General features: G+C 45.9%; 210 protein-coding genes and 8 tRNA genes (1 of these 218 only partly in view). 71 read left to right on the plus strand and 147 right to left on the minus strand.

Features of this window, described 5'->3' with window-relative positions:
* On the plus strand, window positions 1-238 hold the 3' end of the coding sequence (locus VC28_RS06560) for a TonB-dependent receptor (protein ID WP_049629941.1). Its footprint begins 2,192 nt before the window's first position; 238 of the gene's 2,430 nt are visible here — the last part of the coding sequence; its start codon lies off the left edge, out of view; the stop codon is at window positions 236-238.
* A gap of 87 nt (window positions 239-325) precedes the next feature.
* Here VC28_RS06560 and VC28_RS06565 read toward each other — a convergent pair whose 3' ends face one another.
* On the minus strand, window positions 326-607 hold the full coding sequence (locus VC28_RS06565) for a hypothetical protein (RefSeq protein WP_049629942.1): 282 nt from the start codon (window positions 605-607) through the stop codon (window positions 326-328).
* 15 nt (window positions 608-622) lie between these two features.
* On the minus strand, window positions 623-3,571 hold the full coding sequence (gene rapA / locus VC28_RS06570; RefSeq protein ID WP_049629943.1) for an RNA polymerase-associated protein RapA: 2,949 nt from the start codon (window positions 3,569-3,571) through the stop codon (window positions 623-625).
* Window positions 3,572-3,737: 166 nt separating this feature from the next.
* Here rapA and VC28_RS06575 point away from each other — a divergent pair, with 166 nt between their 5' ends.
* Complete coding sequence (locus VC28_RS06575) at window positions 3,738-4,670, plus strand: D-hexose-6-phosphate mutarotase (protein ID WP_231591666.1); 933 nt, start codon at window positions 3,738-3,740, stop codon at window positions 4,668-4,670.
* Between the two features lie 131 nt (window positions 4,671-4,801).
* On the opposite strand, the gene VC28_RS06580 is transcribed toward VC28_RS06575, so the two are convergent.
* From VC28_RS06580 to VC28_RS06590, 3 genes are all read right to left on the minus strand, one after another.
* Entirely contained in the window at window positions 4,802-5,500 is a 699-nt protein-coding gene (locus tag VC28_RS06580) for a PEP-CTERM sorting domain-containing protein (RefSeq protein WP_049629945.1), read from the minus strand.
* 97 nt (window positions 5,501-5,597) lie between these two features.
* A complete protein-coding gene (locus VC28_RS06585; protein ID WP_049629946.1) occupies window positions 5,598-8,489 on the minus strand; it encodes a di-heme oxidoredictase family protein in 2,892 nt (963 codons plus the stop codon).
* A 355-nt stretch (window positions 8,490-8,844) separates the two neighbouring features.
* Window positions 8,845-11,046, minus strand: coding sequence for a patatin-like phospholipase family protein (locus tag VC28_RS06590; RefSeq protein WP_231591667.1), 2,202 nt, complete (start codon window positions 11,044-11,046; stop codon window positions 8,845-8,847).
* Between the two features lie 412 nt (window positions 11,047-11,458).
* On the opposite strand from VC28_RS06590, the gene VC28_RS06595 reads away from it, so the two are divergent.
* The 4 genes from VC28_RS06595 (at window position 11,459) to xthA (ending at window position 16,513) form a co-directional block, all read left to right on the plus strand.
* Complete coding sequence (locus VC28_RS06595; protein WP_049629947.1) at window positions 11,459-12,535, plus strand: 3-deoxy-7-phosphoheptulonate synthase; 1,077 nt, start codon at window positions 11,459-11,461, stop codon at window positions 12,533-12,535.
* A 237-nt stretch (window positions 12,536-12,772) separates the two neighbouring features.
* On the plus strand, window positions 12,773-13,171 hold the full coding sequence (locus tag VC28_RS06600) for a hypothetical protein (RefSeq protein WP_049629948.1): 399 nt from the start codon (window positions 12,773-12,775) through the stop codon (window positions 13,169-13,171).
* A 329-nt stretch (window positions 13,172-13,500) separates the two neighbouring features.
* Window positions 13,501-15,603 (plus strand): carboxy terminal-processing peptidase, encoded by a 2,103-nt coding sequence (locus VC28_RS06605; RefSeq protein WP_049629949.1) that lies wholly within the window; start codon window positions 13,501-13,503, stop codon window positions 15,601-15,603.
* Window positions 15,604-15,703: 100 nt separating this feature from the next.
* The gene (xthA, locus tag VC28_RS06610; RefSeq protein WP_049629950.1) at window positions 15,704-16,513 is read left to right on the plus strand and encodes an exodeoxyribonuclease III; all 810 of its coding nucleotides are present in this window, start codon (window positions 15,704-15,706) and stop codon (window positions 16,511-16,513) included.
* Between the two features lie 57 nt (window positions 16,514-16,570).
* Here the strand turns inward: xthA and VC28_RS06615 are convergent, their stop codons facing one another.
* Window positions 16,571-17,509 (minus strand): LysR family transcriptional regulator, encoded by a 939-nt coding sequence (locus VC28_RS06615; protein ID WP_049629951.1) that lies wholly within the window; start codon window positions 17,507-17,509, stop codon window positions 16,571-16,573.
* Window positions 17,510-17,646: 137 nt separating this feature from the next.
* Here VC28_RS06615 and VC28_RS06620 point away from each other — a divergent pair, with 137 nt between their 5' ends.
* Both VC28_RS06620 and VC28_RS06625 read left to right on the plus strand, forming a co-directional pair.
* The gene (locus VC28_RS06620; protein ID WP_049629952.1) at window positions 17,647-18,246 is read left to right on the plus strand and encodes an FMN-dependent NADH-azoreductase; all 600 of its coding nucleotides are present in this window, start codon (window positions 17,647-17,649) and stop codon (window positions 18,244-18,246) included.
* Window positions 18,247-18,304: 58 nt separating this feature from the next.
* Window positions 18,305-19,159, plus strand: coding sequence for a pirin family protein (locus tag VC28_RS06625; RefSeq protein WP_049629953.1), 855 nt, complete (start codon window positions 18,305-18,307; stop codon window positions 19,157-19,159).
* Window positions 19,160-19,259: 100 nt separating this feature from the next.
* Here the strand turns inward: VC28_RS06625 and VC28_RS06630 are convergent, their stop codons facing one another.
* The 7 genes from VC28_RS06630 to VC28_RS06660 all read right to left on the minus strand — a co-directional run bounded on the left by VC28_RS06630 (window position 19,260) and on the right by VC28_RS06660 (window position 28,999).
* Window positions 19,260-20,291, minus strand: a complete 1,032-nt coding sequence (locus VC28_RS06630) for a cupin-like domain-containing protein (protein ID WP_053094164.1) — start codon at window positions 20,289-20,291, stop codon at window positions 19,260-19,262.
* Between the two features lie 13 nt (window positions 20,292-20,304).
* Window positions 20,305-21,864 carry a tryptophan halogenase family protein gene (locus VC28_RS06635; protein ID WP_197085490.1) on the minus strand — a complete coding sequence of 520 codons (1,560 nt, stop codon included), beginning with the start codon at window positions 21,862-21,864 and terminating at the stop codon, window positions 20,305-20,307.
* Between the two features lie 82 nt (window positions 21,865-21,946).
* Window positions 21,947-23,437 (minus strand): tryptophan halogenase family protein, encoded by a 1,491-nt coding sequence (locus VC28_RS06640; RefSeq protein ID WP_049629954.1) that lies wholly within the window; start codon window positions 23,435-23,437, stop codon window positions 21,947-21,949.
* Between the two features lie 55 nt (window positions 23,438-23,492).
* Entirely contained in the window at window positions 23,493-24,206 is a 714-nt protein-coding gene (locus VC28_RS06645; RefSeq protein ID WP_049629955.1) for a SapC family protein, read from the minus strand.
* A gap of 83 nt (window positions 24,207-24,289) precedes the next feature.
* Window positions 24,290-27,280: a TonB-dependent receptor gene (locus VC28_RS06650; RefSeq protein ID WP_049629956.1), complete on the minus strand. Its 2,991-nt coding sequence runs from the start codon at window positions 27,278-27,280 to the stop codon at window positions 24,290-24,292.
* 354 nt (window positions 27,281-27,634) lie between these two features.
* Window positions 27,635-28,324, minus strand: coding sequence for a uracil-DNA glycosylase (gene ung, locus VC28_RS06655; RefSeq protein ID WP_049629957.1), 690 nt, complete (start codon window positions 28,322-28,324; stop codon window positions 27,635-27,637).
* 72 nt (window positions 28,325-28,396) lie between these two features.
* Window positions 28,397-28,999: a peroxiredoxin gene (locus tag VC28_RS06660; RefSeq protein ID WP_049629958.1), complete on the minus strand. Its 603-nt coding sequence runs from the start codon at window positions 28,997-28,999 to the stop codon at window positions 28,397-28,399.
* Window positions 29,000-29,370: 371 nt separating this feature from the next.
* On the opposite strand from VC28_RS06660, the gene VC28_RS06665 reads away from it, so the two are divergent.
* Window positions 29,371-29,583 (plus strand): bacterioferritin-associated ferredoxin, encoded by a 213-nt coding sequence (locus tag VC28_RS06665; protein ID WP_049629959.1) that lies wholly within the window; start codon window positions 29,371-29,373, stop codon window positions 29,581-29,583.
* Between the two features lie 153 nt (window positions 29,584-29,736).
* Window positions 29,737-30,213, plus strand: a complete 477-nt coding sequence (gene bfr, locus VC28_RS06670; protein ID WP_049629960.1) for a bacterioferritin — start codon at window positions 29,737-29,739, stop codon at window positions 30,211-30,213.
* A gap of 101 nt (window positions 30,214-30,314) precedes the next feature.
* Here bfr and VC28_RS06675 read toward each other — a convergent pair whose 3' ends face one another.
* Both VC28_RS06675 and VC28_RS06680 read right to left on the minus strand, forming a co-directional pair.
* The gene (locus VC28_RS06675) at window positions 30,315-31,199 is read right to left on the minus strand and encodes a general secretion pathway protein GspB (protein ID WP_049629961.1); all 885 of its coding nucleotides are present in this window, start codon (window positions 31,197-31,199) and stop codon (window positions 30,315-30,317) included.
* Between the two features lie 2 nt (window positions 31,200-31,201).
* Complete coding sequence (locus tag VC28_RS06680) at window positions 31,202-32,896, minus strand: ExeA family protein (protein WP_049629962.1); 1,695 nt, start codon at window positions 32,894-32,896, stop codon at window positions 31,202-31,204.
* Window positions 32,897-33,105: 209 nt separating this feature from the next.
* On the opposite strand from VC28_RS06680, the gene gcvP reads away from it, so the two are divergent.
* A complete protein-coding gene (gene gcvP, locus VC28_RS06685) occupies window positions 33,106-36,015 on the plus strand; it encodes an aminomethyl-transferring glycine dehydrogenase (RefSeq protein WP_049629963.1) in 2,910 nt (969 codons plus the stop codon).
* A 141-nt stretch (window positions 36,016-36,156) separates the two neighbouring features.
* On the opposite strand, the gene VC28_RS06690 is transcribed toward gcvP, so the two are convergent.
* The 3 genes from VC28_RS06690 to VC28_RS06700 are packed head-to-tail and all read right to left on the minus strand — an operon-like array spanning window position 36,157 to window position 39,793.
* Window positions 36,157-36,483: a YqcC family protein gene (locus VC28_RS06690; RefSeq protein WP_049629964.1), complete on the minus strand. Its 327-nt coding sequence runs from the start codon at window positions 36,481-36,483 to the stop codon at window positions 36,157-36,159.
* 26 nt (window positions 36,484-36,509) lie between these two features.
* Entirely contained in the window at window positions 36,510-38,648 is a 2,139-nt protein-coding gene (gene dinG, locus VC28_RS06695; RefSeq protein WP_049629965.1) for an ATP-dependent DNA helicase DinG, read from the minus strand.
* Entirely contained in the window at window positions 38,642-39,793 is a 1,152-nt protein-coding gene (locus VC28_RS06700; protein WP_049629966.1) for a 1-acyl-sn-glycerol-3-phosphate acyltransferase, read from the minus strand. The genes dinG and VC28_RS06700 overlap by 7 nt, the downstream gene beginning before the upstream one ends.
* Before the next feature lie 130 nt (window positions 39,794-39,923).
* On the opposite strand from VC28_RS06700, the gene VC28_RS06705 reads away from it, so the two are divergent.
* Both VC28_RS06705 and VC28_RS06710 read left to right on the plus strand, forming a co-directional pair.
* Window positions 39,924-40,343, plus strand: coding sequence for a YchJ family protein (locus VC28_RS06705; RefSeq protein WP_049632224.1), 420 nt, complete (start codon window positions 39,924-39,926; stop codon window positions 40,341-40,343).
* Between the two features lie 233 nt (window positions 40,344-40,576).
* Window positions 40,577-41,860, plus strand: coding sequence for a diguanylate cyclase (locus VC28_RS06710; RefSeq protein WP_049629967.1), 1,284 nt, complete (start codon window positions 40,577-40,579; stop codon window positions 41,858-41,860).
* Window positions 41,861-41,958: 98 nt separating this feature from the next.
* Here the strand turns inward: VC28_RS06710 and VC28_RS06715 are convergent, their stop codons facing one another.
* The 5 genes from VC28_RS06715 to VC28_RS06735 form a co-directional block, all read right to left on the minus strand.
* Complete coding sequence (locus VC28_RS06715; RefSeq protein ID WP_049629968.1) at window positions 41,959-42,975, minus strand: aspartate carbamoyltransferase; 1,017 nt, start codon at window positions 42,973-42,975, stop codon at window positions 41,959-41,961.
* 135 nt (window positions 42,976-43,110) lie between these two features.
* A complete protein-coding gene (locus VC28_RS06720; protein WP_049629969.1) occupies window positions 43,111-44,277 on the minus strand; it encodes a glycerol-3-phosphate dehydrogenase/oxidase in 1,167 nt (388 codons plus the stop codon).
* 128 nt (window positions 44,278-44,405) lie between these two features.
* Window positions 44,406-44,852 (minus strand): hypothetical protein, encoded by a 447-nt coding sequence (locus VC28_RS06725; protein ID WP_049629970.1) that lies wholly within the window; start codon window positions 44,850-44,852, stop codon window positions 44,406-44,408.
* Between the two features lie 102 nt (window positions 44,853-44,954).
* Entirely contained in the window at window positions 44,955-47,159 is a 2,205-nt protein-coding gene (gene ovoA, locus VC28_RS06730) for a 5-histidylcysteine sulfoxide synthase (protein ID WP_049629971.1), read from the minus strand.
* Window positions 47,160-47,308: 149 nt separating this feature from the next.
* On the minus strand, window positions 47,309-48,169 hold the full coding sequence (locus VC28_RS06735) for an ATP-binding protein (RefSeq protein WP_049629972.1): 861 nt from the start codon (window positions 48,167-48,169) through the stop codon (window positions 47,309-47,311).
* A 130-nt stretch (window positions 48,170-48,299) separates the two neighbouring features.
* On the opposite strand from VC28_RS06735, the gene VC28_RS06740 reads away from it, so the two are divergent.
* The gene (locus VC28_RS06740; protein ID WP_049629973.1) at window positions 48,300-48,959 is read left to right on the plus strand and encodes a response regulator; all 660 of its coding nucleotides are present in this window, start codon (window positions 48,300-48,302) and stop codon (window positions 48,957-48,959) included.
* A gap of 101 nt (window positions 48,960-49,060) precedes the next feature.
* Here VC28_RS06740 and VC28_RS06745 read toward each other — a convergent pair whose 3' ends face one another.
* From VC28_RS06745 to VC28_RS06805, 13 genes are all read right to left on the minus strand, one after another.
* Window positions 49,061-52,714, minus strand: coding sequence for an ATP-binding protein (locus VC28_RS06745; protein ID WP_049629974.1), 3,654 nt, complete (start codon window positions 52,712-52,714; stop codon window positions 49,061-49,063).
* A 2-nt stretch (window positions 52,715-52,716) separates the two neighbouring features.
* Window positions 52,717-53,469: a DUF4194 domain-containing protein gene (locus VC28_RS06750; protein WP_049629975.1), complete on the minus strand. Its 753-nt coding sequence runs from the start codon at window positions 53,467-53,469 to the stop codon at window positions 52,717-52,719.
* Window positions 53,462-54,982 (minus strand): Wadjet anti-phage system protein JetA family protein, encoded by a 1,521-nt coding sequence (locus VC28_RS06755; RefSeq protein ID WP_049629976.1) that lies wholly within the window; start codon window positions 54,980-54,982, stop codon window positions 53,462-53,464. Before VC28_RS06755 ends, VC28_RS06750 begins: the two co-directional genes overlap by 8 nt.
* A 25-nt stretch (window positions 54,983-55,007) precedes the next feature.
* Complete coding sequence (locus tag VC28_RS19830; protein WP_049629977.1) at window positions 55,008-55,379, minus strand: DUF3012 domain-containing protein; 372 nt, start codon at window positions 55,377-55,379, stop codon at window positions 55,008-55,010.
* Window positions 55,380-55,433: 54 nt separating this feature from the next.
* Complete coding sequence (hemB, locus tag VC28_RS06765; protein ID WP_049629978.1) at window positions 55,434-56,408, minus strand: porphobilinogen synthase; 975 nt, start codon at window positions 56,406-56,408, stop codon at window positions 55,434-55,436.
* 22 nt (window positions 56,409-56,430) lie between these two features.
* Window positions 56,431-56,856 (minus strand): hypothetical protein, encoded by a 426-nt coding sequence (locus tag VC28_RS06770; protein ID WP_049629979.1) that lies wholly within the window; start codon window positions 56,854-56,856, stop codon window positions 56,431-56,433.
* A 47-nt stretch (window positions 56,857-56,903) separates the two neighbouring features.
* A complete protein-coding gene (locus VC28_RS06775; RefSeq protein ID WP_049629980.1) occupies window positions 56,904-57,503 on the minus strand; it encodes a transglycosylase SLT domain-containing protein in 600 nt (199 codons plus the stop codon).
* Window positions 57,504-57,512: 9 nt separating this feature from the next.
* Window positions 57,513-57,836 (minus strand): hypothetical protein, encoded by a 324-nt coding sequence (locus VC28_RS06780; protein ID WP_049629981.1) that lies wholly within the window; start codon window positions 57,834-57,836, stop codon window positions 57,513-57,515.
* A 14-nt stretch (window positions 57,837-57,850) separates the two neighbouring features.
* The gene (gene ligA / locus VC28_RS06785; protein ID WP_049629982.1) at window positions 57,851-60,223 is read right to left on the minus strand and encodes an NAD-dependent DNA ligase LigA; all 2,373 of its coding nucleotides are present in this window, start codon (window positions 60,221-60,223) and stop codon (window positions 57,851-57,853) included.
* Window positions 60,224-60,329: 106 nt separating this feature from the next.
* Complete coding sequence (gene zipA, locus VC28_RS06790) at window positions 60,330-61,532, minus strand: cell division protein ZipA (protein ID WP_049629983.1); 1,203 nt, start codon at window positions 61,530-61,532, stop codon at window positions 60,330-60,332.
* A gap of 29 nt (window positions 61,533-61,561) precedes the next feature.
* A complete protein-coding gene (gene smc, locus VC28_RS06795; RefSeq protein ID WP_049629984.1) occupies window positions 61,562-65,071 on the minus strand; it encodes a chromosome segregation protein SMC in 3,510 nt (1,169 codons plus the stop codon).
* A gap of 296 nt (window positions 65,072-65,367) precedes the next feature.
* Complete coding sequence (gene ccmI / locus VC28_RS06800) at window positions 65,368-66,648, minus strand: c-type cytochrome biogenesis protein CcmI (protein WP_049629985.1); 1,281 nt, start codon at window positions 66,646-66,648, stop codon at window positions 65,368-65,370.
* Window positions 66,645-67,178 (minus strand): cytochrome c-type biogenesis protein, encoded by a 534-nt coding sequence (locus VC28_RS06805; RefSeq protein ID WP_049632225.1) that lies wholly within the window; start codon window positions 67,176-67,178, stop codon window positions 66,645-66,647. Before VC28_RS06805 ends, ccmI begins: the two co-directional genes overlap by 4 nt.
* A gap of 232 nt (window positions 67,179-67,410) precedes the next feature.
* On the opposite strand from VC28_RS06805, the gene VC28_RS06810 reads away from it, so the two are divergent.
* The 3 genes from VC28_RS06810 (at window position 67,411) to VC28_RS19525 (ending at window position 68,911) form a co-directional block, all read left to right on the plus strand.
* Window positions 67,411-67,486: transfer RNA gene (locus tag VC28_RS06810), tRNA-Val, on the plus strand.
* A 40-nt stretch (window positions 67,487-67,526) separates the two neighbouring features.
* Window positions 67,527-67,603: transfer RNA gene (locus VC28_RS06815), tRNA-Asp, on the plus strand.
* A gap of 100 nt (window positions 67,604-67,703) precedes the next feature.
* A protein-coding gene (locus VC28_RS19525) for an IS3 family transposase (RefSeq protein WP_156184249.1) occupies window positions 67,704-68,911 on the plus strand; the annotation gives its coding sequence in 2 pieces (ribosomal slippage) (window positions 67,704-68,046 and window positions 68,046-68,911; 1,209 coding nt in all).
* Window positions 68,912-68,973: 62 nt separating this feature from the next.
* Here the strand turns inward: VC28_RS19525 and VC28_RS19835 are convergent.
* The 8 genes from VC28_RS19835 to ccmA form a co-directional block, all read right to left on the minus strand.
* Window positions 68,974-69,120 carry a hypothetical protein gene (locus tag VC28_RS19835; RefSeq protein WP_197085491.1) on the minus strand — a complete coding sequence of 49 codons (147 nt, stop codon included), beginning with the start codon at window positions 69,118-69,120 and terminating at the stop codon, window positions 68,974-68,976.
* A 112-nt stretch (window positions 69,121-69,232) separates the two neighbouring features.
* Entirely contained in the window at window positions 69,233-69,778 is a 546-nt protein-coding gene (locus tag VC28_RS06830; protein ID WP_049629986.1) for a DsbE family thiol:disulfide interchange protein, read from the minus strand.
* The gene (locus VC28_RS06835; protein ID WP_082191437.1) at window positions 69,771-71,777 is read right to left on the minus strand and encodes a heme lyase CcmF/NrfE family subunit; all 2,007 of its coding nucleotides are present in this window, start codon (window positions 71,775-71,777) and stop codon (window positions 69,771-69,773) included. Before VC28_RS06835 ends, VC28_RS06830 begins: the two co-directional genes overlap by 8 nt.
* On the minus strand, window positions 71,767-72,231 hold the full coding sequence (gene ccmE / locus VC28_RS06840; protein WP_049629987.1) for a cytochrome c maturation protein CcmE: 465 nt from the start codon (window positions 72,229-72,231) through the stop codon (window positions 71,767-71,769). The genes VC28_RS06835 and ccmE overlap by 11 nt, the downstream gene beginning before the upstream one ends.
* A gap of 32 nt (window positions 72,232-72,263) precedes the next feature.
* Entirely contained in the window at window positions 72,264-72,470 is a 207-nt protein-coding gene (ccmD, locus tag VC28_RS06845; protein ID WP_049629988.1) for a heme exporter protein CcmD, read from the minus strand.
* Between the two features lie 2 nt (window positions 72,471-72,472).
* Window positions 72,473-73,225 carry a heme ABC transporter permease gene (locus VC28_RS06850; RefSeq protein WP_049629989.1) on the minus strand — a complete coding sequence of 251 codons (753 nt, stop codon included), beginning with the start codon at window positions 73,223-73,225 and terminating at the stop codon, window positions 72,473-72,475.
* A 55-nt stretch (window positions 73,226-73,280) separates the two neighbouring features.
* Complete coding sequence (ccmB, locus tag VC28_RS06855) at window positions 73,281-73,979, minus strand: heme exporter protein CcmB (protein ID WP_156184296.1); 699 nt, start codon at window positions 73,977-73,979, stop codon at window positions 73,281-73,283.
* On the minus strand, window positions 73,972-74,685 hold the full coding sequence (gene ccmA, locus VC28_RS06860) for a cytochrome c biogenesis heme-transporting ATPase CcmA (protein ID WP_049629991.1): 714 nt from the start codon (window positions 74,683-74,685) through the stop codon (window positions 73,972-73,974). The genes ccmB and ccmA overlap by 8 nt, the downstream gene beginning before the upstream one ends.
* 259 nt (window positions 74,686-74,944) lie before the next feature.
* Between ccmA and VC28_RS06865 the strand changes: the two genes are divergently transcribed.
* The 3 genes from VC28_RS06865 (at window position 74,945) to VC28_RS06875 (ending at window position 78,083) form a co-directional block, all read left to right on the plus strand.
* Window positions 74,945-76,807: a flagellar hook-length control protein FliK gene (locus VC28_RS06865; RefSeq protein ID WP_049629992.1), complete on the plus strand. Its 1,863-nt coding sequence runs from the start codon at window positions 74,945-74,947 to the stop codon at window positions 76,805-76,807.
* 7 nt (window positions 76,808-76,814) lie between these two features.
* Window positions 76,815-77,102 carry an EscU/YscU/HrcU family type III secretion system export apparatus switch protein gene (locus VC28_RS06870; protein WP_049632227.1) on the plus strand — a complete coding sequence of 96 codons (288 nt, stop codon included), beginning with the start codon at window positions 76,815-76,817 and terminating at the stop codon, window positions 77,100-77,102.
* A gap of 180 nt (window positions 77,103-77,282) precedes the next feature.
* A complete protein-coding gene (locus tag VC28_RS06875) occupies window positions 77,283-78,083 on the plus strand; it encodes a sulfurtransferase (RefSeq protein WP_049629993.1) in 801 nt (266 codons plus the stop codon).
* An 87-nt stretch (window positions 78,084-78,170) separates the two neighbouring features.
* Here the strand turns inward: VC28_RS06875 and VC28_RS06880 are convergent, their stop codons facing one another.
* The 11 genes from VC28_RS06880 to prmB form a co-directional block, all read right to left on the minus strand.
* Window positions 78,171-78,926, minus strand: a complete 756-nt coding sequence (locus VC28_RS06880; protein WP_231591668.1) for a hypothetical protein — start codon at window positions 78,924-78,926, stop codon at window positions 78,171-78,173.
* 117 nt (window positions 78,927-79,043) lie between these two features.
* The gene (phrB, locus tag VC28_RS06885) at window positions 79,044-80,474 is read right to left on the minus strand and encodes a deoxyribodipyrimidine photo-lyase (protein ID WP_049629994.1); all 1,431 of its coding nucleotides are present in this window, start codon (window positions 80,472-80,474) and stop codon (window positions 79,044-79,046) included.
* Complete coding sequence (locus VC28_RS06890; protein ID WP_049629995.1) at window positions 80,471-80,905, minus strand: nuclear transport factor 2 family protein; 435 nt, start codon at window positions 80,903-80,905, stop codon at window positions 80,471-80,473. Before VC28_RS06890 ends, phrB begins: the two co-directional genes overlap by 4 nt.
* Window positions 80,906-80,914: 9 nt before the next feature.
* A complete protein-coding gene (locus VC28_RS06895) occupies window positions 80,915-81,838 on the minus strand; it encodes a MerR family transcriptional regulator (RefSeq protein WP_049629996.1) in 924 nt (307 codons plus the stop codon).
* Window positions 81,838-82,797 (minus strand): YbgA family protein, encoded by a 960-nt coding sequence (locus VC28_RS06900; protein ID WP_049629997.1) that lies wholly within the window; start codon window positions 82,795-82,797, stop codon window positions 81,838-81,840. Before VC28_RS06900 ends, VC28_RS06895 begins: the two co-directional genes overlap by 1 nt.
* 245 nt (window positions 82,798-83,042) lie before the next feature.
* Window positions 83,043-84,017 carry an HTH-type transcriptional regulator CysB gene (cysB, locus tag VC28_RS06905; protein WP_049629998.1) on the minus strand — a complete coding sequence of 325 codons (975 nt, stop codon included), beginning with the start codon at window positions 84,015-84,017 and terminating at the stop codon, window positions 83,043-83,045.
* 304 nt (window positions 84,018-84,321) lie between these two features.
* Window positions 84,322-85,230 carry a 5'-nucleotidase gene (locus VC28_RS06910; RefSeq protein WP_049629999.1) on the minus strand — a complete coding sequence of 303 codons (909 nt, stop codon included), beginning with the start codon at window positions 85,228-85,230 and terminating at the stop codon, window positions 84,322-84,324.
* A gap of 35 nt (window positions 85,231-85,265) precedes the next feature.
* Window positions 85,266-86,039 carry an amidohydrolase gene (locus tag VC28_RS06915; protein ID WP_049630000.1) on the minus strand — a complete coding sequence of 258 codons (774 nt, stop codon included), beginning with the start codon at window positions 86,037-86,039 and terminating at the stop codon, window positions 85,266-85,268.
* Complete coding sequence (locus VC28_RS06920; RefSeq protein ID WP_049630001.1) at window positions 86,032-87,219, minus strand: MFS transporter; 1,188 nt, start codon at window positions 87,217-87,219, stop codon at window positions 86,032-86,034. The genes VC28_RS06915 and VC28_RS06920 overlap by 8 nt, the downstream gene beginning before the upstream one ends.
* A gap of 108 nt (window positions 87,220-87,327) precedes the next feature.
* Window positions 87,328-88,431, minus strand: a complete 1,104-nt coding sequence (aroC, locus tag VC28_RS06925) for a chorismate synthase (RefSeq protein ID WP_049630002.1) — start codon at window positions 88,429-88,431, stop codon at window positions 87,328-87,330.
* 124 nt (window positions 88,432-88,555) lie between these two features.
* Window positions 88,556-89,494, minus strand: a complete 939-nt coding sequence (prmB, locus tag VC28_RS06930) for a 50S ribosomal protein L3 N(5)-glutamine methyltransferase (RefSeq protein ID WP_049630003.1) — start codon at window positions 89,492-89,494, stop codon at window positions 88,556-88,558.
* A 144-nt stretch (window positions 89,495-89,638) separates the two neighbouring features.
* On the opposite strand from prmB, the gene folE reads away from it, so the two are divergent.
* The gene (folE, locus tag VC28_RS06935) at window positions 89,639-90,178 is read left to right on the plus strand and encodes a GTP cyclohydrolase I FolE (RefSeq protein ID WP_049630004.1); all 540 of its coding nucleotides are present in this window, start codon (window positions 89,639-89,641) and stop codon (window positions 90,176-90,178) included.
* Between the two features lie 6 nt (window positions 90,179-90,184).
* Here the strand turns inward: folE and VC28_RS06940 are convergent, their stop codons facing one another.
* The 6 genes from VC28_RS06940 to VC28_RS06965 all read right to left on the minus strand — a co-directional run bounded on the left by VC28_RS06940 (window position 90,185) and on the right by VC28_RS06965 (window position 95,056).
* Window positions 90,185-91,096 (minus strand): DUF4892 domain-containing protein, encoded by a 912-nt coding sequence (locus VC28_RS06940; protein ID WP_049630005.1) that lies wholly within the window; start codon window positions 91,094-91,096, stop codon window positions 90,185-90,187.
* A gap of 69 nt (window positions 91,097-91,165) precedes the next feature.
* Window positions 91,166-92,056, minus strand: coding sequence for an alpha/beta fold hydrolase (locus tag VC28_RS06945; RefSeq protein WP_049630006.1), 891 nt, complete (start codon window positions 92,054-92,056; stop codon window positions 91,166-91,168).
* Window positions 92,057-92,172: 116 nt separating this feature from the next.
* Window positions 92,173-92,652 (minus strand): phosphohistidine phosphatase SixA, encoded by a 480-nt coding sequence (sixA, locus tag VC28_RS06950; RefSeq protein ID WP_049630007.1) that lies wholly within the window; start codon window positions 92,650-92,652, stop codon window positions 92,173-92,175.
* On the minus strand, window positions 92,653-93,021 hold the full coding sequence (locus tag VC28_RS06955; protein ID WP_049630008.1) for a DUF4389 domain-containing protein: 369 nt from the start codon (window positions 93,019-93,021) through the stop codon (window positions 92,653-92,655).
* Window position 93,022: 1 nt separating this feature from the next.
* Window positions 93,023-94,048, minus strand: a complete 1,026-nt coding sequence (locus VC28_RS06960) for an NAD(P)H-dependent glycerol-3-phosphate dehydrogenase (protein WP_049630009.1) — start codon at window positions 94,046-94,048, stop codon at window positions 93,023-93,025.
* 507 nt (window positions 94,049-94,555) lie between these two features.
* Entirely contained in the window at window positions 94,556-95,056 is a 501-nt protein-coding gene (locus VC28_RS06965; RefSeq protein WP_049630010.1) for a flavin reductase family protein, read from the minus strand.
* Between the two features lie 332 nt (window positions 95,057-95,388).
* On the opposite strand from VC28_RS06965, the gene VC28_RS06970 reads away from it, so the two are divergent.
* The 11 genes from VC28_RS06970 to VC28_RS07020 all read left to right on the plus strand — a co-directional run bounded on the left by VC28_RS06970 (window position 95,389) and on the right by VC28_RS07020 (window position 100,731).
* A tRNA-Pro gene (locus VC28_RS06970) sits at window positions 95,389-95,465 on the plus strand.
* A gap of 36 nt (window positions 95,466-95,501) precedes the next feature.
* A tRNA-Arg gene (locus tag VC28_RS06975) sits at window positions 95,502-95,578 on the plus strand.
* A gap of 93 nt (window positions 95,579-95,671) precedes the next feature.
* Window positions 95,672-95,747 (plus strand) — tRNA-His (locus tag VC28_RS06980).
* Window positions 95,748-95,923: 176 nt separating this feature from the next.
* Window positions 95,924-96,769, plus strand: coding sequence for a bifunctional methylenetetrahydrofolate dehydrogenase/methenyltetrahydrofolate cyclohydrolase FolD (folD, locus tag VC28_RS06985; RefSeq protein ID WP_049630011.1), 846 nt, complete (start codon window positions 95,924-95,926; stop codon window positions 96,767-96,769).
* A gap of 79 nt (window positions 96,770-96,848) precedes the next feature.
* A complete protein-coding gene (locus VC28_RS06990) occupies window positions 96,849-97,169 on the plus strand; it encodes a hypothetical protein (protein ID WP_053094165.1) in 321 nt (106 codons plus the stop codon).
* A 105-nt stretch (window positions 97,170-97,274) separates the two neighbouring features.
* On the plus strand, window positions 97,275-98,036 hold the full coding sequence (gene truC, locus VC28_RS06995) for a tRNA pseudouridine(65) synthase TruC (protein WP_049630012.1): 762 nt from the start codon (window positions 97,275-97,277) through the stop codon (window positions 98,034-98,036).
* The gene (gene rsuA / locus VC28_RS07000; protein WP_049630013.1) at window positions 98,036-98,731 is read left to right on the plus strand and encodes a 16S rRNA pseudouridine(516) synthase RsuA; all 696 of its coding nucleotides are present in this window, start codon (window positions 98,036-98,038) and stop codon (window positions 98,729-98,731) included. The genes truC and rsuA overlap by 1 nt, the downstream gene beginning before the upstream one ends.
* Complete coding sequence (locus tag VC28_RS07005) at window positions 98,728-99,795, plus strand: methyltransferase (protein ID WP_049630014.1); 1,068 nt, start codon at window positions 98,728-98,730, stop codon at window positions 99,793-99,795. The genes rsuA and VC28_RS07005 overlap by 4 nt, the downstream gene beginning before the upstream one ends.
* A gap of 174 nt (window positions 99,796-99,969) precedes the next feature.
* A tRNA-Asn gene (locus VC28_RS07010) sits at window positions 99,970-100,045 on the plus strand.
* A gap of 139 nt (window positions 100,046-100,184) precedes the next feature.
* Window positions 100,185-100,466, plus strand: a complete 282-nt coding sequence (locus tag VC28_RS07015; protein WP_049630015.1) for a pyrimidine/purine nucleoside phosphorylase — start codon at window positions 100,185-100,187, stop codon at window positions 100,464-100,466.
* 189 nt (window positions 100,467-100,655) lie between these two features.
* Window positions 100,656-100,731, plus strand: a tRNA-Asn gene (locus VC28_RS07020).
* A 78-nt stretch (window positions 100,732-100,809) separates the two neighbouring features.
* On the opposite strand, the gene VC28_RS07025 is transcribed toward VC28_RS07020, so the two are convergent.
* Both VC28_RS07025 and VC28_RS07030 read right to left on the minus strand, forming a co-directional pair.
* Window positions 100,810-102,351, minus strand: a complete 1,542-nt coding sequence (locus tag VC28_RS07025) for an alpha/beta fold hydrolase (RefSeq protein WP_049630016.1) — start codon at window positions 102,349-102,351, stop codon at window positions 100,810-100,812.
* A 29-nt stretch (window positions 102,352-102,380) separates the two neighbouring features.
* Complete coding sequence (locus tag VC28_RS07030; RefSeq protein WP_049630017.1) at window positions 102,381-103,079, minus strand: TIGR01621 family pseudouridine synthase; 699 nt, start codon at window positions 103,077-103,079, stop codon at window positions 102,381-102,383.
* Between the two features lie 482 nt (window positions 103,080-103,561).
* Between VC28_RS07030 and VC28_RS07035 the strand changes: the two genes are divergently transcribed.
* The 5 genes from VC28_RS07035 (at window position 103,562) to rhlE (ending at window position 109,529) form a co-directional block, all read left to right on the plus strand.
* Window positions 103,562-104,215 (plus strand): acyltransferase, encoded by a 654-nt coding sequence (locus VC28_RS07035; protein WP_049630018.1) that lies wholly within the window; start codon window positions 103,562-103,564, stop codon window positions 104,213-104,215.
* 6 nt (window positions 104,216-104,221) lie between these two features.
* The gene (locus tag VC28_RS07040) at window positions 104,222-105,763 is read left to right on the plus strand and encodes an FMN-binding glutamate synthase family protein (protein ID WP_049630019.1); all 1,542 of its coding nucleotides are present in this window, start codon (window positions 104,222-104,224) and stop codon (window positions 105,761-105,763) included.
* A 56-nt stretch (window positions 105,764-105,819) separates the two neighbouring features.
* Window positions 105,820-106,392, plus strand: a complete 573-nt coding sequence (locus VC28_RS07045; protein WP_049630020.1) for a DUF3806 domain-containing protein — start codon at window positions 105,820-105,822, stop codon at window positions 106,390-106,392.
* 288 nt (window positions 106,393-106,680) lie between these two features.
* Window positions 106,681-107,943 carry a multidrug effflux MFS transporter gene (locus tag VC28_RS07050; RefSeq protein ID WP_231591669.1) on the plus strand — a complete coding sequence of 421 codons (1,263 nt, stop codon included), beginning with the start codon at window positions 106,681-106,683 and terminating at the stop codon, window positions 107,941-107,943.
* A gap of 191 nt (window positions 107,944-108,134) precedes the next feature.
* The gene (gene rhlE / locus VC28_RS07055) at window positions 108,135-109,529 is read left to right on the plus strand and encodes an ATP-dependent RNA helicase RhlE (protein WP_049630022.1); all 1,395 of its coding nucleotides are present in this window, start codon (window positions 108,135-108,137) and stop codon (window positions 109,527-109,529) included.
* 80 nt (window positions 109,530-109,609) lie between these two features.
* Here the strand turns inward: rhlE and VC28_RS07060 are convergent, their stop codons facing one another.
* From VC28_RS07060 to fliS (VC28_RS07075), 4 genes are all read right to left on the minus strand, one after another.
* Entirely contained in the window at window positions 109,610-111,067 is a 1,458-nt protein-coding gene (locus VC28_RS07060) for a sigma-54-dependent transcriptional regulator (protein ID WP_049630023.1), read from the minus strand.
* A 296-nt stretch (window positions 111,068-111,363) separates the two neighbouring features.
* A complete protein-coding gene (fliS, locus tag VC28_RS07065) occupies window positions 111,364-111,756 on the minus strand; it encodes a flagellar export chaperone FliS (protein ID WP_049630024.1) in 393 nt (130 codons plus the stop codon).
* Between the two features lie 170 nt (window positions 111,757-111,926).
* Window positions 111,927-112,205 (minus strand): hypothetical protein, encoded by a 279-nt coding sequence (locus VC28_RS07070; protein ID WP_049630025.1) that lies wholly within the window; start codon window positions 112,203-112,205, stop codon window positions 111,927-111,929.
* 12 nt (window positions 112,206-112,217) lie between these two features.
* Window positions 112,218-112,604: a flagellar export chaperone FliS gene (fliS, locus tag VC28_RS07075; RefSeq protein WP_049630026.1), complete on the minus strand. Its 387-nt coding sequence runs from the start codon at window positions 112,602-112,604 to the stop codon at window positions 112,218-112,220.
* 232 nt (window positions 112,605-112,836) lie between these two features.
* Here fliS (VC28_RS07075) and VC28_RS07080 point away from each other — a divergent pair, with 232 nt between their 5' ends.
* From VC28_RS07080 to VC28_RS07090, 3 genes are all read left to right on the plus strand, one after another.
* Window positions 112,837-113,196, plus strand: coding sequence for a DUF2845 domain-containing protein (locus tag VC28_RS07080; RefSeq protein ID WP_053094166.1), 360 nt, complete (start codon window positions 112,837-112,839; stop codon window positions 113,194-113,196).
* An 86-nt stretch (window positions 113,197-113,282) separates the two neighbouring features.
* Complete coding sequence (lexA, locus tag VC28_RS07085) at window positions 113,283-113,885, plus strand: transcriptional repressor LexA (protein ID WP_049630027.1); 603 nt, start codon at window positions 113,283-113,285, stop codon at window positions 113,883-113,885.
* Entirely contained in the window at window positions 113,878-114,309 is a 432-nt protein-coding gene (locus VC28_RS07090; RefSeq protein WP_049630028.1) for a cell division inhibitor SulA, read from the plus strand. The genes lexA and VC28_RS07090 overlap by 8 nt, the downstream gene beginning before the upstream one ends.
* A gap of 133 nt (window positions 114,310-114,442) precedes the next feature.
* Here the strand turns inward: VC28_RS07090 and VC28_RS07095 are convergent, their stop codons facing one another.
* The 7 genes from VC28_RS07095 to VC28_RS07125 all read right to left on the minus strand — a co-directional run bounded on the left by VC28_RS07095 (window position 114,443) and on the right by VC28_RS07125 (window position 122,977).
* Window positions 114,443-114,709, minus strand: coding sequence for a hypothetical protein (locus VC28_RS07095; RefSeq protein WP_049630029.1), 267 nt, complete (start codon window positions 114,707-114,709; stop codon window positions 114,443-114,445).
* 61 nt (window positions 114,710-114,770) lie between these two features.
* The gene (locus VC28_RS07100; protein WP_156184297.1) at window positions 114,771-116,030 is read right to left on the minus strand and encodes a hypothetical protein; all 1,260 of its coding nucleotides are present in this window, start codon (window positions 116,028-116,030) and stop codon (window positions 114,771-114,773) included.
* A 337-nt stretch (window positions 116,031-116,367) separates the two neighbouring features.
* Window positions 116,368-117,546 carry an acetyl-CoA C-acyltransferase FadA gene (fadA, locus tag VC28_RS07105; protein WP_049630031.1) on the minus strand — a complete coding sequence of 393 codons (1,179 nt, stop codon included), beginning with the start codon at window positions 117,544-117,546 and terminating at the stop codon, window positions 116,368-116,370.
* A gap of 12 nt (window positions 117,547-117,558) precedes the next feature.
* Entirely contained in the window at window positions 117,559-119,709 is a 2,151-nt protein-coding gene (gene fadB / locus VC28_RS07110; protein WP_049632231.1) for a fatty acid oxidation complex subunit alpha FadB, read from the minus strand.
* Window positions 119,710-119,828: 119 nt separating this feature from the next.
* A complete protein-coding gene (locus VC28_RS19275; protein WP_053094167.1) occupies window positions 119,829-120,374 on the minus strand; it encodes a helix-turn-helix domain-containing protein in 546 nt (181 codons plus the stop codon).
* A 91-nt stretch (window positions 120,375-120,465) separates the two neighbouring features.
* The gene (locus VC28_RS07120; RefSeq protein ID WP_049630032.1) at window positions 120,466-120,828 is read right to left on the minus strand and encodes an MmcQ/YjbR family DNA-binding protein; all 363 of its coding nucleotides are present in this window, start codon (window positions 120,826-120,828) and stop codon (window positions 120,466-120,468) included.
* Window positions 120,829-121,285: 457 nt separating this feature from the next.
* Window positions 121,286-122,977 carry an NAD-dependent malic enzyme gene (locus VC28_RS07125; protein WP_049632233.1) on the minus strand — a complete coding sequence of 564 codons (1,692 nt, stop codon included), beginning with the start codon at window positions 122,975-122,977 and terminating at the stop codon, window positions 121,286-121,288.
* 136 nt (window positions 122,978-123,113) lie between these two features.
* On the opposite strand from VC28_RS07125, the gene VC28_RS07130 reads away from it, so the two are divergent.
* Window positions 123,114-123,470 (plus strand): HopJ type III effector protein, encoded by a 357-nt coding sequence (locus tag VC28_RS07130; protein WP_049630033.1) that lies wholly within the window; start codon window positions 123,114-123,116, stop codon window positions 123,468-123,470.
* Between the two features lie 8 nt (window positions 123,471-123,478).
* Window positions 123,479-123,904, plus strand: coding sequence for a secondary thiamine-phosphate synthase enzyme YjbQ (locus VC28_RS07135; protein ID WP_049630034.1), 426 nt, complete (start codon window positions 123,479-123,481; stop codon window positions 123,902-123,904).
* Between the two features lie 58 nt (window positions 123,905-123,962).
* On the opposite strand, the gene ffh is transcribed toward VC28_RS07135, so the two are convergent.
* Window positions 123,963-125,351 carry a signal recognition particle protein gene (gene ffh, locus VC28_RS07140; RefSeq protein ID WP_049630035.1) on the minus strand — a complete coding sequence of 463 codons (1,389 nt, stop codon included), beginning with the start codon at window positions 125,349-125,351 and terminating at the stop codon, window positions 123,963-123,965.
* A 259-nt stretch (window positions 125,352-125,610) separates the two neighbouring features.
* Here ffh and VC28_RS07145 point away from each other — a divergent pair, with 259 nt between their 5' ends.
* Complete coding sequence (locus VC28_RS07145) at window positions 125,611-126,411, plus strand: cytochrome C assembly family protein (protein ID WP_049630036.1); 801 nt, start codon at window positions 125,611-125,613, stop codon at window positions 126,409-126,411.
* A 16-nt stretch (window positions 126,412-126,427) separates the two neighbouring features.
* Here VC28_RS07145 and VC28_RS07150 read toward each other — a convergent pair whose 3' ends face one another.
* The 12 genes from VC28_RS07150 to VC28_RS07210 form a co-directional block, all read right to left on the minus strand.
* Window positions 126,428-126,715, minus strand: coding sequence for a hypothetical protein (locus VC28_RS07150; RefSeq protein WP_156184298.1), 288 nt, complete (start codon window positions 126,713-126,715; stop codon window positions 126,428-126,430).
* A 282-nt stretch (window positions 126,716-126,997) separates the two neighbouring features.
* Entirely contained in the window at window positions 126,998-128,392 is a 1,395-nt protein-coding gene (gene cysS / locus VC28_RS07160; protein WP_049630039.1) for a cysteine--tRNA ligase, read from the minus strand.
* A gap of 1 nt (window position 128,393) precedes the next feature.
* Window positions 128,394-130,106, minus strand: a complete 1,713-nt coding sequence (locus VC28_RS07165; RefSeq protein ID WP_049630040.1) for a glutamine--tRNA ligase/YqeY domain fusion protein — start codon at window positions 130,104-130,106, stop codon at window positions 128,394-128,396.
* 163 nt (window positions 130,107-130,269) lie between these two features.
* Entirely contained in the window at window positions 130,270-131,334 is a 1,065-nt protein-coding gene (gene mltG / locus VC28_RS07170; protein ID WP_049630041.1) for an endolytic transglycosylase MltG, read from the minus strand.
* 14 nt (window positions 131,335-131,348) lie between these two features.
* Window positions 131,349-132,224 carry an aminodeoxychorismate lyase gene (pabC, locus tag VC28_RS07175; RefSeq protein WP_049630042.1) on the minus strand — a complete coding sequence of 292 codons (876 nt, stop codon included), beginning with the start codon at window positions 132,222-132,224 and terminating at the stop codon, window positions 131,349-131,351.
* 72 nt (window positions 132,225-132,296) lie between these two features.
* A complete protein-coding gene (gene fabF / locus VC28_RS07180; protein ID WP_049630043.1) occupies window positions 132,297-133,535 on the minus strand; it encodes a beta-ketoacyl-ACP synthase II in 1,239 nt (412 codons plus the stop codon).
* Between the two features lie 110 nt (window positions 133,536-133,645).
* The gene (gene acpP / locus VC28_RS07185) at window positions 133,646-133,882 is read right to left on the minus strand and encodes an acyl carrier protein (RefSeq protein WP_012487300.1); all 237 of its coding nucleotides are present in this window, start codon (window positions 133,880-133,882) and stop codon (window positions 133,646-133,648) included.
* 194 nt (window positions 133,883-134,076) lie between these two features.
* The gene (gene fabG / locus VC28_RS07190; RefSeq protein ID WP_049630044.1) at window positions 134,077-134,820 is read right to left on the minus strand and encodes a 3-oxoacyl-ACP reductase FabG; all 744 of its coding nucleotides are present in this window, start codon (window positions 134,818-134,820) and stop codon (window positions 134,077-134,079) included.
* Window positions 134,821-134,849: 29 nt separating this feature from the next.
* On the minus strand, window positions 134,850-135,791 hold the full coding sequence (gene fabD, locus VC28_RS07195; RefSeq protein WP_049630045.1) for an ACP S-malonyltransferase: 942 nt from the start codon (window positions 135,789-135,791) through the stop codon (window positions 134,850-134,852).
* A 30-nt stretch (window positions 135,792-135,821) separates the two neighbouring features.
* Window positions 135,822-136,829 (minus strand): phosphate acyltransferase PlsX, encoded by a 1,008-nt coding sequence (gene plsX, locus VC28_RS07200; RefSeq protein ID WP_049630046.1) that lies wholly within the window; start codon window positions 136,827-136,829, stop codon window positions 135,822-135,824.
* Between the two features lie 24 nt (window positions 136,830-136,853).
* Entirely contained in the window at window positions 136,854-137,036 is a 183-nt protein-coding gene (gene rpmF / locus VC28_RS07205) for a 50S ribosomal protein L32 (RefSeq protein ID WP_049630047.1), read from the minus strand.
* Window positions 137,037-137,076: 40 nt separating this feature from the next.
* Entirely contained in the window at window positions 137,077-137,610 is a 534-nt protein-coding gene (locus tag VC28_RS07210; protein WP_049630048.1) for a YceD family protein, read from the minus strand.
* Window positions 137,611-137,737: 127 nt separating this feature from the next.
* On the opposite strand from VC28_RS07210, the gene VC28_RS07215 reads away from it, so the two are divergent.
* Window positions 137,738-138,328 (plus strand): Maf family protein, encoded by a 591-nt coding sequence (locus VC28_RS07215; RefSeq protein ID WP_049630049.1) that lies wholly within the window; start codon window positions 137,738-137,740, stop codon window positions 138,326-138,328.
* Here VC28_RS07215 and VC28_RS07220 read toward each other — a convergent pair.
* Window positions 138,325-138,969, minus strand: coding sequence for an HAD-IA family hydrolase (locus tag VC28_RS07220; protein WP_049630050.1), 645 nt, complete (start codon window positions 138,967-138,969; stop codon window positions 138,325-138,327). The two genes, VC28_RS07215 and VC28_RS07220, sit on opposite strands and share 4 nt — an antisense overlap.
* Before the next feature lie 19 nt (window positions 138,970-138,988).
* Window positions 138,989-140,008: a 23S rRNA pseudouridine(955/2504/2580) synthase RluC gene (gene rluC / locus VC28_RS07225; protein WP_049630051.1), complete on the minus strand. Its 1,020-nt coding sequence runs from the start codon at window positions 140,006-140,008 to the stop codon at window positions 138,989-138,991.
* Between the two features lie 813 nt (window positions 140,009-140,821).
* Between rluC and rne the strand changes: the two genes are divergently transcribed.
* The 7 genes from rne (at window position 140,822) to VC28_RS07265 (ending at window position 146,202) form a co-directional block, all read left to right on the plus strand.
* Window positions 140,822-143,617: a ribonuclease E gene (gene rne, locus VC28_RS07235; RefSeq protein WP_049630053.1), complete on the plus strand. Its 2,796-nt coding sequence runs from the start codon at window positions 140,822-140,824 to the stop codon at window positions 143,615-143,617.
* Between the two features lie 157 nt (window positions 143,618-143,774).
* Window positions 143,775-143,864 (plus strand) — tRNA-Ser (locus VC28_RS07240).
* A gap of 197 nt (window positions 143,865-144,061) precedes the next feature.
* A complete protein-coding gene (locus VC28_RS07245) occupies window positions 144,062-144,742 on the plus strand; it encodes a Bax inhibitor-1/YccA family protein (RefSeq protein ID WP_049630054.1) in 681 nt (226 codons plus the stop codon).
* A 62-nt stretch (window positions 144,743-144,804) separates the two neighbouring features.
* Window positions 144,805-145,194, plus strand: coding sequence for a sulfurtransferase complex subunit TusD (tusD, locus tag VC28_RS07250; protein ID WP_049630055.1), 390 nt, complete (start codon window positions 144,805-144,807; stop codon window positions 145,192-145,194).
* 4 nt (window positions 145,195-145,198) lie between these two features.
* Window positions 145,199-145,561 carry a sulfurtransferase complex subunit TusC gene (gene tusC, locus VC28_RS07255; RefSeq protein WP_049630056.1) on the plus strand — a complete coding sequence of 121 codons (363 nt, stop codon included), beginning with the start codon at window positions 145,199-145,201 and terminating at the stop codon, window positions 145,559-145,561.
* Window positions 145,561-145,872 carry a sulfurtransferase complex subunit TusB gene (gene tusB / locus VC28_RS07260; protein ID WP_231591671.1) on the plus strand — a complete coding sequence of 104 codons (312 nt, stop codon included), beginning with the start codon at window positions 145,561-145,563 and terminating at the stop codon, window positions 145,870-145,872. Before tusC ends, tusB begins: the two co-directional genes overlap by 1 nt.
* A gap of 3 nt (window positions 145,873-145,875) precedes the next feature.
* Window positions 145,876-146,202: a TusE/DsrC/DsvC family sulfur relay protein gene (locus VC28_RS07265; protein ID WP_049630057.1), complete on the plus strand. Its 327-nt coding sequence runs from the start codon at window positions 145,876-145,878 to the stop codon at window positions 146,200-146,202.
* A 33-nt stretch (window positions 146,203-146,235) separates the two neighbouring features.
* On the opposite strand, the gene VC28_RS07270 is transcribed toward VC28_RS07265, so the two are convergent.
* The 9 genes from VC28_RS07270 to VC28_RS07310 all read right to left on the minus strand — a co-directional run bounded on the left by VC28_RS07270 (window position 146,236) and on the right by VC28_RS07310 (window position 154,414).
* Window positions 146,236-147,522: an alanine/glycine:cation symporter family protein gene (locus VC28_RS07270; protein ID WP_369799025.1), complete on the minus strand. Its 1,287-nt coding sequence runs from the start codon at window positions 147,520-147,522 to the stop codon at window positions 146,236-146,238.
* Window positions 147,523-147,651: 129 nt separating this feature from the next.
* Window positions 147,652-147,996 carry a preprotein translocase subunit YajC gene (yajC, locus tag VC28_RS07275; RefSeq protein WP_049630059.1) on the minus strand — a complete coding sequence of 115 codons (345 nt, stop codon included), beginning with the start codon at window positions 147,994-147,996 and terminating at the stop codon, window positions 147,652-147,654.
* An 89-nt stretch (window positions 147,997-148,085) separates the two neighbouring features.
* The gene (locus VC28_RS07280) at window positions 148,086-148,529 is read right to left on the minus strand and encodes a helix-turn-helix domain-containing protein (RefSeq protein WP_049630060.1); all 444 of its coding nucleotides are present in this window, start codon (window positions 148,527-148,529) and stop codon (window positions 148,086-148,088) included.
* A gap of 223 nt (window positions 148,530-148,752) precedes the next feature.
* Window positions 148,753-149,226 carry a thioredoxin-dependent thiol peroxidase gene (gene bcp, locus VC28_RS07285; protein ID WP_049630061.1) on the minus strand — a complete coding sequence of 158 codons (474 nt, stop codon included), beginning with the start codon at window positions 149,224-149,226 and terminating at the stop codon, window positions 148,753-148,755.
* Window positions 149,227-149,242: 16 nt separating this feature from the next.
* Window positions 149,243-149,944, minus strand: a complete 702-nt coding sequence (locus VC28_RS07290; RefSeq protein ID WP_082191441.1) for a GGDEF domain-containing protein — start codon at window positions 149,942-149,944, stop codon at window positions 149,243-149,245.
* Between the two features lie 141 nt (window positions 149,945-150,085).
* Window positions 150,086-150,997: a carbon-nitrogen hydrolase gene (locus tag VC28_RS07295; protein ID WP_049630062.1), complete on the minus strand. Its 912-nt coding sequence runs from the start codon at window positions 150,995-150,997 to the stop codon at window positions 150,086-150,088.
* Window positions 150,997-152,064, minus strand: coding sequence for an agmatine deiminase family protein (locus VC28_RS07300; protein ID WP_049630063.1), 1,068 nt, complete (start codon window positions 152,062-152,064; stop codon window positions 150,997-150,999). Before VC28_RS07300 ends, VC28_RS07295 begins: the two co-directional genes overlap by 1 nt.
* A 72-nt stretch (window positions 152,065-152,136) precedes the next feature.
* Complete coding sequence (locus VC28_RS07305; RefSeq protein WP_049630064.1) at window positions 152,137-152,688, minus strand: hypothetical protein; 552 nt, start codon at window positions 152,686-152,688, stop codon at window positions 152,137-152,139.
* A 13-nt stretch (window positions 152,689-152,701) separates the two neighbouring features.
* Window positions 152,702-154,414, minus strand: a complete 1,713-nt coding sequence (locus VC28_RS07310; protein WP_049630065.1) for a hypothetical protein — start codon at window positions 154,412-154,414, stop codon at window positions 152,702-152,704.
* A gap of 192 nt (window positions 154,415-154,606) precedes the next feature.
* On the opposite strand from VC28_RS07310, the gene VC28_RS07315 reads away from it, so the two are divergent.
* On the plus strand, window positions 154,607-155,125 hold the full coding sequence (locus VC28_RS07315) for a J domain-containing protein (RefSeq protein WP_049630066.1): 519 nt from the start codon (window positions 154,607-154,609) through the stop codon (window positions 155,123-155,125).
* Here VC28_RS07315 and VC28_RS07320 read toward each other — a convergent pair.
* The gene (locus VC28_RS07320; protein ID WP_049630067.1) at window positions 155,122-155,931 is read right to left on the minus strand and encodes a methyltransferase domain-containing protein; all 810 of its coding nucleotides are present in this window, start codon (window positions 155,929-155,931) and stop codon (window positions 155,122-155,124) included. The genes VC28_RS07315 and VC28_RS07320 overlap by 4 nt on opposite strands.
* Window positions 155,932-155,964: 33 nt before the next feature.
* Here VC28_RS07320 and VC28_RS07325 point away from each other — a divergent pair, with 33 nt between their 5' ends.
* The 5 genes from VC28_RS07325 (at window position 155,965) to VC28_RS07345 (ending at window position 163,397) form a co-directional block, all read left to right on the plus strand.
* The gene (locus tag VC28_RS07325; RefSeq protein WP_197085492.1) at window positions 155,965-156,279 is read left to right on the plus strand and encodes a GIY-YIG nuclease family protein; all 315 of its coding nucleotides are present in this window, start codon (window positions 155,965-155,967) and stop codon (window positions 156,277-156,279) included.
* A 41-nt stretch (window positions 156,280-156,320) separates the two neighbouring features.
* A complete protein-coding gene (locus VC28_RS07330) occupies window positions 156,321-156,920 on the plus strand; it encodes a tRNA-uridine aminocarboxypropyltransferase (RefSeq protein ID WP_255356038.1) in 600 nt (199 codons plus the stop codon).
* A gap of 25 nt (window positions 156,921-156,945) precedes the next feature.
* On the plus strand, window positions 156,946-159,864 hold the full coding sequence (locus tag VC28_RS07335) for an insulinase family protein (RefSeq protein WP_049630068.1): 2,919 nt from the start codon (window positions 156,946-156,948) through the stop codon (window positions 159,862-159,864).
* A 166-nt stretch (window positions 159,865-160,030) separates the two neighbouring features.
* The gene (locus VC28_RS07340) at window positions 160,031-160,897 is read left to right on the plus strand and encodes a PP2C family protein-serine/threonine phosphatase (protein WP_049630069.1); all 867 of its coding nucleotides are present in this window, start codon (window positions 160,031-160,033) and stop codon (window positions 160,895-160,897) included.
* Between the two features lie 91 nt (window positions 160,898-160,988).
* The gene (locus VC28_RS07345) at window positions 160,989-163,397 is read left to right on the plus strand and encodes a bifunctional serine/threonine-protein kinase/formylglycine-generating enzyme family protein (RefSeq protein ID WP_049630070.1); all 2,409 of its coding nucleotides are present in this window, start codon (window positions 160,989-160,991) and stop codon (window positions 163,395-163,397) included.
* A 31-nt stretch (window positions 163,398-163,428) separates the two neighbouring features.
* Here VC28_RS07345 and VC28_RS07350 read toward each other — a convergent pair whose 3' ends face one another.
* On the minus strand, window positions 163,429-164,808 hold the full coding sequence (locus VC28_RS07350; RefSeq protein ID WP_231591673.1) for an RsmB/NOP family class I SAM-dependent RNA methyltransferase: 1,380 nt from the start codon (window positions 164,806-164,808) through the stop codon (window positions 163,429-163,431).
* Window positions 164,809-165,053: 245 nt separating this feature from the next.
* On the opposite strand from VC28_RS07350, the gene VC28_RS07355 reads away from it, so the two are divergent.
* Window positions 165,054-166,151 carry a Gfo/Idh/MocA family oxidoreductase gene (locus VC28_RS07355; protein WP_082191442.1) on the plus strand — a complete coding sequence of 366 codons (1,098 nt, stop codon included), beginning with the start codon at window positions 165,054-165,056 and terminating at the stop codon, window positions 166,149-166,151.
* On the opposite strand, the gene VC28_RS07360 is transcribed toward VC28_RS07355, so the two are convergent.
* From VC28_RS07360 to VC28_RS07370, 3 genes are all read right to left on the minus strand, one after another.
* Window positions 166,146-166,835, minus strand: coding sequence for an HTTM domain-containing protein (locus VC28_RS07360; protein WP_049630071.1), 690 nt, complete (start codon window positions 166,833-166,835; stop codon window positions 166,146-166,148). The genes VC28_RS07355 and VC28_RS07360 overlap by 6 nt on opposite strands.
* Window positions 166,835-167,230: a hypothetical protein gene (locus VC28_RS07365; protein ID WP_049630072.1), complete on the minus strand. Its 396-nt coding sequence runs from the start codon at window positions 167,228-167,230 to the stop codon at window positions 166,835-166,837. The genes VC28_RS07360 and VC28_RS07365 overlap by 1 nt, the downstream gene beginning before the upstream one ends.
* 116 nt (window positions 167,231-167,346) lie before the next feature.
* The gene (locus VC28_RS07370; RefSeq protein ID WP_049630073.1) at window positions 167,347-168,216 is read right to left on the minus strand and encodes a LytR/AlgR family response regulator transcription factor; all 870 of its coding nucleotides are present in this window, start codon (window positions 168,214-168,216) and stop codon (window positions 167,347-167,349) included.
* A 193-nt stretch (window positions 168,217-168,409) separates the two neighbouring features.
* On the opposite strand from VC28_RS07370, the gene VC28_RS07375 reads away from it, so the two are divergent.
* Entirely contained in the window at window positions 168,410-169,651 is a 1,242-nt protein-coding gene (locus tag VC28_RS07375) for an acyltransferase family protein (RefSeq protein ID WP_049630074.1), read from the plus strand.
* Here VC28_RS07375 and VC28_RS07380 read toward each other — a convergent pair.
* Window positions 169,620-169,958 carry a nuclear transport factor 2 family protein gene (locus VC28_RS07380; protein ID WP_049630075.1) on the minus strand — a complete coding sequence of 113 codons (339 nt, stop codon included), beginning with the start codon at window positions 169,956-169,958 and terminating at the stop codon, window positions 169,620-169,622. The genes VC28_RS07375 and VC28_RS07380 overlap by 32 nt on opposite strands.
* A gap of 104 nt (window positions 169,959-170,062) precedes the next feature.
* Window positions 170,063-172,075, minus strand: a complete 2,013-nt coding sequence (gene uvrB / locus VC28_RS07385) for an excinuclease ABC subunit UvrB (protein WP_049630076.1) — start codon at window positions 172,073-172,075, stop codon at window positions 170,063-170,065.
* 127 nt (window positions 172,076-172,202) lie between these two features.
* Here uvrB and VC28_RS07390 point away from each other — a divergent pair, with 127 nt between their 5' ends.
* The 5 genes from VC28_RS07390 (at window position 172,203) to VC28_RS07410 (ending at window position 176,048) form a co-directional block, all read left to right on the plus strand.
* On the plus strand, window positions 172,203-173,579 hold the full coding sequence (locus VC28_RS07390) for a class II fumarate hydratase (protein ID WP_049630077.1): 1,377 nt from the start codon (window positions 172,203-172,205) through the stop codon (window positions 173,577-173,579).
* Between the two features lie 78 nt (window positions 173,580-173,657).
* Complete coding sequence (locus VC28_RS07395) at window positions 173,658-174,272, plus strand: HvfX family Cu-binding RiPP maturation protein (RefSeq protein WP_082191443.1); 615 nt, start codon at window positions 173,658-173,660, stop codon at window positions 174,270-174,272.
* Window positions 174,273-174,432: 160 nt separating this feature from the next.
* A complete protein-coding gene (locus VC28_RS07400) occupies window positions 174,433-175,041 on the plus strand; it encodes an RNA polymerase sigma factor (RefSeq protein ID WP_049630078.1) in 609 nt (202 codons plus the stop codon).
* Entirely contained in the window at window positions 175,035-175,280 is a 246-nt protein-coding gene (locus tag VC28_RS07405) for a zf-HC2 domain-containing protein (protein ID WP_049630079.1), read from the plus strand. Before VC28_RS07400 ends, VC28_RS07405 begins: the two co-directional genes overlap by 7 nt.
* Before the next feature lie 9 nt (window positions 175,281-175,289).
* Window positions 175,290-176,048: a TSUP family transporter gene (locus VC28_RS07410; protein WP_049630080.1), complete on the plus strand. Its 759-nt coding sequence runs from the start codon at window positions 175,290-175,292 to the stop codon at window positions 176,046-176,048.
* Between the two features lie 100 nt (window positions 176,049-176,148).
* On the opposite strand, the gene VC28_RS07415 is transcribed toward VC28_RS07410, so the two are convergent.
* From VC28_RS07415 to sdhC, 16 genes are all read right to left on the minus strand, one after another.
* Window positions 176,149-176,682 (minus strand): RNA methyltransferase, encoded by a 534-nt coding sequence (locus VC28_RS07415; RefSeq protein WP_049630081.1) that lies wholly within the window; start codon window positions 176,680-176,682, stop codon window positions 176,149-176,151.
* A gap of 19 nt (window positions 176,683-176,701) precedes the next feature.
* Complete coding sequence (gene nspC / locus VC28_RS07420; protein WP_049630082.1) at window positions 176,702-177,889, minus strand: carboxynorspermidine decarboxylase; 1,188 nt, start codon at window positions 177,887-177,889, stop codon at window positions 176,702-176,704.
* 104 nt (window positions 177,890-177,993) lie between these two features.
* Entirely contained in the window at window positions 177,994-179,193 is a 1,200-nt protein-coding gene (locus VC28_RS07425; RefSeq protein ID WP_049630083.1) for a saccharopine dehydrogenase family protein, read from the minus strand.
* 26 nt (window positions 179,194-179,219) lie between these two features.
* Window positions 179,220-181,139 carry a biosynthetic arginine decarboxylase gene (gene speA, locus VC28_RS07430; RefSeq protein ID WP_049632241.1) on the minus strand — a complete coding sequence of 640 codons (1,920 nt, stop codon included), beginning with the start codon at window positions 181,137-181,139 and terminating at the stop codon, window positions 179,220-179,222.
* 210 nt (window positions 181,140-181,349) lie between these two features.
* Window positions 181,350-181,679 carry a hypothetical protein gene (locus VC28_RS07435; RefSeq protein WP_049630084.1) on the minus strand — a complete coding sequence of 110 codons (330 nt, stop codon included), beginning with the start codon at window positions 181,677-181,679 and terminating at the stop codon, window positions 181,350-181,352.
* Between the two features lie 464 nt (window positions 181,680-182,143).
* On the minus strand, window positions 182,144-182,767 hold the full coding sequence (locus tag VC28_RS07440) for a MarC family protein (protein ID WP_049630085.1): 624 nt from the start codon (window positions 182,765-182,767) through the stop codon (window positions 182,144-182,146).
* Window positions 182,768-182,849: 82 nt separating this feature from the next.
* The gene (locus tag VC28_RS07445) at window positions 182,850-184,412 is read right to left on the minus strand and encodes an FAD-binding domain-containing protein (protein WP_049630086.1); all 1,563 of its coding nucleotides are present in this window, start codon (window positions 184,410-184,412) and stop codon (window positions 182,850-182,852) included.
* Window positions 184,413-184,542: 130 nt separating this feature from the next.
* Window positions 184,543-185,415 carry a succinate--CoA ligase subunit alpha gene (sucD, locus tag VC28_RS07450; RefSeq protein WP_049630087.1) on the minus strand — a complete coding sequence of 291 codons (873 nt, stop codon included), beginning with the start codon at window positions 185,413-185,415 and terminating at the stop codon, window positions 184,543-184,545.
* An 11-nt stretch (window positions 185,416-185,426) separates the two neighbouring features.
* Window positions 185,427-186,593, minus strand: a complete 1,167-nt coding sequence (sucC, locus tag VC28_RS07455; protein WP_049630088.1) for an ADP-forming succinate--CoA ligase subunit beta — start codon at window positions 186,591-186,593, stop codon at window positions 185,427-185,429.
* A 122-nt stretch (window positions 186,594-186,715) separates the two neighbouring features.
* A complete protein-coding gene (gene lpdA / locus VC28_RS07460) occupies window positions 186,716-188,155 on the minus strand; it encodes a dihydrolipoyl dehydrogenase (protein WP_049630089.1) in 1,440 nt (479 codons plus the stop codon).
* A gap of 103 nt (window positions 188,156-188,258) precedes the next feature.
* Window positions 188,259-189,452: a 2-oxoglutarate dehydrogenase complex dihydrolipoyllysine-residue succinyltransferase gene (gene odhB, locus VC28_RS07465; RefSeq protein ID WP_049630090.1), complete on the minus strand. Its 1,194-nt coding sequence runs from the start codon at window positions 189,450-189,452 to the stop codon at window positions 188,259-188,261.
* Between the two features lie 59 nt (window positions 189,453-189,511).
* Window positions 189,512-192,340, minus strand: a complete 2,829-nt coding sequence (locus tag VC28_RS07470) for a 2-oxoglutarate dehydrogenase E1 component (protein WP_049630091.1) — start codon at window positions 192,338-192,340, stop codon at window positions 189,512-189,514.
* Window positions 192,341-192,541: 201 nt separating this feature from the next.
* The gene (locus VC28_RS07475) at window positions 192,542-193,246 is read right to left on the minus strand and encodes a succinate dehydrogenase iron-sulfur subunit (protein ID WP_049630092.1); all 705 of its coding nucleotides are present in this window, start codon (window positions 193,244-193,246) and stop codon (window positions 192,542-192,544) included.
* Between the two features lie 18 nt (window positions 193,247-193,264).
* Complete coding sequence (gene sdhA, locus VC28_RS07480) at window positions 193,265-195,037, minus strand: succinate dehydrogenase flavoprotein subunit (protein WP_049630093.1); 1,773 nt, start codon at window positions 195,035-195,037, stop codon at window positions 193,265-193,267.
* Window positions 195,037-195,408 (minus strand): succinate dehydrogenase, hydrophobic membrane anchor protein, encoded by a 372-nt coding sequence (gene sdhD / locus VC28_RS07485; RefSeq protein WP_049630094.1) that lies wholly within the window; start codon window positions 195,406-195,408, stop codon window positions 195,037-195,039. The genes sdhA and sdhD overlap by 1 nt, the downstream gene beginning before the upstream one ends.
* Window positions 195,402-195,776, minus strand: coding sequence for a succinate dehydrogenase, cytochrome b556 subunit (gene sdhC / locus VC28_RS07490; RefSeq protein WP_049630095.1), 375 nt, complete (start codon window positions 195,774-195,776; stop codon window positions 195,402-195,404). Before sdhC ends, sdhD begins: the two co-directional genes overlap by 7 nt.
* Before the next feature lie 642 nt (window positions 195,777-196,418).
* On the opposite strand from sdhC, the gene VC28_RS07500 reads away from it, so the two are divergent.
* Together VC28_RS07500 and VC28_RS19530 are read left to right on the plus strand one after the other, a co-directional pair.
* Window positions 196,419-197,699, plus strand: coding sequence for a citrate synthase (locus VC28_RS07500; RefSeq protein ID WP_049630097.1), 1,281 nt, complete (start codon window positions 196,419-196,421; stop codon window positions 197,697-197,699).
* A gap of 108 nt (window positions 197,700-197,807) precedes the next feature.
* Window positions 197,808-199,015 (plus strand): IS3 family transposase gene (locus VC28_RS19530; protein ID WP_156184249.1). Its coding sequence is split into 2 segments (ribosomal slippage): window positions 197,808-198,150 and window positions 198,150-199,015, totalling 1,209 coding nucleotides; the frame shifts between segments, so codons are not numbered across the junction.
* A 58-nt stretch (window positions 199,016-199,073) separates the two neighbouring features.
* Here the strand turns inward: VC28_RS19530 and VC28_RS07515 are convergent.
* Window positions 199,074-200,288, minus strand: coding sequence for an alginate export family protein (locus tag VC28_RS07515; RefSeq protein ID WP_049630098.1), 1,215 nt, complete (start codon window positions 200,286-200,288; stop codon window positions 199,074-199,076).
* 490 nt (window positions 200,289-200,778) lie between these two features.
* Window positions 200,779-203,238 (minus strand): glycoside hydrolase family 3 protein, encoded by a 2,460-nt coding sequence (locus VC28_RS07520; RefSeq protein ID WP_049630099.1) that lies wholly within the window; start codon window positions 203,236-203,238, stop codon window positions 200,779-200,781.
* 315 nt (window positions 203,239-203,553) lie between these two features.
* On the opposite strand from VC28_RS07520, the gene glk reads away from it, so the two are divergent.
* A complete protein-coding gene (glk, locus tag VC28_RS07525) occupies window positions 203,554-204,558 on the plus strand; it encodes a glucokinase (RefSeq protein WP_049630100.1) in 1,005 nt (334 codons plus the stop codon).
* An 82-nt stretch (window positions 204,559-204,640) separates the two neighbouring features.
* On the opposite strand, the gene VC28_RS07530 is transcribed toward glk, so the two are convergent.
* Entirely contained in the window at window positions 204,641-205,684 is a 1,044-nt protein-coding gene (locus VC28_RS07530) for a LacI family DNA-binding transcriptional regulator (RefSeq protein ID WP_049630101.1), read from the minus strand.
* Window positions 205,685-205,939: 255 nt separating this feature from the next.
* Here VC28_RS07530 and fucP point away from each other — a divergent pair, with 255 nt between their 5' ends.
* Window positions 205,940-207,262, plus strand: a complete 1,323-nt coding sequence (fucP, locus tag VC28_RS07535; protein ID WP_049630102.1) for an L-fucose:H+ symporter permease — start codon at window positions 205,940-205,942, stop codon at window positions 207,260-207,262.
* A gap of 59 nt (window positions 207,263-207,321) precedes the next feature.
* Here the strand turns inward: fucP and moaE are convergent, their stop codons facing one another.
* From moaE to moaC, 3 genes are read right to left on the minus strand one after another with little or no spacing between them, the layout of a single operon-like run.
* Entirely contained in the window at window positions 207,322-207,783 is a 462-nt protein-coding gene (gene moaE, locus VC28_RS07540; protein ID WP_049630103.1) for a molybdopterin synthase catalytic subunit MoaE, read from the minus strand.
* Between the two features lies 1 nt (window position 207,784).
* Complete coding sequence (gene moaD, locus VC28_RS07545) at window positions 207,785-208,033, minus strand: molybdopterin converting factor subunit 1 (RefSeq protein ID WP_049630104.1); 249 nt, start codon at window positions 208,031-208,033, stop codon at window positions 207,785-207,787.
* Complete coding sequence (gene moaC, locus VC28_RS07550) at window positions 208,033-208,515, minus strand: cyclic pyranopterin monophosphate synthase MoaC (RefSeq protein ID WP_197085493.1); 483 nt, start codon at window positions 208,513-208,515, stop codon at window positions 208,033-208,035. The genes moaD and moaC overlap by 1 nt, the downstream gene beginning before the upstream one ends.
* 129 nt (window positions 208,516-208,644) lie before the next feature.
* Between moaC and dusA the strand changes: the two genes are divergently transcribed.
* The 3 genes from dusA (at window position 208,645) to VC28_RS07565 (ending at window position 211,206) form a co-directional block, all read left to right on the plus strand.
* On the plus strand, window positions 208,645-209,655 hold the full coding sequence (dusA, locus tag VC28_RS07555; protein WP_082191444.1) for a tRNA dihydrouridine(20/20a) synthase DusA: 1,011 nt from the start codon (window positions 208,645-208,647) through the stop codon (window positions 209,653-209,655).
* Between the two features lie 140 nt (window positions 209,656-209,795).
* Entirely contained in the window at window positions 209,796-210,752 is a 957-nt protein-coding gene (gene tal, locus VC28_RS07560; RefSeq protein ID WP_049630107.1) for a transaldolase, read from the plus strand.
* Window positions 210,742-211,206 (plus strand): tellurite resistance TerB family protein, encoded by a 465-nt coding sequence (locus VC28_RS07565; protein WP_049630108.1) that lies wholly within the window; start codon window positions 210,742-210,744, stop codon window positions 211,204-211,206. Before tal ends, VC28_RS07565 begins: the two co-directional genes overlap by 11 nt.
* 37 nt (window positions 211,207-211,243) lie before the next feature.
* Here VC28_RS07565 and VC28_RS07570 read toward each other — a convergent pair whose 3' ends face one another.
* The 20 genes from VC28_RS07570 to iscR all read right to left on the minus strand — a co-directional run bounded on the left by VC28_RS07570 (window position 211,244) and on the right by iscR (window position 230,592).
* Window positions 211,244-211,726: an STAS domain-containing protein gene (locus tag VC28_RS07570; protein ID WP_049630109.1), complete on the minus strand. Its 483-nt coding sequence runs from the start codon at window positions 211,724-211,726 to the stop codon at window positions 211,244-211,246.
* Entirely contained in the window at window positions 211,726-212,919 is a 1,194-nt protein-coding gene (locus VC28_RS07575) for a PP2C family protein-serine/threonine phosphatase (RefSeq protein WP_049630110.1), read from the minus strand. The genes VC28_RS07570 and VC28_RS07575 overlap by 1 nt, the downstream gene beginning before the upstream one ends.
* 107 nt (window positions 212,920-213,026) lie before the next feature.
* Entirely contained in the window at window positions 213,027-214,430 is a 1,404-nt protein-coding gene (gene der, locus VC28_RS07580; RefSeq protein WP_049632242.1) for a ribosome biogenesis GTPase Der, read from the minus strand.
* A 154-nt stretch (window positions 214,431-214,584) separates the two neighbouring features.
* Window positions 214,585-215,811: an outer membrane protein assembly factor BamB gene (gene bamB / locus VC28_RS07585; RefSeq protein WP_197085494.1), complete on the minus strand. Its 1,227-nt coding sequence runs from the start codon at window positions 215,809-215,811 to the stop codon at window positions 214,585-214,587.
* Window positions 215,808-216,509 carry a YfgM family protein gene (locus tag VC28_RS07590; RefSeq protein ID WP_049630111.1) on the minus strand — a complete coding sequence of 234 codons (702 nt, stop codon included), beginning with the start codon at window positions 216,507-216,509 and terminating at the stop codon, window positions 215,808-215,810. The genes bamB and VC28_RS07590 overlap by 4 nt, the downstream gene beginning before the upstream one ends.
* Before the next feature lie 81 nt (window positions 216,510-216,590).
* A complete protein-coding gene (hisS, locus tag VC28_RS07595) occupies window positions 216,591-217,862 on the minus strand; it encodes a histidine--tRNA ligase (protein WP_049630112.1) in 1,272 nt (423 codons plus the stop codon).
* A gap of 32 nt (window positions 217,863-217,894) precedes the next feature.
* A complete protein-coding gene (ispG, locus tag VC28_RS07600) occupies window positions 217,895-219,019 on the minus strand; it encodes a flavodoxin-dependent (E)-4-hydroxy-3-methylbut-2-enyl-diphosphate synthase (protein WP_049630113.1) in 1,125 nt (374 codons plus the stop codon).
* Between the two features lie 23 nt (window positions 219,020-219,042).
* Window positions 219,043-219,990, minus strand: coding sequence for a RodZ domain-containing protein (locus VC28_RS07605; protein ID WP_049630114.1), 948 nt, complete (start codon window positions 219,988-219,990; stop codon window positions 219,043-219,045).
* 21 nt (window positions 219,991-220,011) lie between these two features.
* Window positions 220,012-220,797: a type IV pilus biogenesis/stability protein PilW gene (pilW, locus tag VC28_RS07610; protein ID WP_231591675.1), complete on the minus strand. Its 786-nt coding sequence runs from the start codon at window positions 220,795-220,797 to the stop codon at window positions 220,012-220,014.
* A gap of 29 nt (window positions 220,798-220,826) precedes the next feature.
* Window positions 220,827-222,005: a dual-specificity RNA methyltransferase RlmN gene (gene rlmN / locus VC28_RS07615; protein ID WP_049630116.1), complete on the minus strand. Its 1,179-nt coding sequence runs from the start codon at window positions 222,003-222,005 to the stop codon at window positions 220,827-220,829.
* A 57-nt stretch (window positions 222,006-222,062) separates the two neighbouring features.
* The gene (gene ndk / locus VC28_RS07620; RefSeq protein WP_049630117.1) at window positions 222,063-222,488 is read right to left on the minus strand and encodes a nucleoside-diphosphate kinase; all 426 of its coding nucleotides are present in this window, start codon (window positions 222,486-222,488) and stop codon (window positions 222,063-222,065) included.
* A gap of 165 nt (window positions 222,489-222,653) precedes the next feature.
* Window positions 222,654-223,076 carry a SufE family protein gene (locus VC28_RS07625; protein WP_049630118.1) on the minus strand — a complete coding sequence of 141 codons (423 nt, stop codon included), beginning with the start codon at window positions 223,074-223,076 and terminating at the stop codon, window positions 222,654-222,656.
* Between the two features lie 36 nt (window positions 223,077-223,112).
* On the minus strand, window positions 223,113-223,649 hold the full coding sequence (sufT, locus tag VC28_RS07630) for a putative Fe-S cluster assembly protein SufT (protein ID WP_231591676.1): 537 nt from the start codon (window positions 223,647-223,649) through the stop codon (window positions 223,113-223,115).
* 23 nt (window positions 223,650-223,672) lie between these two features.
* The gene (locus VC28_RS07635) at window positions 223,673-224,032 is read right to left on the minus strand and encodes a HesB/IscA family protein (RefSeq protein WP_053094168.1); all 360 of its coding nucleotides are present in this window, start codon (window positions 224,030-224,032) and stop codon (window positions 223,673-223,675) included.
* Between the two features lie 33 nt (window positions 224,033-224,065).
* Window positions 224,066-225,295: an aminotransferase class V-fold PLP-dependent enzyme gene (locus VC28_RS07640; protein WP_197085495.1), complete on the minus strand. Its 1,230-nt coding sequence runs from the start codon at window positions 225,293-225,295 to the stop codon at window positions 224,066-224,068.
* The gene (sufD, locus tag VC28_RS07645) at window positions 225,288-226,610 is read right to left on the minus strand and encodes a Fe-S cluster assembly protein SufD (protein ID WP_049630120.1); all 1,323 of its coding nucleotides are present in this window, start codon (window positions 226,608-226,610) and stop codon (window positions 225,288-225,290) included. Before sufD ends, VC28_RS07640 begins: the two co-directional genes overlap by 8 nt.
* A gap of 2 nt (window positions 226,611-226,612) precedes the next feature.
* Window positions 226,613-227,362 carry a Fe-S cluster assembly ATPase SufC gene (gene sufC, locus VC28_RS07650; protein ID WP_049630121.1) on the minus strand — a complete coding sequence of 250 codons (750 nt, stop codon included), beginning with the start codon at window positions 227,360-227,362 and terminating at the stop codon, window positions 226,613-226,615.
* 64 nt (window positions 227,363-227,426) lie between these two features.
* Window positions 227,427-228,863, minus strand: a complete 1,437-nt coding sequence (gene sufB / locus VC28_RS07655) for a Fe-S cluster assembly protein SufB (RefSeq protein ID WP_049630122.1) — start codon at window positions 228,861-228,863, stop codon at window positions 227,427-227,429.
* Between the two features lie 40 nt (window positions 228,864-228,903).
* Window positions 228,904-230,064 carry an aminotransferase class V-fold PLP-dependent enzyme gene (locus VC28_RS07660; RefSeq protein WP_049632246.1) on the minus strand — a complete coding sequence of 387 codons (1,161 nt, stop codon included), beginning with the start codon at window positions 230,062-230,064 and terminating at the stop codon, window positions 228,904-228,906.
* 39 nt (window positions 230,065-230,103) lie between these two features.
* Window positions 230,104-230,592: a Fe-S cluster assembly transcriptional regulator IscR gene (gene iscR, locus VC28_RS07665; protein ID WP_049630123.1), complete on the minus strand. Its 489-nt coding sequence runs from the start codon at window positions 230,590-230,592 to the stop codon at window positions 230,104-230,106.
* Window positions 230,593-230,686 lie beyond the last annotated feature (94 nt).

Below are 230,686 nucleotides of genomic sequence, written 5' to 3' on the forward strand. Positions count from 1 at the left end.
CTATTCACGCGAGACTATCGCCATTAATACTGACAGATACGGCAGTTACAGTTCGCTGAATTTTCGTGCGGACTATTTGCGCACATTTGGCCAAACCAATGTAATTGCGTTTGTCGATGTAATTAATGTGCTCGGCTCGGAAAACCCTGGCAATTCTGATTTTAACGAACGCAGTGGAATCGAGGAGGTTGAGGAGGGAGAAGCATTGCCTATTATTGGGTTAATGTTTGAGTGGTGAGATTACACAGATTTATCCAGCGGCTGATTAAAACATTCCGCATCAGCCGCTGGATTTTATAGCGTTTGCTTTTTCTACAATATCGGGTTACTCATCAAACATCTGGATCATATAGCCATCTTTCAAGGCTTCTGCCATCGCTTTATCTGCAGCGATAACACGTGGATCACTGGTAAGGTTACTCGGCACCAGCTTGCGGTTTTCAATATCGATTTCAGTAAACCCGGCGCGCATCAAATACAATTTGCACAAATGTTCTGCACCAAATAAATCCTTGAAATTGATATACACAATAAAAGGCACCATTTGGCCTTCTTTAATATCATCAAACGCTTTTTTAGCGCGGCCATTAACGGAAAAAATATACATAGTCTGTTCCTTTAATTAGATGGTCATTACGACACGTAATGCATCCAAGCGGATGTTGGCTTGCCCCAAAAAGTGCTGGCTTGCAGCCAAACGCTGTTGCAAATAATCAATTTCTTCCTGACGCACATTGGGGTTTACGGCTTTCAGCGCTTTCATACGCGACAGTTCACCGTTTAATTGCTCCGTCACTTTTGCAGTTGCTTCAGCAATTAATTCCGCTTGTTTTGCGGCGGTAATTTCTTCCGCTTTTTGTACCATTGTTGTCAGCGTCGGGCGCGCATGGCGAACCAGATCCTGCGCATTATTACGCGGCACTTTCTGCAACAACTTGCTCAACTGGGTAATGCCGAGCACGTTAGATAAATCTTTGCCTTTATCATCCAGCAGCACACGCAATAACGATTGTGGCATATAGCGGAACAACTGCAACTCAGCCGGTGCCGGGCAATGCAACACAAAAAGCGCTTCCAGCATCAAAGTGCCCGGTTTCAAAGGTGGCAACTTCAATGTACAAAACGCTGTGTTGCCAAATTCACTCAGTGAAATTAAATCCTGCGCACCATAAACCAAGGGGTGTTCCCAAGTCAGGAATTGCATGTCTTCACGCGAAAGCGCTTGTTGGCGATCATAGGTAATCGTTAAGCCACTCTCGGGTAATCCGGGAAACTCGGCGATGCGCATATGATCACTCGGGTGCAGCACTAAACTCTTTTCGCTGTGTTTTTCATAATCGATGCCAAAGCTGTCAAACACCTGCTCCATATAATTGGGCAGCGCTGTGTTGATGTCGTTATCAGCCAGTGCATCCACCAAGGCTTGCGCCTGCGCGGGCTTGCATGAATTCAACTCAAGTAAACGGTCACGCCCCTGCTGCAATTGTTCAACCAAATTATTGGCAAATGTGCGGGTTTCGGCGGTGAGCGCTGCAAATGCGGGCTCATCATTACTCACCAATGCAGGTAATAAACGTTCGGCAAACTGCACATAAACGGCCTGCCCAATCGCACAGGTTTTTTCAAAGGCATTAAGCCCTTGGTGATACCAATCCAGTAATTTTTCTTGCGCAGAATGCTGGTAGTAAGGCACATGTACATTCACGGTGGCCGTTTGGCCGATGCGATCCAAACGGCCGATACGCTGCTCCAGCAAATCCGGATTAGTGGGTAAGTCAAACAACACCAAATCTTGCGCGAATTGGAAGTTGCGCCCTTCGCTGCCAATTTCAGAACATACCAACACCTGGGCACCATCTTCCGCTTCGGCAAAGTAAGCAGCAGCGCGGTCGCGTTCAATCAGGCTCAATCCTTCATGGAATACGGCGGTTGTGAATCCTTTACGCAAGCGCAAATATTCTTCAAGTGTTTGTGCGGTATCGGCGCTTGCGCAAATCACGACGGTTTTTTTACGACGATGTTGACGCAACCATTCAACAAGCCAGGTTACGCGAGGATCTTGCACCCACCAATCGCTATCGGTTTTTTGTTGCCAGTATTGCTCCGCGCAAATTTGCGCGGCCAATGGTTGCGCTTGCAGCGCCGCAACATCGTCTTGCTCCAGAGTCAATACATGTGGATGCAGTTTACGCTCGGGAAAACCGGCAACTGAATTGCGCGTATTGCGGAACAACACGCGGCCTGTGCCGTGGCGATCCAGCAAATAACTGACTGCAGTATTCAATGCAGCAGACAAGCTCTGGCTTGTTGCAACACCTTGTAATTCACTCAAGGTTTCTGGCGGTAAATAATCCGCTAATGCGTTTGTGATGGAAGCCGGAATGTCAGCAGCCTGCTCTTGCCCTTGCTGTAACAATTGCTGCACCAAATCATTTAATGGTTGATAGGCTTTTTGTTCATGAATAAATTTTTCCAGATCGTAATAACGATCCGGGTCGAGCAAACGCAAACGCGCAAAATGACTTTCCAGCCCGAGTTGTTCCGGTGTTGCGGTCAGCAGCAATAAACCTTTGGCTTTTTTCGCCAGGCCTTCTATGCAGGTATAAGCTTTGCTCGGTTTTTTTTCTGACCATTGCAAATGGTGGGCTTCATCTACCAACAATAAATCCCACTCCGCTTGCACTGCTTGCTCGTAGCGATAATTATTTTTGGTGAGAAAATCGAGTGAACAAATAATTAATTGTGCGGTTTCAAATGGATTGCTGGTGTCAGCTGCTTTTTCAATATCATCTTCAAAATCATCGATGTAATCGACCGATTCTTCAACACTATCCAAACCGACCAATGCATTACAACGCGCTTCATCCAGCAGAGTAAATGCCAAATTAAAACGGCGCAGCATTTCAACCAGCCATTGGTATTGCAAACTTGCGGGCACTACCACAAGCGCACGCTTTACACGGCCACTCATCAACTGTTGGTGCAACACCAACCCTGCCTCGATGGTTTTACCCAAGCCCACTTCATCGGCGAGCAATACCCGTGGTGCGTGGCGTTGTGATACTTCACTTGCGATATACAACTGATGCGGAAGCAATTGCACGCGCGGCCCCGCCAATCCAAAAATCGATGATTGGCGATGCAGGTTTTGATAATGCAGTGTTTGGTAGCGCAGCGTGAAATGTTCGTGTCTATCGATTTGCCCCGCAAATAAACGGTCGCGCGGCGTGCTGAATTGTACAAAGCTGTCGAGTTCAAACTCGGGGATGGCCAGTTCTGTATCGTCTTTGGTGAGGCCCACATACATCAAACATCCCGCTTGTTCGACGATCCGGGTGATGGTTATTTTTGTGCCGTCCTGATGACGTACTTTTTCACCCACTTCATATTTCACGCGGCTGACAGGTGCATTATCCATTGCATAGGTGCGCCGCTCGCCCGCCGCGGGAAAACTTAACGTCAAGCGACGGTTAGACACATCCAGAACAATTCCCAACCCCAAATCCGCTTCAGATTCACTGATCCAACGCTGACCGATAACAAACCCACCTGTTGACTGCGACTTACTCACTCAAATACCTGCTTATCGAATACACGAGCATTGCTCAAGGAAAATTCAAAATGTTAAAAAGGCGCGCATGATACTGTTTTAGAGGCCACAAAACCAAAAAATTTGGCTGTTTGCGACGGGGCTTTTCTATAGAATCCCCTTATTAATCACACAAATGGTAGCCCTTATGCACATCACTATGCCCGATGCCCAAAGTACACTCTACCTCGAACAATTAGTGGCCAAATCCAGCTTTTTGCGTTTGACCACCAGCAAAGCCCAGTACCCTGATTACCCCGGTGCAGGACTTCCATTACTGGTAGTAGAAACGGGATTGTGCAGTGCGGTTATCGCACTGCAAGGTGCGCATTTACTTGAATTCAAAACCACTGACGGCGACCCGTTATTGTGGCTGAGCCCAAATTGTGATTTCACCCCCGGCGTAGCACTGCGCGGCGGGGTTCCTTTGTGCCTGCCTTGGTTTGGTGTAAACCAAACTGACCCGACCAAACCCAAACACGGATTTGCGCGAAATAACTATTGGTCTTTGGGCGATGCCCATCTTTTAAGTGATGGTTCCGTCGAGCTGGAATTTTTATTTTTAAGCGATGCAAACAACCTCTTTCCGTACGATTTTTCTGCAGAGCTACGCATGACCTTAGGCAAGAGTGCGAAACTGGAGCTCACGATAAACAACACTGATACGGAAGATTTTGATTGCAGCTGGGCGATGCACAATTATCACCGCGTGCGCAATTTAGCTGATGTGCGTGTGTTGGGTTTGGCTGACAGGGATTATTTAGATAACTTTGAGCAACACGCTAAAAAACACCAAACCGGCGATGTCAGTTTTCCTGCGCCAGTAGACCGTGTTTATCCTGCAGTAGAAAACCCGGTCATCATCAAAGGCTCGCCCTCGATTGAAATCACCCATCACAATTGCCCAAGTGTTGTCACCTGGAATCCGGGGGCAGAAGCGGCTGCGGGTATCAAAGATATTGGTGCAGGGAACGAGCAATTTTATATCTGTGTAGAGCGTGGTGCGGTGTTGGGGGAGAAATGGCATCTGCCTGCAGGCACAAGCCAATCAGCGTGGATGGAATTCAAACAAATCGACTAATTCAACATACTACTTCAACATACTATTTCAACATACCATGATTGCAGGGCATTGCTGCCCTGCTTGTTACATCCTTGTCGGCCATTTGTTTGGCAACCACCTCCCTGTTGATCAACCCGAACAAAAACTGCTTAAACGGTCTTGCGCGATTTACGCAATCTCACCAACCCTACCAAACCCAATGCACTCATCAGCAAGCCCAATACTGAAGGCTCCGGTACATCTACAGGTGGGTTAACCACCGGAATATCGTTGATTACAAACGAATTGTTGTAGGAGTAAAAATGTGCGTTTCTAGCACCTGTAATGGTGAAGTGCGCATAGGATGTCAGCCCTGCACCAGAGTGATCAATCGACTGGTTGAAATCCAAACTGGGCACAAATGGACTGGTATTACTAAAGGCATATTGCTGGCCCCACACCACATCACCGTTATCGGCCAAGCCTCTCTGTTCAGTCCAGAGCAAATCCTGCCCGGCATTTTGGGTGGATAGCTGATCAAACAGGGTTTGGCGACCGTAGGATGTTGCATCAATATCAAATGTCACACTATGCCCATTAACGGTAACCGTATTGGTGAATGCAGGACCAAAGCCGGACATCTCCTGAAAAAACGAATTACCCGAAGCAATTGTCCATTGGGTTGGATCGGTATTGGCAGTGATGGATTGGGTAAATGACAGCCCCACCAAATTCAGACCGGGGGTTCCAAATACCCCCGTATTATCAAACCCATAATCAATGGTCCCCGAGAAGGTGACCATCCACGCCGAGGCGTCTAAAGCACATGCACTCAGTGCAAATGCGGCAAACAGTTTCTTCATTTTCATAAGCCCTACCCGATAGATCTAGTTTTGGTTGATAAAACATTTAAAAAAGGGGCCGAAGCCCCAAATGCAAGGAGTCAAACTCCTTAACAGCACGACGTTATAAGGATTTCAAAAACGCCTGTACGGCGGCTTTTTGCGTTGGAGAAAGTGCGTTGTAGTTGGCGCGAGAGTTTGTCCCTTCGCCACCATGCCATTGAATAGCTTCCTCGATAGTGCGTGCGCGGCCATCGTGTAGGTAACTTTCTTTAGGTACACACACTTCCTGCCCATCCAGACCGAACGCTGGCGCATTGCCACGCACACCAGTCACACCACCGGTTACACAGGCCGACACACCCAATCCCCACAAAGGCGCGGTACGCCACTCGGCACCAGACGCTTCACCTTCGCCAAGGTTATCGGCCATTTCAGGCCCCATGTCATGCAACAGCAAGTCGGTGTATGGCTGGATAGCCTGGCTGCGTAACTCGGCGAAAGCTGCATATTGGCTGGTCACATAGCTGGGTGTATGGCAACCCTGACAGCCAATCGACTCAAACAACGCCTTACCCTGGATAACTTCAGGCTTGTTGTAATCGCGTTGGCCGCGAACACCCAGCAGTGCAACGTATTTGACGAGGTTATCCAGATGCTGATTGGCGAGCTCTGATCCACTCGAACCACAATTGGTTTGGCTGGAACCACAATCAGGATTCGGCATTACGCTGGTCATTACCCCCATATCGGTATTAAACGCAGCAGCAATTTGGTGCTTGAGGCTGCCCGCCCCCGCTTTGTAACCAAACCGGCCAAGACGGGTTTCACCCGTCACAGGGTCAATTACCCGCTGCGCTTTACCGGAAATGCCATCGTTGTTGCTGTCATTGACATCTTCATTCGCGAGAATGGCTGATTCGGGAATCGCTTCAAGCAGCCCCATACCGACCAACTGCGGAGCAAGACGAGCAGAGAAAGTCTCTGGCTGTACACCAGTGAATTGATAGTTAGGCTTACGCAGGCCGTTCATTTCGGTCCAGGAAGCAATAACGGCAGCACCTTCGCTGGTTTCACCGCCATTTGCCAAAGGCTGGAGCACCTTGCCCAATAACGGATGAGTGTTACCCAGCTGATCGCCTACTTTGAACACCCACTTATCCAAAGACTGCCCAGTGCCCGCCACTTCAGCACGGCCATTGCGCTCGTGACAATCGGCACAACGATCATTGATATAACGGGTACCCGCTTTACCGACCATTTCAGCAAAAACACCGTTCTCGCTGCTTTCATCGTGAGTGCCATCGACAAAAGACGTGTGGTGTACACGGCGACCCAGTACAAATGGCTGGCCATTCTCGTAGCCCAAATTGTTGGCCATTTGTTGGAAGTGGCCGTCTGGCTCAGCGGTCATCTGCACATGCAATGTGGTATCGCCACCCAAACGGGCGCTGACTGGCAGCGGGATAGAGTCGCGTTGTTTGAACAAGCCGCCCACGAATGCATTGCGGTCAGTGACATCCCAGGGAACCAAGCCTTGGCCTACGATGTAAAGATAGGTAGTGCCGTAGTAGTTATCACGTCCACGCAGTACGCCGTTTTTATCGAGGAACTGGCTAATTTCGAATTCCATTTTGTCGCCCATCTGGATAGCGCGACCTTCGCGGCAGTTCCAGCTATCTTCTTTGTAGTAGTGGAAGCGGCTATCACCGGGCACGTTGACGCGCTGCATAACCCCATTGCCACAGTATTCGGCCAATGTATTGCGGCCGACGTACCACCAACGGTTTTCTGCTTGCGCGAAATCCAACAGCCCTTCGGCGCGCACATTCATCGCGATTTTGGTACCACCTTTAGCAACGTAATCGACGATCTCAATCGCTGCAGTGCGCTGCTCCCAGTAGAAAGTCAGGTAATGATCGTATGCCTGGAAGTGATTTTCTTTCGCGTGACGGTCGCGGCCACGGTCGCTAATACGCGTTACCAACGCATCGCCACGGTCATATTGGATGACTGGTTCAAGCGCTGTGCTTTGGTTGAATAACGGAGTGATGTTACCCAGAGCGATGCTGCTCGCCACGCTGCTTGAGCTGCTTGCAACAGGACTTGAACTCGGCGCAACACTGGAACTGGGAACACTACTGGAGCTTGGCGCGATACTGCTGGAGCTTGGTGCAGCACTGCTTGGCTGGGAGGATGAACTTAAGGCTCCAAACGTAAAACTGGCCATTGCGGTTTCGCGGGCAAAACCGGCTGCGGTATCCCAGTAAGTACAGCGATAACTGATTTGGTTACCTGCACTCAACCCGTTGATCACATAGCTATTATTGCCACCGGATTGGTTCATGCTCACATTTAACTGACCACCACCATTAACCGAGTAATGCAAGGTTGCCCAACCGCTGGTTGCCACATTGACGGTGGCACTGCTCGCGCCGGTTTGCTGGATTTGGCAAATGCCGTTTGCAGCCGAACTGCTCGAAGCTGCGCTCGCACTGGAGGGAGCCACTGAACTTGGTGCTACAGAGCTGGGCGGTGCTATTGAACTGAGAGCTATCGAACTGGGAGCTGACGAACTCGTTACAGAAGAAGGTACTGAGCTGGAAGATGAGCTACCCAGAGTAAAAGTTGCCCAAGGCGAATCCACCGCAAAACTGCCATTAAAATACGTAAAACGATATTGGATCGTCGCACCGGCGGGTAAATTGGATAGGTTTACAACCCTGCGACCATCTTGTAACACCATAGCCACATTGAGCTGGCCGCCACCGTTGATGATGTAATGAGCATCTGCCCAATGAGTTGTATTCACATACAGTTGGGCGGCTGTTGTACCCGTCTGGGAGATACCAGTCACACTGGCAACCGACGAAGCAATACTGGAATTATTGGTTTGAGCTGAAACGATGGGGGCGAATCCTGTTGCGCACGTAACGGTAGCGATCAGGGCCAAACCACCCAAAGACAGTTTTTTGCGCAAAGACAGTTTTTTGCGATTGATTGATAGCCTATTCATAAATTACCCCGGTGCCTTATGTCGTTATTAACAGGGAATGTCGTAAACGTGACAGCAGGCAGGGGGTAAGAGAGGATGCGCCACCGAGACTGCTTTCACAGTTTTATGCTAACAGCCAATATTTTTTTGTCGTCTCATTCAACGCAGCAGCAGCGCATGAAACCAAATTCAGCTAATACTTCTGCGCTACAAAAATAAAACCAAATTATTTCAATCACTTAATAGAACTTGAAGCGTTACCAGTACTGTGTAGATACCACACAACAATACCTATAACGATAAAGTGGCACGAGGTTCATCAGCAGAAAAACATGACTTGAGACTATGCAAGGCTCAATATAAGGAGCGCTCTGTGCTAGAGAGCCCCCAATTGCAAATAAAAGTTGAAATCCCCCTCAAACGTAAATCCATAACCTAAGTACAGGGGCCCCAATGGGGTTTCCCCTCCCAAGTACACCACAGCCGAGTCCAACCATTCATCGCCCGTTGTTATGGTGTAGTTTGTCTCCAGTCTTGCAGCTTCCAAACCCAAACCCAAGCGCATGTCGCCGTTTAAGCCCAGCGGCATACGGCCAACAATACGCTCGGCACGTAGGTGCGCATAGAGTGCATCGTCACCCAGAATCTGGTTGCGGGCATACCCGGACATATTAAGAAAACCACCGAGCATCACGGCATCATAAATAGGCAGTTGACCTGACAATGAGGTGATATGTGAAGCACGAGCCCCCACTACAAATTGGTCCAATTTGTAAGCGCCACCCAAATCGAGTGTTAATTTTTTATAGGGTTCAAGATCTTGATGGGTTTCAAAATAGGTGATGTCAGCGCGCCACCCATGAGAGGGAAAATACAACCGATTACGGCGGTCCAAATGGATTTGAAATAAAGCACCACCATAGGTATTGCTGACATCGGGCAAAACCACAGCACTAAGATCAGCTTTACCATCTACATCATACTCACGCCACCCCAGCTTAGCCTGTCCAAAACTCCCCAAATTGCGCCCAAGCATCAGCTCGGTGTAAGCAGTATCCAGACGATAATCCGCAATGCGGTCGTCATCGATAAAAATACTGATGTCATCCCTGCTGCTGAAATAAACAGGCTCGATAAAATAGCTTTGCTGGTAATTGAGTGGCTGATAAAAATCCAGCTTTATCGATGGTCTGCCACCCAAATCCATGGTGGCAAAAAACTCGCCCCCATATGCATTGAGCCAGGTATTTCGGTAAGCGCCACGAAAATTAAAGTTGGACCCTAATCGATATTCGTTATCAATCGAAAATCCGAAAATGAAATAATCCGATCCTTGTGGTTTTTCGCGTGCATTGATCTCAAGGACGTGCCGATCGTTTTCTTTAACTATCCGATAATCCACATTTTCATAATAACCATCACCGTAGGTACGAATCAGGTCACGCTCTAATGACACGCGATCCAAAGGCTGATTCGCTTCTTGATGTATTTGTCGCATCACAAAATCAGGATGGATACGTTTGAGTGGCGCAATGACAATTTCATCGATATGCACAGCGGGAACATCCTGCTCCTTATAGTCGCGTTTCCATGCACTGTACTCCTGTTCACTGACCGCCCACTGTTTCAACAAAGACAATTGTTGCTCGGCAGCAGACTTACCAATATCGGCCGCCTCCTCATATCGGGCAAAGTCAGACGATTTTATATCGCCTAACTCGGGGGCTATATAAATGTCATTGCCTGTCAGGCTTGCTAAGGAGCGCTCGACATTTTGCTTGGTCAAAATGCCGATCATCTGCACAGTCACGCTCAGCAGGGAACCTATGTTATCCGGTGAGCGCAAAGGAGAACCGACGTTCACGGCAATCACCCGCGTGGCTCCGCACAACTCACGGGCTACCCCTATGGGTAAGTTATCAACCAATCCACCGTCTACCAGCTTGCGCCCCTCATACTCTACAGGAGCCATTAAACCCGGCACGGACATGCTCGCACGCATCGCCTGGGTCAAACTTCCCTCGCGAAATACAACTCGCTCTCCGGTGCCTATATCTGTCGCCACTATGGCCAACGGCATGGAAAGTTGTTGGATTTCACGCTCCCCTAAATCAGCATCTACCAATTGATTAAAGAAGAGCTTTATCTTTTCCCCTGCAACCACACCGGATTGCAATTGAAGCCCCCTGTCCGTCAACCCCAATTCAGTGCCCGGCAAATAGCGTTGGCTGACGTATTTTTTGCGATAACTCAACTGCGAGTAGTCAGCAACATCCAGAAAAATATCTGTCCAATCCGCTTCCGCAAGCTTTTTACGCATCCGTTTTGGCGATAACCCGGCCGCATAAGACCCGGCGACCAACCCACCCATACTGGTACCTACGACGCAATCGACCGGGATGCGTTCGCGCTCAAGCACTTCAAGCACACCTATATGGGCAGCCCCCCTTGCACCGCCGCCGCCCAGCACCAATGCTGTACGAGGTACAGTATCGTGCGACTCCACCGATGCTTCTGGATGAGCACCCAGATCAGCATATGCATCCCGACTGGAGGCGAGCACAAAAAAAACAATCACCCGAACAAACCTATTTTTATACACAGTGCGTCCTTTGAATTCCCAGCCAACAAACTATTCGTGAGATTGATACAACAATCCACCTAACACAAGATCCGGCAAAAATTTCCATTTTTAAACTTAACCGGGCGATCACATCAAGATCATTTTTTAACCTCATAAAATGCTTTTCGGATAATCAAGCTAACGCAAATAAAACAATTAAGAGGATAGTTGTTTCTAAAAAAAGCTATTTTACGGAATGAGAGAATATAAATTTTCGTTTTTAGCTATGCAAACATATTATTTTCCTCATTAAACGTGAAAAAACAGCAAAATTGTCTTTATTTATCCTGTTTATTAAAAAAACCATCCCACTTTTTAGTTGTTTTTCGTTAGAATGGCCTCGTATCGTTTTCTCCAGGAATAAATCATGCCTAATATCCAAGTCGATGACCTGAATGTGGTCTCACAAGAACTGCTGATTTCCCCAGCAGAACTCAAGAAAAAAATCCCGCTGACAGAAAAAGCCCGTGAAGTTGTCACCAATGGGCGCGAAGTAGTGCGCAATATTCTCGATCGCAAAGACCATCGCATTTTTGTCGTAATTGGCCCCTGCTCTATTCACGATGTTGCAGCAGCGAAAGATTACGCCCAACGCCTGAAGAAGCTGGCTGACGAAGTAAGCGACACTATCTATGTAGTCATGCGCGTCTACTTCGAAAAACCTCGCACGACTGTAGGCTGGAAAGGTTTGATTAATGATCCATACCTGGACGATTCTTTCAAAATTGAAGAAGGCTTGCACATTGGTCGCCAGTTACTGTTGGATATTTCGGAAATGGGCTTGCCAGCCGCAACTGAAGCGCTTGACCCTATTTCGCCACAATACCTGCATGACTTGATTAGCTGGTCTGCGATTGGTGCGCGCACTACTGAATCGCAAACACACCGTGAGATGGCGAGTGGCCTTTCATCTGCAGTAGGGTTTAAAAATGGTACTGATGGCGGCCTGACTGTCGCTATTAACGCCCTGCAGTCGGTATCGAAGCCTCATCGTTTCCTCGGTATCAATACCGAAGGGCAAGTGGCGATTATCCACACACGCGGCAATAGCTATGGCCATGTCGTACTGCGCGGAGGTAATGGCAAACCCAATTACGATTCCGTCAGTGTCGCACTCTGTGAGCAAGAATTGGCCAAAGCCAAAGTGGTGCCTAACATCATGGTAGATTGCAGCCATGCAAACTCCAATAAGAACCATGAGTTGCAAACACTGGTTATGGAAAATGTGGCCAATCAGATACTTGAAGGCAACAAATCCATTATCGGCTTGATGGTAGAAAGCAACATCGGAGCAGGAAACCAAAATATTCCGGCTAACCTGTGCGACCTAAAATACGGGGTATCGGTTACAGATGCTTGTATCGATTGGGAAACCACCGAAAAAGCCCTGCATAAAATGCGTGACACTATTAAGGCGGCACTGCAAAACAGAGCCAACTCTTAATCGATCACATTAAAAATTTATTGCAACTTATTGATTGAAAATAAAAAAGCAGCCTATGGCTGCTTTTTTATTTCATTTTTGAGAACCACCACACCAAAAAACTGTTAAATTTATCGACATTTAATTACCTCCAGCTATGGTTTTTTAACCATGTGACTGTTAGATTTTTACTGCTCAGGACAGCCAGCAGTCGCCGGATGCAAATAGAACAATAACCTACACGCTACGGAGCAAAAGATGGCCTCTCCTCTACCAACCCAACAATTTACAACGCGATCGCAAAACACCCACACTTTTGATGTGGCTCAGGCTGTCGAGCGCGGCGAGTTTGTACTAAGCCTGAGTACCATGCTGGGTTGTGACTACATTTTTGTCAGCCATAAAGGCCCTCATGAATTACTCGGGTCCAACCGGCTTGAAACCACCATCCGTGAGCTTCTGGATATTCTTGAAACATCGCCTTACCAAAGCATGGTTGTCAGTGCAGACGAGCTTGCAGATGGTCAGCTGGTATTTACACGTTACGACTATAAATGGGAAAACCGCCAGGTTACACAAGTTGCTCCCACACGGATTACCAGCCCGGATCAAGCAGACTTTATGCAAATGATGTTTGATTGCAGTACAACCTGCTAATCACCACTGCTCAAAACGGTGCAGTCAAACCCGTTCCTTTTTCTCACTTCAAATACACAATGACGCAACTGACGAAACTTTTTGCCTGAAGAAAGATCAGAACTTGGCAGTGATGAAAAAGACCCCCGGGATTAAAACGAACTCCCGAATGGAAAAGAACACAGGGATCAGCGCCAAACCTGCCTTTACGCGTGCAATTCCGCTATAGTAAGCCACACACAGATTACGCCTCCACTCACTGAGGCCGGGTTAATATCAGGCTACTTTTGATGACTTTATAACCTGACGCAAGTGCACTGCATGCTTTTGACTTTGTTGAGACACACCTTATGCAAATTGTTGTTAGATCACTGAAATTTACACTGTTCAGCCTCCTGTTTAGCCTTTCTTCCCTGAATTTTGCCAACCAACCGCTGGAGCTAAAACCTACCAGTGAACAAAGTAAAGCAGCAATTGATCTGGTGCAGAAGCTTGATCGTGAGCACTATCGCGATCAGGAATTTAATGATGCCCTTTCATCGCGATTTTTCGATGAATATCTGGAATCACTCGATAGCGCCAAAAACTTCTTTCTTCAATCAGATATCGCTGAATTTGAAAAATACCGTAAAACATTTGATGACGATTTCAAAAAAGGAAATCTGGACAACAGTTTTGCTATTTTCAATCGTTTTAATGAGCGCATGATCTCGCGCCTCGATAAAGTCATCAAAACACTGGATGACAAACAAAACAAATTTAATTTTGAGGTAGAGGAATCGATTGACACTGATCGGGAGAAAGCGCAATGGCCAGCTAATTCCGCTGAAGCGGATCGTTTGTGGAACAAGTATTTAAAGTCCAATTTATTGAATTCGATGCTCTCTGGTAAAACTTACGAAGAAAGCAAAACAAATTTGCGTAAACGCTACGCTAATCAACTGCGCCGTCTGAAACAGCAAACCGCAGAAGAAGCCTTTAGTGTGATGATGAATTCACTGACCACGCTGTATGATCCACACACAAATTATCTATCGCCAGAAAACGCTGAAAATTTTGACATCAGCATGTCACTTGAACTGCAAGGTATTGGTGCTGTATTACAAAGTGACGATGATTACACCAAAGTGAGCAGCTTGGTAGCGGGAGGCCCTGCCCAAAAGCAAGGCCAGCTAAAACCGAATGATAAAATTGTTTCGATTGCGCAAGGTGCCGATGGTGAATTTGTTGATGTCGTAGGCTGGCGCTTGGATGAAGTAGTAAAACTGATTCGCGGCCCCAAGGGTACGATCGTCCGTCTGGAAGTGATTCCAGCCGATCCGACAGCAACTGCCAACAAACAAATTACCATTAAACGTGAAACCGTAAAACTGGAAGACCAAGCTGCTAAAAAAGCAGTCTTTGAAGTTAAAGAAGGTGACAAAGTATTTAAAATTGGTGTTATTGACATCCCCACTTTCTATATGAACTTTGAAGCCTACCAAAAGGGTGATCCAAACTACAAAAGCACCACACGCGATGTCTATAATTTGTTGACCGAGCTCAATAAAGAAAAAGTCGACGGTGTCATTATTGACTTGCGCGATAACGGTGGTGGCTCACTGCCGGAAGCGGCCATGTTAACGGATTTGTTTGTTGACCCGGGCCCCGTTGTGCAAATTCGCCAAAGCGATGACACTATTTCACGCAATTATCGTGCATACCAACCCGCTGTATACCGCGCACCTGTTGCAGTGTTGATTAACCGCCTGAGCGCTTCCGCGTCTGAAATTTTTGCTGGCGCAATTCAGGATTATGGTCGCGGAATTATTATTGGCTCAACCACGTTTGGAAAAGGCTCAGTACAAAATCTTGTCGATTTAAAACACGGTCGCCTGAAAATTACGGAGGCAAAGTTTTATCGTATCTCAGGCGATAGTACCCAGCATCGCGGCGTGATTCCTGATGTACAACTACCGAGCCTGCTTGATCCATCCGAAATCGGCGAAAGCAGTTATGACAATGCCTTACCTTGGGATCGTATCCACCCTGCTCCGCATCAAAATTACTACAATATCAGCAAATATTTGCCGACCATTGAAACCAAGCATCAGGAGCGTATGGCGAAAGATCCGGACTTTATTTTCCTGAATAAACAAAGCGCAATGTTTAAAGAGGCATCTGAAAAGAAAACATTTTCGTTAAGGCTGGCAACACGTCAGGAAGAACAAAAGCAAATGGAAAAACGTGCACTGGATATGGAAAATCAAAAGCGGATAGCCAAAGGTGAAAAGCCATATACCGATTATTCCGCACTAAAGGCAGCGAACGGCGGTGACGAGGAAGAAGAGGTACCCGAGAAGGATAAAGAAATTAATCCAAAAGAAGATCCTTATTTAACGGAAGCAGGCCATGTACTGGCGGATTTTATTGATCAAATAAAAACGCCAGAAAAGAAAGTTGCTACTCAGTAATAATTAGTCAAATTTCGCTAACCTCATCATTATTTATTTTCAACTATGCACCCGATCAGCAATGCTCGGGTGTTTTTTTCAGAATATATAAGGTCCAACTATGATTGCAGTTTCTTTCAATGTGAATAGTATCCGTACTCGAATGCATCAACTGGAAGAAGTTGTTGAAAAACATCGGCCAGATTTTATTGGCTTACAAGAAACCAAAGTCAATGATCCGGATTTCCCTTTAGAAAGTATTAATGCGTTAGGCTACGATGTTGAATACTTTGGCCAAAAAACCCATTACGGCGTCGCACTCCTCTCACGTTATCCATTCAAAAAAGTCATCAAAGGATTCCCCGGCGATTCGGACGATGCACAACGTCGTTTTATTGGTGGAGTTTTTGATACTCCTCTTGGAGAAATTACTGTCCTGAATGGTTACTTCCCTCAAGGCGAAAGCCGTGACCATGCTGTCAAATTTCCAGCCAAACGGAAGTTTTATGCTGATTTATTGCAGTATTTAACAACAGCAGAAAATCCGGAAAAACACATTATTGTTATGGGCGATATGAATATCTCCCATCAAGATCTGGATATCGGTATTGGTGAAGAAAATCGTAAGCGCTGGTTGCGCACAGGAAAATGCAGCTTTTTGCCGGAAGAACGCGAATGGCTAAATGATTTATTAGCCTGGGGATTGAAAGATAGCTATCGGGAAAAAAATCCTGACTGTAACGGTTTTTTTAGTTGGTTTGATTACCGTAGTGGTGGTTTTGAAGATACGCCAAAACGTGGCCTGCGCATTGATTTAATCCTCATGACAAAAAGCCTGCTCGATAAATGTGTCGATACAGGGATCGATTACGATATACGTGGAATGGAAAAACCATCTGACCACTGCCCTATTTGGGTCGAGTTAAAATAGAAAATAAAAAATCGGCGAAAAGCCGATTTTTTTACTTGCCGTTTTGCACATGGGCTTTTATGAATAACTGCACATCTTCGGTAGATGTTCTTTGAGGACTTCCGCCAAATGTCGCGTGGCGGGGCCTGCAAAATCGCGGTCAGCAAAGGTTAAATACGTAGTCACTTCTCTGACTGAGCCAACTTCAACGGGCAAATATTTCAATCGCCCCGCCGCAATATCGTCATAGGTATAGGCATCGGGTAACCATGCATAGCCCAGCCCCATGCGTATAGCATCAATAGATGTTTTGATATGACTTACCGTCCAGCGTTGGTCAGCCTCCTGCCACCCTTCGGTGCGGCGGCGATACTGACCGGAATCACGCACAATAATCTGGCGGTGTTGGCGCATGTCTTCATGATTCACGGGGCGCCCCAGCTGCAGTAAAGGATGCCCGGGGCTTGCCACACCGTGCATTATTACTGTCACCAATTTCTCCCCCATAAACCCCGGCGGAACACGCCCCCCAATAGCCAAGTCAACCTGTCGCTGCAATAGTGCATCCTCGGTCCCACTCAACACAGACTCAAATATTTCTACGCGAGTATCAGGAAAGTCTTTTGCAAAAATCTCCAGACACTGCAGGATAAAAATTGGGGGGATAATAATATCCGCAGCGATTTTCACCAGCGGCTCAACGTGCACAGACAAGCATGCAGCAGACTTCTCCAGCCGCACCGCTTGCTCCAATAGCTGCTTTGCCCTGCGATACAGCAGCTCACCCGCAGGAGTTGCTACCGCTTTACGCCCCTGAAGATGAAAGACTTTGACATCCAATGCCGTTTCCAGCTGGGAAATTGCGTAAGAAACAGCAGATTGGCTCTTATTGAGCAACTCTGCCGCCTTGGCATAGCCCCCGGCATCAATAACCGCCAGCAACGCCCGCCATTGCTCCAGCGTCACTTTATTCTCTGTGATGGCCACAGCAGTGGATAGATTTGTCTCTTGTGTCATCACAGCCCTCTCAGAAAACGGTTGATTCATTCAATTATTCGATCATATACCGCTAAATATCGCTATTTATCATTTGATGGTCAAATCATTTAATAGATTCATGGCAATCAAGCCACTTAAATGATGAGGATCAAAACATGGCTACTCTTTTACAAATCAATAGCAGTTTGTTTGGCGACAATGGCAACTCCAGTCTGTTGAGTCAGGAATTTGTGCAACGCTGGAAAGCGCAAAACCCAACCGGCGATGTCATTGTGCGCGATTTTTCTAAAGAAACTGTTCCGCATCTGGACGCAAACCGTGTACAGGCGCTGTTTACACCCGCAGAAAACCGCACTGCGGAGCAGCAAGCCGTTGTGGATTACTCCGACAAGATCATCGCTGAAATAGAAGCAGCTGATGCAATCGTGATTGGTGTTCCCCTGTACAACTTTGGAGTGCCATCGACACTGAAAGCCTACTTCGACCATATAGCGCGCGCCGGTGTAACATTTAAATACACCGAGACAGGCCCGGTTGGATTACTCACCAATAAACCTGTTTACATTATTGCGGCACGTGGTGGTGTGCACAAAGGCCAAGCGAGTGATACCCAAAGCCAATTCTTGACAAATTTCCTCGGTTTTGTCGGCTTGAAAGATGTGCATTTTATTTACGCAGAAGGTTTGAACATGGGGCAAAAAGAACAAGCGTTTGATGCTGCAAAAGCAGAAATTGCCCATGAGGTTGCCGCCTGATTTATAGGGCATTTTGTTACGCAATATTACCAACATGTAACAACAGAGGAGATTTTTTATGCAACGCCAGTTACAGCAAATCCTGCAAGGCCGCGAGACCAGTGATGGTGCTGGTGTACGCATAAAACGCAGCCTTGGCCAGCATCAGCATGCACGCTTTGACCCATTTTTAATGCTAGATGAATTCGGCAGCTCAAGCGCCGATGATTATATTGCCGGTTTTCCTGCGCATCCGCATCGCGGTTTTGAGACAGTCACTTACATGCTCGAAGGCCATATGTTGCATGAGGATCATATGGGCAACAAAGGCCATCTGCGCAATGGTGATGTACAGTGGATGACAGCAGGACGGGGAATTATTCACTCGGAAATGCCGCAGCAAGAACACGGATTAATGCGAGGGTTTCAATTATGGCTGAATTTACCTGCAGCAGAGAAAATGAAACCGGCACATTATCGTGATATTCCTTCTGCGGAAATTCCTGTTGCGAATTTACCTAACGGTGGGCAAATCAAAGTGATTGCCAACACTGCGTTTATTAACGGGAAGGTCATCAGTGGTCCCATACAAGGGTTAACAACCGAAGCTATTTATTGGGATGTGCACTTGCCGGATCAGGTTGAGTTCCACCATGCACTACCCGAAGATCACAATACATTTTTGTATGTGTACGAAGGTGAAGTTGCGATTGGTGAAGACAAACGAAAGCTCACCAAAGGCAATGCAGGGTTGCTGGGTAAAGGCGATCAATTGAGTGTTCAGGCGCTCAGTGATGACACACGCTTTTTGGTGATCTCGGGCAAGCCCATTAAAGAACCCATAGTGCAATACGGCCCTTTTGTTATGAATACGACCGATGAAATAGAGCAAGCGATTCAGGACTATCGTGCAGGAACGCTTGCGGCAGAGTAATCATCACCTCTTTTTTGTTTTACCTTTTTACGCGGCAAGCCAATAACAACGGCTTGCCGTATTTTTTATACTGGCAAGCGTCTTCTGGACGAAAAGTAAATTATTTATTCAGATTATTATTGATAATCGCGCGCAATTTTCTCGCCGAGACTTCATCCAAAGGATCTAAAAATCCTCGTGCCCCTTCCGCAATATGACTGTACTTTTCAGCTTGCTCCGAAAAAATGTAATAATCAAACAAGCCTTTCCATGCCTCTTTTTCTTTTTGGGAAAGCTCGCGAATAGAAAGAATTGCATGAAACAATGCATTCAAAGGCGAATCCATAAAAGGCTTATCGTTGCGCCACCAATAATTGATCAACACATTGAGATCCTGTTTTGATTCCACCTGATGCCACCACATAGAAGGAACAAATAGTGCATCACCGGGCTCCAACTCTGCCACCTGTGCATGTTCAAGTGCGTAGCGAAAGCGCGGAAATTTTTCAAAGTCAGGGTTATCAAAATCAACCAAACTGATCGCTTGCCCTGAAGGGGTGAGATGCAATGGGCCGATGTACAAATTTTCTAGCTGGTCTGGTGGGAATAATGTAAATACGCGGCGGCCGGAAATACAGCAAGCGATATTATCGGGTGAATCAAAATGGGTGGCTGCTTTTGTGCGATTCCCCAGCCAAATACTGACTAAAGGATTCAAACCCTGTAAAGGCAAATCATTGTGCTCACGCATTCCCGGCAAATAGCGGTCAACAGCTGTAGAACCAACATAAACAATATCGGGATCAACCTGTTGCTTGGCATTCAGAAGATGATCAAATATGTAATTCAACGGCGCACGTTGGGTTTTGAAATCAAGGTTTTTGCCATCAATCGTGTAGGCAAAACGCCCGCCTGATTCCGATTTTGCTTCATAAAATAATACCGGCTGCCCTTGATAAAACGATAACAAGTAATCACAAATTGCCTGGTCAGATTCCAGCGCTTTTTGTACAACAGGCCAATGACTCACAAGCCCTTTGAGAATAATAGGCTGCCCGGCATTACCTAACGCAGCCAATATATTTTCAGGATTCACATCAGCAACACAAAGTGTCTTTTTAAGTGGAGTGATTTTTTTCAGGACATCTGACATAGACTCCCCCCTATCAATTGGATTTTTTCAATCCAGACTGCATGATCGAAGATAGTAATTTTCGCGTTGAGGTTACAGCTACCGCATAGCGATCAAATTTTTTGTAATCATCATCAAACAGCAATTTGGATTTTTCCAGTTCGGATAATGCGCTGCCCTTTGTCGATAACTCGGTCGAAAAACCCATGCCATAAAGCACATATAAATAACTGGCCGCCGGAAATATTTCTTCAGTGTGTAAAAGGTCGCGTTCATATGGAATACGCCTACGCCACAATTCAAGTAATTCTTTTAATCCATCGGGAATAGCAGCTGGGTTCACAGCATCTTGCCAATATTCAGAATCACGCCGTTCAGATAAAACATAATGCAATTTAAGAAATTCAATAATTCGCTGCCAACGATAGGTAAACACCTGATTGAATCGCCGCGCAACAATATCCATAGCAACAGCACTTTGAGGCAGCTCATCCCGGATCATAGAAACAGACAGTTCAACCAACGCCAGCGCCGAAGCCTCTAACGGCTCAATAAAACCGGCAGCCATACCAACAGCCACACAATTGCGATGCCAAAACTTCTCGCGATATCCCGGCTTTATGGAAAGCGTACGAAAGTTCAATGATCTTATGGCAGATTCATCAATCGTTTGACGTAAATAAGCAACCAGCGAATCGCCTGCTTGTTCATCACTTGCATGTGAAGAGGAATACACGTAACCAATACCACGACGGCTCGACAAACCTATATCCCATGTCCAACCCGTCGTGTGAGCAGTAGCAATGGTTGCACTCGCAACAGGCGCATCGGCAGTTGCATAGGGAACTTGTACTGCAAGTGCCCTATCGTTCATTGAATAGGCGCGTGCATCAATAAAAGGAATATTGAAATGCTCACCAATCAACAGGCAATGAGTGCCACTGCAATCAATAAATAAATCGCCTGAAATTGCACCATGATGCTGGGTATTAAGCGATGCCACATCACCATTATCAGACGAATTGATTGCAATCACATGATCACGAATATAAGTCACGCCAAGATTATTGATACAGTGTGACTTTAATAACTCTGCGAATTTTCCTGCATCAAGATGGTAACCATAATTCAATACCCCGGCATATTCCGGAGTCGATAATTGCTTGGGAGCCAAACCCTCTTCACAAATTCGCGACTGTATATTGGTGATCTCATCGTATCGCTTATGAGGAAAAAACGTTTTCCACATAGCAACACTGTCGCGCAAGCTATTACCGACTGGCATTGAGAATGGATGGTAATAGAAATCGTTGGGCGCACCGGTTCGCCAGCCAACAAACTTAGACCCCTGTTTAAAAGAAGCAAAACATTCGCGCACCAAATCAGTTTCAGAAATTCCGATTGTGCGCAGTGTTACACGCATGGATGGCCAAGTACCCTCGCCTACACCAATCGTACTGACATCTGGAGATTCAATTAAGGCAACCTTGATAGGAGAGTTATTTTTTTTGAATTCAGCCGCCAACAAACCTGCGGACAACCACCCGGCAGTGCCGCCACCTACAATAATGATCTGTTCAACATAATTGTTCATAATCAATATCTTTTAATTAATGCATAGCAACCAAGGCGTATATGAATGTGCAGTCAATTGCACAATCCATGTCACACATTTTTTATAGAGAGTTATTTTTAATGGCGCAATATTGCGCAATAAAATCTTCATGGCGAGGAAGTAATTCCAGATTTTTTGCAATATGATTACGAAACCCTTTCATGTAATTTTTAAACTCATCATCCGCCATGTTATCAACAATAGGCTGATAGTTTTTTGGCGTTACACCTTGACCAATAAGCACTTGGCTCCATCCATTGGTTCTGAATAACTCATCCCCGCCTAAAAATACCATTCCACTTTCGCTAAACATCTCCATGCGATGGCGAAGCGTATCGGGTACTGGCATAGTGCGTACATAATTCCAAAATTCACTATCGTTGCGGCGCGTTGCATGATAGTGAAGGATAATAAAATCCCGGATGCTTTCTGCTTCTTCACGCGACTGCCGGTTATATTCCTCAACCAATACAGGCTGCACTCCTCGCAGCGGAAATAAGCGCAGCAGACGAATCAAACCTGATGTCACCATATGAATACTGGTTGACTCCAATGGCTCAAGAAAACCTGAAGCCAGCCCAAGTGCGACACAATTTTTATTCCAACCTAATTTGCGCCGGCCTGTTTTGAATTGAATCAAGCGTGGTTCAGTTAACATAGCTCCATCTAAATGAGAGGCGAGTGTTTTTTCGGCCCAACCGCGATCAGTAAACTCACTGGAATAAACCACACCATTGCCAGTACGATTTTGCAACGGAATACGCCATTGCCAACCAAATGCATGCGCGGTTGAACTTGTGTACGCAGTGGCAGGTGCAGTCTTGTGGGTTTGCACCGCAAGAGCAGAGTCACAAGGTAACCAGTGCTGCCAATTTTCGTATCCTGTTTTTAACGTTTCTTCGATGAGCAGCCCCCGGAAACCAGTGCAATCAATAAAAAAATCACCTTCAAGAATTTTTCCATCATCAAGATGCAAACGGGTAATAAAACCAGACACTGCATCCTGTTCAACACGATCAACCCTCCCCTCCTGGCGAACAACACCAAGCCCCTCACTAAAACTCCGTAAGTATTTTGCGTAAAGCCCCGCATCAAAATGGAATGCATAATTCAACGCAGGGTTGTCGCATATTGCAAACTTTCCCGCACGTGCGGCTTCGTGCTCAAAACAATAAGCACCAAAAGGTGTTGTATCACCGAATGCTCTTGCTCGCGCCCAAAAATGCTGGAATTCGCCTGCCCAGAAAATTCTCCCTACCTGACCAAACGCATGAATATAGTCTTCGCCTATTTCACCCCAATTTTTGAAGTTGATGCCTAACTTAAATGTCGCATTAGTGGCGCGCATCATGTCCATTTCAGGAATGCCTATCAGTTTATGAAAGGCAATCATAGTCGGGATAGTCGCCTCACCGACACCGACAGTCCCAATTGCATCAGACTCAAGCAAGGTAACACTGACTTTCCCTTGGTATATTTTTCCTATCGCCGCTGCCGCCAACCAGCCTGCAGTCCCGCCACCCACAATGACAACCCGTTTTATTATTTGCATGGTCTTTTAATCCAAATAATGCAGCTTGATAATTCCGAAACAATCGTCGCTTTTATCAGATTCGCTTATTTTTAATATCCACCATTTGTTGGATATTGCTGATAGAACCAATAATTAAATAGGCATAACACAACAACCCGGAACGATGCAAGGCAATAATCTCGGCATCTGGTAGCGCCATCAACTTTTCTTTGCTGATAGTTGCATAGCGATTGTTTTCATAATGCGCGCCACCGGAAAAATTAACTTCTATTTTGATATTTTCAATCAAGTCCAAACGGGTAAACTCCGCCAACATTCTGTCAGCTTCCGCAACTCCCTCATGCACAACAGAGAGCACATTCGTTATTTTTTCCAGATAGGGTGAATTGCCACCGTAATGCAAAAACACGGGTTCACCTTGGCCGTCGTGTGCAATACGGGGGCTTTCCAAATCCACATAGACAACAGGCTCAACCACACCTGATGGGCGTTGCTGCATTCCGATGACAAATGGCTCACGATCAATCACCGCAGGAATATAAGGTACAAGCCACTGATCACCTGATAAAAACAGGTTTTCATTTGCTTCAAAACCAAACAACACAATCGTTAGCCAGGAACCATCTTCTGTGCGCTGAAACAATATCGGATAATATTTTTGTAATTCATTAAATTCTGTGGGATATACCGCGCACCCGCCTATCGCATCACCCAACTCCCCACCACGGCGAGTGACAATACGCAAATCTTTGTGCGCAATATTATTTAACAATTCATATTGAGCCATAAAAAATCCTCACCGACATTACAAAAAGCAAAGCCGCTGTTACCAGCGGCTTTGCTTGTCTTTTGCTACAAACTTCCTACCAATTAGAAAGTGTAACGCAAGCCAACTTGATAACGAGCACCCAAATCTTCCAGCGACAACAACTGCGCCTCTGAACGACCGTGAGTACGATAGTTCTCACCAGTGACGTTGATGCCTTCTGCAGTAAAGGTCAGGTTATCACTGAACTCATAACCAATAGACAAATCGATTTGTGAGTAGGCTTCAACGTATTGCGGCTGATTACCACCACCTGCGGTACGGCTCAACAAGAAGCTGTCACGCCAGTTGTATGCCAAACGAATTTGCCATGCATCTTTATCGTAGAAACCAACAACGTTGGCAGTATCCGACAAACCTGTCATCGCAAACTGGCCAGCAGTGGTGAGATTGTCGAACTCAACATCTGCATCTACCATCGTATAGTTAGCTTGTACACCGAAACCAGATTCACCAAACCAATGCTGTGCAGCAACTTCAAGACCATCAATTACCGCTGATTTGTCGTTTACCGGCTTGTTTACTTGCCAAATCAACAGCGGGTCATCATTGTCAGCACGAACCCAACGACCATTTGATGAAATAAATGCCGGGTCTGAATTTGCCAATACGTAAGTATGCAGCGCCTCTTCGTTCACTTGAGGAATACCACTGGCAATCGCGGTTTGACCCAAACGTACGTCACGCAGACCGTAGGCAGTTTCATTAAAAATCTGGGTACCAATGAATCCATCGACATCTTTACGGAAGTAACCCAATGACACGTAGCTGTCATCGGTGTAATACCATTCCGCAGACACATCAACGTTTTGCGATTCCATTGGTTTCAAACCAGCATCGCCTGCGTTAGCAGTACGCTGCAATAAACTGTTCAAACCAACATCAGGACGCAAATCCGCGTAGCTCGGACGACCAATAGTTTCACTGTAAGAGAAACGCAATTTCAGTGAATCTGTCGGGCTTATGTCAAAGTCTATATTTGGCAACAGATAATCGTAAGAACCAGTTTTTCTTTGTTGCGTTTTTTCTGCCGCGTAAACAACGGACCAATCGTTGTCACTTTCCCACCACAAAATGGTTGGCTCATTGACCAATGACGATGAAGTTACATCAGTCTCTTCATAACGCAAACCGACTACCAAATTTGATTCCAAACCACCCAGTTCAAAATTGGAATTGAATTGCGTGAATGCGGATTTACTTTCTTCTTCAATAGTACGGTTAGTTGTATAAATACCATTCCACTGGACTTTGCCATTCACGAAGCCATAGAAATCTTGCGGATACTTTCCACTCGCATTAATCGCTTCGGCAGTCTCGATGATTTTTGGCAAATTCGCATCAACACCAACGAAGAACAAATCATCTTTAGTGGTTGAACCATAATCAGGGAAGTCTTTACCAAAATCGCGGCTTTCGAAGTATTGATCAGGGAACTCTGCCGGATCTATACCATCCCAGTTACCCACACCTTGACGATTGTCACCGGATGCGCGGCTGCTGTTAAGATCTTTGCGTTGTTCGATACCAAATTTCAACCCGGCGTTTTCGAAGAAACCACTGCCATTGAATTGAAATTCTCCAATCAATTGAGTTTGTTCAATTTCAGTACGAGTGTGCGAACGAGGATTGTTAGTCATAGCGCCACTAACATCACCACCATCAATCACACCATTACAGTTACCGCTGTAATAATCATCACGAGGAGCGCGCTGACGCAAAATACAATCGTCAGTAGTTACACTCATCAGTGGCATGTCTTTAGACCAATCCACATATTCACTGGTGATGATGTTAGCGTTCAAACCAACTTCGATACCCTGACTGTTGTTGTTCGCACTTGAATTGTGATGATCAAGCGTTAATTTCAACTGATCATTCACTTCAAAGGCGACATTCAGGCCTAATGAATTATTTTGCGTTAACGAATCAACATGACCCGCTGCGAAAGACACGTCCTTCAGGCGGCTGACACCGTTGGTGAGGTAAGACTCGCGATAAATAACAGGTGTGCGTACTGCGCCGTTATCAAAGGTGAGCTCAGAGATAGCATCTACGTTAAACCATACCGACTGCTGTGCGCGCTCGGAAACACGATCAAGCTCAGAGAAAGTGTAGTCCAGAGTTGTGGTTAAACGCTCGGTTGGCTTGAATTGAATAATCGCTTGGGCATTAGTGCGCTCACGCTTATTATCCTGAACTTCATAGCGAAGATCTGTTGGCAGTGCGTATAAGTCGCCATTGTCAGGTGCATTATTGATTACAACACCACTTTTGAAACGACTTGTAGATGTATCATCCCAAGTATTCAAATTCGCCCAGTTGTTTACAAAGTTATTCGCATTGGAACTGTCACGGCGCTGATACGATCCGCTCACCGCTACACCGAACGTATCTTCATCATTCACCCAAGAACCCATGCCAGATACTTCAGGGGTAATTTCATCACCCGCACCAGAGCGCACTGTTTCATCCTGAATGGCTTTTACACCAATAGAGGCGCGGCTACCTGCTTCCAGAGGACGAAGAGTTTTGATATTGATCGTTGCACCCAAACCACCAGTTGCAACGTCAGCGCGACCCGTTTTGTACACTTCTACGCCGAACACTGACTCAGAAGCGAGGTTGGCAAAGTCGTAGGCGCGCGTTGATGAATCACCAGTATTGCTGTTGGCAACCGCTGGCATCACACGACCATTTAAGGTCACCATGTTCAATTCAGCACCGATACCGCGAGCGGTCACTTGTGAGCCTTCGCCATCGGAACGATTGATCGAGAGACCTGAAATGCGCTGCAGTGATTCAGCAAGGTTGGAGTCAGGCATCTTGCCGATATCTTCGGCTGAAATGGCATCAACAACACCTACCGCATTGCGCTTGGTGTCCATCGCCTGAGCAACGGATGCACGAATACCTGTAACCATTACTTCTTCTACAGAATCGTCTTGTGCGTAAGTCATGCCGCTGAGACTGGCTACTGCAGCTGTAACTGCAGTGGCCAGAAGTTTTTTCTTAAAGCTTATCGTTTTGTACATGAAGCTCTCCTTTTTTATCGTCAGGAATTATGTTTTCCGGTACACGCATACTTGGATAAACACCGTAAAGGTGTTTATCCAAATATGATCACCTTCAGTGACGAAGATGAATTCTCTAAAGCACTCTTGTTTTTCGTTATTTAAAGGGCAAGCCCAAACATCCTTGCGATATTTTTTTGTTGTCCACTCTGACTGCCAAGCAGAGACCCGCACCTCCACCAAGCAATTTGTGCGCAAAACTACTCCCATGTGACAGCGCTGTCAATTATTTAAAAATAGAAATATTGTAAAGATAAGTGGGAAAAACCAAACACAAGTTATAGTCAGAAAAACAATATAAAATCAGTCTTTTGACTATAAGACACGCCAATCAACTGGATTTTTGCCTTGCTTTTGCAAGTATTGATTCGCTGTTGAAAAGTGGCCGCAGCCAATAAATCCGCGGTGTGCAGACAATGGAGATGGATGAGGAGCTTTTAAAATAAGATGTTTGCGCGCATCAAGAAATGCTGCTTTTTTTTGCGCATAACTTCCCCACAATAAAAAAACAACATTGTTACATTGATCATTGACCAATTTGACAGCCCTGTCAGTGAACATCTCCCAACCTCGCCCTTGATGAGAACCCGCTCTCGCCTGCTCAACTGTCAAGGTCGCATTGAGCAACAAAACCCCCTGGTTTGCCCATGATTGCAAACATCCATGTGATGGGATTGGAAGCCCCAAATCCCGTTGCAATTCTTTGTACATATTTTGCAAAGAAGGAGGTGTAGGAACGCCTTGCTGGACGGAAAAACATAATCCATGCGCCTGATTAGGCCCGTGATATGGATCCTGCCCCAGAATAACTACCTTGACCTGATCCAACGGCGTACTGTTGAACGCGTTGAAAATATTTTTAGATGCAGGATAGATCACTTTGCCCTGCTGCTTTTCCGCGAGCAAAAATGCCTTGAGTTGTTGCATATACGGCTGCTCAAACTCGCTGGAAAGATGCATTAACCAACTGGGATGGAGGTCTATTTTTTTGGTGACAGCAGACATATTGATTTCCCGCAAATAAAAAGCCCGGCATTGAGCCGGGCTTTTTACAAGACTAAACACTAAAAGTAAAACTTAAAGCTTATCAGCGTTTTCAGCTAAGTACTTGGCAACACCAGCAGGTGATGCATCCATACCCTTGTCGCCGTCTTTCCAACCCGCTGGGCACACTTCACCGTGCTGCTCATGGAAAATCAATGCATCAACGGTGCGAATGGTTTCATCAATGTTACGACCGATTGGCAGATCGTTAACGATTTGCGAACGAACTACGCCCGCTTCATCAATAATGAAAGTACCACGGAAAGCAACGCCATCAGCTGATTCTACGTCGTATGCCTTAGCAATTTCGTGCTTAACGTCAGCTACCAGTGTGTATTTAACCGGGCCGATGCCACCCTCATTTACAGGAGTGTTACGCCAAGCGTTGTGAGTGAACTGAGAGTCAATTGATACACCGATAACTTCAACATTACGCTTTTTGAACTCTTCTACACGGTGGTCAAACGCCAACAATTCAGAAGGACATACAAAAGTGAAGTCCAGTGGATAGAAGAACACAACTGCTTTTTTGCCTTTGGTGGCAGCTGCAAAGTTGTAACCGTCTACGATTTCGCCACTTGCCAATACCGCTGCTGCGGTGAAATCCGGTGCTTTTTTACCTACTAATACGCCCATAACAATACTCCTGATGGTTGATAGGTTAATCGGTGGGATAAATACCTGCTTTCAGCGACCGTAAATCTATTCAATTTGTATGAATATTTTATGGCCAGTTATTGATCGGCTGATATTTATCGATAGTGCGCCGCTATCATACACAGCCGAGGGAGCGTGTCATATTGATTTTCTATATAACCATCCAAAGACTATCGCTATGGCTAAAAGTTGATGTCACCCGCCATTTTTAGCGATTAGGTTATATTAACGAACAAAAAAACATTTCAAATAAGAACTCATCTCAAAAGTTGTTGACATAAATTATCATTAGCATTAAATTTTGATCATATGATTTTCGGTTAAACAACACGCAATTCAGGTTATTTCCCATGTACGTTTGTTTATGCAAAGGTATTACTGATCGTCAAATCAAAGCTGCTATCGATAATGGCGCCAGCTCTATTGGGCAGCTGCGCAAAGCATTAGGTGTTGCAAGTCAATGCGGTAAATGCTCCTCGATGACCCGCGAAATTCTGGATGAAGCACTCAATAGCGAAGCACCTATGATCAATGGCTTGCCGCAATTCTATGCAGTCGCCTGATCTATAACCTGAATAGCAATTAAAATCATTGTTATTTTTATCTAAATTTCTTTATACATCAACAACTTATAAAAACCTCCTCGCTTGACACCCCACCCGTTCAGGATCACACTTCCTCCAATTTCTTTCTCACGAAGCAAAAAGGAGAACGCCATGAAAGGTGATCCACAAGTAGTAGCCGTATTAAATAAAGTCCTGGGCAACGAACTGGTAGCAATTAACCAGTATTTCCTTCATTCACGTATGTACAAAGATTGGGGCCTGAAAGAACTGGCAGACCATGAGTACCATGAATCTATCGATGAAATGAAACATGCAGATGCGTTGGTCGAGCGCATTTTGTTTCTGGAAGGGCTACCGAATCTGCAAGATCTCGGCAAATTGCACATAGGCGAAGACACACAGGAAATGTTGAAATCAGATCTGAAGCTCGAATTAAAAGCGATTCCGGATTTGCGCGATGGCATCTTGGTCTGTGAAAGTGTGCGCGATTTTGTAAGCCGCGATTTACTGAAGAGCATTCTTGAATCAGAAGAGGAACATGTTGATTGGCTTGAAACCCAATTATCGCTGATCGATAAAGTAGGTATTCAAAATTATCTGCAATCGAAAATGGCATCCTCGTCTTGATCCGACAATGCTTTTCAGCGAGACAATAAAAAAGGAACTACAAGTTCCTTTTTTATTGTCGGTGCATTTTTATAGAACGATAAAAAATAGGCGCTCAGCCATTACATATTGATCCAACCATTTAATGCACGCAATTTGAACTGGGTATTGCCGTGTTTTAACACTACCCCATCAACATAAATTTCCTGCACCACAAATTGTCCAACAGAAATAATATTTCCTACACCAGCAGTCTGGTTATTAATAACCACACTGCTGACTCCATTCGCTAAAAAGTTATGCCGCAAATAAGTAATTGTTGGGATCGACTGGCGCATATTCCAGGGCAATGCATTGAAGTCAGGAATGTTGGTAATGCTTGCAAAAGTACGCGGTGGAAGATCCGGTTCGGTCTCCGCAGCAACAACACTACTTATATTTTCCTCCGCTGCAAATGGATCAACAACAGAAGCAGAACCAGTTGAAGATTCAGCCGCATACAACTCATTTATATCAGCATCAATTCCCGGTGCCGCCACCTCTGGCGCTTCATAGAGTTGATTCACGTCGGCACTCACTGCTGCACCAGCATTAGCATTAGCTACAGCAGGTGTTGATGTTGTAATTGTTGACTGTGTTGTGGTCACTGATCCTGCTGCAATGGATTGATTTTGAACAGAACTCAGAGCGTCTTTCGTAGGCGCTGGTAGTTGGGATACATGTTGTTCATTTACACTTATCGTAGCAACAGTTGGCTCTATAACAGCAACCGGCTCCGTTTGTGTGCTAGTTAATGATGCATCACTCCGCTTAAACCACCACAGTGCAGCAGCAATAAACGATAAGAAAACAATCAGCACAGCAACAATTAATGCCCACTTATAACCCTTTGAAGCCGATATACGAGCCAACTCGTGTGGCGTATGCAAAGTGCTAATATCCGGAACTGCATTTTGGTTTTTCCGTTCACTTTCAGCGCGATTCAGGGCATCTAATATTAATGACATTACTACAGCCCCTGCATATCCAATGGAGCAACAACCGGTTGCTCTTCGTGTAATTCAATGAGCGATTTATCAATCCCCAATGCTTCATTCAAACGGCGTAATGTCTGTGCATTGATAACGCCATCCGGAATAATATTGTGTGTCGATTGAAAAAGTTCTACGCGTTTTTTCAGGCGATCAGTAAAAAATTGCCGCGTCAGTGGCGCTGGTTGCTGATCAAGTTGCGCGAACTGCTCTGCAATCCAGGTCACCAGATCACTTTTATCCCCTACGCGCAAATCGCTATCAAAATCTTGCGGTCGCGACCACATATACAAAAAATCCCCATTCCATAAATCAGCGATATCATTCCATGGCAAGGTTTTATATTCACCATTGACCAGCAGCATGACCTGATTTTCACTCAAACCAATCAGTAAGCCATAGACCCATTTTTTATCGGGTGTAGCCAGCGTAATAAGCCCCGGGCGATTAATCTCTTTCAGCTCATCCCACGAATGAATACGGACTTTTTCGCAAACATAATTGGCTCCCTGAGCAAGCAGGCAAGGAGAGTTGTTATTCCTGGCCGTCAACCCAAGATAGCTAAGCAACCCTAACTGTGCCGCCGCTAAATCCCGCGTCGCCAAAGTGCTGACCTCTGGCACAAGAGGTTTGGCAAGAGTGCGAATTTCACTGAGGGAATGTACTACCACGGCAGAACTACTTGATGATGCAGATACTGAAGCGGGCGCTGATGAGCTCTGAACGGCAACAGGCGCTACCGAAGTGGATGCCTCATCCGGAACCCAAAACCAAACGGTAAGCATTACAGCCACGACTACTACAACGAACAGTGCGTGCCAGGATGTGCGCGACGCAGCCAATTTTTCTTCCTGTTGCGTGTTGGTACCCGCAACTTCTTTGATTGCAGCAGCAAAAATAGATTTATCAATATGATGCAGGTTTTGTGCATAAGCACCCAGTAATAACCGCTCACAAAGCACATTAATTAATCGGGGAATTCCACCGCTAAAGCGGTGTATTTTTTTGATCATTGAGTCGCTAAACGGCCGTACATGCTCAGGTAAACCCGCTATTTTTAGACGATGGGTTATATACGCTTTTGTTTCTGCCAAACTTAATGCTTCAAGATGAAAACGCGCGGTAATCCTCTGCGATAATTGTCGCAATGCAGGTCTGGCCAATAATTTTTTTAACTCTGGCTGGCCTACCAACATAATCTGCAACAATTTTTCAGTGGTCGTTTCAAGATTGGTCAGTAACCGGATCTGCTCCAACACCGGCACTTTCAATAATTGTGCTTCATCAATTAATAAAACGGTTTTGCGCCCTTTTCGATGATTATCCAACAGGAATTGATTAAGCGCGTCAGTCAGATTTTTTACCGTTAATTCATCTGCGATATAAACCACTCCCAATTCATCGCAGATAGTCGATAGCAACTCTGGGGCACTACCCATCGGGTTGAGAATAATTGCAATATCTGTATTAGAGGGCAATTGCTCCAGTAAACAGCGGATAATTGTCGTTTTACCTGTGCCGACCTCACCCGTCAGCATCACAAAACCGCCGTTTTGGATACCATAAAGTAAATGCGCCAACGCCTCCCGATGCTGGTCGCTCATAAAGAGATAGCGCGGGTTTACGGCGATGGAAAATGCAGGCTCTTTAAGCCCGAAAAATTCGTGGTACATAGCTAATCAACACACTGTTATTAGGATGCCGCCTTGAGCGGTGCTGAATCATAACAGGCCTGAGATCGCGCCGTTACTCTCTTGTTCCATGCACCAGAGCGATTGCCCGAAAAGCCCCAAATTGATACCATTGCCGCCTTTTTAAACAGGCACCGCCTGACTGTAGTTCCCCGCCAATTTGATCACTTTCCACACTATAGAGAGTTTCTATGTCAGTTGATTTTCGTTCAGCTTCCCTATCCTTATTGGCCAATCATGACGAATTTGTACAACGTCATATCGGTCCGGATGCCCAACAAACTGCCGCAATGCTGGCAACGCTGGGCGTCAGCTCAGTCAAGGAGCTGATCGATAAAACAGTGCCGGACAATATCCGCCTGAAAACCGAACTCAATTTAGGCAGTGCGGTTAGCGAATCAAACGCATTGGCACAGCTCAAAGCTATCGCCAGTAAAAACAAGATATTCAAGAACTACATCGGCATGGGCTACCACGACACCCATGTGCCGCTCGTCGTTTTGCGCAACGTATTGGAAAATCCTGGCTGGTACACCGCTTATACCCCCTACCAACCAGAAATCGCCCAAGGTCGCCTGGAAGCATTGTTGAATTACCAACAAATGATCATCGACCTCACCGGCATGGAAATGGCTAACGCCTCAGTGTTGGACGAAGGTACCGCTGCCGCCGAAGCCATGGCGATGTGTAAGCGTCAAAACAAAAAGAGCAAATCCGATGTATTTTTTGTAGATGCCGATACCCACCCGCAAACTATTGCGGTAGTGAAAACCCGTGCCGAACATTTTGGCTTTGAAGTGACTGTCGCAAAAGCGGATGAACTCGCCAATGGCGATTACTTCGGTGCCCTGCTCTCTTATCCTGGCTCTAGTGGACAGGTGCGCGATTTGACGGCATTAATTGAAACCGCACACAACAACAATGCACTGGTGACAGTAGCGTCGGATTTGATGTCGCTGATGCTGCTCAAATCGCCAGGCGCTATGGGTGCTGATGTTGTTGTGGGCACCAGCCAACGTTTTGGTGTGCCTATGGGCTTTGGTGGCCCACACGCCGGTTTCTTTGCCTTCCGCGATGCCTACAAACGCTCAGCCCCCGGCCGCATTATTGGTGTATCGATTGATGCGCGCGGCAAACAGGCATTGCGCATGGCAATGCAAACCCGTGAGCAACATATCCGCCGTGAGAAAGCCAACTCCAACATTTGTACCTCACAAGTATTGCTGGCAGTCATGAGTGTGTTCTATGCGATTTATCACGGCCCGGATGGCCTGAAACGTATCGCCAACCGCATTCACCGCTTAACTGCGATTACTGCAGCCGCATTAAAAGCAAAAGGTTTCGGTATCGCTAACAACCAGTTCTTTGACACCATTACCGTCAACGTGGGCGACAACCAGAAAGCCATTTACCAAGCTGCATTGCATGCCGAAATCAATTTACGTTTGGTAGGCAGTGATTCATTAGGTATCAGCCTGAATGAAACAACGTCTGCTGCTGATCTGGAAGCATTGCTCGCTGTATTTGGTGTTAGCGGAATTGAATTGGCATCGATTGATGAGCAAATTCTCGCCGGAAAAAATATCACTGCGAATAATGCAATCCCAACCGATTTGTTGCGCAGCGATGCGGTACTGACGCACCCCGTGTTCAATACCTATCACAGCGAAACCGAAATGTTGCGCTATTTGAAACGATTGGAATCTAAAGATATCGCCCTGAACAACGCGATGATTCCGCTCGGTTCTTGCACCATGAAATTAAATGCAACCGCCGAAATGATTCCCGTCACCTGGCCGGAATTTGGCAAGCTGCATCCGTTCGCACCAATTGATCAAGCAGAAGGCTACAAACAATTATTCGAAGAATTGCAAGAGATGCTCAAAGCCTGTACCGGTTACGATGCTATCAGCTTGCAACCTAACGCCGGTTCACAAGGTGAATACGCAGGCCTTGTTGCGATCAAAAAATATTTTGAAAGCAAAGGCGAAACCCAGCGCGATATTTGTTTGATCCCTGCATCTGCGCACGGCACCAACCCTGCCTCTGCACAAATGGTGAGTTATAAAGTTGTAGTAGTTGCCTGCGATAACAAAGGTAACGTTGATCTTGAAGATCTCGCTGCAAAAATCGCAACCTACGACAAACAAATCGCCTGCATCATGGTGACTTACCCATCCACGCACGGCGTATTTGAAGAAGGCATCACCCAACTGTGCGATATGGTTCATGCAGTAGGTGCCCAAGTGTATATCGACGGTGCGAATATGAATGCGCTCGTAGGCGTTGCTGCACCGGGTAAATTCGGTGGCGATGTTTCGCATTTGAATTTACACAAAACTTTTTGTATTCCACACGGCGGTGGCGGCCCTGGTATGGGGCCAATTGGTGTCGGCAAACATTTGGAGCCTTTCCTTGCAGCTCACCCGGTGCAAGCGGTTCCAGGTACTGATGTCAACAACGGTACTATTTCTGCAGCGCCATGGGGTTCTGCCAGCATCCTTCCGATCAGCTGGATGTATATCAAAATGATGGGCGCGGTTGGTATGCGCCAAGCGACTGAATTCGCAATGCTCAATGCAAACTATGTGGCGAAAAAATTGGAAGCGGCTTACCCGATTTTATACAAAGGTACCAATGGTTTTGTTGCGCACGAATGCCTACTAGATTTGCGCCCGTTAAAAGAAGCCAGTGGCATCAGCGAAGAAGACATCGCCAAGCGCTTGATGGACTTTGGTTTCCACGCCCCTACCATGTCATTCCCGGTAGCGGGCACACTCATGATTGAGCCAACCGAATCAGAATCCAAAATCGAATTGGATAAGTTTATCGAAGCGATGTTGATTATCCGCAAAGAAATCGATCAAGTAATCAACGGTGAAATCAGTGTGGAAGCCAGTGCATTGCACAATGCACCGCACACACAAGATGACGTACTGGAAGAAAATTGGACGCGCGCTTATTCACGCGAAGTTGCTGGCCGCCCCGCCAGCTGGCTGAAAAACCATAAAGTATGGCCTAGCGTAAACCGTATCGATAATGTGTATGGCGATCGCAATCTCGTTTGCTCATGCCCAAGTATCGATACATATATGGAATAAACGCAGTCTCATTTTCACATTAAAAAAGGATGCCAGCAAAACTGGCATCCTTTTTTATTTTAAGGGTATTTATTTTAAGGGTATTTATTTTAAGGGTATTTATTTTAATGAAATTGACTTTAATGAAGTTTTATTGTTGCTTTATTGTTGCGACAACAAGGCATCTATTTTTTTCAAATGATCCAGCAACGCAAGCGTAGGCAAACGCATTTCTGAAAAGTAATGCTCTGCCATAGGTGAGACACTACAATTGGAAGGTAAAGGCGCTTGTTGTTCGATCAACATATACATCTTAGGTAGAAAGATAAATTGCAACCATTGTGGAAAAGTCATGGTATCCACCGCGAAAGGTTGAACACTAGCCAAGGCAGACTCTGAAATCATCTCAGCTTCCCACAAGCGCAAGTCGCGCAATTCTTTTTCAATATCCATTAATGTTTCAGCAATTGAAATATGAAGTTGGCTCATGATGTTAATCAATAAAAGTAGTCATTTTATTTATGGACAACATGGGTAAATGGTGGCAAAGAGTTCAGGATCGCCTTGCCATAGCGTTTGGTAATGATGCGCCTATCAAGCAGACTGATTTTCCCCGTATCTGTTTCAGTGCGCAATAAACGCCCACAGGCCTGGATTAATTTGAGCGATGCATCCGGCACAGTGATTTCCATAAACGCATTACCGCCACGCGCCTCAACCCATTCCGATAGCGCCGCTTCAATTGGATCGTCCGGTACAGCAAAAGGTAATTTGGCAATAATAACGTGCGTGCAATATTTTCCGGGTAAATCCACACCTTCAGCAAAACTTGCCAAACCAAAGAGCACACTGCCCTCACCATCATCGATTCGTTTTTTATGCTGGGTCAACATTTCCTGCTTGGAGTTATCGCCCTGCACTAAAATAATATCGCGCAGATCTTGCGGCATTTCTTCGAACACATCGAGCATTTGCTTACGCGATGAAAAAAGCACAAGCGTACCTTCTGACGAATCAATTAAATTAGGTAAATCATCAATAATGGCCAGCGTGTGTGTATCGGCATTGGTTGCCTCAACCGTGCGTGCCGGAATTTCCAATGTGGCTTGTTGGAAATTAAAGGGGCTGGGCACAACCTGATAATTTGAATCTGATGGAGTACCTGCACGCATTTGGAAACGGTAAAAATTTCCCAATGCGGTTAAGGTGGCCGAGGTTATCACCGCACCGCAGGCTTTTTCCCACAGACTGAACTCCAATGTTTTGGCCGCAAGAATGGGGCTGGAACACACTTCAAGATCCATGTTTCCGCTGCTATCCACCGGCGTTAACCAACGGGCTTTCGGTACATTATTCGCCGAATCGGGTGTGGCAAAACTTGCCCATAAATCGCGGTTGGCTTCTGCGCGCGATTGCCACGCGCCCAGAATGGGATAATGATTTTCCAGATCAACTTTTGGCACAGGGCAATGCATATCTTCCATTGCCTGACTAATTTCATCGATCATTTTTTTCAATAAATCTGTGAGGCGATCAAAACCCTTATACAATTCGACACAAGGCACGAGTAAATCGTGCGGCACTACTCCACCATCAAAACGGTAATGCGATTGGCGATCATCAAACGCGATCGACTGTGCGAGCGATTCAAATATGGGATACAACTGATCCAAACGCTGCTTGCAATCGATGAGCGCCGCAGGTAACTGCTCACCAAAGCGATCCACATTTCCGGCACCACTGATAACACCGAGCATAGCGCCAAGCGATTTATTGCATTGGTCCAGCCATTTGCTGGTAGAAAGCATGCGGCTGTGATGCGCAAAATGGCTAAGCGCTTTTTGTGGCAAGTGATGTCCTTCATCAAAAACAAAAATAGTATCTTCCGGTGCGGGCAATATTGCACCACCACCCAAAGCTAAATCAGCAAGTACTAAATCGTGATTGGTGACAATGCAATCCACCGAGTGCATGGAATCGCGCGCTTTAAAAAAACTGCACGCCGATACATTGGAACAGCGACGGCCAGTACACTGACGATGGTCAGTGGTGATAATCTGCCATTCATTTTGTTCCAACGCTTGCGGCCAGGTATCGCGTTCGCCATTCCACTTATTGGAAGCCAACGCATCCACCATGGATTCGTAAAGTTTAAAGCTGTGTGCTGATACACTTGGATATTCGTCTTCATAAAGCGCGCGTGTTGGATTCAATCCGCTTTGATATTCAGCAATCAAATTATCCAGTTTGCTTAAACACAAATAACGGCCGCGGCCTTTGGCAAGCGTGAAGGTAAATGACAAACCACTGTTGCGATGCAACTCCGGTAAGTCTTTATTGACGATTTGCTCTTGTAGCGCGACGGTTGCAGTAGAGACGACGAGTTTTTTACCCAGCGCTTTGGCCATAACAATAGCGGGCAACAAATAAGCAATGGTTTTTCCTGTACCAGTGCCCGCCTCTACTACACAAATATGCTTACCTGCATGTTCATCGGGAATGCGATGGTTTTCATCATCCAATGCAATATTGCCGAGTGTTTTTGCAATCTCGGCAATCATCAATTTTTGACCGTACCGGGGCTTAAGCCCTTTGCTTTCCAGAAATTGGCTGTATGCGCCTTGAATTTGTTTCTTCAACGCATCAGTTAGCATTCGGCCAGTTTGCTCACAACGGGGTTAGCATAAATGCCAAGCGCGATTTCACGCTGTCCGGAAGGAATTGCATTCATACGCACCTCAAATTCAGTGCGCTCAGCAATCAGTTTTGCAGGGTCATAAGGCGTATTGTTCGCACCGTAATTAACAGCAGGTGTTTTGCCGTAAACCATTTCATAAGCAATACAATTTGTTGCGTGCAATACATAGTTACCCAGAATTTGATGATCCAAGGCAGCAACCAACTCATCTGTATCCTGATAGTCGCCATCCAATACATCGCCAAATGCCAAGTGGATATTACCTTTGTTGCCGGCAATTCCCATTGCAATGCTGCGCACGTCTTCATGCTCTTCTTTTTGGTAACTGCCTTCGGTGCGATGCAAATACAGTTCGCGCGCTTTGGCTGCATCACATGGGTCAAGCTCATAAGAAATGGATACGGGCACAATACGCAATTTTTTGACGTAATCAGCAAGTTCATCTGCTTTAGGCTTATTCAGCATCAACATCCCCAACACTGCCGAGTTGGTTTTGTCATTACCGTCTTTGGCACGCCCTTCACGCTGCGCAATCCAAATGCTTGAATTTTCATTCACAATTGAGTGATGAATGTATGCAGACAAATGCTTTGCTGCTTTTAATTTTTCACGTGGTGCTTTGGCGGAGCGGTTAACAATAAAACTTTTGTTTAAACGCATCAGGTCAGAGGCGAACGGCTTAGTCAGCAAATTGTCGCCAATCGCAATACGCAAGGTATTACAACCATTGTGGTACAGCACCCAATTCACAAATGCTGGGTCCATCGCAATATCGCGATGATTGCTAATAAATAAATACGCGCTGTGCTTGTCCAATTTTTCCAAGCCGGAAAATGTCAGCTCTTTTACACAGGTCTCCATCATGCCTGACATGTATTTTTCTACTACTGACTGGAACCCTTGCACATCCTGAATTCCTGACAGCTGTTGGGTCAATTTGCTGCGAACTAACGGTTTTAATAACCACCCCAACCAACTATGCAATGCGGGAAATTTCAGTCGGGTGACGGCATCGGTAAACTCCTGATCGGCCAGCAAACGATCCAAGGTTGGGCGAACTTCGTCGTCGCGATAAGGGCGAATATCATCAAATTCAGTCATAGCGGAGGTCATTACTCGAAGGTGAAACAACACAGACAACCAAGCTCGATCACATACCTGTAAAACAGGCTTGGCATACTGGCACTAGCCAGAGAAAATAGGCGCACAAAATACCGAAAAGAGCCCGAAAATGCCACCAAAAACACGGATTCACACCGCCTCTTCATTATGCCCCTGCGGCTCGCAGAAAACCTATGGCGAGTGCTGCCTGCCTTTTATTGAAGGGCTGCAAGCTCCAGCGAGCGCCGAGCAGCTCATGCGCTCACGCTATAGCGCCCATGTTGTGCTGGCGATTGATTATCTTTGGGATACATGGAGCCCGGAGCAACGTTTGCGCTCGTCACCAAAGAATATACAAGCTTGGGCTGAAAGCTGCGAATGGATGGGGCTACAGATATTGTCTACTGAAAAAGGAAGCGCAGCAGATGAGGCAGGGATAGTTGAGTTTGTTGCTATTTTCCGTAGCCATGGAGAGCTACAGCAACATCATGAGCGCTCGTTGTTCAAAAAAGTATTGGGCAAGTGGCTATATGTCGATTACCAGGAATAAGACTACCCGCCAATTTCTTCTGTAAAACGTTGTTTGTGATAATGCTACAGAATGTGACATAAGCAGCGATCCGGGCAAAAAAACACCGTTATGCGATTTAGGTATTCGACTCACAACCCATCTCTACTTACACTGCGCGCCAAGCCATAACGGCTGCCTGAGCGCAGCAAATCCAATAAAAAAGGCTAAACTCATTTTTATTTCTATCGCAAATCAGTATTCATATCACGCCTATGAAAATTCTTCTGGTGGAAGACAGTGCAACACTCCGTTATGCCATGCGCAATTACATTATTGATGCTGGCCACGAACCCTTATTGGCGCGCAGCGGTGAAGAGGCATTACAACTTTTAGAAAATACCCCTGTTGATATGATCATCATGGATGTTGAAATGCCGGGGCTAAATGGTTTTGAAACTACACGTTTGATTCGCGAGTGGCTCGCTGGCCACTGGATACCCATTATTTTCGTCACCGGTCTGAATGAGGACGAAGACTATCGCGAAGGGATTGAAGCAGGTGGAGACGATTATTTAATCAAGCCTGTGAGTTTTATGATCATAAAGGCGAAAATTCGCGCAATGGAACGCATTGCAGAAATGCGCGATCAATTGAACCAGCTCAACGCCGAACTGGAAGCATTGAGCCAACTCGACAGCCTGACCCAAATTTATAATCGCCGCACGTTCAATGAACTCGCGCAGCAACAGTGGACGCAGGCAAAACGCCACCAACAATCGATTAGTGCATTGATGATCGATGTTGATCATTTCAAATTATTTAATGATCACTATGGTCATCCCGCAGGCGATGCCTGTTTAAAGAAAGTCACGCAAGCAATCAAAAGCTGTTTACACAGAAGCACGGATATTTTGGGGCGCTACGGCGGCGAAGAATTTATTGTGCTGTTGCCCGAGACTGATGCCAAAGGCGCAATGCGTGTTGCGCAATCCATCAGCGAAGCGCTGGAAACATTGGAACTTCGCCACGATGTTTCTCCCACTAGCCAATTTGTAACTGCCAGTATTGGCGGCGCTACCTGTTTACGCACCACAGGCCATGATTTGGAAGAGCTAATCAAGAATGCAGACCGTGCACTTTATAAGGCCAAACGTGCCGGGCGAAATCGCAGCTGGGTAGATGAAGTGGCTACGCACAAAACCCTGTTATTGGCAGATAACAATCCGGATTTACTCAGTTATTTCAGCAACCATTTACAAACCCATTTTAATTTACTCGTTGCCGACACACAGCGTGAATGTCTGGAGCTTGCCGTAGATTTGCACCCTGATTTAATTTTATTGGGCACAGGTATTGCCAACACTGAAGCAGGTGCTGAACTGTGTAAAATTTTGGCACGAACCCCAAAAACGGCGAGCATCACGTTATCACTGGTCAGCGAATCGACACGTGTTGATGATATCGAAATAGCGAATAATCTCGGTATTGAACATCATCTTAATAAACAGATGACCGGACCAGCACTGCTGAATAAAATCATCCAAATACTGCGTTAGCAGTCTACATCGGGTAATCACTCACAAATACTATGCAATAAAAAATCCGCTGGCACTGGGTGCGAGCGGATTTTTTATTGCATAGTATTTAATGAATTTTATTTGGAACGCAGCGAGTTATACCAATTAACATCGCGCGAAAATTTATCAACCTGATCTGCCACATCCAACACCAACGCAAACAAAGCCATGCGCACCAACACTCCATTATCCGTTTGGCGGAAAATAGCCAAATTAGGGTTTGCATTTAAATCGTTATCCAGTTCATTCGCATCAGCGCGAGAGTCACGCGGCAGTGGATGCATGATCACTGTGTTTGGTTCGCAATATTGCGTGTAGATCGATTGGTTCAAACGGAAGCGGCCGCGATACAAATCAGCTTCGTCTTTACTCGCAAAACGTTCTTCCTGAATGCGGGTGGAATAAGCAATATCGATACTGCCAATACTTTTGTGCAAGTCATCCGTAATCACCACAGAGTGCCCTGCTTTACGTAAATCTTCCACAATATATTCTGGCATCGCCAGTTCTTTGGGAGAGACCAAAGTCAAACTGATATTGTTAAATACACACAATAATTTGCACAGCGAATGCACAGTGCGTCCATGTTTTAAATCACCAATCATCGCAATACGCAAACCATCAATGGTGCGATTTTTTGAGCGCAGCTCTTTGCGGATGGTATACAAATCCAGCAAAGCTTGAGTAGGATGCTCATTAGCTCCATCACCACCGTTGATGACCGGAACACGGCTGCCCTCGGCGAATTCAGCCACAGAGCCGGATTGCGGATGGCGCATGCAAATAACATCGCTGTAACCCGAGAGCACGCGCGCAGTATCGAACAAAGACTCACCTTTCGTCAGGGATGAACTTTCAAACCCGGTTGTTTCCCTGACATTTCCGCCCAACAAATTAAACGCTGAGCCGAAACTCACCCGGGTGCGGGTACTAGGCTCGAAAAACATATTCCCCAGAATGGCCCCTTCCAATACTCGCGTCACTTTGCGGCGTAAAGCATAGGGCTCCATGGCATCTGCCACATCAAAAATGCGCTGGATATCAGCACGTTCAAACTGGGTAATAGAGAGAATATGTGCGCCGGTAAAATTCACAAGAATTCCTTAGCGGAGACCGCTGGCCAGGAAAGGCATTAGCCCGAGGAAGAAAACAAACGAGTAAGCAATAAAACGGGCGACATTTTAGCGGCAGAGTGAGGCGATACCAACGGCATCGACGAAAAAAAACACCTAATCGAGTGGAATCAGTGTTATCAGTTCAGTATCTGCACGCCGCTCTTTGGTTGGCAGGGATGGCATGAGGCGAGCCATAGCCGCCGCTGCCGTCGCCCGATACGTAGTGAGTTTCCCACCCATGATCGACAGAACCCGCGGCTTCGCCTCATCGTCCACCGAAAACATGACCTCGCGCGGGCGTGAAAAGGCAGTTTTGTCGCTCTTGGGCAAAACCCTTAAACCGGCAAATGACTCAACCTCTGCCGGAAGCGATAACTGGGGGAAGTAATGCGATAGTGTTGTTAGTAAATAACGCTTTTCATCCTCTGAACACGCTGCTTGCTCCGGAGCGCCCTGATGGATTCTTTCTGTAGTCCCAACCATCAACTTGCCTTCCCACGGCAATACAAATACAGCCCGCCTGTCCTGCGGAGCTTCAACGTAAAAATATTGATCCAACAACGGAGGCAACAGCAGATGACTGCCCTGAACTAATTCGACCGCAGGCAATGGTAAAGCCGGCGTTACTTTTGCCAGGACTTGATTTACCCAAGGCCCCGCACAATTGACCAACACCCGGCAACTGATTGATTGGACGCCGCTCGCACCTTCTACATCCACCTTGCAACACTGCCCGTTACGTTCAGCGCCAAGGAATTTGGCCGGCATCATCACATCTGCCCCCAAAATAATGGCGGATTGTAAAACGGCGCGAGTCAGCGCCGCATCATCGGTCTGTGCTTCTTGATAGCGAAACACCGCCTTGAGGTTATCCTGACGCAACCCCTCCAGGCCTTGCCATTCCTTACGGGATAATTGACGAAATAAAGCATGACTATTCAAACCAGCCAACAACGCGTACAGGCTCAAACCTGCGCGAATAGTTAAGGCCGAACGGGAGGAATTCTCATAGATAGGAATGTGTAACGGCTGCAACTTTACTAATTCAGGTGCCAATTTCAACAGCAGCGCGCGCTCACGCAGACTTTCATGTACCAAACCAAATTGGCCAGATTCTAAATAGCGCAAACCACCATGGATAAGCTTGGAGGATTTACTTGAGGTACCTGCTGCCGGTGCCGTTTGCTCGACAACCAACACTGAATAACCCGCTGCAGCTGCCGCTTGAGCAACACCCGCCCCCTGAATCCCAGCCCCAATGACGACAATGTCATATTTCATTCTTGTGCTTCCGATAAAAGACAACGGAAGTATAGATCAGAGTTGTAAAAATGTTCGACAAGAAAAATGCAGCGTAAGACGACACTATAGCGGAAACTTCTTTGCCCTATCCCACATATAGCAAAATGCTACTTTAAATTTTTAATATATTTTGGAACCTCGATCATTCGATGTAAAAGGAAAGCAATTACAGCAATGATTGCTGACGTAGAAATGATATCGAGCAGTGAATGGTATTGTTGATACAGCATCAAGCATCCATAGAGCACCATTGAACCCGCGAACCATTTCCAACGGTGGGGAAAAATTTTACAAAGTGCAACGACAAGCGACAGTGCGACTGCCGTGTGTGTACTGTAATCCAACCCCAAAGCAGGCCATAAGCCTACGGCTTTATCCAAAAACATCAAACTATAAGAAACCAACAATAAGCTCATTAAGTATAAAAAGAAAAAAACAGGCGCACGGAAATTAGGCCAGAATTGATAGATTTTTATAACAAGGCCTAGCATAAATAAAATTAATAAAAACGGAATGTAAGCGTCTGCAATAGCATCCAGTGTTTCGTAGCTCATTATTTTTAAATCGTTGATTTAACACATTGAAATTTGAGGAAAGTAAGCAGTTCATTGAATGGTTTGGAGCTTTTTCTAGCCCCAAACCACCAAGCATTTAGGCTATCTAATTCTTTCCCAAATCGTTACTTCCGAGAGTGTATGCTGGAACTTGCGCTTGGTCTCGCGGATTACGAAGGGAACTTCTTGCGGGCCTTTTATCAGACGGAAATGTTTTCCAAGGTGAGCATGCAATCCATCCAGAGTGGTAAAACTTTCACCATCTTTTTTGAAACCACCAATCCAGTCTTCACGTGGCGTGTGCTCAGCAAGCCAGGTATAGGGTGAGGTAAGCATCAGGATTCCGCCCACCTGTAAGCGTTCATGAATGGTACTGAGGAATTTTGCGGGGCTGTAGAGTCGATCAATTAAATTAGCGGCGATAATGAAATCATAATCTGTAAAAACGGATTTCAAATTACAGGCATCGCCTTGCGAAAATTCTACTTTTTCTTTGACTTCAGCCAAATCCAATTCAGCCAACGAGCGCGATTTATAGGATACAAGCTCACCTTCATCTGCCAATGTATAACGCAGGGTTTCTCCGGCGGCGAGCTGCACACCCACATTGATAAAGCGCGCAGAAAAATCTACACCTGTCACGCTGTCAAAATGTTTTGCCAATTCAAACGTTGCACGGCCAGTAGCACAACCAAGGTCCAGCGCTTTGCGCTTGGGTTTATCAATCAACTGGGTTACAGCTAAATCCACTAATGCTTTGGAAAAGTTTGGCACACCAAAATATTCATCGCCGTAATGAAATTCGGCATATTCCGATACTAATTTATCGGTTTCATAATAAGAATTTGGCACAGGTTTTATTTCTCCAGAAACAACATAACGGAAACCCGCATGTTGGAAAAAATGGCGACGGAACGCATAGCGCGACGAGCGCAAACTTTCATTGCCACAGGAAATCCACGAGCCGCCTTTAATTAAATTGTGGCGCTCATCAAATGTAGGGGTGGTGAAATCATCGTAAATTGCATGAACCTCAAAACCGTCAAATGGATAAATCGGCGTTTCGGTCCATTGCCATACATTACCTACCACATCAAAAAAATCACCGTGGGCAAAGTAATTTACCGGACATGACGACGAGCCATGATCCAAATGGATATTCGCGTCAGCTGCATTGCCAGATACGTCTTGCAAACCTGCCACATCATACAGACGATACCATTCGTCTTCCGTTGGCAAACGTACCGCCAAACCGGTTTCAGATTTTTTCCAATTGCAAAAGGCTTTTGCTTCATGGTAATTCACTTCTACCGGCCAATCCCAAGGCATAGGCACTTCTTCTGTCATTAACCGCAAATACCAACCATTGGTTTTTTTCACCCAAAATGTCGGATGCTGCGCTTTGGTGTAGGAAAGCCAGCCTTTACCCTCTTCTTCCCAGTTATGAGAATTCAGATAACCGCCAGCTTCTACAAATTGCAAAAATTCCTGATTGCTCACCAAAAATTTCGCTGCTTCAAATGCAGTCACATCTGCAGTGTGAGTACCATATTCATTATCCCAACCATAAAATGCATCGGTTTTATCTTTAGCGAGGAGCACTTGCCCTGCACTGACATTCACCAGCGTATTTTCCGGTGCAATACCCGTAATGCGATTGGGTTGCCAGTCGGGCGAGTTGTTAACGAATTCGAGTTTGTGTTGGCGAATCAATACAGATGATGTTTCTAAATGAATTCGCTCATGCTCAATTCCCATGATGATCGCCCACCAAGGGTTATTCCAGTCCACAGGTAATTGCAGCGGCGCGTTATCAATCAGATCCAGCACCATTGCACGCACTTGGTCACGGTACGATTTTACTTCTGCGGGAGTGGGCCACTGATAATTCGCATCATTCAGATCATCCCAACTCATTTCGTCCACGCCTACTGCAAACATGGATTCAAAGCGGTGATTCAAACGCTCACTGATCATGCGCGTGAGTAATAATTTGTTAACAAAAAATGTCGCTGTATGGCCGTAATAAAAAATGAGTGGATGGCGCAGAGTAATCGGTTTGGTGTAAAACGCCTGTTCGTTAGCAAGGCATTCAAATAAGGATTCGTAAGTAGTGAACGTATCCAAAAAATAATTGCGCAAACTGTTGCGCATGCTGGCTTCATCACCATCACGTAAATTCGGAGTTCGGGAAAATAGTGGATTGCGCGATAACAATGGTTTATCCCCGTGAACAAATTCAACACTCTGTATGAATTGTGGTGATGGGGACTGAGCGGTTTTACGCAAGGATTGTCCTGAATACATCGTTAAGCTCCTGATCTGTTCCTATTCGTTAGGTGACATTTCGTTAGGTGGCATAGAGGGGAGAGAGCCACCTCGGCAATGACATCGCCCCACAAGTGATAAAGATGCAGCAACAACCCCAACGTTACAAAAGCAAGATGGCAACATTATCAGGCCTGATGGCGGCCTACATAATCTTTGGCAAATTGCCATGCAACCCGGCCACTGCGTGCACCGCGCGTTCTATGCCACAAGAGCGCAGCCTCACGGGCATTATCACCCCAGGTTCCGCCAAGTTCTGTCACCCAATAATGAGCAGCCGCCAAATAATCGTCTTGGGAAAACGGGTAAAAACTTAACCAGAGACCAAAACGTTCTGACAGGGATACCTTCTCTTCGATACTGTCATTAGGGCGGACTTCGCCATCCTCGTAACTGACAACATCGAGGTTATCGCGCATCTTCTGCGGGAGCAGATGGCGGCGGTTGCTCGTGGCATAGAACAACATATTCGCAGTCGGCGCAGAAATAGATCCATCCAATACGGATTTCAATGCTTTATAGCTGATCTCACCTTCTTCAAACGATAAATCATCGCAAAAGATGATGAACTTTTCCGGCCGCTCACCAACCAGATCCACGATATCGGCCAAATGCAGCAGGTCGGTTTTATCTACCTCGATAATCTTCAACCCTTCTTTTGCAAAGGCTGTCCACACCGCTTTCACCAGAGTCGATTTACCTGTACCTCTTGCACCGGTAAGCAATACGTTATTCGCCTGCCGCCCCGCTACAAATTGGCGGGTATTGCGCACAATAGAATCCTTTTGGGAATCAATGTTCTTTAGCGCACCCAAGTCTACATAGTGAGGATGTTTCACGGCTTGCAAATAGCCAGAGCCGTTGGCTTTTACGCGCCAACGAAAAGCATTGGCAGACCAATCCGGCGCTAGTGTGGGGGGCGGCAAAACAGCTTCTACACGATCAACCAGTTGCTCAAGGCGGGATATAAATTGCTCAAAATCTGACACACTAAAATTCCTGATGTTATGAAAAAGTAAGGCATAGACCACTGAGTAGACTAATAAAAGGTTATTAGCCAAGGGAAAAGACTGGTCTATATTGTAAGAAGTCTCTTTGATGCACAAGTTTAGGGTATGTATGTTTACTAAACAGGAATTACAAGTGATTGGGCAAACGCTGGCTCAAAAGCGCGCCTGGATCACTAAAAACATCAATAACAGCGAGCTTAATAAAGCCGAGCTGGAACAAAACCTTCAGGCGATTGAATCGGTTTTACAAAAAATATCGACGCAATTCAAAGCTTCAAATGGCGATAAAAATACCGTTAACCACTATATTTCGGAAAAATCCGTCTCCCCTATCCGCCAAGCTGCTTTTGGCCGCAGGCAAGAGCTAGCGCCGGGGCAAATCCGTGTTCTGTTGGTCGATGATGACCAGGTAATATGTGAATTGATGGCAGCCTATTTGAATGCTTCTGGAATTTACTTAATTGATTTTGCCAACGATGGCATGCGAGGCATTAGCATGATGTATGACGCCAATCCAATTTATGATCTGGTGTTATGCGATTGGAATATGCCCAGCAAATCAGGCATAGAAGTTCATAATGCAATGCGTGCAGCAGAACGGTATCTGGGTACCGTTTTTATGTTGGTAACCGCAGTAAGCGAAGCCAAACAAATCCGCTCAGCAATTGAAGATGGTGTTGATGATTATGTGGTGAAACCCATTGAGCATGATAAGTTGATCAAAAAAATCGCGCGTTTCTTTCCACAGGTGCAAGCAGGTGAAATTTAAAGAGTAACACGTAAAAAATACCGTGTTATAAAAATCCACCCCCTTCAGAAAAATACATTCAAAGGGCTTGGCTCGCCAAGCCCATAAACAACGCGGTTAATCTACCCAGCTTCTACTTCTGCCATAAAATCCAGTGCCGCCTGTTGGCGTATCGCACGTCGATGATTAGCCATCAGCTTTTTAATTTTTTCCTGATCGCACACTTGTCTATCTAACATCACACGTGTTTTTAATTCACCTACCGGCTCTGCTGTCGGGCATTTACTGAAAACAAACTGGTTTGAAATCAAATCCATAAAGGGGCCAGATTTACTGCTTGGCATAATAAAGTTCAACTGCAAACCCAAGCTTTCGGTTAGATAATTGATGACTTCGCGCGAACGATGCTCGTCCATTTTTGAAAATGCTTCATCTACCAACACCATCCGTAAATGGCTGTTACCTTCATTGAAACGAAATGCTGAGGTAATAGCAGCACTGCGAATAATATACGCAGGCGTTTCCAGCTGACCACCCGACCCCGTGCCATATTGGCTCAAGGCAATAGGTGCTTTACCTTCAGGCTGTTTGAAAATTTCATAGCGACGATAGTTGCGATAATCTGCAATACGTGTTAATTCGCGCAGCGCTTTTTGTTCATCTTCATCAAGCAGCATATTCATCAAACGCTCGCGAACGCGTTGATGCTTATCATCCAGCTTCATATTGAACAGAGTTTCCCCCTCATCCAAACTTGGGCTATCGATCACGGCCTTAAAGAATTGCCAGTATTCTTTAAATTCCGGCACCCACTCCCAATCAAAGCGGAAACTCTCTCGGTCAGCACCAAATCGGTGATGTTCCAACTCTTTATTCAAATCCTCAAGAATCTTTTTGCCATCGTTAATCGCTTGATAAATGGAATGGCACAAATTGGTTACAAACGCGTTATTAAAACTTTCACGTAAGGATTCAATCTCTTGATGACGCTGTGCCAAAATATGATTTTTGTCGCGATTGTAAAGTGCATCAAACTGGCGACGCATATCACAGATTGCACGGAAGTTATCACTACCCAAGTCATCCGTGTAATCAAGATCAACCAGAATAGAATCGCTCGTTGAACAAAATTGATTGTGTACCATCGCAGCCTGCTGAAGACGATGCAATATGGTTTTCAATTCTGCGTTAACACCCGCCAATTGTGCTTCGTAATAAGCGGTGCCGTGCATGAGCACCGACTCATCAGCAGAGAGCAATCGTGCATCGGCATCAAACTCAGGCCAGTAGGCAACAATAGCCTGTACATTAGCCTCACAAATATCGGCCTGTTCAAGCGTTTTTTCTTGTTCGATATCGAGCTTTTGGCACAGATTATCTGCAAGCTTTAATTCTGCACGACAATCTACTTGCGCATTATTCAAACGTGCATATTCCTGATTCTGTGTTTGCAAACGTATTTGTAATTGTTCTAATTCCGATTCAAGTGCCTTGGTATCTGTCAGATCCAGCTGCTGCAATTTGGAATCAATTGCTTGTATTTTATTTTGTGTCGCAAACATCGATTGTAAAACATCAGCATATTGCAAGGGTTTTAATTTATCTAACGCAATCAGAAGTGCTTGTGCTTCCTCTGCAAATTTTGTAGCAGCTTGCCATTCACTGACCTGATGGTGAAATTCATTGCGCTTGGCATCTAACGCACGCTCACGCGCGCCCTGGCCAAACACCAACTCAGAATCAGCCATATCACAGCGAAACATCGCATAATTACCAGAACCCATTGCATCTTTGGTGATACCACGGCGAGTATTTTTTAATTCCTGGGCATTATCAACACGCTGTACATTCCCGTAACTGGCTTTGATATAGGCTTCTGCAGTTGCATGTGAAAAATTCATCACATGAATGATGGAGTTGGACGCAACCTCGCCCGACTTATCCAAATCTTTACGCGCTTTTTCTCCTTGAATAATGCGTGCACGGTTTCCCTGCCCTGCCATATTGCGCACTATGGCAATCGCTTCTGCTTCGTACGCAGGCTCCACAATAATGCCAAAACGCGCCGCGCCAATATAACCTTCAATAGCAGCCTGCCACTCGCGATCAATCACCTCAACATAATCACACAAAACCCGCGCATCAGCCTTAGGGCATTGCGCTGCAATCGCATCTAATGCCGCACGCACAAAACCGGGGTAACTCACCTGATGTGATTCCAGTGTTTGTATTTCACGGCGCTTGGTTTCCGTTTGCTTCTGTAATCGCTCTGTTTGCGTTTTTCGTTTGTCTCGTTCTTGTGCAAGTTGGTCACGCAAGTTGATACGCATCGCACTGGTATCAACATCAAATAAATTAGCAATAAAAGCGTTATGGTTTTTTTGTATTGCGATTACTTTCTTTAATTGAGGCTCTAAAGGACTGACATCAATCAAATCACGATTTAACAACTGATGAATATCAAGCGATTCCGTTTCCGCACAAACATCCTTAACCAACGCGGCCAAGCCAGCGTCTTTTAATAGAGGCACTTCAACGGCAATGGATGTCTGACGTAAAGCATCGGAAAACTGCTGCACCGCATCCAAATTCACCAACATTTGTTGGTGTTGTTTGCGCAATTCAGGAACTAGCGATTGCAGCAGCGTCTCCTGATTGTGTTTTTCTTGCTCCAGCTGGTCTTTATCACGCAGCGCAGGTACACCCAAACGACGTGCTGTAGCAGCAAGAATGAGCTGATTAATCTCGTCGCGTTGCGCTTCGCATGCAGCTAATGTCTGTTGATGTGCCGCTGATGTTTCCCTAAGCAATTGCTGTTTATGTTTCGCTTCTAAATACAGTTTTTGCGAATCGCTGTAACGCCGTTTCGCCAATGAATATTGCAGCACTTGTTGCTCAAGCCAATTGGCAATAAATTTATCGGCTTGCTCACGCCCTTGCGCCATACGCTCAATACCCTGACGCAACGTACGCGCATCCGCTTCCATTGTGTGGATGCGTTTAAGCATGGTGGACACCGTACGGATGGCCTCTCCCAAATCGCGGTACTCAAGTATTTCATTGGCCACAAATTCATCAATTCCTTTGATGGGTTTGTATGCCATAAAACGGGAAAATGCACGTGCCGCATTCATGGCTTCACGCTCGGATACGGCATCTTTTTTTCCACGCAGAATGCCGTATAGACGGCATAAGTAAGTTTTTTTCTTATCGTATTTTTCGACTTGTTGTTGTCCGTATTGACGACGCAACCCTGCATAAAGCTTATCAAGCGGCACTACATATTTATGCGTTTTTTCTTCTTTCAGAAGATCATTAAGGCTGAGCGCGACATCACTCAAAATATAGAATTGAGTATCATCCAGACGCGCCACTTTTTGCAGTGATGCGCCCTGCCCTGCCGTTTCCAAAAATGCACGCATGCCAATCAATGCGGTAAATGGCTCACTGTTTTCACCTTGAGTAGGATAAAAAACCGCTGCCAGGTAGCCATCACAACCCTGTGGCCGCGCGTACGCACCATCATCACAACCCAATACATAAGAAGCGAGTGTACGGACGAGCTTTCCGCCGCGCCCACGCTGGCTGGATTCATCCTGCCCGGGGTTAAAATGAAAAAGGTTATCATGTGCCGCCGTCATCACTGTCTGGATAGCATCAGCTGCTGTGGTTTTTCCAGATCCATTACCGCCCGAAAACAAATTGATGGGGCCAAATTCAAATTCCGTATTAGGAACATTTCCCCAGTTCACGTAGATAAATTTTTTCAGATACATAATTATTCTTCCGCTGCAAAAAGCGAACGATTTAAATGAGGAGATGATTTTTTTGAAGATGGCGAGCTATTGTCTTGTTGTTCATCAGTTTCTTCGTCTACCAGCAACAAATTTCCGGCAAGATGATTACGAATTTGCTCAAGCCATTCATTACTCACCAAGCTGATAATCAATGGGCGAATTTTGATCCAGCTTTCCCCTGAATCGATATCAGCCTCGGCAAAAAAGTTGATCAAACGCAGTTGACGTAAACGTTTAAAGGCCTGACGGCGCTCACCGATATTTTCTGGCAAGCTACGGCGCAATAAGCTTTTCATAGCCAAAGCAATTGCTTCCAATGACAAGGTGGCACAACCTTGCTCATCAATGCTGCCCTCGCGTAATGCCTTGTCATATTCCGCCCGCAACACTAACACTAAGGCCACTTCGTGTTGATTCAATCGGCTGCGCAGACCGGTATTAAAAGATTCATCTGCTTCATCGTCCATACCCGGAAGACGCGCCCCCGGCGGGAGAATCCGCACAAAGCGGAAATGGCTGTCATGCTGGAAGCGAATTCCCATTAAATTAAAATAATCATTGATCAATTCGTGAATACGCAAAAACCGGTCATATAATTCCGCTTCAACTTGGCTATCATCACGGCACAATACACCATAGTCCAAAAGACGCTGAACCAACTCGCGCCAGTTATCCAGACTCAAATTGTGTTTATCCAGCTGTTCTTGCAGCAATACACTTAATGGGTTACTCATGCTCTGCACCATCATCAATCAGGCGAATAATAAATTCATCGCGCCGTGTAAAATAATTATTCGTCGATACCAGTGGTGCCCCTTGTAACCATGAAGCCTCTTGATCAACCTCAAAACGATAACGCGACGAAAGATTCGCAGCAGCACCCACTTCTATCGCATGGGATAAATTTAGTAGTTCTTGCATAGAATTCGCTTTTAACTCGCTACTGCGAATATGTCCTTTATCAACAAGCGCGGCGTGTACATAATCGCGCAAACTGCTGGACTGTAAAATAAACGCTTTATCTAACGCCTGCTGGATAAAAAGATCTTTCTGCGCCTCAACATCCAAGGCTTTATCATCATCCAGCATCGAGCGCACCACATGAATGGTTCGCGGCGCACGCAATTGAATTTGTGCAGGATCAACAAAACCAATATTCATGCTCGCAATCGATTCGCCCTGCTCAAGCAACAATTGATCTTGTTGCTCACCGCTTAATTTTCCTAATGCATGATAAATATCCATTAAATCATCTTGCCCTCGGCTGTTAATGTAACTGAGCTGGCGAATGATGATATCGGCGCGCTGGGTAAATGTATTAAGGGCGCGTCGCAGTGCTGGCAACATAATGTCGCATGCATTTTTTAAACGCGAATCAATCGTTTGCAGTAGTGTTTCCAAAAGGGAAATACCAGGAACGACTTTTTGTGGAAGAGCCTTGCGCAAACGAATTTCCATAACAGCACGCCAATCTTTTGCCGCTGTCTCTGCATCACCTTGACCGTATTTACGTTTGCGGCGAATTTTAGTGATGATGTCCGCGATTTGATCGCGATACTTTTCAACACTATCTGCTGACAAACGAACTTCCAGATCGGGCTTGAACACAGTTTCCATAAAATCAAAAAATTCGTCGCTCGCCTGTTGAATCAGTTGGCGAGACTCAACCTCGCGCACTAATTGACGCTTGCGTTCTTCCAATTCAGCAATTACATCGGTGAAATCGCTAATAATGCGCTCTGAATATTCATAGGCATCGAGCAAGTCGTTGATTTCTCCTTGATCATAAAATGCCTGCAAACTATTGCGGGTATTGCGGGTATTGCGATTACGCGTGCGAAATTGATTAGCATCGTTATCGGCAAAGGGCTGGGTAAACAAACGCCCCATGCGACTGAAACCATAACTACTTTGTAAGCTAGTTTCATCAACCTGCTTTTCCAGCCACCCATTCTCAATTAAACGATTGATAATAAAACTGGCAAGGTCGCGCTGGGTTTTGAATCGCCCTTCAGTGACATCATCACTTTCTCCAGTTTCCGTATCGCCGTCAGCATCAAGGATCGGCGCACGAGCAATGGCTTCTTTAAAAATATCAACCAGTTGTTCGCGATTCATAGCATGACCATAATCGCGCAAGTCAGTATAAAGACGCTGATAAAGAAGTCGCAGGCACTCAGCGACTAGCTCACGGTACTTACCAGTGAGGGGATTAAAAAAATGCTGGCGGGAATCACTAAAGAACATCAGGAATTGTCACAACGACAAACTGTTAAATACAGTGTTGAGCAAAGGTTTTTTGCTCATCAACAGTCCACTCTTTGGATGGCTTTACCATCATCACTTCACACCAATCAGCAGAACCTGCTTCTGGATTCTTATTTTTCATTGCTTCAACTTTGGTTACTGATTCTTCAGGAATGATGTCGGTAATAGGTACATCAGGATTTGCAACAGTTTGCATTAATTGTGATTCAGCCTCTTGGGCAATTTTAGTTAACGCTTGCAGTTGAATCTCGGCATTCTTCTGTTGCTCAATTTGATACTTTGAATACATTAGCAAGGCAACACCAAGAAGAATGACAAGAAAACTACAAATGAACAATGCTGCAATCAGCTTGTTTGCACGAAAAAAATTTAACATAGGAAATCCGAAATAAAGAACAATTAAAAATGTGACAAGAAATGATGGCGATATCTATGCCGATAACCAATCAGCCAACTGTTCAGCGTAATAGGTAATGATCAAATCTGCACCCGCACGCTTAAATGCCGTCATTGTTTCAAGCACAATCGCTTTTTCATCAATCACACCTGCTGCAGCGCCAGCCTTGATCATGGCGTATTCGCCACTTACATGATAAACCGCCAATGGCCGCGCAGAATTTGCGCGGATATGGGCAAGCACATCCAAATAGGCGATACCGGGCTTAACCATTAAAATATCCGCGCCCTCGGCTTCATCTTGCATGGATTCCGCAAGCGCTTCGCGCCCATTAGCAGGATCCATTTGATAGGTGTTGCGTGTCCCTTTGAAACTGCTATCGACCGCATCCCTGAATGGCCCGTAAAAAGCTGACGCAAATTTAGTAGAGTAAGACATAACAGGTATGTGCGTATAACCCGCTTCATCCAAGGCTTGGCGAATAGCGCTGATCATTCCATCCATCATGCCCGATGGTGCAATCATGTCAGCACCCGCCTGTGCAGCCATCACAACTTGTTTTTGCAAATTCATGAGGGTTTTATCGTTATCAACATCATCATCGCAAACTACACCGCAGTGCCCATGCTCGGTGTATTCACAAAAACAATTATCACTTATCACCAACATATCCGGTTGCGCTTGTTTCGCGATGCGTATCATACGTGCCAACAAACCGTGTTCACACCAAGTATCAGAACCCTCATAATCCTTATGGGTTGATACACCGAATAAAATAACCGCTTTAATGCCTTTGCTCCATGCACGGGTAACAATCTCGGCCAAATGTGATTCAGGATAGCGATAAACACCTGGCATCGATTTGATAGCTACCGGCGCAGCAATTCCCTCCTCAATAAAAATAGGCAAAATAAAATCATTCATCGACACTTGGGTTTCACGCACCAACGCGCGCAAAGCAGTGGTTTTACGCAAACGGCGAAAACGGAAATCCGGTGTTACTAACATAGGAAAAACCTGACGGAATTAATTAAATATTCAACGAGCCTTCATGGCTCCATTCACAACGCACGCGCATATCACCTGAACCGGGCTTGTGGTAACTGCCATTAGCTTCCCAGGTGAATGTGTGCGTACCGGATAATTCAGTTTCTAAATGCACAGTGGCGGATACCCAATACATACGGCTCAACAATGATTCAAACTGGGCAATCCATTGATCCCATTCATATTCCACCGCTTTATAAGATGCACCAAAGTGCATAACCTCCGTTTGATAATTAAACAACGGAGAATCCACACTGGGAATCGAAAACATTTCTTGGCTTAAAAATGGCCACTCATCTGCATGAGGTAAGGACAACATTGCTTCACGATTCGTTCGGATACGCTCTGACTCCACCATAGACGGTGATATATCCTTGATACAACCGTAAACAATTGACTCTTGATCCATAATCACTCCGCTATTTGCTTTGCAATAAAATCGTTAATCACTGCCAGCTAAAATGGCCACCACCAACTTCCTTTAAAACGCTCTTCGCATGTCTGTAATTGCGCCTGATATTGTTGCGCGCGACTTTCTACTTTGCTTGCCGTATTCATCAACCAGTTTTTTTGACGGTAGGTTGCTCTGTTATATCCACCATGTCCTTCGTGGTAAGCCAAATACAAGTTATAACTATCGTTCAACCCTATACGGCTGCGTTTCTGGCTTTGTTTGTTATCCCAGCCGATAAAATCAATTGCGTCGGCAAAATTATCGCGCCGCGACCAGCCATTACCACTTTGGTCCTGATACTCATTCCACACATCATCTTTTGCTTGTGGATAACCATAGGCATCACTTTTTCGCGGACCAGGTATCACCCACAATATTTTTGTGCGTGGTGTACGCGCATTGTGTTTGAATTGCGATTCTTGATACATGATGGACATCATCACTGGCACAGAAGATCCCCAACGCTTTTCCGCTTTTTTGGAGTCTTTATACCAAGAGGGCTTATCGTCAAAAATATCGCATAAGTTATTAGGATTTGATGGTCTGGTGGTTGAACAACCCACTAATCCAAGCAATATCGAAAACAATAAAATCCGAATCATAATCAGATATCAACCTTTCATTATCTTAGCAAGCTCAGACTTAACGACTTTAAGCTTCTGCTGTAATAATTCAGACTCAAACTCTAATTTTTGATACTCAATGAAATTATTAAACAATTTGGAGTCTTTTACATTTTCAAGAAAAGCATCCAACGCCCCCTCTAACCCAGATTGAAGCCCCTTACTTTCTCCTTTTAGCAAACCTAGTCGATGCTTACAAATTTGCTTTTTCAGACCAGCTTGGCACGTGCAACTCATAACTCCCTTTTCGGAGTCACATTCAATTTTATATGGCTCAACAGATGAACCCTGAACATAGAATATAAAATTCACACCGATCTCCCTTGCTAAATACGATCTATAAGCTTCTTTAACTCTTCAAGAGTAATTGAGGGGACACCTAATTTCTCAGCATCGTTTCGTTTTCCACCACCTCCATCCCCTATGACAAGATAAGAAGTAGCACCGCTCAGAGAACCAGACACCTTACCACCTTGAGCTTCAATGAGTGACTTTAGCTCTCCTCGACTCTTAAACTCTGGAAAACTACCTGTTATAACAAACACCTTACCTTCCAGGGAGCCAATCTCTCTATTCTCTTCATCGATTCTAACTTGATCCCAATGCGCCCCCATTAACTTCAGATCATTTTCCAAAGATTCGACATATTCACGATTCTCTAAGTCCTCGAAAAATTCTAAAACCCCCAAAACCGCTCGGGTAGAAATCTTTACTCCTTTGGCCGTTTTTAATGAGCTCAACTCAAATGAAGATATGAAAAATAGATCGTTCAGACTAAATTTTTTGGCGATAGCCTTTGCGGTCTCAGCAGCAACACCAGGTATGGACAGCTTCACAATAAAGTTAGCTAAAGTAGGAGCAAGCTTAAACTTAGAGCCGATAACATTAGATTGTTGAACATCTAGCACTTTTAACAAGTCATCAACCATTTTTCTATTATCGGAATTACTAAAAAACTCATAAATCTGCATTGAAACTTCAGAGCCAACATCCGTAACATAAGTCAGCAATTCGGGTTTAAGTCCAATTATATTTTCAATACAACCAAGCTCATCACTTAATCTCTTAGCCGTTTCCTGCCCCACCTCAGGAATACCAAGCGAATATATAAATTTTGAAAGACTAACTTTTTTCGTTGAATTAATTGCATCAATACAATTTTGAGCAGACTTTTCAGCAAAACCGTCTAACCCGATGAGATGTTCCTTTTTCAATTCATATATATCAGCAGGACTTTTAACCAACCCAACATCAACTAATTGCACTAATATTTTCTCACCAAGACCATCAATATTCATGGCATCGCGAGAAACAAAGTGTGCTAGCGCTTGAGTAAGTTGATCTCTACATTCAAAACCAGCTGAACAGTAAATTGCTGCATTTTCAACGACATTTGATTTTGTTTTTAATCTCTTGATTTTTATTTCTTTTTTTAATTCGTTGTTGCAGCATGGGCACTCCTTGGGGTAAACGACTTTATCGCCACCATTATGGGTTAAAACTGCAACCACTTTAGGTATAACATCACCAGCCCGCTTTACAACAACAGTATCGTTATAACAAATACCTAATTTTAATATTTGGTCATTATTGTGAAGAGTTGCATTAGATACCGTAACCCCACCTACAAATATGGGCTTAAGTTTAGCAACTGGAGTAATCACTCCTGTTCTTCCCACTTGAAACTCAACATCTAACAGAATGGTTGATTCTTCCTGTGCAGGAAATTTATACGCAATAGCCCAACGGGGTGCGCGGGAAATAAAACCTAAGTCTTCTTGCAGCTTGCGCGAATTGACTTTAAAAACAATGCCATCAATATCGTATGGCAACTGATCACGCTTATCGCCAATACGGCGATAGAACTTCATCGCTTGCTGGATATTATTAGCGACTTCTGTTTCGCGATTGGTCAAAAAACCCCAAGTTTTTAATGATGCCAATACACCACTATGAGTATCAGGTAGCTGACCACCCTCCACCCAACCAATAGAATAAGCACACATTTCCAAGGGGCGACTTGCGGTAATTTTTGAATCCAGTTGGCGCAGTGCGCCTGCAGCCGCATTACGCGGGTTTACAAAAAGTTTTTCATTTGCGGCACGGGCTTTTTCATTCAGCGCATTGAAGCCTGCTTTAGGCATATAAATTTCACCACGAACTTCCAATACTGTAGGAAAGCCATTCCCCATCAAGCGAAGCGGAATTGAATTGATCGTGCGGACATTCTGGGTAATGTCCTCGCCATTTGTACCATCGCCACGCGTAGCACCACGTACAAGTACTCCATCGCGATACAACAAACTCACCGCAATCCCATCGAGTTTTAATTCACAGGCATACTCAATGTCGCCCGAAATTTTCAATCGATCTAAAATGCGCTGGTTAAATGCCAATAACTCTTCATCATCAAAGGCGTTGTCGAGAGACAACATAGGCATTTCATGAATAACTGTCTGGAATGCAGACAAAGGTGCCGCACCGACTCGTTGCGTGGGAGAATCTGGAGTCACCGTATCAGGATATTGCGCTTCCAACTCGCGCAACCGCTGCATCATACGGTCGTATTCAGCATCGGTAATTTGGGGATCGTCAAGCGCGTAGTAGCGGTAATTGTGATGTTGGAGTTGTTTGCGTAAATCCGCAATTTCTTGCTCAACACCAGAGGGAATATTGTCAAATAATGAGAGAGTAGACATGAATAAAAATACCTGATGATTCGGCTTGGGGCGATGCGCGATTCATGCCTTAGCTTGCAATTTTTCTCGCACCTCCTTGTGACGATAAAAGTTCATATGTAATGAATTAACGAGGCGGCCGACGGAATAAACGCATACGCTCAAAGTCGCGAATACGTTGCCTGCAATGTTCCAAGGTTTGACGAGTCATTACACTACGTTGCTCGTCCTTTAATTCACCATTGAGTGCTTCCGCAATAGCACGAGCTGTATCCGCCATCAGATCAAATGATTGCATTGAGTCCGCATTAATTGGCAATGTCATGAACAGGCTGACACCCGGTGTTTCAAAGTCATCCATAGCATCCAGATCAAACGTACCCGGCTTAACCATATTCGCCATACTGAACAACAGTGCACCTTCACCTTTTGTATCACTGTGACGATGAAAAATATCCATACTGCCGTAGCGCATACCACATTTCAAAATAACATCTAACAGTTCGCCACCATTAAACATCTCACCTTTGTGAGCCATAACATTAATAATGAGTACTTCTTCCGGTTCGGAGGGTTGCTTTTCTGCAAATTGTTGTTGCGATGAGTTACCAGAAGCATTTCCATACTCCTGATCTTCCGAATATTCTTCATCATCATATTCGTCCTCATCGTAGCCATCATCTTCATAGCCATCATTATCTTCCGGATTCAATGCTTCCGTATCATCCAGATCATCATCACCAATCTCGTCATCTTGCTCATATTCGGAATTGCTATCGTAATCTTCGCGATACTCTTCAGCATCATAATCTTCAGTTTCGTAACGATTTTGCGAGCCCGCTTCACGATCATCATAGTCTTCATCAAGATCACTTTCCCTATTCGCAGAAAAACTCGGCTCAATACGGTCCTCCAATGGCAGAGAGCGATTTTTATTGTCGTCAACTGATTCCATCAGCATAGGTACCGCCTGCCCCAGATTTAAACTGGTTTGCTGCGGCTCACGCTGCACACGAGGGGAAATTGCATCTTGCTCTCTGGACTGATGCTTTTCCAAATACGATTTGGCCTGCGCCTTTTTTTCAATACTGGGGATAGGTGCTGAAACATCACGTTTGCCAACTACCCTTGCGCCACCATTTGGGAGCTCACTGGTATAACTTGGAGCCTCATCTTCTACATCGTCGTAATCTGATGATTGTTTTATATTTTTTTTCAATGAGCGGGAGACTTTGATGTTGCCATTACGCTCATTGCGCTTACGCCTGATCCCATCCGCCAGTATCAACAGGATTAGTAAGGTACTTATGATGATGACCAAATCTTTCATAAGGTTATCCGTAAAAAATGAGTTCAATGTTAAACCGCAGCTAATTCTGCAGCTTCATCCACATCTACTGTTACCAAACGCGAAACACCAGGCTCGTGCATAGTAACGCCTAATAATTGGTGAGCCATTTCCATCGCATTTTTATTATGTGTGATGTAAATAAACTGCACTTGCGATGACATTTCTTCAACCATGCGTGCATATCGACCCACGTTCGCATCATCTAAGGGTGCATCCACTTCATCCAACATACAGAAAGGCGCAGGATTCAAACGGAAAATCGAAAACACCAACGCAATCGCAGTCAATGCTTTTTCACCACCCGATAATAAATGAATGGTGCTATTACGCTTGCCCGGTGGACGAGCCATAATCGTAATGCCAGTATCGAGCAACTCCTCTCCCGTCAATTCCAAATAGGCATGACCACCGCCAAATACTTTAGGAAATAATTCCTGCAAACTTTTGTTAACCTGATCAAAGGTTTCTTTAAAGCGAGTACGGGTTTCACGATCAATACGCTTTATCGCATTTTCCAAAGTCTCAAGCGCTTCCATCAAATCTGCATTTTGTGCATCAAGATAATTTTTCCGCTCGGACTCTGTTTTATATTCATCAATTGCCGCCAGGTTAATCGGCCCCAAACGAGCAATCTTACCGGCAAGACTTTCAAGCTCTTCTTCCAGCGGTTTTACTTCCGTACCGTCCGGCATTTCCGCCAAAATAAGATCCAGATTTAGCTCTTCTTCCTCAAGCTGCTCAACAATACCGGCACGCTGAACTTCGAACATTTGTGCAGCCAAACGCTCTTGCTCCAAATGCGCGCGGACGGCTTGGACTTCTTGTTCTGCACGATTACGTGCCTGCTCTGAATTACGCAGCTCATGCTCCACCGTTTCAAGCGCACGGCGCGCTTCGGTAAGCGATGCCTCAACGGAAAGGCGTTTTGCCAAAGACGCTTCCAATTCCAGCTTATATTCTTCAACTGGATCACGATTATCAGCAATATTCGCAAGAAGTTGTTCGCGACGCTCTTGTAAACGCGATGTCTGCTCACGCAGCCGCCCAATACCTAAACGGATAGAATCCAATTGAGTTTTAACAGACTGGTAGCGCATTGCAATTTCGTGCGCTTTGTCTTTGTCATGTCGGGCGCGCTGACGGGCGCTATCCAAGCCGGTACGGATGTCGTCGCGCTGCTGCAAAAGCGATTCACGCAAATCCGTGTCCTGCTCCATCATTTCAATCGCTTCGCTAAGGATCATCCGTGCTTCAGATAGATGCTCTGCTTCCTGCTCCATTTGCTCACGCGCTTCACGGATTTCATTGTCTGCGCGTTCACGACGCATATTCATTTGTTCGATGCGAACTTGCTTGGCACTTAACTGTGAACGCAATTCACCGTACTTACGGCTTTGCTCATCCACTTCGCGACGCAGATTTTCACGATCTTGCTCCAGGCGTTTGATCGCTGCACGACCTTCCTCAAGCTGCTCATTTAACAATTCAATGTTTTGTTCTGCATCAGCAATAGATGCGCTCAACTCTTCCAATTCTTGCCGGCGAGCAATCACACCTGAACTCGCATCGGTATCGCGCGTAACACGAACCCAATGCGGACTAATCCAAATGCCATCGCGAGTAATAACCGATTCATTTGCAGAGAGCTGTTTGCGCAATAAAAGTGCTGCGGACAATTCATCGGCGATATAAATACCGGCTAACAATCCTTTGACATCCCAGGCAGCAGTTACTTTCGAGCTCAATAGCGTACTTTTACTGGATGCCCCTGCTGCAGATTGAGCATGGGTATCAAACAATACCACTTCACCTTGCGTGAGGTTTTCTAACAAGCCAGCAACTGTATCTACTTGATCGATACAAACCGCTTGCAGCGTATTCCCAAGCACAGTTTCCAGGGCTTTATCCCAACCATCTGCAACAGAAACTAATTCAGCTAACCGTGAATTACCGGTTAAATTATTGTGTTCGAGCCACTGGGTAACCGCTTTGTTTTTCTCACCCAGTGCAGCCTGCTGCAAAGCCTCAAGTGAGGCATGTCGGCCACGCATTGTTTGAAGCTTGCTGCGCGCTTGGTCAAGCTCATTAATTAATTGGTTGTTAGTATTGCGAGTAGTATCCAGTTGCTCTGTAAACGTATCCAACTGTGTACGCTTTTCGTCGGCAACGAGATCCAATTCTGCAAGCTGCTCTGTCAATTGAGCGATAGAGTCATCTTCATTACTATCTTGAAGGTTATTTTTTTCTTCGCGCAATTTCTCTATGCGCTGCAATAAACGCTGTTGTACTTGTTCGAGATGCTGAATACGGGACTGTTGCACCTCGGCTCGTTGACGCGGTTCAGCTGCTCGCTGGTTAAAACTGTCCCATTCATTTTGCCAACGCTGCATCGCCTCTTCTGCATCGATTAATGATTCGCCAGAAGTTTCTTCAGCCGCCTTAACCAATTCTAATTCCGGCTCAAGCTCTAAAAGCTCAGCCTCCCATGCTTCGGTTTTTTGCGTGTCGATTAATAAATTTTCTTCAGCTTCTTTACTATCGCGCGTGGTTTGATCCAAATCAGTTTGCAGCTGGCGCGCACGTTCGTTTGCGTGTTGGATACTTTGCTCAAGACGGGCGATTTCTGCCCCTATCGCATAATAACGGCCTTGAACCTCATTAAATTTATCGCCAAGCTCAGTGTACTGGCTGCGGTACTTTTCGATTTGGGTGTCTTTGTTGACCTGATCCGTAACAAAGGACTCCATACGCAGTTCAAGATCGCGAATACCGGCTTGTTTAGCCTTGGCTTGCATATCCAATTGTTGGTACTTAAGAGCTTGCAATTGCGCTTTAAGTAAACGCTCTTCTTTTTTGTATTCTGCGTACTTCTCAGCGGCTTGAGCCTGACGCTGTAAACGCGCGAGCTGGCGCTCAAGCTCATCGCGGATGTCAGTTAGACGCTCAAGGTTTTCCTGCGTACGACGCATACGGCTTTCGGTATCACGGCGACGCTCTTTGTATTTGGAGATGCCTGCAGCTTCTTCAATATAGACACGTAAATCTTCAGGTTTGGCCTCGATCAGTTTAGAGATCATCCCTTGTTCGATAATCGCGTAACTGCGAGGACCGAGACCAGTACCAAGGAAAATGTCGGTGATATCCCGGCGGCGACATTTGGTGCCGTTCAAGTAATAGCTGTTATCGCCATCGCGGGAAACTTTACGTTTGATGCTGATTTCAGTAAAGGCGGCGTATTCGCCAAGCAGGGTACCATCTGAATTATCAAAAACCAGTTCAATAGAAGCCTGGCCAACCGGTTTACGACCACTTGAACCGTTAAAAATAACGTCCGTCATGTTCTCGCCGCGCAGGTTTTTAGCGGAGGATTCCCCCATTACCCAGCGAACAGCGTCAATAATGTTGGACTTTCCACAGCCATTTGGGCCAACAACAGCGCATAGGTTGCTGGGAAAGTTGACCGTTGTAGGATCAACAAACGATTTAAAGCCAGCCAGCTTGATGCACTTTAGCCGCATAGATCCGTATCACTCATATTGCTGCAGGCTTATACAGTTGGAGCGCCCTCGCCAACTTGCCTGTTCAAAAATTATGTCTGGCGGCATTTGCCATCCAGCTGTTTGATTTACTTGGTATTTTTGAGATTAATTAATATTGGCTTGCCGTCAAAAAAACCATTAAGGCGGGGATTCTACACATTTGCGTAGCGCTTTACACCCGCCCCGTCATGCAAAAATGACCGCCCCCTGAAGACTGACTAAATTTCAATCGCCACTCAAAATCAGCTTGCCTTTTGTGTGACGGTCATTTGATGTTACTGCGTCAGTTTTTGGTCAATTTTCACACTCACTGCATCAGATGAAGATTTCATATCAACAGGGCCAAATGAACCTTGCCAATCTCCTGGCTGGGCAGTGGCAGAGGCGTTCTGGGAGATACGGGCAACCACCTCCACCGCATCGACAGAAGCAAGGCTCATTTCAGGTGTCATAGCCATTGACTCAGTTAGCAGGACTTGTTTGGGCAACTCAGACACTTTTACACGTGTAATCGCCAACGGCATTTTGGCACCTTGCCATGCGCGAGCATAAACAAACACTACTTGATCCGGACGGGCATCAACACCATCCCCAAGACTGACACTAACAATTACCTGACGACCTGCGAGCGCTTCAGCCAATGATTCTTTTGTCCCTCCCGCAGCAAAATAAAGCCCCGTAGCCCGCTCTATACCCGCCTGCAGAGCCTGACTGCCGGAGGTGTTTTCTCCCGTCAGATTAATAGTACGCCTCCAAGCCTTAATCGCACCGATGTAATCCTGCTTTCCGAATGCTTCTATACCGGCAAGACCAAGGGCCATAGTGTTGTTTGGCTCAACGCTCAGCACCCTTGCAACCAGATCACTTACAAGCGGACTCATCTTATTACCATCACGCAAAAACGTAGCCTGCGCAAGCTCAGCCATCACCATAGGTGACTCTTGGTCGCGCGCTAATACTTGCTGATATGCCTCTACTGCAGAAGTAAAATCATTGACTTCCATTTGCATACGCGCAAGAAAGAACCAGTATTGCAGCTGCTCGGGATTATCCGTCAAACGCTCTTTAATAAGCCGTGCCAATTCACGCGCACGCTCAGGATCGGGTGTGCGACCGGCTTTATAATCGGCCTCATCAAGGGCGAGCTTACGCTCTTGCGCCTGACGAATTTCAACATCCGCACTGCTACCCAGATGCTGATAGAAGCTCCAGGCTACCACGATAACTGCAAGCGCAATTACTGATAACGTTTTGAACCCTACTCTCACGATACGGTTGTGCTTCAGTGCGCGAATATCCGTTTCATCCGCTAGCAAAGCTCGTTCTTGCTCCAACTTCAGTTGATCAAATTGCACCTGATCAATACGGCCTGCGGCCAATTGCGACTCCAGCTCCGCAATATGCTCATGAAACAGGCGAATATTTTCCGCCAAGCGATCCGCTATCTGCTCCTCTGTATTTTCGGTCGCACGATTACCATGGCGAACCAATGGCCATAACACAAATACCGCAGCCAGAGCGCACAGAAGCACTACCCCTAACCATAAGGACATCATTGATTTTTCTCCTGCAAGGGTGCTTCGCTATTTTTTTTAATCACAGCACGATCTTCTGATGAAGCCAATAAATTCGCCAAACGCTCCTGGTCTGCCGATGACAAGCCTACATCAACTTCAACGCGACGACGCTTGCGCACAATCAACAGCAAGGTCACCACACCGAGCAATAATAAAATGATTGGTGCAGACCATAACAAAATGGTCGCAGACGATAATCGTGGGCGATACAAAATGAACTCCCCATAACGCTCCACCATGAAATCAATTATTTCTTTATCGGACTTACCCTCTTTAATCATCATTTCCAGTTCACGACGCAAGTCCACTGCAATAGGCGAGTTGGTACCAGCCAGATTTTGGTTTTGACATTTGGGGCAGCGCATTTCATCGATAAAACTTTGATAACGCTTACGATCAAGTTCATTGTCGAACTCATGTACTTCAATCGCAGCAAGACTGGAGAGCGGAATCAACACACCTAAAAATACACAGAAGCGAATACAAAATCGCGCAAGCGTTGTACACATAGAATGAGTACCCATGAGGATCGAAAATTTCACGCGAGTATAACAACTCGCATGCAGCAGCGGGTAACTTTGCCGATACGAACAAAAACCATTCACAAGTGTTTGTTTTCCAACCTTTTTCTGCATTTAAAACAAAAAAGATAAATTTCTTTTAAAAAAAGGTTGACCGACGCGTTTACATGATTAGAATACGCGCCACCAACAAGGTGAGCGCTGAAAAGCGTGAAATCTTGGGCGGTTAGCTCAGTTGGTAGAGCAATGCCCTTACAAGGCATGGGTCACAAGTTCGAGTCTTGTACCGCCCACCACTCTTACTCACAAGGTAACAGTGATTTTTTGTGACGCTGCGGACCGGTAGTTCAGTCGGTTAGAATGCCGGCCTGTCACGCCGGAGGTCGCGGGTTCGAGCCCCGTCCGGTCCGCCACTATATGAAATGAAAAGCCCCACATCTGGGGCTTTTTTTATGCCTGTGACCCGTCCTGAATAAAGTTGACACTTTTCTACTCTCTACTGAGGAAAGTGTTATGAATCCCGTTATTAAACGCACCCAGCGTGATTACTCTCTCGCCTTTAAATTGGCTCTTGTCGATCAAATCGAAAAAGGAGAGATGACTTATAAACAAGCCCAGTCTCGCTACGGTATACAAGGCAGATCTACAGTCTTGTGTTGGCTGCGCAAGCATGGTCAACTGGATTGGTCATTAGGTTTACCAGCAAAAGGCCTCCTCATGTCCGATAATCCTCGCCCTCAAACGCCAGAACAGCGCATCAAAGAACTGGAACAGCAGCTCGCTCTAACCCAACAAAAAGCGGATTTTTTCGAAGCGGTGGTTGATGTACTCAAGCGCGACTATGGAGTCAGCGTGGTAAAAAAGCCGCACGGAACATCATCCAAACGAAAACGTTAGCGGGTTTATCCGTTGTCCGTGGTTGCCAGCTACTCGGCATCAGTCGGCAAGCCTGGTATCAACAATGTAAGCGGGTGCGACAACGAGAAGTGCACACGCAGATACTCCTTGATGCGGTGCAGCGTGAACGTGCATTACAACCCTGCATCGGAACGCGCAAACTACAGCGCTTGTTACAACAATCCGCATTGGTTGTGGGGCGAGATCGACTGTTTGCTTTGCTGCGCGAACATCGCCTGCTGGTTCCCACCAAGCGGGCTTATCACAAAACAACGCACAGCCATCATCGCTTTCGCAAACATCCCAATCTTCTGAAGCCTGGTGAACATCAAGTGATTCCGCAACGACCAGAACATGTTTGGGTGGCTGACATTACCTATTTACCCGTGCATCAGGGCGAGGCCTATTTGAGTTTGGTGACCGATGCCTATTCGCGCAAGATTGTGGGGCATTGCGTCCATGACAATCTGAAGGCTGAGTCAGTAATCGGTGCGTATAAACAAGCACTACAGCAGCGACGCAGTGGTGATGAGCTCATCCACCATTCAGATCGGGGTATTCAGTATTGTTCAGCGCAATACCAGAAATTGCATTATCAATACGGTGTTCATTGTTCGATGACGGATGGTTACGACTGCTATCAAAATGCGCTGGCAGAGCGTGTGAATGGTATTTTGAAAAGTGAGTTTTTGATAAGGAAACCTAGGGATCTTGCAGAAGCAAAAGTGATGGTGGCCGAGTCGATTCGGATCTACAACGAACGTCGTCCGCATCTATCCCTGGAATACAAAACGCCCGATGAGGTGCATCGGGCGTTTGGATAAATCAGTGTCAACTTATTTCAGGACTGGACACTGATTATTTGTCTATCGCCTTCCCAATCACATCACACAGTGTTGTTTTTTGCACCCTCATCCGCTTTTGCTGAGTCCTCTTTAATATGCCTGTAAGCATAGAACCCTACATAAGTCAGCATCATGCATGTCAGGGTTACTATTACCAAACCATAAAGAACGATTGAATCGATATACATAAAAACCTCCGCGTTTTTTCTTGATGGATTCAGTGTACGCCAGAGGAACAAACGGGAGTTGATCTTGATCAAGTCCCGCTGTTTTGAGTAGGTTACAAGAGCTATTCGTTATTTACTTAAGACTATCGAAAATAGGTTTAATCGTCCCTTCCCACACTTGGGTATTAACATCACCAATATGTTTATAACGGATAACGCCGTCTTTATCGATCACATAGGTTTCGGGCGCACCAAAAACACCCAGGTTAAGCCCAAAACGTCCGTCGGAATCAATCACACTAAATACATAAGGATTGTGCAATTGCGCAAGCCATTGCTGTGCATCCTCGGTATTGTCTTTGTAATTGATACCGTAAATCGGTACACCTTGGGCTTTCAGGCGATTTAAAAACTCATGCTCCTGACGACAGGTCACACACCAGGTCGCCCACACATTCAGCAAGCTTACTTTTCCTTTGAGCAAGTCCTGATTTGCGACCGAAAGGCCCGTCGGATTTTCTGGCGCAGGCAATACAGGCAACTCGAATGCAGGCACAGGTTTATTTAACAAGGCCGATGGCATTTCAGTCGGATCCAACGAGAGTCCGCGCCAAAATAACATTGCCAGCACAATAAAAATCGCCAAAGGTGCAAATAGAAATAGCCGCTGTTTATTCATTTGCTAATTTTCCTGCTACCGCCTCAACCGCCGGTGATTCTTGTTTCTGGATTTTACGATAACGCTTATCAGCAACTGCAAGCACGGCACCGAACGCCATCATTAAAGCACCCAGCCAGATCCAACGGACAAATGGTTTGAGATGTACACGCATTGCCCATGCTGTTTCCGTCAAAGGCTCACCCATAGCTACGTATAAATCACGGAAAAGTCCCACATCCAATTCCACTTCGGTCATCACACTGCCTGATGCAAGATAGCGGCGTTTCTGGGGTTTCATTTCACGCAAAAATTGTCCATTTTTTAGCACAGTGATATTGGCTTGTTCGGCGGTGTAATTAGGGCCATCAATATGCACCAACTCGTTGAGGATAAATTCATATTCCACAACGGTGACATGCTGCCCTATTTCCATGCGCACATCGCGCTGTTCGGTATAGATGCTCGTCAAACCTACACCAACGGTAGTAACCGCTATTCCCGCGTGGGCAATAAGCATGGCGTAGTAACTCAAACTTAATTTTTTAAAACCTTGAAGAAAAGAGTCACTATTGCGTAAGCGATAAATCAAGTCAGCCAACTGCGCCGTAATAATCCATGACGCAACAAATACGGTAACTGCAGCGAGAATTTCATATTTATCGCGATAGATTAGCGGGAATACCAATGCAATCACCAAACTGATTACCCAAGGTTTCCACAACAAGGCGATAAACTGGGAAGTAGATGTGCGCTTCCAATTTGATATTGGCCCAAATGCCATCAACAAACACAACAATCCCATCAACGGCAAAAAAAACATATTGAAGTAAGGTGGGCCCACCGATATTTTTCCTAGTCCCAATGCATCGGCAACTAATGGATACAAAGTACCCAGCAACACCATAATCATAATAACGGTGAGTAAAATGTTATTGCCCAGCAGTAATGTTTCCCGTGATAACAAGCCAAATCCAATCGAACTTTTCACCACTGGTGCGCGCAATGCATACAGCGTGAGCGACCCTCCCACTACCAGTAACAAGAAGCCCAAAATAAATACGCCACGCTCTGGATCATTGGCAAAGGCATGTACAGATGTAAGAACACCGGAACGAACAAGAAAGGTACCGAGCAAACTGAGGGAGAAGGTGAAAATGGCAAGCAGAATTGTCCAGCTCTTGAACAAACCGCGCTTCTCCGTAACAGCAAGCGAATGAATTAACGCAGTGCCAATTAACCAAGGCAGGAAGGAGGCGTTTTCAACCGGATCCCAAAACCACCAGCCACCCCAACCCAATTCGTAATAGGCCCACCAGCTGCCCAGCGCAATACCAACCGATAAAAAGCCCCAGGCCATTGTTGCCCATGGACGAGACCAGCGCGCCCATGCACTATCGAGACGGCCTGTTAACAAAGCAGCAATTGCAAAGGCAAAACACACACTGAAACCAACGTATCCCATGTACAGAACAGGCGGGTGAATAATCAATCCGATATCTTGCAACAGTGGATTTAAATCGCTGCCATCTGTAGGAGGTACAGGCAATATTCGATCAAACGGATTGGAGGTAAACAGGATAAAAGATAAGAACCCGACCGCAACAAACCCCATGATAGCAAGCACTCTCGCTTGCATATCCAGAGGTAATGAACGGCTGAATACCGCCACTGCCAAGGTCCAACCTGCCAACATTAAAATCCACAACAATAAGGAGCCTTCATGTCCGCCCCATACCGCACTGATTTTGTAATAAACCGGCAACAGTGAATTGGAATTGGATGCAACATAACTTACCGAAAAGTCATCATTGATAAAGGAATAGACCAAGCACAAAAATGAGAAAAAAACGAACACGAAAAATCCGGCTGCAAGAGAACGACCAGACCGCATCAACACGTGACTACCATAGTGAGCACCAATCAATGGCAGCACAAATAACACAGCACTCAGACATAACGACAAAATTAATGCGAATTGGCCAAGCTCTGGAGCCAGCTGAACAAAATCAAGCGCCATACTGTAACCCCTCACAGGTTTTCTGATGTTCGCCCTTGTCTTTCATCGCTTCAGCAACTTCGGGTGGAACATAATTTTCATCGTGTTTAGCAAGCACTTCGCTAGCATTGATTTCACCTGATTCGGTCACAATACCATTTATAACAGCAGCCTCACCCTCAGCAAAAAGATCAGGCAAAATGCCATTAAAATTCACTTTGACATCTGCCGTGCCATCTGTAATCAAAAAATGAATTTGCAGTGAATCCGTTGCGCGCTGAACACTACCGGGTTTTACACATCCGCCCGCACGGATACGCGTATTGTGTGGCACCTCACCCGATGCAATTTTGCTGGGGGGATAAAATAAATTGATATTTTCGCGCAACGCATAAGCCATAAGCCCGACGGCCAAGCTGGAAAACACCACAATAAATACGACGATCATTAAACGCTGTTTACGTAACGGATGCATGGATATTGCGCTCTTCGGCTAATGGTAAAAACTTAATTGCTTACGCCATTACTGGCACTATTGGTCTGCGCCAACTTTTGCTGTTTTCTCTGCTGTTTAATGAATGCTTTTTTTTGCAGAATGGGACTGACAAATAAAAACACCAGCACTGCAAAGGTGATCGCATAAGCCGACCATACAAACGGACCATGGCCATTCATCGCCATAAATTCTGCAAAAGATTCAAATTGAAACTTCATGATCAACCTCGCTTATCTGCTGCACTGATTAAATCATTTACCCATTGGGTACGATGTTCACGGCGTAAAATTTCCACGCGGGTATATAGCAATAACACCAGCGCGTAAAAGCAATAAAATCCAATCACCATTAGCAATAGTGGATACAACATAGAAGGATCGATGGTGGACTTGCTGGTGAATTTGATGGTGGCGGGTTGATGCAAGGTATTCCACCAATCGACAGACTTATAAATGATCGGGATGTTGACCATTCCCACCAATGCGAGGACTGCACTGGCTTTATCCGCGGTATCGCGATGCATAAACGCTTGTTGCAGAGCGATCATACCTAGATATAAAAAGAACAAAATCAACATTGAGGTGATACGGGCATCCCACTCCCACCATGTGCCCCAGGTAGGCTTGCCCCAAATAGAGCCTGTCACCAACGACACAAACGTGAGCAAGGCCCCTATGGGCGCAGCAGATTTCATCACCATAAACGGTAATTTCATTTTCCAAATAAGGCCGACAGCACCGGAAATGGCCATGATGTAATAGCCTGCAAGCGCCAAAAACGCAGCCGGCACATGGATGTAGATAATGCGATAACTGTTGCCCTGCTTGAAATCGGCGGGTGCAAATGCCAACCCCCAAATAGCCGAGGTAATAATCAATGCAAAGCTGAATACCGTTAACCACGGTAACCAGGGGGTGGTTTTTTCATAAAACCAGCGGGGTGAACCCAAACGATGAAACCATTGCCATGACATAGTGGTGAAGACCTTTCGCTGTTGTGATCAAAAATCTCGTTATTATTGATATAAATTAACCATTAGTGCTGATTCGCAAAGCACCCAGTGCTGCAATCGGAGCAAGAACCAGCGCTAACGCGAGAAATGCGCCCAACACTGCGATTTGCATACCAATTGCCCCGCCCTGAATAGCCGTCTGTACTGCGCTTGCGCCAAATATCAGCACCGGAATATACAGCGGCATCACAATGAGCGACAGCAATAGTCCGCCTTTACGCAATGAAACTGTCAAAGCAGCCCCCACAGCACCGATTAAACTCATGGAAGCTGTTCCTAACGCAAGCGAAATCAACAAAGGTAAATAACCCTCGATTGGCAAACTCAACATGAGCCCTAACAGAGGCGCAAGCAACGTGACAGGTAAGCCCGACACCAACCAGTGCACCAGCACTTTCGCCATTACCGTGAAATAGAGCGATTGAGGGCTGATCAGCATTTGCTCCAGAGAGCCGTCATCGTAATCGCTGCGAAACAGACCATCCAATGACAAAAGCGTCGCGAGCAATGCCATTACCCATACAATCCCCGGGGCGAGCAATGCTAATACATTTTTTTCGGGGCTGACCCCCAACGGGATCAAGGTTACAGCGATCAGGAAGAACACCAGTGGATTGGCAAGTTCAGTTTTATGACGCGCGGCAATCAGTAAATCGCGCCGGAAGCTGGCGACAAATCCATCGAATAAACCTGCTGCTGGAGATAGATCAGCCATGATACTGCACCTGCTGCTGCCCATCTGAAGCTGCACGTCCAGACAGATCTGCTCCGGATAAACCGGATTGATAATCTTGCAAGTTCACCAAACGCAGCTGCGGCAAATTCAGATCCTGATGGGAGGTCAGTATTACAACGCCTCCTTTTGATGATTGCTGCGCAATCAAAGACTCCAATTGGCTCACGCCGAGCTTGTCGATGGCGGTGAAGGGTTCATCCAAAATCCAGATACGCGCGCGACTTAAATGCAGGCGAGCCAAGGCAACACGGCGTAACTGCCCTGCCGACAGCTGGTAGCAGGGAGTATCTTCATAGCCATACAGACCAACCAGGCGCAGAGCCTCATCAATTGATACCACAGCGCCAGTTTGCGCTTGGTACCAAGCAAGATTTTCAGCTGGAGTCAGGGCTTTTTTGATGCCGGGCAAATGCCCCAGATAAAGACTATCGCCCGCAAATTCCCACGCTGCTGCCGGTAGAGCTTGACCGAGGTAGCGGACTTGCCCGTGGTAATCCGTGCTGATACCCGCGATGGCGCGCAGCAAGGTGGTTTTGCCAGCGCCGTTAGGCCCACCGATTTGGACCACATCACCGGCAAAAAGACGCAGATCAAGGCCGGAGAAAAGCAAACGCTCATCGCGCTCACATCCAAGCCCAAGAAATTCCAGTAACGGCTCAGATGCCGCATCAAGCGATTCAGACATGCTTATTGTTTGCCTTTCGTTCCAGCGTTCAGAACCATTACCATTCATTAATCGCCCGATGAGTACAGCTACAGGAAATCGACTATCAGCCGCTATACTCAACACATCGCCAAGCGTGATACCGGATAAATTGGCAATCGCACCGTGCTGGAGCAGCTAAAAACGCTCGCGATTATAGCGGTCTGCTGCGCTGCATCGCACCTCTATTTACGCTTTTGATCAACTTAATATCGCCATTATTGCCCCCCCAGGAAACGTCATGGAACTGAGTTCAATCACTGACAAACTGGTACAAAACCTCCAGCGTGCGCAGGTTGAGTCCATAGTGGCGATAACCAAAGCACTGGGGTTAAAAACTGGCAGCCAGTTCCTGGCCGATGTGGGCAAAGCAACCCAAGCCTCACCAGAAGAGCGCGCGCAGTTAGTGAAGGCGATCGAGGCAAATCTGGCGCAAGTCAACCGAAACTCAGCCGCACCTGCGATTAAAGCGCTTGTAAACCAGTTATTGGAGCAGAAAAATCTCGCGCAAACCCCAGGGGTTAAGCTGGTTAATCTGACAATCACCGCGCCAACCACATCAGCTCCCAATACCGCAACAACACCGGCGGTACCCATACAATTACTCAGCTACACCAGCCTGCCACTGCAGTCAGGCCAAACACTTCTAATGCAACTTGCAGACAACCAGCGCTTGCAAATATTGCAAGTCCTCACCAAATCAGAAGCCGCCGCTGTTGTCACTCTTTTGCAAACCAGCAATCCACAGGGCGCATCGGCTGGCACAGCACTCTTATCTACACCCTCACCTCTGAATCTTCCTGCGGGGACTTCTTCGCCATCAACAACTGGAACATTGACCTACACTCTGGCAGGTATGGCAAGCAGCCCTCCAGTCAACCCGCTTCAACATGGTGATAACAACACAGTGACAGCCAAACCGGCTGTATCCCCTCAAGCGATGGAGGCCATTAGCGATACTTTACGCCGGCTATTACCTCAAAAAGACCAAGGGCAGGATTTAATGACTGCCCTGCCGAAAATCACCCAATTTATCCAACAATTGCCTATTGCCGAGCGCAAGGAATGGATGTCAAACCAACTGCAACAATCGCTAAAAACATTAGCAAACCATATACGTACCGCCGACCAATTGAGCAATCCAAAGTTGGTTGAAATGGCATTAAAAAACAATGGCCAAGGTTTTGAACATAAACTGGCGCAATTGGCGATTAAAAGTCCGGAGGCAGCCGCTATTGCAAAGACAGGAACCTCATCTGCTGCTACTGCATCTACCTCAAAAACCAATACGTCTACTGCGGGAGTAACGTCAGGTTTAACCAACCCGATTCAGAAAAATGTGTTATCACAAGCCGCGCTTGAACAAAAATTAATTAGCCAAAAACCCGTTGCACACATCGCCAATCAGGATTTAAAAGGTGCGCTGCTAAGCGTTTTGCATCAACTGGATGGAGAGTTGGAAACTACCTCTCCGTTAGCCACAAGTATCAGCACGTCCAGCGAACTCAGCAAAACACAACTTGCCAACGTTCTGCCGCAATTTTTAGGCATGCTCATGCACAGACAGCAAGGCGAGTTAAGTCAAAAGCAATTGCGCACACAATTAGTCATGCTAATGCACCAATACACGCTGGGAAGCCTTACAAAAATTCAATTACAACAAGCTCACACGCTCAATCATCAAATTACCCAAGGCAATGACATCGCGCAGCCAACACAATCCTGGCAATTTGAAATACCGGTTCGATCAGGGCAAGACGTCACGCCACTGCAGATCCATCTTGAACAGCAATGGGTTGAAGAACAATCCGACGAGAAAGCACAGACAGCTACACGCGTGCGCCAATGGAATGTAATGCTGGGTTTTAACTTGCCCGTGATTGGCCAGTTTTATGCGCAACTCACCCTACTGGGCGATCAATTATCCGCCCGCTTTTGGGCGGAAAATGAAAACACATTGGTTGCCGCAAAAAACAAAATGGATGAACTCAAAACGCAATTAGAGCAAGAGGGAATTCACGTGACACAAATGCAATGTATTCCCGGCTTGCCACCCAAGCCCAAACTGAACCTGAGTTATTCATTAGTCGATGTTAAAACCTGAGGCGCATATGAGTTCCGATTACCCGCCACATGCATTACAAAAAGCCGTCGCCCTCTACTACGATGGCACCAATGCACCTCATGTCAGCGCCAAAGGCACAGGGGCAGTCGCCGAACAAATTATCGCGATAGCTGAAGAGCACGGCGTTCCCCTTTGCGATAACCCTTCGCTGGTTGATTTATTGGTAACTTTGGAATTAGGCGATGAAATTCCCGAAAACCTGTATATCGCCGTCGCCTACATCATCGCATTTGCTTACCAATTGGAAGGAAAAGTGCCCGACGCATGGCAATAAACCTGAACAAATTCCCGCAGAATTTTACAAAAAACACACAAACCGCTCAGTTATCACCCTTCCCAACGTCAGGTAATTAATGCGATTATGACGTCACTTTTTTGACGATCTTAAAGCCTTCATTAAGCATCTGTCGCTAATAACGATTTTTCCGACCATCCAATATTGCAACCAACATCAATGAATCACCTCATCACAAGCGAAGACCTCAAGTTACAGCTGGGCAAAGTCGTTATCTTTGACTGCCGTTTCCATCTCATGAATAAAACAGTGGGCAGCGAACAATATCGCGCCGGACATATTCCCGGTGCCTATTATCTGGATCTTGAACAAGATCTTTCTGGAGAGGTAAGCCAGCATGGCGGCCGACATCCGCTACCCGATATCGAAACCTTCAGCAAAAAACTGCGTGCAGCGGGTGTTAATCAGCAATCCACTATTGTGGTTTACGACGATTCACGCATGGCGTATGCCGCACGTGCATGGTGGCTATTACGCTTCTGTGGACATCAAAGCGTATTCATTCTTGATGGTGGATACACAGGCTGGGTCAATGCTGGCGGAGCCATCGACAGACGTGAACCTGCCGTCAAGCAGGGAAATTTCAAAGCGAATGTGCAGCAAGGTTGGACCCTGGATCGCGATGCAATTTGCGCGCAAGCAGAACAACTCACACTCATTGATTCGCGCGAAAGTAAACGCTATCGCGGCGAAGAAGAACCCATTGATCCTGTCGCAGGGCATATTCCCGGCGCACTGAATTTTTTCTGGCAAGATGCAACCGATGAAAAAGGATTTTTCAAATCAAAAAGCGAACAACAACAGCGCTGGATTGATTTACCGAGAGACAAAAAAATTGTGGTCTATTGCGGGTCAGGTGTTACCGCTTGCGTCAATTTGCTTTCGCTGGAGGCAAGCGGAATAAACGCCGTACTTTATCCCGGTAGCTGGAGTGATTGGTGTTCGTACCGTCCTAAATAACAAACAGCATTTGCACTCATCACTATTTTTTACCAAAAAAAAGGGCAATCACTTGATTGCCCTTTTTTATACTCAAATACGCACAGATCAATTGGTATATTCATATTCGATCCGCACATCCCACGGGCCGCCGCGATCATCATCAATATTCGCGCGGCCCTGATAGCGCATCAGGTATTTTCCATTAGGGTCGTACGCAAGATAGGTTGCATCCGAAAATAATGACGATATTTTTTTCGCTGGCGTGATGCGGAAATAAATCCAGTTACGCCCATAGTCGGCATTGTACAGCGGAGAGCTGGTCGATTTTAATTTACGCACTTCCAACTGAGTGCTGCTCAAACTGGCAGGCGCTACATAATCAAACTTTAATTGTTTACCCGCTATTAATTTATCCCAATTTAATTGGATATACGCATCAAAGCCCGCATCAATCACGGTGCGTGCATTGTCATAAATAATTTTTTCATTTTGGTCATTATTCATTCCGTGCGTCAACACCAAACGCGCGCCCTGAAATTGCGCAGAGGCAAATTCGTTATCGCGACTATCTTCCAAATTGACTGTTGGCTGGAACGGCTCCCCTTGAAAAACCAGGGTTTTGGTGGCAAATACATTGCCATCTGGCGATGTGTAATCAACCCGCACCGCTTTGTTTTCATCCAACCCGGTAAACAACTCGCGATAAAGTAATTCATTGGTATTAAGGCTGTAAGCGGTACCTGCTGTTACATAATTATCTTGTGCGTGAGCACCAACAGCACAACACAACAGCAAACTTTTCACCCACAAAAAAGAACGGCGAACCCGAAACACATAATTCAACTGCAGTAATGTCAACATAATAGGCATCCTCATATCAGGAGCAACGGTCTGCTGTTGTGCGAGCAAGCAAAACCGCCGTTAAGAACCTGGCCATTATAAAAAGAAGCTTAACAATCAAGCCAGCGCTAATGCCGCTTATTCACTTACTCGTTCAGGTGGCAATTGCGCAAACAGCGCGATAGTGGATTTTCGCGTTGCCGACAAATCCACTATAGGTGCAGGGTAATGTAGCTGTTTAGGTGGATTATGGATCTGTTTGTTTGACAGATGCGCTAATTCAGGAACCCATGTGCGAATAAACGCCCCCTCAGAATCAAAGCGCTCTGATTGGCTGATAGGATTAAAAATACGGAAATACGGCGCGGCATCTGTCCCGGTGGAAGCACTCCACTGCCAACCACCGTTGTTGGCTGCGAAGTCGCCATCAATTAATTGCGACATAAAATAGTCTTCGCCCCAACGCCAATCAATCTGGCAATTTTTGGTCAGGAACATCGCTACCACCATACGCAGGCGATTGTGCATCCAACCTGTCGCATTTAGCTGGCGCATGGCGGCGTCAACAATCGGGATTCCGGTTTTACCCTCACACCATGCGGCAAACAATGCTTTGTCATATTGCCAGGGAAATGCTTCTGTATGGCTTTGCATGGCGTTGCGTTTACAGACTTTGGGATAATCCACCACAACATGCTGATAAAACTCGCGCCAGATCAACTCACTGATCCAGCAACTCGCGCCCGCATTTCCACCCTCCCACTCGCCTTGCGTATGGGCAAGCACAGCGGATATTGCCTGGCGCGGCGACAGCGAACCTACTGCAAAATACGGTGAAAGGCTGGATGTTCCAGCAATTGCCGGAAAATCACGCCGTTCCTGATACTGATTGATTGCACGTTCGATAAAAACATCCAACCGTTGGTACGCTTCCTGTTCGCCAGCTGGCCACAGGGATGACAAATCGCGCAACTCATGCGCTGCAAATAACGCATCAATGTCAGCAGCAGAAATAACGTTCGGCTTAACAAATGCGCCGGGCTGGGCAGTTGGCAAACCCAGCGGAGCCATGCTCACTGGCATCACCGTTTGTAGCCATTTCTTTTTAAACGCGGTAAAAACTTTATAAGGCTCACCTTGCCCATTGCGGATCATACCCGGCGGCACAATACAGCGATCATGACATCGCTTAACCAAAATACCTTCATCACGCAGAAGCTGATTAACCGCCAGATCGCGATTCAACTCATTAACTGGATATTCCGCATTAAAAAAACAATGTTCCACTTTCCATTTGCGCGCGAGCTGTAGCACTGCAGGCGCAATGTCTTTTGGCGATTTAACGCAGATTAATTCGAGGGGAATATTAAGCTCTGCCAAACTGTTTGCCATGATATGCAAATGGCGGCGAATAAAATCCAATTGCACCGGTGCAACAGTATGCAAGCGTACATAGGCTTCACAGTGAACATACACTGCCACAACGCCCTGACCTAACTCTGCCGCTTTGAATAACGCGGGATTATCCCGCACACGTAAATCATGCCTCAGCCACACCAATGCCGTCATTTAGCGCCTACTTTTTTCTTGATTTGCCGGATGGCAAAACCCATTACCGGAAGATGCTCGTACAACAATGAGCCCGCATCAAAATAATCGCGGTGGTAATAGACTTTATCTTTAAATAAAAGGTGCGTATTACCCGTTAGCTCCAATTGTTTTCCGCCCGCTAATTTTTTATGGCGGTAATGCATCGTCCAAAACAATAACGCCTCGCCACGCTCGGGAAGTTCCATTGAGTGATGGAACTCAAAACGACACTCGAGCAAATCGTCCATCATGCCTGAGAGATACTCAGTGAGATTAGACAAACCATTCAACGCATGGAGAGGATCGCGGAATTGGATATCATCGCTATAGACATCGGGCATTGTTTTGAGAATTTTTTTATCAAAACGTTGGTACAAATTACGTACCTTTTGTGGAACCGTGAGCGCCATATAAATGACTCATCCCTTTTGATCAGCTTTTAATAATTGTTTTATGGCAGCCAGTACCTGTTGGTGATTCTCACAGGTCAATACCCCTGAACCCGGGTCAGTAGCCAACGCATTAAACACCTGCGCCAGATTACCCGCCACAATCACAGGAATACCGGATCTTTCCCGCCATACATCCAATTGTAGCTTGAGCCCGCCAGCATTCAGGTTTTCATAACCGATAATCACAAGTATTTTTGCACTCAAGGCTTCGGTACATATCTGGATATCACACCATTCAAGATAACCCAGACATTCGGCCTGATACTGATGGACAAGTAAACTGTAATTAAGCGTGTGCAGTAATAGCGGATTTTCATTGGCACCAACCGACACTAACACGACACCAGCATGCTGTGCCGACTGGCGCAAGCGCTGTTGCCCTGCCACAAGATACTCCTGCAAAACAGCGGTAAAAAACGCACGCTGCGCAGCCTTGCCCGGCTCATCGCCCTGAAGTGTCTGCAACACTGGCTGCACCACGTAATCAGCCAACATTTCCGTCGGATACAACGCGAAGGTTTCCTCGATCAAACGCTCCAGCGAATGACGCTGAAAATTCCCCAATGCAGTATGAAATTGCGCGACTAACGTTAACCACACAGAATCGATAGGCGGTAATTCGTATTCCCGTTCCGTATTGGCTAACAACGCTTTCACTTTACCGATCGCCAGACCACGCACAAGCCAACGCTGGATTTCCTGAACACGCGAAATATCATCGCGGCTATACAACCTATGCCCTTTCTCAGTACGGCGTGGCACCAACAAACCATAACGTCGTTCCCATGCACGCAAGGTCACGGTATTCACACCCGTCACCCGTGAAATTTCCCGGATAGGCACCCAATCATCTTGCGTGGACAGTGCAATGTCTTTATCTGCCGCGTACATCAGGCGCTCTCGATAATATGATTACGTAAACCCAAGCGTTCTGGATGCGGAGACCAGAAGGTTTGCGATTTCAAATAAGGATTATCCAACTTGAGCAAGTGATGCTTGAGCAAGGTTAACGGCACCACCAAGGGCACAAGACCGGCTTTGTAGGAATCGATCAATTGTGACAACTCTTGCTTTTCTACCGTGCTGATGACTTCTTTCAAATAACCACGCAAGTGCATCATCGCGTTGGTGTTGCCTTTGCGCGTGGCGTGGTGGGATAAAGCTTCCATAAACAGGCGGAAAAACTCTTCGCTGCTTGCATGAATATCGCGGCCAGCAAGATTGGAAAGATAACGGCCAATCGAAAAATAGCTGGGTACGTGGTGCGCCATTACCTGGTATTTATAGCGGGAATAAAATTCGATCAGCTTTTTAGCGGTCGGTGCAGGTGCAACATGGGTTTTAAAATCATGATAAGCAAACACGCGCGCAAGAAAGTTATCGCGCAAACCCGCGTCATTTAACCGCCCCGCTTCTTCCACGGGCAAAAGCGGCATTAACTCCATAAAGCGTTTGGCGTAAGCGCCACGCCCTTTGTTATCCATCGAATATCCATTGGTGCGGTAGCGTTTCATCCCGTAGGCACCGCAACTCGGGGAATTCTGCATGAACACATAGCCACAAATATCCGGCATTTGCTGCGCAGCTGCTTCTGCTTGTGCGACCAGTGCATCGGTCACATCAAGGTCCGGGTTTTCAACGCCACGCACACGGGTTTCATCGCCAATCACCACAAGGCGTATAGGTTTACGCGGAATTCCCAAGCCAATAGCAACCTCAGGGCATACTGGCCGGAACTCCATGTAATCACCCAATACATCCGTCAGATAACGACTGCGTTTATGGCCACCATCAAAACGGACTTTTTCACCCAAAAGACACTGACTAACACCCACAGGAATCTTGCCCATACAAAAACCTATACAATGTTTTAAGACTGTATAAGTATTGCGCACAAAGTTGTACATCTCAAATATTTTGTACAAATATTTTCAGAACAATGAATACATTACTGGGGGATCGCCGCTTAGTGGGCGAATGAAACGGCAGAGGAAAAAGCTTGGGAATAAGTGAGAAAATATCGGTAACTCTTTGATAATAAAAAACTTATCAATAAAAAAACCGGACTAGTGTCCGGCTTTTTTAGGTACCGCAGTTAATGCGTAGGGATCTTGATATCTTCAAACAATTCATCAAGTTCAGCGCGCGAATGGCGATTGAAAGCCTCGTTGATAATATCTTTCGTCAGGTGCGGCGCAAACTTTTCAATAAAGTCATACATGAATCCGCGCAAGAAAGTACCGCGTCGGAAACCAATTTTGGTCACACTGGACTCAAACAGATGGCTTGCATCCAACGCAACCAAATCATTATCGACCGATTCGTTGTATGCCATGCTCGCGATAATCCCAACACCTAACCCCAAACGGACATAGGTTTTGATGACGTCTGCATCAGCCGCGGTAAATACCACCTTGGGTGCAAGGCCACGATTGATAAACGCCTCATCCAACTTCGAGCGGCCGGTAAACCCGAATACGTAAGTGACAATTGGATACTTGGCGACCTCTTCCAACGTCAAGTTGGAAACCTGCGCTAATGGATGGTTTTTAGGGACTACGATGCTGCGGTTCCAGCGATAGCACGGCATCATAATCAGATCACTAAAAAGCTCCATCGCTTCCGTTGCAATCGCAAAATCCACCGTACCATCTGCAGCCATTTCGGAAATCTGCATCGGCGTACCTTGGTGCATATGTAGCGACACTTCCGGATACTGTTTGATAAACGAACCAATCACCGGTGGCAGTGCATAGCGCGCCTGGGTGTGGGTAGTCGCAAGTGTCAAAGTACCCTTACGCTCATTACTGAACTCTTGGGCGACTTGTTTGATGCTCTCGACTTTACGCAGGATTTCACCTGCTGTTTTAAGAATGGCTTCACCTGCAGGCGTAATCCGCGTGAGGTGTTTACCACTGCGTGAGAAAATTTCTACTCCCAACTCATCTTCCAGCAAGCGAATTTGCTTACTGATCCCTGGCTGGGAGGTATAAAGGCTCTGTGCGGTGGCTGACACATTAAGGTCATGATGGGCCACTTCCCAGATATAACGTAGTTGTTGCAGCTTCATAAGCCCTCCGATTGGCTCACTCACTGGGGCATTTGCCGGAGGCAATCACCGGAACCGAACTTCGGGCAAACCCGAAGCTATAAAAACACAATGAATCACTTTTCTACCGAATCAATACAGAATCAATCAGGCGATACCACATGCCTGACAATTATGAATTGTGCTACAGGCAGGTCTTGTTACAACTTTAGACTATATCCCGAAAATTCAAAGTTTTTGGCGAAGGAATATTACAAAAATAACGAAAATCACCCCTGTAACACGCCATATTAGCTATATGGGATGTTACAGAAAGGAGCGAAGCTCAAGAAGAGGCGGGACGGTTGGCTATACCATGCGGCACATGACCAGTTGCAACATGTTCGCGAGCAGACTCGCAATGCATGGGTTGGTCATCAAAGAAAACATCTGCACCATAAGCCTTCAGGAAACTCCCTTTTGATAAACCACCCAAAAACAAAGATTCATCAATACGGATATTCCACGCACGCAATGTACGGATAACACGTTCATGCGCGGGTGCCGAGCGCGCCGTCACCAGCGCTGTGCGTATGGGGCAGTTCTCACCAAACTCTGCTTGCAAGTTATGTAACGCAGCCAGAAATTGCTTGAATGGACCGCCACTGAGTGGTTGTTTTGCAGCAGCCTTCTCACTTTCTGTAAACGCCGATAATCCTTGCAGCTTGAATACTTGTTCAGCCTCATCTGAAAAAATAACCGCGTCACCATCGAATGCAAAACGCAATTCATCTTCATTTTCGACTTGATTATTGGATGCAATCAACGTTGCTGCTGCCATCCCATGATCCAGCGCTTGCCGGACATCTTCAGGCTCTGTTGATAAAAATAAATGGCAACCAAAGGCGGAAGCATAACGGTAAGGCGATGTACCACCACAAAATGCCGCGCGACTTATTTTCAATCCGTAATGCTCTACCGAGTTGAATACACGCAAACCGGTATCGGCGCTGTTGCGCGACAACAAAATCACTTCAACCAATGGCTCACCACCAAGACGCTCATTCAAGCGCAATAATTTTTTCACCAAAGGGAAAGCATCGCCAGGCTCCAGCACCTCATCTTCATGATCGATCTGGTATTTTGCATAGGCTTCCAAGCCCTGGTTGATATACACCTGATGACTCTCATCAAGGTTAAACAGCGCGCGCGACGATATTGCGATTACCAGCTTGTCACCAAAACCTTTTGGCATGTTTCACCTCTGAGCGACGTTAATGGCCGCGACAATTATTTCATCAATAATTCAAACGAATCAGCATCCAAATGTGCTGGAAAACGTTCGCGATAGCTGTGTAATTTATCAGCATGAAGTTCAACTGTAATGAGTTGTGCCTCCTGACTGGTTGCAATCAATTCACCCGCTGCACTGTACACACTGGAATCACCGGCATAGTGCTGCCCTGCTTCATCCATTCCCACACGATTCACACCCACAACATAACTTAAATTTTCAATGGCGCGCGCTTGTAATAAACGATTCCAATGCAATGCCCGTGCACTTGGCCAGTTGGCCACATAAATGGCTAGATCGTAATCGTTGCGATTGCGGCTCCACACTGGAAAACGCAGGTCGTAGCAAATCAACGGCAAAATTCGCCACCCTTTAAGCTCAACCACTATGCGCTGATTTCCCATCGCATAACGTGTGTGTTCGCCGGCCATACGAAACAAATGACGCTTGTCGTAATGTGTATAGGTTCCATCCGGGCGCATCCACACCATGCGATTAAAAAACTGGTCGCCCTCTTTCACCACCAAGCTACCAGTAATAACAGCCTTGTGGCGCGATGCGTGTTGATGCATCCATTGGTATGCACGGCCATCGACTTGTTCAGCATAATTACGCGCGCCAGCACAAAAACCAGTGGTGAATACTTCGGGCAAAATAATTAAATCTGTCGATGACAGGGCTTCCAGCTCGGCTGATAACACATCGAGATTTTTTTGGGGATCGTTAGGCTCGATCACCTGTTGCACTAACGTAACCGTTACATTATCCATGATGAGAATGCCCCACAGCGTCAGGTGAAGGATACAACCACACAATGCAAAGCACGGCTGCCAGTAGCACTGCAGCAGCGGCCAGAGTGTAGGTCATTGCCGCACTATAATCCCAGAGCAAGCCGCCAATCAATGCACCTGCTGCACCGCCTGCACCAAAACCCAATGAGCTGTACATCGCTTGCGCTTGGCCCTGATGCGATCCTTGAAAATGAATACGTATCCACTCAATAGCTGCCGCATGGGCAATACCAAAACTGCATGCGTGCAAGAGCTGCGCAAACAATAAAATTGCCAGCGAATCCGCATAAAACCCAATCAACAACCAACGAACTGCAGTGGCTAACAAACTGAATATCAATAAATGGCGCAAACTGAATTGCGGCAATAACCGGTGCATCACAATAAAAATAGCAACTTCAGCCAACACCCCCAACGCCCACAATAAACCTGCCGCTGTGCTGGTGTAAGCGTAATTTTCTACCAAATATAAGGTGTAAAAGGTGTAATAAGGCCCGTGGCTTAATTGCAATAAAAAACTGGCCGCTAAAAAACACAGCATGCCCGGCTGCAAAACCAACTGTAAAAAACCACCACGGGCAGTATCCGATTTTTTAATGCTCGCATCCTGCAAACTTAGACTGGAAAGCCAAATTAAAATCAGGAATGTCAGAATAAAAAGCGGTAGATAACGCACTGGCAACACATCAAATACCAAACCCAATCCCACCACCGCAGCAATAAAGCCGAGCGACCCCCACAAGCGGATTTGGCTGTAACGATGATAATTATTGCCGAGATAACCCAAGGTTATTACTTCAAACTGCGGCAGCACAGCGTGCCAGAAAAAGGTGTAACAGCTCACCACTAACACCAGCCACCAATAACGCTGGTCAAGCAAAATGCCCGCAAAAATAATACAGGCTGCAAAACTTCCCATGCGGATAATACGCAAACGTTGGCGAGTATGGTCAGCCAGCCACCCCCAAAAATTGGGGGCAATAATGCGCGTAGCCATAATAATGGCGCTGAGCACCCCCACATCTTGCGATGAATAACCCAAGTCTTTCAGGTAAACGCCCCAATAAGGAATCAATGTGCCGACGACTGCAAAATAAAAAAAATAAAATCCGGAGAGACGCCAGTAGGGAATTGCTTGCTGCGCAAAAGAAAGAGACATAATCAGGCAACGGCGGGAGTGAATCTGGCGCGGGTGGCTGTTTGTACCAAACCAATCCGCGCACCGATAATTGAAATAGCGTGTTTGCGCTATCGAACGTCTTCACTGCTAGGGTTTTACGCTGGCGGGGATTACCGGAATTGAATGCTTCACCGCACCGTTTTGTGCACGCTGGCGCAACAGGTGATCCATCAACACCAATGCCAGCATTGCCTCGGCAATTGGCGTTGCACGAATTCCAACGCAAGGGTCGTGACGACCTTTGGTAATCACCTCAACCGGATTGCCATGCACATCAACACTGCGCCCGGGAATGTGCAAACTAGAGGTCGGCTTCAGCGCGATATTCGCAATAATATCTTGTCCGGAGGAAATGCCGCCTAAAATCCCGCCAGCATTATTGGATAAAAATCCTTCCGGCGTCATTTCATCGCGGTGCTTGCTGCCGCGCTGTTCAACAACTGCAAAACCTTCACCGATCTCTACGCCTTTTACTGCGTTGATGCTCATCAATGCATGGGCGATTTCTGCATCCAATCGATCAAAGATCGGCTCACCCAAACCTGGCGGAACATTGGTTGCCACAACGGTAATTTTTGCACCAATCGAATCACCCTCTTTATTCAGGGCTTTCATAAATTCTTCCATCTCTGGCACTTTGCTCGCATCAGGACAAAAGAATGGGTTTTGATCTACCTGATCCCAATCCACGGTCTCAATTTTGATTGGCCCGAGTTGTGACAGATAACCGCGCACTTCAATACCGTGAAAATCTTTCAGGTATTTTTTTGCAATCGAGCCCGCTGCCACGCGCATCGCTGTTTCACGCGCCGATGAACGGCCGCCACCGCGATAATCGCGCACACCGTATTTTTGCATGTAGGTGTAATCTGCATGCGCCGGACGGAATTGGTCTTTGATATTGGAATAATCTTTGGAGCGTTGATCAGTATTCTCAATCAGCATCCCAATCGGTGTTCCTGTGGTTTTACCCTCAAATACACCCGATAAAATTTTTACTGAATCCTCTTCGCGGCGCTGGGTGGTATAGCGTGAGGTGCCGGGTTTACGACGATCCAGATCAATCTGGATGTCTGCCTCCGTCAACTCCAAGCCGGGCGGACAACCATCAACAATTGCACCCAATGCAATCCCGTGACTTTCACCAAACGTAGTTACTGTGAATAATTTGCCGTACGTATTTCCAGACATTCGCTATTTCCAGAGGTCAGAATCCGGCACCGAAAAAAGCCAGGTCGCCGGATGAGTAATCGAATAAGTAAAAAGTGTGACGATTATACGTGAGTCACCGTCCAGACGCATCGCCATAGGCCGTCTATACCACACCCGCCATTTGCGCAGTGCGCAACTGTTGTGCGGTCAATATAAATACACCATGTCCGCCGTGTTCAAACTCCACCCATGTAAATGGCAGTGCAGGATAGGCGTCTGCCAATGCGGGCCAGGAGTTCCCCACTTCAACCACCAACAGCCCATTCTCAGTCAAATAAGCCGCCGCTTCTGTGAGCAATCGACGGGTAAAATCCAACCCGTCATCACCCGATGCCAAACCCAACTCCGGTTCAGCATGGAATTCATCGGGCAAGCTCGCCATATCATCGGCATCCACATAAGGCGGGTTGGATACAATCAGATCAAACCTCTGCCCATGCAGGTTTTCAAACAAATCTGACTGCAACGCAAAGACGCGCTCGCTCAATCCATGCTGGGCGATGTTTTCTTCCGCAACGGCCAGAGCATCGAACGATATATCGCTCAGTTGCACCGTTGCATCCGGAAACTGGTAAGCACAGGCAATACCGATACAACCGCTGCCAGTACAGAGATCCAAAATTTCACGTGGTTCTTGTGTGAGCCAAGGCGCAAAGCCTTTCTTGATAAGCTCGGCAAGCGGCGATCTTGGCACCAATACCCGCTCATCAACGGCAAATGGCAATCCGGCAAACCAGGCTTGCCCGGTAATGTAAGCAGCAGGAATTCGCTCCTCAATACGCCGCTGGATATTACTGACTACACGCGCACGCTCATCGGTCGTCAAACGGGCATCCAACCATTCATCAGCCAAGGGCGGAACCATGTGTAACGCGTGCAGAACCAGTTGCTCTGCTTCATCCCAAGGGTTGTCAGTGCCATGCCCATAAAACAACTTGGCAGCCACAAACTCGCTAGCACCCCATCGCAAAAAATCGCGGATGCTGGATAACTCGGTACACGCCTGTTCAAACCGGCTGGATGGATGAGATGAGTGAGCCATTAAAACCCCCAAGAACAAATAAGTGCGCGCATTCTACCCAATTCATCAGGCAAATCAGGATTTATGTTTTCGCGATAGTCGCTGAAAGCGGTAAACTGCCGTTTTGTGCAAGGCAACATGATATTGCCGCTTGAGGAGCTTTCAATGAGAGAACATTTTGCAAACATAATCGCCGGGATTGGCGAAGATTTAACCCGCCCAGGCTTATTGGATACACCCGACCGCGCCGCAAAAGCCTTTCAATTCCTGACTCGCGGATACAACCAGACATTGGAAGAAGTAGTTAATGATGCGCTCTTCCCCTCTGATTCCGACGAAATGATCCTGGTGAAAGACATCGAGCTCTACTCTCTATGCGAACATCACTTGCTTCCCTTTATCGGAAAAGCACATGTCGCCTATATCCCTACCGGGAAAGTATTAGGGTTGTCAAAAGTTGCACGGATTGTGGATATGTTCGCCCGTCGCTTACAAATTCAGGAACAATTGACGGTACAGATCGCCGAATGCATTCAGGAAATTACCGGAGCCTCCGGCGTGGGTGTCATTATTGAGGCGAAACATATGTGCATGATGATGCGTGGCGTGGAAAAGCAGAACTCGTCAATGAAAACTTCTGCTATGCGCGGCAGTTTCCGCAGCAGCCAGGCAACACGCAATGAATTTTTATCGTTGATTCGCTAGGCCGTATCAATCTGTTTCAACCTTAACGATTTCTACTCGCGCGCTCCTGTCGCCTCTTCCGGCGGGAGCCAGACTACCCAAGCCATAACTACTCATACGCTGTGCAGCAACTCCCTGCTCCAATAACTCCGCTTTTAATTGCTCAGCATAGGCAAGTGAATACTGTTGCTGCTGCTCCAAAGAGACTGGGGCATAATCGTGCCCAACCAATGCAATCTCCCACTCTGGCTCAAGCGCCAACACATCCACCAGCGCCTTGATATGTGCAGGCTTTATTTGAATAGGCCGATCTGTTTTCACATTCCCCACAATCAAATCAGGAAATACATAATAGCCATTGGCATGCAGGGATTTAATAATCGATTCAGGACTTGATGCGATACCTAACTCAATCACTTTGTCGGTATGCAACACATCAACTTGCAAATACACGCGTTTATTGCCTCGCTGCACTGCGTAAAGCGAAACATAGAAAGGTTTTGCATCAGCGGTAATTACTTCATAGGCACCGTATTGCTGGTGCTGATCCAATCCATACAACTGCAAAATTTTGAAATGGTTATTGGCCCAGGAATTACTGGTACCGCAATCACGGCTTTTACAGTGAAATAACTCACGCACATTAAACGCGTGCAATTGATCCAGATAAAAATCGAACCCTTTACTGGCACCATGGCCCTCTGGTAACTCCAACGTATAACGCGCAAGCATACCTGCCAATCGCTGTTGACGATCAACGCGCCAGCTGCCCGCAATTTTTTTGTAGCTGCTTAAAGCCAATACATAATCATCATTAGCAGCAATGCTTTGGAACATAATCCGTGCGCGAGGATAGTGTTCTAGTGGCAATTCAGCCGCAAATGAAGCGAAAGGGATACATGCAACAATCAAGCTTGAAACGAGTAAACGGAATTTCATAGGCTCTCACAACACAAGATTCAACATTGACCGCTAATAAGCTAATAAATTGGCCAGCAATAAAATGCATTATTGTTTGGTTTGCCACTGTTTCACAAAAGAGGAAAAAAACAGATTGAGTTTTTCGGCAACTTGATCGACCTGCTGCTCCATATGCAAGTGATGCCCACCAGACAACACTTCAAAATCAATATGAGGAAACTGTTTTACTTCATGCAAATAATTGGCATAAAGTTTTGGCAACCCATCTTCTGCTAGCAGCAGTTTTACAGGAGCAGACACCGCATTCACAAACGAGCCCAACTGTTCTGCCGATAACTTGATAACCGATGGTGCCAATAAGCGAGGATCAGTACTCCACGAATAACCATCGGCCTTTGGCACTACGCCACGCAACGTCAAAGCACTTGCTGCAGCATTGCTCAGTGGAAACATGCCGCGTTCACGCGCCTTGATAGCAATTGTAAGATCGGGATACACCGACGGTGTTTTTTGTTGCTGTGCCCTGAGCCCCGTGATCGCCGCCGCCAATTGCTTGGGGGCATCTTGCGGTTTTGCGGGCTCAGGCAGAAGCCCTTCAACCAACCCTAGTGCAATAAAACGCTCGGGAAAAGCACCCGCCGCAAGAGTACCTATAATCGCACCGCGTGAATGACCCAATAACGCAAAACGCTCCCACCCCAGATAGTCTGCAACCGCGAGGACATCATTAATATCATCCCAAGGTGTATAGGCCATTTGCCCCGGACGATGTGAGCTTTGCCCATGTCCGGCCATATCCAGAGCAACAATATGGAGATTGTGCAAGCGAGGCGCGAGCGCATAAAAACTGGAGGAGTTGTCCAGCCAGCCATGCAACGCCAGCACGGGTAAATGATGCGCCTCTCCCCACTCTTGCGCGGCGAAATCCATACCATTTACGGTAAAAACCAGTTCGCGCGGTTTGGTTGTTTGCACCATAACGTTCACTCAGGCAATCGACAAGGTAATCATTTATGTTCTTTTTAGAGAGTTACATTTAGAGCGTTATTGCATTGGGTTTTGCAAAAGAACCCGGGAAGCCAAACACCAAAAAACTAACTATCTACAGGTGCATGCTCAAGCCAGCGCAAATTGCCAAGACCTGCTGCGATCACATCACATTCAATAGCAGCCAGAGAACTTGTTCCCATGGGATAAAAATGATCGGCTTTACCGCATAGTCGGTTAACCAATAGCCCCACCAATGGTTGATGGGTCACCAGCAAAATAGCATTGTTGCTATCCAACAAGGGCAGCTGGGTCAACCAATCCAACAATAGTGAGGGACTTGCCTCAGGAACCAAAAGCGGTGTTGTTTGAATTGCCACAGCAGGAAAAAAATTCTGCGCAATTTCAGCAGTTTGCTGCGCACGCACTAAAGGGCTTGCCCATATCTGTGATACCCCTTTCATGTTTTCTACACGCGTACGCAAGACTACTGATGTATCACTGCGGCCTTTGGCAGTTAGAGCACGAGCCTCGTCCGTCGTTACCTGAGACTCTGCGTGTCCGTGCCGCAGAAAGTAAACGATCATTTATTCTGTCGCCTGATCTGGTGCACTAGCCAAACGCTTTGGCGACTCTTGCACAGAAGGAGTCGCTTCTGGATTGCTAGGCGCATCTCGTTTTCCTGTAGGCCAATCAGCAAACGGGAAAGGTTTTTCTTCACTGCTGTAACACAAAAATTTCAATACATCGTAAATGTAAGTTGATAACGAATGACCAAAGCGGCGCAAATGTTGATTGTCTTCGCCTGTGATGAGGGAAAATAAAAATTGTGCAGCAACCAAAATCCACATTACTAAACTGGCTAACTGTAATACCGCTGCGAATAACAACATAAACACCAGGCGCAACCAATGCTTGCTAGATGTCAAATTGGATTTTAATTGTTCATTGTCCATTTCAATTACCTCTTAAATATTCAACATCATCTGCTTGCTCGCCCACCATCAAACCATGAGCAACCTCAGCAATTGCTTTGCCTTCAAATAAAACCGCATGCAACCCGGACACCAGCGGCATGTATACACCCAGCTCATCCGCTTTGTGTTTTACCTGATGGAGAGTGTTAACGCCTTCCGCCACCTGTCCTAATGATGCAACAATTTCATCTAACGGTTTACCCTGTCCCAAGGCAAATCCAACACGATAATTACGGCTCAAGTCCGATGTGCAAGTCAAAATCAAATCGCCCACACCGGCCAACCCTAAAAACGTCATTGGATTTGCACCCATTACCTGCGCAAAACGTCCCATCTCTGCAAGACTGCGAGTCAGTAACATCGCCTGGGTGTTGTGCCCGGCTCCTAGGGCAGCAGCCATACCGCAGATAATAGCGTAGATGTTTTTGAGCGCACCGCCCAATTCAACGCCGTACCGATCATGATTGGCGTAAACGCGGAAGCTACGCGACTTCAAGGTCTGCTGGACACAATTAATCACAACATCACTCTCACTCGCGATCACTGTGCCTGTCTGCTGCTGCTGTACGATTTCTTTTGCAAAGTTAGGCCCGCTAAGCACTCCGATCTTATGATCAGGAAGCTCCTGCTCAAGGATTTGACTCATCAAGGTAAAACCATGCCCCTCCGGCTCTATACCTTTGGCAGTACTTACTACCATAGTATCAGCACCCAACAGTGGCTTAATTTGTCTAACGACAGCACGAAATGAATGACTGGGTATAGAAACAAATACCAGATTGGCCCCCGTGATCGTCTGTGCCAAATCAGCGGTTATTACCAACTGCTCATGCAATTGGTAACCAGGTAAATAGCGTGTATTTTGATGCTCTGCCTGGCACTGCCTGGCCTGTTCCTCAGAACGCATCCATAAGTAGGTATGATGGCTGTTACACGCAATAATATTGGCAATTGCCGTACCAAAACTCCCACCACCCAGCACAGCAACCTTCAATCGTTCGCTCATAGATAAACCCAGTCATTCAATCAGAAAAAATTCACACACATTGTTGTGACTTGTTACGAAACAAGATAGATAACACACAAACTGTAACTTTTTTGCACAAAAAATTTCATCAAAATTTTGTCCACATTTTCTGTGGATAACTTAGTGGATAGTTTTTGGGAAACCGCCCAAAAGGCCTGTAAAATCTGCACCAGATACAAATTGACTATATTTTAGCCAACAAAAAATTTTCCTTATTTATTAATAACTTATAATAAAAAACAAGTAAAAAAAGCCATTTTTTTCCGATTATGCTCACATCATGAGCAAGATATTGATTTAAGACCAACAGGTGTGCATAAAGAGTTAGTGGCCATTAACCTTAAACACGCGATAGACACGAAACATTCATATTGCAAGCTGATTTTTGACAAAAAATTTTCTGTATCTTGCCCTCTGAAAACCATCTAGCGAGAACACCTGTAATCACTCAAATCAACGCGAGGAAACAACACGCTATGCGCCCGGCTACTGGCGCTTGAATGCACCATAACTACCATCGGCATAAAGCAGCGGATTTACATCTACCTCATTAAGAATCACTTTATGGATCACTCCGATAACAATTTTATGAGTGCCATAGGTTGTGACATGATCTGTCTGGCAGATAAATACGGCCTGGGCATCTGACAAGACAGGAAGTCCGGTATCATCATCTTCCCAGTTCCCTACCTCAAAACGATCCTGAGTTGGCGCACGACCTGCACAGATATTGGAAACATCCTGATGCTCAGCCGACAGAACATTCACTGCGAATTGACTCCCTAGCGTAGCAAGATGCCCTTGTTGAGAGACAAGCTGGTTGATACAGACCAGTAAAGAAGGGGGTGAATCAGAAACAGACGTCACAGATGAAACTGTCATTGCAAATCGTTGTTTATCAGCGAGAGTGGTGGAGAGAACACACACACCTGACGCCAACCGACGCATACCAAGTTTCATCGCAACAGCTAAATTATTGTTTTGCATAAAGTCTCCCAAACAGGTAATCGCGTATTCTGACGAGCCGATGCTACACACACAAGCCCGATAACCAGAGTGACATACAGAGGGATATTGAGGGCAATAGGCAAAACACAATCAGAGAAAAGATAAAAAGCTATTAGCCAAGCGTCAGGCTTGCACCTAAATAACATGCAAAGGACAAAGCAATTCACAGACATTGAATAGTGGCTGTACAAGCTGATTAGATTTTAACTGAACGAGCTAAATATTTTATTTTGTTGTGTTTTTTCCGTTGACGAGCCTAAGTCTCATCGCTAATATGCGCACCACTCGAAACGCAGTCTGTTTTGAGTTGTCGGAGTGTAGCGCAGCCCGGTAGCGCGTCTGTTTTGGGAGCAGAATGTCGGGGGTTCGAATCCCTCCACTCCGACCATATTTTTATCGAACCTGCCAAGGTTTGCTCCAGCATGTGCCCGTAGCTCAGCTGGATAGAGCACCCGCCTTCTAAGCGGGTGGTCGCAGGTTCGAATCCTGCCGGGTGCGCCATTTGGGCAATTAATTACTCGCCCACACTTCACTTGATAAACTTCTGTTGGGATAAAATCCCATCATATGGATGTGTTGCTTGTTCTCGCTACGGTGGCTGTAGCTCAGTTGGTAGAGCCCTGGATTGTGATTCCAGTGGTCGTGGGTTCGAACCCCATCAGCCACCCCAATCCCCGTAATGATCTTATATCACCCCTCTCCACTTTCCTTATTTTGCAATTCTCCTCAAGCTCACTATTTCCATACAGCAATACTAATTTCCTTGGCGCTCTATACTCACTGTGGGAAAATGCGCGACCTCAAACCTTCACCTTTCTTAATTTACTACACAGGTAATTAGCGCCCATGTCCGCACTTGTATTGGATGGCAAAGCCCTTGCCGAAAAAACTGAACAGGAACTCTCTGCTCGCGTTGCTGCTTTAAAAGCGCGTAGCAATGGCCAAACCCCTATTCTGGCGACCATTCTGGTGGGTGATGACCCAGCTTCTGCGACCTACGTGAAAATGAAAGGTAATGCCTGTACCCGTATTGGTATGGAGTCATTGAAGGTGGAGATGCCTTCATCTACCACAACCGAGCAATTGCTTGCCAAAATCCAGGAATTAAACAACAACCCCAACGTTCACGGCATACTGCTGCAGCACCCGGTTCCGCACCAAATTGATGAGCGCCAGTGCTTTGATGCAATCAGCGCAGAGAAAGATGTAGACGGCGTAACCTGTTTGGGTTTTGGCCGTATGAGCATGGGTGAAGAAGCTTATGGTTGCGCAACACCAAAAGGCATTATGCGCTTGTTGGAAGCTTACGGAATTGAACTCGCAGGCAAGCACGCTGTAGTGGTTGGTCGCAGCCCTATTTTGGGTAAACCTATGGCACTGATGCTGCTTAACGCCAACGCTACCGTCACCATCTGCCATTCACGCACACAAAATTTACCGGCACTAATCAAGCAGGCCGATATTCTGGTTGGCGCTGTGGGCAAACCGGAATTTATTAAAGCCGAGTGGATTAAAGATGGCGCTGTTGTTGTCGATGCGGGCTACCATCCCGGTGGTGTGGGCGATATCGAATTGAAGCCGTTGGTTGATCGCGTTGCTGCTTACACGCCAGTTCCCGGCGGCGTTGGCCCAATGACAATCAACACATTGATTTACCAAACCGTAGACTCGGGCGAAAAGAAAATCGGTTAATGTTTTCTGTTGCATCGCTCTAATATTGCTGCCCATTATTGTTCGTATCGCCATTTAACTTTTAAGGAGTAAAGATCAAATGCGTAAATTTCTGTTGGTTGGTAGTTTGTTGGCAGTGAGTGTTTCTGCTACTGCAAATGATGCAATTAAATATACTTGTAAGATGGGCAATGCAGAGCGTGTTATTGAAGTCGCTTATACATCAACCGACAAACCGGTGCCTTGTACAGTGAACTATACGAAGGGCGGAAACGCTCAAACATTGTGGAGCTATGAGAGCACCGAAGGCCAATGCGAAGCGAAAGCGGCAGAGTTTGCCGAAAAGCAAAGCGGTTGGGGATTTAGCTGTACCGCTGAATCCAATGGCAATGCAACCGAAGCAGCAACAAGTGCGCAATAATTTTTAGCGCTGCTTATGCGTTACCGATAAAAGCAGGCACTCGCCTGCTTTTATTTTTACAGCCCGATATCTTTAAAAACCAAAACCATTTTATAAGCCAACGCAATGACCGAGACACTGCCGATTATTTATCGCGATGAATATCTGGTTGCCATCAATAAACCGGGCGGCTTGTTGGTACATCGCAGTGAAATTGATCGACATGAAACACGCTTTGCCGTGCAGTTGTTGCGCGATCAACTCGGGCAATTGGTATACCCGATTCACCGCTTGGATAAACCGACAGCTGGTGTATTGGTATTTGCACTTTCGCCAGACGTTGCACGGCAATTAGGCGATATTTTTAGCCGTCATGCACTGACAAAAACCTATATCGCACTAGTGCGCGGCTTTGCGCCCGGGCAAGGTATTATCGACCATCCGTTAGTTGAAGAGCTGGATAAATATACCGATAAAAAAGCACGCACCGATAAGCCAGCACAAGAAGCCATAACCGAATTTAAAACACTGGCGCAAATCGAATTTCCGTTTAGTATCGATAAGTATCCTTGCACCCGCTATTCACTGGTTCAATGCACACCAAAGACCGGCCGCAAGCATCAAATCCGCCGCCATATGAAACATATCAGCCATCCGATTATTGGCGATGCAAAACACGGCAAGGGTAATCACAACCGCTTTTTTCAGGAAAAATTTACGTGCGACGGACTAATGCTCGCATCGACTGAAATGCAATTTATTCACCCAATCACCCGCGAGCCGCTGACATTAACGGCACCGCTCGCACCAAAATTTACCCGAATAATTCACCAATTTGACTGGGAACATGCCCTACCCTCTAATTGGATTACCGCTCAGGATCACTAATGCGTCTCGATAAGTTTCTCAGCCAAAATAGCGATTCATCACGCTCACTTATCCAGCAAGCGATCAAAGCAGGCAGAGTCAGCGTGAATGATGTTATCGCCAAAAAAGGTGATCAAAAATTGGTTGGCGACGAAATCATTACGCTTGATGGCAATATCGTTGAACCATTTAAAACCCGCTATTTAATGCTGCATAAACCACTGGGTTATGTGTGCGCCAATAGCGACAGCGATCACCCGGTTGTAGTGGATTTAATTCGCTTGCCGCGTTGGCAAGAATTACAAATTGTGGGGCGTCTGGATATTGATACGACCGGATTGGTGTTATTAACTGACGATGGCCAATGGAATCACCGCATCACTTCACCTCGTCACGAATGCGACAAGGTCTATCGCGTCACTACTGCTAACCCGATAAGCAATGACACTGCCGCACTGTTTGCTGCCGGTGTACAACTGCACGGTGAGAAAGCGCCTACACGCCCCGCACAGCTGGAATTACTATCCAGCCATGAAGCGCGCTTGAAAATTCATGAAGGGAAATACCATCAAGTCAAACGTATGTTTGCAGCAGCAGGCAATCTCGTAGTGGCACTGCACCGCGAAAGCATTGGCGGTATTCAATTAGATCCCGCATTAGCGCCCGGCGAATATCGCGCACTAACCGAGCAAGAAATAAAGAGCGTAGCACCATGAATGATTTAGCCCTGAATTGGATTACCCGGGAATTAACGGCAATTCACGCCGATAAAAACGCGCGTTTTCTGTGGTGTACCGATGAAAATGCACTCAACACCCTACCTACTGCTTTACATGAAGAACAATTATTGGTGCTAACCAATCGCTGGGATGTTGCCGAGCAAGCAAAAGCGCGCGGATTCACGACAGAGTTCAATGATTTTGATTGCAGTGAAATCGCCGATAACAGCCTTGATAAAATTTTTTATCGTGTGTCAAAAGAAAAACCTGTGGTACATCACTTGTTCAACCAAGCCTGGCGCTGCCTGAAGCCCGGAGGGAAATTATTATTGGCAGGCTATAAAAACGAAGGGACTAAAACCTATATCGAAAAAATCGCCAAGTTGTTTGGTAGTGGGAAAAATATCGTAAAAAATGGCCCGGTTTATTCTTCCGAGCTTACTAAATACACGGAATATAATGCAGCGGAGTTGTTGGATGATAGCGACTACCGGCAGCCGCGCCTTATTGCATCGGATTCAGGGCTACAGCTGCACAGCAAACCGGGGTTATTTGGTTGGAATAAAGTAGACGCAGGCAGCGCATTGCTTATTGAACAACTCAAGCAATTATCCCCCCAGCCAAATCCGCTCAATACCTGCGTTGATTTGGGTTGTGGTTATGGATACCTGGCCATAGCAGCAGCGAGCCTCGATATCTGCAGCAGTATCAACCACTGGATAATGACCGATAACAACGCGGCTGCGCTGCAGCTTGCCCGGCAGAACCTGCAATTCAATCAGTTAAATGGCGACATTATCGCAGCCGATGCAGGCAAAGGCATAAATGCAAAAGCCGACCTACTGCTGTGCAACCCCCCCTTTCACCAAGGATTTGGCATTGATGGTGACCTGACCGACAAATTCCTCCTGAACGCCAAACACCTATTGGCCCCGCAGGGGATAGCACTTTTTGTGGTGAACCAGTTTATCCCACTGGAGCGCAAGGCCGCACCGCTCTTCAAGGAGATAAACACACTGGCCGATAATGGTAGTTTCAAGGTCATTAGCTTGGCCAATTAACGTACTCCCCAAAACACCATCGCGCAGCAGTGACTAGCAAAAACACAAGCTGGGGAATTAATAGACAGCTTTGAATTCATTGGTATTTTTTCAGGCCATAGGCGCTAAAAAAGGGTTGACCAACGAAAGTCGCCTCTATATGATGCGCTCCACTTCCAAACAGGAAGTCACCGATCCGCCTTAGCTCAGTCGGTAGAGCAAATGACTGTTAATCATTGGGTCGCTGGTTCGAGTCCAGCAGGCGGAGCCAAAATTAAACGAAAAAGGCCGCATAAACATGCGGCCTTTTTTGTGCGCGAGAGTTTTATCATCGCAAGCAGCCATCAACAATTGCAGCAACCGTTGTTGGATTCCGATAACAATTCCCACTCTTCTTAATGGAGCACCCTATGTTTAAAGTGAACGAATACTTTGGTGGCGCAGTGAAATCTATCGCTTTCCAAACCGAAACTTTGCCTGCCACAATTGGTGTGATGGCAAAAGGCGACTACGAATTCGGTACCAGCCAAAAAGAATATATGACTGTGGTAAGTGGCAGCCTGACGGTTGTGTTACCAGGTAGCGATAAAGCAGAAACATTCTCTGCGGGACAAACCTTTATTGTTGAAGCGAACCAACGTTTCAAAGTATCTGCAGATGTGGAAACATCTTATCTCTGCAAATACGAATAGTAATACCGTAATCAGCAGCAAAATAAAAAGGACGCAAATGCGTCCTTTTTTGTATTTCATCGCCATGCTTTTTCACAACACGTTTTTCAAAAAAACATCCACATACTGCGCAACCGATTGAGCAGCGGATATTGACCAACGGATAGCGCATCGCTATCATGCGCGCCTCTTCAGCATGAAGAGCATTATTCCGCCTTAGCTCAGTCGGTAGAGCAAATGACTGTTAATCATTGGGTCGCTGGTTCGAGTCCAGCAGGCGGAGCCAAAATTAAACGAAAAGGCCGCATATTTTTATGCGGCCTTTTTGTTTTTCATTTCAGTCTATTTTTCATTACTGCTTCTTTTAATCACTGCCTAATGATGTGACTTTTTTCTGCTGCTTTGTGCCTCCCGACAATTCATCGCCTTCAGCGCATGCGATAAATTTTTCCTGAGGCTGGTCAAAAAACCTATCCAAATTCTCCAATAAGCACACATCGCTTGCCAATACAGCGTGAGCAAGCTGTTTACGAACTCGCAATTGTGTTTGTGGCCATTGTTGATGGATAGCTTGCGCCCAACTGACAGGTGTGACGGGGTCCAAAGTGCCTGCCAACATTAACGTGGGCACCTTGGGTTCCACTGCAAGCAGGGATGATTCACTCTGCAGCTTATGACAAAGCTGGTAGCGCCATTGATCACGGGTGTAATTCTGTAACAGAGGATATCGCGTGAGCTCAGCAATAAAGTCCGCTTCTGATTGCACCGGATTATCAGCACAATCTACCGCCATAAACGTCAGACTATTAAAATCACTGCTCATACTTTGATTTACATAAGGTTCAATCAATGGTTTTAGCAATGATGTTCGATGCTCACGAACGGCACGCATCGCATCAATTATTTTTGGCCAATCAATTGGATTATAAACAGCAGCAAACGTTGCTGATAAAAATCGATGATCATTGACTACGAACGTTACCGGGGCTTCGCCATCCCACCGGGGCACAGTCAATGTAAACGGCTCAACTTGCAAGTGCGAAAGCACACTTAAAAATTGCTGTTCAATCGACTCAATACTTTCCAAGCGACCAAAACAGTCTTTTTGCGCCGAGCAGCCATGAAAAAAATGCCTAAGACCATCATCTAACATTTGTGGCCAGGTTTGCACGCCGCCGAAACCTGCAGGATAAACTGAGTCCAACACCATCGATTTTAGTTTTATATCGTGAACGAATTGCTGCTCTTGATGTGCGATTTCAAGTGCAAGACGAGTACCGTAAGAAACACCAAGGATATTCCACTCGGGATAACCTAACTCTGCCATTAATGCACGTACATCTTGTGCTGACCTTTGGGTACTTAAATTGCGATAATCCAATGCCGGGGCAATATTCGCAGCTTTAGCAAAACATGCCGATGCCACATCAAAACCCTGCGATAACTCATCACGCAGAGAAATATTTTTTTTCAATAGTTGCTGATTAAACTGATTATATTCACTGCAAACCAATGCTGGCTTGCTGCGCCCGGTGCCACGAGTATCCAGCAAAATAAGATCGCGCTGTAATTGAGAAAAGCGCATCCAACTCAGCCATTGTTTGATGCCATCACCATGTAAACGCGCACCTGCACCAGGCCCACCCTGTAAATACACAACAGGATCAGCGCGAACTTGTTCTGCGTCACTATGCAAGATCACGACGGGTAAAATAAATCGTCCGCTGCTATCAGGTGTGTGCAATTCGCCACAAGTGATGGTTGCAGTCCAATCAGCATCAAACCAGCAGGCTGTTTTGAAAAAACGATACTTGTTTTCTTCAACCGTATTGACCAAGCGATCAGCAGTTGCAGATTGAAAATAAAAAATATATCCAGCTATTGATGCAACCAATAACACAAACACGGATACAAACCTGCTGCTAACCCGCGGCATCAATTCGCACTCGCTATTTGTGGCCAAGGCAATAACCAGGGTTCTTGCCATTCAGCACTTGCAGAACTGAAGTACTCATCGCAAAAATAGTCACCTTCACGGGGCATTTGTGTGTAACGGTAATGAGCACCATTGATAAAAAATGCAATGCTAAATGCATGCAGATAACAGCGGTCAGACATTGATGCAAGCTGTGAATCGCCGTATAAAGCGTCGCCCGTAATCGGAGCGCCAATACTTTTTAACGCAACACGGATTTGATGTGTTTTGCCGGTATGGGGTTTGATAATAAATAAACGCCGCCCAGCAACAATACTTTTACTAAAAAATTGTGTTACCGCTGGGTTCTCATGCGCAGGTAACAATTTATAAGCCCCTCGTCGCGAGGGTGACATATCACCTTTTATCAAGCCCTGCTTTTTGAGCGGCTTTTTGTTGCTGATCGCAAGATAATATTTTTCAATTTGACGCTGGCGAAACGCATCCACTAACTGGCGATTCACATCTGCTGTTTTTGCCATCACCAATACACCGGACGTTACTTTATCCAAGCGGTGCACCGGATATAACTCACTAAACCCTTCGCGTTGTTTGACGGTTTCAAATAGTCCGGGCTCACCATTTTCGGAGTGGAAACTGGTATTAGGTTTCTTGTAGATCACCACAAAATCCGGATTATTTTCAATTACATCATACATAGCCAACCCTCAATCAATCTGGCGACGAGCGTAACAGTCATAGAATCTTTCGGCTATAAAAAATAAAGATTTGCGCCTTAAAAAACTAATCAGATGCTAGCGCAGAATATTGGTCTGGCTATAATCAGTTCAGGTGTCCGTTTTGGTTGTCGTAATGACGGGTTTTCCCTAAGAGCGCTTATGTCAGTGCTCCATGTTTTATGTTGTGCCCAGCTTTCAACCTTACGGTTGAAGCGCCAGCGGCCAAGTAAACAAACCAATCACCTACAGCCAACGGACACCTTAATTAACCTTTTCACTTAACTCTTGAATACTGGCACCAGTCAGTCGAATCGTTAATTTCTATTTCATCTTTCCCCGTCTGGGAATTGCATTAATTTGCAATTCCCAGCGAGCTTATTTAACCCGTATGTTACTAACCCCTGCCCTCGTTTCCTCCTATAATCACGAGCCTCGAATACGACAAGTCTGCAATTTTTCCTATGAGCGACCCAGATACCGATAAATACCGACAGCAACATAAACTGCGGCTCAGCTATATGCCCTGGTTGTATGCACGGCTAAAACCTGCCCAGAGACACTGGGCGCAGGCCTGGCAGGATGAATGGCAAGCGTACTTGATGACAATGGAAACCATCTCTATTGGTAAAAACTGCTTCATCGCTCCGGAAGCCCGCCTGTTTGCTGAACCGGGGCGCGCGATAGTGATTGGGGATGACTCTTATATTGCCGCTGATTCCGTCCTTCATGGTCCAATAACCCTGGGTAATGGCGTATCCATTAATCACCACGTTAGCCTGGATGGCGGCCGTAAGGGCATTGTCATTGGTGATAACACCCGCATTGCCGCCTATAGCTATGCCTATGCATTTAATCACGGCATGGAAATGACGCACTTGATCAAAGACCAACCGGTCAACTCAAAGGGTATACGTATCGGTTGCGATGTATGGATTGGAGCCAATACCGGTATTGTGGATGGCGTTGAAATTGGTGACCATGCGGTTGTCGGTATGGGGAGCCTGGTGACCAAATCAGTAGCGCGCTTTAGCAAAGTGGCTGGCAACCCTGCCCGTATTATTGGCAGCAGGAACACAGAGCCAAATCTTTTATCTTCAACTCATGACGTGGAATAACTGCAGATGACGACCTCACATTGGGCGCTTACCGTCCTGACCTGGCTTGAAGTGATTTTTATTGCCGCAATTGGCATTATTTTGTTCGCCGTGATCGTGATGTATATCGTCGATATCAGCCAAAGTACTCACACCATCCGTAAAAATTACCCTGTCATCGGACGATTCCGCTATTTCTTTGAGCACTTGGGTGAGTTTTTTCGTCAATATTTTTTTGCGCATGACCGTGAGGAAATGCCATTCAATCGCGCTGATCGCTCATGGGTTTATCGCGCGGCCAAAAATGTTGATAGCAATATTGGTTTTGGCTCAACACTGGATTTAAGCAAACCCGGCACACTGCTTTTTTTAAATTCTGCATTCCCCATTATGGAAAGCGATGCGCTGATTCCTGCACCTGTCACCGTAGGTCCATTTTGCAAAAAACCTTACACCACACATTCGATTTTTAATATTTCCGGCATGAGCTATGGCGCAATTTCGCGCCCCGCCATCGTTGCACTCTCACGCGGTGCAGCAAAAGCCGGTTGCTGGTTGAATACTGGCGAAGGGGGTTTGTCACCGTATCATTTGGAAGGCGGCTGCGATTTGGTGTTTCAGATAGGCACTGCAAAATACGGGGTGCGCGATCTGGACGGTAACTTAAGTGATGCACGCTTGCTGGAACTCGCAGCGCTTCCGCAAATCAAAATGTTTGAAATCAAATTAAGCCAGGGCGCAAAGCCCGGCAAAGGCGGCATATTGCCTGCCGAAAAAGTGTCGGCTGAAGTCGCCGCCATTCGTGGTATTCCAGAAGGCCAGGCTTCCATCAGCCCCAACGGCCACACCGATATCCGCTCTGTCGTTGATTTGCTGAATATGATCAATCACATCCGCAATGTGACAGGAAAACCCGTTGGTTTTAAAGCCGTACTGGGAGAAAAAAATTGGTTGATCGATTTGATCACTGAAATCCGTGTACAAGGCATTGAAGCAGCGCCCGACTTTATTACGCTCGATAGCGCTGACGGCGGAAGCGGGGCTGCACCACAACCTTTAATGGATCATGTTGGCCTTCCCATCAAAGAAAGTTTGCCATGGGTCAGCGCGCTGCTGACAGAATCGGGGTTAAAAGACCGCATCAAATTAATTGTCGCGGGTAAATTAGTCACACCACATATGGTTGCCTGGGCACTCGCCAGTGGCGCAGATTTTGTTAATAGCGCCCGCGGGTTTATGTTTGCACTTGGCTGTATACAAGCGTTGCAATGCCATAAGAACACCTGCCCTACCGGCATCACTACTCACAATGAACAATTACAAAAAGGGCTCAACCCCGCTGATAAAACAGAACGTGTTGCGGCCTATCAAACTAACATGACCAAAAGTGTATGCATGATCGCGCACTCATGCGGCCTTGCGGAGCCGCGACAATTGAAAAGTGAACATATTCATATCGTCAATGCTAACGGCTTTTCGGTTCCGCTAAGTGATGTCAATCCGCAGCCGCTAATTTTTAGCAATACAGGCACGCGCTCCGATACAACTGAAACACTGACCAAACACTAATTGCACCTGAATGATCTTCAATCCTGAATGATCTTCAATTAAGTTGAGAGGATACAATGAAACTGATTTACCCCTTTATTGCCCTGACACTCTTATCACCAACAGTGTTTGCACAATCGCCGATGAACGTGGTGGGCAATTCGGCCGCTCAAGCCACCTCCCAAAAAGCATCGACAGTATCCGAACTTAGTTGGATGGATCAAAATCGCATGGAAAAAGAAATCAACAGCGTCAATGAATTAGCCCAGACAAAAACGGGCAATAAAATCAGACGTGACCTGAGTGATCTCGACACCTTACAGCGCATAGTGAATGACAGCCTTGTTAGTACCGATGATTATGAAACCCAACAAGCAATGGGCGTAGTGCTGGGCAATGTCATGCTGGCAGACTTTCCCAACACATTTGAATGGAAAATCTACGAGGATGAAATCGGGCGCAGCCGCGCGCTCTGCGTTAAAAAAACCAGTGATTGCCTGTTTCCTGTCACTATGCTGTCACGACGCATGGAAATTGGTGTGAAACCAGACGTTAAAAATATATATAACGACGCCATTATGCTGATGGAAAAACATCTCCCCAAACTGCCTTATGATGGTGGCATTATGTACAAACTCCCTCGCCACTAAGTCCAAGCATTGAGGCCTGCCACAAAACACAATTTGTTACAGGCCTCTCTTCTGTTTCACATTTATTATTCACACACTGTCGATTTCCTACTGCTTCACCCGACTATTGTTTACTCACGTGACTATTGTTTACTCACGCGGCTATTGATTGATGCGATTGATCCAACTGATCGCAAAACGGATTGATCGATCAGCCTACTGACATGCAGGGCAACCATTAACACTATGGTGCCCCTGCGCCCAACACTCATTGTCCATGCAATTCACCCTATTTAGATGGAACACTGTATGTCTGATTATTCTACTCACCCAACCAAATCGCGGATTTCTGCAGGCGAATTTACACTCTTGATAGCGCTACTGATGTCTGTTGTTGCCATGTCAATTGATGCTCTTTTACCAGCACTTGGATTTATCAGTAAAGAAATCACTGTAAGCCATGCAAACGAAGCACAATATATTATCAGCGCCCTTTTTCTGGGAATGGCATTAGGTCAATTGATATGTGGCCCGTTATCCGATGCTACGGGGCGCAAAAAAATACTGTATGCGGGCATCAGCTTATTTTTAGTGGGCAGCGTGATTTGTTTTTTTGCGCAAGACATTAATACATTACTGCTCGGGCGTTTTATTCAAGGCTTGGGAGTTGCCGGCCCTTACGTATCCGCCATTTCAATTGTGCGTGATAAATATACCGGTAATGAGATGGCACGAATCATGTCTCTGGTGATGATGATTTTTATTATGGTGCCAGCACTCGCTCCCAGTATTGGTCAAGCCGTTTTACTTGTCAGTTCATGGCGCTATATTTTTGTTCTCTATATTGTTTATGCACTTATTATTGGGATCTGGATTTTTATTCGGCTGGAAGAAACGCTGCCCAAAGAATATCGCATTCCCTTCACAACACGTGGCTTTATCGATGGTTTCAAAGAGGTCATCAGCAATTACAGCACTATGTGTTACACGCTCTGTATGGGATTATTTTTTGGCAGTTTTTTAGGTTACCTCAACTCATCGCAACAAATTTTTCAGGAGCTTTTTAATACCGGAAAATTATTTACTGTGTATTTTGGTTTATTGGCGTTAGTGTTTGGCCTTGCCTCGTTGGTTAATGCGCGCTTTGTGCAAAAGTGGGGAATGGATTTTTTGTGCAATCGTGCAGTATTGGGAATTATTGCCAGCTCAGGAATATTTTTGATTGTTATCTTATTAATTCCGGTCAATCTTTGGATTTTTTTGCTCTACGCGGCTGTGTTATTTTTTTGTTTTGGGTTGGTTTTTGGCAATGTTAACGCGATGGCGATGGAGCCCATGGGACATGTTGCAGGAATTGCATCCGCGATCATTGGTGCAAGCTCATCAATTTTATCGATGATAATTGGCACAGCAATAGGACAGATGTATAACAACACACTCATTCCTGTTACCAGTGGCTTTTTAATACTGGGGTTGGCCGCTTTATGGATATTGCATTTGGCGCGCAACCGTAAAGCAGCGGAACAGGCACTGGCTACGCAAGCCGGTGAAGTAAATTCATCGCCCTCATGAAATTGGTAATAAGCTTCATCAAAAATTGATTAAAAAGTAACTGGCATATTGCCAAGTAACTGCGTACCATGCGCGGCGGTACCCTTAAGGTCAGTACCGCCCTCTTTTTGTTGCAAGTGTCAAATGCTTGCCATATCTCCGCTCGCCAGACCTTGCCCGCTATGCGGGAGGCCGAGCAACAGGAAATTCTTATGTCTTTCGAAAATCTCGGTCTACGGGCCGATATACTGCGTGCTATTGCCGATGAGGGCTACAGCACACCTACTCCTATTCAATTACAAGCGATTCCTGCTGTGTTAAACGGTGGCGATATTCTGGCAGGAGCCCAAACCGGCACAGGTAAAACCGCCGGTTTTACCTTGCCATTACTGGAAAAACTGAGCAAAGCAAACGTTGAAAAAACCAGTAATGGTCGTCGGCCCGTACGCGCCCTGATTTTGACACCTACACGCGAGCTTGCTGCACAGGTTTATGAAAGTGTGCGCACTTATGGAAAATATTTACCGCTTCGCTCAACCGTTGTTTTTGGCGGTGTCAGCATTAATCCGCAAATGATGAAGCTGCGTGGTGGAGTAGACGTTTTAGTTGCAACACCTGGCCGCTTACTTGATTTAGTCAATCAAAATGCGGTCAGTTTAAAACAAGTAGAAATATTGGTTTTGGATGAAGCCGACCGCATGCTCGATATGGGTTTTATCCACGACATCAAAAAAGTATTGGCACTGTTACCCAAACAACGCCAGAACCTGCTTTTTTCGGCAACGTTTTCAGATGAAATCAAAGCGCTCGCTGATAAATTATTAAATCAACCAACACTGATTGAAGTCGCCCGCAGAAATACGGCATCAGAGAGAGTCACCCAACGCGTGCATCCTGTTGACCGCAATCGCAAACGTGAGCTTTTAGCGCATCTGATAAACCAAGGTAATTGGCAACAAGTGTTGATTTTTACCCGCACCAAACACGGCGCGAACAAACTAACCGAACAATTGCTTGATGATGGAATAAGCGCCGCAGCAATTCATGGCAATAAAAGTCAAGGCGCACGCACCAAAGCGCTGGATGATTTTAAACGCGGAAGCATTCGCGCGCTGGTTGCCACTGACATCGCCGCACGCGGAATTGATATCGACCAATTACCTTATGTCGTTAATTATGAGTTGCCTAATGTCCCGGAAGATTATGTGCACCGTATAGGACGCACCGGTCGCGCCGACGCGGAAGGTATTGCCGTATCACTGGTTTGCATTGATGAAGATAAATTCTTGCGCGACATTGAAAAACTCATCAAGCGCAATATAGACAAAGAAATCATCAATGGCTTTGAGCCAGATCCAAACGCGAAAGCTGAACCAATCGTTCTGGGGCGGCGGATGACAATAGGAGCGGGAGCAGGAAAATCCGGCGCTGCAGGAAATGGAAAGCCAGCACACAAAAAACCTGCGCTGGGGCAAAAACCAAAAAATGGAAGTAAAAAAGCCCCCGCTAAAAATGGTGGGTCACATAATGCAAAACCGCAAGGTGGTATTAACCGGACAACCAGTGGCAATAAATCTCAAGCACGCCGCCCGCAACAAGCACAATAAATAAAAAAGTCCTCGTCATAGATGATATGGCGAGGACTTTTTCGTTGTGTTGATTCGCTGTTATGTAAATTAGATAAAGATCAACGCTGCATATCGTATTTGCGCATCTTTTCTACCAGTGTCGTTCTGCGTACACACAACTTATCAGCCGCACGCGCCACCACACCGCCACAATCATTTAAAGCTTGCTGAATTAAACTCATCTCAAGATTCGTAATGTATTCGCGCAGGTCGATCCCCTGCTCTGGTAATAACGGGGTATCGTTCATACTGACATAGCCAGCAGCACCCGTTAATAATCCATTGCTTTTCTCAGCAGAGTGAACAAACTCTTCATCAACCACATCGACATGACGATATTTTGCAGGTAAATCTTGCACACCTATCACGCCAAAAGGATGCATGATTGCCATACGCTCTACCAAGTTTGCCAGCTCGCGTACGTTTCCACTCCACTCATGCTGACACAACGACATAATCGCAGCTGAATTAAAACGTATTGAGCCTCGCTGTTCACTTTCCATACGCGACACTAACTCATTAATTAAGAGCGGAATATCTTCAGAGCGCTCTTTGAGTGAAGGCAATTCAATGGGAAATACATTCAAGCGGTAAAATAAATCTTCCCGAAATGTATTTTCAGCAATCATGCTCTCAAGATTTCGATGAGTCGCTGCAATAATACGCACATCTACTGGTTGTGTTTTGTTACTACCAACGCGCTCAAAGCAGCGCTCTTGTAGTACACGCAAAATCTTGACTTGCATATTCAGCGGCATATCACCAATTTCATCAAGAAATAATGTGCCACCTTCAGCCAACTCAAAACGTCCAGCGCGGGAATTAATCGCGCCGGTAAATGCACCTTTTTCATGGCCAAACAATTCACTTTCCAACAACTCGGCTGGTATAGCGCCGCAATTAACAGGGACAAACGGTTTATCGCGACGCGGTGAGTTGTAATGCAAGTTACGCGCAACCACTTCTTTACCCGTACCAGACTCGCCCGTAATCAGTACCGACACATCTTTGTCGGCCACTTGCGCCATCATTTCACGCACGTTCTGGATCTCGCGGCTAGTGCCCACCAGACTCCGGAATAAATGGACGGGGCGACGCAGCGGCTGACGTTTACTGGTGGATTGCGCCTCGCGATATAGCTGCGCGCGATGAAGGGTATCAACCAACTTATTGTAGGTAGGTGGCATAGCAAGTGTCGCTATCACCATAAAACGATAGGGCTCATCCAAACTGTCGATCGCATTTTGATTTTCTTCGCCAACCAAAACAACTGCAAGCTCATCATTCCAATTACGAAGTTCTTTCAGAAGTTGTGCGAGAGATTGGCGACAATCGCTATAGTCGCCAATAAATATAGCAACATAATCCTCACCATTATTTTCCTCGGCAACAGCAGCTTGCCAGGATCCGCTTGCGGAAACGAGTGCAGTTTCGCTGAGAAAGTCGAGCAGGATTTTTAAATCGTGTCTGCGTGACGGATTATCGTCTATTACCAGCACTTTATTATTTCGCCACATACCCCAAGACCTTTTTCATTCTATGCCAATGCCCGGTTAGCAAATAGCAACCACAGGCGGCGAGACGACTTATTGGAGTAAGTAATAGACGAGCGAGAGTTCTTAGTCAAATTTATGGCGAAAAGTTTTTGGCGTTTTATTATTTTTTATTCACTAAGAACATTTATTCGCCAATAATATGCCTTCGAAGGCAGTGAAATTGACCGCAACAGATCACGATAGAATTCAAAAAAAACATTATGAAATTACAGTGCAATTTCTTAGAGCGTAGAGTTTTGAACAGTTGACATTCATCCTTAGGCGGTGGGCGCTATGTCATCCCAACCGGATTTAACTGTTTTTAGCAGTTGGATTGCTTCATTCACTTTCTCAACATCATTTTGAGCAGAAGCTTCGAGCAGCGTTAAGTTGATGTATTCGTATAATTGATCCAAGCGCTCGGAGATTTCACCGGCCTCCATATCAAGGGAGCTGCGTAACCCACCCACTATGCTGATTGCCTTACCCAGCATTTCGCCCTTAACCGCCAAATCGCCGCGCTCTATCGCACCTTGCGCAACTGCCAAACGAGCCAGAGCACCTTCAAAGAGCAATTGGATTAATCGATGAGGGGAAGCATTGCTGATTTCTGACTCAATACCCAACTGACGGTATTGTTTAAGGGCTTCTTGTGGATTGTAGTTGGACACGGGCGATCCCCTGCTGGCAGTTATTTATCCTAAGGCTAGCAGGCTGAACCCATTTTTGCGAGTTTTGCTATAAGAGAGTTATTTTAAAAACCTTATGAACTAGGCGCAGTTAACAATTTTTAACAGAGACACGAACACAACCCTGTCCATAAGCTGCAAATAATCCAGGATCAAGTCGCATGCAAAAAAGTGACTTCACGTTGGCATTGTGCAATCAAACCAGCATAAACACCTTTCAATTCACTCAATGCATCGATGACAGCCGCTTTATCGTCACGATTGGAAGCAATAACACGATCAATGAGCAAGATGCAGATACGATCTAAATGCCTTACTTTTTCCCAATCTTCCGCGTCCAGTGCAGCAGTCAATGCCTGCTGTACACTGCGCATTGCGACTACACCTGCATTCCCCCTGTAATCGGGGGAACTAATCAACTGAATTGCCATGTTACCCCCTCATTAAACCTGATTAGCAATAGCATCCCATGCTGATTTTATTTCGCCCAACAACCGACCGCACTCATCGAGGTAATCTGGGTTATTTTCGTAATTTGCCTGACTCAAGCGACGAATAATGTAGTCATATAAGCCATCAAGATTCGCAGCCAGACTTCCGCCATCTTTATCATTAAGGCTACCTTGCAAGCCACCCACGATAGCGGTTGCTTTGCCAATCAACTCACCTTTACGTGCGATCTGGTTTTGTTGCATAGCGCCTTTTGCTTGCGCAATGCGCTCCAAAGCACCTTCAAATAACATTTGAATCAATCGATGGGGCGATGCAGTTTCTACAGAAGAATGAACTTTTACATTTGCATAATTTTGCACAGCAGAATAGGCATTCATAATTCACCAATATTGTCAGAAGTTACTCACTACCCTGCCCTTCAACATGCATTGGACAGCTGTATAAGCTAACGGCCCAAATTGCGAAATCTTTAACGGGAATCATCGTAAATTTCGGATTTATTCGGCTTATTACTAAAAGGCTAAATTCTCCGAATATTTGTACCAAAAGTATTCATGCCGCATTCAGATACGAAGATTAGAGTTAAATCCACCCCTTCAGGAGTTCATCATGCGAACACTCTCTATTTATCTCATCGGCTTTCTTTTATTCGGTATCGGCAATACTGCTCTTGGAGAATCATTACGCTGTAAAAATAAATTGGTTCATATAGGCGATAGCAAAGCCGAAGTCATAGATAAGTGTGGTAGTCCATTAATGATAGACAGCTTCTGTCAGCCAATTGCCACAAGCAACCAATCCCAAGGCGTGCAATACGGCGATAACAACGTGCAAAATAATATTGTTATACAAGCATGCGAGAACATCGATATCTGGACCTATGAGCCCCGGAAAGGCAAGTTTACGACCCACCTCTATTTCGCACAGGGGCAATTGAGAGGGATTCGCTACGGGGATCGGGTGGATTAATCACCAAACTGAAAAACTATTGCACAACCCGAATTACTGTATATAATCACAATAACTGTACAAATAAACAGATTCAGGAGTGCACTATGTCAGATCTAACACCGCGCCAGGAACAGGTACTTCAGTTAATCCGCCAATATGCAGATGACACGGGATATCCGCCTACACGCGCTGAAATTGCACGAATTCTTGGATTTAAGTCTGCCAACGCGGCAGAAGAACACATTAAAGCCTTGGCACGTAAAGGGGCGATTGAGATTATCCCGGGCGCTTCACGCGGCATTCGGTTACCCGAAGTCCACTCAGGCATTCCCATCATAGGACGCGTCGCTGCTGGGAATCCAATACTTGCTCAAGAGCACATCGAAGATTATTGCAACATCCCGCAAAGCTTTTTTTCACTCAATGCAGATTATTTGCTTCGTGTGCATGGCATGAGTATGAAGGATGTAGGAATTCTAGATGGAGATCTGCTTGCTGTGCACCGCACAGATCAAGCTCGTAATGGCCAGATTGTCGTCGCACGAATTGGCGAAGAAGTAACGGTCAAAAGGCTTAAACGTACAAACAATAAAGCGCTGGTTGAATTGTGGCCGGAAAACCCTGACTTCGATGTCATCCATGTTGATATGCGAGAACAAGAGTTCAGTATTGAAGGTTTAAGTGTAGGAGTAATTCGTCGTGACTAATATCGCACACGCTATTGCAGCCCCAGCAAGCGCGACACCACAAGCTAATAGCCAACAGCAACAACCCGCTAGCGGAGTTACTGAACTGGTATTGGCAAGTGACTCCCCGGAACAGCTGGCTCTACTCCTACCGATGATTGCTTTTTTAGGTAACGCCTGCAAAGACCGTTGGATTACTTGGGTAGCTCCGCATAACATCAGCCGCGATCTATTAGAGTCGTACGGTGTCAATACTCGCTATATTCGCGTTATTCACTGTCAGGATCCGCAGACATTACTGTGGATCACATGGGAAGCACTTTCGGCTGGCAATAGCCATACCGTTATCTCCAGCCCAGGCAAGCTGAGCGACAAAGAACTTGCCCAATTGGAGGTTGCTGCAACAAAAGGAAATTGCCGTGGATTGCTTTTGCGCGTGCGTTGATACGTGCACAAATAAAACAACAGAAGAACTGTTTGACAGACCAAAAATGATGAAAAATAGATAAATCCAGGGAGGGGAAAAACAAATAACGGCTTTGTAACCACTTAACAATTAGACATTAACCGCACAATACCTAATGCAACATCAGCTTTTCAGCCTCATCAACGCCTTCCAATAATTCATCCAACATTGCCTCAGCTTGCTGATCAGCAATTTCTCCAGCAGCCTCCATACCAGCCTCAATCATTGCCTTGGCCACCATGAATTTCTCTTCTCCGAGGAAGGCTAATGACTCTGCTGAAAAACGAATCGTTACTAGAGGCTCGTTGCTCTCATCATCTGCCCGAGCTAATGCTACATCGCCGTTAATTAGCTCAATAATTTCATAAAAAGACGACATTTATACCTCGGAGACCTCTTAAATAGCAGTCGCGTATTCTAACACCCAATCTACCCAAAACCTATTTTGGATTTCCATCCAAGGGTAGTGCCTGTAACAACAATGATGGCGTGTTAGTGCTTATCCACCAATTATCACCTACAACAGGTAATAAGACTGCCTGCCCTGCCGTTATCTGCATTGAAGCGTCACCCATGCTGAGTGATACCGACCCATTCAGCACCATCAGCAACGAATAGCGACTTGAATCCAATGGCTGACCTTCCTTCAAAGTGATTCGCTGCACTTCAAAATCATCAAAACTGGCAATAGATTCAATGCAATTCAGGCCACTGAAGTTCCATAACTGCGATGGTTCTTTTTGATAACTGTCCAGTGTTGCCAATCGCACCGCTATCTCCGAATCCCAGTGAGACTGAGTCAAGACTTGCTGTGAAAAGCTCAAAATTTTCCGCTCATATACGGGAGTTTGAAACTCAACTACCCTGACCCCATGCTGCAATGAATGGGGCATATATCGAGGCACTTTTATCCAGTCGCCAACACTCAAAGGATACGACTCTATAAATGCGTTCATATATGCACGCAGTTTTTTCTCCTTTTCAATAAGGGCTTCCATTTCAGTATCTTGCGATATTTCTTTAATCCACTTTTTCAACAGCTCAGGTGGTGCTGGTTGATTGGTATCAAAAGCGACTGCCCGTTTTTTCTGGGCAAAAACGTCATCTAATGCCCTGCGCACCAGCTCATAATCTTTTACCGCTGCCAGATAAGCATCTTTGAATAAGTCATCGTTATCATAAGAATGGCGTACGGTTTGGTCGAACCCTAACTGAATTCTGCCAATACCCTCGGGCCAAGCCTGAGGGTCTAGATGCGTCACAACATAGACCTCTTGTTTCTGTTCATGAAGCTCAAGATATAAATCGCCGTAAACCTCATCGGGTAAAGGGTCCAGTACCTTCAATAGAATGACATCATCACTTTTCTCAGGATCAGCTGATTGAGGAAAAAGTGACAACATCCAAGGCAATGGCAAATTACCACCATCACCGCACACCTCGGATTGCCCCCTGGCTTCTATACCAGTGAACCACACCTCTCGCCCCCATGGCTTTGGAATTTGGACAGGCTTTAACAACCATGGAGCAGTAAATACCACCCAGGCATATTCGTGATTCCGACAAAATTGGCGAAGACTTTCATAATCAGCGGCAAGCGTTTGCAGCTCCTGCTGTAAAATCACAGACGATGGAGCAATACTCCCTTCAATACGCACGGAACCTTTTTCATCCACCCGAAGATAAATAATCGCTACCAATGCAATGCGTGGATTACCGGGCAAATAATATTGCTGATGTGAAAACTCCAAGGCAAAGATGTCAACAACAGATGAGCGACCACCCAACGCATTAGAAGCACTCTGCTTTAGTGTCGCAATGCGCTCTTGTATGAATGACGAAGGTAAGATTGTTTTATCGGTTAACAGAATCAAACAAATTATCCAACAATAGGGAAATAAACAGTTTACCAGACGCTGGTAAATGATTTGAGAGTGATAGGTTTATTGTATTTTTAAAATGCCTGAACAATAAAATAAGGTAAAAACAAAAAAGGCCAGCAACAGCTGACCTTTAGCATCAAATGGAGCCAATGAATTAATTGAGACGTTCCAATACCGTAGTAATTCCCTGCCCCAACCCAATACACATAGTCGATACACCCAAATTCAAATCCCTATCCTGCATCACCGTTAACAGCGACCCTGTGATACGCGTCCCTGAACATCCAAATGGATGGCCAAGCGCAATCGCACCACCATGGAGATTGACTTTATCATTCATCACATCAAGCAACTTCAAGTCTTTCAGTACAGGCAAAGCTTGCGCGGCAAATGCTTCATTTAATTCCACTGCGTCGATATCGTCTATGGTGAGGTTAGCTGCCTTAAGCGCTTTTTCGGTAGAGGGCACAGGGCCGTAACCCATAATTGACGGATCCACGCCTGCCAAACCTAAAGACACTACTTTCGCAATAGGCTTCAAACCCAATGCTTTTGCACGCTCAGCGGACATCACCAGCATTACCGAGGCACCATCACTGAGCTGTGAAGACGTTCCCGCTGTTACCTGTCCATTCTTGGGATCAAACACCGGAGGTAGTTTTGATAGCGCTTCTACCGTGGTTTCGGGGCGAATAGTTTCATCCTGGTCAACTGACATCAAGAAACCATCCGCGTTATGGCCATCAACGGAAATAATTTCACGGCTGAATTTACCCAGTTCGCGGGCTTTGGCGGCAAGCTGATGAGAGCGCGCCCCGAATTCATCCATCTGCTGACGATTGATTCCGTGCAAAAGCGCCAGATACTCTGCAGTCATTCCCATATTGCCTGCTGCCTTGGCAACGGATAAACCTAATAGTGGATTGATGCTGACGGATTCATACATGGGTAAATGCCCCATATGCTCAACTCCGCCGATCAGGTAAACATCACCCTGCCCCGCACGGATATTGACGGTAGCTGTGTGTAATGCCGACATAGAAGATCCACACAAACGATTAATGGTTTGTGCCGGAATAGTGTGCGGCAAACCGGCAAGCAACAAAATATTGCGCGCAATATTAAAAGCCTGCTCTTCTCGCTGCATGACACAACCCCACAACAAATCATCAATTGTATTGGGGTCAAGATTAGGATTGCGCGCTAATAAACCTTTAATAATTGCCGCAGAAATATCATCGGCACGCATATGGCGAAAACAGCCGTTTTTGGAACGCCCCATGGCGCTACGTGCGTAATCAACGATGACGGCATCGCGTGGTTGTAAGCTCATTATCGTATCTCCTTAGCCGTAAAATTTTTGGTTGTTGGCGGCTTTTGCTTTCAAGCTATCGGGAGCTTGGTAGAGCGCGCCCAGCGCGGCAAATTTTGCGGCCATGTCACAAAACGCCTGTGCACCAATAGAATCAATCCAGCGGAAAACACCACCACGGAATGGAGGGAAGCCCGTACCATAAACCAATGCCATATCCGCTTCAGCAGCTGTCTCGACAATCCCCTCATCAAGACAGCGCGTTAATTCAGTTGCCATCGGAATCATCATGCGCGCGACAATATCTTCATCGGTAATGTCTACTGTCCCCTGAATGGTAGGCTTGAGGATCTCAGCCACTTCTGCAGCGGGAACCTTGGCAGGTTTGCCTTTTTTGTCTAACTCGTAGTTATAAAAACCTTTTTCGTTTTTCTGGCCTAAACGGCCTGCAGCAAACAGCGCATCAGTACAGGATGTAAAATCACGTTGCATGCGGTCTGGGAAACCATTCGCCATTACTTTTTCAGCGTGCACTGCAGTATCTATCCCTACAACGTCAAGTAAATATGCCGGCCCCATCGGCCAACCCCATGTTTCCATAATTTTATCGATTCGATGATAGTCAACGCCATCGCGAAGCAGCATCGCAAAACCAGCCAAGTAAGGAAACAGTACGCGGTTTACCAAAAATCCGGGGCAATCTTTTACGACAATCGGTTTTTTACCCATCGCATTTGCATAAGCCACTGTGCGAGCAACCGCGTTGTCAGATGTTTTTTTGCCGCGAATCACTTCAACCAAAGGCATCATGTGAACAGGATTAAAGAAATGCATGCCACAGAAATTTTCAGGGCGCGCTAAATCCTCAGCTAAATAACTGATTGAAATAGTCGAGGTATTTGACGCAATAATTGTGTCACTGCTGACCTTGGTTTCTACTTCAGCCAAGACCGATTTTTTCACCTTTGGATTTTCAACAACTGCTTCGACAACAATATCGATATGATCAAAACCATCATACGTCAACGCAGGCTCAATGCGATTAAGCACATTACCCATTTCCACTGCTGTCAGCTTTTTGCGCTCAACACGTTTACTTAATAATTTATTGGCTTCAGACAAGCCCAAATCAATTCCCGCTTGAGCAATATCTTTCATTTTAATCGGCACGCCTTTGAGTGCAGATTGATACGCAATCCCACCACCCATAATTCCCGCACCCAACACTGCAGCACGCGCGATTTTTTTATCTGCTTTTTTCTCCCAGCTTTTAGCTTTTTTACCCAACATTTGCTCGTTGACAAAAATTCCCACCAACGATTGGGCAACTGGCGTTTGCGCCATTTTGGCAAACCCTTCTGCTTCAATTTGCAGCGCTTCATCGCGGCCTTTATCGGCCGCTTTTTGCATAGATTTTATTGCTGTCACCGGCGCCGGATAATTACGCCCTGCTTGCGCCCCCACAAAGGCCTTCGATGTTTCAAAAGCCATCATGGACTCAATAAAATTTAATTTAAGCGGCGCTTTTTTCTGTGTGCGACGAGACTGATAATCAAATTTACCGTCAATACATTGCTGCAAACAATTCAGTGCAGCATCCCGCAGTTTGGCTGGCTCCACAACCGCATCAACCACCCGAGCAATCAGCGCAGTTTCAGCATCGTTTTCTTTACCTGCAGCAATCCACTCAACAGCTGTGTCCAATCCTGCTAAGCGCGGCAAACGTACAGTGCCGCCCCAACCCGGAATAATCCCCAATTTGGTTTCGGGCAAACCAACTTTGGCAGCAGTACTCGCGATGCGATAATCGCACGACAAACAAAACTCCAATCCGCCGCCCAGCGCAAAACCATTAATTGCAACGACAGTTGGAAAGGGCAAATCTTCCAACCGGCAAAAGTTACGGTTGTTCGTCGCAAGATGGCCGGTAATTTGATCAGGACCCGCCGCAAACACAGCGCCGAATTCCATAATATCGGCACCCACGATAAAAACGTCTTTGGCGCTACTGATGAGCAACCCCTTGATGTTTTTCGCGCTCTCCAGTAAATCCAGTACTTGTTGTAGCTCAGACACCACAAGCAAACTGAATTTATTGACTGATTCGCCTTGTAAATCGAAGGTAAGTTCGGCGATGCCATCAGGCAACAGCGACACTTTTAGGGCTTGTCCTTGGAACATAATTAATCTCTCTTTCTGATTGAACGAGGAGGAAAATCTGGTTTTGAGTGTAGCAGGCTGGTGCAGACTTGCCTTATGAGAGTGCAAGCAGCTGGGGGATAACGCACAAAAATCCCTAAAAATCAGGCTTTATGTGCAAAAAGCGAACAAAGGAATAATCGCGCAGGATGAACAGAGAAATTTGCGAGGCGATAGCACTGGTGCGCAGGAATATAGAAGTTATCCCCTGCTTTTAGTCGATGCTCCGCTTCCAGGGTAATTAACAGTATTTCCCCTTGAATGAGAACACCCGACACATCTACTGACATAACGTGGAAAGGAGTGACTTGCTCAGCAGATAACTCCTGAATGCGCGCGTCCAATTGATGCGCGGACGCGTGGGATATCTTCTGGGCAGGGTTTACGGAGGGAAGACTAAAAGCAAAAAAATCGGTCAGGCTGATCGGGAGCGCCGCAAGTATACGACCAAGGGATTGAACACTCGGACTTACCTGCCCTTGCTCAATAATCGAAATGCTACTATTAGTCAGACCTGCGCGCTTGGCAAGCTCACGTTGGGAATATCCACAAGCTTCCCGCAGCAACTTCAAGCGGATGCCCACTTCGCCAAATGCAACATCAAACGCACTTGTAGACACTGACTCATTTATCTCTGAGTGAACGGTCATATCAAGGCTCCACCTGTGCAAAGCAGATCATGAAGAATAAAGGAAGCAGGAATAATTGCTGCACCGAGCTATGCCCGGTGCTAAATGAAGCCTATTTTTTGGATGCCAGAAGCTGCTCGCGCTCAAGCGTTGGCAGATTATCAACGATCAGCTGATATGAGTGGTCAATCATGCGTTGGATTTGTTCTGTAGGAACAGATCCGTCGAGAATGATGGTATTCCAATGCTTTTTGTTCATCTGAAAACCTGGACGAACGGCAGGGTACTGCTCACGTAATTGGAGTGCCAAATCAGGGTCGCATTTCAGGCTTACCCGCGGAACACCACCCTCGGCAGTCAGAGTGGCAAACATTTTATGGCAAACTTTATACACCGCCATATCAGGGCCAGAGGGAAACATCTCTTTGGCTTGGTGCTTGGTTAATAAATACTTTTGTGCAGAAAGGAAATCCATGTTTTAGTCCTTTATCGAACAACTCAGGTCGATTAAAAAGCTATAAATTAGGTTAAGGTTAAGCATAAATTGATACATCACTATGCTGCCGCCCTACTGAAATGGCCGCAGCATTTTTGCCGTCTCCCCACGTACAAACTGCCCTGATATTGTCTTTACAGAGCCCGCTCCTTCCGCTAGCGCCTATTTTGCATCAGCTCACAGAGAAACGATAGCAAGAATGGCACTTAATTCATCATATATGTCATGGCAGGTGATTTTATGGTCGATACGACCAGTTGTCACTCCCTTATACGTAGAATTACTCAGGCAAAAGCGTTATGGGCTCTATTGATATTCTTTATGGAACAGCTTTGGGAGATATTCAAGCCAAAAACCTTACCAAAGCCTAGCATATTAATAACGAGGTAAAAATTGCACGCTCTTACAGCATGTTGGGTTTACCTCACAGCTTGCGTTAAAACGAAGTACGACGATACTCGCGGTATTCTGGCTGCCAGAAATGCTGTTCAATCTTTCCATCGATCATTTCCAAAGGAATAGGCAAAGCCACACCGTCATCGATAGCTTGAAGAACTACGGCCTTGGCGATCACTTTACTGACATCACGGATGGTATCCAGCGCTGGCAAAAGCGCCCCCTTCCCTGTTTGAGCCAATGGCGAAGCATCTGCCAGTGCCTTACTGGCTGCTATCATCATGTTGTCAGTAATACGCGTCGCTTTTGCAGTGATAACACCGAGACCAACACCAGGAAAAATATAACTGTTGTTGCACTGCGCGATCTCGTACACCTGATCGCCCATATCGACTGGAGGGAACGGACTTCCCGTTGCCACCATCGCCTTACCCGCCGTCCAGCGCAACAAGTCAACAGGCTGGGCTTCAGCCTGAGATGTAGGATTGGAAAGCGGCAATATCAGTGGCCGCTCACAATGCATACTCATTTCTTCTACGATCATTTTGGTAAATAAACCAGCCTGGCCGGAAACACCGATCAAGATACTGGGTTTAACATTCGCAACCACATCATATAAGCCAATCACATCGTCTTTGTTTTTTAGCTTCCAATCTTTCGTAAGATTATCAGGCGTACAAAATGGAATTTGAAAGTCATACAAACCTGACGAGCTTGAGCGCAACAAACCATCTTTACTGATTAAAAATATTTTCGATCGTGCTTCTTGCTCATTGGCACCTTCACGCATCATTTGCTTCACAATTTGATCTGCGATGCCACAACCTGCCGACCCCGCCCCCGCAAATACAATACGCTGATCGATTAGACGCTCGCCTTTGGCTTTGCATGCAGCCATCAAGGTTCCAACTGCAACCGCAGCAGTTCCTTGAATATCATCATTAAAACAGCACAACTGATCGCGATAGCGATTCAATAACGGCGTTGCATGTTCTTGTGCAAAATCTTCAAATTGCAACAACACATTAGGCCAACGCATTTTTATTGCCTGAATAAACTCATCGACAAACTGATAATAATCATCGCCGCTAATGCGCGGATGTCTCCATCCCATATACATTGGGTCATCAAGCAACGCCTGATTATTTGTACCCACATCCAAAGTGACGGGCAAAGTGTAAGCGGGACTTATTCCACCGCAAGCGGTATAAAGCGCAAGTTTACCGATGGGAATTCCCATGCCACCAATTCCCTGATCGCCCAACCCCAAGATACGTTCGCCATCTGTCACAACGATAACTTTTACATTTTGCTTGGTAGCATTTTGTAGCATGTCGTCAATGCGATCGCGGTCAGGGTAAGAAATAAATAGACCTCGTTTGCGCCGATAAATTTTTGAAAACTGCTGGCAAGCCAAACCCACTGTCGGCGTATAAATTAACGGCATAATTTCTGTGAGATGGTCAGTCACCAAACGAAAATATACAGTTTCATTCGTATCCTGAATATTGCGCAAATAGATATGCTTATCTATCTCAGATTCGAACGAGCGGAGCTGCTGATAAACGCGAGCTTCCTGCTCCTCAATAGTTTCAATGTTATAAGGCAACAAGCCTTCAAGATTAAACTGCTGCCGTTCACGTAGCGTGAATGCACTCCCCTTGTTCAACAAAGGAGCTTCCAACAACGCCGGGCCAGCAAAAGGGATATAAATGGGACGTTTTTTCGACATGATCATCACAGCAGAAATAGCCTATATGAAGTAACCATAGCGCAATTAACCAGTAACGACCAGCCAATTATTCTTTTTACCCAACAAAATGTAAAATAGGATTTAACCTTACTGTTATCCTTGTCGAGCTCTTATCATGACCATTCATACATTTATTGAAAAACTTAATACAACACCTGAATTGATTCAGTTTTCTGACACAATGGCGGTCATTGAAAGCCATTACGACTTCACACCAACAGCATTCAAAAATGGCCAACTGACGAATGAAGCGGGTCAAAACTCAGGCTCATGCAAACTATTTTCATTTGCGCAATTGCACAACTTATCAGTTGCCCAAACACTGGCTTGCTTTGGGGATTATTATCGTATCGATGTACTGCAGCATCCTGACGCAAAAGACCACCAAAACATCCGCAACTTTATGCAATACGGATGGGAAGGTATTGTATTTGATGCTCCTGCGCTTCATTTAAAAAACGCTAACATTTAAGTGACAACATGTGGCTACGAAAAGAGTTTCACCTGAAAGCGCGCACGCGAGGATTTCATTTAATAACAGATGAAATCCTCGCTAATATTCCAGAATTAACCACTTACAAAATTGGTTTGCTGAATGTCTTTATCAAACATACATCTGCATCACTGACAATTAACGAAAATGCAGACCCTACCGTACGGAAAGACTTTGAAAGTTTTTTCAATGAACATGTCCCTGAAGATATGCCCTACTACTTGCATAATGACGAAGGAAGCGATGATCTTCCTGCACATCTGAAAACCAGCATTTTGGGCTGCAATTTAACTATTCCAGTCCATCAGGGACATTTGGATATAGGAATCTGGCAGGGAATATATTTGTGTGAGCACCGCAATCAAGGTGGAAGCCGCAGTATAGTATTAACACTGCAGGGCGAAGTTTTTTAACACCATAAAAAAACCGTCGTTGATTTTATCAACGACGGTTTTAATATTCTCAATCAAATTATTTGCGGAAACCCGGAGGTAACATACCGCCAGAAGGAACACCACCCGGCATCATACCGCCGAGACCACGCATCATTTTTTGCATTCCACCGCCTTTCATTTTACCCATCATTTTTGCCATTTGTTTGTACTGTTTTAGCAAACGATTAAGATCCTGAATTTGCGTTCCAGACCCTGCTGTAATCCGACGCTTGCGTGAGCCACTTAAGTCATCGGGATTACGACGCTCGTCCGGAGTCATGGAGTTGATAATAGCTTCCATCGTCTTGAACTGCTTATTCATGTTTGCCGATTGCGCCATTTGCGCAACATTACCCAAACCTGGCAACTTATCGAGCATGGAGGTCAAGCCGCCCATGTTTTGCATTTGCTGTAGTTGATCACGCAAATCTTCAAGATCAAACTTTTGACCTTTGGTCACCTTTTTGATTAATTTTTCTGCTTTTTCTTTATCAACATTCCGTTCAACTTGCTCAATTAACGAGAGCACATCACCCATGCCGAGAATGCGCGACGCGATACGATCCGGGTGAAAAGGTTCAAGCGCATCAACTTTCTCGCCCATCCCCAAAAACTTGATGGGCTTACCAGTAATGTGACGTACAGACAAAGCCGCACCACCACGCGCATCGCCATCAGCCTTGGTCAAAATAACGCCAGTTAACGGTAATGCATCGTTGAATGCTTTGGCCGTATTTACTGCATCCTGACCAATCATCGCATCAATAACAAACAAAGTTTCGACAGGATTAATTGCCGCGTGAAGCTCTTTGATTTCACCCATCAACTCTTCATCAACATGCAAGCGACCCGCAGTATCGACAATCAGTACATCGAAGAATTGTTTCTTTGCGTGATCAATTGCACTGCGAGCAATATCCAGTGGCTTTTGTTCGGAAGTTGATGGAAAAAACTCCGCACCAACCTCACTGGCCAGCGTTTGTAACTGCTGTATCGCCGCTGGACGATAAACGTCCGCACTAACCACCAATACTTTTTTCTTTTCACGTTCTTTCAGGAAACGAGCCAGTTTAGCGACCGATGTTGTTTTACCAGCACCCTGCAAGCCCGCCATCAACACAACAGCAGGGGGCTGCTGTGCCAAATTAAGCGACTCATTCGCCTGCCCCATAGTCGCAACCAACTCGGCCTCAACAATCTTGATAAACTGCTGGCCGGGATTTAGCGCTTTGCTAATCTGCTGCCCCAAAGCACGGCTACGTACCTGATCAATGAAGGCTTTAACAACAGGCAGGGCTACATCCGCCTCCAACAAAGCCTTGCGTACGTCACGCAAAGCATCTTTGATGTTGTCTTCGCTCAAGCGAGCTTTGCCTGTAATACTGCGCAGCGTATGGGATAAACGATCAGTTAAATTCTCAAACATAGCGTCTCTCAAAAAACGGAAAAATCGGTATCAATTAACTGGCCATATTGCAGAAAAATCCTCTTACAACATTAGCCTCGACAAGTTGCGGCGATTATACCTCCAAAGATAGGCAATTGCTGCTTTACCCACATGGGTTTGGGTTACCCGCGGCTTAATAAGTATGTTTCTCATCTACACTTCTCTTTAGAGGTACCTTATGACACACTTGGCACTCCGGTTTCGCCAATGCCAGCACCTTACGGATTAGCCTTACAGCATGATAACCCTGAGCGCCAACCTGATAGCTATCTTCGTTTATACCTCTGCTGCCATCTATTTTGGCAGCCTGTTTATTCGCCAAAAACCTATTCATTCCGTGCAATTGTTGGGAGTTGCAGCATTTGGGCTTATCATTCATGGCGTAGGCGTATACGGCATCAGCGTTAGTCACAGCGGGATTGCTTTCAGCTTATTTTCTGTTTCCTCACTCATATTTTTGGTTGTAAATGCGATTGTGCTTTTCAGTAGCCTGAAAAAAGCCCTGCACAATTTATTCTTATTATTATTTCCGTTATCAGCGTTGTCTGTCCTGGCCTCGATAACAGCAACCAATCCCGGATGGCAGCATTCGCTCAGCTACAGTATTGCCGCACACGTGATTTTATCGATTCTCGCTTACAGCCTGCTTACCATTGCCAGTTTACAAGCACTCATATTGGCTTATCAAAACCACGCACTGAAACACAAAAATCGCATTGCAAACGCGCGCTTGCTGCCGCCACTACAGACAATGGAGTCACTACTCTTCGAGTTTTTATGGGTTGGAGAGATCCTACTAACACTGGCAATACTGTCAGGTTTTTATTTCCTCGAAGACATGTTTGCGCAACATTTAGTGCATAAAACAGTATTTGCGTTAATTGCCTGGCTTATTTATGCCTTGTTACTGTGGGGGCGCTACCAAATGGGCTGGAGGGGAACCAAAGCAATTCGGTGGGCTCTAGCCGGTTTCATTTGTCTTATGCTTGCCTACTTTGGCAGCAAAATGGTTCTGGAAATTATTCTTAATAAGATTTGACTCTAAATTGTTCTTCTTATTTTTTTATTTCATCATCAATAGAGTCATCCGTCTGCGGTGATGCGTCAGTGCGAGTGTTTACATCAATACCGTCATCACCACCGCTCCTTAGCTTACCTAACAACCAAGCAAAAACTGCAGCCACAATAATCAGGCAAACCAGCAAGCTTAATAATACAAGCAAGTAACTGCCTAACTCTTTCCAGCTCATTCCCCAGCCATAAACAGCCAGCATTAAAAAACAAAAACTTGCCAGCAGATTAATGCCTAGCCCTCTATGTCGAAATAACTTGTGAAGTCTCATGAGATCAAAACCAATAATGAAGAAGGAAACTGCGCACCACTAAAAAACAGCAGTCACAATAGATAACACTCAACTCACCAAGACTTTCACTATGACATACGCTAGAACAAAACCAGATATGGCTATGATTTTAACCGCTATGCTCTTCTGGATTGGCGATAAAAACTGGAAGCGCGGATGCTTGGAAACCAGCAGCTGAACCAGTACATAGATGCACAAAAATCCACCCGCCCAGTGCAATGCATAGTCGTTAAATAATTGCTCATTCATCAAGATCGACCCTTATTCACGTCGCCATTGGGTAGTGCCATCTTTAGCATCTTCAATCACAATTTTATTCGCGGTTAATTGTTTGCGGATTTCATCGGCACGAGCATAATTTTTGTCTTTTTTAGCCTGAATACGTTCTGCGACCAAGGCATTAACTTCATCAGCAGAAATTTGATCGCCAGCACCTGATTGTAAAAACTCTGTAGGATCAAAACGAAAAATACCAAGAATTGAACCCAGTGCTTTTAATTCGCTCGCCAGCTGAGTCGCTTTTTCTGATCCTGCTTCGCAACTGTTTAGCTCGCGCACGAGATCATACATCGTTGCTAACGCGACACGAGTATTAAAGTCATCATTCATCGCATCTACAAACGCGGCATAATACTGACTACCTGAAATTGCCGATAATTCCGCTGCTGGAACAGCCACATACTCACGAAGTGCAGCATAGAAACGTTCAAGCCCCGCTCGCGCTTCAACCAAACTATCTTCTGAGTAATTAATAGGGCTGCGATAGTGGCTGGTAATCAGAAAAAATCTGACCACTTCAGGATGGTACTTTGCTAGCACATCACGGATGGTAAAAAAATTACCTAACGACTTGGACATCTTTTCACCATCTACACGCAATGGAGCCACATGCATCCAGTAATTCACATAAGAGTGTCCGTTAGCTGCTTCACTCTGTGCAATTTCATTTTCATGGTGAGGGAATTGTAAGTCAGCACCGCCACCATGAATATCCAGCTGATCTCCACAGCATTTTTTCGCCATGGCAGAGCACTCAATATGCCAGCCTGGGCGACCTTCACCCCAAGGCGATGACCATGACGGTTCTCCCGGTTTAGCGGCCTTCCACAACACAAAATCACGAGGGTCTTCTTTGATTTCGTCAACTTCGATACGCGCGCCCGCCAGGAGCTCATCGATATTTTTGTTGGATAATTTTCCATAACCATCAAAGCTGGTGACGCGATAGTAGACATCACCATTTTTTGCAGCGTAGGCGTGGCCTTTTTGGATAAGGGTTTCGACAATTTCGATAATAGGACCAATAAACTCGGTAGCGCGCGGTTCTATACTAGGGGGCAATATTCCAAGCGCTCTTTCATCTTCATGCATAGCATCGATAAAACGCTTGGTCAGAGCGTCAAATTTTTCACCGAGCTCATTGGCGCGGCGAATAATTTTATCGTCAATATCGGTAATGTTATGTACAAAGTTCAAGTCCCAACCCTGGCTGCGTAAAAAACGCGCCATAACATCGAAAGCAATCGAAGTACGGGCATGACCAATATGGCAGTAGTCATAAACCGTAATACCGCAGACATACATAGAAATTTTACCGGGATGAATCGGTTTAAAAATTTCTTTTTGACGTGTAAGGGTGTTGTATATCTGTAGCATATTATTCCTGCTCTTCTTTGCCGAAGCTGTCTTTCAAACTGATCGTGCGATTAAATACCAGTTTATCTGCGGTGCTGTATTTACTGTCCAAACAGAAATAGCCCTGACGCTCAAACTGGAAGCTATTGCCTACAGCAGCTTTACTCAAACTAATTTCCGCCTTGCAGCCTTGCAGGATTTCCAAATTGTTTGGATTCATTGCATCCAAAAAGTTTTTACCACCTGCATCAGGTGCCTCATCATTAAACAGACGATCGTACAAACGTACTTCACAATCCAGATGTTGCACTGCAGAAACCCAATGGATAACACCTTTAGGTTTCACGCCATCTTCTGGATCCTTACCCAAGGTTCCCTCAATAATGCGCGCGCGAATTTCGATAATATTTCCTGTCGAATCTTTAATTGCTTCATCGGCCTCAATGACATAGGCACCACGCAAACGAACACGCTTACCTAATACCAAACGTTTATATTTTTTATTAGCTTCTTCGCGGAAATCTTCTTGCTCAATATAAACAGTTTGACTAAATGGGATAGTACGATCGCCAAGATCATCGCGATTCGGGTGATTGTGAACCGTAAGAATTTCAACTTTATCCGTTGGATAATTAGTCAAGGTTACTTTCAAGGGACGCAATACGCACATTGCCCGCGGTGCGTTTTTATCCAAGTCATCGCGAACACAAAACTCCAGCATACCTACATCAACTACGCCGTCCGAACGAGTCACACCAATACGTTCGCAGAAGTTGCGTAGTGATGCAGGAGTAAATCCTCGGCGACGCATGCCAGAAATCGTCGGCATACGCGGGTCATTCCAACCGTCCACATGGCCTTCATCAACCAGCTGTTTCAATTTGCGCTTGCTGGTCACCGCATAATTTATATTCAAACGCGCAAACTCATATTGGCGTGGCACTGCAGGTACAGGCAAATGTTGAATGAACCAGTCATAAAGTGGTTTATGATCTTCAAATTCCAAGGTACAAATAGAATGTGTAATTCCTTCAATCGCATCACTTTGTCCATGAGCAAAATCATACGAAGGATAGATACACCATTTGTCGCCCGTTTGATGATGATGTGCTTTTTTAATGCGGTAAATAATGGGATCGCGCAAATTAATATTGGGCGACGACATATCGATTTTTGCGCGTAACGAACAAGCACCTTCTTCGAACTCACCTGCTCGCATTTTTTCAAATAACGCAAGATTTTCGTCAACAGATCGATCGCGATAAGGACTGTTTTTTCCAGCCTCAACTAACGTACCGCGATATTCGCGCATTTGCTCAGCACTCAAATCACACACAAATGCCAGACCATTTTTGATCAAGTGAATTGCCCATTCGTACAACTGATCGAAATAATCCGACGTGTACTTCACTTTTCCATCCCATGCAAAACCGAGCCACTTTACGTCTTCCATAATGGAGTTGACGAATTCTTCGTTTTCTTTTTCGGGGTTGGTATCATCAAAGCGCAAGTTACATGCACCACCAAACTCCTCTGCCATACCAAAGTTCAAGCAGATAGATTTGGCGTGACCAATATGCAAATAACCATTTGGCTCCGGAGGAAAGCGGGTCACAATTTTATTGTGAAGCCCCTGCTCCAGATCTTTGCGGATAATTTGTTGGATAAAATGCAAAGGTTTGACTTTTGCGTCAGCGGTATCGTTGTTTGCAATCGAAGAATGATTGTCGCTCATGAGATAACAAATCCATAGGATGATTCGTGATTTGAACGCGACCTCGCCACTATCGAACGAAATCGCAAAAATTGGGGTTATTCTACTGATTTGACCGCTTTTTTCATACCTTGCTATTCACTTTGAATATCGTCTGCAATGCACAAAAAAGACTAAAAAACACTCAGTTTTTGGTGGGCGGAGGTGGTGCAGCACGATAATCACTACGACGGTTCAACTGATATCGCCTGACCGCCTGATTATGCTCATCCAAAGTCTCCGAAAATTCACTAGTTCCATCACCTTTAGCAACAAAGTAGAGCTCCCTCCCTGATGCTGGATTCAGCGCTGCGCGAATAGAAGCTGCACTGGGCAATGAGATTGGAGTAGGAGGTAAACCTTCAATAACATAGGTATTGTATGGCGTTGGCTCCTCAAGATTTTTACGTGTAATCCGACCAAGATAGTTCGCGCCCATCCCGTAAATCACGGTAGGATCAGTTTGCAATTTCATTCCCTGCTGCAACCGCCGGACAAACACACCCGCTATCTTATCTCGCTCGCTGTGATGCCCTGTTTCACGCTCAATAATGGAAGCCATAATCAAGGCCTCATACGGGGTTTTATAAGGTAAGTCAGGTGCTTTTTTACTCCACTCATCATCAAGCAATAATTTCATTTTCTGATAAGCATTGCGAATAATATCCACGTCGGGAGTATTGCGACTGAAACGATAGGTATCCGGAAAAATCCAACCCTCCAAATTGTCAACCGGTAAACCTAACAGTGCCAATTGTTGCTCGGGTGTTTTGCCTGCCAAGGTATGCTGGATATGTTGCTCGTTTGCTAAAGCGGTGAAAGCTTGTTTAACCGTCCAACCCTCCACTATCGTAACCTGATATAAAATCACATCACCTTTTACTAACTTCTCCAGCATGGTTTTTGGAGTTGTTCCAAAAGGGAAAAAATACTCTCCGGCATGTATTTTATTGGTCTCACTAAACCGCGCATACAACCTCAATAAACGCGGATGATCCAAGGCACCTTTTAGTCGCATATCATGAGCAAGATGCCCCAGCGACTGACCAGGCTTTAACTCATAGGAATATCCGTCATCAGGAATAGGTAAAGGTGATACCAGCCAATTCTGAAAATAAAACCATGCCCCCACAACACTTAACATGGCAATCAATACTAGAGCACACAATAAACTTAATAGTTTTGTCGTCAGCGATAATTTTTTTGTCATAAGGTACGTGCTTATCATTCTTCCAAGAGGGAGAGAAGATTCTTTTGTAGTTTTTGTGTGATTTGATACTGCCGATAATAAGAGTCTGTTAATTCTGGCAACGCTTGAAAACCAAAAAATATATGGTTTATCGGCCAAATTCCAAAGACACTATTGCAGAGAAAAATCTCATCCGCTTCCGCCAAAAACTCCAACTTCATTTCAATAATGTGTGTAACCAAACCCGTAGCAGGTGCAATCTTTTCAAGAATGAAGCGACGCATAATGCCCGCAACCCCAGCCATGGAGAGATCAGATGTATAGAGTTGCCCATTTTTTACAACAAATATGTTGCTTACCGTCGCCTCGATTACTCGCCCTTTTTCATCTAACAAGATCCCTTCAGCAAACTCATCAAGCCATTCCGAGCGCGCCAAAATATGTTCGAGTCGATTGAGATGCTTCATTCCCGCAAGGATCGGATTGCAAGACAAGCGTAGGTCACAGACACGAACACTTACACCATTAATAAATGGTGGTGACTGAAGCCCAACCCCAGGAAAAATCCCAATGCAATAAGTCGGTTCCGGACACTCAGGCAAACGATAGCCACGACCACCAATACCCCGAGTTAGAGTTATTTTTACAATCGCATCTGTGACAGCATGAGAATCGACATTATTAATCAACTCATCGCGATACTGAATAAGCCGTTGTTTATCCAACGGGATTTTCAAACACTTGGCGCTTTGCTCCAGACGCTCCCAATGGTAATCCCAAAGAGGCACTTTCCCTTGATGCATTCGACAAGTTTCGAAAATCCCATCGCCATAAGCAAAACCCCGATCAAGCGGTGATATTGCCGCATCGAGCACACCATTTACACTGATCAAAGGTAGATTACTTGACATAATCGAAGCCTATATAAAAACGCCGGGCTGTCTCCAACCCGGCGCTATTTTTTAACGTAAAAACTGCAATTATTACAGTTTACGGAAAATCAGCGAGCCGTTAGTCCCACCGAAACCAAACGAATTGGACAATACTGCTTCGATTTTACGCTCTTGCGCAGTATGAGGCACAAGGTTGATGTCACAGCCGTCTTCCGGGTTATCGAGGTTAATCGTCGGCGGAGCAACCTGATCACGAATCGCCAAAATACTGAAAATCGCCTCAACAGCACCTGCCGCTCCCAACAAATGCCCAATCATTGACTTCGTTGAGCTCACTGCCACCTGCCCAACTGCTGCGCCCATAACCGATTTCACCGCCTGACATTCAGCTTTATCACCTGCTGGCGTGGAAGTGCCGTGAGCATTGATATAATTGATCAATTCAAGCGGAATATTTGCATCTAAAATCGCATTGCGCATTGATGCAGCAGCGCCTGAGCCATCTTCCGGTGGTGAAGTCATATGGTATGCATCTCCACTCATACCAAAACCAACCAACTCGGCATATATTTTGGCTCCACGCTTCTTGGCGTGCTCATATTCTTCAAGAACTAAAACACCTGCACCATCACCTAAAACAAAGCCATCGCGATCTTTGTCCCACGGGCGACTTGCCGCTTGAGGATTATCGTTACGGGTAGACAGAGCTCTTGCGGCAGCAAAACCACCCAACCCGAGGGGTGTTGTAGCCATCTCCGCACCACCGGCAATCATGACATCAGCATCACCATACTGGATCATACGGGCAGCAAAGCCAATACTGTGCGTACCCGTCGTACAGGCTGTTGTTATCGCCACATTCGGACCACGCAGGCCATACATGATCGACAAATTGCCTGAGATCATATTGATAATTGCGCTAGGAACAAAAAATGGAGAAATGCGCCGTGGCCCTTTATTTTCCAAAGTTGAAGAGCCTTCTTCAATTGTACCTATACCACCGATACCAGAACCGATTGAAACACCTATTCGACCTGCATTCTCTTCCGTGATATCCAATCCTGCATCGCGGATCGCCTGAATTCCTGCCACCATGCCGTATTGGATGAATAAATCCATTTTGCGCGCTTCTTTGCTGGGGAAATAATCATCCACCACCAGATTTTTGACAGATGCACTAAATTGCGTGGTAAATGCGGAGGCATCGAAGTGCGAAATAGTCGCTACGCCACTTTTACCATTAACAATGCCATGCCAAGTATCAGCGACGGTATTACCCAGGGAACTGATCATACCCAGACCAGTAACAACAACTCTTTTACGTGACACGTTTGATGTTCTCCTGCGAAGCACAAAAGAAAAAGCCGTACTATTTTGCAATAATACGGCTTTTCAGAAACTGAAATCAGCTAATAATCAAATTACGCCAAACTGGCAACTTATGCCAAGTTGGCATTGATGTAATCGATAGCCAATTGCACGGTAGTGATTTTCTCGGCTTCTTCATCCGGAATTTCAGTTTCGAATTCTTCTTCGAGAGCCATTACTAACTCTACGGTATCCAAAGAATCAGCGCCCAGATCTTCGACGAAAGAAGCTTCGTTTTTAACTTCTTCTTCTTTCACACCCAGTTGCTCAGCAACGATCTTTTTTACGCGTTCTTCAATGCTACTCATGATGTTATGTAACTCCTAGTGGTTATATGTTCGAAACACCAAACAGCTTAAGCACAAATATCACCAAGCTGAGCATTCCGGTCAAAATCGACGCGCATTTTACATCGATTTTCTGGTTGTTGTAATGCCAAGAGGCAAAAAACTTTAACTTTTAGAAAATAACCCATTAAAAACAATAAGTTATCCTCAAAAAATCACGACATATACATGCCGCCATTAACGTGAATCGTCTCACCACTAATGTAAGCCCCAGCATCACTGGCGAGAAATACAACAACGCCTGCAATCTCCTCTGGCGAACCTAAACGTCCTAAAGGAATACGCGAAAGCAACTGTTGTTTTTGTTCATCCGGCAACACCTTGGTCATGTCGGTATCGATGAAGCCCGGCGCTACTGTATTAACAGTAATATTGCGGGAACCTACTTCCGCAGCCAATGAGCGCGCAAAGCCCGCCACACCTGCTTTGGTTGCAGCGTAATTAGACTGCCCAGGATTTCCCATCGCTCCGACAACAGAACTGATATTAATAATCCGCCCCCAGCGAGCCTTCATCATTCCGCGCAAAACACCCTTGCTCAACCGATAAATTGCACTCAAATTAGTATTAATGACATCGAACCACTCATCATCGCTCATACGCATTAATAAATTATCTTTCGTAATACCAGCATTGTTTACCAAAATTGCTGGTGCACCAAATTCGTCACCAACTTCTTTTAATAAATTAGCAACTGAATCAGCGTCAGTGACATTCAACACTTTCCCTGCACCACGAATACCCAAAGCAGCAAAATTTGAAGAAATTTTTTCTGCTCCAGCAGCGCTTGTAGCAGTACCAATTACTACAGCACCAGCTTTGCCTAATTGCTCAGCAATCGCAGCACCTATACCGCGACTAGCACCCGTAACCAAAGCAACTTTATCGATCAGGTTCATCATACGTTCCTTTCAAATCAAATTAATTTTTACGCTAAGTTAGTCAGCGTCGATTGCAGCTCTTCAGGCTTCTCCACAGAAACGGTAGACAAGTCCACGCATATTCTTTTATTTAAACCAGATAATACTTTTCCAGGACCGCATTCCAATGTGGTAGTGATGCCTTGAGCAACCATATTATTCACGCATTCAACCCAGCGCACCGGACTATAAATTTGCTCGATCATCAACGCCTTTATTTTTTCGGGATCAGATTCTGTCGCAGCAGTAACGTTGTGCACAACAGCAATAGAAGGCGCTGAAAATTGTGTTCCATTAATTTGCTCAGCCAGTCTCTCCGCTGCTGGGCGCATTAAATCAGTATGAAACGGCGCACTCACCGGCAAAGGCAAGGCGCGCTTTGCACCTGCTTCTTTACACAGAGCAATCGCGCGCTCTACAGCAGCAACAGAGCCAGCAATCACAACCTGACCAGGAGAGTTAAAATTAACCGCTGATACCACCTCACCCTGTTCTGCTTTTTTACACGCATCCAGAATCAATACATCATCAAGCCCAATAATTGCAGCCATCGCACCCTGTCCAGCAGGCACAGCTTCTTGCATAAATTTACCGCGCTGCTGCACAAGCTTTACAGCATCTTTAAAGTCAACTACGCCCGCACAAACCAACGCTGACCACTCTCCCAAACTGTGGCCAGCCAACAGGGCTGGCTGCGCACCATTTTTTTCTTGCCATACACGCCAAATAGCAACGCTGGCAGCGAGTAGCAAGGGCTGCGTACGTTCCGTAAGATTGATGTCTTCTTGCGCTCCTGTTTGTACCAATACCCACAAATCGTATCCTAGAACAGCTGAAGCTTCAGCAAACGTCTGTTCGACTATCGGGAACTCAGCGGCCAACTCCGCCAGCATACCAATTTTCTGAGAACCTTGACCTGGAAATACAAATGCAAGATGTTGAGTCGTCATAATATTGATGTTTCTCTATTTTGCTGGAAATTAATGTTCAGTGAATGCTTGTTGTATCCGTGCGGGAACCCGCTGAAGTACCTGCTCACGGGCCACAATCAAAGCATGCAAAAATGCCTTTTCGTTTGCGCCTCCATGGCTTTTTATTACTGTTTTTTGAAGCCCCAGAAATGTAGCCCCATTATATAAAGCAGGATCCAACTCATTGCGCAGGAGCTTCAACAATGACGACGCTAGAACCGCCAGGATTTTTGTCAAAAAACTTTTTTGAATAATTGAATTAATTCTTTTTGAAATAAATCGAGCAACGCCTTCACTTGCTTTCAAAGCAATATTGCCACTAAAACCATCGCACACAATTACATCGACTGCACCGCTAAAAATAGCGTCAGCCTCTATAAAACCAACATAATTAAATTTAGCCTCTGTCTTCAACAAAGCATGAGCGGCTTGTAAAACATCGGTGCCTTTTTGATCCTCTGTACCAACATTTAACAGTGCCACACGCGCACGGCTTGAAGACGAAACATTTGCAGCCAATACAGCCCCCATCAATGCAAACTGATGTAATTGCACAGGAGAGCAATTTAAATTAGCGCCTAAATCCAGCAAATAGGTATTCCCATTCTCTACTGGCATAGATTTGCAAATTGCCGGGCGCTCAATATCAGGCAATGTCTTTATCAAGAACTTAGACATTGCTAACAGTGCACCAGTATTGCCAGCACTTAGGCATGCATCAGCATGATTGTTGCGTAACATTTCCAATGCCACCCACATCGATGATGCTCTTTTCTGACGCAACGCCATTAAAGGATCATCATTCATGCGGACAACATCATCAGCGTGCGCAATGGTTATACGATTGAGTAATTCAGAGGATTGCGAGAGCAGAGAACGGATTTGGGTTTGATCGCCAACCAACACCAAATCGACATCGGAGAACTGGGCAATAAAGTTTTGTGCAGCAGAAATAGCAACGCGGGGACCTAAGTCCCCGCTCATAGCGTCAACCGCTATTCGAATTCTTGCCGACAAGATGCTGCTGTCGAGAGTAATAAATTACTCGTCGCTACCTTTGTCGATTACTTTACGGCCACGATAGAATCCATCAGCAGTCACATGGTGACGCAGGTGTTTCTCGCCGCTGGTAGCGTCGACTGACAATGTTGGGCCAGTCAATGCATCGTGTGAACGACGCATGTCACGTCTGGAACGGGATTTTTTGTTTTGTTGAACTGCCATGGTTAGCTCCTATTTACTGACTCGCTGGAACCGAGGCGCCTCAGGATTTCGGCGAGCTCTTAAGTTGTTCCAACACTTGAAATGGGTTTTTCTCTTTATTCACCTCAACCGGCTTACCACTGGAGTACAAATTGCCGTCGAGGCATGACTCCTGATGATAGGCAACAGCAGGTAAACTTAGCAGCAGCTCTTCTTCGATCATCTCGTAAAGATCTGCCACACCTTCGCCTGCTATCCATGGATCAAGATGCTTAGGCAAGTTATTTGCCTCTTCTTCATCCCATACAACCGCAAGCGAAATATTACTTTTAACCGGGACAATAACTGGCTCAAGACAGCGTTGGCAAATTAAAGATAGCTCAGCGTTTGCCGTTCCAGTAATGACCTTTTTCCTTTCTTCACTGACTGTAAACTCAAGATTCACAGCCACTTCACCTTCAGAACTTTCGGTCGCATCAACTATGCGATTGAGTTCTGAAACAGGAATATAACCCTCCAAAGTCACGCCATGTTGTGCGAATTTTCGAGGATCGCCCTGCCGAGGCAAAATTTTGTAAGAAGGGGGCTTAAACATAAGCGCGGCATAATAGGGGTATCAGCTACTAGTGTCAAAGAAAAACTGGTCAAATAGCGGCATTTAGTAGTTTTGCAGTAAGATTTATCCTGTATATAGCGTTTAAACTCTTACGACGACATCAAAAATGCACAAAAACCGCATTATTTTGGCATCCAGCTCCCCCTACAGAAAGCAATTATTGGGCAAATTGGGGCTCGAATTCGACTCAATATCACCTGATATTGACGAGACACCAATGCAGGAAGAAAAACCAACCGACCTGGCATTCAGGCTTGCCCAAGAAAAAGCTCGTGCACTTTCAAACAGCTACCCTAACCACTTGATTATTGGTTCAGATCAAGTTGCTACCATAGCTGACACAATTATTGGAAAACCACTTAATCATGAAGACGCCTTGGCTCAACTAGAAAGCTTCAGCGGAAAACAAGTTTGGTTTTTGACGGGGCTGTGTCTACTCAACAGCGCAACAGGCAGAACCCAAACAACTGTTGAACGTTACAGCGTCAAGTTCCGCCCATTAACCAGAACGCAACTCACCAATTATCTCAACAAAGAGCAACCCTATGACTGCGCCGGAAGCTTTAAAGCTGAAGGTTTAGGTATATGCCTTTTCGAAAAACTTAGCGGTGATGACCCAAATACACTAATCGGCTTGCCGCTGATCACTCTAACCAAAATGCTGGAAAATGAAGGGGTATCCCCCTTGGCCCACTAACCCAAGCGCCCCCATGACAGCAATTGATCGAACTGGTCCAGACACACTACTGGATCATAGCTGTGCAAGCGGCTTATATCATGAGCCCCATAACTGACCGCAATACGAGGCATCATTATCCGACGCGCCATATCCATGTCGTATTCCGTATCACCAATCATTACTGCGTCATTTACGTCCATGCCAAATTCGCGCAGCAATTGCTGAAGCATCAGAGGATTTGGCTTGGATGCCGTCTCATCCGCACAGCGAGTTGCATGAAAGAAGCTGGAAAGCCCCAAGACACCCAATATACGATTAAGACCTTTACGACTTTTACCGGTGGCAACCGTTAAAATATGCCCGTCCTCTTTTAACTTATTCAGGACATCGATAACACCCGGGAAAAAATCAGAAGGACGCGCCTCATCCAGAGCCAAAAAGTGCCGGGCGTACGCATCACGCAGACATGAGCGACCAAACGCATCCACGTCGGGATACAATTGCGCTATCGCTTCGGGAAGCCCCAAGCCAATGATGTTGTGGATATGATGGTCATCCAACGGATCCCACCCCATATCGATCGCCGCCAACTGCATAGATGTCGTAATCTTGGCCTTCGAATCACTCAAAGTACCATCCCAGTCAAAAATCAATAACAATTACCACTCCAAATAAGGACTATTTCGTCCGACTATCGTTTAATTGAGCCATACAAGAAAGAGGCACCGCCAAGTCCGGAGGAAGAGGTGCCTCGACATGAACCAACTCTTCCGAGTCAGGCAAGTAAAAAGATAAGGAAGAAGCATGAAGAAACAATCTTTTAACCCCCCTTTCTCGCATCAGGACATTGACTTCGTCATCCCCGTATTTTTCATCTCCAACGAGAGCGTGCCCTGAATACTGTGCATGCACCCTTATCTGATGCGTTCGCCCTGTTATCGGGCGCGCCTCTATCAAACTAAACCCATCAAAACGTTGCAACAGCTTGAATTCCGTAAGACTTGGCTTGCCATCAGGGTGCACTTTTACAATCCGCTCTCCGCCCGCAACAACTGTTTTAAGCAGGGGCGCGTTAACTCTAGATGCAACCTTTGACCAATCTCCAATAACCAAGGCTTTGTAAATTTTGACAACCCCTCCCTCTTCGCCAGCTGATTTTTCCCGCAATGCGGCTTGCAGATGACGCAAGTAGCTGCGTTTTTTGGCAATCATAATGCAACCTGATGTATCACGATCCAAGCGATGCACAAGCTCAAGGTGGTGCTCATCCGGGCGCATCTGGCGGAGTGTTTCGATCAATCCCAAGGTAACACCGCTACCACCATGAACAGCCAAACCTGGCGGCTTATTAACAACTAGCAGCCCCTTGTCTTCAAATACTATTGATTTGGCTAACAACGCCATCATTTGGTGACTCGCCTTGGCTTCCGTTCCTGCTTCTGCTGTTCGAACAGGAGGAACCCGAACCAAGTCCCCTGCCATTAATTTATATTCAGGTTTTATACGGCTTTTGTTAACTCGCACCTCACCCTTGCGAATCACGTTATAAATTTTTGATCTGGGCACCCCCTTGAGGCGGGCGATCAAAAAGTTATCCAGACGCTGCCCAGCATGTTCCTCATCAATAGAAATGAACGATACTTGAGCAAATGGCTGGTTTTTTGCGGGATCACCCGCTGTTTCGGTCAATGTTTTCATGGTGGCAATAATACCTGATCCCCGACCAACACCACATCAAGGCAATCATCTCGTCATGGAAAAAGCAGGTAAATCACTGATTTAATTGCCGCATAAAGGCATAGCTGCTATATTCAAGCGGCTGATACAGGCTGGTTTCCGGGTAGCGCATAGTAAACAGGCGCATCATTAAGGAAATACCGCTGACAGCAGGAGTTGCCGGTATGCATAACCAACATTGAATATGCACCCGCACTCTTAGTTGACACTGACAACGGCAGACTGCAAGCCTGACTTGCCGAACGCCCTAACAATTGCATCAACCAACGTTGCTCTCATTGTTAATACTGTTTTTTGTTTTGCTGAACTCTAAATAACGTTCTATTTGTAAATTCTGGACAATTCGCCTTGCTTGAAACCCTGTCCGAAGCCAATTTTGCAGGTTGCATATTTAATCTTGCAGTTGAAGTATTGAATCCAACTGCCTGACTGGGAACAAATTTGAAAATTTCACATTTTCACTACTGCTTTCCCGTCAACCAGAGATGAAAAAATTAACAACCCGGTCGCCGCAGGATGGCGCATCACTTTGACCGATACTACAAATAGGAAAACCAGCCAATTCAAGCTGGTAAAAATGAGCCAAATGGGTATTCAAACCACTAACACAGCCGCTGCAAAGCGATAACACTGTGAAACTGGACACCAAACCCACCAACCGCTGATGCGAGCCCAGTATAGGGTAGCGTATCAGTCCATAAGGTTGCGCAAAACACTGCCGTGCTAGCACTGATTGTCACGTCGAAACCGATGCTTCAGACAATTAGGTAACACATGAAAAGAATGCTTATTAATGCAACTCAACCAGAAGAGTTGCGCGTAGCCCTGGTCGACGGCCAATGGCTTTACGATCTCGACATCGAAAATCGCAACCGCGAACAAAAAAAATCCAACATCTACAAAGGTCGTATCACTCGGGTAGAGCCGAGTCTGGAAGCTGCTTTCGTTGACTATGGCGCAGAGCGTCATGGATTCCTCCCTCTAAAAGAAATTTCTCGCGAATACTTCACTAAAAATTCTGGCGATTCTGATGGTCGCATCAAGATCAAGGATGTACTCAAGGAAGGCACAGAAGTCATAGTTCAAATTGACAAAGAAGAACGTGGCAATAAAGGCGCAGCTCTTACCACCTTTATCAGTCTGGCCGGCCGCTATCTTGTATTGATGCCCAATAACCCTCGCGCAGGCGGTATTTCCCGTCGCATCGAAGGGGAGGACCGCGCCGAATTGAAAGATGCTCTGGGCGAGGTAGAAGTTCCAAATGGAATGGGCGTCATTATCCGTACTGCAGGCGTGGGCCGTAGCGCAGAAGAGCTTCAGTGGGACTTGAACTACCTCCTTCAACTGTGGGACTCCATTTCCACCGCCGCTAAAAACTCAGCCGCACCCGCATTTCTGTTTCAGGAAAGCAACGTCATTATTCGCGCGATTCGCGACTATCTGCGCCAAGACGTAGGTGAAGTTATCGTTGATAACAAAGAAGCCTTTGATCTTGCTGCCGGCTTTATTCAACAGGTGATGCCGAACTACCGCAGTAAAGTGAAGCTTTATCAGGATGACATACCATTATTCAATCGCTATCAGATTGAGTCGCAAATTGAAACTGCCTTCCAGCGCGAAGTTAAACTGCCCTCTGGCGGATCTATTGTTATTGATGTCACCGAAGCCTTGGTTGCGATCGACATCAACTCATCGCGCGCAACAAAAGGCGGCGATATTGAAGAAACTGCACTACAAACCAACCTCGAAGCTGCCGATGAAATTGCCCGTCAATTGCGCCTACGCGATATGGGTGGACTTATTGTCATCGACTTTATTGACATGCAGCCTGTGCGCAACCAGCGCGAAGTTGAAAACCGCGTACGCGATGCATTAATGATGGATCGCGCACGCGTACAAATTGGGCGCATTTCACGCTTCGGCCTGATGGAGATGTCACGTCAACGCCTGCGTCCATCACTAGGTGAAACACACTCCAAGATTTGCCCTCGCTGTGACGGCGTAGGCACCATTCGCGGTACGCGCTCTTTGGCACTCTCGATTCTGCGCCTGGTAGAAGATGAGGCGCAAAAAGAGCGCAGCGCAGAAATCCGCGCAATTTGCCCTGTATCTGTTGCAACCTATTTGCTCAACGAAAAGCGTAAAACAATCTCCAGCATCGAGTCTCGCAATAATACGCGCGTAGTGATTGTGCCCAATGCTGATCTGATGACTCCTCACTTTGAAGTTCAGCGCTTACGTGATGATGATGAAGGCACACTGGAAACTAGTTATAAAATTGTCGGCCATGTTGATGAAGCCAAAGATGAAGAGGAAGATCTTCAAGCAAAACCTTTCATCGCACCAAAACCGCTCGTACAACCCAGCAGCCCAAGCCAGCCAGCCCCCGAACCCATCAAAAAACCAGGCCTGTTTTCTCGCCTGATTGGTTCTATTACCGGAATTTTCAGCAGCGAAAAAGAAGAGAGCAAGGGCAAGCGGGATCACAAACGAGACAATCGCCGCGGCTCACGCAACAATCGCCGTGATGGCCGCAACCGTCGCGATAAAGACCGCAAGGAAGATCGTGAAATCATCGATAATCTGGAGCATCGCCATGCAACCGATAGCAAACCAGCGCGAGACCAAGAGAGACGTGATAACACGGAAGCGCGCAAACCACGCCACAACAGAGATCAACAACGTGACCAACAATTAAGCGAAGATGACTCTCGCCAACAACGCAGTCGCAATCAGCGCAATGATCGTGACAATAGACGTTCAGCCAACACCAATAAGGAAGAGCAATCTCCGGTTGATGCTATTACAGTCAATGAAGTAGTTGAGTTACCTGATGACACCGATGATCAACGCCCATCCAAACGTCCGGCTGGCCGTCGTACGCGTTCGCAACAACGTCGTCGTAGTCGCCACAACGACGCTGAAACAGCAGGGCAAGATAACAGCTTAAGTCAGGACGCGATTGAAGCGCCGAACTCGGCTAAGGCACAACCTGAAGAACCTAAGGTTTTAAGTGAATCTGCACAGCTCGCCCAACAGATATCTGCTGCCATAGCCGAACACGCTATGCAGAGCCAATCAGTCAAGGCAGCTCCAGAATTAACCCTGGAACCACATGCTCAAAAAGAAATCCCGATAGAACCACTTTTAGATCATGATTCAGGATCAAACTCTGCCACTGCTGCAGTGACAGAGGCTATAGAGGAAAGTGCACCCTCTGACACTACAGTGGAATTGAAATCTAATGCAGAGAATGCAGAGGTAACTACACGATTACCAACAACTGAAGAAGCAATAGTGAGCAGTAGTGTGGATGTAGAGGTTGAAACTCCACAATACCCAACTACGACAAAGATTGATTTTTCAGTAGCGATGTCTGTCAGAGCAAGTAATGACCCCCGCAAAGCTCCCAAACCTATAAACCGAGTGAACATCATCACTGAAACTATAGATAGCCCAACTTCGCGAGCGCTCGATACTAGCCTACCCCCAAGCGTTGATCATAATCCTCGACCATTGAGTCGGCCACTCAATGACCCTCGTTTAGCCAAACGCAGCAATAACGAATAAGTATTTAGCCAAACATCGCTAAAGGCCGAATTGGAAACAATTCGGCTTTTTTATACTCAGAAACCATCCAAAAGTTTTTCTCCTTGCGATATTTAGCTATAAAAATTCTGCATTCCACTTGCCCAATAAAAAAAGCTCTGTATAATTCGTCGCACTCGGAAGGGTGGCAGAGTGGTTTAATGCACCGGTCTTGAAAACCGGCGTAGGTGCGAGCCTACCCAGGGTTCAAATCCCTGCCCTTCCGCCATATTTGATTGAACAACAAATCGTAAAAAAGCATCAGGAAACTGATGCTTTTTTATTTTTTAGCCCTTCTAAAATGCAACACCCATTCATTTTTATTGTCTTAGTAGGCGAATCCAAAGCTGTGATAAAACTTGGCTTTATGATTGCATCTTTGTATGATCATTCGAAATTAAGCTTTTAATGATTACGGAGGGTTTTATGCAAGAAGTTTATAACATCCAAACCACGCAACTCAGCCAGACCGAAACCAGCAAAGTTTTACGCAATACATACATGCTGCTAGGATTAACTCTGGCCTTTAGCTCAATTGCCGCTGGAATCGCGATGGCCTCAGGGTTAGGTCATGGTGCCGGACTTATTATGAGCCTAGTAGCGATGGCGCTTATTTGGTTTGTATTGCCACGAACAGCAAATTCTTCAGCAGGATTATTGGTTGTTTTCGCATTTACCGGTTTGATTGGTGCTGGCCTTGGGCCAATTCTTAATAAATACCTGAGTATGGCGAACGGTTCAGCCATTATCATGCAAGCCCTCGGCGGCACCGCATTGGTGTTTATCGGCTTATCAGCTTATGTATTGACAACACGTAAAAACTTTAACTTTCTTGGCGGATTTGTTGCTGTAGGTATGATGGTAATGCTAGCAGTAATGGTATTTTTACTGGGTGCTGCATTTTTTGGCTATCAATTCTCAGGCTTACAACTAGCCTTCTCTGCAGGTATTGTATTGTTAATGTCTGCACTCATTTTATATCAAACCAGCGAAATCATTCACGGTGGAGAGACCAATTACATTATGGCGACCACCAGCTTGTTTTTATCCATAGTGAATTTGTTCACTAGTTTGTTGCACTTACTCGGCATAAGCAGTGATGAGTAATCTACCGCAATATCCATCTAAGGCTCCCGAAGGGAGCCTTATTTTTTTGGATCAAATTTAATATGATTTTTTCATTAGCAGTTTATTCAGCACCCTACTCTTCGCAAGCAAGCTACACCGCCTATCAATTTGCCGTTGCACTATTAAATGAAGGTCATCATCTACATCGCGTCTTTTTTTACCAAGATGGCGTACACAATGCATCTAACCTAACAATACCACCACAAGATGAGTTTGATCTGCAACACGCTTGGCAGGAACTTACAAAAAACTATAATGTGGACATAGTTGTATGCATTGCTGCCGCGCTGAAGCGCGGCATTATTGATGAGCGCGAAGCTCAACGTTACAACAAACACTCACATAATCTGGTTAACGAATTTTCGATAAGTGGATTAGGGCAATTAATAGAAGCTGCAGCAACATCTGACAGGCTAATTAGCTTTGGTTAGCAAAATGAAAAAAAAAATACTTATCATCAGTCGTCATGCGCCTTACGGAAACAGTATCGCAAGAGAAGCTATTGATATCGCTTTAGCAGGCGCTGTTTATGATCAAGATATTAGCTATTTATTTATGGATGATGGTGTTTTTCAATTACTTAAAAATCAGCAAAGCCAGAAAATCGATCAAAAAAACATAAGTGCTACGCTAAAAGCACTACCCATATACGGAGTAGAGAATATTTATGCCCACGAAGAATCGTTGAATGAAAGAGGTATTACTGTGGATGAACTTATTTTTGATAATTTACGATTACTCAACAGCAAGAATGTAGCAGCTTTGCTAAATGAGCAAGATCAACTTATGAGCTTCTAATGATGAGTATTCTTCACACGGTCAATAAATCGCCATTTACAAGCAGCACGCTCAATTCATGCTTAAAAGTATGCACAAAAAATGATGGGATTTTATTGCTTGAAGACGGCGTATTTGGAGCAATTCAATCCACGCCCTGTATCCAAGAGCTACAATCAGCAATGAACAATGGTATATCAGTATTTGTATTAGGAGCAGACGTAAATGCCAGAGGAATAGAGAAAAAATTAACAAAGGGCATTCAACTAACCGATTACAGTAAATTTGTTCAACTAACGCTTCATTATTCTTGTGTACAAAGCTGGTATTAAAAAATGATCGTAGCAGGACACGATGTGCCACTGGATAATGATGGGCATCTTATTGATTTGGAACAGTGGAATACCCAGATAGCTCAAGCATTGGCAGCACAAGATAATATTATTCTAACTAATGAGCACTGGGAGATTATCAATTTAATTCAAGAATTTTACCGCGAATATCAAATATCACCCGCAATGAGGGCACTTGTAAAGTACGCCGAAAGAAAACTGGGGGCAGAAAAAGGCAAAAGCATCTACCTACTACAATTATTTCCACCGAGCCCAGCCAGAATAGCTAGCAAAGTTGCCGGCCTACCTCGCCCCACAAACTGTTTATAAATCAGCACCAAGTAAAGTGCGCAAAAGGCACAACTACTTTGAATCAAAGTAGTCTTTGGTTAATTTTATGACTACAGGGCTAAGCAACAATAATGCGATTAAATTGGGCAATGCCATCAGGGCATTCAATGTATCTGCAAGCAACCATACAAAATCCAATTGAAATATCGCACCGCCAAACACTGCCACAACCCAAAAGACACGAAATGGCAATACTGTTTTCCGCCCAGCTAAATATATCCAACACCGCTCACTGTAATAGCCCCAACCCAACATCGTGGTAAATGTAAAAATAATTAGTGCAATTGAAACCAAATAGCTACCAACACCAGGCAATGCAGATTCAAATGCTGCAGTCGATAAGCTCGCGCCTTTTACACCACTTGTCCAAACACCGGAACATATAATGACAAGCCCAGTCATGCTACAAATAATGATAGTATCGATAAATGTACCTATCATTCCAATCAAACCCGAGCGTACAGAATTATCAGTTGTCCCCGCAGCCTGTGCGATACCCGCAGTTCCCAACCCCGCTTCATTAGAAAAAATTCCGCGTGCAACTCCATATTGCATCGCCATTAAAACGGCAGCACCAGCAAAACCACCAGTAGCGGCAGCAGGAGTAAATGCATGCGTTAATATCAGTGTAAATGCATCAGGAATTCGATCAATGTACACAATTAAAACCACTACGGAGATCAGTACATAACCGATACACATAAAAGGAACTAAAGATGCAGATACTTTTGCAATGCGCTTGATACCACCAAGAACAACCAAAGCCACAATAACAGCTGCAACCAATCCTGTTACCCAACGTTCTACATGAAATGACGATTCAATAACCTCTGCCATACTGTTTGATTGCACCATATTGCCAATACCAAACCCGGCAAGCCCGCCAAAAATGGCAAATAGGAACCCTAACCAAGCCCAGGATTTTCCCAATCCATTTTTAATGGCATACATAGGCCCACCACAATATTCACCCTTTTCATCTTTCTCACGGTAATGTACTGCCAGTACAATCTCAGAATATTTGGTTGCCATCCCCACCAAAGCCGTACACCACATCCAAAATAATGCGCCCGGACCACCAAGAAAAATTGCGGTTGCAACACCCGCGATATTTCCAGTTCCTACAGTTGCTGATAGGCATGTCATCAACGCTTGAAATGGGCTTACATCTCCAGTAGAGGCATCACCTTTAATTCTTCCCGTCCACATCAGACGAAAGCCTAGTAATAAACGTAATAATGGCATGCCCTTCAGGGCAATCATCAGAAATAACCCGGTGCCCAGAATCAAAATCAGCATAGGGACACCCCACACCAATCCATTGAGCCAGCTTACGTATTGTTGGACAAGATCCATAAAGCCTCACAAAAGCGCAAAAAACTAACGAAATAAAAAAGGGGCCGAAGCCCCTTTTCAACAGCCATTAACTCAGGCTGATTCAATAGATTTAATAGTGCCTTTCGGCAAGACCGCATGTACAGCCACTTTCTGGAACTTCAATTCAACATTGTTGCCAGTTTCAAGCACAACATAATTGTCATCCACTTTAAGAATTTTTCCGAGCATGCCGCTGGTCATTATGACTTCGTCCCCTTTAGCCAAAGCCGCAACCAAATTTTGATGCTCCTTTTGACGCTTACGCTGCGGGCGAATGATCAGAAGGTACATGAACAGGAACATACCGCCAAACATCAGCAAAGTAATCATTGGATTGCCTTGCGGAGCTGGAGCTGTTTGAGCTTGAGCCATTGCGGATGCTATAAAGAAACTCATGAAACTAACCTCGTAGAATAAAAGCACCAACTCTACCTGTTTTAAAAGAAGCAGGCAATTAGCACTGAATATACGAGGCTTTAGAAAATCTATGCATAGTCGCGGAACAACTTTCGAAATACGCTCGGAGACAAGCTTGTCCAACGCTTAAACGCGTTCGTAAAGCTAGTACGGTCGGAGAAATCCAATGCCTTGGAAACAGTATCCACACTCATATGCTCATCGATAAGATATTTGATTGCATAATGGAAGCGCAGCACATCGCGTAGTTGTGCAAAATTTGCATTTTGCTGCTGCAAACGGCGCTGTAAAGTTCGCTTGGATAGTTTGAGATCTTCAGCTATGCGGTCAATTGAAAGATCATCTCGGCCAACTCTTTGTTTCAAGGCATCAATTACCCGTGCAGACACCCCTTCAAACTTCGGGATTTCCGCCATAGAAAGATACTCTGCGTAGGATCTGACTTCAGATCCTTCAAAAGAGTTTTCGGAAAAGTGCTCACTGTTACGGTAAATTCGCTGTAATTGAATCATCCAGGCGTCTCCTTTGCCAATCAAGGGCATTTATGAAATCGATCAGGAGTGTTTCCCTTCATGAGAACGAAGGCCACCAAATTATCAACAATCATCGGTGAGTTTATCTCTACACTCAACTAAAAAGGATTATAGACGAACTTTATTTGAAACAAAGAGAAATGTGTATGATTTCCAATCAAAGCTACGGCTTTTTATTTCGCAAAATTATATCAAAGAAGGTTTAAATGCCATTGCGCAAAATATTGAGCACATCTTGATCATGAGTCTTGGTGTTAACCTTGTCTAATATATGTGTCAATCGGCCCTCTTTATTAATTATGAAGCTCGTACGCAAAATCCCCATGAATTCGCGCCCCATAAATTTTTTAAGCCCCCAAACGCCATACTGCTCAGCAACTGCATGATCTTCATCCGCTAACAAGTCGAAGTTCAGATCATATTTATCGGTAAACTTCTGCAGTTTTGCAGGCGCATCCGGGCTTATTCCTAATACCACAGAATCCAAAGAGTCAAATTCTGTGCGCGTATCTCTCACACCACAGGCCTGAACGGTGCACCCAGGAGTAGATGCTTTAGGATAAAAATAAACAACAACATTTTTTTTACCCTTGAAGTCCTTTAGACAAACATCGACACCAGCCTGATTTTTCAATTTAAATGATGGAGCAAGATTACCAATTTTGGGGAAAGACATAAAAACACCTTTTTAATCACTGATCAGCGGTATCACCAAAAACGCCAAAGAGCGCATCTTTTTCTTCAAGAGTAACTGTAGAGATAGTTTCGGTAGATTCAATCTGCGGACCTCTTACACAATTACGGCCAGCATGTTTTGCTTGATACAACCAAGCATCTACCCTTTCCAAAAAACCTTCCGGAGAATCACTGTGGTTTCCCCGAAATTCATCGACACCAATACTCGCAGTTATGGATATAGACTCTTGCCCGTACGGTAGTGGTGTAGAAGCTATAGTTTCACGCAAACGTTCAGCAACCTGCGATGCCTGACGCAGATCGGTATTCGGCAATAAAATAACAAATTCTTCACCACCAAAACGACACGCCAAGTCAAGTTTGCGAAATGTTAATCCAATTAGTTTAGCGATATGCACCAATGCCTGATTACCAAGCTCATGCCCCCATCGATCATTAAACATTTTGAAATGATCGATATCGAGAACAATCAGGGATAACGGCTGAAAGGAACGGCGCGCACGCTCCATTTCAAGAGGCAAGGCATCAGAAAAAAAACGATAATTATAGAGGCCAGTTAGCGCATCCGTTCTGACCTGTTCTTTTAAAGAATCTATTTCTTTACGTAGTAGCTCCAACTCCTGCTGGAATTTACATGGCGTATCCCCTTGCGCGCAAGATAGGGAAACCGAATCAATAAACGAATGGGATGAATCCATAAGTGTTGGTTTTTTTGAATGTCACAACGTTAATAAATTGTCTTCAGTTTAGTTCAAATGGATACGATAACCAGAAATAATTTAAACCTTCTTTTTTGACTGATCAAACTATAAAAGCCGTAAAAACGGCTTTTATAGTGGTCAATCCCGATATATCTTCAATAGGTCGCCATAATGGTCTATACGCCTGTCACGAAGATACGGCCACATCCTACGAACCTCTTCACTGCGCTCAAGATCAACATCAACAACTACACTTTGCTCCTGATCGACCCCTGCCGTAAACAAAAACTCACCTTGTGGCCCAACAACAAAACTGCTGCCCCAAAATAATAATCCTTCACCGCCCGCAGGGTCTGGCTCATACCCAACACGATTCACACTAACAACAGGCAATCCATTTGCGATCGCATGAGCTCGCTGCACTGTAATCCACGCATCGCGTTGGCGAGCTTGCTCTGCTTTATCCTCACCTAATGACCAGCCTATTGCAGTGGGATACACAAGTAAATCAGCTCCAGCCATTGCCATCAGACGTGCAGCTTCTGGAAACCACTGATCCCAACACACCAATACGCCCAATTTTCCAACTGAAGTCTGGATTGGATGAAACCCTAGATCCCCGGGAGTAAAATAAAATTTTTCGTAATACCCTGGGTCGTCAGGAATATGCATTTTGCGATATTTACCTGCAATACTACCATCGCGTTCGATTACTACTGCAGTATTGTGATGCAACCCGGTCGCACGCTTTTCAAAAAGCGAGGAAACAATAACCAAGTTTAATTCTTTTGCCAGTTCCCCCAATATTTGGGTGCTTGGCCCAGGAATATTTTCTGCAAGGTCAAAATGTTGTGCAATTTCTTGCTGGCAAAAATATAACCCGCGATGCAACTCTTGCAACACAATCAATTCTGCTCCTTGTCCAGCAAGCATCCTGATCTGCTGTAACGTTTTTGAAAAATTTGCATCCATATCTGCTGTGCAAGATTGTTGCACTACGCCAACCTTCAATGTCTTTTTGGCTTTATTCTGAGAGAAATTATTTTGCATTACACCAACTCCAATGCCCCGTCGGGAATTTGCCACAACACGCCCTCTGGGATTTGCATAGTGATGCAGTGCAAACTCCCGCCCTGCTCAATCAATGCTGAACAGGGAATGCCGAATACCTCATACCCCGGAAACGCCTGTGCAATTACTTCCAGAGCATCTTCATCCATAGGTAAATTATAAATAGGAACTAATACTGCTTCATTGATGATCAAAAAGTTGGCATACGTTGATGGCAAGCGCTCACCACTTTCCTCACCCAATACAACACCGGCCCACGGCAAAGGCAATAGTCGATAAGGTTGCCCTGCCGCATTTGTAAATGTTTTTAACTGCGCCTCCATTTTTTTCAGTTCGATGTAATGCTCATCGCTTTCATCGTCGCAGGCGGTATAAACAATTGTATTGTTAGGGCACAAGCGCGCTAATGTATCAATATGGCTATCGGTATCGTCACCCGCAAGATAACCATGATCTAACCAGTTAATTTTTTGAACACCAAACGCAGATTTTAAACGTTCTTCAATGTCTTGTTTTGCCAATTCCGGGTTACGGTTTTTATTTAACAAACATGATGATGTTGTTAATAAAGTACCCTCGCCATCGGTTTCAATTGAACCGCCTTCGAGTACCCACTCATGACTTTCAATTTGTGCGCAAGGGAAAGCATTTTTTGAAAAAAGCTGCCGTGATATTTGATCATCTAAATCATGAGGAAATTTATTTCCCCATCCATTGAATTTAAAATCAAGCAATTTAAATCCTTCAGGAGTGATAACGGTTAATGGCCCATGATCTCGCGCCCAACTGTCATTGCTCATGCAGGGATATAGGTGAATGTACTCCAGCGGAGCTCCCATATCCTCAAGACGTTTACGCACTTCTTCGAGTTGCTCTTCAGGAACTGCAATAATGACATCGGCATAATCACAGATAACGGTCACCAATGCTTCATAGAGCTCGACCACATCATCCAAAATCCAATCCCATGGCGAGTTTTTATGTGGCCAAGTCAAGAGCACAGCATCTTGTGGCTCCCATTCAGCGGGCAGTCGTTGATTTGACATAAAAATTCCTCATTAAAAAACAAAATGGCCAGTGCTTGCTGGCCATTATAACAAAGCGGGACTCGCATTGAATTATTGTGGAGAAATAGTCTCTTGTGCCGGCAACGAAATAACACTCTCTGTTGACGCTGAACTTGCCTGCGTAGCCTTCTGTAATTTGGAAGAAGATTCACCTACCTGCACTATTGAGGTAAGAGCTCTTGTAGAAACCCTGTCACTTTCATTCAATGATATATGTAACTGGATATAGTGCCGACCCGGCTCACGCACATGGATTGTTAAAGGAATGTGATACTCACCTGATGCATCTGGTGAAAACTCAAATTGTGATTGCGTGGATATCAATTCAACGGTACCGCTTGAAGATACTGTTACTGTCATTAAACCCGTCGAAAACCCGGAAAGTAAATCGATACCATACTCATAAATGCCCGTTTTAGTCAGAAACAACGGCTGCGAATTTTTCAAGCTTACCGCAGCACCTGGTTTTCCCGGTGAATGTTGGTGTTTTGTTTGTGCATCCGATGACGGCATCTCTTTTGATATGGACGCCTGCTTACAGGCGACTAATACAATCACACTCAACAAACACATAACAGGATAAAAAACGATTTTGCTCCACACAGCACAGACTCCTTTAATTTGATAACTGCATCTGCACATTAAAACACGCGGTAATATCATGCAGATTTTCATCTGTCATCACACGCGCATCCACTAATTCAAGCACATAGGTACCGGCAGATAAAAACCGGGAAAGGCGTTCCTGATCAATTTCAGCCCCTTCCGCAATTGCCCTCAAAAAGCCGTTGGAATAAAGATATAAATCAGGGTCTGAGTCACCGGATTCGTCAGCTTCCTGGGCACTGAACTCATAGGTTCCCGCTGAAGCAATATTCACGACAAAAAATTGTGCGGTTGCTAATTTATTATAAGCACCAAATCGATTGGTACTGCATACATTAATAGGCGTATTGTCTGGCTGTATGATTTTATAAACCGGCAAACTTCCTGCGTAGCCGCCGGAATTACTCTCACCCACCCCAAAAGTATCGGTAAGCGCGATATTTTGTTCACTCAATAAATTATTGAGGGTCGTAGTTTGACTTGGCAACAGATTGCGTAATTCATCTGCAAATACATAAATTGATGTAAGCGCAGAACTCTGCGAGTATCCAGAAGACGTCATAATGTTAAAAATATCGGAAAAATCACGCATTGTTTTTCCAACACCGGATGTATAAAAATTATAAAGAATGGATTGTACCGAAGCCTCTGAATACCAACCGCGCACACTGTGAACTTTACGGCTGACATCGCTCGAAAAACCACTGGATTGCAGCGTTCCACTTGCGTCGCGATAATCCGGATCATCCAACATCATGGCGGAAAACGCATTTGAAAAGCCTTCTGACATAGCCACGCGCATATCCATTTTGTCACCGTAAGCATGATCACCACCTATACTATCAGTCCGTGAAAATGCCGCCTCAAAGTAATGCCCCCACTCATGCAAAATCACATGGCTGTCATATTCATCTGTATCGTTATTTTCATCCCCCAGGATATAAATCGCATCACCATTAAAATAACTGGTGCCAATTTCCCCCAATAATACATCGCCTTCGGCGGTTTTATTGTTAGGGCTCCAACGTAGCTCCAGCGATGGAAAATTGTGGGTGTTACCCGCTGCCATAACGCGTTCAATTGCAATATAAACTGAATCCGCGATGGCAAAAGGTGCTGCAACGCGCGGTTGGGTATAGGCTGCACCTGTCCAACCGGAAGGCGCATGCAGATTCCGTACAGCAGTGTTATCTGTTGCAGCAACTAAATTACCGTCCATTGCGTATAACGCATTATTATTGGTGTTATCGGTAACTTTAAAATCCCATGCGGGAGATTGGCTATTTCGTAACTGAGCCTTCGCACGCACTTTTACCGGCTTATCGCGCTCAACATTAAATGAATAGAAACCGTCGCTATTGGTAGTAGAAGAAAGTAATGTTTGATTATTTTCATCCAACAGTTCCACTAACAATCCCCTGCCAGGCTTTATTTCAACCGCAGGATAATTTAAACCAATGCGATTGGTATTATGCGGTACACGGTCGTAAGTAATTCGGCCATTGATTGTCACAAATGCAGATAACGATGAGCTGGATAACGAAGAACCAGCCATTGAAGATTGCGGCGATGATGACGTTTTGCTGTTAACTGGAACAGGATTTGATGAGCCGCCACCTCCACCACCGCATGCAATTAAACATAAACCCATCACACACAATATAAAGCGCTGCCACCGGATCAATTCACCGTAAGCCGACTGTTTTTTTCCAACATGCAACATCCATTAATACCTGTGTATCAATACCTATGAAAAGTGGCGCTCGCTAGTGTGAAAACACCCTATACAGCATAGTCACAATTCCCCCAAGACACCAAAAACACAGCCCATAAACGACAAAGGCAATGTCAGCAAAAGCACTATCAGCAAATAAAAAGAGCTGCTTATAATGCGCATCTATCCAGTGGAGGCTCCATGTTTAAAATTCTGTTATTCGCAGTCATCGTAACCCTGATTATCATACTCAGCGCGCGCTATAAAAAAATGGATCCGACACAACAGCGCAAAACGCTCTGGCGTGTGGCGGCGGGCGTATTTCTTGGCATATTACTGGTTATGGTTGTCACCGGAAAAATGCACTGGGTTGGCGCCGCACTGGGTGCGTTGATTCCGTTCATCCGCACCCTTTATGGCATAGCCAGTCAATTGTTACCCTTTTGGCTGAAACACAAAAAAAACCAACAACACTCTCAGGGAGCAAACACAGAACAACCTCCAGCATCAGCCACCGCCGCTATGCCTATCCATGAAGCACTGGATGTGCTGGGATTATCGGGCGACATAGAGAAAGGCGATATTACCGAAGCCATGATTCAGGATGCCCATCGCCGACTCATCCAAAAATTACACCCTGATCGTGGCGGCAACGATTATCTCGCCGCAAAAATTAATCAAGCCCGCGATCTGTTACTGGAAAAAATCAAAGCTGGTTAATTCGCTGCTTTCAGTAACAAATGAATATAGCGGCCGAGAGATCGATAAGGCTCTTGCTGGGAAAAATGAAGCTCCAATTGCACTAGTGTGTCAGGTTCGCGCTCCCGATGCTCCTCATTGAAAATGTAATCATGGAATACTCGTATTCCGCTGTGCGCCAACACGTTTAATTGTTCATCAGCAATCCAATCAAGAACCTGCTCGGGCTCTAGTGGGTTGATAGGCGTAAGACTACCGCGCGAACCACCATAATCTTTATTGATGATTTTTTTAAAGTTGGTGCGCAGTAAATTTTTGTAAATTAATGAATGGCGATTATAAAACGTTAGCGATAAGTATCCCTGTGGTTTTAAGTATCGCAACAAATATGGCAGCAAACTACGGGGCTCTTGCATCCATTCCATCACCGCGTGACAAATAACCAGATCAAATGCCGGTAAACCTGCAGGAAAATGTTGCGCTAAATCTTGTATCGCACAGTGAATCAGTTGCACACGATCAGCCAACCCCAAGGATTCGACTTGCTCTTGTGCTAACTTAAGCATTTCAGCAGAAATATCGCAGATCACGACATTATGACCCGCCTCCGCTAATTGCAGGGAAAACTGCCCTTGCCCGCCGCCTGCATCCAGAATTGTCCAACGATCTTGCGCAGCATTAAATGGTTTTATCGGCAAATGCGCTTTGCAATCACGCTCCAACACCGCAAGACGGATATCGCCTTTTAACCCACCATAAATATTTTTTTTAAAACGTTTGGCCAAATCATCAAAGTTGCGATCCTGACCTGCCGGTTCTTTTGCCATATAATTTCCAACAATTTTCCTACTGTGATGCACATGAATTCATCAACCAACTGGTTTGTATACATGATCCGCACCAGCGATGCGCAAGTGTACACCGGAATCACCACCGATATGGCGCGGCGCTGGCGTGAGCACGAATCCGGTAAAGCGGGGGCACGCTACTTCCGGGGGCGCAAACCAGTGCAGTTGTGCTATCTCGAAACCGGTCATGACCGTGCCAGTGCCAGTCGGCGCGAATATGCCATCAAATCATTGAGTGCATCAGCCAAACGGGATCTGATTGCCAGCTGTAGCGAGCAAACACGGGTCGCCATTCTTGGTCATACATTGGGAGAGCTGCCACATTGACCAACGCTATTCAAAGTGCTGGCACAACGCCTAAAAGACTGGTGTGCCCTGGCTGCACAAGACCCCAACGCAATTGTATTTGTCGATTGGCAAGCCCTATCGACAATCGGGTGGAGGTGTTGGTATTACAGCACCCCGATGAAACCAAAAATGCAAAAAATACCGCTGGATTATTACTATTAAGTTTAAAAAAGAGCCAATATCATATAGGTGAGATGTTCACAGCAGAGGATCTGCACGACTGGCTCTTTGCCGGAAATAAATACCCCATATTGCTCTACCCTGATACACCGGATAGCGAAGCACGTGGCTTATGTATGCCGCAACCAGTAACACCGTATACACAATATTCCCCAGAGCAATTACGTTTGGTCATTCTGGATGGCACATGGCGAAAAAGCCGCAAAATGCTTTATCTCAACCGCAGCTTGCAGTCGCTGCCCCGCCTTACGCTAGGCACCACACCCGCATCCCTCTACAGCATCCGTAAAGCACACAGCGAAAATCAGCTTTCCACGCTGGAGGCAAGTTGTTACGCTCTACAGCAACTGGAACAGCAGCAAATTGACTATGCGCCGCTACTGCAAGCGATGCAACGATTTGTCGCGCAGCAACGTACATTCATTCCTATCGATAATTGAATATTCACAAGAGCCAATATTACTTATGAGTTATCACACATTTGAATTAATTCGCAGCCAAACGATTGATGCATTAAAAATCCGCGTTGAAGAATATCGCCACAAAACCACAGGCGCCCAACATATTCATCTGGCAGCTGACAATAATGAAAATGTGTTTTTGGTCGCGCTGCGCACCGTTCCCCATGATTCAACAGGTGTTGCTCACATACTCGAACACACAGCCTTGTGTGGCAGTAAAAAGTACCCGGTACGCGATCCATTTTTTATGATGGTGCGCCGCTCGCTCAACACCTTTATGAATGCATTCACCAGTTCCGATTGGACGGCTTACCCGTTCGCCAGCCAGAACCAAAAAGATTTTAATAATTTGTTAGATGTGTATCTGGATGCTGTCTTTTTTTCACGTCTTGATGAATTGGATTTTGCGCAAGAGGGACACAGGGTTGAATTTGCAGAAACCGATAACCCTAATTCCGATTTGGTATTCAAAGGCGTTGTGTTTAATGAGATGAAAGGCGCGATGAGTTCTGTTTCATCACAAGTGTGGCATACGCTCTGTAAATATCTTTACCCAACATCTACCTATCATTACAACTCCGGTGGTGAGCCAGAAGATATTCCCAATTTAACCTATCAACAATTGCAGGATTTTTATCGTACCCACTACCACCCCAGCAATGCGATCTTCATGACCTATGGCGATATTCCCGCTGCAGTACATCAGGAAAAATTTGAAACGCAGGCATTAAACCAATTTGAAAAATTGGATGAAGTGATCAGTGTGGGCGATGAAAAACGCTATCACGCACCCATTGCCGTCGAAGAAGCATATCCGCTCGATGAGAATGATGCCGATGATATCGAGCATAAAAATCATGTTGTAGTCGCGTGGCTGCTGGGCAAAACCACCAATCTGGATGAATCCTTGGAGGCACAGTTAATTTCCAATATTTTGTTGGATAACAGTGCATCGCCACTGCAACAAGCACTGGAAACCAGCGAGCTTGGCCAAGCGCCTTCGCCTTTATGCGGACTGGATGATTCATCGCGTGAAATGGCGTTTGTGTGCGGCTTGGAAGGTTGCAAACTGGACGATGCCAATAAAGTGGAAGCAATGATCCTCGGCGTTATGGAAAAAGTTGCCGCTGAAGGAATACCGCAAGAGCAAATCGAAGCATCACTGCACCAACTGGAATTGTCGCAGCGCGAAGTGGGTGGCGATGGCTATCCTTACGGCTTGCAGTTGATTTTAACGGGGCTCACATCGGCAACCCATCGCGGTGATGCCATCGCACTGCTGGATATTGATGCGGCACTGGAAAACTTGCGTCGCAAAACACAAGACCCACAATTTATCCAACAAGCCGTGCGCAAATGGCTTCTGGAAAACCCGCACCGCGTACGCTTGACGATGCGCCCCGACCTGCACATGAATGCGCGAATAAAAGCGGCAGAAGCAGCGCGTCTGGCAACACTAAAAGCCAGCCTAAGTGAAGACGATAAAAAAGCCATTATCGCGCGCTCCCATGCCCTGCAAGCACGGCAATTACAACATGACGATGAAAGTATTTTGCCTAAAGTCGGTTTGGAAGATATTCCGGCACAACTGCACTACACACCGGGTACCCATGAAAGCAGCAACCAATTTCCATTGCGTTGTTACAGCGCGGGCACCAATGGATTGGTCTATCAACAAATTACCGTTAAATTACCTGCACTCACTGACGAACAAATTAAAGTCCTTCCTTATTACAGTATTTGTCTAACAGAATTAGGTGCGGGCGATAAAGATTATCTTGCCAATCAGCGCTGGCAAGCAGAAGTGGTTGGCTCCATCCATGCATTCAGTAGCATTCGCGGTGCGGGCGATGATGTGCAAAATATTGATGCCTACCTCACGCTCTCTGCAAAAGCACTGAGCCGTAACAATGCCGCCATGAATGAATTGATGCGCAATACATTATTGAACGTGCGTTTTGATGAGCTTGCCCGCATTCGCGAATTAATTTCACAAAACCGCGCACGTCGCGAACAAAGCATTACCGGCCAAGGGCACAGCCTTGCAATGACTGCTGCCTGCGCGGGCATGAGCCCTGCTGCAAAAATCGCCCAGCAATTGGGCGGCCTTGAGGGAATCAGTGCCGTTAAAGCATTGGATAACGCGCTGGATGATGAAAAAAATCTCGCCGCTTTTGCAGCACAACTTCACGAAATCCATCAGCTGGTATTGCAAGCACCCAAACAATTTTTAATTGTTGGCGAAGAAGAACATCTGGATTCGTATCGCAAGGATTTGCAAGATTACTGGCCAGAAGAATCTGCAGCGGCATCTTTTGCGCCATTCCAATTAGCACCTGTGAGCCACAGTGTGCGCGAAGCCTGGATCACTAATACCCAAGTCAACTTTTGTGCAAAAGCCTATGCTACTGTGCCTAGCGAGCATCCGGATGCCGCACCACTCACTGTGCTCGGCGGATTTTTACGTAATGGTTTTTTACATCGCGCTATCCGCGAGCAAGGCGGAGCCTACGGCGGTGGCGCAAGTCAGGACAGCAACAGCGCGTCATTCCGTTTTTATTCTTATCGCGATCCACGTTTGGTAGAAACACTTGACGATTTCGATGCATCACTCAAATGGCTTGAAGAAACCACACACCAGCCACAAGCATTGGAAGAAGCGATTCTCGGCGTGATTGGCAGCATCGATAAACCCGGCTCACCCGCTGGCGAAGCGAAATCGACTTACCAGGCAGAATTGTTTGGCCGCACCCGCGAAAAACGCGAGCTGTTCCGCAACCGTGTTGTCGCTGTGACGCTCGATGACCTCAAACGTGTGGCCAAAACGTATCTGGTTCCAGACAAAGCCAGTATCGCGCTGGTAACCCACTCTGGCCATAAAGAGCTGGCTGAGAAAATGGGGCTGGCCATCAAGGTTTGCTAACACAACAAAAACCTATGTCGGGCACCGCGTTCCCCGGCATAGGAATTTTCCAGCCAGCCCATGTTCTGCTTCAGGGTTTTCCAAAAGCCACATAGTTTTCCCCGATAAACTCATCTAGTATTGGCAGATAACAATTTGCATATACAGCGGTTGCCTGCACAAATCTATGACCATCAGCCAATTGGAATATAGCGCTGCCTCTCATCCGGGGCTCATGCGCGACAATAACGAGGACTGTTTTCTCAGCCGCCCGGAACAGGGGCTCTGGCTGGTCGCTGACGGTATGGGCGGGCATGAAGCCGGCGAAGTCGCCAGCGCTATAGTGCGCGACACCATCGCACGGGAAATCCAAAGCGATCCCGATATTTCCTTAATCGACTCCATCCAGAACGCTCATACCAGTATTCTTCATTCCGCTTCGGTCGGGATAGGCGCACTGGGTATGGGCTCCACTGTGGTTGCCCTCAAAAGCAATTCAGAAAAATACCAGGTCGCATGGGTCGGTGATAGCCGCGCCTATTTGTGGACGCCTTCGCGCGAAGGCGGCCGCCTGGAGCAATTAAGCACTGACCATTCTTATGTACAGATGCTGGTAGAAACCGGTGTGATCCGCCCCGAAGATGCAGACACTCATCCAGAGAAAAATATTATTACCCAATGTTTGGGCATGCAGGAATTGGACAAAGTCAAAGTGGATCATGTCGAACACAACTGGCAAAAAAACCAATGGATCTTGTTATGCAGCGATGGACTGACTGATGAAGTCAGCGACCAAACTATCGCACAAATTCTGAGTGAGTCGAATGATTGTCTTGCCGCAGTAGACCAACTGCTGCACGCCGCACTCACCAGCGGTGGGCGCGACAATATCACGTTGCAAATTATTGAATCCCCATTACACGACAATCCGCTGCGTAAAGGGTTGTTGCAATGGGTGCCCTATTTGACGGGCAATATTAAAACAGACTCCTGGATTTTTGGCGGTGCGTTGGCATCGCTACTGGGTCTGTTGGTTTACATCACTTATTTTTAACGACTGCTTGCAATTACTTGAAGCAGATAACGTAAAACAGATAAAGAGACCGGTATTGCAAACCGGAATTTAAAATAGAAACGAACTTGATATGGCAATACAGATTCCCGGTTATCGGGTGATACGAAAAATTAATCAAGGTGGTATGTCCACCGTTTACCTCGCGATACAAATTAGCGTGGGGCGCGTTGTTGCATTAAAAGTCATGAATCCGCAACTCAATAATGACCCTGCATTCAGTGAACGCTTCCAACGCGAGGCAACGATAGTCGGCCAATTATCCCACCCGAATATTGTGGCAATTTACGATATAGGTAAGCATGAAGATTTAAATTATATCGCTATGGATTATCTTCCCAATGGCTCTGTACACGACAAAATGAGTACAGGTTTAAGTGGTGAAGAAGTTTTGCGAATCATGCGCGAAATTGCCAGCGCACTTGATCACGCGCACGAAAAAGGTTACATCCATCGCGATATAAAACCGGAAAATATTTTATTCCGCTCCGATAACTCAGCCGTATTATCTGATTTTGGTGTTGCACGTGGCGCATCCACTAATTCACGCATGACGCATGTAGGCACGGTAGTAGGTACTCCTCACTACATGAGCCCTGAGCAAACCAAAGGCAACAACGTCGATGGCCGTTCGGATTTGTACAGCCTTGGGGTTGTCTTCTACGAAATGCTCACCGGTACCCTGCCCTACCAAGGTGATGAAGCGGTCACTATCGCACTCAAGCACATCAGCGCACCTATTCCCAAACTGCCTTTGCAATATCTGGCTTATCAAAAAGTATTGGACAAACTATTAGCCAAAGATCCGGAGCAACGTTTCCAGCGCGGACGTGACTTGATTACTGCAATCGAAGAGTTGGAAACCAATCACCGTGTGCTCAGCACAACGGCCACGCATCCGGCCGATTTGACGGTGATCACCTTAGCTAAAGCATTGGCCTCTGCGACCTATAATGCAGTGCGCTGGCGCTGGAATAAAATTCGCTCGCTTCGCTGGAGCCCCAGTCGTGGTTTTTACCAACGCCCGGCCACAAAAATTACTGAAATTTTTTTCAATGAACAACACACACCCGCGCTCACTGTACGCGCCGAAATTGAAACTAAAATTCATAAAACGGTCACGCCCAAGCAAACTGCATTCACTCGTTTGGGTGTTGGTGCACTACTGTTTGTTTCACTCTGGTGTGGTTTTAGTTTTTGGTATGCACAGAGTTCAGCTCATAAAAATCCTTCATTCGTTGGAAATTTGGCGTTGGCAACTGCAGGTATTTTTATTGACCTGCCCCAGCAGGCCAGTGATACACAACATACCGTTATAGCAATATCCAGCAACAATCCATCATCAACCGGCACGGTAAATTCTAACGATACTCAACGTGATGCCACAAACATCAATCTGACAAATATCAATCAAACAAACACAGGGACAGAAGTTACCAATACCGACAGTTCACTCGCCGCACCCGGCTTACACAGTCTTGATGCAGTGCAACACGAATCAACCACCAGCAGTGCAGCACCCAGCTATTCACTTACAGTCAGTACAACGCCACGACAAGCACGTGTACGCATATTGAATATTCCCGAGCGTTATCAGCCAGGCATACTGCTGCCCGCTGGCCGTTACCATATTGAAGTCAGCCACCCCGGTTATGACACACAACGCACCTGGGTTGAAATGACTGACCAACCTCTCACGCCTGAATTTACGCTCAATGAAAGCATTGCTCCCGGTGATGAGATCAGCAGCCCGGTTGTAGCCTCCATCAAAAGCAAAGGGCCGGAAATGATCAGCATTCCTACCGGCAGTTTTTTTATGGGATACAAAGATGATCCGCTCACTATGCCGGTACACAAGGTCACCATCAGCAAACCTTTTGCGATCAGCAAATATGAAATCACCTTTGATGATTACGAAATATTTGCGCAAACCACGAATCGCCCAATACCTAATGACAATCGCTGGGGGCGCGGCAATCGCCCGGTGATTAATGTGAACTTTGATGATGCGCGCGCCTACGCCAAATGGCTCAGCGAAACGACGGGGAAAAAATACCGGCTCCCTACCGAATCCGAATGGGAATATGTCGCCCGTGCCGACACGCGCTCATTATTCTGGTGGGGCGATGATGTAAAAGATGCAGCAGGCCGCGCAAATTGTCGCCGCGGTTGTAACAGTAAATTCTCGGGATTATTTGGCGCTAAAACCGCACCTGTAGGCAGTTATCCTGCTAATGCATTTGGAGTGTTTGATACCGCTGGTAATGTTGCGGAATGGGTAGAAGATTGCTTTGCAGATAACTACACCTTGCACCCTAAAAATGGACAAGCAATGGTGGTAAAAAATTGTGATGCTCACGTGGTGCGCGGTGGCTCGGCAAAAGACAATGCCGATAGGCTTGCCAATCATGTGCGCGATTACCATCGCACTGAAATTTTTGATGCTCATCTGGGCTTTCGCGTGGTGATGGAATTACAGTAATTCCATCACCGTCAAATAATCGTTTACCGTTTTATTGATTATTCCGCTGCAGCACCGCCACAAACATCGTATCTGAATCTAATTCAGGTACGCCAACCAAGCGCTGGGATTGAAGTGAAAACTGCGGAAACTGTTGTAACAACCATTCAACCTGCCGCTCATTTTCACTCACCTGCCAACTGCAGGTTGCATAAACCAAATGGCCATTTTCCCGCACGGCTGGCACGATGTTAGTTAATAATTGCCGCTGCAGTTGAATCAATTCTTTTGTGTCATCTTCATCAAAGCGCCAACGTGCATCCGGGTTGCGCCGCCAGGTTCCCGCGGAGCTACAGGGCGCATCCAACAATACCCAATCAAAGCCTTTTTGTTGCGCAACTTCTTTGGGTAACCGCAAAGGCTCTGCGCCATCCCACGTAAATACACGCACATTAAAAATATCCGCGCGCTTGACCCTGCGCTTCAGTTCCTCCAGCTTGTAGGCATGCAAATCGGTTGCAACCAATGCGCCCTTGTTATTCATCCGTGCACCTATCGCCAGGGTTTTGCCACCTGCACCGGCACAGGCATCCCACACTTTCTGCCCCGGTGCCACAGCCACACTTTGCGCAATATATTGGCTGGCAAGATCCTGCACCTCCACCAAGCCTTCTTTGTATTCCGCTGTGCCCTGAATACCTGCACCACCCTGTGCCTGCAAATGTTGCTGCTCATCCAGAATGACATTCACACCTTGATTCTGTAACCGGGCGCAAATCGTTTTTACATCGCCCTTTTTTTGTACCCGCAACCACAATGGTGGCGTGGTTACTTGTTGCTGGATAAATTCCTGCAAGGTTTTATCATCCCATCCGGACACTTGTTGACGCTCATGCAGCAATGCTTTCCACTGTGGACGCAATCCATACCACAGAAAATAAAATGCGCTATCCGGATTTATTTGCAAGGCAATACGATTGAAAAACGCACGGCGCTCTTCTGCATCACGCAGCTGTGCCTGATTTTTTTTTGCTTGATCGCCACCAACACGCAACTGCACCCAATACCAAAATGCAACCGGCGTAATGATCTGAAGATCCCGCTGATGCCAGGCCAGATCCCACTCATCCCAATTTATGCTGGCATCTTGTTTGTGATAAGCAAACTCCAACGCCGCTGCCAATTGCTGGAAACGCAACGCAGAAAATAGTGCAAGGCTTAATGATGCGCGATCTGCCGGGCTATAGTCCGGTTGCGCGCGAGCGCCTGATTTCGCGGCGGGCCGCAACGTATTTTTGAGCCATTTATCCAGCGGCATACTACCCGCCACATCCAGCCAATTGCGCCACAATGGCACCAGACGGGAATCCTCATAGTACACAGGGCTCGATTGTGGAGTCATATCAGGGGATGTATCAGGGGAAGAATGCATAAAAAGCGCCGCTATGGGGAATCAAATACGATGGAGTATCAAATACAGGACCACGAGATCCATGAACAGCGCAGTTTATCAGTGATAGGTAGTTGCTAGAAGATAAACCTGCTGCATCGAGGTGATGCCGACTAGCACGTTGATATTTTTAGATTTTTTAATGTTTGGTAATGTTTTGTTTAGCGGTTTGCACAGCACGCATTAGACGATTACAACTAAAACAATAACATTCCCGGAGAAAGATCATGGCAACATTTAATCAGAGGGACATTAATCGTCGCGACCTCTTGAAAGCCTTTGCAGCTGTCGGGCTTGCAACCAGTGCTCCATCGCTATTTGCCAGCAGTTCCCCTAAAAAGCGAATTGGAGTCGCATTGCTAGGTTTGGGTTATTACAGCCGCGATTTACTCGCACCTGCATTACAACTTACGCAACATTGTTATCTTGCCGGGATTGTTACCGGCTCCCCTGAAAAGATTCCGCTTTGGCAAAAGCAATATGGGCTGCTTGATTACAATATTTATAATTACAACAACATGCATGAATTAGCGAATAACCCGGACATTGATGTTGTGTATGTTGTGACCCCCACCGGCACACACAAAAAATTCACCGAAATTGCTGCCAATGCCGGTAAACACGTGTGGTGTGAAAAACCCATGGCGATGGATGCAAAAGAATGCCAAGCCATGATTGATGTCTGCAAGAAAAACAAAGTGCAGCTGACCATTGGCTATCGCATGCAGCACGAACAAAATACACAGCGCATTATGCAATTCGCCAAACAAAAACCCTACGGTAATATCCAAACGATTATTGCAGAAGCGGGATACAACGGCACCGGAGCGAGTTATTCCTGGCGCGCCGATCCAAAACTGGGTGGCGGCGCTATGTACGACATGGGCGTTTATCCATTAAATGCTGCACGCTACACCGCCGGTGAGGAACCTGTCGCCGTGACCGCGCGAATGAATTCAACCACTCCCGTGTACAAAGATGTGGATGAAACCACCGAATTTGAATTGGAATTTGCCAGCGGCGCACAAGCAAAATGCGCAACAAGTTATGCGCGTTCAATGAATCACTTGCGTGCGGATTGCGAAAAAGGCTGGTACGAATTAAAGCCTTTCCAATCTTATAGCGGAGTACAAGGCCGCACCAGTGATGGAATAATCCTACCGCCTTCACCCCACAATCAACAGGCGCGACAAATGGATAATGATGCTCTCGCTATTCTCAACAAATCGCCGGTGCTGGTTCCCGGTGAAGAAGGCATGAAAGATATTGTGATACTTGAATCGATTTTTAAAGCCGCCAAAACTGGCAAGCGAGTAGTGTTATAACAGAGTTACCAGCCGTTCCTGAAACCACAACGCCAGAGGGTATGCCGAGATCCAAGCCAATACAAAACGGTTCAAACCAAACAGCACTGCGTTGGCCAGGTGAAAACAACCAGCGCAGATCAATGCTGCAATCAGTGTGCTCTGGTTAAGGAACGCAAGTGGAAATAACAGCTCTGCAACAATCACACACCAGGATGCAAAAAATAATAATGCTTTTCGCTCGGACAAGTGTCTGAGCGAATGCGCAACCGGATACGCAGACCACCCAAATACTTCGCGCAAGGCTTTGCCAGATCGCCACTCAGGATTTACCAACTTGACCCAACCCGCCTGAAAATACGACAGGATTAATTGCAGTACGGCATAGCCCACTGCAATTTCCTGCCACAAAGTAGATGGTGCAAGGTGTGAAAGCCACACGCACAGCAACACCAGCACACTCATGGCATCACTACCGCCGTTGTATGGCCCCCGGAAACGCCAGATCAATAACACACTGGTCAAGAGTAAAGCGCCTGCGATCAATAGCGGAAAAACACCCGCAATTAACAGCACCGCAAGCACCACGCGCAAAAAAGCCAGCTTTTGTTCAATACCGCGTGCACGCAAAAATTCCAGACTCTGCTGCAAAAATGCAAAGCCCAGTATTATTTCCGTTAGCCGGACAGCCAGATCCAATGTCACTATCGTTGATCCTTATTGGGCAAAGCATAAAAACCGGAATACAACACAACCTCTTCTTTTATCTGCCCTATACAATGAGCTGGCGCATCGTCCGAATAAATAGCGCGAATTCTGAAACACATAAAATACGCCGGATGTTTTACCGCAATCTCACCTGACTCAATTGCCATGAGCAGATGCTGCGCAATTTCCTCGCGATAAAAAACATCGCCACCTTCAAATAATCGCTCTGCACAAGAATTCATAAACAAAAGCTCATTCCAACGCGGGTTATGTGCCAAGTGTTGCAGCGCGCCCCAAAGCGATAGCTGTTCAGGCAAAGGACGAAAAGGAATCCACTCCGCTGGCAGGTTTGCCTCGTCTACCGTAAACCCCAGATCAAAACGTGGCGACATGCCCACACCACTGAAGAATCGCCAGGACGGGAAAAGTATTGGCAATAACAGTTTTATCATGTTGGTGATTTTCACAGCGAATGTTGCCTTCCTATCATTAGCGCCCATTGCACTTTTTATAAACTCAGCACGTTTTTAAAGCTATCACGATAACGCCGCGACAATATCAACGTGTTTCCTGCCTTCAGGGTAATTTCATGATCCCCCGAATCCAAAGGTTGTACCTCTTGGATTTGATGCAAGTTGACAATACTCGAACGATGGATTCGAACAAAATCAGCAGGCAATAATTTTTCCAATTTATCCATGGTAATCCGCATAGGATAAACACTGCCCCGCACATGCAGGTTGGCATAATTGCCAGATGCCTCAACCCATTCAATGTCCGCTGTTTTGATCAAAAATTCACGCCCCAGTTTTTTAATTAACAGCATCTCCGGACTTTTCTCTGGCTCTGTTTGTTCTGTGTCTGATTCTGCCATCAAATAACTTGCTTCACCTTGTAAACGGCGATAGATCAAGCGGAAACCAAAAATCAGTAACAATAAGGTCAAATAGGTTTGCGCATCTTTTCGATACTCGTATAACAACTCAGACGCAATGTTGCCGAAATAGTATTGTTCACCCATCAACCAATAACAGACGTGGCGAATGCCCACCATGCCGGCAACATGCGATAGTGAGAACGGCAACGTCAGTATTAAATGAGCCCCTATACACCCCTTCAATGACAGACTGGCTAACCAACGGTCGTGAATGTAAATCCCTACAGGCACTAACAACAAAATCATCACCGCGCTGGAAAGCTCCCAGGAAAGAGGTTCCCAAAAAGGAATTTGATGCCCTCCTCGTGTCATTTCCATTAATTTCGTTGTGGCTAATACCAACGCATTACTACCAAACCAACCGATTAATAACATCCAACCCCATAACACAGGGTGCGCTAAAAAGTGTTGTTGGTAGCGTGCAGATAATTCGTTAGTCATTACTCTCTCTTTTCCGGCACTTATCTTTACTGATTGATTAACTGATTGACCGATTGTTTGAATGATTAAACATTGCCGTCACAGCCTGCTGCCGCTTGTCACAAATTCATGTAGATCAATCACTTGTGCGATCACATCGCGTTACTGCCAATTAGCATAGCGGTTCAACGTGTATTGCAGGAAGTAAAACTTGATGCCTGAAAAATCACCGACAACCCGATTAACACCTACTGTAACTAATCGCTTGCATGAATTGGATGGCTTGCGCGTGGCCGTATTCGGCTTACTGATTTTGTATCACACGGGCATGCTCTACGTAGCCGATTGGGGTTGGCATTATAAAAGCCAATATCAAAGTGAAGCCTTAGCGAATGTGATGCTCTGGTCAAACCAATGGCGAATGTCATTGTTATTTTTTATAAGCGGAGCTGCACTGGCGATATTTTTATCACGCCATTTATCACCTGATAACAGCAAGCTTTTTGGTAGATCAGTCAGTAAACGCCTGGGCTACTTATTATTGCCATTATGCTTTGGCATGCTGGTGGTGGTCGTTCCGCAAGTTTATATAGAAGCCAAGTCCCAACACATCATGGAAGAACTGAATTATTGGCAATTCTGGTACGCCTATCTGGATCAACAAAGTGCCGAATTTGAGCAGCACAAAACCTTGGGTAGCATGCACCTCACGTGGAATCACCTGTGGTATTTACCCTATCTGATTGTTTATACCTTGATAATGGCAATGCTCTATCCACTACTAAGTAGCAAAGCTATGCAACCGGTATGGCGCTGGTTTTCTGCACGGATAACCTTAACAACGATTGTGTTGCTCCCTATCGCTGGTTTTTATCTCAACGGCGCACTGCTGTATGCCAATAACCCGGTTACCCACAATTTGGTAGAGGATTGGTTTAACCATGGCCGTTCATTTTTGAGTTTTGTCTTGGGTTTTGCTTTAGTGCAAATTCCCGCCCTTTGGCAAAGTATAAAAACAATCCGCTGGCATTTATTGATCATTGGATTATTAAGCTACAGCTACACGCTCTTTGCTTTTCATGGTGGCAAGTTAGTCAGTGGAATGTTAGGCGAAGGATTCATCGCACAGGAAGTGAACGGTCTATTGTGGAGCGCCAACAGCTGGCTTTGGATATTGTGTGTCACCGCTTGGGGGCAATACTGGTTCACCCACAGCCGCCCAATCATTCGCTATCTGAATTCAGGCATATTTTGTTTTTATATTCTGCACCAGACTTTGATCATCGTATTTGCTTACTGGCTAACCCCTCTCAAATTAGGTGGCTTTTTTGAACCAATGGCAGTGATTGTGTTGGTTGCACTGGGATGCTGGTGCCTGTTTGAACTTATCAAAAAAATACCCGGGTTACGGATAGTGTTTGGTATTAATCTCCGCGCCCTAAATAAGCCCGGATAGATTCTATTTTTCCATCACCATCAAATGTAACCACATCAACAACATACAAAATCTCTGTGCGGTCAACGGTAATGACCAGCTCGCCCGCGATCGCATTTGAGGACTCGTAGATGTTGTTGATAACAATTTCAATCGTCTCCGCCGACTGGAAATTGAATTTTGTCTCAGCAACCGCCAACTTCTTACCTTGTACCGATATTTTCCAATCACGAAGTGAAATGTTGTCAGAAAACATCGCAGAAACCGCATCTAAATCTTTGCGTGCATATGCACTCAGGTAAGCCGTGAATAGTGCTTTTAAATTCAATTCAAAATCTCTCTTTTCTTGTTTCTTGTTTCTTGTTTCTTGTTTCTTGTTTCTTGTTTCTTGTTTCTTGTTTATGCTGAAGCAACTAGGTGATTTTTCTATTGTTAAATCGCCTGCTTCTTCAACTTTTCAATCTCATCGCGCAGCTTGGCAGCCACTTCAAATTCCAGATCTTTTGCGGCCTGGAACATTTGTTTTTCCATAAGCTCGATGGTTTTCCAAATATCTTTCGGGTTGACCTCAACTTTATATTTACCACTGCGCTCAGCAATCGCCATGGCTTTGTTGCGAGCGCTGCGGCCACCGGCACCGGGGACAACCGAGCTTTCCATTATGTCGGTAATGTTTTTGTTGATGCCTTTGGGAACAATACCGTGCTGGGTGTTATGATCAATTTGTTTCTGGCGGCGACGGTCGGTTTCATCAATAGCGCGCCTCATGGAACCGGTAATATTATCGGCGTAGAGAATCGCTTTACCGCGCACGTTACGTGCAGCGCGGCCGATGGTTTGGATGAGTGAACGGTCTGAACGCAAAAAGCCCTCTTTGTCCGCATCCAAAATGGCGACGAGTGACACTTCCGGCATATCCAAACCTTCACGCAGCAAGTTAATGCCGACCAACACATCGAACTGCCCTAAACGTAAATCGCGAATAATTTCAACGCGTTCAACAGTATCAATATCCGAGTGCAAATAACGCACACGCACACCGTGTTCGCCCAGATATTCGGTTAAATCTTCTGCCATGCGTTTGGTGAGTACGGTAATCAACACGCGATCGCCCTGCTCTACGCGCAAACGAATTTCCGAAAGCACATCATCCACTTGTGTTGTCGCCGGGCGAATTTCAATTTCAGGATCGATCAAGCCCGTTGGACGTACAACCTGTTCAACCACTTGCCCCTGATTTTCTTCCTCGTATTTCCCGGGCGTGGCCGAGACCATAATCATTTGCGGGGCGATGCGCTCCCATTCATCAAAACGCATCGGGCGGTTATCCAACGCGGAAGGCAAACGGAAGCCGTATTCAACCAGCGTTTCTTTACGCGAACGGTCGCCTTTGTACATCGCACCGATTTGTGGAATGGTTACGTGACTTTCGTCGATAACCAGTAGCGCTTCAGGAGGCAAATAATCAAATAATGTCGGCGGTGCCTCGCCTGGGTTCCGCCCCGACAAATAGCGCGAATAGTTTTCAATGCCGTTGCAATAACCCAATTCCTGCATCATTTCCAAATCAAAACGCGTGCGCTGTTCCAAACGCTGCGCTTCAACCAGTTTGTTGTTTTCGCGCAAATATTCCAAACGCTCGCGCAATTCTTCTTTGATATTTTCAATCGCCTCCAGAATTTGCTCGCGCGGCGTTACATAGTGGGATTTTGGATAAATGGTAAATCGAGGAACCTTATAAAGCACTTCGCCGGTAAGCGGATCAAAAATCGAAATTTGTTCAACTTCATCGTCAAACAATTCAATACGCACCGCTTCAATATCAGAATCGGCCGGATACACATCTATCACTTCTCCACGCACGCGGTAAGTCGCACGCGCAAAATCCATATCGTTGCGCGTGTATTGCAACTCGGCAAGGCGGCGCAAAATTTGGCGCTGGTCAATTTTTTCGCCGCGCACAATATGCAGCAACATTTTCATGTAGGCATCGGGATCGCCCAAACCGTAAATCGCTGATACAGAAGCAATAATAATCGCGTCTTTACGCTCCAATAATGCTTTGGTGGCGGATAAGCGCATTTGCTCGATGTGCTCGTTTACCGCGGAATCTTTTTCAATAAATGTATCCGATGAAGGCACATAGGCTTCCGGCTGGTAGTAGTCATAGTAGGAAACAAAATATTCCACGGCATTGTTCGGGAAAAACTCTTTGAATTCCCCGTAGAGCTGAGCGGCAAGCGTTTTGTTGTGCGCCATGATCAGTGTGGGGCGCTGCACTTGTGCGATCACATTGGCAATAGTGAATGTCTTACCCGAACCAGTAACCCCCAACAAAGTCTGATGCGCAAGGCCAGCTTCTATACCCTGCACAAGCCCCGCAATAGCAGTAGGTTGATCGCCCGCAGGCGCAAATTCACTGTCGACTACAAATTGTTTGGACATAGAGGCTCAATAGTGTGCTGAAAAGCGTGATTGTAGCGAAATACTGGTTAGACTAGAAAACCAAGTAGAGGTTTGCAGCCTAATCCCCAACACTGACAATGCCTGTCAGTAGCCAAAGGAGATCCCTATGAACGAGTTTCGCATCGAACACGACAGTATGGGCGAGGTTCAAGTACCCAAAAACGCCCTCTATGGTGCCCAAACCCAGCGCGCACTCAACAACTTCGCTATTAGCAGCCTTACACTGCCCCCGCGCTTTATCCAAGCGGTTGTGCAGATTAAAAAAGCCGCTGCCATCACAAATCAACAATTGGGCTTACTCGACAGCGATCTGGCATGGGCGATCGTCAGTGCATGTGACTCTATTTTGGCTGGCCACTACACCAATCAGTTCCCCATCGATGTATTCCAGACTGGCTCAGGCACCAGCACCAATATGAACGTGAATGAGGTGATCGCCCATATCGCCAGCGACCTTGCGGGGCAACCAGTACATGCCAATGATCTGGTCAACATGAGCCAGAGCTCCAATGACACCATCCCCAGTGCCATTCACGTCAGCGCAGCCCTGGCACTCAAGCAACAACTCTTTCCCGCGCTGGAAGAACTTCACACCAGTATGCTCGGCAAAGCCGAGGCTTTGGCCGATGTTGTAAAAACCGGCCGCACCCATTTAATGGATGCTATGCCGCTCACCTTTGGACAAGAAATTAACGGCTGGGCCAGCCAGATCGAAAGCAACTATGTACGTTTGCAAATGCTGTTGCCGCAATTATTGCGTTTGGCACAAGGTGGTACGGCAGTAGGTACTGGGATTAATGCACATCCGGAGTTTGCAGAAACCTTTGCAAACCATTTAGGTGAAGCAACCGGATTGGCATTTACTACCGCCGATAATTTTTTTGCGCACATGAGTTCGCAAGACACGGCGGTCGCTATCTCCGGCCAACTGAAAACACTCGCCACCAGCTTAATGAAAATCGCCAACGATTTACGCTGGATGAATTCCGGCCCACTTGCAGGCTTAGCGGAAATCAGCTTACAACCACTACAACCTGGCTCATCGATTATGCCGGGAAAAGTGAATCCGGTAATTCCAGAGGCAGTGTGCATGGCCTGCGCGCAAGTGATGGGGAACGATGTCAGCATTGGCATTGCAGGGCAATCCGGCAACTTTCAATTGAATGTGATGTTGCCATTAATCGCCTATAACCTTTTGCAGTCGATTGAATTGCTGAGCAACGCCAGCAACGAACTTGCCGATAAAACCATCGCCACCTTTAGCGTCAACATGCTGAATGTGCAAAGAAGCCTCGCGCAAAATCCGATTTTAGTCACTGCGCTCAATCCCATCATTGGTTACGAAAAAGCAGCGGTCATCGCCAAAAAAGCTTACAAAGAAGGCCGGGCAATTATTGATGTCGCACAAGAAGAAACCGATTTAACCCGTGAGGAATTGGAAGCGCTATTGAATCCGGAAAAATTAACGCGCGGCGGTTTTTAAATCCGGTTTTTTAAACCCAGGTTGTAACAATCTTTGGGTTGCGGCATCTACACAGCAAATACCCTGTAAGGTGCCGCCATGTTTGCTACTAGTTTTGTCGATAAATGTATTTATAAATTCATCTACCCGTTGAGTGCTCCGGCAAGCAACCTCGCCTCCCTGCTCTTACGTCTCTACTTGGCTCCCATTTTTTGGATGGCGGGCATGAGTAAATTCAATTCGTTCGAGAGCACCGTCGAATGGTTTGGCAATAGCGAATGGGGTTTAGGCTTACCTTTGCCGTGGCTGATGGCATTTCTAGCAACAGCAACAGAACTCGTTGGTGCCGTACTACTGGCGCTGGGGTTATTCACCCGCCTGATATCCATTCCACTGATCATTACCATGTTGGTCGCGATTATCAGCGTGCACTGGGAAAATGGCTGGCAAGCAATTGCCGATGCAAATGCACCTTTTGCCACCCAACAGGTATTGGATGCATCGGAAAAGCTGGAGCGTGCACGCAACATTTTGCAAGAGCATGGCAATTACGAATGGCTAACGGCCAGTGGAAAATTCGTCATCCTCAACAATGGAATTGAATTTGCGGCAACCTACTTGATTATGCTGCTCGCATTAGTCGGGCTGGGCGCTGGCAAGTATCACAGCATGGATTATTGGTTAGTGAGGAGATTCTCTACCGCCAAGCACTAATTCACGCTTCATGAATGCACCTTTCATAAGTGCGCCCTTCATGAATGCGTCCTTTATGAATGTACAATCAACTCATGCATAAACCATCAACTCATGCCATCAACAATGCTAAGCTTGCAAGCAGTTATTTCATCTCCACTTGAGTGTTACGCACAATTCTATGGATGAATCCCTGCTAGTCACGCAACTTATTGCGGGCGACGATAAAGCGTTTCGTTATGTGATCGGGCAATACCAAACGCTCATGCTGAGTATTGCCCGCGCAATTGTGGGCGATGTCTTTGCCGATGAAGTGGTGCAGGAGTCATGGGTATCTGTTTATAAAAATATTGCTGGCTTTGAACGGCGTGCGTCACTTAAAACCTGGCTCTTGACAATTGTCAGCAATAAAGCCAAAGCACGTTTGCGTAAAGAATCGCGCATGGTGTCGCTAGAACAATTGGATGGTGAAACACCCGGCAGTTATTTGGATAGTGCTAATTTTAAACGTGACGGGCACTGGCAAAACCCGGTTAGCCACTGGAATAACGAATCGCCCGAGGCTTTATTGGAAGAAAAACAGCTGCAGGCCTGCATCGCAAAAACATTACTGCTTTTACCTCCTACACAAAAAGCGGCGTTTATTTTGCGCGATATAGAACAACACTCTTTTGATGAAATTTGTAGTCTGCTGGATGTAAGTGCAGCGAATGTTCGTGTGTTGGTGCATCGCGCACGCCTGACCCTTATGCAAGTGATTGATCGTTATCAGGAGACTGGCTCATGTTAAGTTGCAAACAAGTCGCCACGCTCGCAAGCCAATATCTGGATCATGATGTTAGCACTCCATTAAAGTGGCGAATTCGCATGCACCTGATGATGTGCGCTAATTGCCGCCGCTTTATTCGCCATCTACAAATAACCCAAACAGTAACCAAGAATATTAAGGTGGATGAACAAACCCCTGACAGTGAAAAAATCTGGCAAGAGCTACAACAAAAAATCAGACAGGAATCAAAACAGGATTAAAAAAATATAATGGAATTCGCATGGGAAATACTGTTGTTTTTATTCTTTGCAGCCGCAGTTGCCGGCTTTATGGACACGCTTGCAGGCGGCGGCGGTTTGATTACCATCCCTGCACTGGTTGTATCTGGAGTCCCGCCATTGGCCGCGCTGGGCACTAATAAATTCCAAAGTAGCTTTGGTTCTGGCACATCGAGTTTTTTATTATTTAAACGTAAAAAAATTCACTGGGCGGAAATGCGCCCCATGATGATTGCTGCATTTATCGGTTCGGCGATTGGAACACTGATCGTGCAATTTATCGATACTCATGTATTGGGATTTGTAATTCCACTCGTGCTGATCATTATCGCCGTGTATTTTATTGCTGCACCCTATTTAAAGCTGGATTCCGGGCAACCCAGAATATCTAACGCGCTTTATCAAAAAACGGTCATTCCTGCCATTGGGGTTTACGATGGTATGTTTGGCCCTGGTACTGGCTCTTTTCTGGCACTGGCAGGGGTTAGCTTACGCGGCTTGGAATTGATCAAAGCAACAGCCATGGCGAAACCACTTAATTTCGCCACCAATATTGCATCACTGATTGTTTTTATTTTAGCGGACCAGGTTATGTGGATGGCCGGTTTTGCCATGATTGTTGGGCAAATACTTGGAGCCTGGATGGGATCACACTATCTCTTTAGAGTGAATCCGAAAGTGTTGCGTCTACTCATAGTGACAATATGTTTTATTATGCTCGGCAATTATTTTTATAAAACCCTGTTGTAAAACTTTGTTGTAAAACCCTGCTGCAAAGCACGGCATGAAACCCAAGCACACTTTTAATTAAAAAATCGAAACAAAAGTAACGAAAATTCAATACGAGTACTCAAATCCGTATTTTATTGTTCACATCCCGATTTTCAGAAATAGGCCTTTGGCTGATCACGTCCCTGCCCGCTTTACTCATCCGGTCATACAGCACCACATGAACCGTCGCCGCCAAATTCATGCAACCAATGGTGGGGATGTACACCACGTAATCGCACGCATCCAGAATTTCTTTTTTCAATGAACCATCTTCAGGGCCAAAAATATAATACGCCTGCTCCGGGTGCACAAAATCCATCAGGGGTGTTGCGCCTTCAATCAACTCAATTGCGACCCGTTTTACGCCATTGGCAGGTACATTATCAATAGATACACGATTGACAGGCGCTTCCGGTAAATTATCAACATGCGTTAAAGGAATCTTACTTTGCGCATTTTTGGTATCTGTCGCAAATTTCCGGGCACGCTCAAAACGGGTGCCCGAATAAAAAACGGCATCTACTTCAAAACAACCTGCCGCGCGCATGACCATGCCGACATTAGTGGGGCTTTTAGGATTAACCAAGCCGATATACGCAGAAGGTTTTTGCATGTAAGAATTCCAGGCAGTATTACGAAAGGCGCTGTTTGAAATCGCCGTAACCAAATTCGCGGATAATATCCAGTTCATTGGTGCGTGAATCCCACACCGCAATTGCAGGCAAATTAATGCCATTAAACGTGGTAGTTTTTACCATGGTGTAGTGCGCCATATCATCAAACATTAAGCGCTGGCCAATTTGCAAAGGCTGCGCAAATGAATAATCGCCAATCACATCACCGGCCAAACAAGTCATACCGCCCAGGCGATAGGTGTGTGCAAATTCGTCTGGCAAACCGGCACCTAAAATATCCGCACGATACGGCATCTCCAGTACATCGGGCATATGACAGGTTGCCGAGGTATCCAATATCGCCTGCGCCATGCTGTTCCAGGTGATGTCCAATACTTCTGCCACCAACACGCCACTGCGGATCGCAACCGCTTCGCCCGGCTCCAGGTACACTTGCAGATCGTAATTCGCCTGAAAATTTTTGAGCATATCGATCAAATCATCAACCTGATAATCTTCACGCGATATATGGTGACCACCACCAAAATTTATCCAGCGAATGTGCCTGAAATATTTGCCAAATTTTTTAACGACTGCACTCAATGTGCGGTCAAGCGGTGGCAGATCTTGCTGACACAAGGTATGAAAATGAAAACCGGATATACCTTGCAAGAAAGATGAATCGGCCTCTATAGCGGCATCCAACGCTGCAATAGGAACGCCCATACGCGAACAAGGCGCACAGGGATCGTACAATGGCGTTGTACCTTCCGAGTGCTCAGGGTTAATACGCAAACCAAATTGCAGCTCCGGCCGACACTGCTGTGCTGCTAACGCCATCGTTTTAAATTGCATCCATTGCGATACAGAGTTAAATACCACATGGTCAGTCACTTCCAAAATTTGCCTGAGATCACTCTCTTTGTACGCTGCAGAATAACAATGAACCTCGCCGCCGAATTCTTCACGACCCAACAGCGCCTCATGCAAACCACTGGCGCAGGTTCCAGAAAGATATTCACGAAATAAAGGTGCAAGATTCCAACAGGAAAAAGCTTTGAGTGCAGCCAATACTTTTGCTCCACTCTCACGTTGCACACGATGCAGAATTTTTAAATTATCTTCCACTGCCGCTTTGTCGATCACAAAGCAAGGCGATGGTACGCGTGAAGGATTAAAATGAGTAAAGTATTCGCGTTTATTCATGGGTAACGCCAGTTGGAATTCGGTATAGACAGCTGAGTTCGGTATAGGCCTGTTGGGGTTCGTCCCTTACCCCAACCTACGCATATGTTTATTGACGGTAACAATTATTTATTGATTGCACTGGGATCCACTGCAACAACCTGCCAAGGCAAACCGTATTTATTCAAATCCTCCATAAAAGGATCGGGGTCGTATTGCTCCATATTCCATACGCCAGGCTTTTTCCATTTACCTTCCAGAATCATTTTGGCACCGATCATGGCCGGCACACCGGTGGTGTAAGAAATCGCTTGGGATTTTACTTCGCGGTAGCATTCCTGATGATCACATACGTTATAAACAAACATAGCGACGGGTTTGCCATCTTTGATGCCTTGTGCGAAACATCCAATGCAGGTTTTACCTTTGGTTAAAGGGCCAAGGCTCGCAGGATCTGGCAACAATGCTTTCAAAAATTGCAGCGGCACTATTTCACGGCCTTCAAACATAATGGGTTCAATGCCGGTCATACCCACATTACCCAACACTTCCAAATGCTTTAAATAATTGTCGGAGAACGTCATCCAAAAACGTGCGCGTTTAATTTCCGGAAAATGTTTTACCAGAGATTCAAGCTCTTCGTGGTACATCATGTAGATTTTTTTGGGGCCAATGTCTGCCGGGAAATCAAACACCTGATTTACCGACAGCGGCGGTGTTTCTACCCATTGGCCATTTTCCCAATAGCGACCATTCGCCGTGACTTCACGGATATTAATTTCAGGATTGAAATTGGTTGCAAACGGCAAACCATGATCACCCGCATTACAATCGATAATATCCAGATAATGAATTTCATCGAAATAATGTTTTTTCAGATAGGCGGTATAGACATTGGTGACACCGGGATCAAAACCGGAACCCAAGAGCGCGGTTAATCCTGCGTTTTTAAATTTATCCTGATACGCCCACTGCCATGAATATTCAAATTTCGCGGTGTCCAGCGGTTCGTAGTTGGCCGTATCCAGATAGTCCACTCCGGTTTCCAAACAGGCATCCATGATCGTAAGATCCTGATACGGCAAGGCAACGTTAATGACCAGATCGGGTTTTTCAGCATTAATCAATGCAACCAGCTCAGGTACATTATCGGCATCTACCTGCGCCGTTTTAATGGGGCGATTTAATTGCGCGGCAATAGCTTTGCATTTTGATTCAGTGCGACTTGCCAGAACAATTTCTGAAAAGACATCAGGTAACTGAGCGCATTTATGCACCACAACACCACTCACACCACCTGCACCAATGATCAACACTTTTGCCATGTTTGGTCTCCCACTAAGGTAAAAATTTATTTCTCAAAATAGGTATAGCCACGCAGGCCTTCTGAATAGGCCGCAAGCATATCCTGGCGATCAGCTACGCTAATCACACCATCGCGTACCGCTTGCTCTGCTGTTTTACGGAACTGCTCATAGAGCGCATTAGGCTTGTATTCAACGTAACTCAACACGTCCGCAATACTGTCGCCATGTAATTCATGAACAAAATCAATGCTGTTATCCGCATTGATACGCACACTGGCAACATTGGTATCGCCAAATAAATTATGCAAATCACCTAGCGTTTCCTGATACGCGCCCACCAAAAAAACACCGAGATAATATTCCTCCCCCGCATTGATTGGGTGCAAAGGTAATGTGGTCGATTCACCTTCGGCCGTTGCGAAACGCTGTAATTTGCCATCGCAATCACAGGTTAAGTCAGCGATGATGGCTTGGCGGGTAGGCTCTTCATCCAAACGATGAATGGGCATCACCGGAAAAATCTGGCCTATAGCCCAGGAGTCAGGCAGGGATTGAAATACACTGAAATTGCCGTAATAAATATCGGCTAACAACTTGGGCAAACTTTCCAATTCTGCCGGGATGCGCTTCATGTTGGGCAATTGCGCTGCAATTTTTTGCAGTGCGGCAAGATAAATATTTTCACCCAATACCCGATGCCGCAAACTGACATCACCAGAGTGAAAAAGGTCGCGAATTTTGTCGCGATAGTACATGACATCGTTGTAGGACTCTTGCAAATTATCCAAACGAATAATGGAAAGTGTATGCCAGAGATTTTCTATCATCTCATGGCAACCAGCCGGCAAAGCATCCGGCATTGCCGTTGGCTCAAAATGAGTGACATCAAGGATGTTAAATAACAACACAGATGTATGGGCAACCGTCGCGCGGCCCGACTCGGTAACAATAGTTGGATGTGGAATTTGGTGTGCATCCAAACTTTCCTGGATAGCCTCAACCACATCAATACAATATTCTTTGACTGAATAGTTTCGGCTGTGCCCGTTGGTACTGCAGGTACCATCATAATCAATCGCAAGGCCGCCTCCTAAATCGAGATAGCCCAAGGGCGCGCCCTCACCCACCAACTCAATATAATAACGGCACGCTTCCAACACACCCGCGCGTATGCTGCGAATATTGGGAATCTGCGACCCCAAATGAAAATGCAGCAACTGAAAACAATGTAATAAATTGGCATCACGCAGCGTATCAATAACCGTCACTAACTCATTCGTATTTAAGCCGAATAAACTGCGATCGCCGCTGTCCTCACTCCAATGCCCTTCTACTTTGGTTGATAATTTCAACCGCACACCGATCAATGGTTCAACATCCATCGCACGGCTGCGCTCAATAACTGATTGCAACTCGCTGAGAGTTTCCAATACAAAAAAAACTTTGAAACCTAATTTGCGCGCTTGTAATCCCAAAGAAATAAATTCTGCATCTTTATAGCCGTTACAAATAATCAAACTATTTCGGTTGGTTAACGTAGCCAATGCAATCATCAGCTCCGCTTTGCTACCAGCCTCCAAGCCATGGTTGAAACGCTCACCGAAGCGTGCGATCTCTGCAATAACATGACTCTGTTGATTTACTTTGATGGGAAATGCACCGCGATATTGACCACGGTAACCGCTCGCTTCTATCGCTTGGGAAAAAGAATCGTTGAGAATGCCAATACGGGAATCGAGAATGTTTTCAAGGCGCAGCAATACTGGCATTTGCAGTCCGCGCTGCTGAAGCCCATCGACAATCTCCATTAAAGAGACACTGGCATCACCTTCGGCACCGGGCGCACGGACGATGACCTCACCCTTGTCAGAAACACCAAAGTAACCACTACTCCATTCATCAACCCCATAGAGTTCGGCTGATTTACGTGCGGACCATTGGCCCGCTGATTCGGAAATGTTCAATATATTCACCCTTACTCTGTGCGAATCCCATCAGGAGGGATCCGGTGAATAGAAAGCGGGGTTTGATACGCGTCCAAAACCCCAAAAATGGCGCGCAATTGTCCACATTTTTGATGAAAAATAAAGGTTTACCGCCAGATAGACTATTTTTTGTACGAAAAATTTCAACTCAATGTAAACACATTTCCGGGTTTACAAAACTGTGGAAGGTTATTTTTTATCCAAAAATTGTATTAGCGTGCCCATATTGCGCTTATCGAACAACACTTTGACATCACGCGCCTCACTTATTGTAGTTGTATCGTCTTTTTCAACCTGCATACGTAAGTTCAAATCAGAAAAACTGACTTTGCCAAGCGTGAAATATTTTGGTAATTCAATTTGCGACAACTCACGCAAGGGTGAATGACGATTGACCTGATTAGCAGATATCGCCTCTACGCTGTGATACGCCTCGCGTAACTCATTAACAGAGGTGGCCGCTGATTTGTATGAACGTGCGGAGGCTGGTTGTAACTCGGTCGTATATGCAGTGCCCAACCAGGTTATAGCTACCCCTGTTGTGTAACGATAAATGTATTCGCTGCCAGGATAATAGGTTCCCGCACACGGGCTTCACTTAATGTTTGATAACACAAAAATCAACACTTTCTGCGGCAACATCATCGTTAAAGGTAATGAACGATGAATAATCCTGATCCTCAATTCAAGAATTTTTTAATTAACGGAAAAGGCTGCGGCCAACCACCGATGCAATTAGCGTGAATGGTGATTCAATAAAATGATAGCAATTGATGTAATTATCGAACGAATTTTTAACATGATCAGTCTCTTCCTTATTTCGATAAACACAGGTTGTTTTATCGTTTGTAATAAGGAATTATTATTATGAAGGACGACCGAATAACATTTTCCGAAATTATATTTATAAATAGATCATGGCCTTAACCATGTGATATTGCTATCGACTTAACTTTTTTTAGCGAATGTATTAATCGAATGTATTAACCGATAAATAATTGAGGGAAAAGCCCCTTGATCCCTCCTGCAATAAATTCTACTGCAATTGCAGCCAACAACAGTCCCATTACTCGCGTAGACATCACAATACTGCGCTTACTCAAGTGCTGGCGAAACCAGGATAAAAATCTAAAGCATAGCCACAGTGAACTACTAACAAGCAAAATACAGCCGGTGATCGCTATATAATGCAGCATAGAATTGGACTGGTGCGCGTAAACAATGACTGCACTCATCGCACCCGGCCCGGCAAGTAACGGCATCGTCAAGGGAACCAGTGCAATGGTTTCATCTTGCGCCGCTTCAATATCTTCGGGTGAATGTCCTCTGGACTGTAACATCGTCAAGCCCATTAACAGCAGAATAATCCCACCTGCGCAGCGAAATGCATCAATGCTGATTCCAAATGCCCACAAGATCCATTCACCAAGCAATAACGCAACCATCAACGCTGCAAAAACAGAAATGATCGTAAGGCGAGCTGTTTTACCCTGTTGTTCATCGCTTTGATGGACTGTTAGCGCGATAAATACCGGAACAGCGCCGAGTGGATCGACAATCGCCAAAAGACTGATGAGAAATTTGCTGTATTCAGTAATTTCCAGCATGAGCATCACCTGCCATAAACCTATCCAAAGTTTAGGTGTTAATTTGCAGACTTGCGTAGCAGGTTATGCTCATTTGCAGACTTTATTCATGCTCATCGGTAAACAAGGTGTATTGCGCAGATGCATCTGTAACACTCTTGTGGGCGACACGTTTGGATTTTTTATTACGCAAACGTGAACCGTGCTTTTCCAATACCAACCGGGATTGTTCACGCCCTCCATCACTGGCTCGGATTGCCGCAATTTCCGCTTTCATTTGCCTCACATTATGTTCGGCATTCACCACGGCAGGTGTATACCTGGGAAGGGGCATATCCGTGTGCAATGCAATTTGCCTCGCCGAAAATCGCCGCAGCTCCGGCAGCCAGCGATGCACAAATTGACATTCAGGATCTTGATCCATCAATTGTTTGAGTGGGTTATACACACGTAAACTATTAATGCCCACAATCGCAGCTTGCATTTGTACTTGGGAAAAATGAATTCCCGGTTCATAGTCTACAAATAATTTTGCTAGAGGGTACTGCAAGTCCCGCCAATGAATGTGCAAACCAAAACAGGCAAAATTAACCAGCATAGCCCGCATCCGGAAATTGAGAAAACCGGTTGCTTGCAGGCAGCGCATACAGGCATCAATCAACGGAAAACCGGTTGCACCGTTCACCCAAGCTTGCAAGCGCGATTTATCATCCGTGTAATTTATGCTGTCGTAAGCAGGGTTTAATGCACGAAACTCCATTTGACTGGCAGATTCGAGACGCTGCACGAAATGATCTCGCCAAAACAAACGGGAACTAAAACTCTCCAGACTTTTTTGCCATCGCTGCAACAATTGATCATCAGGAGTGATATCAAGCTGCTCGTCAAGTTCCTGCAAACGTTGTTGCAAGCGCGAAAAAATTCGTCGCAAACTGACGGTTCCCCATGCAATATGTGGAGAAAGCCGTGAGCCATAAAAAAACGCTTTGTTGGGCGAAGAAATTCCACCGCGATACCCCAACCCGCGCTCATGCAGAAAACTATCCAACGCACGTTGTGCACGCCGTTCATTGACTTGCTGAACACTACCCCACTGGATCTGTGAATCTATTAAGTCGGGCACTAGTTGCGAAAGTAACGGAATATAAAAATGCCGAGAAAAATGTTGCATATCTGGTTGTGGGATATACGAAGGAGCGGCTAGAGGTTGTGATTCCAACAATCGTTGTGCAATAAAATGTTGGCGTTTGTCGCGCGAGCTTAAACGACGAACCACACTGGACTGAGGCAATTCCTGCCAAACCACATTGTTTTCAATACACCAGCCAGCGACTTTTTTGTCGCGCTGAAAAGTGACATCAGCACCGGTTTCTTCATGAGAAAAAATATGTGTAAACGCAAATTGCTTTCGCAACCACTCCAGCCCCTCGGGAAGATCCTGATGAATAACTAACAATTCCGCCCCGCGTAAGCGCAGGTTGTGTTGCAACTCTATCAAGGCACAGAGCTGTGCGTGTAAATGAAATGCCGAGGCATCGTAGGCGCGATAAACACGTGGCTCCAAAAAATACACTGGAATGACGAAAGCGCACTGGGCAAGTGCTGCACCCAAAGCAGAGTTATCATCCAATCTAAAATCGCGCTTAATCCACCAGAGAGCAATCATAAAGAGCAACCAATACTAGATCAGGCCTTTACGTATAAAACGCAACTTTCGATTACCTAAAAATGAAAAAGGCGATCCGAAGATCGCCTTTTTACAGAAACTTGATCAGACATTGCCAATCAATAATTTCTTACCAGCCAGTGATTTCTTTCAGTGCTTTACCGATGTCAGCCAAGCTCTTAACAGTTTTCACGCCAGCATCTTCCAGTGCAGCAAATTTCTCGTCAGCAGTACCTTTGCCGCCAGAAATAATCGCACCAGCGTGACCCATACGCTTACCAGCAGGTGCAGTTACACCAGCAATGTAAGATACAACAGGCTTGGTCACGTTAGCTTTGATGAAAGCAGCAGCTTCTTCTTCCGCAGAACCACCGATCTCACCAATCATAACGATGGCTTCAGTTTGTGGGTCAGCCTGGAACAGCTTCAGGATGTCAATGAAGTTAGAACCTGGAATTGGGTCACCACCAATACCAACACAAGTAGATTGGCCAAAACCGTAGTCAGTGGTTTGTTTCACTGCTTCGTAAGTCAAAGTGCCTGAACGCGAAACAATACCTACTTTACCTGGCTTGTGGATGTGGCCTGGCATGATACCGATCTTGCACTCGCCCGGAGTGATAACACCTGGGCAATTAGGGCCAATCAAACGCACACCCAACTCGTCACACTTCACTTTAGCGTCAAGCATATCAAGGGTAGGAATACCTTCTGTAATACACACGATCAACTTGATGCCGCCATTAGCCGCTTCAAGGATAGAGTCTTTACAGAATGCAGCAGGTACATAAATAACAGAAGCTTCCGCGCCGGTAGCGTCAACAGCTTCTTTCACTGTGTTGAATACTGGCAATCCAAGATGAGTTTGACCGCCTTTACCAGGAGTCACACCACCAACCATTTTAGTGCCGTAAGCAATCGCTTGTTCGGAGTGGAAAGTACCTTGCGCACCGGTGAAACCCTGGCAAATTACTTTGGTGTCTTTGTTAATTAAAACGCTCATTCTTTTTCCCCTTATTGGTTCGCCGCCGCTGCAACCACTTTCTTGGCAGCACCAGTCAAGTCGGTATCGGCAATAATGTTCAGGCCGCTTTCGCCCAACACTTTTGCACCCAATTCAGCATTGTTACCTTGCAGACGAACAACAACAGGTACTTTCACGCCTACTTCTTTAACCGCACCGATTACGCCTTCTGCGATCATGTCGCAACGTACGATACCGCCGAAGATGTTGATGAATACAGCTTTCACTGCATCGTCAGACAGAATGATTTTGAACGCTTCCACTACGCGCTCTTTGGTCGCACCACCGCCTACGTCGAGGAAGTTAGCAGGTTGGCCACCGTGCAGCTTAACGATGTCCATAGTGCCCATCGCCAAACCAGCGCCGTTTACCATACAACCGATATCGCCACCGAGTGCAACGTAGTTCAATTCCCAAGCAGCAGCGTGAGCTTCACGTGGATCTTCTTGTGATGGATCTTGCAATGCTTTCAATTCTGGGTGACGGTACAGGGCGTTACCATCTACAACCAGTTTTGCATCCAGACAATGCAGGTTACCTTCTGGAGTAATTACCAGTGGGTTAACTTCAACCAGTGCCAGATCTTTCTCTTTAAACAGTTTTGCCAGGTTTACAAAGATGTTTACGAATTGATTGATTTGCTTGCCTTCCAGGCCCAGTTTGAAGGCCAACTCACGACCTTGGTAAGGTTGTGCTCCAACCAACGGGTCAATAGTCGCTTTCAGAATTTTTTCTGGCGTTTCGTGGGCAACTTTTTCAATCTCAACGCCACCTTCAGTCGATGCCATAAACACGATACGACGTGAGGAACGATCTACCACTGCACCCAAATAAAGCTCTTTAGCAATATCAGTGCAGGTTTCAACCAAAATACGGCTTACCGGTTGGCCTTTTTCATCCGTCTGGTAGGTCACCAAATTCTTGCCCAACCATTTTTCAGCAAAGGCTTTGATTTCTTCTTTGGTTTTTACCAATTTCACACCGCCCGCTTTACCGCGGCCACCGGCGTGAACTTGCGCCTTCACAACAAACTCTGAAGCGCCTAATTGATCAGCGGCAGCAACAGCTTCTTCAACAGTTGCGGCAGCAATGCCTTTAGATACAGGCAAACCATATTGGGCAAACAGTTGCTTACCCTGATACTCGTGCAAATTCATGGTGTAGTTCCATTTGACGATGGTTGGTCAAGCGACTTAGAACACTTACCAACTTGGGTTATCGATGGAGGTAAACCTTATGAGTTTACCTCCGCCTAAAAAACGAGGACTCTATGGTTCTCTTAACGCTTCTTCTTGTTGGCAATGTGGATGGCATGACCATGCACCGCCAGGGCTGCTTCGTGGATTGCTTCAGACAGGGTTGGGTGACCAAACACCATCATACCCAGATCTTCTGCACTCGAACCGAATTCCATTGCAATTGCCACCTGCTGAACCAGATCTGCCGCGCTTGGGCCAACAATATGAGCCCCCAGGATGCGATCAGTTTCTGCATGAGCAATAATTTTTACTAGACCGTGGCTTTCGTTAGCTGCCATTGCACGACCGCTGGCCGCAAACGGGAAAGTACCCACATTATAAGGTTCACCAGACGCTTTAACTTGCTCTTCTGTTTTACCGACAGAGGCAACTTCAGGGTGGGTGTATATCACGTTTGGAATGATGTCGTAGTTGATTTGTGATTTTTGACCGGCGATACGCTCGGCAACCATCACGCCTTCTTCGGAACCTTTGTGTGCGAGCATTGGGCCACGTACTACGTCACCAATTGCCCATACGCCCGGTGCATTGGTTTCACATTGCTCGTTAACAAAAATGAAACCGCGCTCATCCAAATTCACTCCAGAATCTGCAGCCAACAAACCTTCGGTATAAGGGCGACGACCCACGCACACGATCAGTTTATCGAAAGTTTCCTGCTGCTCTTTACCATCTTTATCCTGATATGTAACAACGACTTCTTTGCCATTCACTTTTGAACCGGTCACACGCGAACTGGTACGAATATCCAAACCTTGTTTAGTGAGGATTTTTTGTGTTTCTTTGGCAATTTGCTGATCCATCAGGCCCAGAAATGAATCCATGGCTTCAAGTACAACCACTTTGGAACCGAGACGATTCCATACAGAGCCCAATTCCAGACCAATCACACCACCACCAATTACACCCAAACGTGCGGGCACTGATTGGAATTCCAAAGCACCAGTAGAGTTAACAATTACATCGTTATCAACAGGAGCAACGGGGATATTAATCGGGTAAGAACCAGAAGCAAGAATCACGTGATTTGCTTCAAGAATAGTCACTTTACCTTCATGATCAGTTACTTCAACTTTTTTGCCCGCCAACAATTTACCGGTGCCGAATACACTGGTTACACCGTTAGCTTTAAATAAACCAGCAATACCACCTGTCAGATTTTTGATGATTTGGTTTTTACGCGCAATCATCGAAGGAACATTGATTTCAACACCTGATGTGGTAATACCGTGAACAGCAAAATCATCTTTTGCTTCATGATATTTGTAAGAGCTATCGAGCAGAGCCTTGGAAGGAATACAGCCCACGTTTAAGCAAGTTCCACCATTAACACCCTTGCCTTCTTCATTGCGCCACTTTTCGATACACGCGGTCTTCAGACCAAGCTGTGCAGCACGAATAGCAGCAACATATCCTGCTGGGCCGGAACCTATAACGACCACATCAAATTTTTCAGACATAACAATGTTCCTAAATTATTAACAGTCGGTTACAACCTTGTGAGCAGTAACCCTTTACATGAAAAAACGCCCCTGGGTTGCCAGGAGCGTTTCAATACAACACTTAGATCTCAAGCAAAATGCGGGCTGGATCTTCAAGCAAGTCTTTGATCGTTACCAAGAATTGAACGGCTTCTTTACCATCCAACAGACGATGATCATAAGAGAGTGCCAAGTACATCATTGGCAGAATTTCTACTTTTCCATTCACTGCCATTGGACGCTCTTGAATTTTGTGCATACCCAAAATGGCTGACTGCGGCAAATTCAAGATTGGTGTAGACAACAGTGAGCCGAACACACCACCGTTAGTGATAGTGAAGGTACCGCCTGACATTTCTTCAATACCGAGCTTGCCATCACGTGCACGCAAACCAAAATCGCGAATGGTGTTTTCGATTGTTGCCAAGCTCATATTTTCCGCATTGCGCAATACCGGAACCACCAGACCTTTATCAGTAGATACAGCTACGCCGATATCCTGATAACCGTGGTACACGATATCGTTGTTATCGATAGAAGCGTTAACCGCCGGGAAACGACGCAAAGCTTCGGCAGCCGCTTTTACGAAGAAACTCATAAAGCCCAGACGTGAGCCGTTATGAGTTTTCTCAAATTGGTCTTTGTACTTTGCACGCAGCGCCATGACCGGAGCCATGTTTACTTCGTTAAAAGTGGTGAGCATTGCCGTAGTGTTGGACGCTTCAAGCAGACGCTCGGCGATACGCTTACGCAGACGAGTCATAGGTACACGTTTTTCAACGCGATCACCAACTGCTTCAATCGTTGTAACTGGCGCTACAGCAGCAGGAGTAGACGCCGGAGTTGATTTAAGGTGGTTGGCAACATCTTCTTTCAAAACACGTCCATCTTTTCCAGAGCCAGAAACAGACGCTGTGTTTACATTATTTTCTTCAGCTAATTTACGCGCAGCTGGATTTACCGCAGCCGTTTTGGTTGCTTGGGCAACAGCAGGAGCAGCAACGGATGCACTTGCCGCAGGAGCGCTAGTCGCAACAGCGCCTTCAACAAATTTAGCAATAACTTCATTGCTCAATACTGTTTCACCTTCGCCTTTCAGAATTTCAGCGATGCTGCCGTCAGCTGGCGCAACTACTTCCAATACAACTTTGTCAGTTTCAATATCAACAATCAGTTCATCGCGCTTGACAGCTTCACCTGGTTTTTTGTGCCAGGTTGCTACCGTGCCATCTGCAACGGATTCAGGGAATGTAGGGGCTTTGATTTCGATACTCATGCTATTCCATCTCTCTGTAGCGCTAGGATTATTTGATAAACTCAGTCAGTGAAAAGCTCTCAAATTGTGAGAGCTTTGTTTACAAAACGTTTCTCTTCTTCAATATGCGCAGACATGTAACCACCTGCTGGTGCCGCAGATGCATCACGCCCTACATAATCAAGATACATGGTCTTTCCGTACACATCCGCAACAACATGACGCATATGATGCTGGCTGCTATACCAGGCACCTTGGTTCATCGGCTCTTCCTGACACCAGAAAATATCTTTGATGTTTTTGAATGGTGCGAGCGCGGCTTTCAATTCTGCCTCAGGGAAGGGATACAGCTGCTCCAGACGAATCAACGCGATATTATCCAGATTGCGAACAGTGCGCTCTTTCAACAAGGTATAGTAAACCTTGCCACTGCATAAAATAACGCGCTGCACTTTTGCTGAATCAACACTCGTATCGGTGATCACATTCTGGAAGCTACCATTCGCCAGCTCTTCCAAAGTTGATGTCGCCAATTCATGACGCAATAAAGATTTCGGACTCATCACAATCAATGGACGACGCATCGGACGAATCGCTTGACGACGCAACATATGGAAAACTTGCGCCGGAGTTGAAGGCACGCAAACCTGAATATTGTGCTCAGCACACAACTGCATAAAACGCTCTAAACGTGCCGATGAGTGTTCAGGCCCCTGCCCTTCATAACCGTGTGGCAACAACATGGTCAAACCGCAGAGACGGCCCCATTTATGCTCGCCGGAAGTGATGAACTGATCTATAACCACTTGCGCACCGTTAGCAAAATCGCCAAATTGCGCCTCCCAGATCACCAAACCTTTTGGAGCGGTAGTGGCGTAGCCGTATTCAAATGCAAGAACCGCTTCTTCTGATAAGTAGGAATCATAAAGATCAAAATCTACGGCGGTGTTGATATTCTTTAAAGGTGTAGCGGAGCTACCATCTTTTTGGCTGTGCACAACAGCATGACGATGCGAGAAAGTACCGCGACCAACATCTTGACCGGTCATACGAACAGAATATCCTTGCTCAAGCAAAGTAGCGTAAGCCAAGGTTTCAGCCATGCCCCAGTTAAGTGGTAATGCACCAGCAGCCATTTTGCGGCGATCTTCGTACACTTTTTCAACTTGTTTCTGCACCACTATGCCTTCGGGAATAGCTAACATTTTACTGGCAACAGTTTGCAAGGTTTTTAAATCAATGCCTGTTTCAGCAGGTGTCAACCAATCATGACCAATATAAGGTGACCAATCAACGAACAAACTGCGATCTGGCTCGCTTACCAAACCACTGGCAACATGCTCACCACGATCCAGTGCTGCACGATAATTCGTGGTCAAGTCATCTGCTGCTGCTTGGGTTAACAGATTTTCTGCAACCAGTTTTTCTGCGTAAAGTGTGCGAGTAGTTTTGAGTGCACGAATGACTTGGTACATCAAAGGCTGGGTTGCTGAAGGCTCATCAGTTTCATTGTGCCCGCGACGACGGTAGCAAACCAAATCAATAACTACGTCCTTCTTAAATTCATAACGGTAATCAACTGCCAACTGGGCTACAAATAACACTGCCTCAGGGTCGTCGCCATTCACATGGAAAATTGGGCATTCGATCATCTTTGCAACATCGGTACAGTATTCTGTAGAGCGCGCATCTTCACGCTTGTTGGTAGTAAAACCAACCTGATTGTTGATCACGATATGCAGAGTACCACCGGTGCCGTAAGCGCGAGTCTGGGACATCTGGAATGTCTCCATGACCACACCTTGACCTGCAAAAGCAGCGTCACCATGAACCACTATAGGAACTACTTTTGCACCGGTTTTGTCATTGCGACGATCCTGACGCGCACGCACAGAACCCTCAACTACCGGAGAAACAATTTCAAGATGAGACGGGTTAAAAGCCATCGCCATGTGTAATTCGCCACCGGGAGTCATCACATTGGACGAAAAACCTGAGTGATACTTCACGTCGCCTGATGTATTCAGTGAACGTTTGCCGTCGAATTCGGCAAATAATTCCGCGGGGTTTTTACCGAACACATTGATCAATGTATTCAAGCGTCCACGGTGCGCCATACCCAATACGATTTCTTTTGCACCATAGGTACCGGCGCGCTTGACTAACGCATCAACTAGCGGAATGAAACTTTCACCACCCTCCAGACCAAAACGCTTGGTGCCTGGATATTTACTATCAAGATGACGCTCAAGACCTTCAGCAGCTGTTAAACGTTCCAACAATGCCAAACGTTGTTCTTTGGTAAACTCAGGGTTTGAGCGAACACTCTCAAGACGTTGTTGCAACCATTGTTTTTCCGCCAATGGCGTAATATGCATAATTTCAGCGCCGATATGACCGCAATAGGTTTTCTCTAGCGCATCAATTATTTCACGCAGGGTTGCTTGCTCTTTACCGATAAATAAAGTGCCGCTGCTGAATACAGTATCAAGATCTGCATTGGTTAAACCATGAAATTGCAAATCCAAATCAGCAACAGGTTCGCGCACCATTAATCCCAGTGGATCGAGCTGTGCTTTTTGGTGGCCGCGGAAACGATATGAGCTAATTAATTGCAGAACTTTAATTTGTTTTTGTTCGTGCTCTGCACTCACTGAGCCATTGGCAACAGTCACGGTACGAACGCGGGACTTACCCAATTGTTCAAATTGTGCGCGAATGACCGAATGGGGAGTGTCTTGAGTCAGTACACCATTAACACGTGGCAACTGATCGAAGTAGTTACGCCATTCTTCAGGAACGGCATTAGGATTGTGTAAATACGTGTCGTAGAGCTCTTCGACGTAAGCAGCGTTCCCACCGGAAATATGAGACGTACTCCAAAATTGCTCCATAATGCTGTCTTGCATTCCACCCACCTTAATCTTTGGGGACTTGTCCCCTGCTATCAACTAGCGGTTAGCTACCAAACGCTTTCAACTTGTGATTAAAAGCGCCGCTTTTAAGTCGCTATCACCCAAGGCGACAACGGACAGTTTTGATTTAACAATCGCAAATTGCTCATCAAATCATCAAATTTTTGCCTGCTTCAGATACGCAAAAGCGCCACCTTAGGTAGCGCTCTGTAATAACATGTTGCGTATATGGCCAATTGCTCGTGTCGGGTTCAACCCTTTGGGGCAAACCGCCACACAGTTTTGGATACCATGACAACGGAACACACTGAAAGGGTCATCCAGATTGGCCAATCGTTTCTGGGTCGCCAGATCACGACTATCTGCAAGGAAACGGTAAGCCTGCAACAAACCAGCAGGACCAATAAACTTATCAGGATTCCACCAGAAAGAAGGACAGCTGGTTGAGCAACAGGCGCAAAGTATACACTCATAAAGGCCATCAAGCTTCTCGCGATCTTCAGGAGATTGCAAACGCTCGATTGCCGGTGCGGGCGTATCGTTCTGCAGGTAAGGCTCAATTTTCTTGTACTGATCATAGAACTGGGTCATATCGACAACCAGATCGCGGATCACTGGTAAACCAGGTAGCGGGCGCAAAATCAGCGTGTTATTTTTCACGCATTCAGAAATTGGCTTGATGCAAGCCAATCCATTTTTACCATTGATGTTCATTCCGTCTGAACCACACACACCTTCTCGGCATGAACGACGATAAGCCAAAGACTGATCTTGCGCTTTCAATAACTCAAGGACATCGAGCACCATCAGGTCTTTACCCTGGGTATCGATCTCATATTCTTTCATGTAAGGCGCATTATCAGTTTCTGGGTTGTAGCGATAGACTTGTACTTTCAACATGATTCCTACTCCCGATGATTAGTAAGTGCGTTTTTTGGGTTGGAAAGCTTCCATAGTGCGCGGTTTGAAGTTCACCGCACGCTTGCCAACGCGCTTTTCGCCGGGGAAATACATGGAGTGACACAACCAATTGGCATCGTCACGGTCTTCAAAATCTTCACGGGCATGAGCACCGCGAGACTCTTTACGCTCTTCTGCCGCAATTGCGGTTGCTTCAGCGACTTCGAGCAAGTTTTGCAATTCCAATGCTTCAATACGCGCCGTGTTGAAGGCGTTGCTCTTATCGGTGATCGCCACATTTTCGATGCGCTTGCGCAATTCAGCCAGCTGCTGGATACCCTTCTGCATAAACTCACCTTTACGGAATACACCGAAGTAGTTCTGCATGATGGTTTGTAGCTCTTTGCGCAGAACAGCCGCACTTTCACCACTGCTAGAGCTGTTGATCTTATTCAAACGCCCCATAGCTCTATCAATATCAGCCTGGGTTGCATCGCGATGCTCGATACCTTCACGTAGCGCTTTTTCAATATACAAACCCGCCGCGCGACCAAACACCACAAGATCCAGCAGTGAGTTACCACCGAGTCGGTTAGCGCCATGAACAGATACACAAGCCACTTCGCCGCACGCAAACAAACCATCGATGACAACATCGTTGCCATTTGCATCGACAGTCAGTGCTTGGCCATTCACGTTAGTCGGAATTCCACCCATCATGTAGTGACAGGTTGGAACCACTGGAATTGGGGCATAGACAGGGTCAACGTGAGCGAAGGTACGCGATAACTCACAAATGCCTGGCAACTTGCTTTCGAGAACTTCTTCACCAAGGTGATCAAGCTTCAATAAAACGTGGTCTTTATTAGGACCAACACCGCGACCAGCAATAATTTCCTGAATCATGGAACGTGCAACTACATCGCGACCCGCAAGATCTTTTGCGTTGGGAGCGTAACGCTCCATGAAGCGCTCACCTTCAGAGTTGATCAGATAACCACCTTCTCCGCGGCAACCTTCGGTGACCAATACACCAGCACCGGCGATACCAGTTGGATGGAACTGCCACATCTCAATGTCTTGTACCGGGAAGCCGGCACGCAATGCCATACCAACACCATCGCCGGTATTGATATGTGCGTTTGTGGTAGAGGCATAAATGCGGCCTGCACCACCCGTTGCCAATACCGTTGCCTTGGCTTTTACGTAAACAGTTTCGCCATCTTCAATATTGATCGCGATAACACCGACAACAGCGCCATCGGCATTCTTGACCAGATCAACCGCAAACCATTCATTAAGGAATACAGTTTTATTTTTCAGGTTGCCTTGGTACAGGGTATGGAGCAAGGCGTGACCGGTGCGGTCTGCCGCTGCACAAGTGCGCGCTGCCTGGCCACCTTCACCGAAATTTTTGGATTGACCACCAAAAGGACGCTGATAGATACGACCTTCTTCCGTACGGGAGAATGGCAAACCCATGTGTTCCAATTCAAATACAGCTTCGGGGCCGACTGAACACATGTATTCGATAGCATCCTGGTCACCGATGTAATCGGAACCTTTTACGGTGTCATACATGTGCCAACGCCAATCATCGTTTGGATCTGCACTGGCAATCGCACAGGTGATGCCGCCCTGGGCAGACACAGTATGTGAACGAGTTGGAAATACTTTAGTGATTACAGCAGTTTTGTAACCGGATTGAGCCAGCTGCAATGCTGCACGCATGCCAGCACCACCACCACCAATCACAATACCGTCAAAAGAAATAGTGCGTATAGTAGACATTAGTTAATTCCCCAAATTACCTGAACACCCCAAACAAGATAGGTGACTGCGACTGCACCCAACACTATCTGGGCGAATATACGCAGGAAAGTCGCTTTGGAGCCTAACAGGCGGGTAGTTAAATAGTCTGTAAGCACTGCCCACAAGCCGATCCATGCATGTGAAATAAAGGAAAGCAATGTTACGAGGGAAAATACGCGCATCCATAGTTGAGCATAGAGTGATTGCCACTGCTCATAAGTCAACTCAGGATTCAGGACAAGATATGCCACGATAAAAATAGTGTAAGCCGCCATCACGGCTCCGCCGACGCGCTGAATCAACCAATCATAAAGGCCGCTGCGTCCGAAACTGGTTACTGAAGTTACCATACCCAAACCCCCGCCAAAACGATCAAAACAATGGCCACTGCCAGCGCAAGCTTCGCACCCATTTGACCGCCTTTCAGTGACTCACCAATGCCAAAATCCATAATTAAATGACGAATCCCCATTGCAGTGTGGTAAGCCAATGCCGCTAAAACCACCCATAAAATAGCCTGGCAAACTGGATTGGCACCAAGATCGCGAATACTATTGAAGCCTTCTTGCGAATCCAGGCTGGCATCAAGCATCCACAAAAGGAAAGCAACGCCTGCAAAGAGAAAAATGCCAGAGATACGATGAAGAATGGAAACGTAAGCAGTGATGGGAAGTTTTATCGTAGATATATCGAGGTTGACAGGTCTTTTCTTGTTCACGGTCTATCTCACCTGGTTGCCCGTCGCGGGCAGGTTTAAGAATAAGCGCTTCATTTTTTATCACTCATCAGTGACACCAAACGAAACACGCCCTGCAAGTCGCGCAGCATTATAGAGACTGACCTCTTGAAACACAAACAAAAACCCGAATCAAAACCTTCATATTTATAAGCATGAAAACGCTTTTGGATTTTTAACGAAACTTTTACGCAACACACTGATTTTAATAAAATATTTTTATGAAAACGCACTCAATGTGCGCATTTTTGTAGGCGCGCCCCAGCGAAGTGCAAGGGGTTAAATGTATTTTCCAGGCACTGATAACAACCTCATTTGCGCGACCCTGAAAATCCTGATGAAGACAAAAGAATTTGCCACGTAGATACGCCAAAAACTTTCGCCTTAACAAACAAGTCATCTATAATGCGGCTCGCTAACGGCAGCGTCAGCAAACCACACATAGCTGACTAGTCCATAAAAAGTAGCCGGCCCATAACGCCACACATGTAGAAAGCAGACCCGTGATGGCTTCTCACTCAAAGAGGCTGGCCAAAACAAACTGTCTACAGTTTTATTCGATGAGCAGAGCGAAACATGCTTCTCTCAAGCCTTAAGTCCAATCAGTAAGCACAGGAGTCAGTAATGACTGACAAGAAAGCACATCTCAAGATTGATGGCATTGATACGACGATTGAATTGCCTATTTATTCAAGCACTATCGGCCCTGATGTTATCGACGTTACCAGCATTACCAAGAATGGCTTTTTCACGTTTGACCCGGGCTTTATGTCCACCGCCTCATGCGAATCCAAAATTACGTTTATTGATGGCGATGAAGGTGTGTTACTCCACCGCGGTTATCCGATTGAACAACTTGCTGTATCCTCTGACTATATCGAAACCTGCTACCTCCTCCTGAATGGCGAACTGCCAACCCCCGCGCAAAAAGAAGAATTCACTACTGAAGTTAAAAAGCACTCAATCGTAGACCCCTCTATCGCCGCCATCATTAAAAGCTTCAAGCGCGAATCTCATCCGATGGCGATCCTGTGCAGCGCTGTCGCAGCACTGGCTGCGGTGTACAACGATGAAATCGATATCACCAATGCTGATAGCCGCAAAGTGACCGCTTATCGCTTGATTGGCCAAATCGCCACACTTTCTGCGATGGTATATAAACACCGTAAGGGTGAAGAGTTTGTTGCGCCAGACGCCGGTCTTGATTACGCCGAAAACTTCCTGAATATGACATTCGGCACAGCTGGAAAACCATCCAATGTGAGCAAAACGATCGCCAAAGCAATGGATAGGATTTTTATCCTGCACGCCGATCACGAACAAAATGCATCGACCTCCACCGTGCGCCTGTCAGGCTCATCTGGAACCAATCCTTTTGCAGCAATTGCAGCTGGAATTTCAACATTGTGGGGCCCAGCCCATGGCGGCGCTAATGAAGCCGTATTGGAGATGCTGGAAGAAATTGGCACAGTTGACAATATTGAAGCATGCGTTGCACGCGCCAAAGATAAAACTTCTGGTTTCCGCTTGATGGGATTTGGGCATCGCGTTTATAAAAACTTTGACCCACGCGCAAAGGTAATGAAACAAACCTGCGACGAAGTATTGTCAGAGCTGGGACTGGAAAACGAACCTTTGCTTGCGATTGCAAAACGCCTTGAGCAAATTGCATTGGAAGATCCCTATTTTATTTCCAAGAAGCTCTACCCGAACGTTGATTTCTATTCCGGGATCATCATGAAAGCCATTGGTATCCCAACAGAAATGTTCACAGTAATTTTTGCGTTGGGACGTGCTGTTGGTTGGTACTCTCATTGGAACGAGATGGTCAGTGGTGCCTATAAAATTGGCCGCCCCCGCCAGCAATACACTGGTAGTCCAAAGCGTGACTACCCTAAAAAATAGTTATGCTTTTGAGCAATAAAAAAGGCCGCAAATTTGCGGCCTTTTTTATTGCGATGACTCGTCCTGAATAAAGTTGACACTTTTCTACTCTCTACTGAGGAAAGTGTTATGAATCCCGTTATTAAACGCACCCAGCGTGATTACTCTCTCGCCTTTAAATTGGCTCTTGTCGATCAAATCGAAAAAGGAGAGATGACTTATAAACAAGCCCAGTCTCGCTACGGTATACAAGGCAGATCTACAGTCTTGTGTTGGCTGCGCAAGCATGGTCAACTGGATTGGTCATTAGGTTTACCAGCAAAAGGCCTCCTCATGTCCGATAATCCTCGCCCTCAAACGCCAGAACAGCGCATCAAAGAACTGGAACAGCAGCTCGCTCTAACCCAACAAAAAGCGGATTTTTTCGAAGCGGTGGTTGATGTACTCAAGCGCGACTATGGAGTCAGCGTGGTAAAAAAGCCGCACGGAACATCATCCAAACGAAAACGTTAGCGGGTTTATCCGTTGTCCGTGGTTGCCAGCTACTCGGCATCAGTCGGCAAGCCTGGTATCAACAATGTAAGCGGGTGCGACAACGAGAAGTGCACACGCAGATACTCCTTGATGCGGTGCAGCGTGAACGTGCATTACAACCCTGCATCGGAACGCGCAAACTACAGCGCTTGTTACAACAATCCGCATTGGTTGTGGGGCGAGATCGACTGTTTGCTTTGCTGCGCGAACATCGCCTGCTGGTTCCCACCAAGCGGGCTTATCACAAAACAACGCACAGCCATCATCGCTTTCGCAAACATCCCAATCTTCTGAAGCCTGGTGAACATCAAGTGATTCCGCAACGACCAGAACATGTTTGGGTGGCTGACATTACCTATTTACCCGTGCATCAGGGCGAGGCCTATTTGAGTTTGGTGACCGATGCCTATTCTCGCAAGATTGTGGGGCATTGCGTCCATGACAATCTGAAGGCTGAGTCAGTAATCGGTGCGTATAAACAAGCACTACAGCAGCGACGCAGTGGTGATGAGCTCATCCACCATTCAGATCGGGGTATTCAGTATTGTTCAGCGCAATACCAGAAATTGCATTATCAATACGGTGTTCATTGTTCGATGACGGATGGTTACGACTGCTATCAAAATGCGCTGGCAGAGCGTGTGAATGGTATTTTGAAAAGTGAGTTTTTGATAAGGAAACCCAGGGATCTTGCAGAAGCAAAAGTGATGGTGGCCGAGTCGATTCGGATCTACAACGAACGTCGTCCGCATCTATCCCTAGAATACAAAACGCCCGATGAGGTGCATCGGGCGTTTGGATAAATCAGTGTCAACTTATTTCAGGACTGGACACGAATAATATTGGAAATTACAGTCTGGTTTAAAAATTCCAGTCTGCCATAAACCAGAATTTACTAGTGTCTTTAAATGACGCAACATCCCCCATTGAGAAGTCAGCGTATTTTGCTGTCAACACAACAGAACCGATTTTTTTGCTGACACTGAAATCAATTTCATTACCATAATCAAGATCACCCTCATCAGAATCAAACTGATGATAACTCACCAAAAATTGGGCTCCAGCAGCACTCATGCCCACATTTAGATACTTATCCTCAATACCTGCGACCGGTGTATTCAAGAACTTATCAGCCCATCCCTGGAAAGCATGGAGAGTTGCCAGCGGTGTTGCAAAGCCGTACTTACCTTCATCGGATCCCAGCACTTCATAGCCCAATGTAAAGACAAACCGAGAAATACTGAGCACACCTTCAGCAAGGAAATAATCCGCATCAAATGCACCTGCTACACCCGCATCTTTTTGCTTCGCATATTCGAGATTATATGCAAACATGCCATCGGTCGCACTCTGCCAGCGCACACCAAACGTATCGTTGCTTAACCCTTTTGCTGCAATTGGATTTTCCACATCAAGCAAATAAGCGTAAGCAATTAACTTTCCTGCTTCAAAACCTGTGTAACTCAGGTTCAATACATGACTATCATGATTGTGATCCCCCTGGCTCACATTATTTTCACCAAAAATACGATTTACATTTTTAATATATGCGTAAGTAACATTTGTGTAGCGAATTGTTTTATTGGTGAAGGATATTCCGTCATAGGTCTGCTCATTTTGCCTCCACCCCACATTTCCGACAAAGCGGGCATTATCAAGAACCAAACGCTGACGACCATATTTAATTTGATTGTTAAATGTAGTGTAGGAAATAAACGCCTGATTAACTTCAGTTCCTTCAGGGTCAGCAATAACTGCAGTACCGGGATTATTGGGATCACCTGCAGGCGCAGTTCGATAATCGACCTTATTTGTTAATTCTGTTACGTCATCAAATTCTGCTGAAAAACCAAAGCCATTCCATGCACCAGACTGATATGACAAACGCGAACGAGTCGTCAACGCATCAGAATCCTTTAGACCATCTTCACTGACATCTTCATAGCGAGTGCGAAAATTTACCTTTACCACACTTCCTTGCTGCATCGACTCTGTAAATGTTTTTGCTGACACAGCAGGGACCAGACAAGCTAACGATGTGACTGCGGAAAGAAGATGGATCGCATTTTTTTTCATAGAAACTTCCCCAATAAATTTTCATTGATGTGTGCTTGGTCGATCATCAACATTTTTTAAACAAATTTAGAATTTATTAAATTTGTTTATCATCGTGCACTAAAAAAGAATTTTGTAAATTTGTGCCGACGATGCAGAGATGACTGAAGAACACTAGAGCAACGCTTATGCCAATTGATTTTTTAAACCATTTGCAGGGAAATAATTCATTGCTAATCAAGCAGATAGGAAAGTTATAAAAATTCGGAAAAGAAAATAGGATTTTTTATGAACGCACCTTTACAGGGACACGCAAGACTTTTGCGCGCCATTTATAATCAAAAATAAAATTAATATTGCCCCATGCCAGGGCGTTAAATTGCACCACGCTTTTTGCATTTGCACAAAAACATGACACAGTCATGTGAAAAAACGCTCAGTAGCAATTACAAGACATAAAAAAGCCGCACAAGGTTTGTGCGGCTGATAGACTACAATTCGATGCCCAACACTATTGGATGCGAACACTCGCATCTTGTGCCAACTCTTTTTCAATACGCACCTGAGAGAATGAAATATCCATTTTGCCATTCGATACCAGCGCAAATGGCTCCAGAATTAATGCAAATAATTCCCGAGGCGTGCGCTTCAAGCCAAAATCAGTGCCCGCATCCGGATAACACTGCAAATCAACTATTAGCGTGCGCCAGCCAGTCCCGACTATAGCTGACAGCTCTTTTGAAATTTCAACCTGGGAATAACACGAAGGACCACAACCAATACGTACCCATGCATTATTGGCAGGTGCCACATCAACTTTGATATCAAAAACCAGAGAAGATCTGGACTCATAATAATCACTTAACACCTGTCGATTTGGCGTTGATAATGCGACCAAACCCTCACCTTCTCCATTCCATACCGCACGGCGCGCATCTTCCTGCACATCGCGATCAACACAGGTAACTTCAAGAGTCGATACACGGGCAATATTGCCATTGAGAGTAGCACGATCGTTATTTTTGCCTTCCAGTATTACGCTGTAAGCCCCCAGGGGGCGACGATTGAATAGCTCCAACACCACTGAGCCCGACTCTAGAGCAATACCCTCTTCCGGCAGATCATCTTGCAGTGCATCAACATCGCCGTAGCGCAAACCAAATCCATAAGCAAAAAGGGGATCATAGTTGTCATCACCAATATTCAATGGCCCTTGATCCGGCGATTTGGGCCAGGAAAAAGCCAAGCGCCCCGTTATTGGATAGTTAATTTTTTCTTCCCGGGTTTTAAAAATCACATCAGCAACACCTGCACCCTCCGTACCTGGCTGCCAAATAACGGCCAGAGCATCAACGGCATTCAGCTCACGGTTAATCCACATGGGGCGCCCCGTTATAAATAATGCGACAACAGGTATCCCCTGCTCTTTTAGCTGCTTCAATAATGCAAGATCGCTGGTATCACCCGCTTTTAGCAATTGATGCTGAATATCCCCCTGCATTTCCGCATAAGGATCTTCGCCAAATATCACAATCGCCACATCGGGTTTTTCAGTAAACGTGCCATCAACACTAAGCGTTGCATTACCGCCCGCAGAGGTCACTGCTTGTTGGATTCCCGACCACAAGGTGGTCGCGCCAGGGAAATCATCCATCGTATTTCCGGTACCCTGCCAGTTAACAGACCATCCACCTGTTTGCTTGCTGATATTATCGGCACCATCACCAGCAACTAACACATGCACACGAGGGGATAGAGGCAATATATTCTTCTTATTTTTTAATAGAACAATGGATTCACGCACAGCCTGACGCGCTACAACCCTATGCTCTTTAGCCCCCAGCAGCTCATCCTTTCCTGCAAGCGCGCGATTTGATGGAAGGCCTTTTTCCCATAGATTTGCGCGCAATTTCACACGCAAAATCCGACTGACAGCATCGTCGATACGGCTCATTGGAATAACGCCCGTGCGAGCTTGCTCAAGGGTGTTGTGGTATAGCTGTTTCCACTGCGGATCGGGAATCATAAAAATATCCAACCCGGCATTGATGGCTTGCGGACAATCCAGCACTGTCGCGCCAGCAACAAAACCGTGCCCATTCCAATCACCGACTACCAGACCATCAAACCCCATTTGCTCCTTCAAAACCTCGGTCAATAGATAGTGATGACCGTGCATGTGATCGCCATGCCAGCTATTGAACGATGCCATCACGCTTTGAACACCGGCTTCAATTGCACTGTAATACCCCGCGGCGTGAATGCGATATAAAGTTTCCTCATCATCAACGCAATTACCGCGATCAATACCATTATGAGTACCACCATCTGCAATAAAGTGTTTAGCCGTCGAAAGCACTCGATAATTCGACAAAAAATCTGCGTCTTGGGCATCACCTTGAAGCCCTTCTACCATCTTGCCGGCATACTCACGAACCAGATCAGGATCTTCCGAATAAGACTCATAGGTGCGTCCCCAGCGATCATCGCGAGCAACAGCAACCGTCGGAGAAAAATCCCAATCCAATCCAGTGACAGCAATCTCGGTTGCCGTAATACGCCCAATTTCCTTTATCAATTCTGGATTGCGCGCAGCACCCAACGCGATGTTATGGGGAAACAAAGTTGCTCCGACTATATTGCCGACACCATGCACCGCATCAGTACCCCACATAATCGGGATTGCCAGTTTTCCATCACTTGTATCCATTGAGGCTTCGTAATACGCATCGGCAATCGCAAGCCAATCCGCTGCTTTCGAATAACGATTACCATTAGGTACGGAACCGCCGCCATTTAAAACAGAACCTATGTGATAGTCCTTTACATCCTGAGGTGTAAGATGACGAATCTCCGGCTGAATCATCTGCCCTATTTTTTCTTCGAGGCTCATCTGCTTGAGAAAATCACTTATTTTTCCCTCAAGAATAGGATCTTTTTTTACTCTGCTAGTGACACCAGGCCATTGCACGCTCGCAACCTCCAAAAAGGAACAAATGATTAAAATGACTATACATTATCACCAAAATGACAGCGCTGTCAATTTAACAATAAACCCCTTTCCCAAAGAGTCGATTTATCCGACTTATTAAGTTTCACCATGGGTATTCGCACCAAAAAAGCACTAATCTTGGATAACAACAAATTGGTCAGCTATTTTTCAATGTATACAGGGAAAAGTGAATTTCCGCACTTCAGGATTATGGTATCCTCCCGCGCTTAACCACTACACAAACACATCACCTATAACTATTTAATCTTCTACTAAAAGAAGTTGAGGAGTCGCATGAGCCTGTTACTGGTAGCTGATATTGGAGGCACTAACGGCCGCTTCGGTCTGGTTGAATTCGATACCGAAAAGAATCGCGCAAACGGCAAGATTAATTACACTGCTGAACGCCAAATTACCCTTAAATGCGCCAACTATGCCGATATGGCAACCATGATCAAAGCCTGTTGCGTGGAGTTCGGCATAGATGTTCCCGTTTATGGCTGCCTCGCTATCGCCGGCCCAATTGAAAATGGCCAAGCGGCAATGACCAATTTGAATTGGAAATTCTCCATTGATGGCTTACGCGATCAATTGGGAATGAAAACTCTGCATGTCATCAATGACTTTGCATCTCTTGCTTACGCAGTTCCGTTTTTGCAAGATGATGAGTTGGTAACGCTTTATGATTCGCACAAAGCGAATAGCGATGCGCCTATTGTTGTAATGGGTCCCGGTACCGGATTTGGCATGGCGGCATTAGTACCAAACAAAAATAATTGGAAAATTATCCCCACTGAAGGTGGTCACGCCAGCTTTGCGCCGACAAACGAAAAAGAATTGGCGATCAAAGCGTTTTTGTTAAAAGAACAAAATCATGTATCTGTTGAAAACATTCTCTCCGGTGGAGGACTTGTCACCTTATATCGTGCTATTGCGCACAATGCGGGTGTGAACGCCCAAACCTATACGCCAGCAGATGTCAGCACCAAAGGTATTGCAAACGAAGATCCTCTTTGCCGCGAAGCGGTGTTGACATTCTGCGATGTTCTGGGAGAAGTTGCCGGAGACAAAGCACTTTCACTTGGCGCTCGTGGAGGTGTCGTGATCGGTGGCGGGATTACACCTAAGCTGATTGACCTTTTACCTGAATCGCACTTTTTGGAGCGCTATAAAAACAAAGGCCCCATGTCAGGTTATGTTAGCGATATTTCCATTCGACTCATCGTCAATGACAAGGCGGCGCTAGTGGGTTCTGCCGCATGGCTAATCAACAATACCGATGAATTAAAACCGCAATAGTCGATTCCAGACAAGTTAAATCCCAATAAAAAATGCACCGGCTGGTGCATTTTTTATTGGAGAGTTATTTTTAATCTAAATCCTACTTTTCTTTTGATTTCACTAAAGCACCTGTTGAAGCACGCATGATAATACTTGAGCTCAACATGCTGGCAGGCAATTGGATCTCACGACCTTTTAATTGTTTAAGCAGTAAGTCTGTTGCTTTTTTTGCCATTTGGCGAATGGGTTGACGAATGGTTGTCAATGATGGCCATATCTGATGGGCAACAGGCGTATCATCAAACCCTGCTACTGATAATTGTGCAGGAATTTTAATACCAAGCTGATGTGCCACCATCATTACACCCGCAGCCATATCATCGTTTGCAGCAAAAATAGCGGTTGGCCTTTGCGCATCCTGTAATAATTTTTTTCCGCACATTTCACCGGACTCAAACGAATTATCACCCTGCTCTACCAACTCACCCAACAGCGGAATATCGTTTTCGATCAGCGCAGCTTTATAGCCTTCATAGCGCAGTGACATTGCGCGGTGATCGGGGTGGCCGCAGATAAAACCGATGCGCGTATGCCCCAACGCAATCAATTGGCAGGTCATATCGTAAGAAGCTTCCTGATCATTTGTCTCTACGTAGGGTGACATGGATTTATTTTCTGTTGGCGCAACACGAACAAAAGGGATGTTCATTTTTTTAAGTAAATTGAGCACATGCATATTGTCTGATAAAGGCGGTGTCAGCATTACCCCATCGACCCGCTTCTCCAAAATCAAATCAGTCACTTCATTAATCAAGTTTGGATCGCGGTGTATGGCTGGATGCACCAATAATTCATAACGCTGGGGGCGGCATATTTCCAACACACCTTCCTGAATATCCAGCACATAGTGTGCGCTGGGATGGCCATAAATAAGACCCAGAAGATAGGATTTATTACCCGCCAAACTACGCGCTGACTGATTAGGCCGATAATCCAAAGCATTGATAGCTGCTTCTACTTTTTCTCGTGTAGCTGGGCGAACGTTAGGCTCATTGTTAACGACGCGAGATACTGTCTTCATTGATACACCCGCTAAAGCGGCTACATCATCTATCGTTGCCTTTGCCACAGCATAACCTCTCATTGTTGTTATTTTTGTCTGGCTACAACAATCACTAATTCCGATTATTGAAGCAACAAGACAACCGCATCACACCAAATAAGTCAAAATGACCACAAGACATTTGTATTGAATCAGATTGTAAACCGGGAACAAACAATGTGACAGCTTTATAGCCTTGGATTATAGTACTGCGCGCTTGCTGCAGGCCTTTGATCGGCGTGCATCATTGAAGACCACAACAACGACAGACCATTTATATAACAACGAGGTAGAACCATGGCCAGCATACCGCAAGGCTCCTCCGCGCAACCCAGCGCGATCAGTACCGGCAATAACACAATCCCTCTGATCATCATTACGATTTTATTTTTTATGTGGGGATTACTCACATCAATGAATGATGTTTTGATTCCTCACCTGAAAAGTGTTTATACACTCAGCTACACCCAAGCGATGCTAGTGCAGTTCTGCTTCTTTGGTGCCTATTTCGTGATATCCCTTCCAGCAGGTGCATTAATCAAAAAGCTGGGCTATCAAAATGGCGCTGTTGCAGGGTTGATTATTGCTGCATCCGGTTGTGCATTATTTTATCCCGCCGCCACTAGCGGCTATGCGTTGTTTTTATTTGCACTGTTTGTGCTGGCATCCGGTATTACCATTTTACAAGTAGCGGCCAACCCTTACGTTACTGTGCTTGGCCCAGCAAGAACTGCATCCAGCCGCCTCACATTAACCCAGGCTTTTAATTCTTTAGGAACCACTATCGCTCCTTGGTTAGGCGGTATTTTGATTCTGGGCGGCGCAGTATTGACGGCAGACCAACTTGCTCTTTTGCCTGCCGCAGAAGTGGCTGCATACAAAGCAAAAGAAGCCGCAACCGTACAAGGGCCTTATCTTGCTCTGGCAGCAGCACTACTTGGCCTTGCATTATTTTTTGCCTTCGCAAAACTACCCAAAATTCAACACGATGACGAACCCAGTATTTCAGGTGATATGGCCTCAAATAAAGAGTCGGCGTTGTCACATACACACTTGGTGTTAGGTGCTATTGGTATCTTTTTATATGTTGGTGCAGAAGTAGCAATCGGTAGCTTATTGATAAACTTCTTTGGCGAAGAAAATATTGCAGGCCTAAAAGAAGCGGATGCTGCTCACTTGGTAAGTTACTATTGGGGTGGTGCGATGATTGGCCGGTTTATTGGTTTCGCGGTGATGCGTTACGTAAGCCCGGGTAAAACTCTCGCGTTTAATTGTGCCTGTGCCGTTTTGCTGGTTCTAACAGCAACATTTACCGATGGCAAATTGGCGATGTGGGCAATTATTGCTGTTGGTCTGTTCAACTCAATTATGTTCCCAACTATTTTCAGCATGGCTCTCAACAATCTTGGAAAATTCACAGGCCAAGGTTCCGGCTTTTTGTGCATGGCGATCGTAGGTGGCGCAATTGTTCCATTAATCCAAGGAGCATTGGCGGATACATTTGGCCTGCAGATCTCTTTCTTACTGCCCGCTGCTTGTTATCTTTTCATCATGTATTTCGGCATTAAATATGCCGGCATGTATAAAACAGCGCCCTCTTCTGAACCAGCGCATTTATAATTAAAAACGGGCACTTTCGAGTGCCCGTTTTTTTATGGATTTATTGCTCTTTTTAATAATCACTCTTCCTTCCAGCGCTTACTTGCCTCTTCATCTTTTCTCTTGGCTTCGACCCATACGATACCTTGCGCAGTGGATTCTTTTTTCCAGAATGGTGCTTGGGTTTTTAAAAAATCCATCAAAAAATCCGCTGCTTGAAATGCGTGTTCACGATGCGCGCTGCTCACTCCGACAAAAACAATTTGATCACCTAGCAGCAAATCACCCACACGATGAACAATACGCGCCGACACCAATGACCAACGCTGGATAGCCACCTCCAGTATCTGCTCCAATACTTTCTCAGTCATTCCTGGATAATGCTCCAGAGAAAGTTTCTCTACAGAATGCCCATCACTAAAATCACGGACACGCCCCACAAAAAATACGATTGCGCCTGCAGTAGTATTATTTGCAACTAAGGCAGCATATTCCTGCCCCACATCAAAATCATGTTTTTGTACGCTAATCGAAAAAACCATTTTAGCCTCCTGTCACTGGAGGAAAAAATGCTACTTCATCGCCATCAACTAATACCTGATCACTCTTTGCATAAGTATGATTGACTGCAACTAAAACTCTGGCATTTAGTAATGGTATTTCCCACGAAGGATTTTGCGATACGAGATGATTTTTCAATTGCTCTACCGTTTCAACGTCAGCAATAGGAACATCCATCGTAGCTACGCCTAATTGCTCACGTAATTGCGCTAAAAATACAATGTGGATCATCACTGGCCTCCACTACGGACATAATGCCCACGACGACCGCCGGCCTTTTCCAATAAACATATTTGTTCAACAACCATTTCCATATCAACCGCTTTGCACATATCGTAAATAGTCAATGCCGCAATACTGGCAGCAGTTAGCGCTTCCATTTCCACACCCGTTTGACCTGTGAGTTTGCAATAGCTGGTGATGTTAACGGCAGAGCATGCATCATCCAACTCAAACTCCACAGCAACCTTACTGAGCGTTAATGGATGGCATAAAGGAATCAAATCAGCGCATTTTTTCGCGGCCTGAATCCCCGCAATACGCGCAACTGCTAATACATCACCCTTTTTCAAACTGTTTGCTTTAATTTGCGCAAGCGTATCTGGTTTCATGACCACTCGTGCGAATGCACGGGCCTCACGCAAGCTAGGCGTTTTTTCCGAAACATCAACCATACTCGCATGGCCGTGGGAATCGATATGAGTTAAAGACATAGGTGCGTCATCCATCTACTTTTCTGTTTGGGTTTGCCGTGCAGCCAGTGGGAAATAGGGTTATCATAAAACACCTGTGGCTTGTAGCCGCGACTTTTTTGTTTTCTCGCACACGAACGCCCCTACCTGATGACACTACCTCAAGCTCTTGATCGACGCTTTACTCTCGCCCCAATGATGGAGTGGTCAACCTCTGACTGCCGTACGTTTTGGCGCTTACTCACCCAAAAAGCTGTTTTATACACCGAGATGGTGACCACAGGTGCACTCTTGCATGGCGATAGAGCACGCTTTTTGGATTACAACGCATGCGAACATCCTTTGGCATTACAACTTGGAGGGAGCGATCCAACTGCCTTGGCTGAATGCGCTCGAATCGCTGAGGATTGGGGCTATGACGAAGTAAACCTCAACTGTGGCTGCCCCAGCGATCGCGTGCAGAACGGAATGATTGGTGCCTGTTTGATGGCAGAGCCAGAACTGGTTGCCGATTGTATTGCCAATATGCAACAGGCGGTAAAAATTCCTGTCACGGTTAAGCACCGTATTGGCATTGACGATATGGAAGATTACGCCGGTCTGGCGAAGTTTGTTGGCACTATCGCAGCAACCGGTTGCAACACGTTTATTGTCCATGCGCGTAAAGCCTGGCTCAAAGGCCTGAGCCCAAAAGAAAACCGCGAGATACCGCCATTGCAATATGACAAGGTTTACCAGTTAAAGCAGGACTTCCCTCATCTTGAAATCATTATTAATGGCGGTATAACCACATTAGAACAAAGCCAAAGCCTGCTGAAACATGTTGATGGCGTAATGGTTGGCCGAGAAGCCTATAGCAACCCTTATCTGCTAGCCAAGGTGGATCAAACGATTTATGGCGATGATTGTCACATAGTCAGCCGGGATGAAGTGATGCAAGGCTTCATGGACTATTGTGCGATACAGCTGGCAAAAGGTGCTCGCCTTAACCATCTTACACGCCACATTCTTGGGCTCTACCAAGGCTTGCCGGGTGCAAGACAATTCAGACGCATTATCAGCGAACAGGCGCATAAGCCTGGAGCAGGAATTGAAGTGTTGGAGCGCGCCCTTAAAGCGCTAAATGAGTTACCATTAACGGAGGATTACCAAGGGGCATAAGCGTAACATCCGCTGTGACTATTGATTTCACTGCTTATAAAAAATGACAGCTTCCAGCATAAAGTCATTAAGACTACAATATATCTGACGGCAATAAATGAAGATCAACCACTTGTACTTTCAGAGATAGGATTACCACTGTGACTAGTAAACTTGAACAACTGAAACAATTCACCGACGTAGTTGCTGACACCGGCGATATCGAAGCTATCCGCCTTTACAAACCACTGGATGCGACTACCAACCCATCGCTGGTCTATAAAGCTGCGCAAATGCCGCAATATCAAGACCTGTTAGCTGCATCAATCAATGCAAGCAAAAGTATCACCAACAGCGCACAACAACTGAGTGCAGCTTGTGATCATTTGGCGGTAGGCATTGGTCTGGAGATTTTGAAGATCGTTCCAGGCCGCATTTCTACCGAAGTAGATGCTCGTCTCTCTTTTGATACAAAAGCATCTATCGCGAAAGCTCACGAACTGATTAAGCTTTACGAGAAAGGCGGTGTCGATAAATCACGTGTTTTAATCAAGCTGGCATCTACCTGGGAAGGTATACGTGCTGCAGAAGTATTGGAAAAAGAAGGTATCAATTGCAACCTCACACTGCTATTTGGCTTTAACCAAGCCGCAGCTTGTGCCGATGCAGGCGTATTTTTGATTTCCCCATTTGTCGGCCGTATTTTGGACTGGTACAAAGCCAATACTGACAAAAAAGATTACACCGCTGAAGAAGATCCAGGTGTAATTTCTGTTCGTCATATTTACAACTACTACAAACAGCATGGATACAAAACTGTTGTTATGGGCGCAAGCTTCCGCAATATTGGAGAGATTGAAGCTTTAGCAGGCTGCGATCGCTTAACCATCAGCCCACAACTGCTTCAAGAGCTGGATCAGGACAAAACTGAGCTTAAGCGTGTACTCTCACCTGATAGCACTGGTGAAAGCATTGCCAAGCGCATCGAAACCGAGCAAAGCTTTCGCTTCGGTTTAAATCAGGATGCCATGGCAACCGAGAAATTAGCTGAAGGTATTCGTGGTTTTGTAAAAGACCAAATCAACCTTGAAAACCTGTTAAAAGCCCGTGCTCAGTAAGCTTTCTCGCTTTATCGAGCGCCATCTGCAACCCGCAGGTGGCGCTTCACCAGCGCTGTCTCTACATCAAAAATACATAGCTATTGCAGCGCTATTGGTTGAAGTAGCCATGGCGGATCATGAATTTTCCGGTGCAGAGATGGAGCGTTTGGGGCAATTGCTCATGTATAAGCTCAAGCTATCGCCCGATGAAATCTCAGAGCTAATCGAGCTGGCCAAAAGTGAATCTGAACATTCCACATCGCTTCATCAGTTCACTCAACTCATCAATCAATACTGCGATCCCCAAGAAAAATTCAATCTAATAAAAGCCATGTGGGAAGTTGCTTATGCCGATGGTACTTTGAATAAGTATGAAGATTACGTGATACGTAAAATTGCAGATTTAATCTATGTGCCCCATAACGAATTTATTCGGGCAAAAAGCGTAGTAAAAAGTAGTTTGTCGGAGTAAGCAGGAGAAACTGAAAAAAGCTTCCTGTAGAAAGGGCTTAGCAATTTTCTAACATGTTAACCAAATTGCGGAACGTATCGGCATTACTGGCATTTAATCCCATTAGCAGCTTATGCGCTTCAATTACCTTTTCTTTCACTTGTTGTTCATCGCAATTAATGCAATTTAGCGGCTGCTCCGCAAAAATTGGCTCATCTAATTTATCCACAATAACAAATATATCACTAAAACCCATTGTCTGGAGAATTCGCTGGATGCTGGGGTTACTGGCAAGGATTACCGGTATTACACCATGACGCTCCTGCCCTAAAATAGAAATTTTAGCCATCAGGCCTAGCGTCGTACTATCAATTGCTTCTGCTTCCGATAGATCAAAAAGCACAGATGCGAAGTGTGCGTTCTTGAACATTGAATCAATAAACTGATCGAACGAAATACACAGAGTCAGGCGAACATCACCCACCATCTTGATGACATAAACACCGTCGTGATCGGCAACTAAAATCTGACCGGCTTTCATCAACTAATACCTCGGGTGATGGACAGGACTGCGATGTCATCCGGATTATCGCGAATCTCTTTTATAACTAAAGTATTACAGACAGATTCCAAACTGCCACTACTGGAAGCAATTAGTTTTAACAGATGCGCTTCTTTGTCTTGTAGCTCTGTAGGAGGCAATATTTCCAATACACCATCAGAAAAGCAGACAAGCGCAAATTGCTCAGGTAGTTGATGCTCATACACTTGCCAATTAATCTCTTTAAAAATGCCGACAGGCTTGCCACGCCCAATCAAATATTCAGCACCATCTGCCGTAAGCAAAATCGGCATTGGTAAGTGCCCTGCAACGACATAATGCATTTTGTGTGTCTGGGTATCTATAACGCCAACGAATAGAGTCAGGTGATGGCTCAGACGGGTTTCGTGCAGCTCACGATTGATTTGCCGCAGCATTAAATCTGCACCCTCGGCAAAAGAAAGCTCATCACCAAATAAGCCCTCTTCACGTACCATCCGGCTTACCAAATGCTTAAGCCAAATGGTTACAAACGCAGAGGAAGCACCATGACCGGAGACATCAGCAAGATAAAAGGCGAGATAACGTTTTTTAATATGCGCGTAATCGACAAAATCGCCACTGAGAAACAGGGAGGGAACAATTGTGTGTGCGGCTGCATAGCCTTCTTCTGTTGTGAAGCCTGATGGCATCAAACGGCGCTGAACCCTTCGACCAGCAATCTGATCCCTCTCTAAAACACGAAGGTTTTCTTTTAGCTCCCGATTTGCTTCTTCCAACTGCACGCGATAACGCCGATTTTCTTCTTCCAGATCTTCACGATCCAGCACCTTGTTGATCGAGTGAACCAGAACCTCCAAATCCACAACAGGTTTAATGAGGTAATCCCTCGCTCCCAAACGTAATGCGCTGACTACATCATTCATGACACCCGCACCAGAAATCACTATTACGGGAATTGCACTGTAACGTTCATTTAACGTTTGTAATAGCTGCAAGCCATCACCGTTGGGCATGCGCAGGTCAGTAATGATGAGATCAGGAAGGGAACTATCAGTAAGTAAATCAAGGGCAGAAGCCGTATCAGCTGCTGAACAGACAGTAAAACCACTGTCTGTAAGGTAGGTCACGATACTTTGGCGAACCAAAGCATCATCATCGATGATAAGCAGCTTGCGGCTTGCGGGTGTCATCTTCTACTCAGGCGTATGAGGGCACAATGAGGTAAACAGTTATCAATAAGGCGCGTAACACTACTCCTTCGCCTCATTGAGTGCAAGCCATAGGCACTGGTATATGCTTATTTAGGCGGATTACGCTTCTTGTCGCGTTCCGCTTTTCGACGCATCTCCACGAGTTGGCGCTGCGTCATTTTGCTTTTACGGTCACTGTATGGATTATCGTTATTGCGGAACTCAATTTTCACTGGTGTGCCATGCAAATCCAAAACTCGTCTAAACGTTTTTTCCAAATACTTGGTGTAATGGCTCGGAACATCATTAGTCTGATTGCCGTGAATAACAATAATCGGCGGATTATGTCCTCCCGGATGCGCATAACGCAGCTTGATGCGGCGCCCCTGGATCATCGGAGGCTGATGCTCACGTACTGCATCTTGCAGGATGCGAGTGAGGAAGTTAGTACTAAATTTATCAGTTGCTGATTGGTAGGCTAATTCGATCGACTTATAGAGATTACCCACACCGGTACCATGTAAGGCAGAAATAAAATGGATAGTGGCAAAATCAACAAAGCGCAAGCGTCGCTCAATCTCATTCTTAACATATTGTTTGTGGGAGTCATCCAACCCATCCCACTTGTTTAACGCGATAACCAAGGCCCTTCCCGCCTCGATAGTTGTACCCATCAAATGCAAATCTTGCTCAACAACCCCCTCACTGGCGTCCATCACCAGAACCACTACGTTGGCGTCCGCAATAGCCTGCATGGTTTTGACGATAGAAAATTTCTCCACCATCAAATCAATATTTTTTCGCCGTCTTACGCCTGCCGTATCAATCAGGGTATAAGGCTTATCAAAGCGAGTGTAATTAATATAAATGCTGTCACGAGTAGTGCCTGGTTGGTCATACACTACCACTCGATCCTCACCAAGCAGGCGATTCACCAAGGTGGACTTACCAACATTGGGGCGTCCAACAACAGCGATCTTGATTCCGGTGGCTTCCTCAGACTGATAATCTTCGGGAAACTCTGGAATCTCCGCAAGCACCTCCTCCATCAGGGAGCGAACGCCTCGACCATGACTGGCGGTGGTTGGATAAACCTCACCCATACCCAACTCATAAAAAGGGGCTAGGGCTATGTCTGGATCAGTACCATCGATTTTGTTGGCGACCAAATAGGTTTTCTTGTTATTTACCCGTAAATGCTTGGCAATCAACTCATCTGCCGGATTTAATCCCGCTCGGCTATCAACAATAAACAAAACGATATCTGCTTCCTGAACAGCTAATAGAGACTGCCCAGCCATCATGCTGTCAATTCCCTCTTCCTCACCGCTTATACCACCCGTATCGATCACAATAAAACGGCGATTCTCCAGAACACCTTCACCGTATTTGCGGTCTCGGGTCAACCCCGGATAATCTGCAACTAACGCATCACGCGATTGCGTCAAACGGTTGAATAATGTCGATTTACCCACATTTGGGCGGCCAACAAGGGCGATAACAGGGATAATCATAAAAGTATCTTGAGGGTAATATTCAAAGAAAGAAACATAAAACAGCGAGCTACAAATTAGCCGCGGAAAAACAAAACCAGCCGCGATAAGTTTACCTCATTAACGCAAGGTAAGCTCAAGCGGCTGGCTAGACTGTGTTTGTCGAGGGAAACTATTTTCCAGCTTTCGCACGATAAGCAATCAACTTACCGCGATTAGTGAACACGTAAAGAGTTTCACCATCAGTTAACATAGGGGCACGCGCACCTTTTCGATCAACACGGACGCGAGCTACAAATTCTCCATCGCTCTGATTGACGATATGCATGTAACCCTTGAAGTCAACAACAGCAACGTAGTCACCGAAAACTTGGGGACCATTCAAACCACGGCGCAACATTTTCTCATTGCTCCATAATTTTTCGCCTGTGGTTGCACTGTAGGCTACTAACTTCCCATCTGCATGGGAAACAAATAACTTATCGGCAGACAGCGCTAAATTTTCACTGGTAGAGCCATCTTGCCCCCACATAGGACTACCGGTTCCACGCGCCAGTGCACTGATACGCCCCTGATAAGTACCGACATAAATGACGCCATCGCGAATCAGAGGACTCGCATGGATATCCACCATACGTTCCAACTCTGAACGGCCTTTAGGTGATGCAATGCGCTGCTCCCACAAAATTAGACCATTTGCAGGATTAAAAGCCATCATCCGGCCATTAGAAAATCCAGCATAAATAGCAGTGTCTGTGACTATAGGTGATGGCGTACCACGAAGAGTTAATACTGGAGGGGGATTGTCATAAAACCACAATTGTTCACCCGTTTTTGCATCCAGAGCAAACAATTTGCCATTAACAGTTTGTGTTGCAACAACACTACCATTTGTCCTCGGTGCAGAAACTATCTCTCCCGGTAATTGTTTGCGCCAAAGTTCATCGCCGTTCTCTTTTGATAAGGCCATCACTTCACCAGCATAGGTAGCAACCAGCAACAAACCATTTTCAGCAGCGATGCCACCGACAATTTGACGGTTAGGATCACCAGCAACAAAAAAACTCTTTACCCAGCCCCATAAGCCAAGCTGTTCTTTATTGACTTTGCGAGACCATAGTTTTTTGCCTGTCTTATTATTGACAGCAACAACCAATCCTTCGTAATCAACAGCATAAATTGTGTCGCCATCCAATGCAGGAGTAAGACTACTAAAGCCTTCGTTTTGCCCTTCACCTATGCCTCGCTTCCATACTTTATCGAGATCGAGAGTCTGCTCAAAATCGACCAGTTCCATAGGTTCGTTCCCGGTTTTCTTGCTAAACCAGGAACAACCAGACATAGCGAATGCACAAAGCAATACCACGCAGCTCAAGTGCCTCACAGAGACTTGCATCATTGAGCTTTCTCCTCTGCAGCCGCAGCTGCTGGCACAGTAGCATCTACTTTCAAATCATTTACTTTCATCTGTAATAACATGTAACGCTCTTGTTGTTGCGGATTTGCTGCTGTCAGCGCTTTTTCGTATGCAGTACGCGCAGCATCCAAATCACCTTGTAATTTCAAAATATCACCGCGCGCTTCTGCATATTCAGCGGTGAATGCAGCAGCTGGCTCAGGTGACAATTGAGCTAACGCATCGTCATAAGCCTTTTGTGCAGTTAATACACGAGCCAAACGCAATCTAGCTAGCTGCTCGGTAGCAGCATCCGGTTTGGCAGACAAAACCCATTTAAGTTCAGTAACTGCATCATCCAATCTATTATCTTCTACTGCCAATTTAGCGAGAAAAAAAGCAGCGCTGTGTGCATACATACTTTTGTTGTTTGCATCTTTGAGCTCACCAGCAAGATGACTTATGGTCGCTTTATCTGACGCACTCAACGACTTTCCTGGCTCAGTCACAGCCAATTTAAGCAATTGCTCGTACATCTCAGATGCCTGCTCAGCTTTCTGGCGTTTTTGATCTTGCCATGTGGTGTAACCAAAATAGCCAACAACAGCAACAACAACAGCAATAACAACTGTTTTACCGTAGTCTTTCCACCAACGCTTTAATACTTCTAATTGTTCTTCTTCTGAAAGATGTACACTCACAATTGACTCCTGTAGATATGACGCAGCACGCCAAACATAAATAAATGATTAGAACGTTATTTTTTTGCTTAAAAAGAGGGGCTACTCAAGCGAGCGAAGATAAGCAATTACCTCATCAAAAGGCAATGTTTTTTGCTCTGTCTCTTCACGTAAAAACTTGACGCTGACGGTACCTGCGTTAGCTTCATCCTCACCTAAAATCAATGCGATATCTGCACCACTTTTATCAGCTTTTTTTAACTGACTCTTGAAATTACCACCACCACAATTGGTCAGTAAGCGTACAAAAGGCAGTTCATCGCGGATACGTTCTGCTAGCTGCATAGCAATTGGTTGAACATTACCCACCGCAGCCAAAAATACATCGGCTTGTTGATCAAGTCCAACGGGGACAACATCAACCGCTTGCAATAGCAAAACCAGCCGCTCCAGACCAATACCAAAGCCAACCGCTGGTGTTGATTTGCCCCCCAACTGCTCCACTAAACCATCGTAACGGCCACCAGCGCAAACTGTGCTTTGAGCGCCAAGCTTGTCAGTTACCCATTCGAACGCCGTTTTACCATAATAATCAAGGCCACGCACTAAACGTGGGTTGACTTGATAGCGGATACCCGCAGCATCTAATAATGACTTCAGTCCGTCGAAATGTACCCGTGACTCTTCATCAAGATAATCAAGCAATACGGGAGCTGCGTCGAGTAGTTTTTGGGTGTTGGCATCTTTTGAATCAAGAATACGCATTGGGTTAGTTGTGAGCCTGCGTTTGCTATCTTCATCCAACTGATCTTGCAAACGAGACAGATACTCAACCAGTGCGGTCTTATAAGCCAGACGTGCATCCGAACTACCTAGCGAATTGATCTGTAGTACAACATCGTCAGCAACACCAAGCTCACGTAAAATACGCGCACTTAATACAAGTACTTCAGCGTCTATATCAGGCCCCTGAATACCAAATGTCTCTACACCGATTTGATGAAACTGGCGGTAGCGCCCTTTCTGTGGACGCTCATGACGAAACATAGGCCCCATGTACCACAGACGTTGTGTTTGATTGTAAAGCAATCCATTTTCTTCGCATGCACGCACACAACACGCAGTTCCTTCAGGGCGCAAGGTGAGGCTATCGCCATTACGATCAGCAAAGGTATACATTTCTTTTTCAACAATATCGGTCACTTCACCGATGGAACGTTTAAATAGTTCTGTTGATTCAACGATTGGAAAGCGTATTTCCTGATACCCATAACGAGCCAAAATATCAGTCACAACACCTTCAACATACTGCCATAACGAAGACTGTTCAGGCAGTAAATCATTCATTCCACGAATTGCTTGGATTTTTTTCAATTTCTAACCTTTAGAATGCGAGCGAAAAACCATCAGGCTTTAGCAATAATATTTTTTGCATCTGCGTCTATTTGTGCTTGTTTTTGAGCTGCTTTTGCACGAATCAACCGCTCCAGATTGTCTACGAGATTTTCATTAGTTAGCTTTTGATTGGGCTCACCATCAATGTAAATTAAATTGCTCGGCGTACCACCAGCCAAACCCAAATCCGCCTCTTTCGCTTCACCTGGCCCATTAACCACACAACCAATCACGGCCACATCAAGAGGCACAGTAATATCCTCAACACGTTGCTCCAGGTCATTCATTGTTTTGATGACATCGAAATTTTGGCGAGAACAACTCGGGCAGGCGATGAAGTTAACGCCCTTGCTGCGCAAACGCAGGCTGCGCAACATATCCCAACCCACTTTAATCTCTTCTACGGGATCCGCAGCGAGGGATACACGAATAGTATCACCGATACCATCCATCAATAGCGCACCCAAGCCAATCGATGATTTCACCGTACCAGAACGTAAACCACCGGCCTCAGTAATACCCAAGTGCAAGGGCTGCTCAATTAAAACTGCCAATTTGCGATATGCTGCAACCGCCATAAACACATCAGACGCTTTTACACTGACTTTAAAATTTTGAAAATTCAATGAATCCAAAATCTCTACGTGACGCAAAGCAGATTCGACCAAGGCATCAGGTGTCGGTTCACCATATTTTTTTTGCAGGTCTTTTTCCAATGATCCTGCGTTTACACCAATACGAATTGGTATATTTAAATCGCGAGCTTTATCGACAACAGCTTTTATGCGTTTTTCTCGTCCGATATTACCTGGATTAATACGCAAACAATCCACACCCAAGTCTGCTACTCGTAAAGCAATACGGTAATCAAAGTGAATATCTGCGACTAAAGGTATAGATACTTGTTTACGAATTTCACCAAATGCTTCAGCGGCTTCCATTGTTGGAACAGAAACACGAACAATATCCGCACCTGCTAACTGGATGCGGCGAATTTGCTCTACCGTAGCAATCACATCTGTAGTTTCTGTGTTGGTCATACTCTGAACAGAAATAGGAGCATCACCGCCTACAGGAACATTACCAACCATAATCTGACGGGATTTACGGCGTTTAATAGGAGACTCGCAGTGCATAATTAATCCTGATCGTAGCGAAATTATTCGCTCTTCGGCTTACCTACTTTTAGCGATAACACATTAGTACCCAAAGCTGGGACTACCTCTATCATATCGCCATTTAATTCAATTTTTACTGCGGGGGCATTTCCCAATTTCACATCAAAAGGAGCAACACCCTGTAACGTTAACTGGCTTCCAGGTGTTTGTAAGTCGGCAATTAAAGCATCGCCATTGGCATCACTGACTTCAAGCCAACACTCTTCAGTAAAATGAAATCCAATAACATCCAACGCACCGGAAAATGTCTGGCTTGTAGATTCAAGTTTCAGAATCCGGGAGGACGCAGCAGCTGAGGTTGCAGCTATACTACTGGATGATGAAGAGTTTCCAACCTCATGTGTCGAAGCAGCATCAAGAACAGCTGGAGGTACCGCGGAATTTTCTATACTCGAGGAACTTGTAGCACTACTGGATATTGTATAACCGGAACTGAACGATTGAACTACAGTTGCACTCATGACTGTTTCGGCCGGAGGAACAATAGTTGCAGGCTTGTTATATGTTTCTTTTTGTCGGTTATCAAAAAACCAAATTGAGATAAGCCATAGAACAAACAACACCAACAACAGCAGTGTAATAAATTGCCATATCGGTTTGTTAGGTGATTCAACACGACGAGGCATAACCTGCTCTACTAATCCATGCTTCTGGGCATGACGATCATATGCAGATAACACCTGCTCCACGTCCAATTTAACGAAATTGGCATAAGCACGAATATAACCGCGGGTAAAAGTATCTGATGCCATATGACGATAATCATCCGACTCCAGCGCACGCACTTTTGTCATCGTCATATAAAGTTCTTTAGCGACTTGTTCCTGAGTTAGACCGGCACGCTCGCGCGCCCAAACAAGTAGCTTGCCAGGTGACAATTCACGAAACCGACTATCGTCAGTTGTTTTTTTATCGTCATCAGATGCCATTAAAAACGCCTATCAATTTACTTACATCATCGTTTGCTTGTATTCCAAATATTCTTTGGAATAAGGAAATCGGTTTTTCAATACCAATAAATAACTGGCTTCTTTGTCCTTGTTGCCAAATATGCGCTCCAGACGTATCCCTAACAATAATGCACGTGCCGATTGTTGACCCAATGATTGGTATCTATCCAAATATTTTTTTGCTTCTGCATAATCCTGCTGCTGAAAGTTCATATCAGCCAATTCAATCAAGGGCTCTGAAATTCCTCTATCCAACACAGATGCATGCTCAAACGCTGCCTTTGCGCGTTCATTTTTCCCAAGCAATATAGCTGTCCGTCCAACATTGACCAGTGCCAATGCCCGCCCGTCATAGTCAAGGTCACTCGCTGCAAGTTCAAATTGCGCTAATGCTTCTTCATAACGTCTTGCACCAAATAAAAATACACCGTAGTTATTATTGGCCAGAGTAAAATTTTTCTTGAGTTTGAGCGCCTGCTTAAACGTTTTTTCTGCTAGAACTGGCTCCCCCTCCAACTGATAAAGACGCGCCAAAGCTTCAGTTGCTTCAGGAGAGTTTTTCTTTATATCAGATGCTTTACGCAAATGATGTCTTGCTGACTCGCGGTTACCTTTGTCAATGTAGCCATTAGCCAGCTGTACATGTAGCTCAAGTGCTTTGACCGTATTGATCTGTTTAACTGCCTTACCGGTTTTGCCTTTGCTTTCAGAGACGCAACCTGAAAGAGCAACAACAGCAGCACAAGATATAAGGGTTAATTTCAGCAATTTTATAAATTTATTCATTTGCATCATCCACACCATGTAAATTGACATTATTGGCCGATAATCTTTACCGCTTGCACTTCATCAAATTGAGCACGGTAACGTTCACTGCGACGGGTAACATCATTTACCTGCCCAGCTAATTGGCCACAAGCTGCATCAATATCATCGCCACGCGTAGTCCGTACAGTGGTGATATACCCTTCTTCCATCAAAATGTCTTGAAACTTACGCAGTGCGTTATTACTCACTCGTTTATAGTTAGACAGATTGAAGGGATTAAAGGGGATGAGATTTATCTTGACCGGCACGTCGCGCAGTAGTTCCGCTAGTTCGCGTGCATGATGAGGACGATCATTTACCTGATCAATTAATGTATATTCAATCGTAATTTTGCGATGGGTGTCAGGCATCGCTTCGATATAACGTTTTGCAGAATCCAATAACATCGCAATAGGATATTTGCGATTGATTGGTACCAGCTCATTACGCAGCTCATCATTAGGTGCGTGCAATGAAATCGCCAGGCACGCGTCAGTAAATTGGCTAAGCCGATCCAATTGCGGAACCACACCTGAAGTACTTAATGTAACGCGGCGCTTGGAAATTCCGTATGCGTTATCGTGCATCATTAAATTCATTGCATCGACAACATTATCAAAATTGAGCAACGGCTCCCCCATACCCATCATCACTACGTTGGTGACGCTACGTGGGCCATTGGGTTGTAACTGCCCAAACGATTTTGCTGCAATCCAAACCTGACCGATGATTTCAGCGGCAGTCAGATCACGGTTAAAACCCTGTTTTCCCGTTGCACAAAAACTACAATCCAAAGAGCAACCGACCTGTGATGAAACACAAAGTGTCCCGCGATCACCATCCGGAATAAATACCGTTTCTATCACATTGTTGCCACTGACACGAATTAGAAACTTGCGCGTTCCGTCAGCAGAATCAAATTGCTGAACCACTTCGGGCAAACGAATTTCAGCAATATCTTTTAACTTCGCACGCAAGGCTTTGCTTACGTTAGTCATATCGTCGAAATTATCTGCACCGAATTGATGAATCCATTTCATCACCTGAATGGCACGAAACTTTTTTTCACCAATCGATTCAAAAAAAGCGACCAGTTTTGCCTCCGGCAAACCGAGCAGGTTTGTTTTGGCAGAGCCCTCTGCGGTAACCGCGCTCGCGGAAATAGTGGAACTGGATACATCAGTCATGGCTCGATACCTGTACAAACATTGTGTGCAACAGCACGAAGAAACGGCACTAAAATATTAACGAAGAACGATTTCGTTGCTGGCAAAGAAATACGCAATTTCACGCGCAGCAGACGCGGGAGAATCAGAACCATGCACCGCATTGGCATCAATTGCTTGGGCAAAATCAGCGCGAATAGTGCCCGGTGCCGCTTTGGCAGGATCAGTTGCTCCCATCAATTCACGGTTGGCTAAAATGGCGTTCTCACCAGAAAGCACTTGAACGACAACAGGACCAGATGTCATAAAATCGACCAATCCATCAAAAAACGGACGACCTTTGTGTTCAGCATAAAAACCTTCTGCCTGCACACGACTCAGCAACATCATGCGTTGGGCAACTATCTTGAGCCCTGCCTTTTCAAAGCGAGCAACAATTTCACCAATGTGGTTTTTACTTACAGCATCCGGTTTAATGATCGATAAGGTTTGTTCAACAGCCATGAGAGACTCCATACTCAATTACGGGTTACTGCAGGCACTTTTGACCCAAATATGGGTTTTACAGCCTACAAAATACAAAACCCGCGAATTATACGCGGGTTTACGTGATTTTTATATGCTAGCTATTTGATTAATAAACAAAATCAGCTTAAAGGGCATCAACCATTATTGGACGCTTCTTGCTCGATCCTGGATACGCTTCACCATCGCCTTAAGCCCATTACCTCTGGTCGAACTCAAATGCTGCAGCAAGTCCAGCTGCTTGAAATAGCCATCGACATCAAACACGAGAATCTCGCCAGGGGTTTTGCCATTAAATGCTGCCAAAACAACACCGAGCAACCCCTTGACGATGAAAGCATCGCTGTCGGCAAGGAAAAACAACTTTCCATCACGCCATTCATCGACCAGCCACACCTGGCTCTGACAACCCCGCACAATATACTCATCAGTACGTAAACGCTCATCCATCGGCGGCAATTCTTTGCCAAGGTCAATAATGTATTTGTAACGCTCTTCCCAATTATCGAAAAAGCCCAGACTTTCGATAATGTCATCGGCGGTAACGTCTATACCAAATTGGGTCATTGGAATTCTCTGGCTGGAGCTTGGATAAGCCCTGAATCAATAAAACATGCCCGTCTGGAGTTGGGCTTCTTCACTCATCATGTGGCGCTGCCATGGAGGGTCAAACACTAACTCAACCCTGACTGACTTGACGTTGGGCACCAAACGCACCCGATACTCGACGTCGCCCACCAAAACCGGCCCCATGCCGCAAGCTGGCGCGGTCAGGGTCATTTGGATATCCACTCGACCCGAAGATTGATCAATCTCTACTTTGTAAATTAACCCCAAATTGACCAAATCAACTGGAATTTCAGGGTCATAGACACTACCCAAGGCTTGCCACACCTGCCCCTCAATAATGCGATCATCTTCAGGGGCAGGAAATTCAATACTGGTCGATTCAAGCCCCAGCAGATGAGCATCAGTGCCATCTACACGAACCATTTGGCCATGGTATGTCAGAGTGTAGTTACCACCCAGCGCCTGGGTGATAGTAACAAAAGTGCCCTCCGGAATTACCAGTGGTGTCCCGTCAGGAACTCGGCGCGCAGGACAATCTGCCTGGGCAACCACCATGCGTCTTTCAGACATACCTATTCTCTTCTAACAGAAACTCAGTTGACGCTGAAGCTTTCGCCGCAGCCACAATAATCTTTCACACGTGGATTATTGAATTTAAGTTGGTGATTCAGCCCCTCAGTGACGTAATCGATCTCCGTACCACTGACCACCGATAAACTTTTTGCATCGACCAGCAACTCGATACCACCATCCAAAGGCACATGTAAATCATCTGCTTTGGCTTCTGACACCAAATCAACAACATACATCCAACCTGTACAACCGCTCTGCTTAACACTCAATCGCACTGCGGAGGATGATTCACTCGCATCCAACTGACGTTTGAAATGAGCAGCAGCTGCCGCTGTCACCGAAACGGTTTCCAATTGCGGATCAAATGAAGCGATACTCATGACCTACTCCGATAAACATCAACTCATTAACGATCACAATAAAAATGTTTTTGCTTTTTCAATCGCCGCAAACAAGCGATCAACCTCAGCAAAGGTGTTGTAAAAACTAAAACTCGCGCGCACTGTGCCGGGAATTCCATACTGATCCATAATAGGCTGGGCACAGTGATTGCCCGTGCGTACAGCAATACCCTGCTTATCCAATAAGACACCTACATCTGCTGGATGTGCACCTTCCAAAATAAAACTCATCACACTGGTTTTATTGGCAGATGTGCCAATCAGTTTGATGCCGGATGTATTACGGGCTTTTTCTTCCGCATAAGCGAGCAGAGCTTGTTCGTGTGCCGCCGCTGCCTTGCGATCAATACTGTTGAGATAATCAATCGCCGCGCCAAAACCAATTGCGCCAGCAATATCCGGTGTACCGGCTTCGAATTTATAGGGCAACTGATTAAACGTGGTTCCTGCAAAACTGACGGTTTCAATCATCTCGCCGCCACCTTGATACGGTGGCATAGCCTCAAGTAACTCGCGCTTGCCGTACAGCACACCCAATCCAGTCGGGCCAAATAATTTATGTGCAGAAAAAGCATAAAAATCACAATCCAGTGCTTGCACGTCTACCGCCCAGTGACTCACTGCCTGAGCGCCATCTACCGTCACTTTCGCACCCGTTGCATGAGCAAGTGCGATAATTTTTTCAACCGGATTGATACTGCCTAGCGCATTGGACACATGCCCAACAGAAACCATTTTTACACGATCATCCAGCATCGCCTCGAATGCCGACAAATCGATGGTGCCTGTCACATCTACCGGAATAGGCTCGACACTCGCCCCCAGTGCATCGGCAACTAATTGCCAAGGAACGATATTGGAGTGATGCTCCATTGCAGAGACAAGAACACGATCACCTGCTCTTAAATTGCTACGCCCCCAACAATTGGCCACCAGATTAATGCTCTCGGTGGTACCGCGAGTCCAGATAATTTGTTTTGCATCCGGCGCATTTAAAAATGCCGCCACTTTAGCGCGAGCAGCCTCAAACTTTACTGTGGCGCGATCTGCCAGCGCGTGTGCGCCACGATGCACGTTGCTGTTATCGTTGCGGTAGTAATCGCTGATTGCATCAATAACTGCATTCGGTTTTTGCGTAGTTGCAGCGCTATCGAGATAAACCAGTGGCTGACCATTCACATCTTGATGGAGGATCGGAAAATCAGCGCGAACCTTCTCAACATCAAAAAGCAATTCAGGCATTAGATGACTCCACCGCATTTGCAATGATATTCAAGCTGTTATCACGACCAAACAAATGAGCCAAACGCGGTTGCAAATAATCATGCACAACTGGCTGTGCAATTTGCTCTAACAGTTCATTGATAAAACCAAAGCTGAGCATCACATCCGCTTCTGCACGCGACAGGCCACGGCTTTGCAGATAATAGCGAGCATTTTCATTTAGCTGACTGATCGTCGCGCCGTGGGCACACTTCACATCATCAGCATAAATTTCCAATTCAGGTTTGGTATTAATTTCAGCTTTATTTGATGTGAGCAAATTTTTATTGCTGAGCTCAGCAAGGGTTTTTTGTGCATCTTTATGAATGTAAATACGTCCATTGAAAATAGCCTGCGCAGAATCGCTCACAATACCGCGAAACACTTCATTCGAGGTGCAGTGAGGAACCCAGTGGCAAATATTCGTGTGGTAATCCACCACTTGCTGGTTACGCGGAACATAAACACCCTGCAAATCAAGCTCTGCACCTTGACCGCGGTGATTCATCTGATAATCAATGCGCATTAAACGCGAACCCAAAGCGATAGCAAAACCACGCAAACGGGCGTTGCGCTGCAAATCCACATGCACAGCACCAATATGCTGGGCAGCCTCCTGTTCCAAATTTAACCGGTAATGATGCAAACTCGCATTGTCACCAATATGGATCTCAGTCAGCGAATTAGCGAAGCTATCTTGCACATTATCGCTAGACAGATAATGCTCAATCACTTCGGCGCGCGAATTTTCTTCCAACACCACCAACAACCGCTGATTAACAGCAACCGCAGGTGCAGTAATAATATTAACGAGGTAAACCGGTTTATCGAGCACTTGGTTGCGCGGCACATGCAACAAAATACCGTCATCCAACCAAGCGCTATTGAGCGTCGCAAACAAATGGCGATCGCCCTCAACGATAGCTCCAAGGTATTGTTCAATTAGCGCCTGTTGATCCGAATCCGCCTGGGAAAAGCGTACAATCGCCTGCGGCAATTCACCAGATAGCTGGGTATCAAACACACCATTTACAAATACCAAACGGTAAGCGTCCAGCGGCATAAAATCCTGCTGCACACCTTTGCACTCACTTTGGTTTGCTGCAGCGCCCCAGCTTTGCAATTGTGTTTTTTGCAGCCCCTGCATAGGCGTATATTTCCAATGCTCGGTTTTACGCGTAGGCCAAGGTTGAGCCAACCAACTGTCAGCCGCATTGGAACGCAGCGATTCCAACCAACTTAACGGCGTTTGCTGAGCAGCAAGTTTAATTGCCTGATGTTGAAAATCACTCATGCTTATACAGCCTCTTGCTCAAGCCAACCGTAACCTTTTTCTTCCAACTCCAAGGCCAATTCTTTACCGCCCGTTTTGACAATACGGCCATTTGCCAACACATGAACATAGTCCGGCACAATGTAATCCAGCAAACGCTGGTAGTGAGTAACAACAATAAAACTGCGCTCGGAAGAGCGCATGGCGTTAACACCATTCGCTACTACTTGCAGAGCATCAATATCCAAACCCGAATCGGTTTCATCAAGAATGCACAAACTCGGCTCAAGCAACATCATTTGCATAATTTCGTTGCGTTTCTTTTCACCGCCCGAGAAACCTTCATTCACACCGCGTTTTAAAAACGCTTGATCGAGACTTACACGCTTACTGGCCTCACGTGCCATTTTCATAAATTCCACAGCTGAAAGCTCAGCTTCACCTTTGTGCTTACGCTTGGCATCCACGGCAGCTTTTAAAAATTCCATGTTGCTCACACCCGGGATTTCAACCGGATATTGAAACGCCAAAAACAAACCTTCGCGCGCGCGCTCTTCTATTTCCAAATCGAACAAGGGCTTGCCGTTAAAATCGATACTACCACCCGTTACCTCATAGCCGTCACGGCCGGATAACACATTACCCAATGTACTTTTTCCTGCACCGTTTGGGCCCATAATGGCGTGGACTTCGCCCGGATTAACCGTCAGATTTAATCCTTTCAGAATTTCTTTTTCTTCAACACGGGCGAACAAATCAGTAATGCGCAACATAAATTTCAATCCGATAATTTTTTTAACACGGCAGTTTTAAATTTTTAATGCATCGTTTGGGCTCTTAACCCACAGATCCTTCAAGGCTGACTTCCAGCAACTTGCCAGCCTCTACTGCGAACTCCATCGGGAGCTCTTTGAAAACTTCACGACAAAACCCATTCACAATCATGGACACTGCTTTTTCAGCATCGAGCCCACGCTGCTGGCATAGGAACATTTGGTCTTCACTTACCTTGGACGTTGTAGCCTCATGCTCGATCACCGCCGAAGGGTTTTTGCTTTCGATATAAGGAAAAGTGTGTGCCCCGCATTTATCGCCGATCAACAGCGAATCGCATTGCGTGTAATTGCGTGCACCCTCTGCACCGGGATTAATACGCACAAGGCCACGGTATGCATTGGAACTTTTACCTGCAGAAATTCCTTTGGAGATGATTGTGGATTTGGTGTTTTTACCGATGTGGATCATCTTGGTTCCGGTATCGGCTTGCTGGTAATTGTTGGTGAGCGCAACAGAATAAAACTCGCCAACACTGTTATCACCACGCAATATACAACTCGGATATTTCCAGGTGACTGCAGAACCGGTCTCCACTTGCGTCCAGGAAATTTTGGCGTTGGTATGGCACACACCGCGCTTGGTTACGAAGTTGTAAATACCACCCTTACCTTCTTCATTACCCGGATACCAGTTTTGTACCGTGGAATATTTAATTTCAGCGTTATCAAGCGCAATGAGCTCAACTACCGCAGCATGCAATTGATTTTCATCGCGCATGGGCGCGGTGCAGCCTTCCAAGTAGCTGACGTGCGAGCCTTCATCGGCCACAATCAGCGTGCGCTCGAACTGACCGGTATTTTGTTCGTTAATACGGAAATACGTAGACAACTCCATCGGACAGCGCACACCTTTAGGGATGTACACAAAAGAGCCATCGGAAAATACCGCTGAATTGAGTGCGGCATAGTAATTGTCTTTTTGCGGAACAACTGAGCCGATGTATTTTTTTATCAGCTCCGGATATTTTTGTACCGCTTCACTGATCGAGCAGAAAATCACACCCGCTTCGAGCAATTTTTCACGGAAGGTAGTCACCACAGAAACCGAATCGAACACCACATCCATTGCAACACCGGCAAGCGCCGCTTGCTCATGCAGGGGAATACCTAACTTTTCATAGGTGCGCAGCAATTCCGGATCAACTTCATCCAGACTTTTGGGTTTTGAATCCATGGATTTTGGCGCGGAGTAATAGGACACTGCCTGAAAATCGATATCATCGTATTTGACATGTGCCCACTCTGGCTCAGTCATTTCCAACCAAGCTTGATAAGCTTTGAGTCGCCACTCCAGCAACCATTCCGGCTCATTCTTTTTGGCCGAAATAAAACGGATCACGTCTTCATTCAACCCGGGAGGCAGGGTTTCTGAATCAATCGTGGTGTGAAAGCCAGCCGCGTATTCTTTTTTGATGAGATGTTCGACTTGTTCAGACATGGGTATTTACCTTGTTTTGCAACAATCTCGATGCACAGCATCAAGCCTTGTTCAGCTTGGCGATAACACTTCGCAAGTGTTCAATCGCAAATTCAATTTCGTCGACGGTGGTATAGCGGCCTATGCTGAAGCGCAAGGATGCCTGGGCATGCTCATCACTCAATCCGATTGCTTTCAGCACATAACTTGGGGACATGCTGGCGGAATTACAGGCAGAACCGCTCGATATCGCCAAATCACGCAACGACAACAGCAGCATTTCACCATCGATATTGCCAAACGCCACATTTAAAATGCCGCCCACACAACAAGACGGAGAGCCATTGCGTGTAACATTCGGTAGGTTTGCGATCCCCTCCCATAAACGATCACGCAGCGTGGCAATACGTAGGGAATCTTCACTTAGTTGCTCACGCGCTAACTCAGCGGCGCCACCCATACCGATTAATTGGTGAGTTGCCAGCGTGCCGGAGCGCATCATACGCTCGTGCCCACCACCATGGATTTGCGCAGCTACTTTTACTTCACCTGCGCGGCGAACATAGAGCGCGCCCACACCTTTGGGGCCATAAAACTTGTGCGCAGACAGCGACAGTAAATCCACACCCAGTTTTTTTACATTAACCTCAATTTTCCCTGCCGCTTGCGCCGCATCACAGTGGAATAAAATGCCGCGCGGCTTGCATACATCGACCAAGCATTTCACATCATTGATGCTCCCCAACTCATTGTTGACGAGCATAATACTGACGAGAAAAGTATCGTCCTGAAATGCAGCTTCCAGGCCGGCTGCCGTGATAATTCCATCGCTGCCCGGCTGCAATCGAGTAACACGAAAACCTTGCGACTCAAGCCATGTCGCAGGATCAAGCACAGCCTTGTGTTCAATTGCCGAGACGATAATGTGGCCGCCTTGGGTATGAGTCGCGCGATAGGTTTCTGCAATCCCTTTTAATGCCAGATTATTGGCTTCGGTTGCGCCACTGGTCCACACGATTTCGCGTGTATCGGCATCAATAAGGCTGGCAACCTGCGCTCGCGCTTCTTCAACGATTTCTTCTGCTTGCCAACCATAAACATGCGAGCGGGATGCAGAATTGGCAAAAGTGCCATCAAACGTAAGGCACTGCGCCATACGCGCAGCCACCTCAGGCGCAACAGGTGTAGTGGCCGCGTAATCCAAGTAAACAGGTTTGCGCAAAACAGTCATTACCTTGGGACGTTGTAGATAAACAGTTGTTTAGAGAATTTCACTCACAGCGATATGGGTTTCATCGCTGTGAGTATTAACGAGACGCATGTCCTGACGCTTGCTAACCGCTTGTATATCGTTGCGCGCCACTAAATCAGCCAACGTAATTTCACTTAAAAACCGATGGATCTGCGCACTGAGATCTTCCCATAAATGATGCGTCAAGCAGACCTCCCCTTCATGGCAGTTGCCCTTGCCTTCACAGCGGGTTGCATCGAGCGACTCACTCACTGCATCCACTACCTGCGCAACAGAAACCTCGGCGGCACTGGCCATTAAACGATATCCACCACCGGGGCCGCGCACGCTCTTTACCAGCTTGAAATGGCGCAAACGCGCAAATAGCTGCTCAAGATAAGACAAAGAAATACCCTGACGCTGGGAAATATCCGCCAGACTGACGGGCCCTTGGTCGCTATGAAGCGCCAAATCCAGCATCGCGGTAACGGCATAACGGCCTTTGGTGGTAAGTCTCATGCGGGTGTGCCTCGCTGCAAAATCCCGTTGTAGTGCACCACTCCGAGCGGGAAATAACCCTCAAATGCAGCAGCGATGCTAATTCCGAGTATTT

The sequence above is a fragment of the Cellvibrio sp. pealriver genome, assembly GCF_001183545.1.
GTDB lineage: Bacteria > Pseudomonadota > Gammaproteobacteria > Pseudomonadales > Cellvibrionaceae > Cellvibrio.

Excerpts from the sequence above, each read along its gene's own strand:
- cysB (WP_049629998.1), bottom strand. The coding sequence starts at position 84,017 with ATGAAGCTGCAACAACTACGTTATATCTGGGAAGTGGCCCATCATGAC.
- VC28_RS07575 (WP_049630110.1), bottom strand. The coding sequence starts at position 212,919 with ATGACACCCGCAAGCCGCAAGCTGCTTATCATCGATGATGATGCTTTG.
- VC28_RS06745 (WP_049629974.1), bottom strand. The coding sequence starts at position 52,714 with ATGTATCTGAAAAAATTTATCTACGTGAACTGGGGAAATGTTCCTAAT.
- VC28_RS06675 (WP_049629961.1), bottom strand. The coding sequence starts at position 31,199 with ATGTCATTAATATTAGATGCCCTGAATCGCGCTGAAAGTGAACGGAAA.
- VC28_RS07530 (WP_049630101.1), bottom strand. The coding sequence starts at position 205,684 with ATGAGAGGTTATGCTGTGGCAAAGGCAACGATAGATGATGTAGCCGCT.
- VC28_RS07335 (WP_049630068.1), top strand. The coding sequence starts at position 156,946 with ATGAGTTATCACACATTTGAATTAATTCGCAGCCAAACGATTGATGCA.
- VC28_RS07015 (WP_049630015.1), top strand. The coding sequence starts at position 100,185 with ATGTTTAAAGTGAACGAATACTTTGGTGGCGCAGTGAAATCTATCGCT.
- VC28_RS07315 (WP_049630066.1), top strand. The coding sequence starts at position 154,607 with ATGTTTAAAATTCTGTTATTCGCAGTCATCGTAACCCTGATTATCATA.
- VC28_RS06700 (WP_049629966.1), bottom strand. The coding sequence starts at position 39,793 with ATGACTGAATTTGATGATATTCGCCCTTATCGCGACGACGAAGTTCGC.
- dinG (WP_049629965.1), bottom strand. The coding sequence starts at position 38,648 with ATGCTAACTGATGCGTTGAAGAAACAAATTCAAGGCGCATACAGCCAA.
- VC28_RS07095 (WP_049630029.1), bottom strand. The coding sequence starts at position 114,709 with ATGTCGTCTTTTTATGAAATTATTGAGCTAATTAACGGCGATGTAGCA.
- VC28_RS07290 (WP_082191441.1), bottom strand. The coding sequence starts at position 149,944 with ATGGATTCATCCCATTCGTTTATTGATTCGGTTTCCCTATCTTGCGCG.
- rlmN (WP_049630116.1), bottom strand. The coding sequence starts at position 222,005 with ATGACTGATGTATCCAGTTCCACTATTTCCGCGAGCGCGGTTACCGCA.
- VC28_RS07470 (WP_049630091.1), bottom strand. The coding sequence starts at position 192,340 with ATGCAAGACAGCATTATGGAGCAATTTTGGAGTACGTCTCATATTTCC.
- VC28_RS06960 (WP_049630009.1), bottom strand. The coding sequence starts at position 94,048 with ATGAGCGAACGATTGAAGGTTGCTGTGCTGGGTGGTGGGAGTTTTGGT.
- VC28_RS07145 (WP_049630036.1), top strand. The coding sequence starts at position 125,611 with ATGATAACCCTGAGCGCCAACCTGATAGCTATCTTCGTTTATACCTCT.
- VC28_RS07365 (WP_049630072.1), bottom strand. The coding sequence starts at position 167,230 with ATGTCGCCACGTTTTGATCTGGGGTTTACGGTAGACGAGGCAAACCTG.
- VC28_RS07415 (WP_049630081.1), bottom strand. The coding sequence starts at position 176,682 with ATGCAAAAACCTTCTGCGTATATCGGCTTGGTTAATCCTAAAAGCCCC.
- VC28_RS06660 (WP_049629958.1), bottom strand. The coding sequence starts at position 28,999 with ATGGGCGTATTAGTAGGTAAAAAAGCACCGGATTTCACCGCAGCAGCG.
- sucC (WP_049630088.1), bottom strand. The coding sequence starts at position 186,593 with ATGAATTTGCACGAGTATCAGGGTAAGCAACTGTTTGCCCAATATGGT.
- VC28_RS07080 (WP_053094166.1), top strand. The coding sequence starts at position 112,837 with ATGCGAACACTCTCTATTTATCTCATCGGCTTTCTTTTATTCGGTATC.
- ovoA (WP_049629971.1), bottom strand. The coding sequence starts at position 47,159 with ATGTATTCAGGACAATCCTTGCGTAAAACCGCTCAGTCCCCATCACCA.
- ffh (WP_049630035.1), bottom strand. The coding sequence starts at position 125,351 with ATGTTTGAGAATTTAACTGATCGTTTATCCCATACGCTGCGCAGTATT.
- fucP (WP_049630102.1), top strand. The coding sequence starts at position 205,940 with ATGGCCAGCATACCGCAAGGCTCCTCCGCGCAACCCAGCGCGATCAGT.
- VC28_RS07295 (WP_049630062.1), bottom strand. The coding sequence starts at position 150,997 with ATGCAAAATAATTTCTCTCAGAATAAAGCCAAAAAGACATTGAAGGTT.
- VC28_RS06955 (WP_049630008.1), bottom strand. The coding sequence starts at position 93,021 with ATGGACAATGAACAATTAAAATCCAATTTGACATCTAGCAAGCATTGG.
- hemB (WP_049629978.1), bottom strand. The coding sequence starts at position 56,408 with ATGTTAGTAACACCGGATTTCCGTTTTCGCCGTTTGCGTAAAACCACT.
- VC28_RS19835 (WP_197085491.1), bottom strand. The coding sequence starts at position 69,120 with ATGTATATCGATTCAATCGTTCTTTATGGTTTGGTAATAGTAACCCTG.
- ndk (WP_049630117.1), bottom strand. The coding sequence starts at position 222,488 with ATGGCTGTTGAACAAACCTTATCGATCATTAAACCGGATGCTGTAAGT.
- pilW (WP_231591675.1), bottom strand. The coding sequence starts at position 220,797 with ATGAATAAATTTATAAAATTGCTGAAATTAACCCTTATATCTTGTGCT.
- VC28_RS06725 (WP_049629970.1), bottom strand. The coding sequence starts at position 44,852 with ATGAGCTACGAAACACTGGATGCTATTGCAGACGCTTACATTCCGTTT.
- VC28_RS06620 (WP_049629952.1), top strand. The coding sequence starts at position 17,647 with ATGGCTACTCTTTTACAAATCAATAGCAGTTTGTTTGGCGACAATGGC.
- gcvP (WP_049629963.1), top strand. The coding sequence starts at position 33,106 with ATGTCAGTTGATTTTCGTTCAGCTTCCCTATCCTTATTGGCCAATCAT.
- moaC (WP_197085493.1), bottom strand. The coding sequence starts at position 208,515 with ATGTCTTTAACTCATATCGATTCCCACGGCCATGCGAGTATGGTTGAT.
- ispG (WP_049630113.1), bottom strand. The coding sequence starts at position 219,019 with ATGCACTGCGAGTCTCCTATTAAACGCCGTAAATCCCGTCAGATTATG.
- zipA (WP_049629983.1), bottom strand. The coding sequence starts at position 61,532 with ATGAAAGATTTGGTCATCATCATAAGTACCTTACTAATCCTGTTGATA.
- VC28_RS06575 (WP_231591666.1), top strand. The coding sequence starts at position 3,738 with ATGCACATCACTATGCCCGATGCCCAAAGTACACTCTACCTCGAACAA.
- VC28_RS07150 (WP_156184298.1), bottom strand. The coding sequence starts at position 126,715 with ATGAGACTTCACAAGTTATTTCGACATAGAGGGCTAGGCATTAATCTG.
- VC28_RS06690 (WP_049629964.1), bottom strand. The coding sequence starts at position 36,483 with ATGAGCCAACTTCATATTTCAATTGCTGAAACATTAATGGATATTGAA.
- VC28_RS06895 (WP_049629996.1), bottom strand. The coding sequence starts at position 81,838 with ATGTACGCGGCAGATAAAGACATTGCACTGTCCACGCAAGATGATTGG.
- VC28_RS07060 (WP_049630023.1), bottom strand. The coding sequence starts at position 111,067 with ATGTGGCGAAATAATAAAGTGCTGGTAATAGACGATAATCCGTCACGC.
- VC28_RS07040 (WP_049630019.1), top strand. The coding sequence starts at position 104,222 with ATGACGACCTCACATTGGGCGCTTACCGTCCTGACCTGGCTTGAAGTG.
- ccmB (WP_156184296.1), bottom strand. The coding sequence starts at position 73,979 with ATGGCTGATCTATCTCCAGCAGCAGGTTTATTCGATGGATTTGTCGCC.
- folE (WP_049630004.1), top strand. The coding sequence starts at position 89,639 with ATGAGAGAACATTTTGCAAACATAATCGCCGGGATTGGCGAAGATTTA.
- ccmI (WP_049629985.1), bottom strand. The coding sequence starts at position 66,648 with ATGATGTCCTTATGGTTAGGGGTAGTGCTTCTGTGCGCTCTGGCTGCG.
- nspC (WP_049630082.1), bottom strand. The coding sequence starts at position 177,889 with ATGAATAAACGCGAATACTTTACTCATTTTAATCCTTCACGCGTACCA.
- sdhA (WP_049630093.1), bottom strand. The coding sequence starts at position 195,037 with ATGTCTACTATACGCACTATTTCTTTTGACGGTATTGTGATTGGTGGT.
- bcp (WP_049630061.1), bottom strand. The coding sequence starts at position 149,226 with ATGTCTTTCCCCAAAATTGGTAATCTTGCTCCATCATTTAAATTGAAA.
- VC28_RS06665 (WP_049629959.1), top strand. The coding sequence starts at position 29,371 with ATGTACGTTTGTTTATGCAAAGGTATTACTGATCGTCAAATCAAAGCT.
- acpP (WP_012487300.1), bottom strand. The coding sequence starts at position 133,882 with ATGAGTAGCATTGAAGAACGCGTAAAAAAGATCGTTGCTGAGCAACTG.
- VC28_RS06635 (WP_197085490.1), bottom strand. The coding sequence starts at position 21,864 with ATGAACAATTATGTTGAACAGATCATTATTGTAGGTGGCGGCACTGCC.
- VC28_RS07605 (WP_049630114.1), bottom strand. The coding sequence starts at position 219,990 with ATGGCATCTGATGACGATAAAAAAACAACTGACGATAGTCGGTTTCGT.
- ccmE (WP_049629987.1), bottom strand. The coding sequence starts at position 72,231 with ATGCATCCGTTACGTAAACAGCGTTTAATGATCGTCGTATTTATTGTG.
- VC28_RS06775 (WP_049629980.1), bottom strand. The coding sequence starts at position 57,503 with ATGATTCGGATTTTATTGTTTTCGATATTGCTTGGATTAGTGGGTTGT.
- VC28_RS07165 (WP_049630040.1), bottom strand. The coding sequence starts at position 130,106 with ATGAGCGACAATCATTCTTCGATTGCAAACAACGATACCGCTGACGCA.
- rhlE (WP_049630022.1), top strand. The coding sequence starts at position 108,135 with ATGTCTTTCGAAAATCTCGGTCTACGGGCCGATATACTGCGTGCTATT.
- VC28_RS07035 (WP_049630018.1), top strand. The coding sequence starts at position 103,562 with ATGAGCGACCCAGATACCGATAAATACCGACAGCAACATAAACTGCGG.
- VC28_RS07500 (WP_049630097.1), top strand. The coding sequence starts at position 196,419 with ATGACTGACAAGAAAGCACATCTCAAGATTGATGGCATTGATACGACG.
- VC28_RS07635 (WP_053094168.1), bottom strand. The coding sequence starts at position 224,032 with ATGAGTATCGCTTCATTTGATCCGCAATTGGAAACCGTTTCGGTGACA.
- VC28_RS06565 (WP_049629942.1), bottom strand. The coding sequence starts at position 607 with ATGTATATTTTTTCCGTTAATGGCCGCGCTAAAAAAGCGTTTGATGAT.
- VC28_RS07245 (WP_049630054.1), top strand. The coding sequence starts at position 144,062 with ATGCAAGAAGTTTATAACATCCAAACCACGCAACTCAGCCAGACCGAA.
- fadA (WP_049630031.1), bottom strand. The coding sequence starts at position 117,546 with ATGAGCTTACAACCACGCGATGCCGTCATCGTTGATTACGCACGTAGC.
- VC28_RS06965 (WP_049630010.1), bottom strand. The coding sequence starts at position 95,056 with ATGCAAAACAATAATTTAGCTGTTGCGATGAAACTTGGTATGCGTCGG.
- VC28_RS06830 (WP_049629986.1), bottom strand. The coding sequence starts at position 69,778 with ATGAATAAACAGCGGCTATTTCTATTTGCACCTTTGGCGATTTTTATT.
- VC28_RS06875 (WP_049629993.1), top strand. The coding sequence starts at position 77,283 with ATGAATCACCTCATCACAAGCGAAGACCTCAAGTTACAGCTGGGCAAA.
- rluC (WP_049630051.1), bottom strand. The coding sequence starts at position 140,008 with ATGAAAACATTGACCGAAACAGCGGGTGATCCCGCAAAAAACCAGCCA.
- VC28_RS07030 (WP_049630017.1), bottom strand. The coding sequence starts at position 103,079 with ATGTATGATGTAATTGAAAATAATCCGGATTTTGTGGTGATCTACAAG.
- VC28_RS07070 (WP_049630025.1), bottom strand. The coding sequence starts at position 112,205 with ATGGCAATTCAGTTGATTAGTTCCCCCGATTACAGGGGGAATGCAGGT.
- VC28_RS06755 (WP_049629976.1), bottom strand. The coding sequence starts at position 54,982 with ATGTTCTTTAGTGATTCCCGCCAGCATTTTTTTAATCCCCTCACTGGT.
- VC28_RS07325 (WP_197085492.1), top strand. The coding sequence starts at position 155,965 with ATGAATTCATCAACCAACTGGTTTGTATACATGATCCGCACCAGCGAT.
- pabC (WP_049630042.1), bottom strand. The coding sequence starts at position 132,224 with ATGTCAAGTAATCTACCTTTGATCAGTGTAAATGGTGTGCTCGATGCG.
- VC28_RS19275 (WP_053094167.1), bottom strand. The coding sequence starts at position 120,374 with ATGACCGTTCACTCAGAGATAAATGAGTCAGTGTCTACAAGTGCGTTT.
- moaE (WP_049630103.1), bottom strand. The coding sequence starts at position 207,783 with ATGGTTTTTTCGATTAGCGTACAAAAACATGATTTTGATGTGGGGCAG.
- glk (WP_049630100.1), top strand. The coding sequence starts at position 203,554 with ATGAGCCTGTTACTGGTAGCTGATATTGGAGGCACTAACGGCCGCTTC.
- phrB (WP_049629994.1), bottom strand. The coding sequence starts at position 80,474 with ATGACGGCATTGGTGTGGCTGAGGCATGATTTACGTGTGCGGGATAAT.
- VC28_RS06720 (WP_049629969.1), bottom strand. The coding sequence starts at position 44,277 with ATGAAATATGACATTGTCGTCATTGGGGCTGGGATTCAGGGGGCGGGT.
- VC28_RS06630 (WP_053094164.1), bottom strand. The coding sequence starts at position 20,291 with ATGTCAGATGTCCTGAAAAAAATCACTCCACTTAAAAAGACACTTTGT.
- prmB (WP_049630003.1), bottom strand. The coding sequence starts at position 89,494 with ATGGCTCACTCATCTCATCCATCCAGCCGGTTTGAACAGGCGTGTACC.
- sufT (WP_231591676.1), bottom strand. The coding sequence starts at position 223,649 with ATGTCTGAAAGACGCATGGTGGTTGCCCAGGCAGATTGTCCTGCGCGC.
- ung (WP_049629957.1), bottom strand. The coding sequence starts at position 28,324 with ATGTCTGCTGTCACCAAAAAAATAGACCTCCATCCCAGTTGGTTAATG.
- VC28_RS06940 (WP_049630005.1), bottom strand. The coding sequence starts at position 91,096 with ATGAAATTCCGTTTACTCGTTTCAAGCTTGATTGTTGCATGTATCCCT.
- bamB (WP_197085494.1), bottom strand. The coding sequence starts at position 215,811 with ATGATGCAAGTCTCTGTGAGGCACTTGAGCTGCGTGGTATTGCTTTGT.
- sufC (WP_049630121.1), bottom strand. The coding sequence starts at position 227,362 with ATGTTGCGCATTACTGATTTGTTCGCCCGTGTTGAAGAAAAAGAAATT.
- VC28_RS06990 (WP_053094165.1), top strand. The coding sequence starts at position 96,849 with ATGCGTAAATTTCTGTTGGTTGGTAGTTTGTTGGCAGTGAGTGTTTCT.
- uvrB (WP_049630076.1), bottom strand. The coding sequence starts at position 172,075 with ATGTCCAAACAATTTGTAGTCGACAGTGAATTTGCGCCTGCGGGCGAT.
- lexA (WP_049630027.1), top strand. The coding sequence starts at position 113,283 with ATGTCAGATCTAACACCGCGCCAGGAACAGGTACTTCAGTTAATCCGC.
- VC28_RS07475 (WP_049630092.1), bottom strand. The coding sequence starts at position 193,246 with ATGTTGAAAGTACAAGTCTATCGCTACAACCCAGAAACTGATAATGCG.
- VC28_RS06900 (WP_049629997.1), bottom strand. The coding sequence starts at position 82,797 with ATGGGCAAGATTCCTGTGGGTGTTAGTCAGTGTCTTTTGGGTGAAAAA.
- VC28_RS07270 (WP_369799025.1), bottom strand. The coding sequence starts at position 147,522 with ATGCTGATTTTGATTCTGGGCACCGGGTTATTTCTGATGATTGCCCTG.
- VC28_RS07410 (WP_049630080.1), top strand. The coding sequence starts at position 175,290 with ATGGAATTCGCATGGGAAATACTGTTGTTTTTATTCTTTGCAGCCGCA.
- VC28_RS07280 (WP_049630060.1), bottom strand. The coding sequence starts at position 148,529 with ATGATTCAATTACAGCGAATTTACCGTAACAGTGAGCACTTTTCCGAA.
- xthA (WP_049629950.1), top strand. The coding sequence starts at position 15,704 with ATGATTGCAGTTTCTTTCAATGTGAATAGTATCCGTACTCGAATGCAT.
- sixA (WP_049630007.1), bottom strand. The coding sequence starts at position 92,652 with ATGATCGTTTACTTTCTGCGGCACGGACACGCAGAGTCTCAGGTAACG.
- VC28_RS07440 (WP_049630085.1), bottom strand. The coding sequence starts at position 182,767 with ATGCTGGAAATTACTGAATACAGCAAATTTCTCATCAGTCTTTTGGCG.
- VC28_RS06705 (WP_049632224.1), top strand. The coding sequence starts at position 39,924 with ATGCCACCAAAAACACGGATTCACACCGCCTCTTCATTATGCCCCTGC.
- mltG (WP_049630041.1), bottom strand. The coding sequence starts at position 131,334 with ATGACAAAAAAATTATCGCTGACGACAAAACTATTAAGTTTATTGTGT.
- folD (WP_049630011.1), top strand. The coding sequence starts at position 95,924 with ATGTCCGCACTTGTATTGGATGGCAAAGCCCTTGCCGAAAAAACTGAA.
- VC28_RS07005 (WP_049630014.1), top strand. The coding sequence starts at position 98,728 with ATGAATGATTTAGCCCTGAATTGGATTACCCGGGAATTAACGGCAATT.
- ccmA (WP_049629991.1), bottom strand. The coding sequence starts at position 74,685 with ATGTCTGAATCGCTTGATGCGGCATCTGAGCCGTTACTGGAATTTCTT.
- VC28_RS06650 (WP_049629956.1), bottom strand. The coding sequence starts at position 27,280 with ATGTACAAAACGATAAGCTTTAAGAAAAAACTTCTGGCCACTGCAGTT.
- fabG (WP_049630044.1), bottom strand. The coding sequence starts at position 134,820 with ATGAACCTGATCGATAAAGTTGCTTTGGTTACGGGTGCTAGTCGCGGT.
- VC28_RS07350 (WP_231591673.1), bottom strand. The coding sequence starts at position 164,808 with ATGCATTCTTCCCCTGATACATCCCCTGATATGACTCCACAATCGAGC.
- fabD (WP_049630045.1), bottom strand. The coding sequence starts at position 135,791 with ATGACGACTCAACATCTTGCATTTGTATTTCCAGGTCAAGGTTCTCAG.
- VC28_RS07130 (WP_049630033.1), top strand. The coding sequence starts at position 123,114 with ATGACCATTCATACATTTATTGAAAAACTTAATACAACACCTGAATTG.
- VC28_RS07340 (WP_049630069.1), top strand. The coding sequence starts at position 160,031 with ATGACCATCAGCCAATTGGAATATAGCGCTGCCTCTCATCCGGGGCTC.
- VC28_RS06770 (WP_049629979.1), bottom strand. The coding sequence starts at position 56,856 with ATGGATCAAGAGTCAATTGTTTACGGTTGTATCAAGGATATATCACCG.
- VC28_RS07405 (WP_049630079.1), top strand. The coding sequence starts at position 175,035 with ATGTTAAGTTGCAAACAAGTCGCCACGCTCGCAAGCCAATATCTGGAT.
- VC28_RS07265 (WP_049630057.1), top strand. The coding sequence starts at position 145,876 with ATGATCGTAGCAGGACACGATGTGCCACTGGATAATGATGGGCATCTT.
- VC28_RS07310 (WP_049630065.1), bottom strand. The coding sequence starts at position 154,414 with ATGTTGCATGTTGGAAAAAAACAGTCGGCTTACGGTGAATTGATCCGG.
- VC28_RS19830 (WP_049629977.1), bottom strand. The coding sequence starts at position 55,379 with ATGTTAAATTTTTTTCGTGCAAACAAGCTGATTGCAGCATTGTTCATT.
- VC28_RS07640 (WP_197085495.1), bottom strand. The coding sequence starts at position 225,295 with ATGCCTGAATTGCTTTTTGATGTTGAGAAGGTTCGCGCTGATTTTCCG.
- VC28_RS06740 (WP_049629973.1), top strand. The coding sequence starts at position 48,300 with ATGTTTACTAAACAGGAATTACAAGTGATTGGGCAAACGCTGGCTCAA.
- VC28_RS07445 (WP_049630086.1), bottom strand. The coding sequence starts at position 184,412 with ATGATTGCTCTCTGGTGGATTAAGCGCGATTTTAGATTGGATGATAAC.
- VC28_RS06710 (WP_049629967.1), top strand. The coding sequence starts at position 40,577 with ATGAAAATTCTTCTGGTGGAAGACAGTGCAACACTCCGTTATGCCATG.
- VC28_RS06680 (WP_049629962.1), bottom strand. The coding sequence starts at position 32,896 with ATGTACCACGAATTTTTCGGGCTTAAAGAGCCTGCATTTTCCATCGCC.
- VC28_RS07625 (WP_049630118.1), bottom strand. The coding sequence starts at position 223,076 with ATGACCCAATTTGGTATAGACGTTACCGCCGATGACATTATCGAAAGT.
- VC28_RS07395 (WP_082191443.1), top strand. The coding sequence starts at position 173,658 with ATGTTTGCTACTAGTTTTGTCGATAAATGTATTTATAAATTCATCTAC.
- VC28_RS07570 (WP_049630109.1), bottom strand. The coding sequence starts at position 211,726 with ATGAAAGCCGGTCAGATTTTAGTTGCCGATCACGACGGTGTTTATGTC.
- aroC (WP_049630002.1), bottom strand. The coding sequence starts at position 88,431 with ATGTCTGGAAATACGTACGGCAAATTATTCACAGTAACTACGTTTGGT.
- VC28_RS07210 (WP_049630048.1), bottom strand. The coding sequence starts at position 137,610 with ATGTTTAAGCCCCCTTCTTACAAAATTTTGCCTCGGCAGGGCGATCCT.
- VC28_RS06600 (WP_049629948.1), top strand. The coding sequence starts at position 12,773 with ATGGCCTCTCCTCTACCAACCCAACAATTTACAACGCGATCGCAAAAC.
- ligA (WP_049629982.1), bottom strand. The coding sequence starts at position 60,223 with ATGTCTACTCTCTCATTATTTGACAATATTCCCTCTGGTGTTGAGCAA.
- VC28_RS06850 (WP_049629989.1), bottom strand. The coding sequence starts at position 73,225 with ATGTCATGGCAATGGTTTCATCGTTTGGGTTCACCCCGCTGGTTTTAT.
- yajC (WP_049630059.1), bottom strand. The coding sequence starts at position 147,996 with ATGAGTTTCTTTATAGCATCCGCAATGGCTCAAGCTCAAACAGCTCCA.
- rpmF (WP_049630047.1), bottom strand. The coding sequence starts at position 137,036 with ATGGCAGTTCAACAAAACAAAAAATCCCGTTCCAGACGTGACATGCGT.
- sucD (WP_049630087.1), bottom strand. The coding sequence starts at position 185,415 with ATGAGCGTTTTAATTAACAAAGACACCAAAGTAATTTGCCAGGGTTTC.
- ccmD (WP_049629988.1), bottom strand. The coding sequence starts at position 72,470 with ATGAAGTTTCAATTTGAATCTTTTGCAGAATTTATGGCGATGAATGGC.
- VC28_RS06625 (WP_049629953.1), top strand. The coding sequence starts at position 18,305 with ATGCAACGCCAGTTACAGCAAATCCTGCAAGGCCGCGAGACCAGTGAT.
- VC28_RS06880 (WP_231591668.1), bottom strand. The coding sequence starts at position 78,926 with ATGTTGACATTACTGCAGTTGAATTATGTGTTTCGGGTTCGCCGTTCT.
- VC28_RS06645 (WP_049629955.1), bottom strand. The coding sequence starts at position 24,206 with ATGGCTCAATATGAATTGTTAAATAATATTGCGCACAAAGATTTGCGT.
- dusA (WP_082191444.1), top strand. The coding sequence starts at position 208,645 with ATGACACTACCTCAAGCTCTTGATCGACGCTTTACTCTCGCCCCAATG.
- sufD (WP_049630120.1), bottom strand. The coding sequence starts at position 226,610 with ATGAGTGATTTTCAACATCAGGCAATTAAACTTGCTGCTCAGCAAACG.
- rsuA (WP_049630013.1), top strand. The coding sequence starts at position 98,036 with ATGCGTCTCGATAAGTTTCTCAGCCAAAATAGCGATTCATCACGCTCA.
- smc (WP_049629984.1), bottom strand. The coding sequence starts at position 65,071 with ATGCGGCTAAAGTGCATCAAGCTGGCTGGCTTTAAATCGTTTGTTGAT.
- VC28_RS06595 (WP_049629947.1), top strand. The coding sequence starts at position 11,459 with ATGCCTAATATCCAAGTCGATGACCTGAATGTGGTCTCACAAGAACTG.
- VC28_RS06580 (WP_049629945.1), bottom strand. The coding sequence starts at position 5,500 with ATGAAAATGAAGAAACTGTTTGCCGCATTTGCACTGAGTGCATGTGCT.
- VC28_RS06835 (WP_082191437.1), bottom strand. The coding sequence starts at position 71,777 with ATGGCGCTTGATTTTGTTCAGCTGGCTCCAGAGCTTGGCCAATTCGCA.
- lpdA (WP_049630089.1), bottom strand. The coding sequence starts at position 188,155 with ATGTCTGAAAAATTTGATGTGGTCGTTATAGGTTCCGGCCCAGCAGGA.
- VC28_RS06915 (WP_049630000.1), bottom strand. The coding sequence starts at position 86,039 with ATGGATAATGTAACGGTTACGTTAGTGCAACAGGTGATCGAGCCTAAC.
- tusC (WP_049630056.1), top strand. The coding sequence starts at position 145,199 with ATGAAAAAAAAAATACTTATCATCAGTCGTCATGCGCCTTACGGAAAC.
- VC28_RS06945 (WP_049630006.1), bottom strand. The coding sequence starts at position 92,056 with ATGGTGCAAACAACCAAACCGCGCGAACTGGTTTTTACCGTAAATGGT.
- sufB (WP_049630122.1), bottom strand. The coding sequence starts at position 228,863 with ATGTCTGAACAAGTCGAACATCTCATCAAAAAAGAATACGCGGCTGGC.
- VC28_RS06805 (WP_049632225.1), bottom strand. The coding sequence starts at position 67,178 with ATGTGTACAACGCTTGCGCGATTTTGTATTCGCTTCTGTGTATTTTTA.
- VC28_RS07050 (WP_231591669.1), top strand. The coding sequence starts at position 106,681 with ATGTCTGATTATTCTACTCACCCAACCAAATCGCGGATTTCTGCAGGC.
- VC28_RS06640 (WP_049629954.1), bottom strand. The coding sequence starts at position 23,437 with ATGCAAATAATAAAACGGGTTGTCATTGTGGGTGGCGGGACTGCAGGC.
- VC28_RS07370 (WP_049630073.1), bottom strand. The coding sequence starts at position 168,216 with ATGACTAACGAATTATCTGCACGCTACCAACAACACTTTTTAGCGCAC.
- VC28_RS07390 (WP_049630077.1), top strand. The coding sequence starts at position 172,203 with ATGAACGAGTTTCGCATCGAACACGACAGTATGGGCGAGGTTCAAGTA.
- VC28_RS07345 (WP_049630070.1), top strand. The coding sequence starts at position 160,989 with ATGGCAATACAGATTCCCGGTTATCGGGTGATACGAAAAATTAATCAA.
- VC28_RS06890 (WP_049629995.1), bottom strand. The coding sequence starts at position 80,905 with ATGGCGCTCACGGTTCCACAAAAGGTACGTAATTTGTACCAACGTTTT.
- bfr (WP_049629960.1), top strand. The coding sequence starts at position 29,737 with ATGAAAGGTGATCCACAAGTAGTAGCCGTATTAAATAAAGTCCTGGGC.
- VC28_RS07425 (WP_049630083.1), bottom strand. The coding sequence starts at position 179,193 with ATGGCAAAAGTGTTGATCATTGGTGCAGGTGGTGTGAGTGGTGTTGTG.
- VC28_RS07515 (WP_049630098.1), bottom strand. The coding sequence starts at position 200,288 with ATGAAAAAAAATGCGATCCATCTTCTTTCCGCAGTCACATCGTTAGCT.
- VC28_RS06870 (WP_049632227.1), top strand. The coding sequence starts at position 76,815 with ATGAGTTCCGATTACCCGCCACATGCATTACAAAAAGCCGTCGCCCTC.
- VC28_RS07355 (WP_082191442.1), top strand. The coding sequence starts at position 165,054 with ATGGCAACATTTAATCAGAGGGACATTAATCGTCGCGACCTCTTGAAA.
- VC28_RS07320 (WP_049630067.1), bottom strand. The coding sequence starts at position 155,931 with ATGGCAAAAGAACCGGCAGGTCAGGATCGCAACTTTGATGATTTGGCC.
- VC28_RS07125 (WP_049632233.1), bottom strand. The coding sequence starts at position 122,977 with ATGTCGAAAAAACGTCCCATTTATATCCCTTTTGCTGGCCCGGCGTTG.
- VC28_RS06910 (WP_049629999.1), bottom strand. The coding sequence starts at position 85,230 with ATGCCAAAAGGTTTTGGTGACAAGCTGGTAATCGCAATATCGTCGCGC.
- tusB (WP_231591671.1), top strand. The coding sequence starts at position 145,561 with ATGATGAGTATTCTTCACACGGTCAATAAATCGCCATTTACAAGCAGC.
- fliS (WP_049630026.1), bottom strand. The coding sequence starts at position 112,604 with ATGAATGCCTATTCTGCTGTGCAAAATTATGCAAATGTAAAAGTTCAT.
- VC28_RS06865 (WP_049629992.1), top strand. The coding sequence starts at position 74,945 with ATGGAACTGAGTTCAATCACTGACAAACTGGTACAAAACCTCCAGCGT.
- odhB (WP_049630090.1), bottom strand. The coding sequence starts at position 189,452 with ATGAGTATCGAAATCAAAGCCCCTACATTCCCTGAATCCGTTGCAGAT.
- moaD (WP_049630104.1), bottom strand. The coding sequence starts at position 208,033 with ATGATCCACATTGTATTTTTAGCGCAATTACGTGAGCAATTAGGCGTA.
- VC28_RS06920 (WP_049630001.1), bottom strand. The coding sequence starts at position 87,219 with ATGTCTCTTTCTTTTGCGCAGCAAGCAATTCCCTACTGGCGTCTCTCC.
- VC28_RS06615 (WP_049629951.1), bottom strand. The coding sequence starts at position 17,509 with ATGACACAAGAGACAAATCTATCCACTGCTGTGGCCATCACAGAGAAT.
- VC28_RS07135 (WP_049630034.1), top strand. The coding sequence starts at position 123,479 with ATGTGGCTACGAAAAGAGTTTCACCTGAAAGCGCGCACGCGAGGATTT.
- VC28_RS06750 (WP_049629975.1), bottom strand. The coding sequence starts at position 53,469 with ATGAGTAACCCATTAAGTGTATTGCTGCAAGAACAGCTGGATAAACAC.
- VC28_RS06585 (WP_049629946.1), bottom strand. The coding sequence starts at position 8,489 with ATGAATAGGCTATCAATCAATCGCAAAAAACTGTCTTTGCGCAAAAAA.
- tusD (WP_049630055.1), top strand. The coding sequence starts at position 144,805 with ATGATTTTTTCATTAGCAGTTTATTCAGCACCCTACTCTTCGCAAGCA.
- VC28_RS07045 (WP_049630020.1), top strand. The coding sequence starts at position 105,820 with ATGAAACTGATTTACCCCTTTATTGCCCTGACACTCTTATCACCAACA.
- VC28_RS07300 (WP_049630063.1), bottom strand. The coding sequence starts at position 152,064 with ATGTCAAATCAACGACTGCCCGCTGAATGGGAGCCACAAGATGCTGTG.
- iscR (WP_049630123.1), bottom strand. The coding sequence starts at position 230,592 with ATGAGACTTACCACCAAAGGCCGTTATGCCGTTACCGCGATGCTGGAT.
- truC (WP_049630012.1), top strand. The coding sequence starts at position 97,275 with ATGACCGAGACACTGCCGATTATTTATCGCGATGAATATCTGGTTGCC.
- rne (WP_049630053.1), top strand. The coding sequence starts at position 140,822 with ATGAAAAGAATGCTTATTAATGCAACTCAACCAGAAGAGTTGCGCGTA.
- VC28_RS07120 (WP_049630032.1), bottom strand. The coding sequence starts at position 120,828 with ATGGATTTCCTTTCTGCACAAAAGTATTTATTAACCAAGCACCAAGCC.
- cysS (WP_049630039.1), bottom strand. The coding sequence starts at position 128,392 with ATGCTACAGATATACAACACCCTTACACGTCAAAAAGAAATTTTTAAA.
- VC28_RS07375 (WP_049630074.1), top strand. The coding sequence starts at position 168,410 with ATGCCTGAAAAATCACCGACAACCCGATTAACACCTACTGTAACTAAT.
- VC28_RS06605 (WP_049629949.1), top strand. The coding sequence starts at position 13,501 with ATGCAAATTGTTGTTAGATCACTGAAATTTACACTGTTCAGCCTCCTG.
- VC28_RS07215 (WP_049630049.1), top strand. The coding sequence starts at position 137,738 with ATGCACAAAAACCGCATTATTTTGGCATCCAGCTCCCCCTACAGAAAG.
- VC28_RS07400 (WP_049630078.1), top strand. The coding sequence starts at position 174,433 with ATGGATGAATCCCTGCTAGTCACGCAACTTATTGCGGGCGACGATAAA.
- sdhD (WP_049630094.1), bottom strand. The coding sequence starts at position 195,408 with ATGGTAACTTCAGTAACCAGTTTCGGACGCAGCGGCCTTTATGATTGG.